The following is a 226,422-nucleotide window of genomic DNA, read 5'->3' on the forward strand; positions in this document are numbered from 1 at the left end:
CACCGAGGCCGCCCCCGGCACCGAGCGGCAGGTCGCCGTCTCCAAGGGGGAGGTCCCGCAGGAGGCCGCCTCGGCCTTCGGCGAGGACGAACCGGCGTCGGAGGAGGTGGTCCGCCGATGACCGCGCAGCTCGCCGCCGGCTCCACCGCCCTCGCCGCTTACTCCACCTCCACCGGGGAGGCCGTCCAGTTCTGGATCCTCGGCACCGTCGCGGTGATCGGCGCCCTGTGCACGGTGTTCATGAAACGGGCCGTGCACAGCGCCCTCTGCCTGGCCGGCACCATGATCGTCCTGGCGGTGTTCTACCTCGCCAACGGCGCCTACTTCCTCGGCGTCGTGCAGATCGTCGTCTACACCGGCGCGATCATGATGCTGTTCCTGTTCGTGGTGATGCTGGTCGGCGTCACCGCGGCGGACTCCCTGCGGGAGACCATCAGGGGGCAGCGCTGGCTGGCCCTGCTGTGCGGGCTCGGCTTCGGCGTCCTGCTGATCGCGGGCATCGGCAACGCCTCCCTCACGGAGTTCAACGGCGTCGGACAGGCCAACGCGGGCGGCAACGTGGAGGGCCTGGCGGCCCTGGTCTTCACCCAGTACGTCTTCGCGTTCGAGATCACCGGCGCCCTGCTCATCACCGCCGCGGTCGGCGCCATGGTGCTCACCCACCGGGAGCGCACCGAGCGGGCCAAGACCCAGCGGGAGCTGGCCGAGGAGCGGATCCGGGAGGGCAAGTACCTCCCGCCGCTGCCCGCGCCCGGGGTGTACGCCCGGCACAACGCCGTGGACATCGCCGGTCTGCTGCCCGACGGCACCCCCTCCGAGCTGACCGTCAGCAGGACGCTGCGCGAGCGGGGCCAGGTCCGGGACGTGTCGGCGGACGCGCTGGGTGACCTGAAGGCCCTGGAGCAGCGGGCCGAGGAGCGCCTTGAGCGCACGAACAGTGGGGAGGCGGCCCAGTGAATCCGGTCAACTACCTCTATCTCGCGGCCCTGCTGTTCACGATCGGCGCCACCGGGGTGCTGATCCGGCGCAACGCCATCGTGGTGTTCATGTGCGTCGAGCTGATGCTCAACGCCTGCAACCTGGCGTTCGTCGCCTTCTCCCGGATGCACGGCAATCTGGACGGCCAGATCACCGCCTTCTTCACGATGGTCGTCGCCGCCGCGGAGGTCGTGGTCGGCCTCGCGATCATCGTGTCCCTGTTCCGTTCCCGCCACTCGGCCTCGGTCGACGACGCCAGCCTGATGAAGCTGTGAGGGGTCGCTGAATCGTGGAGTCTCTCATCGCGCTGCTGGTGGCAGCGCCTCTGCTCGGAGCGGCGGTACTGCTGTGCGGCGGCCGTCGGCTGGACGCCGCGGGACACCGGCTCGGCACGCTGCTGGCCGCCGTGTCCTTCGTGATCGGCGCCGTCCTCTTCACCGACATGCTGGGCAAGGGCGGTGAGGAACGCACCCTGACCCAGCACCTGTTCAGCTGGGTCCCGGTCGAGGGCTTCCAGGCCGACGTCGCCTTCCGGCTCGACCAGCTGTCGATGACGTTCGTGCTGCTGATCACCGGCGTCGGCTCGCTGATCCACCTGTACTCGGTCGCGTACATGGAGCACGACGAGCGCCGCCGCCGCTTCTTCGGCTACCTCAACCTGTTCCTCGCGGCGATGCTGATCCTGGTCCTCGCCGACAACTACCTGCTGCTGTACGTCGGCTGGGAGGGCGTCGGTCTCGCCTCCTACCTGCTGATCGGCTTCTGGCAGCACAAGCCCAGCGCCGCCACGGCCGCGAAGAAGGCCTTCCTGGTCAACCGGGTCGGTGACATGGGCCTGTCCATCGCGATCATGCTGATGTTCCTCTGGTTCGGGACGTTCGCCTTCGGGCCGGTGCTCGGCACGGTGGCGGAACCTGGGCTCGCCGGGGAGGCCGGCGAGGGCAAGCTGACCGCGATCGCGCTGATGCTGCTGCTCGCCGCATGCGGCAAGTCCGCCCAGGTGCCGCTGCAGTCCTGGCTCGGGGACGCGATGGAGGGTCCGACCCCGGTCTCGGCCCTCATCCACGCCGCGACCATGGTGACGGCGGGCGTGTACCTGATCGTCCGTTCGGCCGCGGTCTTCAACGGGGCGCCGGACGCGCAACTGGCCGTCACCGTCGTCGGCGCGGTGACGCTGCTGTTCGGTGCGATCGTCGGTTGCGCCAAGGACGACATCAAGAAGGCGCTGGCCGGGTCGACCATGTCGCAGATCGGCTACATGGTGCTCGCCGCGGGCCTCGGCCCGATCGGCTATGTCTTCGCGATCATGCATCTGGTGACCCACGGCTTCTTCAAGGCGGGTCTCTTCCTCGGCGCCGGTTCGGTCATGCACGGCATGAACGACGAGGTCGACATGCGCCGCTACGGCGGCCTCAGGAAGTACATGCCGGTCACGTTCGTCACCTTCGGCCTCGGCTACCTCGCCATCATCGGCTTCCCGGGCCTGTCCGGCTTCTTCTCCAAGGACAAGATCATCGAGGCGGCGTTCGCCAAGGGCGGCACCGAGGGCTGGATCCTCGGCGCCTGCGCCCTGCTGGGCGCGGCCATCACGGCGTACTACATGACGCGCGTGATGCTGATGACGTTCTTCGGCGAGGAGCGCTGGCGCGAGGCGCCGACGCCGTCCCCGGCCGAGCCGGACGTGGAGCCCGCCGCCGAGACGCGCGGCGAGTACACCCCGCCGCACCCGCACGAGTCGCCGGGCGTCATGACGATTCCGATGATCGTGCTGGCCGTCGGGTCGGTCGCGGGCGGCGCGTTCTTCAGCCTCGGCGACCGGTTCCTGCACTGGCTGGAGCCGATCACCGCGCACCAGCACGGCCACCCGCCGGTCAGCGCCCTGACGGTCACCCTGTCGACGGTCGCCGTGATGGTGATCAGCGTCGCGCTGGCCTGGGCGCAGTACGGGCGCCGTCCGGTCCCGGCCGTCGCCCCGCGCGGATCGCTGCTCACCCGGGCCGCCCGGCGCGACCTGCTCCAGGACGACTTCAACCACGTCGTCCTGGTCCGCGGCGGCGAGCACCTCACGCGCTCCCTGGTCTACGTCGACCACACCCTGGTCGACGGGGTCGTCAACGGCACGGCGGCCTCGGTCGGCGGGCTGTCCGGACGGATGCGCAAGGTGCAGAACGGGTTCGCGCGCTCCTACGCGGTCTCGATGTTCGGCGGTGCGGCGGTCCTCGTCGCCGCGACCCTGCTGATGAGGGCGGTCTGATACCGATGTCCTTTCCCCTGCTGACAGCGACAGCCGTGCTCCCGGCCGTCGGGGCGATCGCGACGGCCGCCGTGCCGGCCGCGCGGCGCACCGCCGCCAAGTGGCTGGCGCTGCTGTTCTCGCTGGCCACGCTCGTCCTCGCGCTCGTCGTCCTGGTCCGCTTCGACCCGGACGGCGACCGCTACCAGCTCACCGAGTCGCACTCCTGGATCGCCGACTTCGGCGTCCGCTACGAACTGGGCGTGGACGGCATCGCGGTGGCGCTGATCGCGCTGACCGCCCTGCTGATCCCGTTCATCGTGCTGGCCGGGTGGCACGACGCGGACCGGATGGAGACCGGCAGCAGCCGGTGGCGGCCGACGCAGGGCTTCTTCGCCCTGGTCCTGGCCGTCGAGGCGATGGTGATCATCTCCTTCGAGGCCACCGACGTCTTCCTCTTCTACGTCTTCTTCGAAGCCATGCTCATCCCGATGTACTTCCTCATCGGCGGCTTCGGCGACCGGGCCCACGGCTCGTACCGATCTGCCGCCACCGCGGCGGAGGACGAGAAGGCGGCGGCGACGCAACGCTCGTACGCGGCGGTGAAGTTCCTCCTCTACAACCTGGCCGGCGGACTGATCATGCTGGCCGCGGTGATCGGGCTGTACGTGGTCACCGGGGACTTCTCGCTCACCGAGATCGCCGAGGCACGGGCCGACGGCTCGCTCACCATGGCGACCAGCACCGAACGCTGGCTGTTCCTCGGTTTCTTCTTCGCCTTCGCGGTGAAGGCGCCGCTGTGGCCGCTGCACACCTGGCTGCCCAACGCCATGCAGGAGTCCACCGCCCCGGTCGCCGTGCTGATCACGGCGGTCGTCGACAAGGTGGGCACCTTCGCGATGCTCCGCTTCTGCCTCCAGCTCTTCCCGGAGGCCAGTAAGTGGGCGACGCCGGTCGTCCTCGTCCTGGCGCTGATCAGCATCCTCTACGGGGCGCTGCTCGCGGTCGGCCAGCGCGACATCAAGCGGCTGGTGGCGTACGCGTCGATCTCGCACTTCGGCTTCATCATCATGGGCATCTTCGCGATGACCAGCCAGGGCCAGTCCGGCGCGACGCTCTACATGGTCAACCACGGCATCTCGACCGCCGCGCTGATGCTGGTGGCCGGCTTCCTGATCTCCCGGCGCGGCTCGCGGCTCATCGCCGACTACGGCGGTGTGCAGAAGGTCGCCCCGGTGCTCGCGGGCACCTTCCTGATCGGCGCTCTGGCCACCCTGTCACTGCCGGGACTGGCGCCCTTCGTGAGCGAGTTCCTGGTCCTGGTCGGGACGTTCACGCGCTATCCGGTGGTCGGCGTCATCGCGACCTTCGGCATCGTGCTCGCCGCGCTCTACACCCTCGTCCTCTACCAGCGGACGATGACCGGCCCGGTGAAACCGGAAGTGGCCGCGATGCCGGACCTGCGGGTGCGTGAACTGGCGGTCGCCGTGCCGCTGGTCGCGCTGCTGATCTTCCTGGGCGTCTACCCCAAGCCCGTCACGGACATCGTCGACCCGGCGGTCAGGCAGACCATGTCCGACGTACAGCAGAAGGACCCCCGGCCCGAGGTGGAGGCGGCCAAGTGAGCGCAACAGCCGTCCACAGCCTGTGGACAACGGCGGCCGATCCGATCTCCCGGATCGACGCGCCGAAAATCGAGTACGGCCAGCTGTCGCCCGTCCTGATCGTCGTCGCGGCGGCGGTCGTCGGAGTCCTCGTCGAGGCGTTCGTACCGCGCAGATCGCGCTACCACGCGCAGATGTTCGTCTCCGCCGTCGCGCTCGTCGCCGCCTTCGCCGCGGTCGTCGCGCTCGCGGCCGGCGGATACGGCACCACCAAGGCGCACATCGCCGCGATGGGCGCCGTCGCCGTCGACGGACCGGCCCTGTTCCTCCAGGGCACGATCCTGCTCGCCGGCCTGGTCGGCCTGTTCACCTTCGCCGAACGGCGGCTCGACCCGGCGGCGCACGGCAACCGGGTGGACTCCTTCGCCGCCCAGGCCGCGTCCGTGCCGGGCAGCGAGAGCGAGCAGAAGGCGGTGAAGGCCGGGTTCACCACCACCGAGGTGTACCCGCTGCTGCTCTTCGCCGTCGCCGGCATGCTGGTCTTCCCGGCCGCCAACGACCTGCTGACCCTGTTCGTCGCCCTGGAGGTCTTCTCCCTCCCGCTCTACCTGATGTGCGCGCTGGCCCGCCGCAAGCGGCTGATGTCGCAGGAAGCGGCGGTCAAGTACTTCCTGCTCGGCGCGTTCGCCTCCGCGTTCACCCTGTTCGGCATCGCCCTGCTCTACGGCTACTCGGGCTCCATGTCGTACGGCACGATCGCGCAGGTCGTCGACGGGTCGGTCACGGAGGTCACCCCGGCGCTCGCCGACACCATGGGCAACGACGCGCTGCTGCTGGTCGGCGCCGCGCTGATCGTCATGGGCCTGCTGTTCAAGGTGGGCGCGGTGCCGTTCCACATGTGGACGCCGGACGTGTACCAGGGCGCGCCGACACCGGTGACCGGCTTCATGGCGGCGGCGACCAAGGTGGCGGCGTTCGGCGCCCTGCTGCGCATCCTCTACGTCGTCCTGCCCGGCCTGCGCTGGGACTGGCGGCCGGTGATGTGGGGCGTGGCGATCGTCACCATGCTGGGCGGCGCGATCGTCGCGATCACCCAGACCGACATCAAGCGGCTGCTGGCGTACTCGTCGATCGCGCACGCCGGGTTCATCCTCGCGGGCGTCATCGCGACCACCCCGGACGGCGTCTCGTCCGTCCTCTTCTACCTGGCGGCCTACTCCTTCGTCACGATCGGCGCGTTCGCGGTGGTGACGCTGGTGCGGGACCCGGGCGGCGAGGCGACGCACCTGTCGCAGTGGGCGGGGCTGGGCCGTCGGTCGCCGCTGGTGGCGGCCGTGTTCGCGGTGTTCCTGCTGGCCTTCGCGGGCATTCCGCTGACCTCCGGTTTCGCCGGGAAGTTCGCCGTGTTCAAGGCGGCGGCGGAGGGCGGCGCGGCCCCGCTGGTCGTGATCGGTGTGATCTCCTCGGCGATCGCGGCGTTCTTCTACATCCGCGTGATCGTGCTGATGTTCTTCAGCGAGCCCCGGCCCGAGGGCCCGACCGTCGCGGTGCCGTCGGCGCTGACGAGGACGGCGATCGGGGTGGGCGTGGCGGTCACGCTGGTGCTGGGCGTGGCGCCGCAGTACTTCCTGGATCTGGCGGGACAGGCGGGGGTGTTCGTGCGCTGACCCGCGCTTGACCGCGGCGACGGCCCGGCGCCCCTCACGGGGGTGCCGGGCCGCTGCCCTACGCGGGGCCGCGGCGCGGTTTGATGCGGGTGAGGTCGAGGTCCAGGGGGAAGGGGGCGGCCGCCTTCATCCGCTCGCGGAAGATGCCCACGCTGGTGTACGCGCCGGTCGTGGGCTCCAGCTCGAAGGCGTGCACGACGGCGAGGCCCTTCTCGTTCTCCACCCGCCAGTAGTGGGGGATGCCGGCGCGGGCGTATTTCAGGGGCTTGGTCTCGCGGTCGCGGGAGACGGACTCGGCGGAGACGACCTCGACGGCCAGCAGCACGGAGTCGGCGGGGCAACGGGTCTGCTCCGGGTCCTCCACCACATCCGCGCTGATCACGATCACGTCCGGTTCGGGCCGGTTCTGCCGGTCGATGTCGATGGTGAACTCGCGGACGACCTCGAATTCCGCCGGGGCGAGTGACTGCAACTGCCAGTTGAAGAAATCGACAGCGCGTGAGTGGAAAAGGGTCTGCGGACTCACGAAGACGAGACTCCCGTCGATCAGTTCCGTATGCGGAGGAAGATCCGGGAGGCGGTCCAGGTCGTCGGCGGTCCAGCCGCCTTCCGGCGGGGTCGGCCAAGTGGGCTTGGACGCCTTCGGTGCGACGCTCATCAGTGCTCCCATGCGACGGAGTCTCGCGGGCGCATTCAGACTATCGGCCGGAAACGGGCAGGTCTCCCGCGAACGTGTGAACGACCTTCGTGTCCTTGACGACGGTGAGGGGCGGTGAGCGGGCGGTGGCGGCCGAGGCCTGTGGATAACTCCGTGGCTGTCGGTGCGGGCCCCTATCGTGGAGGCAGTGGTCGGGGCAGGACAGACGGATCGGACGGACGGGACGGACGGACGGGCCGGACGGACGGGCCGGACGGACGGACGGGCTGGACAGACAGGCTGGATGGACGGGCCGGACGGACGGGCTGGATGGACAGGCCGGACAGACGGGGCAGCACGTACGGGGGCAGGACGATGGGCGGGACGAGCGTGATCGGTGAGATGGCAGGGACCAGGGCCGCGGACGGCGAGATCAGCGAGGCGGTCGCCGCGCTGCGCCGGGTCTTCGGGTACGAGGACTTCCGCGGCGAGCAGGAAGCGGTCATCGAGCACGTGGTCGCGGGCGGTGACGCCGTCGTGCTCATGCCGACCGGCGGCGGCAAGTCGCTGTGCTACCAGATCCCGTCCCTGGTCAGGCCCGGCACCGGCATAGTGATCTCCCCGCTCATCGCGCTGATGCAGGACCAGGTGGACGCGTTGCGGGCGCTCGGCGTGCGCGCCGGGTTCATGAACTCGACGCAGGACTTCGACGAGCGGCGCACGGTGGAGGCCGAGTTCCTCGCCGGCGAGCTGGACCTGCTCTACCTGGCGCCCGAGCGGCTGCGGCTGGAGAGCACCCTCGGCCTGCTCTCCCGGGGCAAGATCGCGGTCTTCGCCATCGACGAGGCGCACTGCGTCGCGCAGTGGGGGCACGACTTCCGGCCGGACTACCTCGCGCTCTCCCTGCTGGGCGAGCGCTGGCCGGACGTCCCCCGCGTCGCGCTCACGGCGACGGCCACCCACGCCACCCACCGCGAGATCACCGAGCGGCTGAACATGCCGGCGGCCCGGCACTTCGTGGCCAGCTTCGACCGGCCCAACATCCAGTACCGGATCGTGCCGAAGACCGACCCCAGGAAGCAGCTTCTGGCCTTCCTGCGCGAGGAGCACCCGGGGGACGCGGGCATCGTCTACTGCCTCTCCCGGAACTCGGTGGAGAAGACGGCCGAGTTCCTCACCCGCAACGGCGTCGAGGCGGTGCCCTACCACGCGGGCCTGGACGCGGGCACCCGCGCGGCGCACCAGTCCCGGTTCCTGCGGGAAGAGGGCCTGGTGGTCGTGGCGACCATCGCCTTCGGCATGGGCATCGACAAGCCGGACGTCCGGTTCGTCGCCCACCTCGACCTGCCGAAGTCGGTCGAGGGCTACTACCAGGAGACGGGCCGGGCCGGGCGGGACGGGCTGCCGTCGACGGCCTGGATGGCCTACGGCCTCAACGACGTCGTGCAGCAGCGCAAGCTGATCCAGTCCGGCGAGGGCGACGAGGCGTTCCGGCGGCGGGCCCAGTCCCACCTGGACGCCATGCTCGCCCTGTGCGAGACGGTCCAGTGCCGGCGCGGCCAGCTCCTCGCCTACTTCGGGCAGGATCCGGAGGCGGCCGGGTGCGGCAACTGCGACACCTGCCTCACCCCGCCGGAGACCTGGGACGGCACGGTCGCGGCACAGCAGGTGCTGTCGACGGTGGTGCGGCTGAAGCGGGAGCGCGGGCAGAAGTTCGGCGCCGGGCAGATCATCGACATCCTGCTGGGCAGGCGCACCGCCAAGGTCATCCAGTTCGACCACGACCAGCTCTCGGTGTTCGGCATCGGGAACGAGCTGAGCGAGGGCGAGTGGCGCGGCGTCGTCCGGCAGCTGCTGGCCCAGGGACTGCTGGCGGTGGAGGGGGAGTACGGCACGCTGGTGCTGACCGACGACAGCGCGGCCGTGCTGCGCCGGGAGCGGGAGGTCCCGCTGCGCAAGGAACCGAAGAAGCCGACGGCGGTGAAGGCGTCCGGCGGGGGACGCGGTGAGCGCAAGCCCAAGACCGCGGCGGCGGAGCTGCCCCAGGCGCTGGTGCCCGCCTTCGAGGCGCTGCGCGCCTGGCGTGCCGAGCGGGCCAGGGAACAGGGCGTCCCGGCGTACGTCATCTTCCACGACGCCACCCTCCGGGAGATCGCCACGGTGTGGCCCACGTCGATCGGGCAGCTCGGCTCCATCAGCGGCGTCGGCGAGAAGAAGCTGACGACGTACGGGGAGGGCGTGCTGGAGGTGCTCGCGGGGCTGGGCGGGCCGGCCGGCGACGCCGAGCCGTCCTCGGCTCCCGTACCCACCGCGGGCCCGTCCGAGGACCCGGCATCGGACATGGGTCCGGACGACTGGCCCGAGCACGAGCCGGAGCCCGACGACTGGACATAGCCGGGTGCGGGCGGCTCAGGCCAGAGCCGTGAGGCCCGGGGCGAAGGTGATCAGCAGGGGGAGGAGGGGCACCAGGGCGGCCGTCGCCGTGGTCATGGCGCGGTGGCGGCGGCCCAGGCGGGGCCGCGGCTCCAGGAGACGGGCGACGCGTTCGCCGAGGAGGCGGTGGCTGGAGGAGCAGGACAGGACGCCCCGGTGCTGGTTCAGCTCGATCAGGGCGAGGGCCGTGGTCAGGTGGCCGCAGCGCCGGGAGGCGGTGTCGTCGGCGGCGAGTTCCACCAGGCGGTGGGTCTGGTCGCAGAAGTGGGCGAAGAGCGGGACACGGGGGAAGCCGGTGGCCAGTGCGGTGGAGAGGTGCAGCAGCCAGTCGTGGCGGGCGCGGGCGTGGCCGCGTTCGTGGGTGAGGACCGCGTCGATCTGGTGGTCGGTGAGACGCTGCAGGGCACCGGTGGTGACGATCAGCTGGGGCGGGCTGCCGGGCATCCACCAGGCGTCCGGGTACTCGTCCTCCAGCACGAGGAGGGGCCCGCGCGCGGTGGGGAGCCCGGCGGGCAGGTCGGGGGCGCGTTCGCGCAGATGCGAGCGGGCCCGGGCGCGGCGCCGTCGCGCCTCGGCCAGCTCCCGGGCGAGCATGGCGGTGGTCCAGGCGGCTCCGCAGGCCAGCAGCACGGTGAGGGCCGCCGTCCAGGGCGGTCCGGCGGAGAGGTCGTACGCCTCGGCCACCGCGGGCGGCGCCGGGGCGAAGAGCTGGGCGCGGACCGTGCCGAAGACGGCGGCGGCACCCAGGGCCAGGGCGGTCAGACAGCTCAGCAGGACCGTGGCGACCAGGCACTGCCAGACCCACAGCGCGACCACCGGGTCCCGTTCCGGCCAGCTGGCCCGGGTCAGCGCGCGGGGCGCCGGCACGGCGGCGGTCAGGGCGACGACGCTCAGCAGAAGCAGGCTGACGGTCATGCCACGGGCTCCGGATCCTGGTCGGAAAGGCGGCTCGGCTCTGGATCGTGCGGGGAGTGCGGACGGCGCGGCGCACCGTCCGCCGACAGTATGACGGGGCGGGGCGGTGCGAGTCAGGTCCGAGGAGCGTCAAGTGGCGGCCGTCTCGTCCGCCCTCCGGAGCGGCGTTCGCCTCGCTCTCCGTGTCGGCGTTCGCCTCGGTGTTCCCTTCGCCGTTCCTGTCGCTGCCGCTGTTCCTGTCCCTGTTCCTGTCGCTGTTCCGTCGTCGTCGTCCCGGCCGTTCCGGTCAGCCCGCGACCACCCGGCCCGTCACCTCGCCCAGCCCGACCCGGGTGCCGTTCGGGCCGGGGGCCCAGGCGGACAGGGTGACCTCGTCGCCGTTCTCCAGGAAGGTCCGCTTGCCGTCCGGGAGTTCCAGAGGGTCGCGGCCGTTCCAGGTCAGCTCCAGCAGGGATCCGCGTTCCCGCTCGGAAGGGCCGCTGACGGTGCCCGAGCCGTACAGGTCGCCGGTGCGCAGCGAGGCGCCGTTGACGGTCAGGTGGGCGAGTTGCTGGGCGGCCGTCCAGTACATGGTGGAGAAGGGCGGCTCGGAGACGACGTGGCCGTTGACGGCGACGGAGATCCGCAGGTCGTAGCCGCTCGGTTCCTCGTCGGTGTCGTCCAGGTACGGCAGCAGCGGGTGGGTCCGCTCCGGCGGGGCGATCCGCGCGTGCTCCAGTGCGTCGAGGGGGGTGATCCACGCCGAGACCGACGTGGCGAAGGACTTGCCGAGGAACGGGCCGAGGGGGACGTACTCCCAGGCCTGGATGTCCCGTGCCGACCAGTCGTTCAGCAGGCACAGTCCGAACACGTGCTCGCGCCAGTCGTGGAGCGGGACCGGTCGGCCGCGCCCGCTCGGCGTCCCGACCACGAAACCGACCTCGGCCTCGATGTCCAGGCGCACGGACGGGCCGAAGACGGGGGCCGGGTCGGTGGGGGACCTGCGCTGACCGGCGGGGCGTACGACGTCCGTGCCCGAGACGACCACCGTGCCGGAGCGGCCGTGGTAGCCGATCGGCAGGTGTTTCCAGTTCGGGGTCAGGGAGTCGGCGGCGTCGGGGCGGAAGATGCGGCCGACGTTCCGGGCGTGGTTCTCGGAGGCGTAGAAGTCGACGTAGTCGGCCACCTCGAAGGGCAGGTGCAGGGTGACCGAGGAGAGGGGGTGGAACAGCGGGGCGAGAGTCTCGCGGTGCGCGGGAACTGTCACCCAGGCGGTCAGCGCGCGCCGTACGCCGGACCAGGTGGTGCGGCCGGCCGCGAGCAGTGGGTTGAGGGTGGGCCGGGCGAGGAGGGAGGCGTACGGCGATCCGAGGGCGCGGGCCGCCGCGCCGGCGTCGAGCACGTGGTCGCCCAGCCGGACGCCCACCGTCCGCTCCTGCCTGCCGGGGGACGAGAACACGCCGTACGGGAGGTTGTGCGGGCCGAAGGGGTCGCCCTCGGGGACGTCGAGGAGGGGCATCTGCGTTGCCTCGCTTTCGTGTTCGACGATGCGTGCCGGGGTGGGCCGGGACCTCCGGTGCCTCCGGTGCCTGCCGGTGCGCGCCGGCGCGTGCCCGGGGGCTTCGGGGCGTGACGGTGCGGGGTGCGCGCCGCCTGACTGGCGTTCCGGGTGGCCGGGCCACACGTTACGGCTGTCGGGGCGTGGCGGGGCAGAGCGCGGCCGACGGCGCGCAAGGCGGGTGTGGTGACAGGTGAGTGACGGGTGGGGTGGTCGGCCGGGGGCGCCCGGGGGTCGGCCGGGGTCCGGGCGCGGTGACCGGTGGGTAGCGCTCCGCTTCCGTTTGTGTGCGGGAGGTTGTCCACAGGCCGATCCGCAATCTTGACGGAGCGGTGCGAACGGGGAGACTCTGGGCGGGTGCCGGAAGGCCTCGGGGAGGGGGCGTTCCGACGGCACATCAGGGGGAGCGGATGGCCATTGGGGAGGCCGGTCCGGGTTCGGTGTCGTCGCATGCCAGGCCGGAAGGGCCGGTGCGGACCATGCGCGACAGACTCGGCCGGGAATGCGTGTACGTACCGTCGTGCCGGCTCGGCCTGTACGCGGCGCTGCGGCACTGGTGCAGGCCGGGTGGCCGGGTGCTGATGTCGCCGGTCAACGACGACGTAATCTTCTTCGTCGTCCTGGCGGCCGGACTGCGTCCGGTGCAGGCGCCGCTGAACCCGTGGGACGCGTCCATCGACCTCGACGCCGTGCCCGAGGAGACGTGGGGCTCCCTGTCCGCCGTGCTGACCACGAACCTGTACGGCAACCCGGACCCGGCCCCCGGGCTGCGGGCGCGGTGCGACGCGTTGGGCATTCCGCTGTTCGAGGACGCGGCGCACGCCATCGGCAGCGAGGTGGCCGGCCGGCCGGTCGGGACCTGGGGCGACGCCTCCGTCTTCAGCCTGTCCAAGCACGTCGGGGCACACGCCGGGGGAATCCTCGCGGTCGCCGATCCGGGCGTGCGGGACGTGCTGGAGGAGGCGTGCGAGGAGCTGCTGGCGCCGCGCCGGGTGACGGCCGAGCTCGCCTACGCGGTACGGCCGTACGCGGAGGCGGCCGTGCGGGGGCTGCGGCTGCGGCGGGCGGCCTGGGCGACGCTGCGGGTACTGGGCATGGCCGAGCGTGAGGAGATCCGGATGCCGCTGCGGCGCGAGGCGCTGGCCCGCGCGGTCGCCGTCGCGCCTGACCTGGACGCGCACGAGACCTGGGTCCGCGTCGACATGCACGACTACCGGCTGAGATCCGGCCGGTTCCGGCTCGCCCGCGTCGGCCGCGGACTCGACCGGCTGGACGACGTGCTCGCCGGCTGCCGTGCGGGGACGGAGCTGCTGCTGTCGACGCGCTGGGCACACGCCGGGCGCAGGGGGACGGGCGGCGCGGTGCAGCCGTTGTTCCGGGTGCCGCTGCTGGTGGCGGACCGGGACGAGGCGGCGGCGGCCCTGGCGCGGCGGGGCATGGTCGTCGGGTACCTCTACGACCCGCCTCTGGACGACTACGCCGGTGCGGAGTTCACCGACCCCTCGCCCGCGCCCGAGGCGGCGCGCTGGTTCGCGCGGCACGCGCTGCCCGTGGATCCGCTGCGCGCGCGGGAGGCCATCGAGGTCCTGGAGGCGTCCGGCGTCCGGCCGGCCGAGCCGCCCGAGGGCCTCGGCAGCCGAGGGCTTCCAGCGGAAGCGCCGGGGCCGTTACCGGAAGCGCCGGGATTTTTACCGGAGGGGCCGGGGCCGTCGGCACAAGGGCCGGGGCCGTTCCGTGGCTGAGGCGCAGGTGCGGGAGACGGCCGAGGCACGGACGGACGGCGGCGACCAGCCGTCCGAGGGGGCGCACGGCTCCGACTCACTGTTCAAGAACGCCTACTTCCTCATGCTCAGCACCGGCGTGTCCGCCGTACTCGGACTGGGGTTCTGGCTGGTGTCCGCCCGGTACTACACCGAGGAGGCCGTCGGCCGGGGCTCCGCCGCGATCGCGGCGATGCGGCTGCTCGCCAGCATCACGGCGACGACGATGATCGGCGCCGTCGTCCGCTTCGTGCCGCGTGCCGGACGGGCGACGGGGGCGCTGGTCCGGCGTACCTACGCGGCCAGTTCGGTGGTCGTCGCGCTGGCGGCCGGCGTCTTCCTGCTCACCCTCGACCGGTGGGGTGACTCGTACGCGCCGCTGGGCACTCCCGTGGCGGGGACGCTGTTCGTCGCCGCGTGTGTGGCCTGGGCGCTGCTCACCCTCCAGGACGGGGTGTTGACCGGACTGCGCAAGGCCGAGTGGGTACCGGTCGGCAACGCGGTGTTCTCGGTCGGGAAGCTGGTCCTGCTCACCGTCTTCGCCTCCGTCCTGCCGGTGCTCGGCATCTTCGTCTCGTGGGCCGTGGCGATCGCCTTCTCCACACTGCCCCTCGGCTGGCTGATCTTCCGGAAGCTGATACCGCGCCAGGCCGCCGCCGACCGTGACCTGGAACCGCCCGCCTACCGTGAGATGGGCCGCTTCCTGGCGGGGGACTCGCTGGGCGCGCTGTTCAGCCTGGCCATGATCAACCTATTGCCGGTGATGGTCGCCGTCCGCTTCACCGCCGCGGAGAACGGCTACTTCTACGTGGCGTACACCGTCGGCGGCACGATGGAGTTCATGGCCATCAACATGGCCTCCTCGCTCACCGCGCACGCCTCGCACGACCCGCGCCGCCTCGCCGACGGCGTCCGCGGGGCGCTGCGCCGCATGACGCTGCTGCTGGTGCCGGTCGTGGTGTTCCTGGTGGCCTTCGCGCCGCAGATCCTCGCCCCGTTCGACGACGACTACGCCGAGCACGGCTCCGCGGTGCTGCGGCTGCTCGCCCTCGGCGCGCTGCCGCGGATCGTGGTGGAGCTGTACATAGGGGTGCTGCGGGTCCAGGGCCGGACCGGCGCGCTCGCCGCCGTCCAGGGTGCCATGTGCGCCCTCGTACTGGGCAGCGCGACCGTGCTGTTCACCCCGGCCGGGATCGCGGGCGCCGGCTGGGCGGTGTTGCTGGGGATGACGCTGGTCGCCGTCGGGTGCGTGCCCGGCCTGCGCGCGGTGCTGCGCGGCGGCGCTGTCCCCGGCCGGGGCCCGGGCGGCGGACCCGGCGACGGGAAGGCGACGGGCGGCGGCCGGAAGCGGACGGCACCCGGCACGCCCCCCTACGGCACGCGCTGGGCCCGGTTGAACGCCACGGCCGGGTACGGCACGAGCTGGGCCCGCAGGGCCGCGTACGCGGCCGATCCGGCCGGCGGGAGGGAGGGGGAGGGGTGGGAGGACACCGTCACCCTCTTCATCGGGCGGCCCGGTTACGAGCGGGAGGCGTTGGAGGCGGACCCGCTCGCCGTGATCGTCCGGCCGCCTTCGGACGGTGCGGGGGGCGGACCGTCCGGAGGTCCGCCCGGCACGGAGGGCACGGAGGGCACGGAGGCCGGGGACGGACCGGACGGCACGGATGGGCCGGACGGGCCGGACGGGATGGATGGGCCGGACGGCACGGACGACGAGGGCATCAGGGCCGAGGACTCCCCGAGGGCCGGGGACTCCCCGGGCTTTTGGGGAACGCAGGGCATCGGGTCCGTGCGGTCCGTAGGGTCCGCCCGGCCCATCGGGTCCGCCTGGCCCATCGGGTCCGCCCGGTCGGTCGGGCCCGCCCGGTCCGTCAGGGAAGAGGCGTGGGAAAGGCGGCTGTGGATCGGCCTGTGGGCGGTGCTCGGCGTCGCCACCGCGGTCTTCTGGACGGCACTGCGCGGACTGCCCTGGCTGGAGGGGCTCTCCCGGACGGCGCTGACCGGCCGTGAGCTGCTGGAGGAGCTGCCCTTGGCCGCGCTCGTCGCGGGCGGGGTGCTGCTGGTCGTGTTCGTGGCCTCCGTGACCCTGAGCGCCCGCCTCGACTGGCGGCTCCCCGGGGCCGCCCTGGGCAGCGCCGTGATCGCCTTGTACGCGGCACCTGTCGCCCTCGGCCGGGAACCTCAGCCGGTGGGCGGGACGTTCTACACGAAGACGGCCGGATTCCTCGCGGACGCGTTGGGGCTCGACGGCCCCGAGCCGCTGCTGCGCTGGGCACCGCCCGTTCTGCAACTGCTGTGCCTCGTGCCGCTGTGGCTGCTGCTCGCGTACGCGGGGGACCGGCTGCCGTGGCCGGGACGCTGGGGGGTTCTGTATCTCGCCGCGGTGGGCGGCTGGGTGTGGCGGCAGGCGCTCGCGCCGGTCGCGCCGCCCCTCACCCTGCTGCTCGCTCTGCTCGTCCTGTTCGTCCCGGTGCTGTCACCACGCCGACCGGCCCCGACGTCCGAGCCCCCGCACCGTTCCAGACCGAACGACAGATCCAGGGACTGATCGAGCACAGAACCGAACCGCCAGGGGGGAACGTCGTGCGTCCGCCAACCACTCCACGGGAGAGATCCGCACCGGAGCCCGTGCCCGCACCGGAGACCCCGGACACGTCGTCTCCGGACAGGCCGTCCCCGGATGGGGCGGACACGTCCGGGACACCGGTGGAGTCGGAGCCGGTGGAGAAGCCGGAGACAGTGACCCCACGGGGAGAGACCGCGGAGGCGGCACCGGACGCACCAACCGGGAGCGCCGAGGCGGTCGTGACGGACGAGGCGGCCGAGAAGCCCGGTGCCGCCCCGGTGGCTGACGTGGCCGAGGAACCGGGCGCCGCGGAAGCCCTCGATGACGCCGACGTTCCCGAGGCGCTCCGAGGGGTCGAAGCGGTCGAGGTGACCGCGACGCCCGCCTCCCAGGAGCCGGCGGACCGCAGCGCTGAAGACATGTCCGCCCGCCCGCCGGGAGACGCGTACACCCGGCCCCAGGGGGCGCGGCGGCAGGCGGGCGCGCGGTTGCGGGGCACCACGCGAACCACGCGCCGCCGCTCCCGCGCCGCCCAGGAGCCACCGGACTCCACCGCCGACCCCGTGACCGATCCATCCGGTCTCTCCGGTCTCTCCGGCCTTTCCGGTCTCTCACCCGCCTGGGGGTCCCGGTACCGCGGTGCCGGGTTCTGGCCGGCCCTGCCCCCGCTGGTGGCGCTCGCCCTGTGGGCGTACGCGATCGGCCACACCGATGTCTCCCACCTCGACGACTTCGGTCTGGTCAGCGCGGTGCACCCGGCCTTCTGGGCGGGCCTCGCCGTGCTCACGGCCGGTTTCTGGTTCACCGTCCGTGACCCGAGGCGCCCGCAGGGCTGGTCGTTCGCGTACGTCGTCGGGCTGCTGCTGATGGAGCGGGCCACTCAAGCCCTGGTCTATCCGACCCCGCTGTACGCCTGGGCGTGGAAGCACGACGCGGTCGTCGACCACCTGCTGACCTCCGGCGGTCTGGGCACCGAGGAGCAACTGGGTGACATGGCCGTCTACGACCAGTGGCCGGGCTTCTTCGCCGCCCAGGCCGCGCTGGTGCGGCTGCTCGGCGTGGACAACACCGCGATGTACATGGCGTGGTGGCCCCTGGTCTCCAGCCTGATGCTGCTGCTCCCGCTGCTGTTGATCTACCGCACCTTCACCACCGACCGACGGCTGATCTGGACCTCGGTCTGGTTCTTCTACGTGGCCAACTGGGTGGGTCAGGACTACTTCTCCCCGCAGTCCGTCGCCTTCGCGCTGCACATGGGAGTGCTGGCCGTCGTCCTGCGCCGGTACGGCGGCCGGCGCGGCGGTCGCGACCGGCAGCGGCCGGTGGTCTGGACGGTGCTGCTGACCGTGCTGGTCACGACGATCGTCGTCTCGCACCAGCTGACGCCCGGCATGCTGGTCGTCTCCCTGCTGGCGCTGTGCCTCGCCCGCCGCTACCGCGACTGGGTGCCGACGGTCACCACCGTCGTCATCTTCCTGGCCTGGTGCCTCACGGCGGCGCTGCCCTTCCTGTCCGCCGCGATGCCGGACATGATCCGCTCGGTGGGCGACGTCGGCGCCAACGTGGAGACCGGGTACGGCGCCACCCCCACCGGCACCGGAGCGATCGCCACTTCCTGGGCCGCCCGTCTGCTGTCGGGCTCGGTCCTGCTGCTCGCGGTGCTCGGCGTGCTGCGCCAGCCGGTGCTGCGGTACCGGGCACTGCCCCTGCTGCTGATCGCCGCGGCCCCGCTGCCCATGTTCGTGGCCAGCAGCTACGGCAGCGAAATGATCTTCCGAGTGCTGATGTTCATGCTGCCCGGCGCGGCCTTCTTCGCCGGGGCCGCGCTGCTGCCCAAGGTGCGCACCCTGGCCGCCGACCTCGCCGCGCGCGAGGCGGCCGGGCGGCCCGCGGTCACCGCCCGGCGCCGGCGGCTGCTGCCCGACCTCAGGTACGGGGCGTGGGTCCCGCTGGTCGCCCTGCTCGCCGGGACGCTCGCCTTCGTGCCGGCCTACTCCGGCAAGGACCGGATCAACTACTTCCCGCCGCAGGAGGTGGCGCTGATACGCAAGCTGTTCGACCAGGCACCTGAAGGGTCGCTCGTGGTCGCCGCCAACCGGAACTACCCGCTCGCCTACGACTCGTACTGGAGCGTCGGCCACTACTGGTTCCTCGACGACGGCCGCAGCCACGTCGACCGGATCCTGCGCGACCCGGCCACCACCCTGGCCCGGGACATGAGCGCCGTAAAACCGCCCGCCCGCGCCTATCTGCTGCTCACCCAGGGGCAGGTGGCCAACTCGGAGATGAACGGCCAGCTCGACGGCGGCCAACTGGACCGCATACGCCGGTCGGTGGCCGCCTCACCGCGATTCCAGCTGGTGGCGGAGAACGGCGCCGGGACGGTCTACGTCCTGGAACCGGACGGGCCGACGGGGGAGTGAGCCGATGACACCGCAGGACCTCGTGATCCGCATGCTGCCCGCGTTCGGGGGCTGGCTGGCCCTGGCCGCGCTCGCGCTGCCCGGCGGTTCACCGCCGCGCGGTGCGGCGGTGGCGCTCTTCCTGGCCTCCGGTCCGGGCGCGGCACTGGTCCGGATCTGCGGCCCCGCGCTGCGGTCCCGCCCCGCAGAGGGCCCCGTCGACCGCCGGACCGACGACTTCGACCACCACTCCGACCTGCTGGAACGGCTGATGCTGGCCGTGCTGCTGAGCTTCTGCGTCGGCATCCTCGTCTCGACGGTGCTGATCGCCACGCACGCCTTCAGCGGGGAGCGTGTCCTGCTGATCCTCACCCTGCTGACCACGCTCGCCGCGTTCTGCCCGCGCCTGCGGGCGTCCCCGGTCACGACCCCGGGGACGCCACCGAGGACACGGAAGGGTTCCGCTCTGTGACCGCGCCCCGCCAGCCCCACCAGTCTCCTGAGTCCGACCAGTCTTCTGAACCCCCCCAGGCTCCCGAGCCCGATCAGTCCCCCCAGACTGATCAGTCCCCGCAGAGCGACCAGTCCTCCCAGACCGACCAGTCCCGCCGATCCCGCCAGCCCCTCGCATCCCACTGGCCCCGTCGGTCCCCCTCACCCCGGCGCCCGAGGCGTCGTCTCCTGCTGACCTCCGTCACCGTCGTGTGCGCGGCCCTGCTGGCGGTTCTCGCCCTGCGTGACGCCGCCGGACCGGACGGCGGCGCCGGGACGAGCCCGCCCGGCCAGGATGGGAGGTGCCGCCCGACCGAACTGCTCGAACCGCCCTGCGGCGCCTGGTTCGGCGCCTTCGTGCCGCACGACAAGTCGGACCTCGCCGAGAAGGTGCGCGCCTACGAGGAGAAGGCCGGCCGCAAGCTCGACATCGTGTACACGTACCACGACATGTCCGCCGTCACGGACACCAGGCTGGAGGGCCAGCTGCTGACCGAGCAGGAGCAGCGCGTCGGCGAGGAGCGGATGCTGCTGCTGTCCTGGGAGAGCAAGTGGTGGGGCGGCACGAAGCGGCAGCAGCCCACGTGGAAGCAGATAGCCGGCGGCGAGCTGGACGACTCCGTCATCGACGTCCAGGCGGCGCGGATCAAGGAGTACGGGGAGCGCACCGGCAAGAAGGTGTTCCTCTCCTTCGACCTGGAGATGGACACCCGCACCCCGGCCAGCGGCAGCCCGGAGGACTACGTCCGTGCCTACCGGCACATCCATGACCGCTTCCGCGACCTCGGCGTGGACAACGTGGTGTGGACGTGGGTAATCACCGGCTACCTGAACCACGCCGGCCTGTTCGAGCGGCTGTACCCGGGCGACGAGTACGTCGACTGGATCGGCTACAACCAGTACAACTACTACCTCTGCCACAAGACGGAGTGGCTGAGCTTCGCCCGGACGCAGAAGGCCACGCACGACTGGATACGGACGCACATCTCCGACGACAAGCCGCTGATGCTGTCGGAGTTCGGCAGCGCGTCCGACCCGGACCGGCCGGACCGGCAGGCCCAGTGGTACACACAGGTGCCCCGGGTCCTCAAGGGCCTGGACGGGGTCAAGGCCGCGCTCCAGTGGAACTACCGGGACCCGGGACCGCACTGCGACCTCTCGGTGGCCGGCGACGCGGCCTGGCGCAGCCTGCGCGAGGCGGTCGCCGACCCGTATCTCAACCAACCGCTCAAGTGACCAGACCCCTGCGGACGTTCACCCCGCGAACCGGGGGCCGCGCAGCAGCGCGCGGCCCCGCCGGTACCACCGCCAGGCGACCGTCCTGGGGCTGTCGCGGTAGGGCGCGACGCGTACGCCCCGCCCGGCCAGCCAGCCCTGGACGTCGGCGACGGTGTGGGTGCGCCGGACGATGAGGCGGGCGATGCGGTAGCGCTCGTCGCGGTCGGAGCTGAGCGCGTGCCGCACCGCCGTCGCCGTCTCGTAGCCGGCGCGGGCCGACAGGGACCGCACCTTGGCGCTGTTGTAGCCGTGCGGATAGGCCAGGTGGCGGACCGGGTGGCCCAGGGCGTCCTCCAGCACGGCCTTGGAGGAGCGGAGCTCGACCGTCAGGGCCCTGGTGGAGAGGGTGTCCAGCTGGGCGTGGGTGACGGTGTGACTGCCGATCTCCATGCCGTGGTCCTCCAGGCCGGCCGCCTGGTCCAGGGTCATCATCGGGGCGGGCGGCAGCAGGCTGCGTCCGCCGGCCGCGATGGCACCGGTGGTGAGGTAGGCGGTGGCGGCCAGGCCACGCCCGGCCAGTGTCTCGGCGGTCGGACCGGGCAGGTCGGCGAAGCCGTCGTCGAAGGTCAGCAGGACCGGGCGGGGCGGCAGCGGGGCCCGTCCGGCGAAGTGGTCGGCGAGCGCGCTGATCGTCAGGGGGGTACGGCCGCTGTCGGCGATCGCGTCCAGGTGGGCGGCGAACTGACGTGGGGTGACCGTGAATTCCGCTATCCAGTCGGGCGGGTCGTCCATGACCGCGTGGTAGAGGAAGACGGGGATGTACCGACGGGGCCCGGTGCCCCCCGCCTTCCCTGCGCCCCCTGCCTGCTCCGGGAAGCCCGCCTGCTCCGCGTCCTCTGCCTGTTCCGTGTCCCCCGCCTGTTCCGTGTCCTCTGCTTTTCCCGAGCCCCCTGTTTCCCCCGCGCCCTCTGCTTTTCCCGAGCCCCCCGTTCCCCCCGTTCCCCCCGTGGCTCCCTCGCGCTCCGCTGTCCCCGTGCCTTCCGTGCCCCCGCCCGTTTCCTCCCCGGTGGTTCTCGCGGGCTCTCCTGTCATGACCAGCGCCTCCCTGTTGTCCTCACGCCCCGGCCACCGCGGCTCGGGGTGACTCCGGTCCGGCCGTGCGCAGAGCGCGCCGGGCCCGCAGATAGCCGAGGGGGCCGTACAGCATGCCCCGGCGCTGGAGGCGCGACAGACGCCGCGGCCAGGGATGGGTACGGGCGTCGTGCCCGCCCGGGACCCGCGCCCCCGCCTCCCCGCCACCGCCCTCCTCGTCCCGTACGGCCGTCAAGGCCCGCGCATGGGCCAGTCCGCCCGGCAGCCGGGCGAGGAAGGCCGGCAGCAGTCCCGGTCGGTTGACGAGGACGGCCGTGAGATACGCGGTCAGCCCGGCCCCGTAGCCGAACGCCTGGGTCTCCAGATCTCGCCAGGTCTCCCGGTGGTGGTGCCAGACCAGGGCCGTCGGGGTGTAGTGCAGCCGGTATCCGTGGGCCAGGACGCGGACGAAGCCGTAGAGGTCGTCGCCGCCCCGGGCGTGGGTGCCCGCGCCGGTGGCCGGGTCGAAGCCGCCGACCTCGCGCAGCACCGAGGTACGGAAGGCCATGCCGGCGCCGGAGCCGAACCGTCCGGCGGTGAACGGGAACAGCGGTTCGTCGGCGGGCGGGTCGGCGGGGTCGTACGTCCGTGGGGTGAAGCCCTTGGCGAAGCCGCCGTGGCTCTCCAGGAGCACCTGGGCGGGGGTGCGCAGCCGCGCGGGCAGGATCAGGCCGGTGGCGCAGCCGAGCCCCGGGTCGGCGGCGAAGGGCGCGGTCAGCTCGGCCAGCCAGCGCGGGTCGGCGACCACGTCGTCATCGGTGAAGGCGGTCACCTCGCCGCGTACGGCGTCGAGCCCACGGTTGTGCGCGGTCGCGAGCCCGGGCACCGGTTCGCGCACGTACCGCACCCGTTCGCCGTACTTGCGCTCCACCAGGTCCCGGGTCTCGTCGGTCACCGGCGCGTTGTCCACGACGACGACCTCGAAGTCCGGGTGGTCCTGGGCGAGCAGCGAGTCGAGGGCGCGGGCCAGCTGACCGGCCCGTTCCCGGGTGGCGACCACGACACTCGCGGACGGCGGCACGGCCCCCGGCCCCACCGCCGGCACAGCTCCCGCCGCCGGTGCAGTCCCCGTCGCCGGTGCAGTTCCCGCCGCCGATACAGCCCCCGTCGCCGATGCAGCCCCCGCCGCCGCTGCCGGGCCCGCCAGGCCGTCCCGGACGAGCCCCGTCAGCACGGACACCGCGTCGGCGCCCTCCGGCACCCGTCCGACCATCGTGCCCACCGGCCGTCCCGCCCGCCGGACCAGGACGAACACCTCGCCCGGGACCACGGGCGGACTGCCCGGCCCCGGTCTGAGCGAGGCCCCCTCCCCGCCGTCCCCGAGTTCCAGCTCGGCCACCTGCACCGGTCCGATGCCCAGGAACTCCCGTATCTCCCGTTCCGTCTCCCGTCGTGCACGCGCTGCCCCGAACATGCGCATCCCCCCTGGATCGTCCGCGATCGACCGTCCTCACGTGCGACGCAGCCGCGCCGCGCCCTTCAGCGTCCGGGCCGCGAGCGAGGCGAGCCGCGGCCGGTCGCGCACGAAGCCGTGCGCCCGGCGCGCGGGCTCACGACCGAGCCAGTACAGAGCGGCGCCCGCCCCCCAGCGCGTCACCGCGCCCTCGTAGAGGGACAGTTCACCCGTCTTCAGCGACTCCTTGTACTCGGCCGCGCCCCGTCCCATGTCCAGCAGGCCGATGCCCTCGGCGGCGGCTGCCTCGGCCATCCGCAGATGCAGTACCAGCCCCGGCGAGTACTTCGCGGCGGCCATGTCGTACGCCGGGAACCAGCAGGCCAGGACGGTCGAGGAGCGCAGCCCGAAGTGGGCGGCGACCGGCCGGCCGCCGGCGTAGAGGACGGAGAGCGTGCCGGTGCACTCCGGGGCGCGGGTGGCGGCGAGCCGGCCGACGAGTCCGGTGATCCACCGCCGCGCGAACCGGTCGCGGCGCCCGGTCCTGCGGTACTGCGCCGACTTCCACGCCATGAGCGCGCGCAGCGCGGCCGGTTCCCGCTCGTCGAACACGAACCGCACGTCCCCGACCTGGCGGCCGAGCCTGCGCTCCTTGGCCAGGGTGGTCTTGAGGAACTTCGGCGACCGGGAGCGCAGCGCGGTCTCGTACGCCTCGTAGCCGTTCGCGACGTCGATGACGTGCGAGGCGTACCGCGCGGCGGCGTACGGCGTGAACAGCCCCTGGCCCGCCTCCAGGTTGTCGAAGGCGAAGCTCGACAGCGCGCAGGCGCGCAGCAGCCGCCGGGTGTCGGGGAGCGGCCCCTGGCGCCATACCGCCCCTTGACAGTCCGACACCCCCAGACCGATGGCGCGTCCCTGCCCCAGCGGTCCGCGCTCGTACGGCAGGAAACCGGCGCTCTCGCCGCCCTCGTACACCACCGCCACCCGCGCCGTCGGGCGGACTTGGCCCACGGCCTGGGTGAACTCCGGTTCCATGAAGGGGTTGCGGGGGGCGTGCGACTTGGCGCGCAGCTCCCGCCAGTGCTCCCGTTCCCCCTCGCCCAGTTCCTCCGGCCTCAGCACACGAATGCGTCCGCTGCTCAACCCGACCCCCCGATCAAGTCCCCCTGGACAGAAGGAAAGTACCCCTGGGGTCCCTCGGAGCGGTAGAGAGCGGAGCATGTTGCTGCCAACCGGTGCACAGCGCTTCAACCGCCTTTAGCCGGTGATGCGTCAGGTTCCGGACATCGGCGTCGAGTGCGCGCGCCCGACGACGGTGAGTCGAGGGCGCGCGGTGTCCGTATTCTCTGATCATGGACCCCACCGCATACGCCCTCGTCGCCACCGATCTGGACGGAACGCTGCTGCGCGGCGACGACACCGTCTCCGAGCGGTCGCTCGCCGCGCTCGCACGGGTGACCGGGGCCGGCGCGCACCACCTGGTGGTGACGGGGCGTCCGGCGCCGAGAGTGCGCGCGCTCCTCGGCGGCCTCGGCTGCGGGGGGCTCGCGGTGTGCGGCCAGGGCGCGCAGGTGTACGACGCCGCCGCGGACCGGCTGCTGTGGTCGGTCACCCTGGACCGGGAGCTGGCCGAGACCGCGCTCGGCAAGATCGAGGCCGAGGTGGGGGAGGTGTACGCCGCCGTCGACCAGGACGGGGTGGAGGGGCTCACGCTGATCGAGCCCGGGTACCTGATGCCGCACCCCACGCTGCCCGCGGTGCGGGTCGGCCGGCGCGACGACCTGTGGGCGGAGCCCATCAGCAAGGTGCTGCTGCGCCACCCCCGCCTGTCCGACGACGAGCTGGCGGCGACGGCCCGCGCGGTGGTCGGGTCGCTGGCGACGGTCACGATGTCGGGGCCGGGGACGGTCGAGCTCCAGCCGTACGGCGTGACCAAGGCGACCGGTCTGGAGCTGGCGGCGGAGCAGCTGGGGCTGAGCCCGCGGCGGACGGTCGCCTTCGGGGACATGCCCAACGACATCCCGATGTTCCGGTGGGCGGCCCACGGCGTCGCCATGGCCGGCGCCCATCCGGAACTGCGGGCGGTGGCCGACGAGATCACCCTGTCGAACGAGGACGACGGCGTGGCCGTCGTCCTCGAACGGCTGTTCAGCTGAGGCGTGTTCCGGGCCCCGGCGGGGCTCAGTAGGCGCTGTAGACGTTGTCCATGGAGCCGTACCGGGCGGCCGCGTAGTTGCAGGCGGCGGTGATGTTGGCGACCGGGTCGTACATGTCCCAGGAGGTGCCTTCGACGTGGTAGGCGTCGAACGTCGGCTTGATCACCTGGAGCAGGCCCTTGGACGGGGTGCCGTTGATGGCGTTGATGTCCCAGTTGTTGATGGCGAACTGGTTGCCGGACGACTCCCGCATGATGTTGCGGTAGATGCCGTCGTACGTGCCCGGGATGCCCTTCTCGGCCATGATGTCGAGCGACTGGCGGATCCAGCCGTCGAGGGTGTTGCTGTAGCCGCTGGCCGCGGTCAGGGCGGCCGTGGTGGTCGCCGTGGCCGAGTCGGCGACGGCGGGGGTGGCGGCCGGGGCGGCGGACGCGCCGGCGGCGCCGGCGATCGGCAGCGCCAGCACGGCGGCGCCGGCACCGGCGAGGGCGAGCTTGCGGACGAGGCGGCTGGCGCCGGCGGCGTGCCGGAGGGCCTTGGCGGGCATGGTGCGTTCCTCTCCATACGCCTGCGAGGTGAGCTGTCGGGTTCGGGCGGGGAGGTGCCCGGCCGTGCCCTGTCGGGCCCGGCTTCACCCCGAGCCGCTCCGGTCCTCCGGTGACGTCGGGTGACGTCCGGTGACCGGCGCGGCGACCTACCTGGGTCCCCCGCTCCTGCCGTGAATGAGTCGGATGGGTGTGCGTCGGGCGGTGGCAGGATTCGGCGTCCGCTCGACAGGCCGGGAACGTATGCGACAGCACATGTCCGGAACAAGTGCGGGAATCACCTGACGTGCATATTGATCTTGTTCTGGGGCATTTGGGGTACTTGATCCTTTGCGGGTGCCAAGGGTCAACTGGCTTGTGGCGCAAAGGGATGCGGGGCGTGCGGGCAGCCGCGCGCGGCCGGGCGGCGGCGTGAGTCAACTCACTGGCGCCGGCAAGTGGGGTAAATCAGGCAATAGCGCCAACTCGGTTTTTATTGACCGAGGGCGGCTGGGGTCGTCGGCGCGAGTGCCCCCGGGCCCGCCCCTGGCCCGCCCGGGGGCGGGGACGGGGGTCCGTGGATCGAATGGGTGACGTTCCCGGGGCGCGCGGTGTCGGGGGGAGTGGTGGGATCTTCGATGGGCTCCCGGCGGACCCTCGACGGGGTCTTGCGGATCGGCGCCGGGGCCCGGCGGGGTCCTCTGGGACCCCGGGGACTGTGACGGGGGCTGGGGCCGGCGGGATGTCGGGGTCTGGTGGGGTGCGGGGCTCCGGGGAGCCTGACGGGGCGCCGCTGGGGCCCGGGGAGCCTTTCGGGCGGCCTCTTGGGATCAGGGGTTCCCAAAGGTCTTCGGGGGCCCTCAAGGAGCTTCGGGGATCCTCAAGGAGCTTCGGGGGTTCCCAAAGGCTCGGTGGGTCCCCGAGGGGTGCGGGCGGAATCGCGGCACCGGCGCGTCCCGAACGCTCCATGAAGTCGATCTATGTCCACTCATATCACCTGATCAAGAACATGCAGTTCATGATCTGATACCGGCCGTCCTGCAACGGTGGGCGCTATCGGTGATCGAAACGTGACCGGATACGCTGACTTGAGTGATGGCAGCGACCTATCGACCAGCCGTGTAGCCGCGAGTAGACACCAGCAGACAGGAGACCCCTCGTGACCGTCGTCGGGCCGTTCGGGCTGAGCGTGCGGGACCAGGCTCTGGAAGCCGATGTCCAGGCCGGAATGGCGGCAGTCGAGGAAGGACTGCTGGAGGCAACCAAGAGCGAGGTGCCCTTCATCACGGAGGCCGCCCAGCATCTGGTGCGGGCGGGCGGCAAGCGGTTCCGGCCGCTGCTGGTGATGCTCGCGGCCCAGTTCGGTGACCCCTACGCCCCCGGGGTGGTGCCCTCGGCCGTGGTCGTGGAGCTGACCCACCTCGCCACGCTGTACCACGACGACGTGATGGACGAGGCCGCGGTACGGCGCGGGGTGCCCAGCGCCAACACCCGCTGGGACAACTCCGTCGCGGTGCTGACCGGCGACTTCCTCTTCGCCCGGGCCTCGCAGATCCTCGCCGACCTCGGTCCGGAGGCGGTCCGGGTACAGGCCCTGGCGTTCGAGCGGCTGGTCACCGGCCAGATCCTGGAGACCGCGGGCCCGCAGGACGGCCGGGACCCGGTCGACCACTACCTGGACGTGCTGGGCGGCAAGACCGGCTCGCTGGTGGCGGTCGCCTGCCGGTTCGGCGCGATGATGTCCGGCGCCGACGAGAGGGCCGTGGACGTCCTCACCCAGTACGGCGAGCGGCTCGGCGTCGCCTTCCAGCTCGCCGACGACGTGCTGGACATCGCCTCCGACTCCACCGAGTCCGGCAAGACGCCCGGCACCGACCTGCGCGAGGGCATCGCCACCCTCCCGGTCCTGAGGCTGCGCGAGCGCGCCGCCCGGCTGGGGCTCGCCGAGGACCTCGCCCTGTGCGAGCTGCTCGCCTCCGACCTGACCGACGACGCCCGGCACGCCGAGGCGCTGCGCCTGCTGCGCGCCCACCCGGCCCTGGAGCAGGCTCGGCGGGACACCGTCCGCCACGCCGAGGAGGCCCGCGCGGCCCTGGCCCCGCTGCGCGCGTGCGAGGCGAAGACCGCGCTGGTGGAGCTGTGCGACGCGGTGGTGCACCGGGCCGGCTGAGCCCCTCCGGACTCCGCTTCCCCTACGGCTGGGGGAGCCCTCCGCGTACGCGTGTCATCCCGCGGCAGTAGGCGGAGTTGAGCCTGCGGTCTGACGCTTCCCGATGGCCGATTTGGTCAGATGGTCATCACGGAAAACAACACATCCTCACCGATTCGGGTGAGAATGGCGGCTCAGGGTGGACTGGTGCGAGGCCGCGGACAGCCGCCGCCTACGACGGAGGTAGGGCACATGACACCGTACGAATCCGGATCCGGATCCGAGACCGAGGAGCGCGGGACGGGACGGCGCAGGGCCACGCGGTACGTCGTCCCGGTCACGGTGGTGGGCGTCGCGGCGGCGACGATCGGGCTGGTCCCCGCGCTCGCCGACTCCGGGGACCCCGACCTTCCCGACATCACGGCGCAGCGACTCCTGGAGAAGGTGGCCGCGTCGGACGCGCAGCGGTTGTCCGGCACGGTGAAGATCAGCACCGACCTCGGCCTGCCGGACCTCGGGGGTCTGGAGAGCGGCCTGCTGAACGGCGCGGGCCCGGCCTCCGGGTCCGCGGACGGCGGTTCTTCCGCCGACCCGGCCACGAAGCTGACCGAGCTGGCCTCCGGCACCCACACCCTGCGCGTCGCGGTGGACGGTCCCGACCGGCAGAAGGTGTCGCTGCTCCAGGACGCGGCCGAGTACAGCCTGATCCACGACGGCGAGGACGTCTGGGGCTACGACAGCAAGTCCGGCGAGGTCTACCACTCCACCGTCACCGGCGACCGGGCCGGGACCGGCCAACGGCGCGAGGAGCTGCCGGCCACCCCCGGCGACATGGCCGCGCAGGTCCTGAAGGCGGTCGACGACACCACCTCCGTGACCGTCGACGGCACCGCGCAGGTGGCCGGCCGGGACGCGTACCGCCTGGTGATCGAGCCGAAGCAGGAGGGTTCCACGGTCGGCTCGATCAGCGTGGCCGTGGACGCAAAGACGGGGGTGCCGCTGAAGTTCACGCTCAGCCCCGCGGGCGGCGGCTCGGCGGTCGTGGACGCCGGCTTCACCAGGGTCAGCTTCGCCGAGCCGGCCGCGTCGACGTTCGACTTCACGCCGCCCGAGGGCGCGAAGGTCACGGAGGGCGACGCGATCGAGGAGGCGCCGGCCTCCGGGTCCGGGTCTGGTTCCGGAGCCGCCGGGTCCGGTTCCGGTTCCGGCAAGGAGTGGAAGTCCGAGGAGGGCCTCGCCGGAGGCCTCGACGGCCTGAAGGTCATCGGCGAGGGCTGGAACGCGATCGCCACCTTCGACACCGGCGCCCGGGGCGGCCTGCCCACCGGTGACGCCGGCGGCGACCTCGGCGGCTTCCTGGACTCGCTCGGCGACCAGGTCAAGGGCGGGTTCGGCTCGGGCACGGTGTTCAGCACCCGTCTGGTCAACGCCCTGATCACCGACGACGGCACGGTCTACGTGGGCGCCGTCACCAAGGACGCGCTGGTCGAGGCGGCCGACGCGGGCCGGTGAGCGCCTGAGGGGGGCCGAGGGGCTTGAGACGCTGAGGGGCCTGTGAGCGTCCTGAGGCGCGGAGGGGCCTGTGAGGGGCCTGAGTGGCTGAGGAGCCGGGGTCCTGAGGAGTGGTGCACAGCCGTGGACGAAGTGAGGGAGCCGATGGACGCCGTCATCGCCACCCGCGGGCTCACCAAGCGCTACCGCGGCGGCCGGCCCGCCGTGGACGGCCTGGACCTGACCGTCCCGACGGGCAGCGTCTTCGGCTTCCTCGGCCCCAACGGCTCCGGCAAGACCACCACCATCCGCATGCTGATGGGCCTGATCGAACCCACCTCGGGCACCGCCCGGGTCCTCGGCCGGCCCATGCCGCGCGCCGCCCGCGCCGTACTGCCCCTGGTCGGTGCCCTCATCGAGGGCCCGGCCCTGTACGGCTTCCTCTCCGGCCGCGACAACCTGCTGCGCTACGACGCCGCCGACCCGGCCGCCGATCCGCGCACCCGGCGCGAGCGGGTGGCGGTGGCGCTGGACCGGGTCGGCCTCACGGCCGCCGCCGGCAAGAAGGCCAAGGCGTACTCGCTGGGCATGAAGCAGCGGCTCGGCATCGCCGCGGCGCTGCTCCAGCCGCGCCGTCTGCTCGTCCTGGACGAGCCCACCAACGGGCTGGACCCGCAGGGCATGCGGGAGATCCGCGTCCTCGTGCGCGAACTGGCCTCGGACGGCACGACCGTCTTCCTCTCCTCCCACCTGCTGGACGAGATCGAACAGGTCTGCACGCACGTCGCCGTGATGAACCGGGGCCGTCTGCTCACCCAGGGGCCGGTCGCCGACCTGGCGGCCGGGGCGCGCGGGCGGCTGGTGGTGACCACGCCGGACGCGGCGGACGCGGCCCGGGTACTGAAGGAACAGGGGGCCGCCGACGTGGTGGTCGCCGAGGACCGGGTGACGGCGGAGCCGCCGGAGCGCGACCTGGCCGAGGTGAACGCCGCGCTGGTGGCTGCCGGGGTCCGGGTGCGCGGCTTCGGACTGGAGCGCGCCTCCCTGGAGGACGCGTTCGTGGCACTGACCGGGGAGGGTTTCGATGTCGCGGGCTGAGACGAGCGCCACACCGGCCGACCCCCCGGCGGACGCACCCGCCGGCTCCCCGGCGGACGCACCCGCCGGCCCCCCGGCGGACGCACCGACGGCCACACCGGCCGGCCCAGCGGCCGTCTCACCGACGGTGCCCTCGCCGCGCGTCCTGTGGAGCCTCGGACTGCTGCGCAGCGAGGTGCTGATCACCTTCCGGCGCTGGCGCACCCTCGCCCTGCTGGCGGTGCTGGCCGCCGTGCCGGTGCTGGTCGGCATCGCCGTGAGGATCGAGACGGGCGACGAGGGCGGCGCGGCCGGCGGCGGGGGCGGCGCGGGGCCGGCGTTCATCTCGCAGGTCACCCACAACGGACTGTTCCTGGTCTTCACCGCGCTCGCCGCCACCCTGCCCTTCTTCCTGCCGATGGCGGTCGGCGTCGTCGCCGGCGACGCGATCGCGGGCGAGGCGAGCGCCGGCACCCTGCGCTACCTGCTGGTCGCCCCGGCCGGCCGCACCCGCCTGCTGCTCACCAAGTACGCGACCGTGCTGGTCTTCTGCCTGGCCGCCACGCTGGTGGTCGCCGTCTCGGCGCTCGCGGTCGGTGCCCTGCTGTTCCCGCTCGGGGACGTGACGACCATCTCCGGAACGCGGATCTCCCTCGCCGAGGGCCTCGGCCGGGCCCTGCTGATCGCCCTGGCCGTCGCCGCCTCGCTGGTCGGCGTGGCCGCGCTCGGCCTGTTCGTCTCGACGCTGACCGGCAGCGGCGTCGCGGCGATGGCGGCGACCGTCGGGCTGCTGATCACCGTTCAGATCCTCGACCAGATCCCGCAGCTGGCCGCCCTCCAGCCGTACTTCTTCTCCCACCACTGGCTGTCCTTCGCCGACCTGCTGCGCGAACCGGTCTACTGGGACGACCTGGTGAAGAACCTCGGCCTCCAGGCGCTGTACGCCGCCGTGTTCGGCTCGGCCGCCTGGGCGCGCTTCACCGCGAAGGACGTCACGGCCTGACGCCGGTGGCCGCAGAGGAGTGACGCGCGGCCACCGCGAGCAGCAGCGCCTCCGCGCCGTGCGGTGCCACCACCTGCAGCCCGGCCGGACAGCCGTCGGTGCCGAAGCCCGCCGGAAGACTGAGCGCCGGATGGCCGCTGAGGTTGAACGCCCAGGTCAGTGCCGTCGAGTAGCGGTCGCCCGGGCCCTCGTGGCCGTGCGGCGCGGTCGGGGCCGTCGGCGTCAGCAGCAGCGGGGCGGTGCGGAAGAGCCGGGCCAGCCGGCGGTCGTTCTCGGCCCGCGTCCGGTGCGCGTCCGCCAGGTCGGCGCCCGGAGTGCGCAGGGCCAGCCAGGCGGGCCCCGGGTCCAGCAGCCGAAGCGGACGCCGGGGCCGTACGAGCCGTACGGCGCCCGCGGCGACCAGGCGGTCCACCGCGGCCCGGGCCAGGGCGACGGGCTCGTCGTCGGGAGCGGCGAACCCCAGGTCGGCGGACCAGACGGCGGGCACGGGCAGCGCGGGAGCCACCGCTTCCGGTTCCGGGGCGTCCGGTTCCCGGGCGTCCGGTTCCGGGGCGTTTGGCGCCATGGCACGCCAGTAGGCCGCCGCGTCCGCCGCCGACCGGGTGAGGACGCCGGGGGCCGTCAGCCGCGTACGGTCCGCGCCGCCGGTCAGCTTCAGGCCCAGTACGCCGCACCACGCGGCGGGGATGCGGACCGACCCGGCCCCGTCGCCACCGGTCGCCAGCGGCACCAGCCCGGTCGCCACGGCCGCCGCCGCCCCGGCCGAGGAGCCGCCCGGCGTACGGTCGGCCCGCCACGGGTTGACGGTACGCCGGCCATGGGCCCCGACCCCCCAGGTCTGCCAGCCGGTGCCGGGGCCCGGCACCGACGTCGCGCCCACGGCGACACATCCCGCGGCGAGCAGCGGTCCCGCCGTACGCAGCCCGCGCCGGCCCTTCACGGCGATCGGCACGCCCGCCAGCGGCAGCCGCGCGCCCGCCGCGGTCCGCGCGTCCACCTCGGCGGCCCGCCGCAGCGCGGCCTCCTCCCAGACCTCCAGGAACGCGCCGAGCGAGCCGTCGGCGTCCGCGATCCGGCCGAGCGCCTGAGCCACGGCGTCCACGGCCCGCAGCCGTCCCGACCGGACCGCCCCGGCGATCTCCCCGGCGTCCGGCCCGGCGCGGCCCGCCCGGGGGTGGCGTACCGGCCGGTCGCCCGCCGTCCGTTCCCCGCCGGCCGGTACGGGCGGACGACGGTCCGGCCCTGGACGGCCGGGAACGGACGACGGGCCGGCGGCCGTCAGTGTTCCGCCCCGGTCAGCCGGGCCAGCGCCTCGGTGCCGCGTGGCGGGGAGCCGCCGAGGTCGCCCAGCCGCCAGGCGGGGACCCAGGGGACGCGGTGGACGTCGACGGCGGCTTCGAGCGGTCTCACCCGCTGGACGAGGGGGCGGGGCAGCCGTCCCGGCGCGTCCGCCACCAGGACGACGGCGGCGAGGCCGAGCCCCGGCGGCGCCTCCCCGCGGCGGAACGCGTCCAGCGCGCGGACGGCGGACGCCAGTCCCGCCGCGTGGGTCCGGGCGACCAGCAGCACGGACGGCGGATCGGCGGGACCGGGCCAGTTCCGGCCGCAGGCGTGGCCGCCGTAGACCTGGGCGAGGGTGGTGACGCCGGCGCCGCCGTGGGCGCCGACCCAGGAGTGGTGCCGTAAGGTGCGGGCCGTCGTGGTGGACGACGGCACCGGTCCCGGCGCGGGCACCGGCCCGCGGATCCAGATCTCCGGTCCTTGCCGCATGCTGGTGCGCATGCCCGTGCTCCTCCCTCGTCACGCCCCGCCCCGCGGCCCGGAGCGCCCCGCCGGTCCGGCCGCCACCTCCTGGAACGAGCCTGTGACAGCGTGGTGACGTGAGGACCGCGAGCGAGCGGAGAAACTCAACAGTAGGTATTCGAACGGCTCCGGACGGCACGGGGAGGGAAACCACCGGCACGGCCGCACACGGAACCCGTCCATGAGTGAGGGGACGATGGCACGACTCAGCCGCGACAAGAAGCGGGACCACCAGCGCGTCGGGCACCCGGCGGCCTCGGCGGCTCCGACGGTCCCGGCGGCCCCGGCGGCTCCGACGACCCCCGCGGTCCCCACGACCCCGGCGGCCCCCGCGGCGCCGATCGACGTGCGGGTGCCGGGCGCCGGGGCCGGGACGGTCGGCGGTGTTCGCGTCGCCGAGGTCCCGGGCGAGGAGTTCCAGCAGACCGTGCTCAACCGGCTCCAGGGCCTCGCGCGCGCCGCGGGCCGGCCGGTCCTCGCCACGGTCCACGACGAGCGCATCGGCTACGTCGTCCCGCTGCGCGTCGATCCGGACGGCTCCAGCCACCTCATGGGCGAGCCCGCCCGCACCGACCCGCCGTCGGACGCCGGCCGCCCCGCGCGCGAACGGCCCGCCCACCCGGCCGGGCCCCCGGCGCCGGGCCCGGCGGATGGCCCCTCCCCGGCGTTCCGGCCGCGGACGCCGCCGCAGGCCGGGCCGGCCCAGGGGGCCGCCGCGGCCCCGGGGACCGTCGCGCCGCCGACCGGGGAGTTCGGCCCGCCCCCGCGGATGGACGGACCGGCGGCGCCGGAGGAGGCATCGGGGACCCGCGCGACGCCCGCGCCCCTCCCCGTGACGGCGACGCCCCCCGCGCCCCCGGACCCCGGCCTCCCCCTCGGGCGCGGCGCCGGCCTGGTCACCGAGGCCGACCTGGCCGCCGGCACCCAGCCGGCCCCCGCCCGCGGCTTCGACGCCGTCGCCGAGGCCGTGCTCGGGGACGGACCGATCACCGCGCCCGGCGACAGCACCGCCCCCGCCGTGCTCGCGGAGCCCACGGCCCGCGTCAACGAGGCCGTCCGGGAGGGACGGACGCGGGAGGCGGCGCACCTGGCCGAGCAGGCCGTGACGGAGGCGACCGGCACGCTGGGCGCCGACCACCCCGAGGTCCTCCGGCTGCGCGAACTGGCCGCCTACATCGCCTACCTGTCCGGCGACCCGGTCCGCGCCCTGCGCACGGCGCTGGACGTGGCCCGGGCCCACCACCGCGCGGGCGACGCGGAGACCGCCTACGGCACCGTGCGCAGCGCGGCCACCGCCTGGCGTGCCGTCCGCGACCCCGCGCTCGGGCTGGAGCTGGGGCACGAGCTGATCGGCCTGTGGACCGCGCTCGCCGTCGAGGAGGGCCCGGCCGCCGACGACATAGAGGAACTGGAGTCCGCCCGGGCCCGCATGGGCCGCCTCACCGAACGCGCCCGGACCCTGGCCGGGTAGGCCCCGCCGGGCACGGCGGCCAGGCCGGCCGGCCCGGCGGGCGGTCACTCGTCCGGGTCATGTGTCGGGTCATGCACGGGCCGCGCACGGGCCATGTATGAGCCGCGCACGGGCCGCGCACGGGCCATGTATGAGCCGCGCACGGGCCGCGCACGGGCCATGTATGAGCCGCGCACGGGCCGCGCACGGGCCATGTACGAGTCGCGCACGGGCCACGCAGGAGTCATGCGCGGGTCATACGGTCTGGCGGCGGGCGTCCTGCGCGGGCGTCCGGGACGCCCCCGCCCGCGTCGCCCCGGCCGCCACCGCCCCGGCCCCGGCCCTCAGCGTGCGGGCGTTGCGGCGCGCGGTGCGCAGCGCGTTCCAGGTGAGCAGCACGAGCGCCACCCACACCAGGCCGAAGCCGGCCCAGCGCTCGGGCGGCATCTCCTCGTGGAAGTAGAGGATGCCGAGCAGGAACTGGAAGACCGGCGCCAGGTACTGGAGCAGGCCCAGCGTGGACAGCGGGACGCGGATCGCGGCGGCGCCGAAGCAGACCAGCGGCAGCGCGGTGACCAGGCCGGTCGCGGCGAGCAGCGCGGCGTGCCCGGCGCCCTCGGTGGCGAAGGTGGAGTCCCCGCGCGCGCTCAGCCACACCAGGTAGCCCAGCGCGGGCAGGAACTGGATCGCCGTCTCGGCGGCCAGCGACTCGACACCGCCGAGATTGACCTTCTTCTTCACCAGACCGTACGTGGCGAAGGAGAAGGCGAGGCACAGGGAGATCCACGGCGGTCGGCCGTAGCCGACGGTGAGGACGACGACGGCCGCGAGGCCGGTGGCGACGGCCGCCCACTGCACGGGCCGCAGCCGCTCCTTGAGCAGCAGCACGCCGATGGCGATGGTGACCAGCGGGTTGATGAAGTAGCCGAGGGACGCCTCGACGACATGACCGCTGTTGACGGCCCAGATGTAGACGCCCCAGTTGACGGTGATGACCGCGGCGGCGACGGTGACCAGACCGAGCTTGCGCGGCTGGCGCAGCAGTTCGCCCGCCCAGGCCCAACGCCGCACGAAGAGCAGCGCGACGGCGACGAAGAGGAGGGACCAGACCATGCGGTGGGCGAGGATCTCCCCGGCCCCGGCGGGCTTGAGCAGCGGCCAGAAGAGGGGGACCAGGCCCCACATCCCGTAGGCCGCGAAGCCGTTCACCAGGCCTATCCGTTGCTCGCCCTTCGACGTCCCGGTCATGGGCACCTCCCTCTCGCGCGCTGGCCGCCTGCACGACGGTAGCGCCGCACACCGCCGCCTGTCATGCCCGTATCGGCATACGGTCATGACAGGCGGCGGTGTGCCGGGGACCGGTCACTTGCGCAGCGCGGCCTCGATCGCCTCGGTGATCGGGGTGGTCGGGCGGCCGATGAGCCGGGAGAGGTCGCCGGTGGTGACGACCAGTTCGCCCTTCTCGGTGGAGGCCTCCACGCCGCCCAGCACCTCGGCCACCGGCTCGGGCAGGCCGGCGGCGACGAGGGCGCGGACGTACTCCTCGACGGACACGGCGCGGTAGGCGATCTCGCGGCCCGCGCGCCGGCTCACCTCGGCCGCGTACTCGGCGAAGCTCCACGCCTCGTCGCCGCCCAGCTCGTACCGCTTGTTCTCGTGTCCCGCACCGGTCAGTACGGCGACGGCGGCGGCCGCGTAGTCGGCGCGCGAGGCGGAGGAGATACGGCCCTCGCGGGCGGCCTGGACGACGGCGCCGCGCTCCAGGACCTGGGCGAGGTTCTCCGTGTGGTTCTCGTGGTACCAGCCGTTGCCCAGGATCACCCACGGCAGGCCGGAGGCGAGCAGGATCTCCTCGGTGGCGCGGTGGTCGTCGGCGAGGGCGGCGCTCAGACCGCTGGGGGCGCTGGTGTACGCCAGCAGCGCCACACCGGCCGCGGCGGCGGCGTCGATGACCGTCCTGTGCTGGGCGGGGCGGTCCTTGGTGACCTCGTTGCCGGAGATCAGCAGCACCTTGTCGCCCGCCGAGAAGAGGCCGTCGAAGGTCTCGGGCGCGTTGTAGTCGGCCACGGCGATCCGTACCCCGCGCTGTGCGAAGTCGGCGACCCGCTCCTTGGCGCGCGCGACGGCGGTGACCTGCTCGGCCGGAACCTTCTCCAGCAACTGCTCCACCACGTGGCGGCCCAGGCGTCCGCCGGCTCCGGTGACGACGATGCTCATGATCTGTGTGCCCTTCGTGCGGTGACGTCGTGTTCCGCACTCACCTTAGGATGGGCGCTAACTCTTAGAAAGTACCCACTTTCGAGTAAGGTATGGTCATGAAGGTAAGTGTCAGCCGTGAGGAGCTGTGTCCGTACCGGCTCGTCCTGGAGCACGTCACCAGCCGCTGGGGCGTCCTGGTCCTGATCGAGCTGCTCGACCGCCCGCACCGCTTCGGTGAGCTGCGCCGGGCGGTCTCCCGGCAGGGCCGGACGGTCAGCGAGAAGATGCTGACCCAGACGCTCCAGGTCCTGGAGCGCGACGGCCTGGTCCACCGGGACGCGCAGCCGGTGATCCCGCCGCGGGTGGACTACTCCCTGACGGACCTCGGCCGGGAGGCGGCCGAACAGGTGCGGGGGCTGGCCCGGTGGTCGAAGGACCGGATGGACGAGGTGACGCGGGCCCGCCGGGCATACGACGAGGCGAAGGGCTGACCGCGGCTCTCGGGCGTGGGGGCGGGTGGGAGGCCGGCCGCGGTTTCCGGGCGTAGGGGCGGGCGGGGGCCGGCCGCGGCTCTCGGGTGTGGGGCCGGCGTCGCCTCCGGTGCCCGGCGACGACGAGCAGGCCCGGGGCCGTCGCCGCCCCGGGCCTCCGGCGGAGCCGTGCGCGCGGGCTCAGCCCACGACGGTCCAGGTGTCGCCGCCGGCCAGCAGCGCGGCGAGGTCGCCCTTGCCCGCCGACTCGACGGCGCGGTCGAGCTGGTCGGCCATCTGGGTGTCGTAGACGGGCCGTTCGACGGCGCGCAGGACACCGATGGGCGTGTGGTGCAGGGTGCCGGGATCGGCGAGCCTGCTCAGCGCGAACGCGGTCGTCGGGGAGGCGGCACGGGCGTCGTGGACCAGTACGTCCGCCTCGTTCTCCGGCGTGACCGCCACGACCTCCAGGTCACCGGTGGCCGGGTCGCGCACGACTCCCTTGCGGCCGTCGGCCCCGAACCGGATCGGCTGCCCGTGCTCGAGCCGGATCACCGTGTCCTCGGCCTGCCGCCGGTCCTTGAGGACCTCGAACGCGCCGTCGTTGAAGATGTTGCAGTTCTGGTAGATCTCGATCAGCGCCGTGCCCGGGTGGGCGGCGGCCTGGCGCAGCACCTCGGTGAGGTGCCCCCGGTCGGAGTCGACGGTCCGCGCCACGAAGGACGCCTCCGCGCCGAGCGCGAGGGAGACCGGGTTGAAGGGCGCGTCCAGGGAACCCATCGGCGTCGACTTGGTGATCTTGCCGACTTCGGAGGTCGGTGAGTACTGGCCCTTGGTCAGGCCGTAGATCCGGTTGTTGAACAGCAGGATCTTGAGGTTGACGTTGCGCCGCAGGGCGTGGATCAGGTGGTTGCCGCCGATGGACAGCGCGTCGCCGTCACCGGTGACGACCCACACCGACAGGTCGCGCCGGCTGGTCGCCAGACCCGTGGCGATGGCCGGGGCGCGGCCGTGGATGGAGTGCATCCCGTAGGTGTTCATGTAGTACGGGAAACGGGAGGAGCAGCCGATGCCGGAGACGAAGACGATGTTCTCCCGCGCCAGCCCCAGCCCGGGCATGAAGCCCTGGACGGCGGCGAGGATGGCGTAGTCACCGCAGCCGGGGCACCAGCGCACCTCCTGGTCGGACTTGAAGTCCTTCATGGACTGCTTGCCCCCGGCCTTGGGCACCAGGCGCAGTGCCTCAGTCATCGATGGCCTCCTTCAGCGCGGCGGCGAGCTGCTCCGCCTTGAACGGCATGCCGTTGACCTGGTTGTAGGAGTGGGCGTCGACCAGGTACTTCGCCCGGACGAGCGTGGCGAGCTGGCCGAGGTTCATCTCGGGGATCACCACCTTGTCGTACGCCTTGAGGACCGTGCCGAGATTGGCCGGGAACGGGTTGAGGTGGCGCAGATGGGCCTGGGCGATCCGGCCGCCCTCCTTGCGGATGCGGCGCACGGCCGCGGTGATCGGCCCGTAGGTCGAACCCCAGCCCAGCACCAGGACCCCGGCCCCGCCCGGGTCGTCCACCCCGATGTCGGGGACGTCGACGCCGTCGACCTTGGCCTGCCGGGTGCGGACCATGAGGTCGTGGTTGGCCGGGTCGTAGGAGATGTTCCCCGTGCCGTCCTGCTTCTCGATGCCGCCGATGCGGTGCTCCAGGCCGGGCGTGCCGGGGATCGCCCAGGGGCGGGCGAGGGTGTGCGGGTCGCGCTTGTACGGCCAGAAGACCTCGGTGCCGTCGTCCAGGGTGTGGTTGGGACCCCGCGCGAACCGCACGCGCAGGTCCGGCAGCTCCTCCGGCTCCGGGACGCGCCACGGCTCGCTGCCGTTGGCCAGATAGCCGTCGGAGAGCAGGAAGACCGGGGTCCGGTACGTCAGCGCGATCCGGGCCGCCTCCAGCGCGGCGTCGAAGCAGTCGGCCGGGGTGCGCGGGGCCACCACCGGCACCGGCGCCTCGCCGTTGCGCCCGAACATCGCCTGGAGCAGGTCGGCCTGCTCGGTCTTGGTCGGCAGACCCGTGGACGGGCCGCCGCGCTGGATGTCGATGACCAGCAGCGGCAGTTCCAGGGAGACCGCGAGCCCGATCGTCTCGCTCTTGAGCGCCACCCCCGGCCCGGAGGTGGTGGTCACCGCGAGCGAGCCGCCGAAGGCCGCCCCCAGCGCCGCGCCGATCCCGGCGATCTCGTCCTCCGCCTGGAAGGTGCGCACGCCGAAGTTCTTGTGCTTGCTGAGTTCGTGCAGGATGTCCGAGGCCGGGGTGATCGGGTACGAACCCAGGAACAGCGGCAGGTCCGCCTGCCGGGAGGCGGCGATCAGGCCGTAGGACAGGGCCAGGTTGCCGGAGATGTTGCGGTACACGCCGGGCGGGAACGCCGTCGCCGCCGGCGCCACCTCGTAGGAGACCGCGAAGTCCTCGGTCGTCTCCCCGAAGTTCCAGCCCGCCCGGTACGCCGCGATGTTGGCCGCCGCGATGTCCGGCTTCTTCGCGAACTTGGCGCGCAGGAACTTCTCCGTGCCCTCGGTGGGCCGGTGGTACATCCAGCTCAGCAGGCCCAGCGCGAACATGTTCTTGCTGCGCTCGGCCTCCTTGCGGGTGAGGGAGAACTCCTTCAGCGCCTCCACGGTCAGCGTGGTCAGCGGCACCGGGTGGAGGCTGAAACCGTCCAGGGACCCGTCGTCGAGCGGGGAGGTGTCGTACCCCACCTTCTGCATCGCCCGCTTGGTGAACTCGTCCGTGTTGACGATGATCTCCGCGCCGCGCGGCATGTCCCCGATGTTCGCCTTCAGCGCCGCCGGATTCATCGCGACCAGCACGTTCGGGGCGTCACCCGGGGTGAGGATGTCGTGGTCGGCGAAATGCAACTGGAAAGAGGAGACGCCCGGCAGGGTACCTGCGGGCGCCCGGATCTCGGCCGGGAAGTTCGGCAGCGTAGAAAGATCATTTCCGAAGGACGCGGTCTCCGAGGTGAAACGGTCCCCGGTGAGCTGCATACCGTCACCCGAATCGCCCGCGAACCTGATGATCACCCGGTCCAGCCGGCGGACGTCCTTGCTCCCCGCCGGTTTGCGCTGCTCTCCTACGACCGTTCCGTCGGCCTGCTCCGCTGGGCTGCTGACCTGGCTGGTCACTGAACTGGACCTCCCTCGAGGCGGCTGTCCGGGGAGTGGCCCCATGCCGACCATCCCAGGATCAACCCTACGACCGCCGAGGTCGCCCATCGGGGGACATTCGCATGACGGACACGACTTCGAGACAGCCCGCCGCCCCGCTTTCCCAAGGGCCGCTCGCCTCCCGGCGCGGGAAAAGACGCGTCTGTTCGTCGTCCGGCTCATCGTCCGTTCGGATGAACAGATCGTCTGGCGGCGATATCGGAGGGACGGAGGCCGAAAAGCCGATCATGAACCGGGGGAAAGAATCAGGAGTTGAGATAAGTGAGCACCGCGAGCACACGGCGGTGGTCGCCGTCGCTCGGGGACAGCCCGAGTTTCAGGAAGATGTTGCTGACGTGCTTCTCGACCGCTCCGTCGCTCACCACCAGCTGCCTGGCGATCGCCGAGTTCGTCCGGCCCTCGGCCATCAGCCCCAGCACCTCCCGCTCACGCGGGGTGAGCCCGGCGAGCACGTCCTGCCTGCGGCTGCGCCCGAGCAGCTGCGCGACCACTTCGGGATCGAGGGCGGTGCCGCCCCGGGCGACCCGCACCACCGCGTCCACGAACTCCCGCACCTCGGCCACCCGGTCCTTGAGCAGATAGCCGACCCCGCGGCTGGACCCGGCGAGCAGCTCCGTGGCGTAGCGCTCCTCCACGTACTGCGACAGCACGAGCACCCCGATCCCCGGGTGCGCCTTGCGCAACCGCACCGCCGCCCGCACGCCCTCGTCGGTGTGCGTGGGCGGCATCCGCACGTCCGCCACGACGACGTCCGGCAGCTCCCCCTGGCCGTCCAGCTCGGTGACGGTCTTGAGCAGGGCCTCACCGTCACCGACCCCGGCCACCACCTCGTGCCCCCGGTCGGTCAGCAGCCGGGTCAGGCCCTCCCTGAGCAGCACTGAATCCTCGGCGATGACCACCCGCACCCTGTTCTCCACGACTCTCGGCCCCCCACAGCCCCGCACCGGCCCTGCCCGCTCCCCTGGAACGGGTCCAGCATCCCAGCATCGGGCTCCGTATGTGTCCGGGCAACGGTAACGAGACGGCCGCCTTCCGCGCCGGCCGGACCGTGGCTGGGGGTGTGGCTTGCGCGGGGTGGCCGGGGTGGCCGGGGTGGCCGGGGTGGTCGGGGTGGTCGGGGTGTTTGGGGGGCTGGGGTGGCTGGGGCATTTGGGAGACCTGGGGCACGGGAGTGGTTGGTGTGCGGGGCGGGGTGGGGGTGGGCGGGTCGGTCCCATGGGGCTCATGGGGTCATGGAGCTCATGGAGCTCATGGGATCTATAGGGCCATGGGACTCATGAGGTTCATGGGATCCGTGAGGTCCAGAGGGTCCAGGGGACAGGCGTGCGGGACACGTGGGGCAGGTGCGCGGGGCGCGTGAGGCTCAGGCCGGCCGGTCCGCGCGCCACGGCAGTTCCGCCGTGATCCGGGTGGGCCCGCCGGCCGGCGAGTCCACCACCAGGATTCCGTCCACCGCGTCGAGCCGCTCCGCCAGTCCCGCGAGCCCGGAACCGGCCGACGCGTCGGCTCCGCCCACCCCGTCGTCCACGACCTGGAGCATCAGCCGGTTCTCCACCCGCCACACCTCCACGGCCGCGTACGTGGCCCGCGCGTGCTTGCTGATGTTCTGCAGCAGCTCCGAGACGGTGAAGTAGGCGATGCCCTCGATGGCCGCCGCCGGCCGCTCCGTCAGGTCGACCGTCACCCGCACCGGCACGGTGCAGCGGGAGGCGACCGAGGACAGGGCCGCGTCCAGGCCGCGGTCGGTCAGGACGGCGGGGTGGATGCCGCGGGCCAGGTCCCGCAGCTCCCGCAAGGCCAGCTTCACCTCGCCGTGCGCCTCGTCGACCATCGCCGCGACGTGCTCGTCGGCCTGGCCCTCCAGCAGCTTCTCCTTGGCCAGGCCCAGGTCCATGGCCAGGTTGACCAGGCGGGCCTGGGCGCCGTCGTGCAGGTCGCGCTCGATGCGCCGCAGGTCGGCGGCGGCCGTGTCGACCACCACGCCCCGGTCCGACTCCAGCTCCACCACCCGCGTCGCCAGCCGCGACGGACCGAGCAGCCCGTACACCATCACCCGGTCCACCAGCGTCAGGGCCCGCACGATCCACGGCGCGGCCAGCGTGAACAGCAGGCCCACCAGTGCCGTCACGGCGATCTCGAAGGGGTTGTCCAGATAGACGCGGTGGGTCTCGTCGCCGTACAGCTGCAACCCGCCCTGGCCGGCGTACATCGGGAAGACCCAGAACCACAGCGGGTACGTCAGCAGCGTCCAGCCATAGGTCCAGACGGTGACCGCGATGCCGAACGAGAGGACCGCCCACGGCAGGTGCAGCAGCGCGTACAGCAGCGCCCGCCAGGAGGTGCCGCTCTTGAGGACGGCCCCTACCCAGGCGAGGACGCCCTGCTTCCGCATCCGCAGCGGTTCGGGGTCGGCCACCTCCAGCCCCAGCAGCCCACGCGCCCGTGTCCGCTCCATCGCGCCGAACCCGCGGCATCCGGCGAGCGCCGCCGCCAGTACCGGTACGCCGAGGAAGGTCACCAGCAGCCCGGCCCCCAGGGAGACCATCGTGACGGCGAAGGTGAAGAGGACGATGCTGATCGGCAGGCTCAGCAGCACATAGCCGAACTCGCGCCAGCCGCGTGCCTCGAACGGCGCCCGCAGACCGGCCGGCAGCCGGTGCCGCCGCTCACCGCTGCTCCCGCGGACTCCGGGGCCACTGCCCGGCCCGTACCCCTGTCCGTACTCCATGGCCATCGGTGCCGTCCTTCTGCTCGTCCCTGCGGCTGCGCGTGTTCCGCGGGGCCTGTGTCCTGCGGGTCCTGTGTCCTGCGGCTGTGCCGTGTCCTGCCGGTCCGCGTTCGTGTCCTACGGCTGCGTCCGCGTCCTACGGCTGTGCCTGTGCCCTACGGCTGTGCCTGTGCCCTACGGCTGTGCCTGCGTCCTACGGCTGCGTCCGCGTCCTGCGGCTGTGCCGTCGTACCTCCACCCTCCTCGGTCACGGGGCCGCGGGACATGGAGCCCGTCGGTCTCTTGGACCGGGGGTTTTCCCCACCTCGGGGCACCGGGACGCACCGGGACGCACCGGGAGACCCGGGTGTCACGGCAGGGCCCGGCCCGGGGCGTGCGACGGTTCGGGCCCGCTGTCCCGCGGCGGGTACGTCCGGGTGTCCGCGCGGTCGCGCCAGGGCAGCTCGGCGGTGACGGCCGTCGGGCCGCCCTCCGGGGAGTCGACGACGAACAGGCCGTCGACGGCACCCAGCCGGTCCGCGAGCCCCTTCATCCCCGTACCGCCGCCCAGGCGGGCGCCCCCGCGGCCGTCGTCCCGCACCTGTATGAGCAGCCGGGTGTCCGTGCGCCAGACCTCCACCGCGGCCGAACGCGCCCCGCTGTGCTTGCTGACGTTCTGCAGCAGCTCCGAGACGGTGAAGTAGGCGATGCCCTCGATGGCCGCCGCCGGCCGCTCCGTCAGGTCGACCGTCACCCGCACCGGCACGGTGCAGCGGGAGGCGACCGAGGACAGGGCCGCGTCCAGGCCGCGGTCGGTCAGGACGGCGGGGTGGATGCCGCGGGCCAGGTCCCGCAGCTCCCGCAAGGCCAGCTTCACCTCGCCGTGCGCCTCGTCGACCATCGCCGCGACGTGCTCGTCGGCCTGGCCCTCCAGCAGCTTCTCCTTGGCCAGGCCCAGCCCCATGGCCAGGTTGACCAGGCGGGCCTGGGCGCCGTCGTGCAGGTCGCGCTCGATGCGCCGCAGGTCGGCGGCGGCCGTGTCGACCACCACGCCCCGGTCCGACTCCAGCTCGGCGATCCGCCGTTCCAGCTCGTCGGAGGGGGAGAGCAGCGCGCGCACCATCGCCCGGTCGGCGTTGCCCAGCCCCCGGGCGATGAAGGGCAGCACCGGCCACAGCACGAACAACGAGGTCAGCGTGGTGACGAAGGTGAGGATGCCCCAGGGCAGCCGTATGAACCCGTACAGGGCCGTGCGCCAGCCCACCGGGTCCTTCAGCGCCGACCACAGGCGCGGGAAGACCCCGCCCCCGCCGCGCGACGGCAGGCGGCTCGGCTCGTCCACCCGCATCCCGAGCAGCGCCCGGCAGCGGGCCCGCTCCAGCCTGCCCAGCAGACGCGCGCCCGTCAGCCCGGCCGCCAGCAGCGGGAGCCCGATCACCGTGACCGTCAGCCCGAAGCCCAGCGGCAGGACCGTCACGACGTAGACGAACCCGAGCAGCGACACCGGGAGGTTCGCCAGCAGGTGGGCGATCTCCTTCCAGGTGTGCCGGTCGTAGGCGAAACGGGCCGGCGTCGGGCGGCCGTCGGGCGGCGTCGGCGAAAGACTCTCGGTCATACGGATCAGCGTGCCGCGCGCCGGGGCCCGGCGCCATGAGGCGGACCGCCCGGAACCACTGAGGAAAACCCCACCCCGCTTACGCTTCCTTTAGGAGGCCCTAGACTCGCAGGGGTCCCAGTAGTGGACAGGGACGGACAGGGCAGGACAGGGAGCGAGGGACGGACGTGCCGGAACCGACCGTCGGCGGTACGACCGCGGCCGACGCGACCGCCGTCGTGGCGGCGGACTACTTCCAGTCGTACTCGGCCGTCGGACTGCTCGCCGTCGTCGGCGTGCTCTTCGTGGCCGTGGCGTTCGGCGCCGGCCGCCTGCTGCGCCCGGTGGTCCCCACCCCCGAGAAGCTCCTGACCTACGAATGCGGGGTCGACCCCGTCGGCGAGGGCTGGGCCCACACCCAGGTCCGCTACTACGTCTACGCGTTCCTGTACGTGATCTTCGCGGTCGACTCGATCTTCCTCTTCCCCTGGGCGACCGTCTTCGCCGCACCCGGTTACGGCGCGACGACGCTCGTGGAGATGTTCATCTTCCTCGGCTTCCTCGCCGTGGGCCTGCTGTACGCATACAAGAAGGGCGTCCTGGCATGGACGTGACGCCGTCCGAACCCGTGCGCGATCCCGTGCCGCTGCCGGAACCGAAGAGGCTGGGCGCCCTCTCGCGCCTCGCCCCCGAGCCGATGAAAGTGGTCCTCAACTGGGGCCGCCGGTACTCCCTCTGGGTCTTCAACTTCGGGCTCGCCTGCTGCGCGATCGAGTTCATCGCCGCGTCGATGGCCCGCCACGACTTCATCCGCCTCGGCGTCATCCCGTTCGCGCCGGGACCGCGCCAGGCCGACCTGATGGTGGTCTCCGGCACGGTCACCGACAAGATGGCCCCGGCGGTCAAGCGGCTGTACGAGCAGATGCCGGAGCCGAAGTACGTCATCTCCTTCGGCGCGTGCAGCAACTGCGGCGGCCCGTACTGGGACTCGTACTCCGTGACGAAGGGCGTCGACCAGATCATCCCGGTCGACGTCTACGTCCCCGGCTGCCCGCCGCGCCCCGAGGCGCTGCTCCAGGGGATCCTCAAGCTCCAGGAGAAGATCGCGCGGGAGTCGCTGGGGGAGCGGTACGGCACCTCGCGGCGGCCGTCGGCGGACGCGTTGCGGAGCGACCTGGTGAGGCCGCCCGCCGCGCCTGCCCCGGGCGGTCCGGCAGCGGTGCCGGCGCCGGAGCCGGAGGAGGACCGATGAGCACGGTCGGCTGGCTGCCCGCCGACGCCGGGGAACTCTTCGGCCCGCGGGCCACGGCCGAGGAGTCGTACGAGGTCCTGACGGTGGACGTCCCCCCGGCGGACTGGATCCCCGCCCTGGAGACCGCACGCGACCGGCTGGGCTGCACGTACTTCGACTGGCTGAGCGCGGTCGACGAACCAGGCACGGGCTTCCGCGTCGCGGCGCACGTGGCCGCGCTGGCGCCGGTACGGCGCCTGCTGCTGCGGACGACGGTTGCGCACGAGTCCCCGGTACTGCCCACCGCGGTGGGCGTGTACGCGGGAGCGGCCTGGCACGAGCGCGAGACCCACGAGATGTTCGGCGTCGTCTTCGACGGTCACCCCGGACTGGACCACCTGCTCCTGCCGGAGAACTTCGAGGGCAACCCCCTGCGCAAGGACTTCGTCCTCGCCGCCCGGGTCGCCAAGGCGTGGCCGGGCGCGAAGGAGCCGGGGGAGTCCTCGGCGGGCGGCGGCCATGCCGGGCCCCGGCGCCGGCAGATGCTTCCGCCGGGCGTCCCCGACCCGAACGAGTGGGGCCCCCTCAAGGGCCGGCTCCCCGCCGCCCCGGCCCGCCCGGCCCGTGGCGCCGGCCGCGGGCCGGGCGGCGCCGACGCCCGCCCGGCTCGCGCCACGGGCGACCGTCCCGTCCGCCGGACGCGTTCGGTGGCGGAGGGGTCGGCGAGCCAGACGGCGGACTCCTCCGGGCGGGCGGACTCCTCCGGGCGGGCGGACTCCTCCGGGCAGACGGTGGACTCCTCCCGGCAGGCGGACTCCCCCCGACAGGCGGGGGACTCCCCCCGACAGGCGGAGGGCGCCGCCCGGCAGGCGGCACCGGCCGCCGGGACTTCGCCGGCGCCCCGGCGTGCACGTTCGGCCGCGGAAGGCTCCGTCAGTCAAGCGGCTCCGTCCGCCGAGACGCCGACGGCGCCGTCGGCACCGGTTGCCAGGCGGTCCCGCAGTGTCAGTGAGGGTTCGGCCTCGCAGCGGCCGGCCACCGGCGGTACCGCGGCCCCCCGACGGGCGCGGAGCGCGGCGGGGGGCTCCGCCAGTCAGCGGGCGGCCGCGGGTGACGGTGCGCCCGACGGGCCCCGGACCGCTCCCGTCGCGCCGCGAAGCGCGGACGCCCCGTGGCACCACGCCCGCCCGGCCTTCGACGAGCCCGCGGCCGAACGCGGCGAGGACGCCGCAGCCACCACTCCCGCGGACACCCCGGGGAAGCCCGGCACTGCGGAGGATCCCTCCGCCCCCGGCACCCCGGGGAAGCCCGGCACTGCGGAGGATCCCTCCGCCCCCGGCGCCCCGGGGAAGCCCGGCACTGCGGAGGATCCCTCCGCCCCCGGCATCCCGGGGAAGCCCGAAACCCTCGGCACCCCCGAAGCCCCCGAAACATCCGAAGCCCCCGAAACCCCCGAAGACCCGCCAGGAGGCCGGCAGTGAACGACGCGCTCGACGTCATCCTGCGCCTCCTGATCGTCTTCGTCGTCTTCCTCGCGTTCCCCCTGATCGTCGGCCAGACCGAGCACAAGGTGATGGCCCACATGCAGGGCCGCCTCGGTCCGATGTACGCCGGCGGCTTCCACGGCTGGGCCCAGCTCGTCGCGGACGGCGTGAAGTTCGCGCAGAAGGAGGACGTGGTCCCCGCGGGTGCGGACCGCCGTATCTTCCAGCTGGCGCCCGCCGTCGCCCTCCTCCCCTACCTCCTCGTCCTCCTGGCCATCCCCGTCGGCCCCGGCGAGGGCGCGGTCGGCCAGGTCGTCGACGCCGGTGTCTTCTTCGTCCTCGCCGTGATGGGCGTCGGCGTCCTCGGCTCGCTCATGGCCGGCTGGGCCTCCGCCAACAAGTTCTCCCTCCTCGGCGGTCTGCGCACCGCCGCCCAGCTCCTCGCCTACGAGCTCCCCATGCTGCTCGCCGCCGCCTCGGTCGCGATGGCGGCCGGCACGGTCTCGCTCCCCGGCGTCCTGGACGCCTTCGAGTGGTGGTGGCTGCCCTGGCAGATCGTCGGCGCGGTCGTCTTCTTCACCGCCGGCCTCGCCGAACTCCAGCGTCCGCCCTTCGACATGCCCGTCGCCGACTCCGAGATCATCTTCGGCGCGTACACCGAGTACACGGGCCTGCGCTTCGCGCTCTTCCTCCTCGCCGAGTACGCCGGGATCGTCGTCCTGTGCGGCCTGACCACCGTCCTCTTCCTGGGGGGCTGGCACGGTCCCTGGGGCGCCGACGGCCTCGGCTGGGTGTGGACCTTGCTGAAGACCGCCGTCCTCGCCTTCGTCGTGATCTGGCTCCGCGTGACGTACCCCCGTCTGCGCGAGGACCAGCTCCAGAAGCTCTCCTGGACCCTCCTCGTCCCGCTCGCCCTCGCCCAGATCGCCCTCACCGGCATCGTCAAGGTGGTGATCCAGTAACCATGGCCCCCATTCCAGGAAGCGGCCTGGCCAAGGGCCTGGCCGTCACCCTGCGCACGATGACGAAGAAGACCGTCACCGAGCGGTACCCGGACGTCCAGCCCGACCTGCCGCCCCGCAGCCGCGGAGTCATCGGCCTGTTCGAGGAGAACTGCACGGTCTGCATGCTCTGCGCCCGTGAGTGCCCGGACTGGTGCATCTACATCGACTCCCACAAGGAGACGGTCCCCGCCGCGTCCCCCGGTGGCCGGGAACGCAGCCGCAACGTCCTGGACCGCTTCGCCATCGACTTCTCCCTGTGCATGTACTGCGGTATCTGCATCGAGGTCTGTCCGTTCGACGCCCTGTTCTGGTCACCCGAGTTCGAGTACGCCGAGACCGACATCCGCGACCTCACCCACGAACGCGACAAGCTCCGCGAGTGGATGTGGACCGTCCCGGCTCCGCCCGCCCTCGATTCCGGCGCGGAGGAACCGAAGGAACTCGCCGCCGCCCGCAAGACCGCCGAGAAGCTGGCGGCGGTCCGGGCCGAACCACGGCAGACCGCACCGGGGGAGGGCGACGCGTGAGCCTCGCGGCCGAAGCCCCCGGCTTCCTCTCCCCGACCGGCGTCGAGATCGCCTTCCTGCTCGTCGGACTGGTCACCTTCGGCGCCGCGCTCGTCACCGTGACCACCCGGCAGCTCGTCCACGCCGCCCTGTGGCTGGTGGTGGCCCTCGGCGGTCTCGCCGTCGAGTACCTCCTGCTCACCGCCGAGTTCATCGCCTGGGTGCAGGTCCTCATCTACGTCGGCTCCGTCGTCGTCCTCCTCCTGTTCGGCCTGATGCTCACCAGGGCCCCCATCGGCCGCTCCCCGGACGCCGACTCCGGCAACCGCTGGGCCGCCCTGGCCGTGGCCGGCGCCGCCGCGGCGGCCCTCGTCTGGGTGGTCGCCGACGCGTTCCGCACCACCTGGATCGACCTCGACGGCCCGGCGGCCGGTTCCACCGCCGTCACCGGGGCGAGCCTCTTCCAGCACTGGGTCCTCCCCTTCGAGGCCCTCTCCGTCCTCCTCCTCGCCGCCCTCGTCGGCGCGATCGTCCTGTCCCGCAGGGCCAGGACCGACCACGACACCGGCACGCCCCACGAGAGCAGGGCGCGCACGCCTCACGGCGATAGGGCCGGCACGCGCGACAAGGCGGGCACGCCCCACGGGGACAAGGCGGGCACGCCCCACGGGAACAGGGCGCGCACGCCCCACAGGGACAGGGCCGACACGCCCGACAGGGACAAGGCCGGCACGCCCCACGGCGACCAGGGAGGGGCCCGCTGATGCACCTCGCCTACCCCGCCGTCCTCTCCGCCCTCCTCTTCTGCACGGGCCTCTACGGCGTCCTCGCCCGCCGCAACGCGATCCTCGTCCTGATGTCGGTCGAGCTGATGCTCAACGCGGTCAACCTCAACCTGGTCGCCTTCGACGTCTGGCTCAGCGAAGCCGCCGAGGAGACCCTGCACTCCGGGCAGGCCCTGACCCTGTTCACCATCGCCATCGCCGCCGCCGAGATCGGCATCGGCCTGGCGATCGTCCTCGCCGTCCACCGCGACCGCGGCACCTCGGACATCGACAAGCTCCGCGACACCGCCGAGGGCCCCGGCCCGGACACCCCTGACCCGAACGACCCGGACCCGGACCCGGACGACTCCGACCCCGACAACCCGGACGCCCCCGCGGCCGGGGCGGCCGCCGAGAAGGCTGAGGCCAGCGCGTGACCACGACCACCCTCGCCGTCCTCGTCCCCCTCCTTCCCTTCCTCGGCGCCCTCGCCGGACTGCTGCTGGGCCGCACCGCACCCGCCTTCGCCCGCCCGCTCGCCGTCCTGCCGACGCTCGCCGCGTTTGTCCTCGCCGTGCTCGTCGCCGCGCGCCAGGGCGGCGGCCGGGCGGTCGACGCCGCCACCGAGCTGACCCCCACCGGCTCGGTCCCCGTCGAACTGGCCCTGCACATCGACGGCTTCGCCGCCCTCGTCGCCGTCCTGGTCGGCCTGGTCGCCACCTGTGTGCAGCTCTACTCGACGGGCTACCTGCGCGACGACCCGCGCTACCCCTCCTACGCCGCGCTCGTCTCCCTCTTCACCTCCGCCATGCTCCTCGTCGTCTACTCCGGCGACCTGATGGTGCTGCTGGTCGGCTGGGAGATCATGGGCATCTGCTCCTACTTCCTGGTCGGTCACTACTGGGAGACCCCACAGGCGCGCGCCGCCTCCCTCAAGGCGTTCCTGGTGACCAAGCTCGGTGACGTCCCCTTCCTGATCGGCCTGTTCGCGCTCGCCGGCGACGCCGGTTCCTTCCGGATCACCAAGATCCTCGGCGCGGTCGCGAGCGACGGCGGACTCGACCACCTGACCGTGACCGCCCTGCTGCTCCTGGCCGGCGTGGCGGGCAAGTCGGCGCAGTTCCCGCTGCACACCTGGCTCCCCGACGCGATGGCGGGCCCCACGCCCGTCTCCGCGCTGATCCACGCGGCGACGATGGTCGCCGCCGGTGTCTACTTCACCGCCCGTCTCCTTCCGGTCTTCGAGGCCTCCCGGGCCGCCATGGTCGTCCTGGCCGTCATGGCCGCGGTCACGATGACCGGCTCGGCACTCGCCGCGCTCGCCCAGGACGACATCAAACGCGTCCTCGCCTACTCGACGATCGGCCAGCTCGGCTACCTGACCGGCGCCCTCGCCGTCGCCGACCGCGGTGCCGCCGTCTTCCACCTCCTGTCCCACGGCGCCTTCAAGGCGCTGCTGTTCCTCGCGGCCGGCGTGCTCATCCACGCGGCCGGCACCAACTCGCTCGCCGCCATGTCCCGCATGCGGGGCCTGCGCGACCGTGTCCCCGACGCCTACTGGACGATGGCCGTGGCGCTGCTCGCGCTCGCCGCGATCCCTCCCTTCAGCGGCTTCTTCTCCAAGGAGTCCGTCCTGGGAGCCGCCGAGCACGTCGTCGGCGGCCACACCGAGCACGCACCGGCCGCCGCCGGCTGGGCCGTGCTCGTCGCCGGTCTGCTCACGGCCCTGATCACCGCCGCGTACGCGACGCGCCTGTGGCTGCTGGCCTTCCGCGGCCACGGCACCGAAGCCCCCGACCACGGCAGGCAGCCGCTCGCCATGAACGCCGTGCTGTGGGTGCTGGCGATCCCGTCGCTCGCCTTCGGCGGACTCGCCTTCCGCGTGCTCCCCGGCTGGTTCGACGGCCGTGACCTCACCCCCACCCTCACCACCTCCGTGCTCGGCACGGGTGTGGCCCTGGTCGGCGGCATCGTCACCTACGGAGCCTGGCGGCACACCACCGCGCTCGCCGCCCGCGTCCCCCTGGGCGCGGTCGCCGCCCACCCGCAGGGCGACGCCGGTGCCGTGGAGGCCGAGGCCGTCGCCGGCCACGAGCCCGCCTACGGCAGCGTGGCCCACGCGCCGGACCCCGCCGACCCCGGCCGGCTCCTCCTCGGTCCGCTGCACCGGCACGCGGCCGTCGGCTTCCACCTGGACGCCGTGTACACCGCGCTCCTCGTCCGCCCGGTGCGGGCCGGAGCGAGCCTCGTGCGGTTCCTGGACCGGGAGGTCGTCGAGACCTACGTACGCGGGGCGGGCGCCCTGCCCCGCTGGCTCGGGGCCGCCGTACGCCGTGCCCAGACCGGCAATGTGCAGACCTATGTGAGCGCGCTGCTCGCCGGCACCGTCGTCCTCGCGGTCGCCGCCGTCCTCGTCGCCACGGGAGCGTGAGCAGGCGTGATCGATATCAACGAGTCCGTGATGCAGTTCCTTCTGGCATTGATCGTCGTCGGTCCGCTTCTCGGGGCGGCCGCCGCCCTGCTGCCCGCGCCGCCCGGACTGAAGGGGAAGTCACCCGAGCAGGCCGTGCTGCGGCACGGCGTCACCGTGACCGGCGCCGTCCTCATCGCCGCGATCGTCCTCGCGCTCGGCTTCGACCACGACCAGCCGTCGAAGATGCAGGCCACGACCGACATCAGCTGGATCCCCGCACTCGACGTGCGCATCCACCTCGGCATCGACGGCATCTCCCTCCCCCTCCTGGTCCTGACCGCGCTGCTGACCTTCCTCTGCGCGCTCCACTCCTACTTCAAGACGCCTTCCGGGCCCACCCCGAAGGCGTTCGTCGCGCTGCTGCTCGTCCTGGAGTCCGGCACGCTCGCCAGCTTCGCCGTCCTCGACCTGCTGCTGTTCTTCCTCGCCTTCGAGACGGTCCTCGTCCCGATGTATTTCCTCATCGCCCGCTGGGGCGGCGAGGGCCGGACCGGGGCCGCCTGGAAGTTCATCCTGTACACGCTCCTCGGCTCCGTGGTCATGCTGCTCGGCCTGCTCCTGACCGGAATCACGGCGGGCACGTTCGACATGATGGCACTGGCCACTGACAACGGCCGGTCGCTGACCACATCCGTGCAGGTCATCGCCGTACTGGCGATCGGGATCGGGCTCGCGGTCAAGACCCCGATGTGGCCGCTGCACAGCTGGCTGCCCGACGCCCACACCGCCGCGCCGACCGTCGGCTCGGTCCTGCTGGCCGGTGTCCTGCTGAAGATGGGTACGTACGGGTTCGTCCGCATCGTCCTCCCGATCGCCCCGGACGGCTTCCGCGTCTTCGCGCCCTGTCTCGCCGCCTTCGCCGTCGTCGGCATCGTCTACGGCTCCCTGGCCTGCCTGGCCCTCGCCCGGCGCGGCGCCAAGGGCGACCTGAAGCGGCTCATCGCCTACTCCTCCGTCGGCCACATGGGCTTCGTCCTGCTCGGCATCGCCACCATGACCCCGACCGGCGTCAACGGCGCCCTGTTCGCCAACATCGCCCACGGCCTCATCACCGGCCTGCTCTTCTTCCTGGTCGGCGCCCTGAAGGACCGCACGGGCTCCACCGACCTCGACACCCTCGCGGCCGAGACCGGCGCCGCGCTCTACGGCAGGGCACCCCGCCTCGGCGGGCTGCTCGCCTTCGCCGCCGCCGCCTCCCTCGGCCTGCCGGGGCTGGCCGGGTTCTGGGGTGAGATGCTCGCCCTGTTCGGGGCCTTCGACCCGGCGAGCGGGCTCAGCCGCCCCGCCTTCCTCACCTTCATGTCCGTCGCCGCGTCCGGCACGCTGCTGACCGCCGCGTACCTGCTGATCGTGGTCCGCCGCGTCTGCATGGGCGCCACCGCGCCGGACACGCCCGCGCTCCCCGACGTACACCGCTACGAGTTCGCGGCCTGGACCCCGCTCGTCGCCCTCACCGTCGTCGCCGGACTCTGGCCGAAGGCCCTCCTCGGCCTGACCGACCCGGCCGTGCAGCAGCTCCTCGCAGGAGGCCCCCGATGAGCGCCCTGGCCCAGCCCGCCACGCACCACCTGGCCCAGAACCTCGTCCAGTCCGTCGACTGGCTCGCCGTCGCGCCGCCCACCGCCGCGGCGGTGACCGGACTCGCCGTCCTGGTCGCCGACCTCTTCGTCCCCGGGCGGCGCAAAACCCTGCTCGGCTGGGCGTCCGTCGCCGGTCTCGCCGCCTCGCTGCTCCTGCTGCTGCCCCTGCTGGACGGCGACCGCGCCACCTTCTGCCTGACCGGCGCCACGCGCGCGTGCAGCTACGTCGCCGACCCGTTCACCCTCGTCGTCCAGCTCCTGGTGCTCGGCGGCGCCCTGGTGGCCGCCCTGCTGTCGGTCACCGCCCTGAGGGACGCCGACCGGGGCCTGCCCGAGGGCGAGTACTGGTTCCTGCTGCTGTCCTCCGCGGCCGGCGCCGCGCTGCTGCCCGCCTCCCGCGACCTGGCGACCCTCGTCGTCGCCCTGGAGGTCGCCTCCCTGCCCGCCTTCGCCCTGGTGGGCCTGCTCCACGGCGACCGGCGCTCCTCCGAGGCCGCCCTGAAGTTCTTCCTCTCCTCGGTCACCGCGACCGCCGTCAGCCTCCTGGGCGTCAGTTTCCTCTACGCCGCCACCGGCACCCTCCACCTCACCGAGATCGCCGGCCGCGTCCAGGACGTCGACGGGCGGCTCACCACCCTCGCCCACACCGGCGTCGTCCTCACCCTCGTCGGCTTCGCCTTCAAGACGGCCGCCGTGCCCTTCCACTTCTGGGTGCCCGACACCTACGTCGGCGCGCCCCTGCCGATCGCCGCCTACCTGTCCGTCGTCGGCAAGGCGGTCGGCTTCTCCGGCCTCGTCCTGGTCACCGTCGTCGCCCTCCCGTCGTACGCCGACGTCTGGGGCCCGGCGCTGGCCGCGCTCGCCGCCCCCACCATGACCGTCGGCAACGCCGGCGCCCTGCGGCAGAGCGGCACGCGCGCGTACAGCGCGGTACGCCTGCTCGCCTGGTCGTCCGTGGGCCAGGCCGGCTACCTCCTGGTGCCGATCGCCGCCGCCGCGTACTCCGACGATCCGGAGCGGTCGATCGGCTCCACCCTCGCCTACGCCCTCATGTACGGCGCCGTGAACCTGGGCGTCTTCACGGTCGCCGCCCTGGTCGGCCGCGGGGCGCCGCGCAACCGCCTGACCGACTACCGCGGCCTGTACGCCTCCAACCCCCTCACCGCCCTCCTCCTGGCCTTCTTCCTGCTCTGCCTCGCCGGGCTGCCGCCGGGCGTCATCGGCCTGTTCGCCAAGGTCACCGTCTTCTCCGCGGCCGTCGACGCCGGCCTCGGCTGGCTCGCCGTGATCATGGCCGTGAACGTCGTCATCGCGCTGTACTACTACCTCCGGTGGACGGCCCTGCTGTTCCGCGCCCCGGCGGGCGGGCCCCGCGGGCACCTCTTGCCGGCCCCGCTCACCGCCGCGCTCGCGGTGACCGCGGTCCTGGCCGTCGCCCTCTCCGGCGCCCCCCAGCTGGTCCTCCGCTTCGCCGGCACCGGGCTCTTCTGAGCCTCGCGCCCGCCCCGTACGCCGTGCCCGCCTCCGCGCGCGCCGGGGAACTGGCGGCCGTCGCCTCGCGTTGACCAGTACGGGAGGGTCCGCCGGACGTGTCACCGCACACCGGTGGCATCGACGGACCGGGAAGCGACACAGCGAGCGAGACCAGCAAGCAAAGGGTTCGGACAGAGGGTTCCCCTGCTGCACCATTTGGAGGGCGTACCGTGCACCGCCGGCACAACGGGCTCAGGACCGCAGTACTCCTCGGGGGACTGACCGCGCTCATCGTCGTCATCGGCAGCTTCTTCGGCCGGGCCGGGCTCGTCGTCGCCGTCCTGGTAGCCCTGGGCACCAACGCGTACGCGTACTGGAACAGCGACAAGCTGGCTCTACGCGCGATGCGCGCCCGCCCGGTCAGCGAGTTCGAGGCCCCCGGGCTGTACCGCATGGTCCGTGAGCTCTCCACCCAGGCCCGCCAGCCCATGCCCCGCCTGTACATCTCCCCGACGGAAGCCCCCAACGCCTTCGCGACCGGCCGCAACCCGCGCAACGCCGCGGTCTGCTGCACCGACGGCATCCTGCGCATGCTCGACGAGCGGGAGCTGCGCGGGGTCATCGGCCACGAGCTGAGCCACGTCCACAACCGGGACATCCTCATCTCCTCGGTCGCCGGCGCCCTCGCCTCGGTGATCGTGTTCCTGGTCAACTTCGCCTGGCTGATCCCCATCGGCCGTTCCGACGACGACGACGGCCCCGGCCTGTTCGGCATGCTCCTGATCATGCTGCTCGGCCCGCTGGCCGCCGGTCTGATCCAGCTGGCCGTCAGCCGGTCCCGCGAGTACGAGGCCGACGCCTTCGGCTCCCGGCTCACCGGCGACCCGCTCGCCCTCGCCAGTGCCCTGCGCAAGCTCGACGCGGGCACCAAGCGGCTTCCGCTCCCCGCGGAGCCCCGTATCGAGACGGCCAGCCACATGATGATCGCCAACCCCTTCCGCCCGGGGCAGGGCCTCTCGAAGATGTTCTCCACCCACCCGCCCATGGCGGAACGCATCGCCCGACTCGAGAAGATGGCAGGTGGCAGGCAGTGAAGACCGTCCTCAACCTCATATGGCTCGTCCTGAGCGGCTTCTGGCTGTTCCTCGGCTACCTGCTCGCGGGCGTGCTGCTCTGCGTCACGGTCATCGGCATACCGTTCGGGATCGCGGCGTTCCGCATCGGGATCTACGCGCTGTGGCCCTTCGGGTACACGGCGGTCGAGCGCCGGGACGCGGGCGCGGCCTCCTGCCTCGGCAACGTGCTCTGGCTGCTCCTCGCGGGCTGGTGGCTGGCGCTCGGTCACGTCGTCACCGGCGTCGTGCTGTGCGTGACGGTCATCGGCATCCCGCTCGGCGTGGCCAACTTCAAGCTGATCCCGGTCTCCCTGCTCCCGCTGGGCCGCGACATCGTCCGGACCGACCAGCCGTTCACGGCCCGCTGATCACGCCGACGCCGCGCCACCCCTTCGGTGCGGCCTTCGCACCCGCGAAGCCGCGCACGCCCCGGGCCGTGTTCCGCCGGCCCCCGCAACCACCACCATGACCGTTGCGTCCTCAAGCCACGGGAGAGCGCGAACGGACAAGAGCGGAAACGGCCGTACCGCCGCGCACCGCACGGCAGAGGCAATGCTGATCACAGTGCGCTCGTAGCGGGGGCACAGCGAGAGAGGGCAGGTTCAGGGCATGACCGTCATCAGTTGGATCATCCTGGGACTGCTGGCCGGAGCCATCGCCAAGGTCCTGTTGCCGGGCCGGGACCCCGGCGGCCTCATCGGCACGACCCTCATCGGCATCGCCGGCGCCTTCGTCGGCGGCTGGATATCGGCCCGCTGGCTGGACCACCCGGTCACGAAGGACTTCTACGACGGGGCCACCTGGGCGGCGGCGATCGGCGGATCGTTCGTCCTCCTGGTCGCCTACCGCATCCTGTTCGGCAACTCCCGCGACTGAGACGCCCGGCGCGGCCGGGGCCCCGGCCGCTCCTCACCCGTGCGGAAGCGGGCGGAACCGGCTACTCGTACCGTGGGCCGGCCGTACCGGGCGCGGCCACGAGAACCCGGCAGAAAAAAACCGACCGACGATGTCGAGAACGCGTGACCGGCTCCGTCCCCGTATCGAACGCGGCCACAAGGAGCCGCGTCGGCACCGAGGAGAGGCACGATGGCCAAGTACCTGCTGCTGAAGCACTACCGCGGAGCCCCGGCGGCGGTGAACGACGTCCCCATGGACCAGTGGACGCCGGAGGAGATCGCGGCGCACATGCGCTACATGCAGGACTTCGCGGACCGGCTGGAGAGGACCGGTGAGTTCGTCGACGGGCAGGCGCTCGCCCCCGAGGGGACGTGGGTGCGCTACGACGGTGAGGGGCGCCCGCCGGTCACCGACGGCCCGTTCGCCGAGACCAAGGACCTCGTCGCCGGCTGGATGGTGATCGACGTCGACAGCCACGAGCGCGCCGTCGAGCTGGCCGGGGAGCTGTCGGCCGCCCCCGGCGCGGGCGGCAAGCCGATCCACGAGTGGCTGGAACTGCGCCCGTTCCTGACCGCGCCGCCCACCATCACGGAGTGACCGTACCGATGGACGAGGCCCTGCTCCGGCGCCTCACGCCGGACGTCCTCGCCGTCCTCGTCCGCCGCGGAGCCGACTTCGCGGCGGCCGAGGACGCCGTACAGGACGCGCTCGTCGAAGCGGTCCGCGGCTGGCCGGACGGCCCTCCCCGGGACCCCAAGGGCTGGCTGGTCACCGTGGCCTGGCGCAAGTTCCTCGACCGGACCCGCTCGGACACCGCCCGGCGCCGGCGCGAGGACGCCGCCCGGCAGGAACCGGCGCCCGGGCCCGCGCCCGCGGTGGACGACACGCTCCAGCTCTACTTCCTGTGCGCCCATCCCTCGCTGACCCCGTCGTCCGCGACCGCGCTCACCCTGCGCGCCGTCGGTGGCCTCACCACCCGCCAGATCGCCCGGGCCTACCTGGTGCCCGAGGCGACCATGGCGCAGCGCATCAGCCGGGCCAAGCGCACCGTGGCCGGCGTCCGGTTCGACCGGCCCGGCGACGTCGCCACCGTCCTGCGCGTCCTCTACCTGGTCTTCAACGAGGGCTACTCCGGTGACGTCGACCTCGCCGCCGAAGCCATCCGGCTCACCCGGCAGCTCGCCGCCCGCATCGACCACCCCGAAGTGTCCGGGCTGCTCGCCCTCATGCTGCTCCACCACGCCCGGCACGCCACCCGGACCACGTCCGACGGCGGCCTGGTACCGCTCGCCGAGCAGGACCGCGGCCGGTGGGACACCGCGTCGATCGCCGAGGGCATCGGCATCCTCCAGGCGGCCCTCGTCCGCGACCGGCTCGGCGAGTTCCAGGCCCAGGCCGCCATCGCGGCCCTCCACGCCGACGCGCCCACCGCCGAGGAAACCGACTGGACGCAGATCGTCGAGTGGTACGACGAGCTCACGCGCCTGACCGACAGCCCCGTCGTCCGGCTCAACCGCGCGGTCGCCGTCGGCGAGGCCGACGGAGCACGCGCCGGTCTGGCCGCACTCGCCGAGCTGGATCCCGCACTGCCCCGCCACACCGCGGCGGCGGCCTACCTCCACGAACGCGGCGGTGAGCCGACGACGGCGGCCCGGCTGTACGCCGAGGCGGCCCGCAAGGCGTCCAACCTCGCCGAACGCGACCACCTGACCCGCCAGGCCGCCCGGCTCAACACCCACCGGGGCCGCTGACAGCCCACCCTCGCGGCCTCCCGCACCGGCACGCGGCACGCCCGGACGAGCGGTGCCGGCGCACCGGCCCCGCGCGGCCCGCCGGCCCCCTCGCCCGGCCGTCCGGCAGCCCGGCCGTCTCCGCGCGGGCCGGGCCGCTTTCCCAGCGGTGGTCCGGCGGACTAGCGGTAGTTCACGAACTGCAGCGCGAAGTCGAAGTCCTTGCCCTTCAGCAGCGCGATCACGGCCTGCAGATCGTCGCGGCTCTTGGAGGAGACCCGCAGCTCGTCACCCTGCACCTGGGCCTTCACGCCCTTCGGCCCCTCGTCACGGATGATCTTCGCCACCTTCTTCGCGTTGTCCTGGGAGATGCCCTCCTCGATCGACGCGAAGATCTTGTACTCCTTGCCGGAGAGCTGCGGCTCCCCGGCGTCCAGGGCCTTCAGCGAGATGCCGCGCTTGATCAGCTTGGACTGGAAGACGTCGAGGATGGCCTTGACCCGTTCCTCGGAGTTCGCCTCCATGAGGATCTTCTCGCCGGACCACGAGATCGAGGCGCCCACGTTCTTGAAGTCGTAGCGCTGCGAGATCTCCTTGGCGGCCTGGTTGAGGGCGTTGTCGACCTCCTGCCGCTCGACCTTCGAGACGATGTCGAAACTGGAGTCGGCCATGTCCTGTGGCTCCTTGCGTCCGGTTGCGTGTCGGCCAAGCCTAGCCACCCGCCCCGCCCCGGGCGCAGATCAATCGGGTGGCGAAGCACCCCGTGGCATCGGGTATTGTTTACGTCGTTGCCACGGAGCACCGCCGAAAAGCGGTTCGAAGGGCAGCGAACCCCGGCGGTGTGCCCGAGCGGCCAAAGGGAGCAGACTGTAAATCTGCCGGCTCAGCCTTCCCAGGTTCGAATCCTGGCGCCGCCACACTGGGGAAGACCCCCTCCACCTGCAAAAACGCGGTGTGGAGGGGGTCTTTGTCATAGGGCTGCGGCACACTGGCCCCATGTCGTCCCGTCGCCGCCTGTGCCCCGAGTGCCGTCGTGAGATCGCCGTCGTCGCCGGCCGGTACGCGCGGCACGATCCGCCCGGCGCGCGGGAGAGCGGAGAGCTGACGTCCTGCCCCGGTTCCCGCCGGCACGCGCAGATCGGCGCCGTACAGCCCTCGCTGGACGGGTACGCCGTGCCCGACTTCCCCGGGCAGCTGCCCCTCTTCTGAGCGGCCGCCCGGGACGGGGCCGGGCGCTCAGTTGCCGGCCACCGACTTCACCGCCACCGACACCGGCGTCGAACCGCTGACCAGTTCGAGCGTCAGGCCGGCTGTCGCCGGGGTGTCCACCAGTTCGGCCAGCACCGAGGCGACGTCGTCGCGCGGGACCGGGCCGCGGCCGGTACGCGCCTCCAGCCGGACCAGGCCGGTACCGGCGTCGTCCGTGAGGGCGCCCGGGCGCAGGATCGTCCAGTCCAGCCCGGCCAGCGACCGCACGTACGCGTCGGCCTCGCCCTTGGCGCGCAGATAGACGTCGAAGACGTCGTCGCCCTGGTGTCCGGGGTCGGCGGCCATGGACGACACGACCACGAACCGCCGCACCCCCGCCCGGACCGCGGCGTCCGCGAACAGCACCGCCGCGGCCTTGTCCACCGTCTCCTTGCGGGACGCCCCGCTGCCCGGGCCGGCGCCCGCCGCGAAGACCGCCGCGTCCGCGCCCCGCAGCCGCTCGGCGACCTCGTCCACGGAGGCCGACTCCAGGTCCAGGACGACCGGTTCGGCACCGGCCGCACGCAGATCGTCGGCCTGCTCGGCCTTGCGGATGATGCCCGCCACCTCGTCCCCGCGCGCGGCGAGCAACCGCTCCAGCCGCAACGCGATCTGACCATGACCACCAGCGATGACAATGCGCATGTCTTTGACCGTACGCCTCGCCGTCCGTCTGCGCCGCACGGCTCCCCGGCCGCCCCCGGCCGCCGCCCCGACGGGGCGCGCGGCACCACCCGCCCGCGTCCGCCTCGGTCAGGGCCCCGCCCGCCCCTGCCCCCGCCCCGACGGGGTCAGGGTGCCTGCCCCTGCCCCTGCCGGGGCAGCCCCGGCTCCGCCGCCGCCCCGGAGCCGCCGTACTCCCGTACCGCGCTGGTACGCGCCACCACACGCCCCCCGTGCACCACGATCCGGCTGTACGCCAACGAGAGCGCCCCCGCGAGCCGGTCCCCGCGCACGGCGAGGAGCTCGGCCGGGAAGCCCGCCTCCACCCGCACCTCGGGCAGGCCCAGCGCCGCCCGCGCCGACCCGCTCACCGCCTCGTACGCCTCCTCGGGGCGCAGCCCGTGCCGGGAGGCCAGCAGGTACGCCGCCTCCAACGGGTCCCCGCGCCCGACCGGGTTGGCCGCGTCGCGCAGTGCGCCGCTGCCGGCCGCCACCCGCACGCCGGCCCGCCGCAGCAGCCGTACCGGAGCCGCCGCGCGGCATCCGGCGTCGCCGCAGCCGCCCTGCGGCAGGCACACCACCGTCACCCCGGCCGCCGCCAGTCGGTCCGCCGTCCGGTGGGCGACCTCGGCCGGCAGTCCGTCAAGACCGCCGCAGGGTCCCAGGGTCACGCCCGGCCGCAGTCCGCCCGCCATCGCCGCCAGCCGGGCCAGCCGGGCCGGGTCGGCGGCGTCCGTGTGCAGGTCGACGGGGCGGCCGTGCTCGGCGGCGACGTCCAGGACCGCCTCCACGTACCCCGTCGGATCGGGGTCCAGGTCCGGGCAGCCGCCCACCACCCCCGCGCCCATCGTCAGCGCGTCGCGCAGCATCGCCAGCCCGTCGGCCCCGGCCGCCCCGGTCAGCACCCCCGGCATCGCCACCGTCGTCAGCTCCACCAGGCCGCGCAGCGCCCGCCGGGCCCGCAGTACGGCGGTCAGGGCGCCGAGCCCCGGAACGCCGCCCACGCGCACGTGCGCCCGCGACGACGTGGCGCCGTGCCCCAGTTGCAGCAGCGCCGCCTGGGTGGCCCGGCGCTGGACGTCCCGCGGCTCGTGGGAGACCGGGCCGCCGGGGTCGGCTGTCAGGGCGGTGTCGGCGTGCGCGTGGGGCTCGGCGGGGGCGGGCAGGAGCAGGTAGCCGGTGAGGTCCACGCGGGCGCCGGGCGGGCGGGGCGGCGACAGGCTGCCCGCCGTGCCGACGGCCTCGATGCGGCCGCCGCGCAGCCGTACGTCCACGGTCCGGCCGTCGGTGAGCCGGGCGCCCGACAGCAGCAGCGCGCCGTGGTCGGCCGCGCCCGGCCGGGAGGAGGGGCGGGAGGGCCGCCGCGGCTGGCTGTCGGGCATCGCGCTCCTCTGGGCTCGGGACTGCGCAGTGGGGGACGCGTGATCACGCAGAGTGAGTCGAGCCTAGGACGGCGACCGCCGCGCGCCGCGGAGGGGCGCAATAGTCGTACCGATGCGGTCCGCCTCCGGGGACGTCTCCCGCACCTGTCCGGAGGGGCGGGAGACGGGTCGGGGCAGGAGCCGCGAAACGGATTTGGGCGAACGGCTGCCGACCGTGTAATGTCTTCATCGCTCGCCCCAATAGCTCAGTCGGCAGAGCGTCTCCATGGTAAGGAGAAGGTCAACGGTTCGATTCCGTTTTGGGGCTCTGGTGTGAGAGGTTCCCGTCGCGAGGCGGGGCCCGATCGCATCGCAGCGGTGTAGCTCAGTCGGTAGAGCAAGCGGCTCATAATCGCTGTGTCACCGGTTCAAGTCCGGTCACCGCTACTCTAAGTAGCCGATTGCGGGGTCGGTCCTTCGATCGGCTACTCTTCTATGCGTTAGTCCAGTCCCATCCGTTCGTCAAGGAGCACTCACGTGGCTGCCACCGACGTCCGCCCGAAGATCACGCTGGCCTGCGTGGAGTGCAAGGAGCGGAACTACATCACCAAGAAGAACCGGCGTAACAACCCGGACCGACTGGAGATGAAGAAGCACTGCCCGCGTTGCAACGCGCACACCGCGCACCGCGAAACGCGATAATTTCAGGCTCGTACGCGAGGCCGTCCCCGAGGTCCGGGGACGGCCTCGCGTCGTTCGGGTCCAGGTGGCGGACGCCACAGCGGCAACCGCAGAGAGCAGCAGGAGGTACCGAGCCCATGGCGCTCGACCAGTCCTTCGTGGGGCGGACCTATCCGCCCACCGCGCCCTACGAGGTGGGCCGGGAGAAGATCCGTGAGTTCGCGGAGGCGGTGGGGGACCCGAACCCGGCGTACACCGACCCCGAGGCCGCCAAGGCGCTCGGCCACCCCGATGTGATCGCGCCGCCGACCTTCGTGTTCTCCCTCACCTTCCGGGCCGCCGGACAGGTCGTCCAGGACCCGCGGCTCGGGCTCGACTACAGCCGGGTGGTGCACGGCGACCAGAAGTTCGTCTACGTCCGTCCGGTGCGGGCCGGTGACCGGCTCACCGTCACCTCGACCATCGAGTCGGTCAAGTCCATGGCGGGCAACGACATCCTGGACATCCGCGGCGAGGTCCACGACGAGGCCGGCGAGCACGTCGTGACCGCCTGGACCAAGCTGGTCGCCCGCGCGGCCGAGGAGGCGTGAGCAACCGATGACGGCGAAGATCGCGTACGACGACGTCGAGGTCGGCACCGAGCTGCCGGCGCAGTCCTTCCCCGTGACCCGCGACACCCTGGTCCGGTACGCGGGCGCGTCCGGGGACTTCAACCCGATCCACTGGAACGAGCGGTTCGCCAAGGAGGTCGGCCTGCCCGACGTCATCGCGCACGGCATGTTCACCATGGCCGAGGCGATCCGGGTGGTCACCGACTGGACCGGCGACCCGGGCGCGGTCGTCGAGTACGGCGTCCGCTTCACCAGGCCGGTCGTCGTGCCCGACGACGGCCGGGGCGCCACGGTCGAGGTCAGCGCCAAGGTCGCCGCCAAGCTCGACGACCACACCGTCCGCGTGGACCTCACGGCGACCAGCGCCGGCCAGAAGGTGCTGGGGATGTCCCGGGCCGTCGTGCGGCTGGGCTGAGCGGACGGGCGTCCGTATGCCTTGTCTGAGTTAGTGATTGAGTACTAACCTGGCTTCATGGTCAGGATGAGTGCGGAGGAGCGGCGCGAGAGCATCGTCCGCGCGGCGATGTCCGAGTTCGCCCGCGGCGGCTACCACGGCACGTCGACCGAGGCGATCGCCAAGCGGGTCGGTGTCTCGCAGCCGTACCTCTTCCGGCTCTTCCCCGGCAAGCAGGCGATCTTCCTCGCCGCCGCCGAGCGGTGCATCGAGGAGACCCTGCGGACCTTCGAGGGGGCGGCCGAGGGGCTGTCGGGCGAGGAGGCCCTGCGGGCCATGGGGCACGCCTACTCCGAGGTCATCATGGAGCGTCCCGAGCGGCTGATGATGCAGATGCAGATGTACCTCACCGTGGGCGCCGCCGAGGAGGCGGGCGACGTCGCGTTCGGCGAGGTCGTGCGGGCCGGCTGGATGCGGCTGTGGGACACGGTCCACGCGCTGATCGGCGGCGACGTCGCCGAGACGGGCGAGTTCATGGCGAAGGGGATGCTCATCAACTCCCTGGTGGCCATGGGATTCCCGCCCGGGCACCGGGTCTGGGAGGGTGTGTACGGGGCGAGCGGTGCCGAGGGGCGGGGAAGGCCGTGAGCGCGGGGAAGGGGGTCGCGCTCTTTCTTTTGGCCAAAAAAGTTAGTCATCAATAACTAACCAAGATTCAGTGGCAACCTCTGGGGGAGTCATGTCACAGCGGACCTCACGCCGCGGGGGAGCGGCCTGGGCGCTCGTCATCACCAGCGCGGCCGGATTCATGGCCGCCCTGGACAACCTCGTCGTCACCACCGCCCTGCCCGCCATCCGGGAGGACCTCGGCGGAGCGCTCCACGACCTCGAATGGACGGTGAGCGCCTACACGCTCACCTTCGCCTGCCTGCTGATGACCGGCGCGGCCCTCGGTGACCGCTTCGGCCGCCGCAGGCTCTTCCTCGTCGGCACGGCCGTCTTCACCACGGCCTCCGCCGGCGCCGCCCTGGCGCCCGGCATCGGCGGCCTCATCGCGGCCCGCGCGGTCCAGGGCGTCGGTGCGGCGATCATGATGCCGCTGACGCTCACCCTGCTGACGGCCGCCGTACCCGCCGCCAGGCGCGGCATGGCGTACGGCGTCTGGGGCGCCGTCAACGGGCTCGCGGTGGCCTCCGGGCCGCTGGTCGGCGGCGCCCTGACCGAGCACATCTCCTGGCAGTGGATCTTCTGGCTGAACGTGCCCCTGGGCCTCGCCCTGCTGCCTCTTGCCCGCCTGCGGCTCGCCGAGTCCCACGGCACCGGCGCCCGGCTCGACGTACCCGGCACCCTGCTCGCGAGCGGCGGTCTGTTCGGGATCGTCCACGGCCTGGTCCGCGGGCCCGTCGACGGCTGGACCGACACCGTGGTCCTCCTGTCCCTGTTCGCCGGGGCCGCGCTGCTCACCGGCTTCGTCCGGCACGGCGTCCGGGCCGAGGACCCGGTGCTGCCGATGCGGCTGTTCCGCTCCCGGGCCTTCGCGGGGATCAACGCGGCGAGCCTGCTGATGTTCCTCGGCGTGTTCGGCTCGGTCTTCCTGCTCAGCCAGTACCTCCAGGGCGTCCTCGGCTACTCGCCCACCGAGGCGGGGCTGCGCATGCTGCCCTGGACCGGCATGCCGATGCTCGTCGCGCCCGTCGCCGGCCTCCTGGCCGACCGCCTCGGCGGCCGGCCGGTCGTCGCCGCGGGCCTCTTCCTCCAGGCCGCGGGACTCGGCCATCTGGCCCTCGTGATCACCACGGACGCCTCCTACGCCGTCCAGTTGCCCGGCCTGGTCCTCAGCGGCATCGGCATGGCCCTGTTCTTCGCCCCCGCCTCGCACCTGGTGATGTCCAGCGTCCGCAGCCACGAACAGGGCGTCGCCTCCGGCGCGAACAACGCCCTGCGCGAGGTGGGCGGGGCGCTCGGCGTCGCGGTGATGGGCTCGGTCTTCTCCGCCCAGGGCGGCTACGAGACCGCGCCGGCCTTCGTCGACGGCCTGCGGCCCGCGCTCGTCACCGCGACCGCGGTGGTCGCGGTCGCCGGAGCGGCGGCGCTGCTGATCCCGGCACGCCACCGGTCCGGCCCGGCCGCCGCGGCCGACGGCGGGGTCGACGACGGGGCCGACGGCAGGACCGGGGCGGTGCCCGCACCGGCCGCCGAAGCCGCCTCCCACTGACACCCGGACCGCAGCGACGAAAGGAGCCCGTCATGCCCACCCTTCCCTGGATCACGCCGAACCCCCCGCCGCACGCCACCGCCGACGTCCACGTCTTCGCCTCCCGCTTCGAGACCCGCACCCTGGGAGGAGCGCTCCGCTTCCTCCTGCGGACCCCCGGAGTGTGGCGGCAGGTGAGCCGGGCGCCCGGCGCGTACGGCGCCACCCTGAGGGCCCGGCCCCTGCGGCGGACCTTCTGGACCCTGTCCGCCTGGGAGTCGCCCCGGGCCCTCGAGGCGTTCGCCCGCTCGGGCGCCCACGGACCGGCGGCCGGCGGCCTGACCGCGCAGATGAGGGACGCGAAGTTCGTCGCCTGGACGACGAGCGCCGACAGCCTCCCGGTGGACTGGGACGAGGCGCTCCGGCGCCTTGGACGAACCCACGCGCGCGTGCGGCGCGGAACGGGCGTGAACGGCCCCCACGCGCGCGTGCGGGCGCGGAGGTGAGCGTCGTACGGCGACGCGCGTGTGCGGGCGCGTAGGTGACCCAGACCGTGTACCGGCCAGAGGTGAGGGCCTTCACGCGCGCGTGCGGCGCGGAACGGGCGTGAACAGCTTCCACGCGCGCGTGCGGGCGCGGAACGGCCGGCCCGTTCCGCGCCCGCCGCGCTGTCGGCGCCGTCTCGTAGTCTTGGGCGCGTGCAGGAACTCCACGACGCCCCCCTCGCCCCGCTGACCACCTTCCGGCTGGGCGGTCCCGCGACCCGGCTGGTCACCGCCACGACCGACGCCGAGGTGATCGCCGCCGTCCGCGAGGCCGACGACACCGGCACGCCCCTGCTGGTGATCGGCGGCGGCTCCAACCTGGTCATCGGCGACAAGGGCTTCGACGGCACCGCCCTCGCCGTCGCCACCAAGGGCTTCGCCCTCGACGGCACCCGGCTGGAGCTGGCCGCCGGCGAGGTCTGGACCGACGCCGTTACCCGTACGGTCGAGGCGGGACTCGCGGGCGTCGAATGCCTGGCGGGCATCCCCGGCTCGGCCGGCGCGACCCCCATCCAGAACGTGGGGGCGTACGGCCAGGAGGTCGCCTCGACCATCACCGAGGTCGTCGCCTACGACCGCGCCTCCCGCGAGACGGTCACCCTGACCGCCGATCAGTGCGCGTTCTCCTACCGCCACAGCCGCTTCAAGGCCGAACCCGACCGGTACGTCGTCCTGCGCGTCCGCTTCGCCCTGGAGGACGCCGGCGGGCTCTCCGGGCCGGTCAAGTACGCCGAGACCGCCCGCGCCCTCGGCGTCGAGCCCGGTGACCGCGTCCCCCTGGAGGCCGCCCGCGAGACCGTGCTGAAGCTGCGCGCGGGCAAGGGCATGGTCCTCGACCCCGAGGACCACGACACCTGGTCGGCCGGGTCGTTCTTCACCAATCCGATCCTCACCGACGAGGAGTACGCCGCCTTCCACGCGCGCGTGCGGGCACGGCTCGGCGACGGCGTGCAGCCGCCCGCCTATCCGGCGGGGGAGGGCCGCACCAAGACCTCCGCCGCCTGGCTGATCGACAAGGCGGGCTTCCCCAAGGGCTACGGCACCGGACCCGCCCGGATCTCCACCAAGCACACCCTCGCCCTCACCAACCGGGGCACCGCCACCACCGAGGACCTGCTCGCCCTGGCCCGCGAGGTCGTCGCCGGCGTCCGCGACGCCTTCGGGGTGACCCTGGTCAACGAGCCGGTGACCGTCGGCGTCAGCCTCTGACCCGTACCGGACCGGTCTCAGTAGGCGACCCCGACCGCCCGCCGTACCGTCGCCGGGTCCGCGACGGACGCCAGCATCGCGTGGGCCACGTCCGCGCGGGCCAGGGAGCGGCCCCTGGCCGGGGTGCCGCCGACGACCCTGCGGTACCGGCCGGTGCCCGGCTTGTCCAGGAGCCGCGGCGGGCGTACGACCGTCCAGTCGGCGGCACTGGCGGCCAGATCCGACTCCATCCGGCGCAGGTCGCCGTAGACGTCCCCAGGACCTTCCAGAGCAGGGCGCGCAGCGCGCGGTCCACGAGGCCGTCGCCGTCCGCCGCCGGGCCGACCGGCGAGGCGCTCACCACCACCAGGCGCCGTACCTCCTCCGCGGCCATGGCCGCCGGCACCGTACGGGTCAGCCGGCTCGTGACGCCGGCCTCCTTCCGGGTGCGGGCGCCGAGTCCGGAGAGCACCGCGTCCCGTCCGGCGACCGCGGGCCGCGGCCGCCCGGCGTCGGACGGATCCGCCCGGCACGCCTCCGGCCGCTCACCGGCCACCGGCGGCCGGAGCGGGTCCCGTACCGCCGCCGTGACCCGGTGCCCGGCGCCTGCCGGACGACCTCCCGGCCCGCACCGCCGGTGGCCTTGACGGCGGTCAGCCGCGTGTCCCGCCTCCGCCGCCCGGCACCCGGCTGCCGTCCGTCAGTCCCCGCCGGGAGGCGCCGCCCCGATCCAGGCGTCCACGCCCGACAGCAGCTTCGTCTTCACGTCCTCGGGGGCGGCCGAGCCGCGCACCGACTGCCGGGCCAGCTCGGCCAGTTCGGCGTCGGTGAAGCCGTGGTGGCGGCGCGCGATCTCGTACTGCGCGGCCAGCCGGGAGCCGAACAGCAGCGGGTCGTCCGCGCCCAGCGCCAGCGGCACCCCCGCGTCGAACAGCGTGCGCAGCGGGACGTCCTGCGGTTTCTCGTAGACGCCCAGGGCCACGTTGGACGCCGGGCAGACCTCGCAGGTGATCTGCCGGTCGGCCAGCCGCTTCAGCAGCCGGGGGTCCTCCGCGGCCCGGACGCCGTGCCCGATCCGGTCGGCCGCCAGGTCGTCCAGGCAGTCCCGCACCGAGGCCGGGCCGGTCAGCTCGCCGCCGTGCGGCGCGGAGAGCAGCCCGCCGTCCCGGGCGATGGCGAAGGCCCGGTCGAAGTCGCGGGCCATGCCGCGCCGCTCGTCGTTGGAGAGCCCGAAGCCGACCACGCCCCGGTCGGCGTAGCGCACGGCGAGGCGGGCCAGCGTACGGGCGTCCAGGGGGTGCTTCATGCGGTTGGCTGCCACCAGCACCCGCATCCCGAGCCCGGTCTCCCGCACGGTGGTGTCCACCGCGTCCAGGATGATCTCCAGCGCCGGGATCAGCCCGCCCAGGCGCGGCGCGTACGAGGTCGGGTCGACCTGGATCTCCAGCCAGCCCGAGCCGTCCTTGAGGTCCTCCTCGGCGGCCTCCCGCACCAGCCGCTGGATGTCCTCGGGCTCTCTGAGGCACGAGCGGGCCGCGTCGTAGAGCCGCTGGAAGCGGAACCAGCCGCGTTCGTCCGTCGCCCGCAGCCTCGGCGAGTGGCCGCCGGACAGCGCGTCGGTCAGGGCGTCGGGCAGCCGGACACCGTGCTTGTCGGCGAGTTCCAGCAGGGTGGCGGGCCGCATCGAACCGGTGAAGTGCAGGTGCAGATGGGCCTTCGGCAGCTCAGAGACATCACGTACGCGCTCCATCCGAGGATCTTGCCGTACGACGTGCGGGTCCCGGTAGCCGGTTGCCCGGACGTGGTCTTGCTCGCACAAAGGAACGGGGACCACCCGGAACGTTCCCAGGTGGTCCCCGACACGACAGCAGGCGTCAGTCCCTGGCCTCCGCCAGCAGCTTCTGGACGCGGCTGACGCCCTCGACGAGGTCCTCGTCGCCGAGCGCGTAGGACAGCCGCAGGTAGCCGGGGGTGCCGAAGGCCTCGCCGGGGACGACCGCGACCTCGGCCTCCTCCAGGATGAGCGCGGCCAGCTCGACCGTGTCCTTCGGGCGGCGGCCGCGGATCTCCTTGCCGATCAGCGCCTTGACCGACGGGTAGGCGTAGAACGCGCCCTCGGGCTCGGGGCAGAGCACACCGTCGATCTCGTTGAGCATCCGCACGATGGTGCGGCGGCGCCGGTCGAACGCCTCGCGCATCGTGGCGACGGCGTCCAGGCTGCCGGAGACGGCGGCCAGGGCGGCGGCCTGGGAGACGTTGGCGACGTTGGAGGTGGCGTGCGACTGGAGGTTGGCGGCGGCCTTCACCACGTCCTTGGGGCCGATGACCCAGCCGACCCGCCAGCCGGTCATCGCGTACGTCTTGGCGACACCGTTGACCACGATGCACTTGTCGCGCAGCTCGGGGACGACCGCCGGAAGGGAGACGGCCGTGGCGCCGCCGTAGACCAGGTGCTCGTAGATCTCGTCGGTCAGCACCCACAGGCCGTGCTCGACGGCCCAGCGGCCGATGGCCTCGGTCTCGGACTCGGAGTAGACCGCGCCGGTCGGGTTCGACGGCGAGACGAAGAGGACGACCTTGGTCTTCTCCGTGCGGGCCGCCTCCAGCTGCTCGACGCTGACCCGGTAGCCGGTCGTCTCGTCCGCGACGACCTCGACCGGGACACCGCCGGCCAGCCGGATCGACTCCGGGTACGTCGTCCAGTACGGCGCGGGGACGATGACCTCGTCGCCCGGGTCGAGGACGGCGGCGAACGCCTCGTAGATGGCCTGCTTGCCGCCGTTGGTGACGAGGATCTGGGAGGCGTCGACCTCGTAGCCGGAGTCGCGCAGCGTCTTGGCGGCGATCGCGGCCTTCAGCTCGGGCAGGCCGCCGGCCGGGGTGTAGCGGTGGTACTTGGGGTTCTTGCAGGCCTCGACCGCCGCCTCGACGATGTAGTCGGGCGTCGGGAAGTCCGGCTCACCGGCGCCGAAGCCGATCACCGGCCGCCCGGCGGCCTTGAGGGCCTTCGCCTTGGCGTCGACGGCGAGGGTGGCGGACTCGGAGATCGCGCCGACTCGGGCGGAGACCCGGCGCTCGGTGGGAGGGGTTGCAGCGCTCATGCACCCCATCGTTCCAGACCGGAAACCTGCCCGGCACACGGGTTTCACGGACTGAACAAGTCCGGACACAGCTGTGAACAACAGTCCGGAACCACTCTCCGGCCAGGGCGATCTTCGGTCATCCGGGGCGCGTCCGGTCCCTTACCGGTGCTTTCTGTTCGACGCCCGGCGCCGAACCACGTACACTCACACCTCGTCGGCCTCCAGCAGCCCGCGCTCACCCGGTGCCCACCAGGCATCCGAGTGGATGCGGTACGTTGGGGGACACGCAAAGGGTCGTAGCTCAATTGGTAGAGCACTGGTCTCCAAAACCAGCGGTTGGGGGTTCAAGTCCCTCCGGCCCTGCTACACACACCTTCGCCAGGATGTGTGCGCATGTACGTACAGCAATGCACCGCCGTGCGGCTCAGACCGGGCGCGGCACGGCCACGACCCGGAATCAGGTGAGGACGAGTGACGGACGCCGTGGGCTCCATCGACATGCCTGATGCCCAGGACGAGGCGCCGGACTCCAAGAAGAAGCAGCGCAAGGGCGGCAAGCGTGCCAAGAAAGGCCCCCTGAAGCGTCTCGCGCTCTTCTACCGCCAGATCATCGCGGAACTCCGCAAGGTGGTCTGGCCGAGCCGCAATCAGCTGACGACGTACACCACTGTGGTGATCATCTTCGTCGTCATCATGATCGGCCTGGTCACCGTGATTGACTATGGGCTCAGCCACGCCGCCAAGTACGTCTTCGGCTGACCCGCGAGCGAAGAGCGCCGAGGTACCCGGCGCTCCTTTCGCGTGTTCCACCCCTATGTATCCAGGAAGAAGCAGCCACCGTGTCTGACCCGAACGTGAACGACGCCCTCGAGCCGGTCGAGTCCGTCGAGGACGAGCTCGACGCCGTCGAGGGCGCGGACAACGAGGACACCGCGGCCTCCCCGGAGGCCCAGGCTGCCGACGCCGCCGCGGACGAGACCGCCGACGAGGTCGAGGCCCCCGAGTCCGACGAGGACGGGACCGCCGACGAGGTCGAGGCCGCCGAGTCCGACGAGGACGCCGCCGACGAGGCGGAGGCCGAGGCCGAGCCGGACATCGACCCGGTCGAGAAGCTCCGCCAGGAACTGCGCGTCCTGCCCGGCGAGTGGTACGTCATCCACACCTACGCCGGCTACGAGAACCGCGTGAAGACCAACCTGGAGCAGCGCGCCGTCTCGCTCAACGTCGAGGACTACATCTTCCAGGCCGAGGTGCCGCAGGAAGAGGTCGTCCAGATCAAGAACGGCGACCGCAAGACGATCCGCCAGAACAAGCTGCCCGGTTACGTCCTGGTCCGCATGGACCTGACCAACGAGTCCTGGGGTGTCGTCCGCAACACCCCCGGCGTCACCGGCTTCGTCGGCAACGCCTACGACCCGTACCCGCTGACCCTGGACGAGATCGTCAAGATGCTCGCCCCGGAGGCCGAGGAGAAGGCCGCCCGCGAGGCCGCCGAGGCCGAGGGCAAGCCGGCCCCGCAGCGCAAGGTCGAGGTCCAGGTGCTGGACTTCGAGGTCGGCGACTCGGTCACCGTCACCGACGGCCCGTTCGCCACGCTGCAGGCCACGATCAACGAGATCAACGCCGACTCGAAGAAGGTCAAGGGCCTCGTCGAGATCTTCGGCCGCGAGACGCCGGTCGAGCTCTCCTTCGACCAGATCCAGAAGAACTGACCTTCTGGCTCACACACGTCCGAGCAGGTCAGACGGTCGCTCCGGCGAGCGTCTGACCTGCTCGGTTTTCAGCCGCACAGCTATACCCGCTATCGTTGTGCGGTATGCCTGCGTCCGAGTTGTCGCCCGGACGCGGGCAGGACCCGAACCGAAAGGACCCGGAGAGCCATGCCTCCCAAGAAGAAGAAGGTCACGGGGCTCATCAAGCTCCAGATCCAGGCCGGCGCCGCGAACCCGGCCCCGCCGGTCGGCCCCGCGCTGGGTCAGCACGGCGTGAACATCATGGAGTTCTGCAAGGCCTACAACGCCGCGACCGAGTCGCAGCGCGGCTGGGTCATCCCGGTGGAGATCACGGTCTACGAGGACCGCTCCTTCACCTTCATCACCAAGACCCCGCCGGCCGCGAAGATGATCCTCAAGGCCGCGGGTGTGGAGAAGGGCTCCGGCGAGCCGCACAAGACCAAGGTCGCGAAGATCACGCGTGACCAGGTCCGTGAGATCGCCACCACCAAGATGCCCGACCTCAACGCCAACGACCTGGACGCCGCCGAGAAGATCATCGCCGGCACCGCCCGTTCCATGGGCGTCACGGTCGAGGGCTGACCTCCACCCCCGTAAGCCGGCCGCGCGGCGACAGCCGCGAGGCCAGGACAGCGTGGTAGGGCCTGCTCGGCCCGGACCACAACTCCTCTCAAGCCACAGGAGCAGTAGTGAGCAAGCGCAGCAAGTCTCTCCGCGCTGCGGACGCCAAGATCGACCGGGAGAAGCTGTACGCCCCGCTCGAGGCCGTCCGTCTCGCCAAGGAGACCTCCACGACCAAGTTCGACGGCACCGTCGAGGTCGCCTTCCGCCTGGGTGTCGACCCGCGCAAGGCCGACCAGATGGTCCGTGGCACCGTGAACCTCCCGCACGGCACCGGCAAGACCGCCCGGGTCCTGGTCTTCGCGACCGGTGACCGTGCCGAGGCCGCGCGTGCCGCGGGCGCCGACATCGTCGGCGCCGACGAACTGATCGACGAGGTGTCGAAGGGCCGTCTGGACTTCGACGCCGTCGTCGCCACCCCGGACCTCATGGGCAAGGTCGGCCGCCTCGGCCGCGTCCTCGGCCCGCGCGGTCTGATGCCGAACCCGAAGACGGGCACCGTGACCCCGGACGTGGCCAAGGCCGTGACCGAGATCAAGGGCGGCAAGATCGAGTTCCGTGTCGACAAGCACGCGAACCTGCACTTCATCATCGGCAAGACGTCGTTCGACGACACCAAGCTGGTGGAGAACTACGGCGCGGCCCTGGAGGAGATCCTCCGTCTGAAGCCGTCCGCCGCCAAGGGCCGCTACATCAAGAAGGCCGCCATCAGCACCACGATGGGCCCCGGCATCCCGGTCGACTCCAACCGCACCCGCAACCTCCTCGTCGAGGAGGACCCGGCCGCGGTCTGAGCCGACGGCTCGCCCCACCGGTTCACGGGCCCGCACCCCTGTCAGGGGTGCGGGCCCGTCCCCGTTTCCGGACCGGCTGGACAGCCCGGCAGGGCGTCAGCCAGTGCCCGGGCCACGACCACCGGAAGCCGGTGTCAGCATCAATGTCAGTGCTCTGCGTCAGCTTTCTGATACGGACGGGTGGGGCGACGGCTGGGGGCGGGTGACGGCGGTGGCGGGGACGGACGCGCGGTGGCCGGCGGGGCGGACCGTGCTCACGGTGGCCGCGGTGATCGCGGTGCTGGTGGCGGGCGTGACCGCCTGCGGCCCGCCGGCCGACGGCGGCCGGCCGGCCGCCTCCGTGCCGGCCGCCGTGACCGCCGGGCTGCGCGCGGCCGAGCGGGCCACGGCGGCGGCCCGCTCGGCCCGGGTGGGGTCCACGACGCGGATCGGCTCCGCGGTCTCCCTGACGGCGGACGGCGTCCTCGGCTGGACCGAGGGGGTCACCGGCACCCTGACCCTCACCTGCACCGGCGGCGCACTGGCCGACAGCATGCGGCAGCTGGGCGGCGCCTCGATGGAGGCCCGCTATCTGCCCGACGCGTACTACGCGCGCATGGGCGACGCCTTCGCCGCGCGGACGGGCGGCCGGCACTGGGTGAGGTACGCCTACGACGACCTGGACGACCTGGCGGGCGGCTCCGGAGCGGAGCTGGGGGACCCGGATACGGGCCGCGACCCCCGACCGCTCCCTGGAGCTGCTGCTGGCCTCGCAGGACGTGCGGGAGGTCGGCGCGGAGCGGGTGCGCGGCCGGCTCACCACGCACTACGCGGGCACGGTCCGCGACACGGACGCCGGTGTCACCGGCCAGACCGTCGAGGTCTGGATCGACGACCGGGACCTGCTGGTCAAGAAGGTGGAGAGGGCGACCACGGCGGACGGCGAGCTGACGCAGACGGCCCACTACCGCGACTACGGCGTACGGGTCCGCGCCGAGAGACCCCCGGCGGACGACACCCGGGAGGTGGCGGAGCTGCTGGGCGGGGCGGTCCCGGAGGGGGAGGCGGAGCGTCCGCTGGGATAAGCTCACAGGGTTTTCAAACGATCAACAAAATCTTCCTAGTGTCTCACGGGGGAATCGATGGAGCTCGGTATACGCAAGCGGAGCGGGGCCACCCTCGCCGGGGTCGCGGCGCTGGTGCTGGCCGGCGGTGCCGTCGGCTGCGGCGCGGAGAAGGACGGGGCCGCGGCGCGCACGGTCCACCAGGTGATCACGGCGGCGTACGAGAAGACCGCCGAGGCCAAGTCCGCCCAGGTCGAGTGGACCATGTCGATGCCGGCCTCGATGGGCGGCGGCGGCGACATGACCATGAGCGGCGTGATGGGCTGGGACCCGACCGTCATGGACCTGACGATGAAGGGGTCCGCGTTCGCGGCCGCCGGGGCGGACGCCCCCGAGCAGATGCGCATGATCTGGCAGGACAACGTCATGTACATGGACATGGGGGCCGAGGCCGCCAAGGACATGGACGGCAAGCGCTGGATGAAGTTCGACCTGGCCGCCGCGGCGGAGCTGACCGGGGACGAGGCGCTGACCGAGGAGATGACGTCCGGCCTGGAGAACCTGGACCAGAACCCGGCCGAGCAGCTCGCCCTGCTGCTGGAGTCGCCCAACCTCAAGCACGTCGGCACCGAGAAGGTCGCCGGAGCCGAGGCCGACCACTACAAGGGCACGCTCACCGTCAAGGAGATGATGGCGAGCAACAAGAGCCTGGACGTGCTGGAGACCGCGGAGCGCAAGCAGCTCCTGGAGAACATCGAGAAGGCCGGCATCGAGGGGTACGACACCGAGGTGTGGGTCAACGAGGACGACCTGCCGGTCCGTATGGACGTGACCATGAAGTCCGCCCAGGGCGACGTGGACATGAGCATGAAGTTCTCGGACTACGGGGCCAAGGCCCAGGTCGAGGTGCCGCCGGCCAGTGAGACCGCCGACCTGTTCGAGATGTTCAAGGAGCTGGGCGAGTCCCTGGGGTCGCTGGAGGGGCTGGACGACGCGACGGCCGACGCCGCCGGCTCCACCGAGGACCTCGACGAGGAGCTGGCCGACCTCGAGAAGGAGCTGGCCGAGCTGGAGGATCTGACCTCCTCCGGCGCCTGAGCCGCTCCCGCCCCGGTCGCGACGACGGCCACCGACCGGATTTGCCTGCCGGCGATCCGGTCGCGTACTCTCCTCGAGAAGCCAAAGACCGCTGGTCGTTGCCGCACGTTCGCAAGAAGGTGCGGTGGCCGAAGGATCCGCTGAACAGCGGACGACCCGCGCAGGTGTCAGTGGAGAAGCTCCCGACGGAATCCGTACCGTGCGCGTGCGGAGGAAAAATCGGTCGAGCTACGCCCCGTGCGCCTGCGCCGGGGCGTTTCGTTTTCCCCAGTCCTCCTTCGGGTCCGCGCGGTCCGAATCACCCGGAAGGAGGCCGAGGCTCTATGGCGAGGCCCGACAAGGCTGCCGCGGTTGCCGAGCTGACGGACCAGTTCCGCAACTCGAACGCCGCCGTGCTGACCGAGTACCGCGGTCTCACCGTGGCGCAGCTCAAGACGCTGCGCCGGTCGCTCGGTGAGAACGCCCAGTACGCCGTGGTGAAGAACACGCTGACCAAGATTGCGGCCAACGAGGCCGGGATCACGACGCTGGACGACTACTTCAGTGGTCCGACGGCTGTCGCCTTCATCACCGGTGACCCGGTGGAGTCGGCGAAGGGTCTGCGCGACTTCGCCAAGGACAACCCGAATCTCGTCATCAAGGGCGGTGTCCTTGACGGCAAGGCGCTGTCCGCCGACGAGATCAAGAAGCTTGCGGACCTCGAGTCCCGCGAGGTTCTGCTCTCCAAGCTGGCCGGTGCCTTCAAGGCGAAGCAGTCCCAGGCTGCCTCCGTCTTCCAGGCGCTGCCCTCGAAGCTCGTCCGCACCGTGGACGCGCTCCGTGCCAAGCAGGACGAGCAGGGCGGTGCCGAGTAATTCGGCTCGCTTTCTGACCCGCGCCGCCTGAGCGGCAACGGTCGCAGCGGGCCCGACGTCTACGCAGTAATGCCGTAAGGCACACGCCCGCGTCACCCAGTACATCCGGCACCCCCTGCCGAATAGTGGAAGGACCGCCATCATGGCGAAGCTCAGCCAGGAAGACCTGCTCGCGCAGTTCGAGGAGATGACCCTCATCGAGCTCTCCGAGTTCGTGAAGGCCTTCGAGGAGAAGTTCGACGTCACCGCCGCCGCTGCCGCGCCGGTCGTCGTCGCCGGTGGTGCCGCTGGTGGCGCCGCCGCCCCCGCCGAGGAGGAGAAGGACGAGTTCGACGTCATCCTCACCGGTGCCGGCGACAAGAAGATCCAGGTCATCAAGGTCGTGCGCGAGCTGACCTCCCTCGGCCTGAAGGAGGCCAAGGACCTGGTGGACGGCGCCCCGAAGCCCGTCCTGGAGAAGGTCGCCAAGGAGGCCGCGGAGAAGGCCGCCGAGTCCCTCAAGGGCGCCGGCGCTTCCGTCGAGGTCAAGTAAGACCTCCGCGACCGCGTCGGCGGCCCGTAGCGCGGTAAACATTCCGCCAGGGCTGTAACGCGTACGCACCGAGGAGCGATCATCCATCCGGGTGGTCGCTCCTCGTCGTTCCCGGACCCTCGCCGTGGTCGCCTTGCGACGGTGTGTGTGCGAGGTATGGTGATCTTCGTTGTGTCTTCGAGCGCCCCGGTTCGGGCAAGGGGGGCCTTGACGAACCGCACGCAGCGCGCAATTCTCAGGACGCGTCGTCACAAACGATCCGGGTTCCGAGGCATGGATCGACGAGGCGCAGGGAAGTATCACCGTGCGTTGAGGGCAGGCTTGCCGCAGGCGTTGAAATGAGGGTAGTGAGGCGCTCCGTAGAGCGGGACTGGACATCAGTGTGCCAAGTGGCTACACTGTCCCTTTGCGCTGCCTGTTAGCTGCTCCCTGCCCGTCACCAGGGGCTGCCCTCGCTAGAGCACGGAAACCGGACCACTCCTGACCTGGCCGAACAGTCAGAACGGGAATCCTGTCCCCGTGTGCCGTGAGGGACCGGTACGCGCGTAGTGAGTCCGAGCCCTCGGAAGGACCCCCTCTTGGCCGCCTCGCGCAATGCCTCGACCGCGAATACGAACAACGCTGCCAGCACCGCCCCGCTGCGCATCTCCTTTGCAAAGATCAAGGAGCCCCTCGAGGTTCCGAACCTTCTCGCGCTGCAAACCGAGAGCTTCGACTGGCTGCTCGGCAACGACGCGTGGAAGGCTCGCGTCGAGGAGGCTCTCGAGTCGGGTCACGACGTCCCCACCAAGTCCGGCCTGGAGGAGATCTTCGAGGAGATCTCCCCGATCGAGGACTTCTCCGGGTCGATGTCGCTGACCTTCCGCGACCACCGCTTCGAGCCGCCGAAGAACTCCATCGACGAGTGCAAGGAGCGCGACTTCACGTACGCCGCCCCGCTCTTCGTCACCGCCGAGTTCACCAACAACGAGACCGGCGAGATCAAGTCCCAGACCGTCTTCATGGGCGACTTCCCGCTCATGACGAACAAGGGCACCTTCGTCATCAACGGCACCGAGCGTGTCGTGGTGTCGCAGCTCGTCCGGTCCCCGGGCGTCTACTTCGACTCCTCCATCGACAAGACGTCCGACAAGGACATCTTCTCCGCCAAGATCATCCCGTCCCGGGGTGCCTGGCTGGAGATGGAGATCGACAAGCGCGACATGGTCGGTGTGCGCATCGACCGCAAGCGCAAGCAGTCCGTGACCGTCCTCCTCAAGGCGCTCGGCTGGACCACCGAGCAGATCCTGGAGGAGTTCGGCGAGTACGAGTCCATGCGCGCCACCCTGGAGAAGGACCACACCCAGGGCCAGGACGACGCGCTGCTCGACATCTACCGCAAGCTGCGTCCGGGCGAGCCCCCGACCCGCGAGGCCGCGCAGACGCTGCTGGAGAACCTGTACTTCAACCCGAAGCGCTACGACCTCGCCAAGGTCGGCCGCTACAAGGTCAACAAGAAGCTCGGCGCGGACGCCCCGCTCGACGCGGGCATCCTGACCGTCGAGGACGTCATCGCGACGATCAAGTACCTGGTCAAGCTGCACGCCGGCGAGACCGAGACGGTCGGTGACAACGGCCAGCCGGTCGTCGTCGAGACCGACGACATCGACCACTTCGGCAACCGCCGTCTGCGCAGCGTCGGCGAGCTGATCCAGAACCAGGTCCGTACGGGTCTGGCCCGTATGGAGCGCGTCGTCCGCGAGCGGATGACCACGCAGGACGTCGAGGCGATCACGCCGCAGACCCTGATCAACATCCGGCCGGTCGTCGCCTCCATCAAGGAGTTCTTCGGCACCAGCCAGCTGTCGCAGTTCATGGACCAGAACAACCCGCTGTCGGGGCTCACCCACAAGCGCCGCCTGTCGGCGCTCGGCCCGGGTGGTCTCTCCCGTGAGCGGGCCGGCTTCGAGGTCCGCGACGTGCACCCCTCGCACTACGGCCGCATGTGCCCGATCGAGACGCCCGAAGGCCCGAACATCGGTCTGATCGGCTCGCTCGCCTCCTACGGCCGGGTCAACGCGTTCGGTTTCGTCGAGACCCCGTACCGCAAGGTCGTCGACGGCCAGGTCACCGACGAGGTCGACTACCTGACCGCCGACGAGGAGGACCGCTTCGTCATCGCGCAGGCCAACGCCACGCTCACCGACGACATGCGGTTCGCCGAGGCCCGCGTGCTGGTCCGCCGCCGCGGCGGCGAGGTCGACTACGTCACCGGCGAGGACGTCGACTACATGGACGTCTCGCCGCGCCAGATGGTGTCGGTCGCGACCGCCATGATCCCGTTCCTGGAGCACGACGACGCCAACCGCGCCCTCATGGGCGCGAACATGATGCGCCAGGCCGTGCCGCTCATCAAGAGCGAGTCGCCGCTGGTCGGCACCGGCATGGAGTACCGCTCCGCGGTCGACGCCGGTGACGTGGTCAAGGCCGAGAAGCCGGGTGTGGTCCAGGAGGTCTCCGCCGACTACATCACCACCGCCAACGACGACGGCACGTACATCACATACCGGCTGGCCAAGTTCGCCCGCTCCAACCAGGGCACCTCGGTCAACCAGAAGGTCATCGTCAACGAGGGCGACCGGATCATCACCGGCCAGGTCCTGGCCGACGGTCCGGCCACCGAGAACGGCGAGATGGCGCTCGGCAAGAACCTGCTGGTCGCGTTCATGCCGTGGGAGGGTCACAACTACGAGGACGCGATCATCCTGTCGCAGCGCCTCGTGCAGGACGACGTCCTCTCCTCGATCCACATCGAGGAGCACGAGGTCGACGCCCGTGACACCAAGCTCGGCCCCGAGGAGATCACCCGGGACATCCCGAACGTCTCCGAGGAGGTCCTCGCCGACCTCGACGAGCGCGGCATCATCCGCATCGGCGCCGAGGTCATCGCCGGCGACATCCTGGTCGGCAAGGTCACGCCCAAGGGCGAGACCGAGCTGACCCCGGAGGAGCGCCTGCTGCGCGCGATCTTCGGTGAGAAGGCCCGTGAGGTCCGTGACACCTCGCTGAAGGTGCCGCACGGCGAGACCGGCAAGGTCATCGGCGTCCGCGTCTTCGACCGCGAGGAGGGCGACGAGCTTCCCCCCGGTGTCAACCAGCTGGTGCGCGTCTACGTCGCGCAGAAGCGCAAGATCACCGACGGTGACAAGCTCGCCGGCCGCCACGGCAACAAGGGCGTCATCTCCAAGATCAACCCGATCGAGGACATGCCGTTCCTGGAGGACGGCACGCCCGTCGACATCATCCTCAACCCGCTGGGCGTCCCGTCCCGGATGAACCCGGGACAGGTCCTGGAGATCCACCTCGGCTGGCTCGCCAGCCGCGGCTGGGACGTCTCCGGCCTCGCGGAGGAGTGGGCCCAGCGGCTCCAGGCGATCGGCGCCGACAAGGTCGAGCCCGGCACCAACGTCGCGACCCCGGTCTTCGACGGCGCGCGCGAGGACGAGCTGGCGGGTCTGCTCCAGCACACCATCCCCAACCGCGACGGCGAGCGCATGGTGCTCCCGTCCGGCAAGGCGCGGCTGTTCGACGGCCGCAGCGGTGAGCCGTTCCCGGACCCGATCTCGGTCGGCTACATGTACATCCTCAAGCTGCACCACCTGGTCGACGACAAGCTGCACGCCCGCTCGACCGGCCCGTACAGCATGATCACCCAGCAGCCGCTGGGTGGTAAGGCCCAGTTCGGTGGCCAGCGCTTCGGTGAGATGGAGGTGTGGGCGCTGGAGGCGTACGGCGCCGCTTACGCCCTCCAGGAGCTGCTGACCATCAAGTCCGACGACGTCACCGGCCGCGTGAAGGTCTACGAGGCCATCGTCAAGGGCGAGAACATCCCTGAGCCCGGCATCCCCGAGTCCTTCAAGGTGCTCATCAAGGAGATGCAGTCCCTGTGCCTCAACGTGGAGGTGCTGTCCTCGGACGGCATGTCCATCGAGATGCGCGACACCGACGAGGACGTCTTCCGCGCTGCGGAGGAGCTTGGCATCGACCTGTCCCGGCGGGAGCCGAGCAGCGTCGAAGAGGTCTGACGGGAGTTCCGGCCGGGCTCGACTGAGCCCGGCCGGCCCCAGGACCCCCGTATCAGACCCCATGACTTACAACCCTGAGAGGGATTGACGCATAGTGCTCGACGTCAACTTCTTCGACGAGCTCCGGATCGGTCTGGCCACCGCTGACGACATCCGTCAGTGGAGCCACGGCGAGGTCAAGAAGCCCGAGACCATCAACTACCGCACCCTCAAGCCGGAAAAGGACGGGCTCTTCTGCGAGAAGATCTTCGGTCCGACCCGGGACTGGGAGTGCTACTGCGGCAAGTACAAGCGCGTCCGCTTCAAGGGCATCATCTGCGAGCGCTGTGGCGTCGAGGTCACGCGCGCCAAGGTGCGCCGTGAGCGGATGGGCCACATCGAGCTGGCCGCTCCCGTCACCCACATCTGGTACTTCAAGGGCGTTCCGTCGCGGCTGGGCTACCTGCTCGACCTCGCCCCGAAGGACCTGGAGAAGGTCATCTACTTCGCCGCGTACATGATCACGTACGTGGACGAGGAGCGCCGTACGCGCGACCTGCCGTCGCTGGAGGCGCACGTCTCCGTCGAGCGCCAGCAGATCGAACAGCGCCGCGACGCCGACCTGGAGGCCCGCGCCAAGAAGCTCGAGACGGACCTCGCCGAGCTGGAGGCCGAGGGCGCCAAGGCCGACGTGCGCCGCAAGGTGCGCGAGGGCGCCGAGCGTGAGATGAAGCAGCTGCGCGACCGCGCGCAGCGCGAGATCGACCGCCTCGACGAGGTGTGGAACCGGTTCAAGAACCTCAAGGTCCAGGACCTGGAGGGCGACGAGCTGCTCTACCGCGAGCTGCGCGACCGCTTCGGCACCTACTTCGACGGCTCGATGGGCGCCGCCGCGCTGCAGAAGCGCCTGGAGTCCTTCGACCTCGAGGAGGAGGCCGAGAAGCTCCGCGAGATCATCCGTACCGGCAAGGGCCAGAAGAAGACCCGCGCGCTCAAGCGCCTCAAGGTCGTCTCCGCGTTCCTGCAGACCAGCAACAGCCCCAAGGGCATGGTGCTGGACTGCGTGCCGGTCATCCCGCCGGACCTGCGTCCGATGGTGCAGCTGGACGGTGGCCGCTTCGCGACCTCCGACCTGAACGACCTGTACCGCCGTGTCATCAACCGCAACAACCGCCTGAAGCGGCTTCTCGACCTCGGCGCGCCCGAGATCATCGTGAACAACGAGAAGCGCATGCTCCAGGAGGCCGTGGACGCGCTCTTCGACAACGGCCGTCGTGGCCGGCCGGTGACGGGCCCGGGCAACCGCCCGCTGAAGTCGCTGTCCGACATGCTCAAGGGCAAGCAGGGCCGCTTCCGTCAGAACCTGCTCGGCAAGCGCGTGGACTACTCCGCGCGTTCCGTGATCGTCGTCGGTCCGCAGCTGAAGCTGCACCAGTGCGGTCTGCCGAAGGCGATGGCGCTGGAGCTGTTCAAGCCGTTCGTGATGAAGCGGCTCGTGGACCTCAACCACGCGCAGAACATCAAGAGCGCCAAGCGGATGGTCGAGCGTGGCCGGACCGTGGTGTACGACGTCCTCGAAGAGGTCATCGCCGAGCACCCGGTGCTGCTGAACCGCGCGCCCACCCTGCACCGCCTCGGCATCCAGGCCTTCGAGCCGCAGCTGGTCGAGGGCAAGGCCATCCAGATCCACCCGCTCGTGTGCACCGCGTTCAACGCGGACTTCGACGGTGACCAGATGGCCGTCCACCTGCCGCTCTCCGCGGAGGCGCAGGCCGAGGCCCGCATCCTGATGCTGTCCTCGAACAACATCCTCAAGCCCGCCGACGGCCGTCCGGTGACGATGCCGACCCAGGACATGGTCCTCGGTCTGTTCTTCCTCACCACCGACGGCGAGGGCCGCGACCTCAAGGGCGAGGGCCGCGCGTTCGGCTCGGCGGCCGAGGCGATCATGGCCTTCGACGCGGGCGAGCTGTCGCTCCAGTCGAAGATCGACATCCGCTTCCCGGTGGGCACCATCCCGCCGCGCGGCTGGACCCCGCCGGCCCGTGAGGAGGGCGAGCCCGAGTGGCAGCAGGGTGACACCTTCACGCTGCGCACCACGCTGGGCCGCGCGCTCTTCAACGAGCTGCTGCCCGAGGACTACCCGTTCGTCGACTACGAGGTCGGCAAGAAGCAGCTCTCCGAGATCGTCAACGACCTCGCCGAGCGCTACCCGAAGGTCATCGTGGCGGCGACGCTCGACAACCTGAAGGCGGCCGGCTTCTTCTGGGCGACCCGTTCCGGTGTCACCGTGGCCATCTCCGACGTCGTCGTCCCCGAGGCGAAGAAGGAGATCGTCAAGGGCTACGAGGCGCAGGACGAGAAGGTCCAGAAGCAGTACGAGCGCGGTCTGATCACCAAGGACGAGCGCACGCAGGAGCTCATCGCGATCTGGACCAAGGCGACCAACGAGGTCGCCGAGGCGATGAACGACAACTTCCCGAAGACCAACCCGATCTTCATGATGGTGAACTCGGGCGCACGAGGCAACATGATGCAGATGCGTCAGATCGCCGGTATGCGTGGTCTGGTGTCGAACGCGAAGAACGAGACGATCCCGCGTCCGATCAAGGCGTCGTTCCGTGAGGGCCTGTCCGTGCTGGAGTACTTCATCTCCACGCACGGTGCCCGTAAGGGTCTGGCGGACACCGCCCTGCGTACCGCCGACTCGGGTTACCTCACCCGTCGTCTGGTCGACGTCTCCCAGGACGTCATCATCCGCGAGGAGGACTGCGGCACCGACCGCGGCCTGCGCCTGAAGATCGCCGACCGGCAGGACGGCGTGCTGCTCAAGGCGGAGGACGTCGAGACGTCCGTGTACGCGCGCTGCCTCGCCGAGGACATCGTGGTCGACGGCAAGGTGCTGGCCCCGGCCGGCACCGACCTCGGCGACGTGCTCATCGACGAGCTGGTCAAGCACGGCGTCGAGGAGGTCAAGACCCGCTCGGTCCTGACCTGCGAGTCCGCCGTCGGCACCTGCGCGATGTGCTACGGCCGCTCGCTGGCCACCGGCAAGCTGGTCGACATCGGTGAGGCGGTCGGCATCATCGCCGCCCAGTCCATCGGTGAGCCCGGCACCCAGCTGACGATGCGTACCTTCCACACCGGTGGTGTGGCCGGTGACGACATCACCCAGGGTCTGCCGCGTGTCGTCGAGCTCTTCGAGGCCCGTACCCCGAAGGGTGTCGCCCCGATCTCCGAGGCCTCCGGCCGGGTGCGGATCGAGGAGACCGAGAAGACCAAGAAGATCGTCGTCACCCCGGACGACGGCAGCGACGAGACGGCGTACCCGATCTCGAAGCGCGCCCGTCTGCTGGTGAGCGAGGGCGAACACGTCGAGGTGGGCCAGAAGCTCACCGTGGGTGCCACCAACCCGCACGACGTGCTGCGCATCCTCGGTCAGCGGGCCGTCCAGGTCCACCTGGTCGGCGAGGTGCAGAAGGTCTACAACTCGCAGGGTGTGTCGATCCACGACAAGCACATCGAGATCATCATCCGGCAGATGCTGCGCCGCGTGACGATCATCGAGTCCGGCGACGCGGAGCTGCTGCCCGGCGAGCTGGTCGAGCGGTCGAAGTTCGAGACCGAGAACCGGCGGGTCGTGCAGGAGGGCGGTCACCCGGCCTCGGGTCGTCCGCAGCTGATGGGTATCACCAAGGCCTCGCTGGCGACGGAGTCCTGGCTGTCGGCCGCCTCCTTCCAGGAGACGACCCGAGTGCTGACGGACGCGGCGATCAACGCCAAGTCCGACTCGCTCATCGGTCTCAAGGAGAACGTCATCATCGGTAAGCTCATCCCGGCCGGTACGGGTCTGTCCCGCTACCGCAACATCCGGGTGGAGCCGACCGAGGAGGCCAAGGCCGCGATGTACTCGGCCGTCGGCTACGACGACATCGACTACTCGCCCTTCGGGACGGGGTCGGGTCAGGCCGTGCCGCTGGAGGACTACGACTACGGGCCGTACAACCAGTAGCCGTACCCGTCGAAGGGCGGTCACCCCGGTGGGTGGCCGCCCTTCGGCGTTCCGCCGTCAGCGGGCGGTCAGCTCCAGGCGGCGACGACCGCCGTCGCCGGGGCGGCCAGGGCGGCCAGGACGCCGATGCCGGTGCTCCAGGGGCCGGTGGGAGCGTTCCAGGGCGTCCAGCCGTTGTTCGTGGCCGGCGAGCTGCTTGCCGGTCTGGTCGCTGCGCTGGACCAGCAGGGCCAGGGAGCCGTCGACCCGGGCGAAGCCCGCCTTCCCGTGGGCTCCGTGGAGCCCCATGGAGCCCCGTGGAGCCTCATGGAGTCGGCCACCGCTGTCGGGTGGGACGGCAGGGGGCGGTGGGGACGCCCGACGTCCGCCTCTCCGGCTTTTCGGCCGCCTTCACGGTTTCTCGTCCGCTTATCCAGCTTTTCGCCCGCCGCCCGGTTTTTTCCGCCCAACCCGGACGTACCGCTCCCCTGTGGCCTCCCGGCAGCGCATCATGGAGTGACTCCGTGCTCCGGGAGGTGCTCCGTGTCGCAGCCGCCGTCGCCGTACTCGTCCTGGCAGCCGAAGCCGCAGCCGCAGCCGATGCAGCCGCAAGTGCCGCCGCAGCCGTGGCTCGGTCAGGCCCAGCCCGCCATGCTCGCCTCCCACGCCGAGCGCGAGCGCGCCGTGGACGTGCTCAGGGCCGGGTACGGGGAGGGCAGGCTGGAGCACGCCGAGTTCGAGAAGCGGGTCGCGCGGGCCTACGAGGCGCGGACCGTCGGGGAGCTGGCGCTGCTCGTCGCCGATCTGCCGCAGGGGCCCGCTCCGGTCGGCCGGGCCGTGGTGCCGGCGGCCTTCCTGCCGCCCCCGCCGGCCACCAACGGCAAGGCGGTCGGAGCCCTGGTCTGCGGGGTGCTCACGTTCGCGACGGGCGGGCTCACCGGCGTCCCCGCGGTGATCCTGGGGCACACCGCCCGAGGGGAGATGCGGCGCACCGGGGAGCGCGGCGAGGGGCTCGCCATGACCGGGCTGGTGCTGGGCTGGCTGTCGGTCGCCGGGTGGGCGTTCTTCGTCACGCTCCTCATCGCGGCGGGACTGGCCTCCTCCGGCTGAACGGGTTCCAGGAGGGCCGCGGAGGCCGCCTTCGGTGCGGGGTCTTGACAGGTACCGCATGGCGATGCAGGCGTGCTTCCATTTGTTTTGACCACAGCGAATGCGGTAGGTACGCTCAGACCTTGTGCCTGGGGTGTGCCCTGGCTCCTGTGCGTGCCTGTGAACCGTACGGGGGTCCGCGAGCGGCCACCGTAATCTGTGCTCTTTTCGCCTCGCGGCGGGAGTCCGCCGGATTCGACACACCCGACCGCGTGGGTCGGTGACGTTCCAGGTTAGCTGTACCCATCGGCACAAGAGACCGGAGAAGTAGTGCCTACGATCCAGCAGCTGGTCCGAAAGGGCCGGCAGGACAAGGTCGAGAAGAACAAGACGCCCGCACTCGAGGGTTCCCCTCAGCGTCGCGGCGTCTGCACGCGTGTGTTCACGACCACCCCGAAGAAGCCGAACTCGGCCCTGCGTAAGGTCGCGCGTGTGCGTCTGACCAGCGGGATCGAGGTCACCGCTTACATTCCGGGTGAGGGGCACAACCTGCAGGAGCACTCCATCGTGCTCGTGCGCGGCGGCCGTGTGAAGGACCTGCCGGGTGTTCGCTACAAGATCATCCGCGGCTCCCTCGACACCCAGGGTGTCAAGAACCGCAAGCAGGCCCGCAGCCGCTACGGCGCCAAGAAGGAGAAGTAAGAATGCCTCGTAAGGGCCCCGCCCCGAAGCGTCCGGTCATCATCGACCCGGTCTACGGCTCTCCTCTGGTGACCTCCCTGATCAACAAGGTGCTGCTCAACGGCAAGCGCTCCACCGCCGAGCGCATCGTCTACGGCGCCATGGAGGGTCTGCGTGAGAAGACGGGCAACGACCCGATCATCACGCTGAAGCGCGCGCTGGAGAACATCAAGCCGACCCTCGAGGTCAAGTCCCGCCGTGTCGGTGGCGCCACGTACCAGGTGCCGATCGAGGTCAAGCCCGGTCGCGCCAACACGCTCGCGCTGCGCTGGCTGGTCGGTTACTCCCGCGCCCGTCGCGAGAAGACCATGACCGAGCGTCTGCTCAACGAGCTCCTCGACGCTTCGAACGGCCTCGGTGCGGCCGTCAAGAAGCGCGAGGACACGCACAAGATGGCCGAGTCCAACAAGGCCTTCGCGCACTACCGCTGGTAGTCGCTACCCACATCGAGACCGAGAGAAGACTGAAGCCTTATGGCTACCACTTCACTTGACCTGGCCAAGGTCCGCAACATCGGGATCATGGCCCACATCGACGCGGGCAAGACGACCACCACCGAGCGGATCCTGTTCTACACCGGTGTGTCGTACAAGATCGGTGAGGTCCACGACGGCGCCGCCACGATGGACTGGATGGAGCAGGAGCAGGAGCGTGGCATCACGATCACCTCTGCTGCCACCACCTGTCACTGGTCGATGAACGACGTCGACCACACCATCAACATCATCGACACCCCGGGCCACGTCGACTTCACCGTCGAGGTGGAGCGTTCGCTGCGCGTGCTCGACGGTGCCGTGACGGTGTTCGACGGCGTCGCCGGTGTCGAGCCCCAGTCCGAGACGGTGTGGCGTCAGGCGGACCGCTACGGCGTGCCGCGCATCTGCTTCGTCAACAAGCTCGACCGGACCGGTGCGGAGTTCCACCGCTGCGTCGACATGATCAGCGACCGCCTGGGCGCGCAGCCGCTCGTCATGCAGCTGCCGATCGGTGCCGAGGCCGACTTCAAGGGCGTCGTCGACCTCGTGACGATGAAGGCCTTCGTCTGGTCCGCCGAGGCGACCAAGGGTGAGATGTACGACATTGTCGACATCCCCGACACCCACACCGAGGCCGCCGAGGAGTACCGCGGCAAGCTGCTGGAAGCCGTCGCCGAGAACGACGAAGAGCTGATGGAGCTGTACCTGGAGGGCACCGAGCCCACCGTGGACCAGCTCTACGCGGCGATCCGCCGTATCACCATCGCGTCCGGCAAGGGTGAGGGCACCACCGTCACCCCCGTGTTCTGCGGCACCGCGTTCAAGAACAAGGGCGTCCAGCCCCTGCTCGACGCGGTCGTGCGCTACCTGCCCTCTCCCCTGGACGTCGAGGCCATCGAAGGCCAGGACGTCAAGGACCCGGAGAAGGTCATCGCGCGCAAGCCGTCCGACGACGAGCCGCTCGCGGCGCTGGCGTTCAAGATCATGAGCGACCCGCACCTCGGCAAGCTCACCTTCGTCCGCGTGTACTCCGGCCGCCTGGAGTCCGGCACCGCCGTGCTGAACTCCGTCAAGGGCCGCAAGGAGCGCATCGGCAAGATCTACCGCATGCACGCCAACAAGCGTGAGGAGATCGAGTCGGTGGGCGCCGGCGACATCGTCGCGGTCATGGGTCTGAAGCAGACCACGACCGGTGAGACGCTGTCCGACGAGAAGAACCCGGTGATCCTGGAGTCCATGGACTTCCCGGCGCCGGTCATCGAGGTCGCGATCGAGCCCAAGTCCAAGGGCGACCAGGAGAAGCTGGGTGTCGCCATCCAGCGGCTCGCGGAGGAGGACCCCTCCTTCCAGGTGCACACCAACGAGGAGACCGGCCAGACCGTCATCGGCGGTATGGGCGAGCTTCACCTCGAGGTGCTGGTCGACCGGATGAAGCGCGAGTTCAAGGTCGAGGCCAACGTCGGCAAGCCGCAGGTCGCGTACCGTGAGACGATCCGCAAGGCCGTCGAGAAGGTCGAGTTCACCCACAAGAAGCAGACGGGTGGTACCGGCCAGTTCGCTCGCGTCATCATCGCGATCGAGCCGATCGAGGGCGGCGACGCCTCCTACGAGTTCGTCAACAAGGTCACCGGTGGCCGTGTGCCGAAGGAGTACATCCCTTCGGTGGACGCCGGTGCGCAGGAGGCCATGCAGTTCGGCATCCTCGCCGGTTACGAGATGACCGGTGTCCGCGTGACGCTGCTCGACGGTGCCTACCACGAGGTCGACTCCTCCGAGCTGGCGTTCAAGATCGCCGGTTCGCAGGCCTTCAAGGAGGCCGCGCGCAAGGCCAGCCCCGTGCTGCTCGAGCCGATGATGGCCGTCGAGGTCACCACGCCCGAGGACTACATGGGCGACGTCATCGGTGACATCAACTCCCGCCGTGGCCAGATCCAGGCCATGGAGGAGCGGGCCGGTGCCCGCGTCGTCAAGGGTCTCGTGCCCCTGTCGGAGATGTTCGGCTACGTCGGCGACCTCCGCAGCAAGACGTCGGGTCGCGCAAGCTACTCGATGCAGTTCGACTCCTACGCCGAGGTTCCGCGGAACGTCGCCGAGGAGATCATCGCGAAGGCCAAGGGCGAGTAACGAGGCTCCGTTTAACGGACCACGTTCCCACGCCTTAGGCTTGACTCCGGAGCCTGCATCAGGGCATTCCGCCGCGAACCGGCTGTCCGCCGGGCAGCCGGCGGGATGCCCCCCGGGCCCGGGCTATCCAGCAAAGATCACCTGGCGCCGATGAAGCAAGGCGTTCAGAACCACTCCACAGGAGGACCCCAGTGGCGAAGGCGAAGTTCGAGCGGACTAAGCCGCACGTCAACATCGGCACCATCGGTCACATCGACCACGGTAAGACGACCCTCACGGCCGCCATTACCAAGGTGCTGCACGACGCGTACCCGGACCTGAACGAGGCCTCGGCCTTCGACCAGATCGACAAGGCTCCTGAGGAGCGCCAGCGCGGTATCACCATCTCCATCGCGCACGTCGAGTACCAGACCGAGACGCGTCACTACGCCCACGTCGACTGCCCCGGTCACGCGGACTACATCAAGAACATGATCACGGGTGCGGCGCAGATGGACGGCGCCATCCTCGTGGTCGCCGCCACCGACGGCCCGATGCCGCAGACCAAGGAGCACGTGCTCCTGGCCCGCCAGGTCGGCGTTCCGTACATCGTCGTCGCCCTGAACAAGGCCGACATGGTGGACGACGAGGAGATCCTGGAGCTCGTCGAGCTCGAGGTCCGTGAGCTCCTCTCCGAGTACGAGTTCCCGGGCGACGACCTGCCGGTCGTCAAGGTCTCCGCCCTGAAGGCCCTCGAGGGCGACAAGGAGTGGGGCCAGTCCGTCCTCGACCTGATGAAGGCCGTGGACGAGTCCATCCCGGAGCCCGAGCGCGACGTCGACAAGCCGTTCCTGATGCCGATCGAGGACGTCTTCACCATCACCGGTCGCGGTACGGTCGTCACCGGCCGCATCGAGCGTGGTGTCCTCAAGGTCAACGAGACCGTCGACATCATCGGCATCAAGCCGGAGAAGACCACCACCACGGTCACCGGCATCGAGATGTTCCGCAAGCTGCTCGACGAGGGCCAGGCCGGTGAGAACGTCGGTCTGCTGCTCCGCGGCATCAAGCGCGAGGACGTCGAGCGCGGCCAGGTCATCATCAAGCCGGGCTCGGTCACCCCGCACACCGAGTTCGAGGCGCAGGCCTACATCCTGTCCAAGGACGAGGGTGGCCGCCACACGCCGTTCTTCAACAACTACCGTCCGCAGTTCTACTTCCGTACGACGGACGTGACCGGCGTCGTGACCCTCCCCGAGGGCACCGAGATGGTCATGCCGGGTGACAACACCGAGATGAAGGTGGAGCTCATCCAGCCCGTCGCCATGGAAGAGGGCCTGAAGTTCGCCATCCGCGAGGGTGGCCGGACCGTGGGCGCCGGCCAGGTCACCAAGATCAACAAGTGACCTGACCTGGGCTTCCAGCCTTGAAGGGGCCCGTACGACTTCGGTCGTGCGGGCCCCTTCGCCGTGTTCCGGGTGTCATGTTCCGCGCCTAGTGTTCCGCGCGCCGTGTCCGGGCCGCGTCAGAAACTGCGGGTGATCAGCCAGGCGGCGATGCCGAGGACCGTCAGGTACCCGCCGATGGAGACGACCCGGCCGAGCCCCCTGGGGCCGGCGTCCTCGATCAGCGAACCGGCGATCCCGACCAGCGGCGCACCGAAAACGATTAAAAGCAGGCCGATCACGTAGTCCATGGTCCCCACCCCTCGTGTGCCGCTCGCGTGACGCAGCGATTCGATCACACGTTCATCAAAGATGCGGGCGATGTCGGTGCGGAGAGGCAGACTGATCCCCCACCCGTCCCGCCTGTCGTCTGTGAGTGAGCCGTGGGTACCCCGTCCGGTGACGAACCGTCCCTGTCCGACGCCGAGTTGGAGGCGTTCCTGAAGGAAGCCGCCGAGGGCTCCGCGGGCGGGGGCGCACCGCCGCCCAAGGAGCCCTCGGCGCGGGCGCGGATGGTGGCGCGGCGGCTGCGCGAGGAGGACGAGGCCGCCCGGCGGCGGAACAAGGGCCGGCCGGCCGGCCCGCCCGGGTGGCGCACCGGCCCCGCGTGGGACGGGCTGGACGGCCGCCGTACGCGCCGGCGCCGCGTCCTGGCCGTAGCCGGCGTGGTGCTGGCCGCCGCCGTCGCCGTGGTGGCCGTACGGCCCTCGCTGCTGCTGGACCGCTTCGGTGAGCCGGGGTCGACGGGGACGGAGTCCGCAAAGCCGGGGCTGCCCACCCGCGCCGAGCCGTTCCGCGGGTCGCCCGCGCTGAGCTGGGCCGACGGCGCGGAGGGGATCGAGCTGCCGAAGGCGGAGGCGGTCGGCGGCATGAGCGAGGCGGACGTGGCGTCCGCGCTGCGGCTGACCAAGGAACTGCTGGTCGCGGCCAACCTCGACCCGGAGGTGCTCGGCGGTGGGCGCCCGGAGAAGGCGATAGGTCTGCTCGACCCGCACAGCCCTGGCCTGATGGACCGGGTGGAGCGGTCGCTGAGCGATCCGAGTCAGGAGGACGACCCGCTGATGCTCTTCACCCGCTTCGACCCGGACGAGGCGCGGGTCCTCGGTGACGTGGTCAAGGTCCGCGGGGAGATGACGTTCGCCGCCGGGGACCCGGGCTCGGTCGAGGTGCACGCCGACTACACCTTCGTCTACGCCGTCGAGCGCGCCGGGGGCGGTGACGCCGGTGACGCCGTCGACCGTACGATCGTCCGCCGGGACGTGACGATGATGCTGGCCGACCCGGAGCGGTGGGAGGCCACCGAGGGGCGGCTGCTGCCGAAGTCGTACTACGCCGACTTCGGCAACACCGCGTGCGAGGTCCACGACGGGTACCTCCACCCGTCCTTCTCCGGCGCGTCCGCGACGGGGTCGCCGGCGACGGGGCCCGAGATCGATCCGTACGACCGGAGCGAGCCGTTGACGGGGGAGCGGGACAGGACCTGCGGGAAGGTGACGAGGACCTGAGGGGCCGGACTCGTGTCGTGTGCGGGGCCTCCCACGCTGGGCGGGCTTCCCGGAGTCGTCAGTCGATGACCTCGTCGAGGGAGGCCGCGGTCACGGCTCGCAGGAGCCAGGTGTGCAGCAGCTCGGGATCACCGCAGTGGGTGATGCGCTCGCGTGCCTCCGGCGGGACGTCGATGCCGCGCTTGGCGAGGACGTCGAGGACGTCCCTGACCGCCTGTCGCGTCTCACCTTCGGCGCGGCCTTCGGCGCGGCCTTCGGCGCGGCCTTCGGCGCGGCCTTCGGTGCGCGCTTTCTCGGTCGCCTTCTGGAAGAAGTCCGACTGGTAGAAATCAAGGTCCACGACCACCAGTTTGCTCCAGATCTCTGCGGCGGGCAGCTTGCCCAGTCCTCGGAAGATGAGTTCGACGAAGGGGATGCCGACGGTTTCGGGTTCGTCCTTGAGCGCCATCGACATCGCTTTCAGTATGCCCTCGATGTCCGAGCTCGTGCCGTGGACGATCGCGGCCAGCGCGGCCAGGGCGAGGTCTTCACGGACCTGGTCCGGGTCGGTGATCACCGGCATGTTGTGGGGTCCGGCGACGATGGGCCGGACGGTCAGCGAGGGCCACGAGCAGAACCCGATGGGTTCGGGTCGGGCCGCCCACTCGGCCGTCGCGCGGTCCTGGCAGACCACGAGCAGGAGGGGCGGCAGACGGTACTTGCTGCGCAGGTAGGCGAGGTAGTAACCCCAGCTGGCCGATTTCTCCGGGTCCTTCTTCCGCTGTGCCTCGATGGCGAGCAGGAAGGGTCCGTCGTGCCGGGTCTCGATGCGGAGCAGAGTATCGATACGGCGTTCGATGGGTTCTGTCTCCGTCACGTCGTTGGGCAGCACGCTGACCGAGACCGGTGGTGGCAGGGGGACGCCGAGGGCTTGGGAGACGCGGGAGAAGAGTGTCGGGTGGTCCTGGAAGATGCGGTGCATCGTCTCGTGGGACGAGCTGACCATGGAGTTCCTTGCGGGGTTACGGGTGGGTGGGTGTGCGGCAGTCGCGGCAGCGGGTGCGGTTTGGTTCCGTCGGGCGGAAGCCGCGGTCGCAGCCGTCGCAGTTGCGCATGCGGAGCGGTGGGGGGCGGGGTTTCCGCCGGGAGGGGGCGGAACGGGGGTGCGGGTGGGAGTCGGTCCGTGAGGCGGTGGGCCAGGAGGGCGGCCGGGCGGCGGAGGTCTTCCGGGGGGAGGTCCGTGGTCAGGGCGTGGCGTACGGCGGTGGGGGAGACGTCCCGTTCCAGCCAGGCGGCGACGCCCGGGGCGAGGTGGTCGGTGTCCGACTCGGACAGCAGCAGACGGCGGTCGTGGCGGCGGAGGCCGGCGAGGATGTCGACGGCCTGCTGGAGGAGGGCGGGGGCGGGGTACGACGGCGTCGGTACGGCGGGCAGGGCGCGTTTCCTGGTCGGGGCCGTCAGCTCCCGATGGCGTGGCCTCGCCTGCTCTGGGGCAGGGGAGCGCTTCGGCTGGTTGCAGGAGATCGTGCGGGTGATGATCCGGCCGTCGGGGCCTCGGGTGCGTTCGCGGCGGAGGTAGCCGTGGGTCTCCAGTTCGCGCATGGCGGCGGCGATGCGGGTGGTGCCTTCGCGGAGGCGGCGGGCGACGGACTTGATGTCGGCGGGGGTGCCGGCCGGCAGCGACTGGAGGTGGACGGCGACGCCGATGGCCAGGCCGGACAGCTCCGCGTGCTGGGCGAGGTGGTTGCCGATCACCGTGAAGCGGGTGGTGTGGCGGGTTTTCTCGTGCAGTACGCCGGAGCGGGGAGGGCTGGGCGCGATAGGGTTTTGGGTATCCATCGGGAAGGTCTCTTCTTCCTGGGTGGTCAGGCCCTCGCGGTGGGATGCCAGTCCCGGCGGGGGCCGATTCGTTTGCGTTGCGGCTGAGCGTAGGGCAGTTGGGGGAGCCGAAAGCCAGCCCGGCCGGTGATGTTCACCCGGGCGAGTGAGCCGCCGCCGTGGGTGGAAAGGCGGGGCTTGGCGGGGTTCTTTCTCTCCACGGTTCTTTGGGGAAGGCGCCCGAAGCACCGGAGTACGGGAAACCGGGTTCCGGTGGCGGGAACGCGATAACGCTCGGATCCGCTATGCCCCGGCGGTCGGCCAACGCCTCGACCGGTAGCGTCTGCCGACTTGGCGTCAGGTGTTGTGTGCCGAGTCTGGGAAGTCATCCACCGCGCGTGTCCGTGACCTCGACGCGCAGGGCACCGCCGATGAGGCATGCGTCAATCGGAAGCCATGGCGCGGGACCCCTGGGTACGGGTGCTGCTCGACCCGGAGCATGTGGACCGTGCGACCCATGCTTGGCGCGACGGTATGGCGGTCGTGGTGGAGAGCGACCTGGAGCCGCGCGGGAACGGACTGCGGATGCGGACGGTGACCGCGTTCGCGGTACGGCAGGGGTGACGGGTGCGTGCGGTCAGCCGATGTCGGACGCGGGGAAGATGCCCTCACCACCGAACTCGAAGGGCTCACTCAACAACACGCCCTTGTAGACGTCCCCGGGGGAGAAGTCCCGGAAGTTGCGGGTCAGGAACACCTCGGTCCCGGCGAAGCAGGCGCATGCCAGGTGAACCGCGTCGGCACCCTTGATCTTCGGGCGGTCGGCGGTGATGTCGTTGGCGAGCAGACCGACCCTCCGGGTCACCTCGACCAGGGTGATGTATGGCTCCTGGAGCAACGTCCGGATGCGTAGCCGGTGCTCGCTCGCGCTGGTGCCCCGGGCTTCGGCCAGGGTGAGCGTGGAGGTGAAGAGCCGGACGTGTCCGCCGCGCCCCGCCCGCAGCATGCTTTCCGCCTCTCGGGCGCAGTGGGTTCCCTGCGCCCAGTCGACGAAGCAGTTGGCGTCCAGGTACACCGACTCGGGACGGTCAGTTGTCCCCACGAAGGGCCTCCACATACTCCACAGCGTCCTGACCGCCGGTCATGTCGGGCCAGAACCCTCCCCGCAGCTCGTCGTCGGACAGCTGGGGCTGCGTCGGCAGGAGTTCGATGTCCCGTGCGCGCATCCAGACGCTCTGCCCCTGCGCGTTCTCGGTGATCTCACCGGTGATCTCCACACGGTCGCGCCGCCAGGCTCGACGTAGTTCGGGATCGAGGTCGTCACCGAAGTACACCGGGATCACCTCGCCTCCGACCTCGGTACGCAGCAAGGCCCGGGGCCGAAGTTGTCGGCCGTCTTCCTGCAGCCCGCTCAGACGCCCCCTGCGGGAGCCGAACGTGCGATGACGCGCCTTCGTGGCCGAGTCCAGATGCAGTGCGGTCCGCTGGGTGATCTCCGCGGTACGCAGGGGCTCCCCGTCCCCCCGGACCTCCAGCACCATGCCGACGTCGGGCGACGCTCCGAGAGACCGGGCGATCCGGCGCCCGAGGTGCGCGGCCCGCAGTGTCCAGCCGGTGGGGATGCGGGCGGTGGACTCCGCCTCGTGCAGCCCGCCCACCGCGCTGCGGGCCACTCGCTCGACCACCTCGTAAGTCGAGTGTTCGGCGATCCGCAGTGGTTCCAGGACACAGGCGACGCTTCCGAGACGCAGTTCGTTGAACGTCCAGCGCGTGCCGCTCCGGCCTGGTCGGGCTGTCTCGGTGGCCTCCAGCTCACGTAGAAGGGTCAGCATGGTGGTCAGGGCCTGGAGCGAATCCTGCGCGTCCATGCCGGCGTGCGGGCCGAGCAGTTTCAAAGCGAGCTCGATCCTCATACTGTCCCTCCCTCCGGAGTCACGGTTTCCGGCGTCACAGTATGCGAAGCCCGCCACCATGCTGGGGGCATTCCCGGTAGTTGTCACCCTCAGAGGAGCGTCTATCGGCTCAAACGCGTACTGCTTCCATGGCCTCGTCGAGGACCGCGCTCAGCTCGCGGAGCGCCTCCTTGGCGACGGTCGCGTCCTCGTGCTCCAGGTTGCTGGTAGCACGGCTGCGGCGGACGGCGAGGTCGGGACGACGGGCGATTTCAATGTCCCGGGCCCAGGACAGGACCCAGCTCCGCACCGGGCTGAGGGACTGCCACTCCACGACCTTGGCGAACGCCTCGTCCTTCGTGCGCTGCATTTCCGACAGCCGGCCGGGGGCCACGACGGCGAGGGCCGCGCGCAGGGCGTCAGGGGTCTGCTCAGGGCGGGGAACCAGCTCGTGTCCGTGGTCGGCCCGCATGCTCATCGCGTCCTCCCGGGAGCGCGGGTCATGACGGACGGCAGTCGCGGCAGCGGGTGCGGTTTGGTTCCGTCGGGCGGAAGCCGCGGTCGCAGCCGTCGCAGTTGCGCATGCGGAGCGGTGGGGGGCGGGGTTTCCGCCGGGAGGGGGCGGAACGGGGGTGCGGGTGGGAGTCGGTCCGTGAGGCGGTGGGCCAGGAGGGCGGCCGGGCGGCGGAGGTCTTCCGGGGGGAGGTCCGTGGTCAGGGCGTGGTGTACGGCGGTGGGGGAGACGTCCCGTTCCAGCCAGGCGGCGACGCCGATGGCCAGGCCGGAGAGTTCGCTGTGCTGGGCGAGGTGGTTGCCGATCACCGTGAAGCGGGTGGTGTGGCGGACGTTGTCGTGGATCACCCCGGACGGGGGGTGGCCGTCGGCAACATCGGACGGGGCGCAGGGGGGCGCGCTAAGGTTCTGGGTATCCATCGGGAAGGTCTCTTCTTCCTGGGTGGTCAGGCCCTCGCGGTGGGATGGCAGTCCCGGCGGGGGCCGATTCGTTTGCGTTGCGGCTGAGCGTAGGGCAGTTGGGGGAGTCGAAAGCCAGCCCGGCCGGTGATGTTCACCCGGGCGAGTGAGTCGCCGCCGTGGGTGGAAAGGCGGGACTTGGTGGGGTTCTTTACCCTCAGATTTCCTTGGAGTAGGGGCCCGGAGCACCGGAGCGCGGGAAACCGGGTTCCGGTGAACCGACGTTCAGTTCCGCCCACACCGTCTTGCGTGGGAAGCGGCCCTCCGCTACGCCCCAGCGGTCGGCCAACGCCTCCACCAAGAGCAGGCCACGGCCGTTTTCGGCGTCGTCGTCGGGTGCCTGAAGGGCGGGCAGCCGCTCGCTTCGGGTGTCGGTGACCTCGATGCGGAGGGTGCCGCCGACGACGCGGAGGGCGAGGTGGAAGTCCCGGCCCGGGACGCGGCCGTGGGTGGCGGCGTTGGCGGACAGCTCGGCCACGAGGTGACGGGCCGGGTCCAGGGGCAGGCCCCAGGAACGGAGTTGCTCGGTGGCGAGCAGACGGGCGAGACGGGCGCCGCGTGGCGTGGAGGAGAGCAGTACGCGGAAGTTGCGGGTGGGGGTCGTGAGTTCGGGGGTTTTCTGGTTCACGTCACTCAGCGTGGCGTCCCCTGCTTACCGTGGGCAGTGACTCAGCGGTTATGTGTCGTGACTGTCCGGCGTTTGTCCTGGGTGTCCGGGACTGTCAGGGCCGGGCGGGCGGGTAGGGCGCTGGGCGACGCTGCGGTACGGGCACGACGGGAGGGCGCGGAATGGCGGTCGAGGCGGAGACGGGCCGGCTCAAGGACGAGGGGGACGAGCCGGGCTGGGAGGTCGATCCGGACGACGAGTGGGGAGTCGCGGTCATCGCGACGGTGGGGCGGCAACTGAAGCTGCGGCGCGAGGCGGCGGGGATGCGGGCCGCGGAGTTCGGGGCGGCGATCGGGTACGGGGAGGACCTCGTCTACAAGGTCGAGGGCGGGAAGCGGATTCCGAAGAAGACGTACCTGGACCGGTCGGACGCGGTGCTGGATGCGGGTGGGCTCATCTCGGCTACCTGGGAGGACGTGAAGAGGGTCCGGTATCCGAAGAAGGTCCGGGAGATGGGGAAGGCGGAGGGGAAGGCGGTCGAGATCGGGCTGTACGAGTGCAACATCATTCCGGGGTTGTTGCAGACGCCGGAGCATGCCAGGACCCTGATCGAGGCCGCGCAGCCGCCGTACTCGCCGGATGACGTGGAACGGATGGTGGCCGCGCGCTTGGCGCGCCAGGAAGTCTTCGACCGAGACCCGGCTCCTTCGATGCACTTCGTGCAGGAGGAGGCGCCGCTGCGTCGGCAGATCGGGGGCACAATGGCGTGGCGTCGGCAACTCGAACGCCTGCTGGAGGCAGGGCGGTTGAACAACGTCACGCTTCAGGTCATGCCGACGAACTCCGATGCCCATCCTGGTCTGGACGGCAGGATCGAGTTGCTGAAGTTCCCGGACGGGACGGCAGTGGGGCGGTCCGACGGCCTCTTCAACGGGCGGCCCGTTTCGGACCCGAAGCATCTCCGCATCCTGGAGCTGCAGTATGGAACCATCCGGGCGCAGGCTCTCTCACCGCGGGAGTCGCTGGCCTTCATCAAGGACCTGCTAGGAGACACATGATGCGCAACGAATCCGCCGGGGACGCCTCCGAGCTGGCATGGTTCAAGAGCAGTTACAGCGGCGGCACGAATGGCGAGTCCTGTGTCGAGATCGCGATAGCTCCCGACACCGTTCACGTCCGTGACTCGAAGAGCAGTGAAGGGCCGCGTCTCGCGCTCACGTCGGGCGTGTGGGCGGACTTCCTGACCTACGTCCGTTAGCGCGGCAGCACCCAACCCGGCGTCCACACCCCCTCCGCCTCGCCGCCGGTCGCGAGGTGCCCCCGCAGCACCCCCAGCCCCGGGTGGGCATTGTCCCGGTGCCACAGCAGTGAGTGCGGATACACGGGCGTCGGGTCGGTCACCGGGACGAGGCGCAAGTCGTGGGACGTCGGCCAGATCAGGCGGGTGCGGGCGCCCATGAACGTGGCCAGGGACGGGGTGTCGGCGATGGTGTCGAGCAGTGCGTCGCTGCCGAAGTTGGGGCCGGTCGCCTCGATGGTCAGGCCGAACTCGGCGACCAGGTCGGCGTAGTACGCCGCCCACTCCGTGCCCGGGACGACGCCCGGCATCCAGATCCGGTGGCCGGCGAGGTCGGCGAGGCGCACCGAGCGGGCGTCGGCCAGGGCGTGGCCGGGGCCGGTGAGGAGGTGGAGCGGCTCGTCGAGCACCCGGGCGTACGCGATGTCGTCGGGCAACGGCCGCCCCGGCGCCGCCACCGCGCGGAACGTCGCGTCGAGCGCGCCGGAGCGGATCGCGCCGACGGCCGTGTCGATGCCGAAGACCGTCAGCACGTCCAGGTCGATCTCGGGGTGCGCCTCGTGGAAGCCGCGCATCAGGCGGGACTGCGCGCTGCGTGAGGCGAGGACGTCGACGCGCAGCGGGCGGCGGCCGGCGCGGACGGACGCCTCCGCGCGCTCGGCCACGCGCAGCAGCTCGCGGGCGTGGGGGAGGAAGGCCCGTCCGTCGATGGTCAGGTCGGCGCCGCGCGGCGTGCGGGTGAACAACCGGACGTCGAGGCTCCGCTCCAGCGCGGCGACGCGTTTGGAGACCGCCTGCTGGGTGAGGCCCAGCTCGGCGGCGGCCTCCTGGAACTGTCCCGCGTCGGCGACGGCGACGAAGGTCCGGACGGTGGCGAGGTCCATGCCGGACACCATAGGGCTACAACGGGGAGTTGTGGACCAGGGGCGCTCTGGTTGTTTGATACTGCCGCCTCCCGCTCGTTCTGATGTCCGCATGACATGGCTCTGGGCGGCGTACGGCACCAGTGCGCTCGGGACGTGGCTCGCCTTCGGGGCCTTTCCGCTGATCGCCGTGCGGGTGCTGCACGCCGGACCGGCCGAGGTCGCCGCGCTCTCCGCCGTGGGAACCGCCGTCGGCGCCGTCGTGGCGGTGCCGCTCGGGCCGTGGGTGGAGTTCCGGCGCAAGCGGCCGGTGCTGATCGGGACGGATGTGGCGCGGGGCGCGGCGCTGCTCACCGTGCCCGTCGCGTACGGGCTCGGCGCGCTGACCCTCGTACAACTGCTGGTGGTGTCCGTCGTCGTCGCGGCGGCCGACATTGGGTTCCGGGCCGCCTCCGGGGCGTATCTGAAGGCGGTGCTGGACGGGGAGGAGCTGCTCGTCGCCCACGCGCGGCTGGAGGCCGTGTCCTGGTCGGCCACGATCGTCGGGCCACCGCTGGGGGGCGCGGTGACCGGGGTGCTCGGGCCGGTGGCGACCGTGGTGGCCGACGCGGTCAGCTATCTGCTGTCGGCGCTCGGCATCCGGGCGATGGGCGGGGGCAGGGGCGGGGGTCGGCGGGAGGCCGTGCCCGAGCGGCGGGAGGCGGGCGCCCGGACACGGGCCGGGGAGCTGTTCGACGGGTGGCGGTTCATCGTCGCGGACGCGGCGCTGCGGGCGCTGTTCCTCAACACCGCGCTGTTCAACGGGCTGGTGATGGCCACCGCGCCGCTGTTGGCCGTGCTGATGCTCGGGCCGCTCGGGTTCGCGCCGTGGGAGTACGGGCTCGCCTTCGCCGCGCCCTCGGTCGGCGGGCTGCTCGGGGCGCGGCTCGCCCGGCCGCTCGCCCGGCGGTTCGGGCCGTACCGGGTGCTGGTGGGGGCGGGGGCGCTGCGCGCGGCCTGGCCGGTCGGGCTGGCCTTCGTCGGGCCGGGGGCGGGCGGGCTGCTGGTGGTGGTCGGCGTCGAGTTCGGGCTGATCCTGTGCTGCGGGGTCTTCAACCCCGTCCACGCCACCTACCGCCTCCGGCGGACCCCGGCCGACCGGGTCACCCGCACGCTGACCGCCTGGACGGTCACGACCAGGGGCTCGACCGCGCTGCTCACGGCCCTGTGGGGCGTACTGGGCGACCTGCTCGGGCCGCGTACGGCCGTCGGTCTGGCCGGTGTACTCCTGCTGGCGACCCCGCTGCTGCTGCCCCGCCGTCCGGTGCCGGACGGCGGGGGCGGGGGCGGGGACGGCCGTGAGGTCAGTGCCAGTCGACGGTGACCTCGCGGGTCTCCAGCTCGGCCAGGACGGGGTCGGGCTTGTCCGACAGCGCCTGTACGCGCATCTGGCGCGACCTCTTGACGCGGCGCAACGACTCCACGTCGAGCAGGGGACCGGTGTCCGTGAGGAGGGGCAGATCGATGAAGTCGACTTCGGCGAGGGCGGGCAGCGCGGCCAGGGCGCTGATGTCCGTCAGCTTCTCCATGGTCCCCAGCTCCAGCTTCCGCAGCGAGGTGAGAGGGGTCAGCGGGGACAGGTCCGGCCACGGCAGATGGGACAGGGAGAGCTCGGTGAGGGAGCCGGCTTCGGGCAGCTCCGTCAGGGCCTCGGTCCGCCCGATCTCCAGTTTCCGCAGGCCGGGGCAGTTCTCCAGGCCGCGCAGGGCGGGCAGGTTCGGGGCGCCCAGCAGTCTCAGCTCGGTGAGCGGGGTGCCGGACAGCCCGCTGACGTCGGTGAGTGACCGGCAGCCCGTCAGGTCGACCCGGGTGACCGGGGCGCCGGCCAGCGCGTCCAGGTCCGTGAGCGCCGGGCAGCCCGAGACGCGTACGCGAGTGAGCGAGGGCAGCCGGTCCAGGCGCCCGAGGCCGGTGAGGGAGGGGACGCCGGACAGGTCCAGTTCGCGCAGGGCCGGCAGACCGTCGAAATCGGCCAGGGTGCGCAGCCCGTGGGCCTGGTCGACGGAGCACCGGGTCAGCTCGGGGTGGACGCCGAGGCCGGACATGTCGGTCAGCCCGTGGCAGGTGCCGAGGCTGAGCGTCCGCAGGCCGGTGAGCGCGGCGAACGGGGAGAGGTCGCGCAGCGCACCGGTTCCGGTCAGGTGGAGGCGGCGCAGGCCGGGGAGGAGGGCGAGGCCGGAGAAGTCCTCCAGCGCGGGGCAGTCGAGGAGGACGAGCCGTTCCAGGGAGGGCAGCGGGCCGACGCCCGCGACGGAGACGAGTCCCTCGCCCCCCTCGACGCGCAGGTCCGTCAGGCCGGTCAGCGCGGCGACGCCGGTCAGGTCGCGCAGGGCCGGGCAGCCCTTGACCCTGAGCGTCGTCAGCCGGGGGTGGTGGCCGAGCCCGCGGAAGCTCTGGAAGCGGGGGCAGTCCTCGACGACCAGCTCGGACAGGTCCGGGGCCGCGGCGATGCCGGTCAGGTCGCGCAGGCGCTTGCAGCTCGCCAGGTCGAGGGCGGTGAGGCTGGGGACGCCGGTCAGGCCGGTCAGGTCGCGGACGCCGGTCCAGCCCAGGTCGAGGCGGGTGAGCCGGGTCAGTCCGGACAGCTCGGCGGGGGTCTTGAAGGACCGGCAGCCGCGCAGGTTCAGCCGCTCCAGCAGCGGGAAGGCCGCGCCGAAACCGGCGACCGACGTCACCCGCGTCATGCTCAGGTCCAGGTCGCGCAGGCGGCCGAGGGGCAGCAGGGGCGCCGTGTCGGCGACGGCGCGGCAGCGGTGCAGGTCGAGCCGGGTCAGCTCGGTGAGGGCGCTCAGCGGGGTAAGGTCCTCGACCTTGGCACAGCCGCGCAGGTCGAGGCCGGTCAGGCCGGTGAGGGCGGCGAGCGGGGAGATGTCCTCGACCCCGGAGCAGCCGTACAGCCCCAGGGAGGTCAGGCCGGTGAGCGCGCCGATCTCCGTGAGGTCGGTGACGTCCTTGCTGCTCTCCAGCTCCAGCTCGCGCAGCATGGTCAGGTGGCGCAGCCCGGTCAGCGTGACCATGCGGGTCAGCCGCAGCGCGGTACGGCCCTCCCGGCGGAACGCCGGTGCCAGCACGGCGGCGGCGAAGCCGTCCTCGTCGGCGGCGGACCCCCACCACAGCTGCAGCAGCGAGTCCGAGGACAGCTCGGCGACCGGCGCGAAGCGCGCGGCCAGCTCCAGCGCCGCCCCGTCGTCGGAGATCCGCGTCAACTCCCGTAAGGCGGAGCGGGCCTGGGCGCGGGTGGCCGTCTCCAACCGCCCGCTCCAGTACGCGAGTCGGGAACCGGTGGCATCACGGGGACCGTCGTTCGAAGGCATGCGCGAACCCTAGGCGGCAGGTGTGACACGGCGCACCGGGAACGGCCGGAGCGGCTCCCAGGCGGACGGCCGCTCCGGCTCCCAGGCGGACGGCGGGAGCGGCTCCCAGGCGAAAGGCCGGAGCGGCCCCCCAGGTGAACTCCCCGCCAACTCCGTGCGTTGGCTTGGCGACAGCTGTTCCAAACCCCTACCGCCCGCTGTGAACATTGTTCTTCTCTGGAACGATGAGACATCCGTTGCCCCCGCTCACCGTGACCGTCCCCGCCCAGCGCTCCCCGGCACGCCACGGGACGCGCGAGGCGGGCGGGACGCGCGGGGCGGGCACGCCAGGGGGACGGGGCGCGGGGCGCCGGCTGTACGTGATCGACGGCATCCGGCTCGTCGCCGCCCTGATGGTGGCCCTGCACCACTTCGCCGGCACCGAGCGGACCGACCGGCCGGGCAACGTCATCTGGGGCCGGCCCGTCGGCGACATCATGCCCACCGTGCATCACGTCGCCGCCTACGGCTGGATCGGCGTCGAGATCTTCTTCGTGATCAGCGGTTTCGTGATCTGCATGTCGAGCTGGGGGCGCACGCCCCGCCAGTTCTTCGTCTCCCGGGTGATCCGGCTCTACCCGGCGTACTGGTTCGCGGTGCTGTTCACCACGGCCGTCCTGGTCGCCTTACCGGGCGTGTGGGAGCGCCTCGAGCCGCGCGAGATCCTGCTCAACCTCACCATGCTCCAGTCCGGCTCGGCCGTGCCCAACGTCGACGGCGTCTACTGGACGCTCTGGTCCGAGCTGCGCTTCTACCTGCTGTTCCTGATCGTCGTCGCCATGGGGCTGACGTACCGCAGGGTCGTCGCCTTCTGCTGCGTGTGGGGCGCCGTGGCGATGCTGGCGCCGGTCTCCGACCTGCCGCTGCTGGAGCTGGCCGCCAACCCGGACGGCGCCTGGTTCTTCATCGCCGGACTCGCCCTGTACCTGATGCACCGCTTCGGGCCCGACCTGCTGCTGTGGGGCATCCTCGGCCTGGCCTGGCTGATGGGCCAGCTGGAGCTGGGCAAACGCATCGACGAGATCGAGCACGTCTCCGGCTGGCGCGGCGCGTTCCTGATCTACACCGTCTTCCTGCTGCTCATGGCCGCCATCGCCCTCGGCCACACCGACCGCGTCCAGTGGAAGTGGCTGGTGACGGCGGGTGCGATGACGTATCCGCTGTACCTGACGCACTACGCGGCGGGGACGGCGCTGATCAGCCGGCTGCGGGATACGACGGACCCCCGGCTGCTGGTGGTGGCGCTGATCGCCGGGTTCTGCGTACTGGGCTACCTGGTCCACCTGCTGGTGGAGCGCCCGGTGGCCCGCGCGCTCAAGAAGGGACTGGACCGGTCCTTCACCCGGATGTGGGCGGCCGACGCCCGCCGGGGCTGAGCCGCCGCGGGCGGGCGCCGGCCGGGGCTCAGCCGATGGTCCACTTCTGGTTGGCGGTGCCGCCGCAGGTCCAGATCTGCAGGCGGGTGCCGTCGGCCGAGGAGTTGTCCTTGGCGTCCAGGCACTTGTCGGCGCCGGTGTTGGTCAGGTCCTTGGCCGCGGTGTACGTCCACTGCTGGGCCTTGGTGCCGTTGCAGGTCCACAGCTGCACCACCGCGCCGTCCGCGGTCGAACCGCCGCTCACGTCGAGGCACTTGCCCAACGCCCGGACCGTGCCGTCGCCGGGCAGCGTCCACTGCTGCGCGGCGACGCCGTTGCAGTCGTGGAGCTGGACGGGCGTGCCGTCGGCGCTGGACGCCCCGGCCACGTCGACGCACATGCCGCCGATGCCCCTGATCGCCCCGCCGGTGGCGCCGGAGCCGGAGGCGGAGACCCGGACGTAGTCGACCGTCATCGTCTGCGGGAAGGCGGTGGCGGAGTCGGGGCTGCCGGGCCAGTCGCCGCCGACCGCGAAGTTGAGGATCAGGAAGAACGGGTGGTCGAAGACCCACTTGTTGCCGTTCACCCCGGAGGGCGTCAGCGTCTTGTACGTCTGCCCGTCCACCGACCAGGTGATCGCCTCGGGGCTCCAGTCGACCGCGAAGGTGTGGAAGCCGTCGGCGAACGCCTTGCCGTCGGGCAGCGTGTACGCCGCGCCGATGCCGCCGCTGCCGGAGTAGCCGGGGCCGTGCACGGTGCCGTGGACCGTGCCGGGCTCGTAGCCGACGTTCTCCATGATGTCGATCTCGCCGCTGTTCGGCCAGCCGGCGCTGCCCAGGTCGTCGCCGAGCATCCAGAACGCGGGCCACACGCCCTGGCCGCGCGGCACCTTGACGCGGGCCTCGAAGCGGCCGTACTCCTGCGTGAAGGTCTTGGCGGTGTTCAGCCGGGCCGAGGTGTACTGGCAGGTGCCGTACCAGCACCGGAGGCCGGTGTCGGTGTTCTTGCGGGCCGTGATGACCAGGTTGCCGCCGCCGTCGAGGGCCGCGTTGGACGTGCTGTCCGTGTAGTACTGCAGTTCGTTGTTGCCGTTGCCCGTGCCGCCGGTCTCCAGCGTCCACTTGCCGGGGTCCGGGCGGCTGCCGGCGGCGCCGTCGAACTCGTCGGACCAGGTGACCGCGGCCTGGGCCGCGTCGGCCCGGTCCGCGCCGGGCCCCGACGTGGTCAGGAGCAGGGCGGCGGCGAGCGCGCCGGTCACCAGCAGGACCAGTCCGCCCAGGGACCAGCCGCGGGCGCGATGAGCAGCCATGGTGAGCACACCTCGTTCTGTGGGGGAGAGCGATGCCGTGCCGGGAGACTAGGGGGAACGACCTGGCTTTACCCGAGGTAACAAGGCTGGGCCCGGAGCGCTTAAGCGGGCTTTAGGGAACGGTTAAGGCGCGCGCCGGCGGCGGGTCGGGACGGCCGGTGGTTTGAGCTGGGTCACGTACGGGGTACTGTCGTCGGCTCGATTGGCGTCCTCGGCGCCCCGTATGGCAGACTAGCGGGGTTGCTCGGTCGAGTGCCGATGCTGCGCGCCTCCCGCCGGGAGGACCGGAAGCGAGTCCCACAGTACTCGTCGCCCCACGCATTACATCGAGAGGTGTAGAGGCGGACGTACGGGAATCTTCCGGGAAGCGTATGCGGGGTTCCGGCCAGGTGCCCGGTGGGTTTTCACCCCCGGTCCGCGGTTCCGGAAGGGCCCGCACTCCCCATCGCAGGGATGTTCGAGGTAGGGCATCTGTGTCAGCGAGAGTGCGACACGCCCGACCGCGTGGGTCGGAGGAGTGCCGGATGCCAGAGCGTGAAGAGAGACAGGACTACGGAGTAGCCATGGCGGGACAGAAGATCCGCATCCGGCTCAAGGCCTACGACCACGAGGTCATCGACTCTTCGGCGAAGAAGATCGTCGAGACGGTGACTCGCACTGGTGCGTCGGTCGCGGGCCCGGTGCCGCTGCCCACTGAGAAGAACGTGTACTGCGTCATCAAGTCGCCGCACAAGTACAAGGACTCGCGCGAGCACTTCGAGATGCGCACGCACAAGCGCCTGATCGACATCCTCGACCCGACCCCCAAGACCGTTGACTCTCTGATGCGACTCGACCTCCCGGCCGGTGTCGACATCGAGATCAAGCTCTGAGGCCGGTGATCTGAAGATGACCAAGCAGATCAAGGGCATCCTGGGCGAGAAGCTCGGCATGACGCAGGTGTGGGACGAGAACAACCGTGTTGTTCCGGTCACCGTCGTCAAGGCCGGCCCCAACGTCGTCACCCAGGTCCGCACGAACGACACCGACGGCTACGAGTCGGTCCAGATCGCCTTCGGCGAGATCGACCCGCGCAAGGTGAACAAGCCCCTCAAGGGCCACTTCGCCAAGGCCGACGTCACGCCCCGCCGCCACCTCGTCGAGATCCGCACGGCCGACGCCTCCGAGTACACGCTCGGCCAGGAAGTCACCGCCGAGGTCTTCGAGGCCGGTGTCAAGGTCGACGTGACCGGCAAGAGCAAGGGCAAGGGCTTCGCCGGTGTCATGAAGCGTCACAACTTCAAGGGCCTCGGCGCCGGTCACGGCACCCAGCGCAAGCACCGCTCGCCCGGCTCCATCGGTGGCTGCGCCACCCCGGGCCGCGTGTTCAAGGGCCTCCGTATGGCGGGTCGCATGGGCAACGAGCGGGTCACCACCCAGAACCTGACCGTCCACGCCGTTGACGCGGAGAAGGGTCTGCTGCTCATCAAGGGCGCGGTTCCCGGTCCGAACGGCGGCCTCGTCCTGGTCCGCACCGCGGCCAAGGGGGCCTGAGGTAACCGATGAGCACTGTTGACATCCTTTCGCCGGCGGGCGACAAGGCCGGTACCGTCGAGCTCCCCGCGGAGATCTTCGACGTCGAGAAGGTCAGCGTTCCGCTGATCCACCAGGTCGTCGTCGCGCAGCTGGCCGCCGCCCGCCAGGGCACCCACAAGACCAAGACGCGTGGCGAGGTCCGCGGCGGCGGCAAGAAGCCGTACCGCCAGAAGGGCACCGGCCGAGCCCGTCAGGGTTCGACCCGCGCGCCGCAGTTCGCCGGTGGTGGCGTCGTGCACGGTCCCGTGCCGCGCGACTACTCGCAGCGCACCCCGAAGAAGATGAAGGCTGCCGCCCTGCGCCACGCCCTCACCGACCGGGCGCGTCACAACCGCATCCACGTCGTCTCCGGCGTGGTCGAGGGCGAGATCTCCACCAAGGCCGCCAAGACGCTGTTCGGCAAGATCAGCGAGCGCAAGAACCTGCTGCTCGTCGCCGAGCGCTCGGACGAGGCCGCGTGGCTCTCCGCCCGCAACCTGCCCCAGATCCACATCCTGGAGCCGGGCCAGCTGAACACGTACGACGTTCTCGTCTCGGACGACGTGGTCTTCACCCAGGCCGCGTTCGAGTCCTTCGTGTCCGGCCCGAAGGCCAATGACACCGAAGGGAGTGACGCCTGATGGCTACGCGTCACCCGAGCATCGCCTCGAAGGCGGCCAAGGCCGCCAAGGCCGCGCGCGTCGCCAAGGCGCGTCGCCACGAGGCCGAGGGCAAGAACACCGTCGTCACCCCGGCGAGCAAGGCGTTCACGGACCCCCGTGACGTCCTGCTGAAGCCGGTCGTGTCGGAGAAGAGCTACGCGCTGCTCGACGAGGGCAAGTACACCTTCATCGTCGCGCCGGGCGCCAACAAGACCCAGATCAAGCAGGCCGTGCAGGCGGTCTTCTCGGTCAAGGTCACCGGGGTCAACACGATCAACCGCCAGGGCAAGCGCAAGCGCACCCGCACCGGTTTCGGCCAGCGCGCCGCGACCAAGCGCGCCATCGTGACCCTCGCCGAGGGCGACCGTATCGACATCTTCGGCGGTCCGACCTCCTAACAGGGGGTCCGGATCGTCCGATATCGGACGAGGACTGAGAAATGGGAATCCGCAAGTACAAGCCGACGACTCCTGGCCGTCGTGGCGCCAGCGTCGCCGACTTCGTCGAGGTCACGCGGTCCACGCCGGAGAAGTCGCTGGTTCGCCCGCTGCACAGCAAGGGCGGCCGTAACAACGCCGGTCGTGTGACCGTTCGCCACCAGGGTGGCGGACACAAGCGCGCCTACCGCGTGATCGACTTCCGTCGGCACGACAAGGACGGCGTGCCGGCGAAGGTCGCGCACATCGAGTACGACCCCAACCGCACCGCGCGCATCGCGCTGCTGCACTACGCCGACGGCGAGAAGCGCTACATCCTCGCCCCGCGCAACCTGCAGCAGGGCGACACCGTGGAGAACGGCCCCGGGGCCGACATCAAGCCGGGCAACAACCTGGCCCTGCGCAACATCCCGGTCGGTACCACGATCCACGCGATCGAGCTCCGCCCCGGCGGCGGCGCGAAGTTCGCCCGCTCCGCCGGCGCCTCCGTGCAGCTGCTCGCCAAGGAGGGCGCCTACGCCCACCTGCGCATGCCGTCCGGTGAGATCCGCCTGGTCGACGTCCGCTGCCGCGCCACCGTCGGCGAGGTCGGCAACGCCGAGCAGTCGAACATCAACTGGGGCAAGGCCGGCCGCAAGCGGTGGCTGGGCGTCCGCCCGACCGTCCGCGGTGTGGTCATGAACCCGGTGGACCACCCGCACGGTGGTGGTGAGGGCCGGACCTCCGGTGGCCGCCACCCCGTGTCCCCGTGGGGCAAGAAGGAAGGCCGTACTCGTTCGCCCAAGAAGGCGTCGAACAAGTACATCGTCCGCCGCCGCAAGACGAACAAGAAGCGCTAAGGACGGGTTGAGATGCCGCGTAGCTTGAAGAAGGGGCCCTTCGTCGACGACCACCTCATCAAGAAGGTGGACGCCCAGAACGAAGCCGGCACCAAGAACGTCATCAAGACCTGGTCCCGTCGCTCGATGATCGTCCCCAGCATGCTGGGCCACACGATCGCGGTGCACAACGGCAAGACCCACATCCCGGTGTTCGTCACCGAGTCGATGGTCGGCCACAAGCTCGGCGAGTTCTCGCCGACGCGCACCTTCCGGGGTCACGTCAAGGACGACCGGAAGTCGAAGCGCCGCTAAAGCGGGGTGGATTCGACTCATGACTAACACCGAAGGGACAACCATGGAAGCCAGGGCCCAGGCGCGGTACATCCGCGTCACGCCCATGAAGGCCCGCCGCGTGGTGGACCTCATCCGTGGCATGGACGCCACGGAGGCCCAGGCGGTCCTGCGTTTCGCCCCGCAGGCCGCGAGCGTGCCGGTCGGCAAGGTGCTGGACAGCGCCATCGCCAACGCCGCGCACAACTACGACCACACCGACGCCGACAGCCTCTACATCTCCGAGGCGTACGTCGACGAGGGCCCGACCCTGAAGCGGTTCCGGCCGCGCGCCCAGGGCCGCGCCTACCGGATCCGCAAGCGGACCAGCCACATCACCGTGGTCGTCAGCAGCAAGGAAGGAACCCGGTAATGGGCCAGAAGGTAAACCCGCACGGGTTCCGGCTCGGTGTCACGACCGACTTCAAGTCGCGTTGGTACGCCGACAAGCTGTACAAGGACTACGTCAAGGAAGACGTCGCCATCCGTCGGATGATGACGTCCGGCATGGAGCGCGCCGGCATCTCCAAGGTGGAGATCGAGCGCACCCGTGACCGCGTCCGCGTGGACATCCACACCGCGCGTCCCGGCATCGTCATCGGCCGCCGCGGCGCCGAGGCCGACCGCATCCGCGGTGACCTGGAGAAGCTGACCGGCAAGCAGGTCCAGCTGAACATCCTCGAGGTCAAGAACCCGGAGACGGACGCTCAGCTGGTGGCCCAGGCCGTCGCCGAGCAGCTCTCCTCCCGCGTCTCCTTCCGCCGCGCCATGCGCAAGAGCATGCAGTCGGCGATGAAGGCGGGCGCCAAGGGCATCAAGATCCAGTGCGGTGGCCGCCTCGGCGGCGCCGAGATGTCCCGCTCGGAGTTCTACCGCGAGGGCCGCGTGCCCCTGCACACGCTCCGCGCGAACGTGGACTACGGCTTCTTCGAGGCCAAGACGACCTTCGGCCGCATCGGCGTGAAGGTCTGGATCTACAAGGGCGACGTCAAGAACATCGCCGAGGTCCGCGCCGAGAACGCCGCTGCCCGCGCCGGCAACCGCCCGGCCCGTGGTGGCAACGACCGCCCGGCCCGTGGTGGCCGCGGTGGCGAGCGTGGCGGTCGCGGTCGCAAGCCGCAGCAGCAGTCGGCCCCGGCCGCCGAAGCCCCCAAGGCTGACGCGCCCGCCGCTGCCGCTCCGGCTGAGAGCACCGGAACGGAGGCCTGACCAGTCATGCTGATCCCCCGTAGGGTCAAGCACCGCAAGCAGCACCACCCCAAGCGCAGTGGTATGGCGAAGGGTGGCACGCAGGTTGCGTTCGGCGAGTACGGCATCCAGGCGCTGACCCCGGCGTACGTGACGAACCGCCAGATCGAGGCCGCCCGTATCGCCATGACCCGCCACATCAAGCGTGGCGGCAAGGTCTGGATCAACATCTACCCGGACCGCCCCCTCACCAAGAAGCCCGCCGAGACCCGCATGGGTTCCGGTAAGGGTTCTCCGGAGTGGTGGATCGCCAACGTCAAGCCCGGACGCGTCATGTTCGAGCTGTCGTACCCCAACGAGAAGATCGCGCGCGAGGCCCTGACCCGTGCGGCTCACAAGCTGCCGATGAAGTGCAAGATCGTCAAGCGCGAGGCAGGTGAAGCGTGATGTCGGCCGGTACCAAGGCGTCCGAGCTGCGCGAGCTGGGCAACGAGGAGCTGCTCAACAAGCTCCGCGAGGCCAAGGAAGAGCTGTTCAACCTCCGCTTCCAGGCGGCGACGGGTCAGCTCGAGAACCACGGCCGGCTCAAGGCCGTCCGTAAGGACATCGCGCGGATCTACACCCTGATGCGTGAGCGCGAGCTGGGCATCGAGACGGTGGAGAGCGCCTGATGAGCGAGAGCAACGTGACTGAGAACAACACCGAGGCGCGCGGCTTCCGTAAGACCCGTGAGGGCTACGTCGTCAGCGACAAGATGGACAAGACCGTCGTCGTCGCCGTCGAGGACCGCGTCAAGCACGCGCTGTACGGCAAGGTCATCCGCCGTACCAACAAGCTCAAGGCGCACGACGAGCAGAACGCCGCGGGTGTCGGCGACCGCGTCCTCCTCATGGAGACCCGGCCGCTGTCCGCCACGAAGCGCTGGCGCGTCGTCGAGATCCTCGAGAAGGCCAAGTAGGTAATTCCCGCAAGGGAATTCCAAACAGTACGTTCCTGCGGGGCATCCCTCGCAGGACAGTTCCGCCAGGCTCCGGGGGACCGCTCGCATGAGCGGCCCCCGGGGAACCGGCAGACATTCAGGAGATAGACGTGATCCAGCAGGAGTCGCGACTGCGTGTCGCCGACAACACGGGTGCGAAGGAAATCCTCACCATCCGTGTGCTCGGTGGCTCCGGTCGCCGCTACGCGGGTATCGGTGACGTCATCGTCGCCACCGTCAAGGACGCGATCCCCGGTGGCAACGTGAAGAAGGGTGACGTCGTCAAGGCGGTCATCGTTCGCACCGTCAAGGAGCGCCGCCGTCCGGACGGCTCGTACATCCGCTTCGACGAGAACGCCGCCGTCATTCTGAAGAACGACGGCGACCCTCGCGGCACCCGTATCTTCGGCCCCGTCGGCCGTGAGCTGCGCGAGAAGAAGTTCATGAAGATCATCTCCCTCGCGCCGGAGGTGCTGTGAGCATGAAGATCAAGAAGGGCGACCTGGTCCAGGTCATCACCGGTAAGGACAAGGGCAAGCAGGGCAAGGTCATCGCGGCCTTCCCCCGCGAGGACCGCGTCCTGGTCGAGGGTGTCAACCGGGTCAAGAAGCACACCAAGGCCGGGCCGACCGCTCGCGGTTCGCAGGCCGGCGGCATCGTCACCACCGAGGCGCCGATCCACGTCTCCAACGTCCAGCTGGTCGTGGAGAAGGACGGCAAGAAGGTCGTGACCCGCGTCGGTTACCGCTTCGACGACGAAGGCAACAAGATCCGCGTTGCCAAGCGGACGGGTGAGGACATCTGATGGCTACCACCACCACTCCGCGTCTGAAGACGAAGTACCGCGAGGAGATCGCGGGCAAGCTGCGTGACGAGTTCAAGTACGAGAACGTCATGCAGATCCCCGGCCTCGTCAAGATCGTGGTCAACATGGGTGTGGGCGACGCCGCCCGCGACTCGAAGCTCATGGACGGTGCCGTCCGTGACCTGACCACCATCACCGGTCAGAAGCCGGCCATCACCAAGGCCCGCAAGTCCATCGCGCAGTTCAAGCTGCGCGAGGGTCAGCCGATCGGTGCCCACGTCACGCTCCGTGGCGACCGCATGTGGGAGTTCCTGGACCGCACCCTGTCGCTGGCGCTCCCGCGCATCCGCGACTTCCGCGGCCTGTCCCCCAAGCAGTTCGACGGCCGTGGCAACTACACCTTCGGTCTCACGGAGCAGGTCATGTTCCACGAGATCGACCAGGACAAGATCGACCGCGTCCGGGGTATGGACATCACCGTGGTCACCACGGCGACCAACGACGCTGAGGGCCGCGCGCTCCTTCGTCACCTCGGCTTCCCCTTCAAGGAGGCGTGAGCGAGATGGCGAAGAAGGCTCTGATTGCCAAGGCTGCTCGCAAGCCCAAGTTCGGTGTGCGTGGCTACACCCGCTGCCAGCGCTGCGGCCGCCCGCACTCCGTGTACCGCAAGTTCGGCCTGTGCCGCGTCTGCCTTCGTGAGATGGCTCACCGTGGCGAGCTGCCGGGCGTGACCAAGAGCTCCTGGTAGTCCCCCTTCTAGGGACTTTCCAGGGCTCTCGGTAAGCAACTGGGTCGGCAGGGGCCCACCCTCGCATGCCTTAGGCTTGTGGGGTTGGGCGCCTGTCGTGCCCATACGACTTACTACGCCGTAGGTCCACCGCGCCGCACCCGTCCCGTCTCGGATCGGGGAGAGGGATGGCGCACCAGGAAACCCCGGCGAGAGAGGCCGAAGGCCAATTCATGACCATGACTGATCCGATCGCAGACATGCTTACGCGTCTGCGGAACGCGAACTCGGCGTACCACGACTCCGTGACGATGCCGGCGTCCAAGATCAAGTCTCACATCGCGGAGATCCTCCAGCAGGAGGGCTTCATCACGGGCTGGAAGGTCGAGGACGCCGAGGTCGGCAAGAACCTCGTCCTGGAGCTGAAGTTCGGCCCCAACCGTGAGCGCTCCATCGCGGGCATCAAGCGGATCTCCAAGCCCGGTCTCCGGGTGTACGCGAAGTCCACCAACCTGCCGAAGGTGCTCGGCGGCCTGGGCGTGGCGATCATCTCCACGTCGCACGGGCTCCTCACCGACAAGCAGGCCGGCAAGAAGGGCGTGGGTGGGGAAGTCCTCGCCTACGTCTGGTAGCGGAAGGGAACGGAGGAAACAGCTATGTCGCGCATCGGCAAGCTCCCCATCGCGGTTCCCGCCGGCGTGGACGTCACCATCGACGGCCAGACGGTCTCGGTCAAGGGCCCCAAGGGCACGCTGACCCACACCGTCGTGGCGCCGATCGAGATCGCCAAGGGCGAGGACGGCGTGCTCAACGTCACCCGCCCCAACGACGAGCGTCAGAACAAGGCCCTGCACGGCCTGTCCCGCACGCTGGTGGCGAACATGATCACCGGCGTGACCCAGGGTTACGTGAAGAAGCTCGAGATCAGCGGTGTCGGTTACCGCGTTGTCGCCAAGGGTTCGAACCTGGAGTTCTCCCTCGGTTACAGCCACCCGATCCTGGTCGAGGCCCCCGAGGGCATCACCTTCAAGGTCGAGGCTCCCACCCGTTTCTCGGTCGAGGGCATCGACAAGCAGAAGGTCGGCGAGGTCGCGGCCAACATCCGCAAGCTGCGCAAGCCCGACCCGTACAAGGCCAAGGGCGTCAAGTACGAGGGCGAAGTCATCCGCCGCAAGGTCGGAAAGGCGGGTAAGTAAGCCATGGCATACGGGCAGAAGATCCTCAAGGGCGACGCCTACAAGCGCGCCGCGATCAAGCGCCGTCACATCCGCATCCGCAAGCGCGTCGCGGGTACGGCGGAGCGTCCCCGTCTGGTCGTGACCCGCTCCAACCGCCACATCGTGGCGCAGGTCATCGACGACCTGAAGGGCCACACCGTGGCGTCGGCGTCCACCCTGGACACCTCGATCCGCGGTGGCGAGGGCGACAAGTCCGCGCAGGCCAAGCAGGTCGGTGCCCTGGTCGCCGAGCGCGCCAGGGCCGCCGGTGTCGAGGCCGTGGTGTTCGACCGCGGTGGTAACCAGTACGCCGGGCGCATCGCCGCCCTGGCGGACGCCGCCCGCGAGGCCGGGCTCAAGTTCTGAGCCGCTTGTAGCTAGCGGAAAGAGAGAGGTAATCCAATGGCTGGACCCCAGCGCCGCGGAAGCGGTGCCGGTGGCGGCGAGCGGCGGGACCGGAAGGGCCGTGACGGCGGCGCTGCTGCCGCCGAGAAGACCGCATACGTTGAGCGCGTCGTCGCGATCAACCGTGTCGCCAAGGTTGTGAAGGGTGGTCGTCGCTTCAGCTTCACCGCGCTGGTCGTGGTGGGCGACGGTGACGGCACCGTGGGTGTCGGTTACGGCAAGGCCAAGGAGGTGCCGGCCGCCATCGCCAAGGGTGTCGAGGAGGCCAAGAAGCACTTCTTCAAGGTCCCCCGTATCCAGGGCACCATCCCGCACCCGATCCAGGGTGAGAAGGCCGCCGGCGTCGTGCTGCTCAAGCCCGCGTCGCCCGGTACCGGTGTTATCGCCGGTGGTCCGGTGCGCGCCGTGCTCGAGTGCGCCGGTATCCACGACATCCTGTCGAAGTCGCTCGGCTCCGACAACGCGATCAACATCGTGCACGCGACCGTGGCGGCCCTCAAGGGCCTGCAGCGTCCGGAGGAGGTCGCGGCCCGCCGCGGTCTGCCGCTCGAGGACGTCGCCCCCGCGGCTCTGCTGCGTGCGCGTGCCGGGGCGGGTGCGTGATCATGGCGCAGCTCAAGATTACGCAGGTCAAGTCCTACATCGGCAGCAAGCAGAACCACCGTGACACCCTGCGTTCCCTTGGTCTCAAGGGCATCAACACGCAGGTCGTCAAGGAGGATCGTCCCGAGTTCCGCGGCATGGTGCACACCGTCCGCCACCTCGTGACGGTCGAGGAGGTCGACTGATCATGGCGGAGCAGAACCCGCTCAAGATCCACAACCTCCGTCCCGCCCCGGGCGCCAAGACCGCCAAGACCCGTGTCGGTCGTGGTGAGGCGTCGAAGGGTAAGACGGCCGGTCGTGGTACCAAGGGTACGAAGGCCCGCTACCAGGTTCCGGAGAGCTTCGAGGGTGGCCAGATGCCCCTCCACATGCGTCTCCCGAAGCTGAAGGGCTTCAAGAACCCGTTCAAGACCGAGTACCAGGTCGTGAACCTCGACAAGCTGGCCAAGCTCTACCCGCAGGGTGGCGAGGTCACGGTCGAGGACCTGGTGGCCAAGGGCGCCGTTCGCAAGAACAGCCTGGTCAAGGTCCTCGGCGAGGGCGAGATCTCCGTGGCGGTCGAGGTGAAGGTCGACAAGGCCTCCGCCTCCGCCAAGGAGAAGATCGCCGCCGCCGGCGGCAGCGTCACCGAGCTCGTCTGAACATCACAGGCGTCTCGATGACTTGAGCGATCCCGACCGGGGATACCCCACAAATGGGGTATCCCCGGTCGGTCGTTCCAAGGGCAGTGGTCTCGCCGGTAAGGTGACCGGAACTGCCCACTTTCACGGGTGTCACACATGGGGCACCCTGAGCGGCAGTTGACCGTTACTCATTAAGTCGTCAGTCGAACCTCAAGACCGTCACCCTTGACGCGCCAGCGCGGGGGTCGCAGGAGGCACCGTGCTCACCGCGTTCGCCCGGGCGTTCAAGACGCCCGACCTGCGCAAGAAGCTCCTCTTCACGCTCGGGATCATCATCGTGTACCGCGTGGGCACGAACATCCCGATCCCGGGCGTCGACTACAAGAGCGTTCAAGAGTGTGTGGACCAGGCGTCCGGCAACCAGGGCCTGTTCGGTCTGGTCAACATGTTCAGCGGCGGCGCCCTGCTGCAGATCACGGTCTTCGCGCTCGGCATCATGCCGTACATCACGGCCAGCATCATTCTGCAGCTGCTGACCGTCGTCATCCCGCGCCTGGAAGCCCTGAAGAAGGAGGGCCAGGCCGGCACGGCGAAGATCACGCAGTACACCCGCTACCTGACCATCGCGCTCGCCATCCTCCAGGGCACCGGCCTGGTGGCCACCGCGCGCAGCGGTGCCCTGTTCTCGGGCTGCACCGTCGCCAGCCAGATCGTCCCCGACCAGGCGATCTTCACCACCATCGTCATGGTGATCTGCATGACCGCCGGCACCGCCTGCGTCATGTGGCTCGGTGAGCTGATCACCGACCGCGGCATCGGCAACGGCATGTCGATCCTCATGTTCATCTCGATCGCCGCGACCTTCCCGTCCGCCCTGTGGGCCATCAAGACGCAGGGCTCGCTGGCCGACGGCTGGATCGAGTTCGGCACGGTCATCGCGGTCGGCCTGGTCATGGTCGGCCTGGTGGTCTTCGTCGAGCAGGCGCAGCGCCGCATCCCCGTGCAGTACGCCAAGCGGATGATCGGCCGCCGCTCCTACGGCGGTACGTCCACGTACATCCCGCTCAAGGTGAACCAGGCGGGCGTGATCCCCGTCATCTTCGCGTCGTCGCTGCTGTACATCCCGGCTCTGATCGCCCAGTTCTCCAGCGGCACCTCCGGCTGGAAGACCTGGATCGAGGCCAACCTCGTCAAGGGCGACCATCCCATCTACATCACCCTTTACTTCTTGCTCATTGTTTTCTTCGCGTTCTTCTACGTGGCGATCTCCTTCAACCCCGAGGAAGTCGCGGACAACATGAAGAAGTATGGTGGCTTCATCCCGGGCATCCGGGCTGGCCGACCGACCGCTGAGTATCTGAGCTACGTACTCAACCGGATCACCTGGCCGGGTTCGCTGTATCTGGGTCTTATCGCTCTCGTGCCGACGATGGCGTTGGTTGGTTTCGGGGCAAACCAGAACTTCCCGTTCGGTGGTACCAGCATCCTGATCATCGTGGGTGTGGGACTGGAGACGGTGAAGCAGATCGAGAGCCAGCTCCAGCAGCGCAATTACGAAGGGTTCCTCCGCTGATGCGAATCGTCCTCGTCGGGCCGCCGGGCGCCGGTAAGGGAACGCAGGCCACCCGCCTTGCCGAGACGCTGCACATCCCGCACATCTCCACGGGCGACCTGTTCCGCGCCAACATCAGCCGGCAGACGGAGCTGGGCAAGCTCGCGAAGTCCTACATGGACGCGGGGAACCTCGTCCCCGACGAGGTCACCATCGCCATGGCGAAGGACCGGATGGAGCAGCCCGACGCCGAGGGCGGTTTCCTGCTGGACGGCTTCCCGCGCAACGTCTCCCAGGCCCAGGCGCTGGACGAGCTGCTCGAGACCGAGGACATGGGGCTCGACGCGGTGCTGGACCTGGAGGCGCCGGAGGAGGAGGTCGTCAAGCGGATCGCCGGGCGCAGGGTCTGCCGCACCGACTCGTCGCACGTCTTCCACGTCACGTACAAGCGGCCGGCCGAGGAGGGCGTCTGCGACGTCTGCGGCGGGGAGCTGTACCAGCGGGACGACGACTCCGAGGGGACCGTGCGCAAGCGGCTGGAGGTCTACCACACGCAGACCGAGCCGATCATCGACTACTACAAGTCGCAGGGGCTGGTCGTGACCATCTCCGCGATGGGGGCGGTCGACGAGGTCACGGAGCGGGCGCTGGAGGCGCTCAAGCGCGAGCAGTAGGTTCCGCGTCGCTTCTCGGCCGCGGTCCGCCTCCGGCGGGCCGCGGCCGTCGTGTGCGCGGGGGCCGTCCGCGCGGACGGCGCGTGCGGCGCGCCGCCGTAAGGTTGAGGTGCCCGTACTTCCCTGGTCCAGAAAGGCCGCAGGTTCCCATGGTGCAGATCAAGAGTCCCGAGCAGATCGCCAAAATGCGTGAGGCGGGGCTGGTCGTCGCCGCCATCCACGCGGCCACGCGGGAGGCCGCCGTGCCCGGCGCCACCACCAAGGACCTGGACCAGGTCGCCCGCAAGGTGCTCGCCGAGCACAACGCCAAGCCGAACTTCCTCGGGTACGGCGGCTTCCCCGCGACGATCTGCACCTCCGCCAACGAGGTCGTCGTCCACGGCATCCCCTCCGACGAGGTCGTGCTCAAGGACGGGGACATCATCTCCATCGACTGCGGCGCGATCGTCGACGGCTGGCACGGTGACGCCGCCTACACCGCCTTCGTGGGCTCCGGCCACGCGCCGGAGCTGGTCGAGCTCTCCCGGGTGACCGAGGAGTCGATGTGGGCCGGGATCGCCGCCATGAAGCAGGGGAACCGGCTGGTCGACATCTCCCGGGCGGTCGAGACGTACATCCGCCGGCAGCCCAGGCCGGGCGGCGGCCGGTACGGGATCATCGAGGACTACGGCGGCCACGGCATCGGCACCGAGATGCACATGGACCCGCACCTGCTGAACTACGTCGACCGGCGCCGGGGCAAGGGGCCGAAGCTGGTCCCGGGCATCTGCCTGGCCATCGAGCCGATGGTGTCGCTCGGCACGCCGAGGACGCGAGTGCTGGAGGACGAGTGGACCGTGGTCACCACGGACGGCACCTGGTCCTCGCACTGGGAGCACTCCGTCGCCCTGACCGAGCAGGGCCCCCTGGTGCTGACCGCCCCCGACGGCGGCAGGGCCAAGCTGGCGGAGCTGGGGATCACGGCCGCGCCCGACCCGCTCGCATAGTGATCTCCCGGGTGGGGCAGACTTCCTCGTTTCGCCTTTCCGGGGGTGCTGACGTAGACTGACTCGTCGGCTCTGGTGTACCCGCATGTCCGCATGCGTCTCCACCGGAGTCGATCAAGGTAGTCGATTCGAAGGGCGAAGCGTGGCCAAGAAGCAGGGTGCCATCGAGATCGAGGGCACTGTCGTCGAGTCTCTGCCGAACGCCATGTTCAAGGTTGAGCTCCAGAACGGCCACCAGGTCCTGGCACACATCAGCGGCAAGATGCGCATGCACTACATCCGCATCCTCCCTGACGACCGGGTCGTGGTGGAGCTGTCTCCGTACGACCTGACGCGTGGCCGGATCGTCTACCGGTACAAGTAGATCTTGCCCACGTCCCGCGTGCTGTCCGCGCGGGTCCGCCGGCAACTGACCCGGAGAACCTCACACCCATGAAGGTCAAGCCGAGCGTCAAGAAGATCTGCGACAAGTGCAGGGTGATCCGCCGTCACGGTCGGGTCATGGTCATCTGCGACAACCCGCGCCACAAGCAGCGCCAGGGCTGACGCAGTACCCTCCCTCCGCGATTCGCAGTACTTCGCGCGACGCGAGCTGAATATGTTCATACGCAGGACCCGGGCGCAGCCGTGCCCGACACCCCCGGTTCGGAGGCCGGGGACCTTGTCCGTACCTGGTACGGCGGGCGGGGAGCCGGTTCTGTGGAAGACCTCCGAAGATCACCAGGAGCCATTGAATGGCACGCGTTTCCGGTGTTGACATCCCGCGCGAAAAGCGCGTGGAGATCGCCCTCACCTACGTGTTCGGCATCGGCCGGACCCTCTCGCAGCAGACGCTGGCCGCCACCGGTGTGGACCCGAACACCCGTGTTCGCGACCTCTCCGAGGAGCAGCTCGTCGCGATCCGCGAGTACGTCGACAACAACATCAAGACCGAGGGTGACCTCCGTCGCGAGATCCAGGCCGACATCCGCCGCAAGGTCGAGATCGGCACCTACCAGGGTCTGCGTCACCGCCGTGGTCTGCCGGTGCGCGGTCAGCGCACCAGCACGAACGCTCGTACCCGCAAGGGCCCGCGTCGCGCCATCGCCGGCAAGAAGAAGCCGGGCAAGAAGTAGTCCTCAGCGGACGACGCTTCACCAGCGGTCTTCGCTGTAGGACCGACCACCTCCCCGTAGGAGTTATAGATGCCCCCCAAGGGACGTCAGGGCGCTGCCAAGAAGGTGCGCCGCAAGGAAAAGAAGAACGTCGCTCACGGCCACGCGCACATCAAGAGCACGTTCAACAACACGATCGTGTCCATCACGGACCCGACCGGCAACGTGATCTCCTGGGCCTCCGCCGGCCACGTCGGCTTCAAGGGCTCCCGGAAGTCCACGCCGTTCGCCGCGCAGATGGCCGCCGAGTCGGCCGCCCGTCGCGCGCAGGAGCACGGCATGCGCAAGGTCGACGTGTTCGTGAAGGGCCCGGGTTCGGGTCGTGAGACCGCGATCCGTTCGCTCCAGGCGACCGGTCTCGAGGTCGGCTCCATCCAGGACGTCACGCCCACCCCGCACAACGGCTGCCGTCCGCCGAAGCGCCGTCGCGTCTGACGCGCGGCTGAGGGCGGGCGGGCATCCGGCTGGGGGTGTGGGGGTTATCCCCCACATGTCGCAGTACGGCTGCCGTCCGCCGAAGCGCCGTCGCGTCTGACGCGCGGCTGAGGGCGGGCGGGCATCCGGCTGGGGGTGTGGGGGTTGTCCCCCACATGTCGCAGTACGGCTGCCGTCCGCCGAAGCGCCGTCGACTCTGACGTCCGCTTCTCGGCTCGCGGTTCCGGGCGGTACGGCTCCTTTCGGCCGTGCCGCCCGTACCCTTGCAGTACATGGTCGGGCGTCAAATAGCGGGCGCCCCTGACTGAAGGAACACACATGCTGATCGCTCAGCGTCCCTCGTTGACCGAAGAGGTCGTCGACGAGTTCCGCTCCCGGTTCGTGATCGAGCCGCTGGAGCCGGGCTTCGGCTACACCCTCGGCAACTCCCTGCGCCGTACGCTCCTCTCCTCGATCCCGGGTGCGGCGGTCACGTCGATCCGCATCGACGGCGTCCTGCACGAGTTCACCACCGTGCCGGGCGTCAAGGAGGACGTCACCGACCTGATCCTCAACATCAAGCAGCTGGTCGTGAGCAGTGAGCACGACGAGCCGGTCGTGATGTACCTGCGCAAGCAGGGCCCGGGTCTGGTCACCGCCGCCGACATCGCGCCGCCGGCCGGTGTCGAGGTGCACAACCCCGACCTCGTCCTCGCCACGCTCAACGGCAAGGGCAAGCTGGAGATGGAGCTGACGGTCGAGCGCGGCCGCGGTTACGTCTCCGCCGTGCAGAACAAGCAGGTCGGCCAGGAGATCGGCCGTATCCCGGTCGACTCGATCTACTCGCCGGTCCTCAAGGTCACGTACAAGGTCGAGGCCACGCGTGTCGAGCAGCGCACCGACTTCGACAAGCTGATCGTCGACGTCGAGACCAAGCAGGCGATGCGTCCGCGTGACGCCATGGCCTCCGCGGGCAAGACCCTGGTCGAGCTGTTCGGTCTCGCCCGCGAGCTGAACATCGACGCCGAGGGCATCGACATGGGTCCGTCCCCGACGGACGCCGCGCTCGCCGCCGACCTGGCGCTGCCGATCGAGGAGCTGGAGCTCACCGTCCGGTCGTACAACTGCCTCAAGCGCGAGGGCATCCACTCCGTGGGCGAGCTGGTCGCGCGGTCCGAGGCGGACCTGCTCGACATCCGCAACTTCGGTGCGAAGTCCATCGACGAGGTCAAGGCCAAGCTCGCGGGCATGGGCCTGGCGCTGAAGGACTCGCCCCCCGGGTTCGACCCGACCGCCGCCGCCGACGCCTTCGGCGCGGACGACGACGCGGACGCCGGGTTCGTGGAGACCGAGCAGTACTGAGTCCCGCGCCGGTCCGCCGTGGCCGGCCGCGTGCTCGCCCGCGTCCCTTGGGGGCGCGGACCCTCCGGGGCGCCCGAAAGGCGCCCCGGATCTCCGACGGGCGACCGCCTGCTCGGATACTGACCCCGGTACCTGATACGGCCGGGGCAGACACCTAGGAGAGACATCATGCCGAAGCCCACCAAGGGTGCCCGTCTGGGCGGCAGTGCCGCGCACGAGAAGCTGCTGCTCGCGAACCTCGCGAAGTCGCTCTTCGAGCACGGCAGGATCACCACCACCGAGGCGAAGGCCCGCAAGCTGCGGCCGTACGCCGAGCGTCTGGTCACCAAGGCGAAGAAGGGCGACCTCCACAACCGCCGTCAGGTGCTCCAGGTGATCACGGACAAGAGCATCGTCCACACGCTCTTCACCGAGATCGGCCCGCGCTACGAGAACCGGCCGGGTGGCTACACACGCATCACCAAGATCGGCAACCGTCGTGGTGACAACGCGCCCATGGCCGTCATCGAGCTGGTCGAGGCGCTGACGGTCGCGCAGCAGGCGACCGGTGAGGCCGAGGCGGCGACGAAGCGTGCCGCCAAGGACGCCGAGGCCACCGAGGCGACCGAGGCTCCCGCCGAGGCCACCGAGGCTCCCGCCGAGGAGTCGAAGGACGCGTAGGCGTCTGCGGGGTTCCGCGCGGTCGGCGGCTGCGGGTTCGTCGTGGCTGGTCGCGCGGTTCCCCACGCCCCCTGAGGGGCGCTGTTGCGGGTCCGTTCCCTTCAAGGGGCGGGCCCGCTTCTGTGTTGTTGAGAGGAACTGGGTGTGAGTGACGAAGTAGCTCCTGGGTGCGTGCGTGTCCGTCTTGATCTCTCCTACGACGGCACGGGTTTCTCCGGCTGGGCCAAGCAGGCCGGGGGGCGGCGGACCGTGCAGGGGGAGATCGAGGACGCGCTGCGGACGGTCACGCGGTCGGGGGAGCGGACGTACGAGCTGACCGTGGCCGGGCGGACGGACGCGGGGGTGCACGCGCGGGGGCAGGTGGCGCACGTCGACCTGCCGGCGAAGGTGTGGGAGGAGCACCGGGAGAAGCTGCTCAAGCGGCTGGCCGGGCGGTTGCCGAAGGACGTGCGGGTGTGGTCGGTGGAGGAGGCGCCGGCGGGGTTCGACGCGCGGTTCTCCGCGGTGTGGCGGCGGTACGCGTACCGCGTCACCGACCACCCCGGCGGCGTCGATCCGCTGCTGCGGGGGCACGTGCTGTGGCACGACTGGCCGCTGGACGTCGACGCCATGAACGAGGCGGCGCGGGCGCTGCTGGGGGAGCACGACTTCGCCGCGTACTGCAAGCGGCGGGAGGGGGCCACCACCATCCGCACGCTCCAGGAGCTGAGCCTGGTGCGGGGGGCGGACGGGGTCGTCACCGCGACGGTGCGGGCCGACGCCTTCTGCCACAACATGGTGCGGTCGCTGATCGGGGCGCTGCTGTTCGTCGGTGACGGGCACCGGGGGCCGGAGTGGCCGGGGAAGGTGCTGGCGGCCGGGGTGCGGGACTCGGCGGTGCACGTGGTGCGGCCGCACGGGCTGACGCTGGAGGAGGTCGGCTACCCGGCCGACGAGCTGCTGGCGGCGCGGAGCCTGGAGGCCCGGAACAAGCGCTCGCTGCCCGGCCTGTCGGGATGCGCCGCCTGCTAGTTCCACAGGAGCCTCGCGTCCGTGTCGCCCTCGGGGGCTTTCCGGACGTGGGGGCTCTCGTCGTCTCCCGCGGTCCCGCCGCCTCCCGTGCGCCCTCGCGGTGCCCGTGCGTGGGTGTGGAGCGGCCGGGCGGGGGCGGCGGGCCGGCCGGGCTCGGGGGCTCCGGGCGGGTTCGGTGGGCCCTGCGCGGACCGGGGGCGCCGTGTCGCGCGCCAGGGCGGCGGACGGCGCTACGACCGCGTCCGGGGCAGCGGTGGGCGACGGGGACTCATCCGTTCGCCGCCGCCGAGGCCTGTGCCTGCCCGCGCCGGTGGATCTGGCGGTAGGTGAACGTGCCCAGGTCGTCGCCGGTGCGGAAGACCGCCGTGTCCTGCTCCGTGACGTCCTCGCCGCCGGTGAAGCCGGCGACGGTGAAGTAGAGGTAGCGGCCGTAGGAGTTGGTCGTGTTCCGGCAGACGGGACCGTCGCAGAAGGAGGCGACGCCGCCGCCGGACAGCGGCTCGACGATGCTCCTGGTGTCGGTCTGCGACTTGGCCCGGGTGGCCTTCGCGGCGGTGTCGAAGACGGCGACGCCGACCGTGACCGCGATGTCGTCCTTGGTGTAGGTGACGCGCATCAGCCGGGTGCAGTCGTTGGCCTCCAGCACCTGCGGCAGGGTCTGCTGGGCGGCCGAGGAGCAGGTGGTGGTGTCGGCCGTCGGGCCCTTCTTGTAGACCGTCTCGCCCATGGTCAGCTGGGTGCCGGGGAAGAGCGTCTCCGGGCTGAGCGCGGCCGTGTCCTTCTTGGCGCTGGAGATGAAGTCCTGCGGGTCCAGCGGGGGCGGCGCGCTGGTCGGGGCGAACGACGGCGCCGAGTCCGTCGCGCTCGGTATCCCGGCCGTCGACGGCAGCCGGGACGACGGCGAGTCCGACGCCTGGCCCGAGCCGTCCGCCGAGACCACGGCCACGGCGACGGCGGTCGCCACCGCCACGGTGGCCAGCGCCCCGCCGCCTATGAACAGCAGCCGGCGGCGCTTGGCGCGCGCCTCGGACGCCTCGGCCAGCGCGGCCCAGTCCGGGGTGTCACCACCCCCGCTGTTCCACGCCTGTTGCCGCTGCTGGGACTGCGGTGTCCAGGGATCCCACTGGGAGTCAGGTCCCCCCTGCCCAAAACTCATGGGGCGCATCTTAGACGGGACAGATGGCGTGCTGGTCCGTGTCCACGGGGAGGGGAGCGCCTAGCGTTCCGGTCATGCGGACGGGCAAAGACGACATCTCGGGGTGGTTGGGGCGTCCCGCGGGGCGGGCGGCGTGGGCGGTGCTCGTGGCGGTGCTGGGCGCGCTGGTGGCGCGGACCGCGCGGGTGACCTCGGACGGAGGGATGGACAACGCCATCGTGGTGCGGGCCGCCCGGACCTGGCTGGCCGGCGGCGACCCCTATGACGATCCCCACTTCCTCTATTTCCCGAGCGCGGTGCTGGCCGCCGTACCGCAGGCCCTGCTGCCGCCGGCGGCGCTGCGGTGCGCGGCGCCGCTCGTGGCCGCCGGGCTGCTGGCGCTGGGCTGGGGCTGCGCGCTGCGGCTGCACGGGACGGCGCCGGGCAGCCGGCTCGCCGTGCTGGGGCTGACCGGGCTCGCGGCGGGGTTCGCGCCGTTCGCGCACCTGGTGCGGCTGGGCAACTGGACGGTCACGGCGGCCCTCGCGCTGCCGCTGTGCCTGCTCCTGGCGCACCGGGGGCGGTGGACCGCGGCGGGCGCGGTGCTCGGCGCCGCCGTCGCGCTGAAGCCGCTGCTCGTCCCGGCCGCGCTGCTCTTCGTGCTGGCCGGCAGGTGGCGGGCGCTGGCGGTGGCGGCCCTGGTGCCGGCCCTCGGCTCCGGGGCGGCGGCGCTGCTGCTGCCCGACCCGGCCGGCTTCCTCACCCGCACCCTGCCCTTCCTGCTGCGCGGCGACGACGGCTTCGTCCGGCTCTACGAGGCGTCCCCGGCGGCCGTGCTGCCCCGGCTGGGCGTGCCCGTGCCGCTCGCCCAGGGCCTGGCCGTCCTGGCGGCGGGCGCCGGGGTGCTGTGCGCCCGCCGGCGCTGGCGCCGGGCCGACCCCGGCCCGCTGCGCTACGCCGAGACCGCGGCCGGCCTGATGCTCTCGGCGTTCCTGGTCTCCCGTCCCTCCTACGACCACTATCTGCTGGTCGTCGTGCCACTGCTGCTCGCCGGGCTGCCGTACGGCGGCTCGGTCGCCCGGCGCCCCGGCTTCTGGGTCGCCCTGGTCCCGCAACTGCCCGGGGTGACCTGGCCCTGGCTGGAGACGGGGCGGCGACGGGCCTTCAGGGACGCGTTCACGCTGGGCGCGCTGGCGGTGGCGGTGGCCGCGCACGCATGGCGGCGCCCCCGGGAGCGGGGGGTCCGGGACGGGCGGACGGCCCGGTCGCTCCCGGCGGCGCGTACGCTGGAGGTGGACGGCGGTTCCCGGTGACCCCTCGTTTTGACCCTTCTGGGGGCACACCGGTATCCTGCATGTTCGTTGTGTATTGGCTTGCTCATTCTCACGGGACGGGCCCTTACACCGGTCCACCGGGCCGATGACCAGCGACCCACGTACGCGGTATGCGTCGCCGCAGTGCGGTCCAGGCTGTCGTGATCGTTTCGGTGACCTGTTCAGGACCATTCACTCGAAGCGAAGGCTACGAACCGTGCGTACGTACAGCCCCAAGCCCGGCGATGTGACGCGCCAGTGGCACGTCATCGACGCTCAGGACGTCGTCCTGGGCCGTCTGGCCTCCACCGCGGCCTCCATCCTGCGTGGCAAGCACAAGGCGATCTACGCGCCCCACGTCGACACCGGTGACTTCGTCATCATCATCAACGCCGACAAGGTGCACCTCTCCGGCAACAAGCGGACCCAGAAGATGGCCTACCGCCACTCCGGGTACCCGGGCGGTCTGCGCTCCGTCCGCTACGACGAGCTGCTGGACAAGAACCCCGAGAAGGCCATCGAGAAGGCCGTCAAGGGCATGCTCCCCAAGAACACGCTGGGCCGTCAGATGCTCTCGAAGCTGAAGGTCTACAAGGGTGACCAGCACCCGCACGGCGCGCAGCAGCCGCAGCCGTTCGAGATCACCCAGGTCGCGCAGTAAGTCCGGCCACCCCCAAGACTGAACAGAATCTTCTGAGGAGAATCGTGGCCGAGACCACTGCCGAGCAGCCGCTCGAAGAGCTTGACATCGACAGCTACACCACCGAGTCGGAGGTGCCCGTCGAGGGCGAGTACACCTCCGAGTCGCTGGCCTCCCGCTTCGGCGAGCCCCAGCCGGCCGCCGGCCTGGGCCGCCGCAAGAACGCCATCGCCCGCGTCCGGATCGTCCCGGGCAGCGGCAAGTGGAAGATCAACGGCCGCACCCTTGAGGACTACTTCCCCAACAAGGTGCACCAGCAGGAGGTCAACGAGCCCTTCAAGGTGCTGGAGCTCGACGACCGCTACGACGTGATCGCCCGCATCTCCGGCGGCGGCGTCTCCGGCCAGGCCGGTGCCCTCCGCCTCGGTGTCGCGCGTGCCCTGAACGAGGCCGACGTCGACAACAACCGCGGTCCGCTGAAGAAGGCCGGCTTCCTGCGCCGCGACGACCGCGCGGTCGAGCGGAAGAAGGCCGGTCTGAAGAAGGCCCGCAAGGCTCCGCAGTACAGCAAGCGCTAAACCCCACGCGCCTGCGCGTACTCCGAACGCCCCGGCGGCACGCCACTTGTGCCTCCGGGGCGTTCGTTTATCCACAGCCAGAGGCGTATAACGGCACAAGACGCTCAAAGGCTTATGTGATCGGATGTCGGTTCGGATGTCGGTGCGGTGTGCATCTGACGATTCCTCAGGAGGACAAGTGGGACGACTCTTCGGCACGGACGGCGTGCGCGGTGTCGCCAACGCGGATCTGACGGCCGAGATGGCGCTCGGCCTCTCCGTCGCCGCGGCGCACGTACTGGCCGAGGCGGGCACGTTCGAGGGGCACCGGCCGACCGCCGTGGTCGGACGCGATCCGCGGGCCTCCGGCGAGTTCCTGGAGGCCGCCGTCGTCGCGGGCCTGGCCAGCGCCGGCGTCGACGTGCTGCGGGTCGGGGTGCTGCCGACGCCCGCGGTCGCCCACCTCACCGGCGCGCTCGGCGCCGACCTGGGGGTGATGCTCTCCGCGAGCCACAACGCCATGCCCGACAACGGGATCAAGTTCTTCGCCCGCGGCGGCCACAAACTCGCCGACGAGCTGGAGGACCGCATCGAGTCCGTCTACGCCGAGCACCGCACCGGAGCGCCCTGGGACCGGCCGACCGGGGCCGGCGTCGGCCGGGTGCGGGAGTACAAGGAGGGGCTCGACCAGTACGTCGCCCACCTCGTCGGCGTGCTGCCGAACCGGCTGGACGGGCTGAAGATCGTCCTGGACGAGGCGCACGGCGCGGCCTGGCGGGTCTCGCCGGAGGCGTTCGCGCGGGCCGGCGCCGAGATCGTCACCATCGGTGCCGAACCGGACGGCCTCAACATCAACGACGGCTGCGGCTCCACCCACCTGGACCTGCTGAAGACGGCCGTCGTGGAGCACGGCGCCGACCTCGGCATCGCGCACGACGGGGACGCCGACCGCTGCCTGGCCGTGGACCACACCGGCGAGGAGGTGGACGGCGACCAGATCCTCGCCGTCCTGGCGCTGGCGATGCGGGAGCGGTCCGCGCTGCGCTCGGACACCGTGGTCGCCACGGTCATGTCCAACCTCGGCTTCAGGCTGGCCATGGAGCGCGAGGGCATCCGGTTCGCGCAGACGGCGGTCGGCGACCGGTACGTGCTGGAGGAGATGAAGCGGCACGGGTACGCCCTCGGCGGCGAGCAGTCCGGGCACGTGATCGTGCTGGACCACGCCACCACCGGCGACGGCACCCTGACCGGGCTGCTGCTGGCGGCGCGGGTCGCGCAGTCCGGACGTACGCTGCGGGAGCTGGCCTCCGTCATGGAGCGGCTGCCGCAGGTGCTGATCAACGTGCCGGACGTGGACAAGTCCCGGGTGACGACGTCGGCGGAGCTGGCCACGGCGGTGGCCGAGGCGGAGCGCGAGCTGGGTTCCACCGGACGGGTGCTGCTGCGCCCCTCGGGGACGGAGCCGCTGGTGCGGGTCATGGTCGAGGCGGCCGACATCGAGCAGGCCCGCGCGGTGGCGGGACGACTGGCCGATTCGGTGAAGTCGGCGCTGGGGTAGGCAGGTCCACGGAAGGGGTTCCGCGCTCCGGCCCGGGGCGGCGGACCCGCGTGGACGAGGCCGCGACCGGCATGAGGGGGATGTGTGGACGAGGGACGTGAGGTCGGCCCGGAGAGCCTGCTGGAGGTCGCCCAGGACGAGGAGCGGGCCCGCAGTCTGTACCGCACCCTGCGGGACCTGCGCAGCAGCCCCGACCCCAGGCTGCGGGAAATGGCCGCCGGAGTGCTGCGCGGTGACCTCACCGCGCGCGAGGCGTTCACCGACCCGGAGTACACCGCCGCCCTGTTCTCCGGGGCCGCCGAGGTGCGCCGGGCCGGGGAGCGGCGGTCCGCCGCCGAGGCGCGGGAGGCCGGCGAGCGCTTCGACGGCTGGCAGCGGGAACGGCGTGCCGACGACGCGGGCACCGCGCAGGACCCGCCCCCACAGGGCGCGCGGACCCACCCGCTTCCCGGGCGGCAGGACGGACCCCGGCGTGATCCCCGCCCCGGTGGTCCGGGCGGGCTCCGGCCGACCGGACCACCGCGCCACCGCTGATCCGGGCCCGGCGCGCGGGAGCGGCCGGGGCCGGTCCCGCCGGTGAGACCCGGGTTCCGCCCTCCTCGTGGGGCTTTTCCCCCCGTAGTACTGTTCCACCGTCACCAGCGGATTGAGGTGCTCTTGCCAAGCTGGAGGGGGAACGGGGATGGGCGTCGTGCTGCCCGACGAGGCGGCCTGGGTGCTGGACCTCATCGGCGTCGAGTGGCCCAACGTCGACGAGGACGACTACCGCGACATGGCCGACGGCCTGCGCGCCTTCGCCGCCCGGACGCGGGACGGCAAGGACGCGACGGCACGTGTGGTGCAGGAGTTCCTCGAAGGCAATGAGGGCTTGGCGACCGCCGCCTTCCAGGCGCACTGGGGCAAGGTCAGCGACATCCATCTGGAACGCCTCGCCGAGGCGGCCGACCTCGGCGCCATGGCGCTGGACGGCGCGGCCGTCGCGGTGGCGGGCGCCAAGGTGGCGGCCATCGTCCAGTTGGGCATCCTCGCGGCGGAGATCATCGCCGCCCAGGCCGCGGCGCCGTTCACGCTCGGGCTCTCCGAGCTCGGCGCGCTGGGCGCCACCCAGGCCACGCGCGTCGTCGTCCGGCGGCTGCTGAAGGAGGCGGAACAGCTCCTGCTGGAGGAGCTGATGGCGGTCGCCACCGGCCCCGTCTTCGCCGCGCTCGGGAACATGGCGGCCGACCTCGTCGTCCAGGTCGGTGCCAACGCCGTCGGCCTCCAGGACGGTTACAGCCCGGGCAAGACGCTGCGCGCGGGCGGCGAGGGCCTCTCCGAGGGCCTGGACACCGCTACCGGAACTCTGACCGGGCGGGGAGGCGGCGCGTGAGCGACACCGTACGCAGTGACAAGGACCTGCACGACCGGCTGGCCGACCGGATCACCTCCCAGGCCGACGAGCAGGAGTCCGGGGCCCGCCCCCAGCTGCGCCGCAGCCGCGCCGGGCTGGACCGGACGCGGGGCCGGGGAGCCATGGCCGCGGCCGTCGAGACCGGCGCGGAGAAGATCCTCCGGGCCATCGAGGAGGCCGAGGACCAGCTCCACAGGCACCTGCACGACGTGTCCAAGGGCGTGCGGGCCATGGGGGACAACCACGCGCGCAACGACAAGAACATCGAGACGATGCTGAACAACATCGTCAACCGCTCCCGTGCGCAGGACGCGGTCCGCGACGGCGGCGGGATCGGCAAGGACCGGCCGGACCCGACGAAGGACCCGCACACCATCACGCTGGAGTGGAAGCCCGGGATGCCCAAAGCGGCCTTCGAGCGCAAGGCGAGGGCCCTGCAGCGGCTCGGTGAAGAGGGCAATCTCTTCAAGTTCAAGGGCAAGACCGAGGACTTCCGTGACAAGGAGATCACCAAGCAGTACAAGGGCGCGTTGGAAGCGCTGATCCGCAGGAACCACAAGGACGACCCCGCATTCGCCGATGAGGCCGCGGCGGCGGCCCGTGCCATGCAGCCCGACCACGTCAACGAGCTGCAGACCGGTGGTCCGGACGCGTGGCGTAACCTGCGGATGCTCGACCGGATGACGAACTTCGACATCGGTACGCAGCAGATACGCCCGCAGATCAAGGATCTCCCGGACGGCAATCCGATCCATATCGACATCAAGTGGTGGCCAGATGACTAGTGCGAGCCATGCCTCCCCCCGCCTGATCACGACAGTGGACGCCCTGCGGCTGGCGTTGGCGGAGAGCCCGGACGTGCTCTCCTTCACGCTCGGCGGGACGGTCGGCGAGGAGGCGGCGGACGCCGCGCTGGCCGACGGGGTGCCGGAAGAGTTCCTGGACTTCTGCCGGGTGCTGGACGGTGCGAGCTGCAACCCCTCCCTGCAGCTCTTCGGTCTGCGGGAGGCTGAGGAGCACCAGTTCTACTGCGGACCGGTGGCCGGCTCCCCGCTGCCGCTCTCCCCCGAGAAGCTGTTCTGCGTGGGGATGATCGACGAGGCGCCCGTGTTCCTCGACCGCGCGGGCGGCGGAGTCCTCGGTGTCCCTGAGGCGGGCGCCGACTGGGTCGACGCGGAGCGGTTCGAGCGGCTCGCGCCAGGGTTGGAGGCGTTCTTCCTGGAGCGGCTGGCCCAGGCGGACGAGTATGTGCGGCTCGCGTCGATCGACGACACGTTGCTGGAGTACGACGACTGGCTGAAGCTGCTGCGGCGGGCCGGGCTCGCCGATTGAGCGCACGACGAAGGGAAGGGGAGGACGCATGGCCACCCACGAGGAGATGACGGAGCTGTTCGGCGCGGACCGGGTGGTCACGCTGGACCGTGCCGTCGCCGACGAGCGCAAGCTGTCCGAGGCCGACGCCGAGGTGCTCTGCGAGGTCGGGGTGCCCGTCTTCGTCGACGTGCTGTTCACCCTGGACACCGCCGGCGAGGGGCCCGACCCCTTCACCGTGGTGCCGGTCGCCGCGGGGGGTGAGGAGACCCGCATCCTCGTGCTGGGCGGGCCGACCGACGATCCCGCGCTGCGGTACTGCCTCGACATGGAGCGCGGCTATGTGATCCTCATGGCCTTCGGCGAGGAGCCGCAGGCCGAGATCGCCAACCGCACCCTCGCCGACTTCGTGGAGTTCCTGTACCGCTTCGCGCTGCGCGCCAAGCACCTGGAGCACGCCGCCCCGCAGGACCGCGGCCCGTACACGGACAAGCTGGTGGAGTACCTCCGGGCCCGTGACCGGTACGCGTTCGCGCAGCCGGACAGCTGGTGGTCGATGGTCTTCGAGCAGGCCGGCTGAGACGGGCGGCGCGGGTCAGGGACGCTGTCCGGACCGGCGCTTCATCGTGGCCCACAGGGTCTTCTGCAGGAGCAGGGTCAGGGTGCCGGCGACGATGATGCCCACCAGGTTCAGCAGGAGCTGTTCCGTGGAGCGCCAGCCCTGGACGGCGTCGCCGTAGATCAGGGCCACGGCGGCGTTCGCGGCGGCCGGGACCGTGGTGACCGAGATGGCGACACCGACCAGGGCGCCCGACTTGGCGGAGGTCAGGGAGAGCATGCCGGCGGCCCCGGCCAGCACCGCCACCACGAACGAGAACCAGTCGGGGGCGTAGACGAAGCCGGTGTTGGGCCGGTCGCCCTCCAGCTTCGCCTCGGTGAACAGGCCGACAAAGTCCATGAACAGGCTGAAGGCCGCCGTCACCGCCATGGCGACCGCGAAGCCCGCCAGCAGGGCGACGGCCGAGCGCAGCGCCAGGCGCGGGGCGCGCTGGACGGCGGCGGTGCAGATGCCGGCCAGCGGGCCGAACTCCGGGCCGACCGCCATCGCGCCGACGATGAGGATGGCGTTGTCCAGCACCACACCGCAGGCCGCGATCATCGTGGCGAGCGTGATGAAGGCGACGTAGGTGACCGAGAGGGTCGACTCCTCATGGGTCGCCTCCTGGAGCTGCTCCCACAGCACCGCGTCCGCCGCCTCGCCCGGCGCCTCCTGCTCGGCCCGGTCGGCGTACTCGGACAGCGACAGGTCGATGTCCTCGGCGGTGATGGCGCCGTGCTGTTGCAGGCCCAGTCCGCGCAGCTCGTTGATGAGGTCGTCGCCCGCCTCCCGCGCCACGTCGCACATCACCACGTCCCCGGCGGGGGAGCGGGCGGCTCCGGGGAGGACGACCAGGTGGGCGGTGCCGACGGTGGTGTCGAGGAGACGGACCACCTCGTCGGTCCGCTCGGACGGGGTGATCAGACGCAGATGCAGCATGGCGCCTATTGAACCGTCATGCGGGCCGGCGGGAGGTCACAGTTTGCGCAGGTGCAGGCGCTGCACCTTGTGGTCCGGGCCCTTGCGCAGGATCAGGGTGGCGCGGCCCCGGGTGGGGGCCACGTTCTCGATCAGGTTGGGCTTGTTGATGGTGCGCCAGGTGGCGCGGGCGTAGTCGAGGGCCTCCTCCTCCGAGACCTGGGTGTACTTGCGGAAGTAGGAGGAGGGGTTCTGGAAGGCGGTCGCGCGCAGCTTCTTGAAGCGGTCGAGGTACCAGCTCTCGATGTCCTCGGGGCGGGCGTCGACGTACACGCTGAAGTCGAAGTAGTCGGCGAGGCCGACCCGGGTGCGGCCGTCCTTGCCGGGCAGGGCGGGCTGGAGGACGTTGAGGCCCTCGACGATGAGGATGTCCGGGCGGCGGACGGTCAGCTTCTCGCCGGGGACGATGTCGTAGATCAGGTGGGAGTAGACGGGCGCGGTCACCTCCGCCTTGCCGGCCTTGACGTCGGCGACGAAGCGGGTCAGCGCGCGGCGGTCGTAGGACTCGGGGAAACCCTTCCGCGCCATCAGGCCGCGCGCCTCCAGCTCCCGGGTCGGCAGCAGGAAGCCGTCGGTGGTGACCAGCTCCACGCGCGGGTGCTCGGGCCAGCGGGAGAGCAGCGCCTGCAGGAGGCGGGCGACGGTGGACTTGCCGACCGCGACCGAGCCGGCCACGCCTATGACGAAGGGGGTGCCGGACTGGGAGCCCTGTTCGCCGAGGAAGGTGTTGAGCGCGCCGCGCAGGCCGTCGGTGGCGCCGACGTAGAGGTTGAGCAGCCGGGAGAGCGGGAGGTAGATGTCCCGCACCTCGTCGAGGTCGATGACGTCACCGAGGCCGCGCAGCTTCTCCACCTCCTCGGCGGTGAGCGGCAGCGGCGTCTTCTCGCGCAGCGCGCTCCACTCGGCGCGGGTGAGGTCGACGTAGGGAGTCGCCTCCGGCCTGGGCCGGTGGGCGCTCCGGGGCATCGAGGGAGCCGGTGAGATCACAGTCCATTGTCAACGGATTCCGGACGGGGCGCAGGGTGGGGTCGGTCACGTCACCCGGCCGGAGCCCGTGCGGGCCGACGCGGGCCCGGCAGCCGTGGGAATTTCCGATATCGGGCACGATCCGGCAGGTTCGTGCTCTGATCTGACCGTAGGCTGCCGATCATGTGCGGAATCGTGGGATATGTGGGAACGCAGTCGGCTCTCGACGTGGTGATGGCCGGGCTGAAGCGACTGGAGTACCGGGGATACGACTCGGCGGGTGTCGCCGTGCTCGCGGACGGCGGCCTCGCCACCGCCAAGCGGGCCGGCAAGCTCGTCAACCTGGAGAAGGAGCTGGCCGAGCACCCGCTGCCGGCCGGGACCACCGGCATCGGCCACACCCGGTGGGCCACGCACGGCGGCCCCACCGACGCCAACGCCCATCCGCACCTGGACGACGCGGGCCGGGTCGCGGTCGTGCACAACGGCATCATCGAGAACTTCGCCGCGCTGCGCGCCGAGCTGACCGAGCGCGGTCACGGCCTCGCCTCCGAGACGGACACCGAGGTCGTCGCCCACCTGCTCGCCGAGGAGTACTCGGCCTGCGCCGACCTGGCGGAGGCGATGCGGCTGGTGTGCCGGCGCCTCGAGGGCGCGTTCACGCTGGTCGCGACGCACGCGGACGAGCCGGACGTGGTGGTCGGCGCCCGCCGCAACTCGCCGCTGGTGGTCGGGGTCGGCGAGGGCGAGTCCTTCCTCGCCTCCGACGTGGCGGCGTTCATCGCGCACACCCGCCAGGCCCTCGAACTCGGCCAGGACCAGGTGGTCGAGGTGCGCCGGGACGGCGTCACGGTGACCGGTTTCGACGGCTCCCCGGCCGACGTCCGCGCCTACCACGTCGACTGGGACGCCTCCGCCGCCGAGAAGGACGGCCACGCCTCCTTCATGCTCAAGGAGATCGCCGAACAGCCGAAGGCGGTCGCCGACACGCTGCTGGGCCGCATCGACGCGGCGGGCTTCCTGACCCTGGACGAGGTGCGGATCCCGGCGGGGGAGCTGCGCGAGACGGACAAGGTGGTCATCGTCGCGTGCGGTACGGCCTTCCACGCCGGGCTGATCGCCAAGTACGCCATCGAGCACTGGACCCGCATCCCCTGCGAGGTGGAACTGGCCAGCGAGTTCCGCTACCGCGACCCCATCCTCGACTCCCGGTCGCTGGTCATCGCCATCTCCCAGTCCGGGGAGACCATGGACACGCTGATGGCGCTGCGGCACGCCCGCGAACAGGGCTCCAAGGTGCTGGCCATCTGCAACACCAACGGCTCGACCATCCCCCGCGAGTCCGACGCCGTGCTCTACACGCACGCCGGCCCGGAGGTCGCCGTCGCCTCGACCAAGGCGTTCCTGACCCAGCTGGTCGCCTGCTACCTGGTCGCGCTGTACCTCGGACAGGTGCGCGGCACCAAGTGGGGGGACGAGGTCCGGGCGGTGATCCGGGACCTGGCCGGCATCGGGGAGGCGGTCGGCCGGGTGCTGGGGACCATGGAGCCGGTACGGGAGCTGGCGCGCACGCTCGCCGGGAAGGACACGGTGCTGTTCCTGGGGCGGCACGTGGGCTACCCGGTCGCGCTGGAGGGCGCGCTCAAGCTGAAGGAACTGGCCTACATGCACGCCGAGGGCTTCGCGGCGGGCGAGCTGAAGCACGGGCCGATCGCGCTGATCGAGGAGGACGTCCCGGTCGTCGTGGTCGTCCCCTCACCGCGCGGGCGCTCGGTGCTGCACGACAAGATCGTCTCCAACATCCAGGAGATCCGCGCCCGGGGCGCCCGCACCATCGTCGTCGCCGAGGAGGGCGACGACGCGGTGACGCCGTACGCCGACCACCTGATCCGGGTGCCGGTCACGCCGACGCTGCTGCAGCCGCTGGTGGCCACGGTGCCGTTGCAGGTCTTCGCCTGCGAACTGGCGACGGCCCGGGGCAACGAGGTGGATCAGCCCCGGAACCTGGCGAAGTCGGTGACGGTGGAGTGAGGGGGCTTCAGGGCGTTGACGAAGGCGGTGAAGGAGGCGGCCGGGAAGGTGAGGGTGGCGTACGCCCGGTTCTTTGAGTCGCGGATGGCGATGTGGGTGGGGGAGGGGGCTATCTCCACGCAGGAGCTGCCGTCACCGGCACTGGAGTAAGAGGACTTGCGCCAGTTGTCGAGGGCGATCACGAGGTGCTCACACTTCCTTGGCCAGGCGGTGGATGAAGTCACGCGAGCGCGTGGAGTCCAGCGACGCGGCTTTCAGTCTACGGAGGAGTGTTCGAATGACGCTCAGCTGAGCCTCGGAATCGATGAGGGTCGCGGTGTGAGGCGCATCGCCGACGGCTGTGTCCAGGCGGGGCACGGCACCACCCGCCAGCATCACGGGCGTCCAGGACCCGCCGAAGCCCTCCAGATCGAAGGGGATGACCCGCACGGTGATGTTCTCGGCCTCGGAGCGTTCAAGAAGGTCGTCGAGCTGGGCTCGCAGCGTGGCACGGTCGCCGACGCGGATGCGGAGAGCCGCTTCGTGGATGATCGCTTCGTACGGTGCGGGTCCGTCGCCGTCGAAGATCACCTTGCGCTGCATCCTGTGTCGGACGCGTAGCTCCAGCTCGTCGCTGGGGAGTTCCGGAATGTTGTCGCTGTAGATGGCGCGGGCGTAGTTCTCCGTCTGGAGAGGGCCGGGGATGTAAAGGAACTGGACGTCTCGCAGGAACGTGGCGTGGTGTTCCAGCTCCGCGAGGTCGAGGAACGGTGTGGGGAGCAGCCCGCGGTACTCCTCCCACCACCCGCGCGTTCGATCGGTCGCCATGACGACCAAGGCGTCGATGAGCGCTTGATCTGTGCAGGAATAGTGGTCGGCGAGGCGGCGCAGGCGCTTTTCGCTGACTCCGGCCAGGCCCATCTCGATCTGGCTGATCTGTGCCGAACTCACCCCCAGTAGTGCTGCTGCTTGACGGGTGGCGAGCCCCGCGGCATCGCGGAGTCTGCGCAGTTCGACTGCCAGACGCATTTGACGTGCTGTTGGTTCGCGCCGCAACGCCATGGTCGCTCCTTTCAACGCGCCGGTGGGCGCGACTCGTTCGGAGTCAGATTACGCGAGTGGCTTGCGATACTTAATCGGTTAGACCTAGCTTCGGTGACGCGCCGCACACGCTGCGGAAACGCCGGGGCACCGGAAGCGCACCGCTCCGCCCTGCCGTGGCGGGGGCGGCGATGACACCGGTCGCCGCGTACAGCCATCCCTCACCGAACTGGAGCTGCCGCATGCCCGAGAACGGCCCGTGGGAGTACTCCCTCCACATCCCGAACGACGTCCGTGCCGTCACCGTCTGCCGCCGCACCCTCCGTCTGATCCTCACGATGCACGGGCTGATCGGCCTGGTCGATCCGGCGGAGCTGCTGGCCACGGAGTTGGTGTCCAACGCCGTACGGCACACCGAGGGGCCGGCCGCCCTGCGGGTGCGCTGGTCGGGGAACGGCGTTCTGCGCATCGGCGCGTGGGACGCGGACTCGTCGCCGCCGGAGCTGCCGTCGTCCTTTGATCCGGGCCTGGAAGCCGAGGTGGGCCGGGGCCTGGACCTGGTGCGGGCCTGCGCCGACGCCTGGGGCTGGCAGGCGCTGGCCCGGGAGGGCGGTCGCGGCAAGGTCGTGTGGTGTGAGCTGAGTGGCGTGAACGTTTTTCCGACGCTCGAAAGGGTGAACGTGCGCCAACGGGCTGGCAATTCGGCCCATCTCCCGGAATAGGTTGCGCATATGGTCACATCAACCCACGAGACCTCGCACCGGATCTTTCAGGACCATCCGGAGGTTCTCGCGCCGATCTTCGAGGCACTGGGCATGCCGCCGCCCGTCAAGGCGGACATCGAACTCGTGACGCCCGACGCCACGGAGTTGAAGCCGTTGGAGCGCCGTGTGGACACGGTGCTGAAGGTCGAACCGTCGGAGGGGGACGCCTTCCTCCTCGCCGTCGAGGCCCAGACTCGCAGAGCGCCGGACAAAGGCGTCAACTGGTCCTACTACGTCGCTTACCTGCGTGCGAAGTTCGGCCTGCCGGTACTGCTCGTCGCGGTCTGCCGCGACCGGTCCACGGCGACCTGGGCGGCCGGGCCCTTCGAATGCCGGGTCGGACCATGGACGTCACAGGTCACGCACCCCTTCGTGCTCGGTCCGGACAGTGTGCCGGAGATCACCGACGAGGCGGAGGTGGCACGGCAGCCGGCACTGGCGACGTTCTCCGCCATCGTGCACAGCGAGAGCCAGGGCATCGACGCCATACTGGCCCTGCTGGCCCGCGGAATGCGGTCGTTCGACAAACCCACCGCCAAGTACTGGGCGGAACTGCTGGAAGTGGGCCTGGAGAACACTCCGGCCCGAGAGACGTGGAGGGAGCTGGAGAAGATGGTCATTTCTTACTTCCCGGGCAGGGGGACGGTCTTCGAGGAGGCCTACTACGACGGCGAGGCCAAAGGCATGGAGAAAGGCAAGGCGGCGGGCAAGGCGGCGGGCAAGGCGGAAGGCGTTCTGCGCGTGCTGGAAGTCCGTGGCCTCGCCGTCTCCGACGACGTGCGTGCCCGCGTCACCGGCTGTGCGGACCTCGCCCGCCTCGACGACTGGCTCGCCCGCGCCGTGACGGCCGAGCGGGCGGAGGACCTCTTCGCCGGCGAGGAGGGCCAGGGCGCCCCGTAGGGTGCCCGCATGAGCATCATCGGGGTCGGGATCGACGTGGCGGAGATCGAGCGGTTCGCCGCGTCGCTGGAGCGTACGCCCGCGTTGGCCGGGCGGCTCTTCCTGGAGAGCGAGCTGCTGCTGCCGGGCGGTGCGCGGCGCGGGGTCGCCTCGCTGGCCGCCCGGTTCGCGGCGAAGGAGGCACTGGCCAAGGCGTTGGGGGCGCCGGCCGGGCTGCTCTGGACCGACGCCGAGGTCTACGTCGAGGACAGCGGGCGGCCCCGGCTGCGGGTGACCGGGACGGTGGCGGCGCGCGCCGCCGAGCTGGGTGTGACCTCATGGCACGTGTCACTGAGCCATGACGCCGGGGTGGCGTCGGCCGTGGTGATCGCGGAAGGGTGATCACGGAGGGGGGACCCGGGGGCGGTCCTGTCCGGGCGGGCCCTGACGCGCGTGCGCTCGCCCCGGCACGGACCGGCGCGGTGGCCGGCCGGCCCGCCGTCCGTGATTTCCCTCTCGTTGTTCTCCCGGTTTTCCGGAAGAGGGGGAGGGTGTCTTAGGATCAGCCACCTTTCTTTTCCTCGCGTCCGGTGACGGAGAAACAATCGGTGTCCGATGTCAGGTGATTTTCGGCGCAAAGCACACAAGGCGGCGGGGCGGGCGGACGGCGACGCGCACCGCGTCCCTGTGGCCGCGCTCCGGGCGCCGGACGCCCACCTCCCCGTGGACGGCCGCCGGGCGGCGTCCGACCCGCGGACGGTGACCGAAGTACAGCGCCTGGCGGGCAACCGCGCCACCGCGCGGGCCGTAAGGCCGAGGGTGGACCAGCACAACGTGCTGGACGTCGCCGCGGCCGGCGTGTACGACCGCGACACCGGGAGCGTCACACCCCGCAGGCGCGGTGCGGCGCTGCGGAACATCGTGTGGGCGGAGCACTGGGCGCCCATTTCGGAGGTGTGCCGGAAGAACAAGTACACCATCGCCGTCCGGGAGACCGGCGAGCATTCCATCCGGCGTATCGCGGAAGGCGCCAAAGCCAAACCGCATGACATTCTGGAGAAATCCATCAAGCCGTCCTCCGTCCGCCGGGCCTACGGCACGGGGCACGGGAAGGGCGACCCGGCGGCCGTGCTGCGCTGGCTGAGCGCCCACGACCTGGACGGTTTCGTCGGCCACTGGAGCGAGCGGGGCCTGATCGGCGTGCGGATCGACCACCCGCCGCAGTCGGTCCTCGACGCCGGGATCGTGCGGACCGGTGCCAGGGGCGAGCAGTACGTGCCGATCGACATGAAGGCGCCCGGCGGCGGCCGGGAACTGACCCGGCTGAAGGCCGACCCGAAGTGGAAGCAGTACCTCTACACCGGGGACTACGACCTGCACGAGGCGTACGCCGCGACCGGCGGCACGAACGGCGGCCAGATCGCCGAGGCCACCCCCGAGAAGGCCAGGCTGCTCAGCCGTCTCAACGGCGGCATCGCGGGCGGCAGCCGGGAACAGGTGGTGCGCGGCGGCACGGCGGTCGTGGACCGGCGCGGGCTGCACATGGCGAGCGGCTCCGACTACGCCATGTTCCAGCACGGCGACCAGGCCACCTACCGGATGAACCAGTACCTGGAGGCGCAGGCGCAGGCGCTGGAGCAACCGGTCGGCCGGCAGGCGGCGCAACTGGTGCGGGCGGTCGCCACCGAGACCGACGAGCCGCTGGCGTGGTGCCGCATGGGGCAGTGGTACGTGACCATGAACCGCGAGGAGCACGCCGCGGTACGCGCCCGCTGGAATCTGGCCGCGCCCCACACCTGGGGTGCCGCGGAGGAGGAGCGCACCGCCCGCGGCGGTTACCGCACGGCCCGCTACACGGACTGACCGTCCCGGGCCGTCCGCCGCCGTCGCGTCCGCGCGTTTCCCCTTCGCCGCGCGCGGCACACTCGGACCCATGCGGACTGCGTACAGCGTGGAGACGGTCAGGACGGCGGAGCGGGCGGCGATGGCGCGGCTGCCCGAGGGGGCCTTGATGCGACGCGCGGCGGCCGGGCTCGCCGCCGCCTGCGCCGAACTGCTCGGCCGGGAGCCGGGCCGGGTGTACGGCAGCCGGGTGGTGCTGCTCGTCGGCAGCGGCGACAACGGCGGCGACGCCCTGTACGCCGGGGCGCGGCTGGCCCGGCGGGGCGCGGGCGTGACCGCCGTACTGCTGGCGCCCGGACGGGCGCACGCCGGGGGGCTCGCGGCGCTGCGCCGGGCGGGCGGCGGCACGGCGGGCGCGGGCCGAGGGGTGGAGCTGATCGAGCGGGCCGACCTGGTCGTCGACGGCATCGTCGGGATCGGGGGCAAGGGCGGCCTGCGGCCGGAGGCGGTGCCGCTCGCCGAGGCGGCGCGGCGGGCGCGGGCCGCCGTGGTCGCCGTGGACCTGCCCAGCGGGGTGGACGCGGACACCGGGCAGGTGCGGGGCGCGGCGGTGCGGGCCGACCTGACCGTGACCTTCGGGACGCACAAGCCGGGGCTGCTGATCGACCCGGCGCGGGAGTACGCCGGGTCGGTGCGGCTCGTCGACATCGGACTGGAGCCGGCCGGGACGCCGGTGCTGGAGGCGCTGCGGCACGCGGACGTGGCGCGGCTGCTGCCGGTGCCGGGGGCCGAGAGCGACAAGTACCGGCGCGGGGTCGTGGGCATCGCCGCCGGGTCGGCCCGGTACCCGGGCGCGGCCGTGCTCGCCGTGTCCGGCGCGCTGCGGGGCGGGGCGGGCGCGGTGCGGTACGTCGGTCCGGCCGGGGACGCGGTGATCGCCCGGTTCCCCGAGACGCTCGTGTCCGACCAGGGGCCGGGGCGGGCGGGGCGGGTGCAGGCGTGGGTGGCCGGGCCGGGGGCCGGGGACGACGCCGGGACCGTGGCGGAGGTGGTGGCGGCGGAGGTGCCGGTGCTGATCGACGCGGACGGGCTGCGGCTGGCGGACGCCGGGGCGGTACGGGCGCGCACGGCGCCGACGCTGCTGACGCCGCACGCCGGGGAGGCGGCGGCGCTGCTGGGGGTGGGCCGGGAGGAGGTCGAGGCGGCGCGGCTGGAAGCGGTGCGGGAGCTGGCGGGGCGGTACGGGGCGACGGTGCTGCTGAAGGGGTCGACGACCTTGGTCGCGGGGGCGGGGGAGGGGCCCGTGCGGGTCAACGGGACGGGGACGCCCTGGCTGGCCACGGCCGGGAGCGGGGACGTGCTGTCCGGGCTGGCGGGGTCGCTGCTGGCGGCGGGGCTGTCGGCGGTGGACGCGGGGAGCGCGGGCGCGTATCTGCACGGGCTGGCGGGGAGGCTCGCGGCGCGGGAGGCGCCGGTGGGGGCGCATGACGTGGCGTCGGCGATCCCCCGGGCCTGGCGGGACGTGCGGGATGCGCGGGATGTGCGGGACATGTGGGATGTGTGGGATGTGTGGGATGTGTGGGATGTGTGAGGCGCATGGAATGTGCGGGATGCATGGGACATGCAGGATGTGCGGGATGTACGGGGGTGACGTGCGGGTCGGTCACGGGGGGAGTGGCGTGGTGCGCGGTGGCGCGGTGCGCGGTGGCGAGGTGCGCGGTCACGGGGTGGCGGTGGCGGGAGGCGAGGTGCGCGGTGCGCGGTGGCGGGGCGCACCCCCGCCGGAGACATCCCCGGCCTCCCCGTCCGGCCCCTCTGAGACACTGGCCCCACGATGACTGAGACAACCGCCCGCCGGGGCGCCGCCCTGCGGGCCCGGGCCGAGATCGATCTGGACGCGCTGCGGGGCAACGTGCGCACCCTGCGCGGGCTGCTCGCGCCGGGTGCGGAGCTGATGGCCGTGGTGAAGGCCGACGCCTACGGCCACGGCGCGGTCCCGTGCGCCCGCGCCGCGGTCGAGGCCGGCGCCACCTGGCTCGGCACCGCCACCCCGCAGGAGGCCCTCGCGCTGCGCGCCGACGCCGGGCTGCCGGACGACCTGCGGATCATGTGCTGGCTCTGGACGCCCGGAGGGCCCTGGCAGGAGGCGGTCGAGGCCGGTCTCGACGTCTCCGTCAGCGGCATGTGGGCCCTGGAGGAAGTCACGGAGGCCGCCCGTCGCGCCGGGCGCCCGGCGCGGGTGCAGCTCAAGGCCGACACCGGGCTCGGCCGCAACGGCTGCCGGCCCGGCCCGGACTGGCACGAGCTGGTCGGCGCCGCCCTGCGCGCCGAGGACGAGGGGCTGCTGCGCGTCACCGGGCTCTGGTCCCACTTCGCCCGCGCCGACGAGCCGGGGCATCCCTCCATCGCCGCCCAGCTCACCGTCTTCCGGGAGATGACGGCGTACGCCGAGCAGCGGGGCGCGCGCCCCGAGGTGCGGCACATCGCCAACTCCCCGGCCACCCTCACCCTCCCCGAGGCCCACTTCGACCTCGTCCGCACCGGCATCGCGCTCTACGGCCTGTCGCCCAGCCCCGAGCTGGGCACCCCCGCCGACCACGGACTGCGCCCGGTGATGACGCTGTCCGCCTCCCTGGCCCTGGTCAAGGACGTCCCCGGCGGCCACGGCGTCAGCTACGGGCACCACTACACCACCGCCGGCGAGACCACCCTCGGCCTCGTCCCCCTCGGCTACGCGGACGGCGTCCCGCGGCACGCCTCCGGCACCGGACCGGTCCTGGTCGACGGCAAGTGGCGTACGGTGGCGGGCCGGATCGCGATGGACCAGTTCGTGGTCGACCTCGGCGGCGACCGGCCGCCGGCCGGCGCCGAGGCGGTGCTGTTCGGGCCCGGCGACCGGGGCGAGCCCACCGCCGAGGACTGGGCGCAGGCCGCGGGCACCATCGGGTACGAGATCGTCACGCGCGTCGGAGCCCGGGTGCCGCGCGTCCATGTGCACGGGTGACCCGGTGGTGAAGGGGAGCGGTTCGTGAGCGAGAGCAGCGGGGAGGCCGTCGCCGCGGCGGCCGTCGCCTCCGCCGCGGAGGCCGCCGCCGAGGTCGCCGCCGAGGTCGCCGAAGCCGCCGCCGAGGTCGCCGCCGGCGGCTGGCGCCGGGCGACCGGCATAGCGGGCGTCGCGATAGGCGTGGTCGCCGCGGGCGCGGCGGCCGGCGTCGCGATAGAGCGGCTCACCGTCGGCCGCGGCATGCGCCGGCGTGCCCGTCTCGCCCTGGACGCGACGGGCCCGTACGGCTCGCTGCGCGGCATACCCGGCCGGGCGTACGCCGACGACGGCACCGAGCTGTACTACGAGATCGACGACGTCGAGCCGGAGGAGGGGACCGCGCCGCGCCGCCGCCGGCTCTTCGGCCGCAAGGCCCCCGCCCCGGTGACCGTCGTCTTCTGCCACGGCTACTGCCTCAGCCAGGACTCCTGGCACTTCCAGCGCGCCGCCCTGCGGGGCGTCGTCCGGTCCGTCTACTGGGACCAGCGCAGCCACGGCCGGTCCGGGCGGGGCGTGTCCCAGGTCCGGGACGGCGAGCCGGTCACCATCGAGGAGCTGGGCCGCGACCTGAAGGCGGTCATCGACGCCACGGTCCCCGAGGGGCCGGTCGTGCTGGTCGGGCACTCGATGGGCGGGATGACCGTGATGGCCCTGGCCGACGAGTTCCCCGAGCTGATCCGCGAGCGCGTCGTCGGCGTCGCGCTGGTCGGCACGTCGTCGGGGCGGCTCGGCGAGGTCAACTTCGGACTCCCCGTGGCCGGGGTGAACGCCGTGCGGCGGATACTGCCGGGCGTGCTGAAGGCGCTGGGTCAGCGGGCCGAACTGGTGGAGCGGGGGCGCCGGGCGACCGCGGACCTGTTCGCCGGGATCATCAAGCGGTACTCGTTCGCGGCCCGGGACGTCGACCCGGCCGTCGCCCGGTTCGCCGAGCGCATGATCGAGTCCACGCCGATCGACGTCGTCGCCGAGTACTACCCGGCCTTCGACGGCCACGACAAGACGGCGGCCCTCGTCCGCTTCCGGGACATACCCGTGCTGGTGCTGGCCGGGGTGCGGGACCTGGTGACCCCCAGCGAGCACAGCGAGGCGATCGCCGGCGAACTGCCCGACGCGGAACTGGTCCTGGTCCCGGACGCCGGGCACCTGGTCATGCTGGAGCACCCGGAGCAGGTCACCGACCGCCTCGCCGACCTGCTCGTCCGCGTCGGCGCCGTACCCTCAGGAGCTACCGTGGACGGCTATGGAAGCACCAGCAGCCCCGCAGGGCCCGGACCCGGCTGAGCCGGCCTCCGGCACCTCCGCCGCCCCCGGCACCTCCGACTCCCCCGCAGGCCCCGGCGCCCCCGCAGGCCCCGGCGCCCCCGCCGCCCCCGCCGTGGAGATCACCGTCACCTCCCCCGAGCAGATGCGCGAGCTGGGCCGCCGCCTGGCCAAGCTGCTGCGCCCCGGCGACCTGGTGATGCTCAGCGGCGAGCTGGGCGCCGGCAAGACGACGCTGACCCGGGGGCTCGGCGAGGGCCTCGGCGTACGCGGCGCCGTCACCTCCCCGACCTTCGTGATCGCCCGCGTCCACCCCTCCCTCGGCGACGGCCCGCCGCTGGTCCACGTCGACGCCTACCGGCTGTCCGGCGGCCTCGACGAGATGGAGGACCTCGACCTGGACGTCTCGCTGCCGGACTCCGTGATCGTCGTGGAGTGGGGCGAGGGCAAGGTCGAGGAGCTGACCGACGACCGGCTCCGGCTCGTCATCCACCGCGCGGTCGGCGACACCACCGACGAGGTCCGGCACGTCACGCTGACCGGGATCGGTACGCGCTGGACGACGGCCGACCTGTCCGTGCTCACCGCCTGAGCCGGGACCCCGCCGGCCGACCGTTCCGACAACATGTCGGCAACATGTTGCGCTCCGCGTCCCGCCCGTGGTCACATGGTATCCAGCACGTGGTTAGGCATGCCTAACCACGTCCGCCCCCGAGCTCCAGGAGGCGACCATGTCGGCTTCACAGACCCAGGGCAGGCCGCTGCCGTCCGCGGACGCCGCCGTGCCCATGCGCGACCTGCTGGCGGCCTGCGCCGCGGCGAGGGCGCTCTCCACGCCGCCGAGCGCGCCCGAGCCCGAGCCCCGGCGCTCCACGCCGCAGCGGCGCGAGGCCGCCTGACGCGAGGGGCCCGGCCGGACCGGCCGGACCGGCCTCAGCGGACGACCACGACCTTCCGTCCGATCGTCGCGAAGTCCCACATCGCCTCGCCGTCCGCGCGCGTCTGCCGGATGCCGCCCGTCCGCACGCCCGGCGCGGCCTGCTCCGTCGAGCCGTCCACCGCCGCGCTGAACCCGATGACCACCCCGTCGACGCTGGTGAAGCGCACGACGTGCTCGACCGGGATGCCGTCGGAGCCGGTGACCCGGTTGGAGCGGGAGGTGACCGCGTAGGTGCCCGGCGCCGGGTCCACCGTGCTGGGCGCGACCCGGAAGGTGCGCTGGACCCGGTCGTCCGCGCCGACCAGCCAGACCCGGTCCTCGTCCACCGAGTACACCACCCGTTCACCCGTTCCGGACCCCGTGGGCAGGGCCCCGGGGTGCCGCTGGTGACGGGGCGCCTCCGAGGCGCCGGAGCCGCCGGGCGCACCGGAGCCGCCGGGCGCACCGGGGGCGCCCGGCGACGGGGAGGCGCTCGCGCGCGCCCCGCCCGGTTCGGCCGGGGCGGTCACCGACGCCTGGTGGGCGAGGACGCCGATCGCGGCCAGGGCCGCCGCGGTGAGCCCGGTGACCATCGCGGAGCTGCTGCTTGGCACTGGCGACCACCTCGGCGTCGTGCGGGGACGCGGCGTGCGCCGTCCCGCGCCACGCCGTCACAGATTGCGTAGGCGACGGTAGCAGTCGGTGACCTGTCGGCCGGCCCGGCCGACACGGCCGTCCGGGCCGCCGTAGGCTGTCCGTGTGCTCTTGCTCGCTCTGGATACCGCCACCCCCGCCGTCACCGTCGCGCTGCACGACGGCACGGACGTCATCGCCTCCGCCGGCCAGGTGGACGCGCGCCGCCACGGTGAGCTGCTGCTGCCCGCCGTCGACCGGATGCTCGCCGACACCGGGCTGCGGCTCGACGCGGTCACCGGTGTCGTCGTCGGCACCGGCCCCGGGCCGTACACGGGGCTGCGCGTCGGCCTGATGACCGCCGACACCTTCGGGCTCGCGCTCGGCGTGCCCGTGCACGGGGTGTGCACGCTGGACGGCCTCGCCCGCGCCGCCGACCTGGAGGGCCCCTTCGTGGTGGCGACCGACGCCCGCCGCAAGGAGGTCTACTGGGCCCGCTACGCCGACTCCCGCACCCGGCTCACCGACCCGGCCGTCGACCGCCCCGCCGACATCGCGGACGAGGTCGCGGGCCTCCCGGCGGTCGGCGCGGGCGCGCTGCTGTACCCGGACACCTTCCCCCAGGCCCACGAGCCCGAGCACGTCTCCGCCGCCGCGCTCGCCCGCCTGGCCGCCGAGCGGCTCGCGGCCGGCGAGGAACTGCCCCCGCCCCGGCCGCTCTACCTGCGCCGCCCCGACGCCCAGGTCCCCAAGAACTACAAGGTGGTCACCCCCAAGTGACCGCCTCAGTGACTCCGACGGCCGTGCTGCGCGAGATGCGCTGGTGGGACATCGACCCGGTGCTGCTCCTGGAACGGGAGCTGTTCCCGGAGGACGCCTGGTCCCGGGGCATGTTCTGGTCCGAGCTGGCGCACGCCCGGGGCCCGGGGGCCAGCCGCCGCTACCTGGTCGCCGAGGAGCCCGACGGCCGGATCGTCGGGTACGCGGGGCTGGTCGCCTCCTCCGGCGACCAGGCCGACGTGCAGACCATCGCCGTCGCCCGCGACCAGTGGGGCACCGGCCTCGGCTCCCGGCTGCTGACCGAACTGCTCCGCGCGGCCACCGCCTTCGAGTGCGCCGAGGTGATGCTGGAGTGCCGCGTCGACAACATCCGCGCGCAGAGGCTCTACGAGCGCTTCGGCTTCGCCCCCGTCGGCGTCCGGCGCGGCTACTACCAGCCGGGCAACGTGGACGCCCTGGTGATGCGCCTCACCGATCCGTCGAGCTCCGTACCCGATCCCGTACAAGGAACCGAGACCCATGGCTGACGAACCCCTGGTACTGGGGATCGAGACCTCCTGCGACGAGACCGGCGTCGGTGTCGTGCGCGGCACCACCCTGCTGGCCGACGCCGTCGCCTCCAGCGTCGACGAGCACGCCCGCTTCGGCGGGGTCGTCCCGGAGGTCGCGAGCCGCGCCCACCTGGAGGCGATGGTCCCCACCATCCGGCGCGCGCTGAAGGACGCCGGGGTGAGCGCCCGCGACCTCGACGGCATCGCCGTCACCGCCGGTCCCGGCCTGGCCGGCGCCCTGCTGGTCGGCGTCTCGGCGGCGAAGGCGTACGCCTACGCGCTGGGCAAGCCGCTCTACGGCGTCAACCACCTCGCCTCGCACATCTGCGTCGACCAGCTCGAACACGGCCCGCTGCCCGAGCCGACGATGGCCCTGCTGGTCTCCGGCGGCCACTCCTCGCTGCTGCTCTCCTCCGACATCACCTCCGACGTGCGGCCGATGGGCGCGACCATCGACGACGCGGCCGGCGAGGCGTTCGACAAGATCGCCCGCGTGCTGGACCTCGGCTTCCCCGGCGGACCGGTCATCGACCGCTACGCCCGCGAGGGCGACCCGGCCGCGATCGCCTTCCCGCGCGGTCTGACCGGGCCGCGCGACCCGGCGTACGACTTCTCCTTCTCCGGGCTGAAGACGGCCGTGGCCCGCTGGATCGAGGCGAAGCGGGCGGCCGGGGAGGAGGTGCCGGTGCGCGACGTGGCGGCCTCCTTCCAGGAGGCGGTCGTCGACGTGCTGACCCGCAAGGCGGTGCGGGCCTGCAAGGACGAGGGCGTCGACCACCTGATGATCGGCGGCGGCGTCGCCGCCAACTCCCGGCTGCGGGCGCTGGCCCGGGAGCGCTGCGAGGCGGCCGGCATCCGGCTGCGGGTGCCCCGGCCCAAGCTGTGCACGGACAACGGGGCGATGGTGGCCGCGCTCGGCGCCGAGATGGTCGCCCGGAACCGGGCCGCCTCCGACTGGGACCTGTCGGCCGACTCCTCCCTGCCGGTCACCGACCCGCACGTGCCGGGGAACGGCCACGGCCACGATCACATGCACGAGACCGGCCGGGAGAACCTGTACTCATGACCGTCGCCGTGATGTGGGAGGCGCGGGCCGTCCCCGGCCGGGGCGAGGAGCTGCTCGCCTGGGCCCGCGCCCAGGAGCTGCCCGCCGCCCCGCTGCGCCGCGAGACGTTCCGCGCCCCGCAGGACCGCGTCCTGGTGATCACCTGGTGGGACGCGGAGTACGGCGCCGACCTGCCCGAACTCCCGGACCCGGCCGGGGACCTGGTCACCCGGGCGGTGCACCGCTGGCGGTTCGAGTCGGTGGCCGCGGACTGACCCCCCGGCCCCTGAGCGGCCCTCAGGACACCTCCGTCCCGCAGCACAGCCGCCGGTCGTGGCCCACCTCCCGTACGGGTCCCGTGAGGACGAGCCGGGCGGTGTGCCGCACGTCCGCGCTGGACGCTCCCAGGCGCAGGTCCAGCGCGCCCGGTTCCACCACCCTCCGTCCACAACGGTCGGTGAAGGAGGAGAGGTCCGCGTGGAACCGGAACGTCACCCGCCGGGCCTCGCCCGGGGCCAGCTCCAGGCGCCGGTAGCCGATCAGGCGGACGTCGGGGCGGGTCACCCGGGCCACCGGGTCGTGCAGGTAGAGCTGCGCCACCTCGGCGCCCGCCCGGTCGCCGGTGTTGCGGACGGTCACGGACACGTCGTACGAGCCGTCCGTGCCGATCGCGGCGGGCGGGCCGGTGAGCTGCTCCCAGGTGGGGTCCCCCCACGCGAACGTCGTGTACGAACGGCCGTGCCCGAAGGGGTACAGCGGCGTCGGGTCCAGGCTGCTGACCTCGCCGGCCAGGCCCAGCGGGGGCTGGAGGTAGGTCCACGGCTGGCCGCCGGGCAGCCGCGGCACGCTCACCGGCAGGCGGCCCGACGGGTTGACGCGCCCGGACAGCACGCCCGCCACCGCCGCTCCGCCCTCCTCCCCGGGGAAGAACGCCTGGACCACCGCGCCCAGCCGGCCGTGCCAGCGGCCCAGCGCGTACGGCCGCCCGGTGAGCAGCACGAGGACCACCGGGACGCCCGTCGCCACCAGCGCGTCGAGCAGCGCGCCCTGCACGCCGGGCAGCCGCAGGTCGCTCGCGTCGCAGCCCTCGCCCGAGGTGCCCCGGCCGAACAGGCCCGCCCGGTCGCCCAGTACGGCCACGCACACGTCGGCCTCGGCGGCCCGCGCCACCGCCTCCGCGATGCCGCCGGTCTCCTCCCCGGCGGTGTCGCAGCCCTCGGCGAAGGTCACCTTGGCGTCGGGGAGTTCGGACCGCAGGGACTCCAGGAGGGTCGGGACGCCGATCCCGGCCGGGGTGCCGGGGTGGCCGGGCAGGACGTGGGACGGGAAGGAGTAGCAGCCGAGCATCGCCAGCGCGTCGGCGGCCCGGGGACCGACCACCGCGATCCGGGCGCCGGGGGCCAGCGGCAGCAGGCCGCCGGGGTTGTCCAGCAGGACGACCGACTCCTCGGCCAGGCGGCGGGCGAGGGCCCGGTTGGCGGGGGAGTCCAGGTCGACGGGGCCGTCGCCGGCGGGCGGTCCGGGCGTCCAGTCCGCGTCCAGCAGGCCCAGTTCGCACTTCTGGAGCAGGACCCGCCGCGCCGACCGCTCGATCAGCGCCTCGGGGACCTCGCCCGCCCGGACCGCGTCGAGCAGCGGGGCGCCGTAGCACCTGACCGTCGGCAGTTCCACGTCGACGCCGGCCGCGAGGGCGAGGTGCGCCGCCTCGGCGGGGGTTCCGGCGACGCGGTGCAGGGACTGGAGGAAGCCGACGCCGAAGTAGTCGGCGACCACCGTGCCGGTGAAGCCCCACTCCTCGCGCAGCAGGCCGGTCAGCAGCGCCGGGTCGGCCGCGGCGGGCACCCCGTCGGTCTCGGTGTACGCCGCCATCACCGACCGGGCGCCGCCCTCGCGCAGGGCCAGTTCGAACGGGGGCAGGGTGACGTCCGCCAGCTCCCGCGCCCCGGCCCGCACCGGCGCGAGGTTGCGCGCCCCCGCCGACGCGGCGTACCCGGCGAAGTGCTTGAGGGTGGCGACGATCCCGGCCGACTCCAGCCCCCGCACGTAGGCGGCGCCGACCGTGCCGACCAGGTAGGGGTCCTCGCCGATGGTCTCCTCCACCCGGCCCCAGCGCGGATCGCGCACGACGTCCAGGACCGGCGCGAGGCCCTGGTGGACGCCGACCGAGCGCAGGTCGCGGCCGATGCGCCGGGCCATCTCCTCGACGAGGTCCGGGTCGAAGGACGCGCCCCAGGCCAGCGGCACCGGGTAGGCGGTGGCCCGCCAGGCGGTGAAGCCGGCCAGGCACTCCTCGTGGGCCAGCGCCGGGATGCCGAAGCGGCCGGCCGCCATGATGCTCCGCTGGGCGCTCGCCAGTGACCGGGCACCGACGGCCGGATCGACGGGGGCGGTGCCGAAGGGACGGGTGAGCTGTCCCAGCCCCCGGGTGATCAGCTCGTCCCAGTCGTGCTCCCCGGCCATCTCGCGCTGGAGCGGGGCGACGCCCGCGCCGTCCGCGGCGGCGCCCACCCAGACGCCGTAGAGCTGGGCGGCCTTCTCCTCCAGGGTCATCCGGGCCAGCAGGTCGTCGACACGGGCGGCGGCGGGCAGCGCGGGATCACGCCAGGGCGCGGTGGTCATGGAACTCCTGTCCCGGGAACTCCGAGGCTCTCACGCTCGATGGACCGAACGGGTTCGAATGTTTCGTTGTAGAAAGCGAATGTTCCGGGAACCTATGGTCCCGCACGCTCTTCGTCAAGAGGGCCCGCAGGGATACGATCGCCGCCATGACATCCCCGCAGCCCGCCGAAACCCGGACGCGAGGGCGGTCCCCGCAGACCGCGACCCTCGCCGAGATCGCCCGCGAGGCCGGTGTGTCGGCGCCGACTGTTTCGAAGGTCCTCAACGGCCGTGCCGACGTCGCCCCGGCCACCCGCGCCCGGGTGGAGGACCTGCTGCGCGCCCACGGCTACCGGCGCCGCCGCGCCGAGGCCACCCGCTCGCCCCTGATCGACCTGGTCTTCCACGAGCTGGAGAGCGCCTGGGCGATGGAGGTCATCCGGGGCGTGGAGAACGTCGCCCGCGACACCGGCCTGAGTGTCGTGCTCTCGGAGAGCGCGGGCCGGCTCACCCCGGGCCGCACCTGGGCCGACCAGGTCGCCGCCCGCCGCCCGCACGGCGTCGTCCTCGTCCTGTCCGGCCTGGACGAGTCCCAGCGGGCGCTGCTGACCAGCCGTTCCATCCCGTTCGTGGTGATGGACCCGGCCGGCGACCCGGGCGCCGACGTGCCCTCCATCGGCGCCACCAACTGGCAGGGCGGACTGGCCGCCACCCGGCACCTGGCCGAGCTGGGCCACACCCGCATCGGCGCGATCAGCGGCCCCGTCCGGATGATGTGCAGCCGCGCCCGGATCGACGGCTACCGGGCCGCGCTGGACACCGCCGGGCTGCCCGCCGACCCCGCGCTGATCCGCACCGGCGACTTCCACCACGAGAGCGGCTACCGCCAGGGCCTGGAACTGCTGCGCCGCCCCGACCGGCCCACCGCCGTCTTCGCCGGCAACGACCTGCAGGCGCTCGGCCTGTACGAGGCCGCCCGCGAACTGGGCCTGCGCGTGCCGGAGGACCTCAGCGTGGTCGGCTTCGACGACCTGCCGGTGGCCCGCTGGGTGGGGCCGCCGCTGACGACGGTGCGGCAGCCCCTGACGGAGATGGCCGAGGCCGCGGTCCGGCTGGTCCTCGACCTCGGCCGCGAGGGCGGCGCCGGGGCGGCGACCCGGGTGGAGCTGGCCACCAGCCTGGTGGTGCGCAGCAGTACGGCGCCGCCGCCGTCGGCGTGATCCGGCCGCGGCGCCGTCGTGGTGCCGCCGGGGGCGTGGTCCGGTGGTGCCGCTGCGGTGCCGCCGCGGTGTCGCCGTCGGCGTGACCCGGCGCCGTGCTCGATACCGTCCTCGACGCCGGTCGGCCACGGCCCCGAAACTTTCGACGTCCCCGGAAGTCTGAGAATTCCCGCAGAAACGGCCTCCGCCTGTCGCCGCCCGCAACAATTCGGACGTACGTTCATCCCCGGCGGGCCCCCGGTGACGACACCGCGGGGCGTGGGCAGGGCGACAGAGCCGACAGGGGCGGGCACATGGGCGGGCGGACAAGAGGGCTGAAGGCCGCCGGTCTCGCTCTGGCGGGCGTCCTGCTGCTGGGCGCCGGGGCGGCCGGCTGGGTCTACCGGCACCTCGACGCCAACATCACCGGCGTCGACATCGACAGCGCGCTCGGCGACGACCGCCCCGCCCGCGCCACCGCGGAGCCGTCCGCGTCGGCGTCCGCGCGGGCCACCGGGCCCCTCAACATCCTGGTCCTCGGCTCGGACTCGCGCAGCGGCGAGGAGAACGAGGAGCTCGGCGGCGGCGACAGCGAGGGCGCCCGCTCCGACACGGCGATGGTCGTCCACCTCGACGCCGGACGGACCGGCGCCACCGTGGTCAGCATCCCGCGCGACACCCTCGTCACCCGCCCCTCCTGCCCGCTGGCGGACGGCACCTCGACGCCGGAGGCGTACCAGGTCATGTTCAACACCGCCTACGCGGTGGGCGGTCCGGTGTGCGCGGTCAAGACGGCCGAGACGCTCACCGGCGTCCGCATGGACCACTACATCGAGATCGACTTCTCCGGTTTCGCCAAGCTGGTGGACGCCCTCGGCGGGGTGACCGTCACCACCGACCAGGACATAGACGACGAGAAGAGCCACCTGACCCTGGAGGCGGGCACCCACCACCTCGACGGCACCCAGGCGCTGGGCCTGGCCCGCACCCGGTACGGCACCTCCGGCGGCAGCGACCTCGACCGCATCGAACTCCAGCAGAAACTGGTCAAGGCGCTGCTGAAGCAGATCTCCGACACCGACCTGCTCACCGACCCCGCCCGGCTCTACGACGTGGCCGACGCCGTCACCGGCAGCCTCACCACCGACACCGGCCTGGACTCCCTGGGCGAGCTGACGGAGCTGGGCGGCAGTCTCGGCGGCCTCGCGGAGGACCAGGTGGAGACGGTGACCATGCCGGTGGTGCGGGCCCCGTCCGACGCCAACCGGGTGGTCGCCGACGAGCCGGACGCGAGCGCGCTGTGGGAGTCGCTGCGCTGATCCTCGTGAAAAACCTCCACGACCGTGTCGATCCGGCCGCCCCCCGATCGACGCACGGGTGAGAGGCCGGGACGGAACCGGCCGCCGACCCCGAGGAGTCACCATGCCCCGCTTCCTGTCGCTGATCCGCATAGACGAGGTCAACGCCCCCGCCGACGGCCCCAGCCCCGAACTGATGGAACGCATGGGGAAGCTGATGGAGGAGATGACGAAGGCCGGCGTCCGCCTCGACGACGGCGGCCTCGCCCCCACCGCCCAGGGAGCCCGTGTCCACTACACGGGCGGACAGCTCTCCGTCACCGACGGCCCGTTCACCGAGACCAAGGAGGTCATCGGCGGGTACGCGATGCTCCAGGCCAAGGACCAGGCCGAGGCGGTCGAGTGGGTCAAGCGCTTCCTGAAGACCCACGAGGAGTACTGGACGATCACCTGCGAGGTGCGGGAGATCCTCGGGGGCTGACACGGCTGACGCGGCTGACGCGGCTGACACGGCTGACGGGCCCGCGGTCGGCCCGGTGTGCCCCCTCGGTGTCGCGTGGGCCGGCGGTCGGCCCGGTGCGTCCACGGCGTCGCGTGGGCCGGCGGTTGGTCCGGGGCGGTCCACGGTGTTGCATGGGGGCTGTGGAACCACAGCCCACCGCCACCGGGGACGCCCGGACCGCCCAGGCCGCCCAGGCCGCCCTGGCCGCCCTGGAGACCGTCTTCCGCCTGGAGTCCCCGCGGGTCGTCGCCGGCGTCGCCCGCGTCGTCCGCGACCTCGGCATCGCCGAGGAACTCACCCAGGACGCCCTGGTCGCCGCCCTGGAGCAGTGGCCCCGGGACGGCGTCCCCGACAACCCGGGCGCCTGGCTCATGGCCACCGCCCGCCGTCGCGCCGTCGACCTGGTACGCCGCCGGGAGAACTACGCCCGCAAGCTCGCCGAGATCGGCCGGACCCTCGACGACACGGCCCCGCCCGAGGAACCCGCCGACCCGGACGACATCGACGACGACCTGCTCCGCCTGGTCTTCACCACCTGCCACCCGGTGCTCTCCGCCGAGGCCCGCACCGCCCTCACCCTGCGTCTGCTCGGCGGCCTCACCACCGCCGAGATCGCCCGCGCGTTCCTGGTCCCCGAGCCGACGGTGGCCCAGCGCGTCGTCCGCGCCAAGCGCACCCTGGCCACCCGGAACGTCGCCTTCGAGGTGCCGTACGGCCCCGACCGCGAGGCCCGCCTCGGCTCCGTCCTCGACGTCATCTACCTGATCTTCAACGAGGGGTACGCCGCCACCGCGGGCGACGACTGGCTCCGCCCCGCCCTCTGCGAGGACGCCCTGCGCCTCGCCCGCGTGCTCTGCGCCCGGATGCCGAAGGAACCGGAGGTGCACGGCCTCACCGCCCTGCTGGAGTTCCAGTCCTCCCGCGCCGCCGCCCGCACCGGCCCCGACGGCGCCCCGGTCCTCCTCAAGGACCAGAACCGCGGCCGCTGGAACCGCCTGCTCATCACCCGCGGCCTCACCGCCCTCGCCCGGGCCGGCGCCGCCGCCCCGGGTCCGTACGTCCTCCAGGCCGCGATCGCCGCCTGCCACGCCCAGGCGTACACGTACGAGGAGACCGACTGGCCCCGCATCGCCGCCCTCTACGCCCTGCTCGCCGCCCGCGCTCCGTCCCCGGTCGTGGAGCTGAACCGCGCGGTCGCCGTCTCGATGGCCGAGGGCCCGGCCCCCGCCCTGGAGATCGTCGACGCCCTCGCCGCCGAACCGGCCCTGCGCGCCTACCACCTGCTCCCCAGCGTCCGCGGCGACCTCCTCCACCGCCTGGGCCGTACGGCGGAGGCCCGCGCCGAGTTCGCACGGGCGGCCTCCCTGGCCGGCAACGCCCGGGAGCGCGAGCTGCTCAGCCGGCGGGCACGGGAGTGCCGCCGCGCCACAGCAGTTCGTGATACCGGGCGGCCCGCTCGCGGGTCACGGACTGAGCCATGAGGCGCCGGATCGCGTCGTTGACGTCGTCGAGGGCAGGGCAGCCGCACGGCCCGGCGGCCGGGACGAGAAGGGCATACCGCAACGCTGGGGCGTGCCTCCGACAGCCGCAGCGGACCGGGACCCATGACAGAGGCCGGACCAGGCAGTCGTAGAGCGGGGCGTCTTCCCATGGGTGCGATGTCCCGACGCGGACCCAGCCCCATGCGCGGTAGGCCGAGCGTGCGGCTTCGGCTTCGGCTTCGGATGGGACAGATCGCCTTCACACAATGACCCTGGTTCAGGAGACGCGGGCCGTACCGCAAAAGGCACGGAGTGCGTCCGGGTACAGCGCTACGGTGGCAGCTCGGGCATGGGGTCACTCCGCTGGTCTGCTGAGCGTGTTGGTCGTATGCGGACATGGCGACAGTGAAGTCGTCCGGCTGGCAGCGCCGCCGCGCTACGTGGTGTCGGGCAGGAAAGAAGCACGGTCGGTTATGGGCAGGCTGGGGCACACAGCGAGAACGGTTGGTGGGGGACGAATGAGAGTTTGCTTTCTGATCGACGAAGATTGGAGCTCACCGAAGGCCGGGACCCGGGGATGGCTCACCATGAGGGAATCTCTGGTGCGAGCGTTCATGGAATCCGTTCCACGGCATAGGCGTCATGCCCGCTTTTCTACGGGTACTCTCCCACTGTGGCAGCTTGCTCAAGAAATGGGCAGCGCCGAATCCGCCGCAAACGGCGTTCTCGGCGAGCACTGGGCAGTCTGGAGCACCTTCCTTGGGCCGGACCTTGCTAAGCACATCGCGTCATGTGATGTCGCGGGCATGGTCGTGGAATCCCTGACTCCGTCGGACGCTCGTGCTATGCATATCCGGCTAAAAAGCGTCGAATGGTATCTGGGGGCGGTGCAAGTGCGTCCGGAGATTCCGGAGCACTGGGCAGTGTTTCTGAAGAGCATCCCGAGCCGGTTCCGGATCTTCGAAGACTCCCTCTATTTGTTTCATAGAGGGTATGAGTTGGAAGTCGAGGATACTCGAGATCACGCGGAATTCCGGGAGTGGGAAGCTTCCGCCTTGTTCTCCTCCGTTCATTGGGAGGACTCCGGAGCGCGGGAGACCATCTTTGACCCGTATGACAACATGCAGCACTTTCGCAGGCTCGGCGAGGCGGACGAACTGCTCCATGGGCAGTTCTCATCCGCACTGGGTGAAACCCTGATGCGCTGCTCAGACCTGGACCCGAATCTCACTCAACGGTTGCATGCGGCTATCAAGGCGTTCGAGGGGCATGAGACGGCCGAAGAGTTGGCGCATGTGTCGGTGTCCTGTCGGCGATTTACGGAAAAGCTTGCAGACTGCCTTTACCCTCCGCGTGAAGAAAAGGTCGGTGGGCGAAAGGTCGGCCAGGCTGAGTATCGGAACCGTCTGTGGGCATACGTCGCGGAAAATGTCACCTCTGACACCACGCGTGAACTGCTCATCGCGAACGTCGAGGACTTGGGCAAGCGGATCGACAAGCTGGACGGGCTGAGTAATAAGGGCCTGCACTCCGACGTTTCATCCGCAGATGTGAACCGACTGTTGCTTTCGCTCCTCGTCGTGGCACATGACTTGATCTCGCTTCGACCGCCCGGCGGTGCGTTCTCGTACAAGCCGTACGAGACCACGATTCGTGCCTTCATGGAGGAGGTGCTGCACCAAGAAGAGCATCCGTCGCAGGGTAGCGAGGAATAGAACTGTCTAACTGGCTGCGTGCTTGACCCTGCCATGAGTGGCGTCCTCGAAGCCTGCGATGAATTCTCGATGCCTGTCCTCGATCCCCTTCGCGCTCTCCCACTCGGAGGGGGCGAGGCCTTCGGGCTCCTCCAAGGGAAGTTGGTCGAGGGAAATGAGGGCCTTCACCTGGCAGACGGAGGTGGTTTCTTCTACCAAATTTTCGATGTCTTCCTCTTCGGCTACGCCCTGAAGAACGGGCAGCCTGTACGTGGCGAAGCTGTATCCCTCGGCGTAGGGATACACGGTAACGATGGCCGCGCGCTCCCACATCGACGCAGTAGCGGGCTCGCCGTCAAGAGCATCACTGCAACCCTGTTCGTACGTATCGAGAGCGCGGCCCGGGTCTTTTCCGATCTTTTTCCTTGAGGGCGTTGTACGCCTCGGTCTCTTCGCTCGTGATCGGGACGCTCCCTGGGCTACTTGGGCTGGCATTCCAGGCCAGCGCCCTTTCTGCGTCCACGCGCTACTCGCCCCGTTGAGCCCTCGCCGCGAGAGCGGGGATTGCCTCGATCTTCTCCGCCGTGAGGTCGTTCCAGACGAGCCCGCGAGGCCGGCGCCGGTTGGGGCACTCGATCACCTCGTCCGGCGTCACGATGAGGTCCACGCTGAAGTCGTGCTCGGTCTCGGGGATTTCCTTGTCGATGACCTGAAGGGGGTGGACGGGCGCGACGATGACCGTCTCGTCCGTCACGAGGCGCGCCTCGATGAGGAGCGCCACCTCCAGGTCGGAGTATCCGGCCCCCTTGCCGATGCGCGCGCCGGAACGATTGACGGCCACGCTGCCGCAGATCACGACGTCGACGGGCCGCATGTCCTCGACCCCCACGCGGCGGGCGACCAGCGCAGCCCCCTTCTTCTCTGCCGCCTGTTCAGCCGATACCTCCAGCGTCTCCGGGTCGAGCAGGAAGAACGGCTGGAGGCTCGCCATCCTTGGAACGGCCATATAGAGGAGCTTGCCGTCCTTGAGCGCGCGCGTGCGGACCGGCAACTGTGCCCAGTCGGGGTTTGCCTTGACCGTCCGGGCCTGCTTCCACACATCCAGCTCAGCCAGGCGCTCGGCCGTCGCCTCCCCGCCGTGGAAGCCGGGGATCTTGCCGTACGAGCCCTCGGGCACCGCACCTTCATGCTCGAGCAGGCGCCACACCTGGTCGCGGACGGCTTCCTTGGCCTGGTCGATGTTGCTCACGTGCCCCTACCGGTCCCGTCAGATCGCTGCCATGAGAGCCAGGAGGCGGTCATTGATGTCCTGCACCCACGGTTCGTGCCGCCACTCCCGAAGCTCTCGGCCAGCGGCGAATGCCAGGTTAAGACCGCCGCCCTCGTGTCAGCTCAACCGTGTCGATCGTCTGGTGCAGCGAGACAGCTGCTTCGTCGAGCTTGTGCTGACGGATCAGCGAGAGCGTGAGGTTACCGAGTGCGATTGCTTGGCTCTTCTGCTTCGCCCCCAGCCCTCCGGCTGTCGTGCGCAGCACCGGCTCGGCCCGCGCCGGCAGTCCGAGAAACAGGTAGCACGAACCAGCAAGCCGGTTGAACTCGTTGATCGTGTAGTACTCCGCGGCGACGTCGGCCCCGTCGACCCGGTCGAACTGTGCCTCGGCCTGCTTCAGTGCTTCCTCGCATGCCTTGAGCTCCCCGGACATGGCATGTCCCTCGGCGACGTGCAGCAGGGCGAGGCCCGTGAGCGACGGACTGGTGTTTTCGGCGACTTCGGCCGCTGCTGCGGCGAACGCCACCCCCTCTATTGGGTCCTTCCCGCCGTAGAGGGCGACGTAGCTCTTGCGCAGCGTCGCGTACGCCTCGGCGCGGACGTCACGGACCTGGCGGGCGGCATGAACGGCTTCGTCGAGATATCTGACCGGTGCCACGTGGTCGCGCCGCTGGCTCACGTCCCACGTGAGTTGTCCCAGGAACGTGGCCGACTCGGCTTCGACCTGCAAGAGCGCCCGGCGGACTCGCGGTTTGGCAGCGTTCTCCCGAAGGAACTTCACTTGGCCGTGTACCTGGCCGGCGGGGCCGAGAAGGGCCGTCGACGGCACCTTGTCGTAGCGCTCGTCGAGCTGGCAGACGCGTTCGTGCAGGTACGCCACGGCCACCAGATCGGCCGACGAGGGATGTTCCAGCATGTAGTTCATACGCTCGCTCGACGCGGACTGTGTGATTGTCACGTCATCGAGCAGAGACTGCAGTTCGTCAGCTGATACCTCGAGCACGGCTGCGAGCTTCGGCCGTACCCAGGGCTGAGGTTCCGTTTCGGCCCGCTCCCAGCGCACGACCGTCGATCGTTCAACGCCGAGGTGTTCGGCGAGCTTTTCTTGGCTGAGTCCCGCTGCTTTGCGACGCTTGGCAAAGCGAACGCGTTTTGCCGCCATCGCTCTTCCCTTCCGGATTCGGGGGGCCTCGCCACCATAGCCAGGCCACGGCCGTTTACGCAGGTCGACGGCGGTCCTGCCACATTCTTGCCTCTTTCCTGCCCCACTCATGCTCTGGGTTTTGGCAGACCAAGGGACTTTTCTGGCTACTACGCCGATCCCCCGGTGGCCGGGGCCTACGGGCCGCCCAGCCGGAACCGGCTTCCCCAGGAGCCCAGGAGGAGTCCCATGCGCCCCGCGATTTACGGGTACATGCGCCTCGTCAGCAGCGACGAGACCGATGACGAGACCGAGTGCGTCAAGCGCGAGTTGGTCGAGTACGCCGCACTCGAAGGCTTTGCGCTCGACCGGGTTTTCACCGAATGCATCCGGCGGTCCGAGCCGGTGTTCCACGTCATGCTCGAGGCGTTGAAGCGCCACGAGGTCAAGGACATCCTCGTGCCCTCGCTCTGGCACTTCGCGCGGCTGCCCGGCCTCCAGAACGCGATGCGTCAACACATCGAGCAGGAGACCGGCGCCCGCGTCTGGGTTGTGCAGGGACGGCGGCCATGAACAACGTACGCCCCGTGGCCTACGCCTACCTGTACGTGGCCCCCGACGCCGATGACGACACCTCTTGGAGGCTTGAAGCCGAACTCAGGCGCTACGCCGACGACCAGGGCTTCGACCTCGCCGGTCTTTTTTACGAGGACATCACCGGCTGCTTCGCCTCCTGGGAGGCGCTGAGGCAGGAGCTCCGTCAGGTGAACGCCCACCACGTCATCGTGCCGTCCTTCTCCCACTTGACGCGGCACGAACTGCTTCTTGAGCACCTTCTGGACCGTTTGGAGCGGGGAGGGAGAGCCGAAGTCCACGAGCTGCGTCCTCGGAAGTGATCGGAACCCGCACATCAGCAACCCAGGGTCACTGCGCGCGTCGTGCGGCAGGGCCCGCTGTGACCCAGTACCGCGCGCAGGTCATCACCGCCATGATGACGGGCGCCTCGCTCTTGAGCGTCCTCGTCGTCGCAGTGACCCGCTGACCCCTCGCTCCGGCCGGTCGCCTGACCGGAGGAACGGGCCCTGGACGTATCGCGCGGTGCGCCCGGGGTCCACCCTGTTCGCCGTCCCGGCCGTGCTGCTCAACCCAGTACGCCGGGGTTATCCAAACCTCTTCCAGGGAGGCGTTCGTGACCGTCAATGTCGATGCTGTCTCAACTCGCCCGGACCTCGCCCCGCCGGATCTGGCCGAGGTCTTCGGCCACGCCTGCGCTCAAGTCCACCGCACTGCCGCGGACATATGGCCCGGTGAAGCCGTGACTTTGGAACGTCATATCCCGAGCACCACCGGATACGTGCACCAGACCCGCGTCGGGGACCGGACCCTGTACGCGAAGACCTCGATCCTGGGCGTCTCTCTTGTCTCCCTGCTCCGGGGTGCCTGTGGCCCATGGCCCGCTGTCCGCCGGGCTCAGCGGGCGTACGCCATGCAGCTTGACGGACTGATGACGCGCGAGGCCGCGCAACTCCAGGTCCTCGCCGAGATGGACCGGCCCCAGGTGTGCACCGTCGCCGGAGTGAGGGAGGGCGTCATCTTCACCGAGCCGGTCACCGGTCCGTCCCTGGGGGAGGTGCTGCTCACGCGGCCGGCCGACACCTGCGCTCTGCTCGTCCGCACCTTCGACGAGCTGCGCCCGCTGCACCGGCCGGGCGCCGCCCACCGCCTCGCCCTTGGTGGCGCGATCGGCGAGCGCAGCATCGCGGGGACCTTCCTGCGGAAGTTCAACGGCCTGTCCGGCGAGACCTACCTCGACAGGCTCGGAGCGGAGCGGTGCGAGCCGGGGGCGCGGGCCGAGGTCATCGAGCTCGCGCGACGCAGTGTCGTGCGGTTGCGGAAGCTGCGGGTGGCGCTGCCTGGCTCGGTAGGGACGTCCCTGGCCTACGGGGATCTGAAACCCGAGCACGTGCTCTTCACGCATGGGCCCGACGAGCGGCCGGTGCTGCTCGACCCTGGCATGTTCCGTGCGAGCCCGATGGTCGACATCGCGAAGATGATCAGCCGAACCGTTCTCCTGCTCGCCGCCCGACGACCTGACCTCGAGACGGCGCGTCAGGTCGTCGAGGGCATCGGGGCCTTCACCGAGCAGCAGGCCGGTCGGCAGGCCGGCCGGGAGCGCAGCGCCTGGGAACGCGGCCTGCTGACGCTCTGGATGATGGACACGGTCAACATCCTCGCGACCTACCTGTCCGCGCCGGCGGTCCTGCCGTTGCCCGGCGTCGCCTTGGCCCTCGTCGACCGCGCCGTCCCGGTGTGTCGGCTCGTCGACGAGGTGAGTGCCGACCTCGCCGAACGGCCGGCCGGGCGGGGTCCTTGGGAGCGTGCTCTTGTTCGTGCGTGGGCGGTCGCCTCATGACGTCCGTGCCGATGGCCGTCGGCCTCGTTGGCAGCGGTGCTGTCGGGCAGGCCGTCGGCGGAGCGCTCGTGACCGCCGGCGTAGGAGGTCGGCTGCTCGTCGCCTCGCGTACCGACGAGCAGTCGGGCGCCCTGGCCGACGATCTCGCCGATATGCAGACCGCGGTCGGCTCGCCCGTACGTCCGATCGCCGCGGCGACCGGCGACCTGAGGGACTGCGAGGCCGTCGTCATCGCCGTGCGAGCGAGCTTCGTCAACACCCGAGGCACCGACGTTCGCATGGGCGGGGCGCGGGCGAACGCGCAACTGATCGGCACGCTCGCCTGCGAGCTGCACGGGTACACCGGCACGGTGCTGATGGTGACCAACCCGGTCGACCTGATGGCCCGCCGCTTCGCAGAGGTTTCCGACTGCCGACGGGTTTTCGGCATCGGCTCGGGCCTGGACACCGCCCGGTACCGGCTCACCCTGGCCCGGCTGCTCGGCGTCCCCGTCGCCGAGGTGAAGGGGCATGTGATCGGCGAGCATGGCGAGGCGGCCGTGGTGTGCGCCTCGTCGACCACCGTCAACGACGAGCCCGTCCCGGTCCCCCGTCGGGCGATCCGGGCGATCAGGGACGAGCTCACCCAGCGGCCCGGCCGGATCAACGCCGGCATCGGCCGCACCCGCTCCGGACCGGCCGGGGCCGTCGTCACCGCCCTCCGCCTCGCCCTCGCTGTCGAGGACGGGGTGACCGAGCTGTCGACCGGGTACGGGGACGACTTCCTCGGAATCCCGTTGCGGTTCACCCGGGGCGAACCCGTACCGTCCATGCCTCCGCTCGACCCGGTCGAGGCCGGCGAGCTGGAGGCCGCCCGCGGCAAACTCCGCGCTGCCTACCAGATGGTGAGCGGCATCCCGCCGCAACCGCTTCCGTCGGAGAGGAATCCGTCGTGACCACTCACGCTGTACGCCTTGAGGCCGCCGGCGCGGCCGTGACCGTCGTGTCCGCCGAGCGCGCCGTCACCGACTGGACGGCCCGCTACTTCGGGCAGTGGTGGAAGGCCTCGGAGGTAGCCCCGGAAAGCGTTTGTACGGGCCCCGTCGTCGTTGCCCAGGTGAGCCCCGGCGCGTACGCCGACGCCGCCCTGGAGGTCACGCAGAGGCCCCACACGAGCGCCGTCCACGCGAAGGCGCGGCTCCTCCTCGCCCGCGACGAGGCCGCCGGCGTGATCCGCGGCGTCTCACCGGAGGAGGCGCTGGCCTACCGGTCCGAGCCCGCGGTCGGGCGCCTGACGGTCATCGGCTGCGCCACCGAGCCGGTCGCGACGGCGACCGCCCGCCTGGCCCGTGAGGTGATGCGGGGGACGCTGCTGAGAGCGGGCTGGTCGGTGCTGCACGCGTCGGCCGTCGTCCACGAAGGGCGGGTCATCCTCACTTTCGGTCAGAAGGGCGCCGGCAAGACGACGACAGCGCTCGTGCTCGCCGCTCGGCGGGGGCTCGCGCTGCTGGCCAATGACCGGGTCTTCGTCCGCCGGAACCGCAGGGGCGGCGTCGACGTCCTGCCCTGGCCGTCGGCCGCCGCGCTCGGCCTGGGTCTGCTCGACGGCCTCGGCTGGTTCGAGGTGGTGCAGGAGCGGCTGGAAAGCGGGGAGGCGCTGCACCCGACGCAGGACGGCCGTGTCACCGAAGCGCTGCGCGCCGGCCGCCGCGAGCCGTTGTGGGAGGGCGGGAAGGAGTTGAAAGCACAGGTCTTCCCCGATCAGTTCCCGAGCTGGTTCGGCGTGCCGCTCGCCACGGGCGGGGTCGCCGGCGCCCTGGTGTTCCCGAGGACCGAGCAGGGGGCCGTCCCGGCCGCCGAGGACGGCGACGGGCGCGGGCTGACCGACAGCGACTTCATGTCGGGCAGGACCGAGGACCGGTACCCCGACGTCTTCGAGCTCGCCCGGGTCGACGGAGGTGGCGCGGCCGACGCCCGGCACGAGGTGCTTCACCTCCTGGCGGAGCTCCCTCACCACGCGGTCGTCCTCGGTCACGATGTCGAAGGGAACGCCGACGTCCTGGCGAAGGTGACTGGCTGCGCCTGACACGCGGCGAGGTGTACGGCGAGGTGCGCGCCGCGCCTTCTTGCTGCCCCGGCCGTGTTCTCGCGGACGGGGCAGCCTTGCTCGCAGTCCCCCGGGTCAGGCATTGAAGTGCTGCTGGAGTACTGGTGGACGCGGGAGTGCCGTCAGCGGACCGGATGCCCGAGCAGCATCGTCGGCGCCCCAGCCACCCGGGTCAGGAACACGGTCGCCGCGTGCGGCCCCTGGGGCTTGACCTTGCGGCGCAGCTCCTCCGGTTCGACGGCCGAGCCGCGCTTCTTCACGGTCAGCGTGCCGACGCCCCGCTCCCGCAGCAGCGCCTTCAGCTTCTTGACGTTGAAGGGCATCAGGTCGGTGATCTCGTACGCCGTGGCGTACGGCGTCGGCCGCAGCGCGTCCGCCGTGACGTACGCGATCGTCGCGTCGAGCAGCCCGCCGCCGACCTGGTCGGCCACCTCGGCGACCAGGTGGGCGCGGATGACGGCGCCGTCCGGCTCGTAGAGGTACCGGCCGGGGGTGCGGACGTCCGGGTCGGGCAGCCGGCGGGAGAGCAGGGTGCGCGGGCCCGGCAGCAGCGTCGCCCGCACCGCGCCCGGCTCGGTGCCGAACCACAGCACCGCCTCCTTGACGTCCCCGCCGTCGGAGATCCACTCGGCCTCGGCACCCTCGGGCACCGCCTCGTGCGGGATGCCGGGCGCGACCTTCAGCGCGGCGGCCCGGGACGCCGTACGGGCCGCCCGCACGGCCCACGACAGGGGCGGCGAGTAGGCCTCGGGGTCGAAGATCCGGCCCCGGCCGCCCCGTCTGGCGGGGTCGACGAAGACCGCGTCGTACCCGCCGGTCTCCACCTCCGCGACATCCCCCTCCCGCACCTCGACCAGCCCGTCGAGCCCCAGCGCCTCGGCGTTGGCGCGGGCGGCGGCGGCCGTCGCCGGGTCCCGGTCCACCGCCAGCACCCTGATCCCGGCCCGGGCCAGCGCGATCGCGTCCCCGCCGATCCCGCAGCACAGGTCGGCGACGGAGGTCACGCCCAGCTCGGTGAAGCGCCGGGCGCGGTACGCGGCGACACTCGCCCGCGTCGACTGCTCGACCCCGTTGGGCGTGAAGAACATCCGCCCGGCGTCCTCGGCCCCGAACTTCGCCACCGCCCGCTGCCGCAGCCGGGCCTGGCCCAGGGCCGCCGAGACGAGGTCGGCCGGGTGGGTACGGCGCAGCCGGGTGGCGACGGCCAGCTCCTCGGCGGGATCGGTGTCGCGCACCTGGTCGAGCAGGTCGCGGCCGGCGGGGGCGAGGAGGGCGAGGAGGGCGTCGAGGTCGTTCACCGGGCCATTGTGGGCCAGGCGGTGGACCGTTCGTCCCCGGTCGCGTGTCGGGCGGGTTCCCGGTCCGGTGGCTGCGAGGATCCGGCATCATGCGAGTAGTAGGACAAAATGACAAAAACTGGGTACGTCGCAGGGGGAGGGCGCGCGTCCGCGGCGGTCTCGCCGTGCTCGCCGTCGCCACTCTCGTCCCGGGCTGTGCGCTGGGCTCCTCCGGGGCGCGGCCCGCCGCCGGCCAGCCCCTCCAGGCGCCCCCGGCCCGCGCGCTGGACGCCTACGCGGGCAAGCTGCGCGCCGCGCACGCCGTGGCGAAGCGCTGGGGTCTGAAGCGGGCTCCGCTGCCCGCGCCCCCGCCCCCGGCCGAGAAGCCCAGGATCCCCACCCGCGACGGCTTCGAGGTCGACGACCACGCCGAACGCGGCCTCCCGCCGGTCTTCACCACGGTCCCGACCAAGAAGAAGATCGTCTTCCTCACCATCGACGACGGCGGCGAGAAGGACCGCCGCTTCCTGGAGATGATGAGCGACCTGAAGGTCCCGTACACCGCCTTCCTCAGCGACTACCTGGTGAAGGACGACTACGCCTACTTCAAGAGGATGCAGGCGCGCGGCGTCACCCTCAACAACCACACCCTCACCCACCCCTACCTGCCCGGCCTCTCCTACGCCGAGCAGGAGCGCGAGATCTGCGGCATGCAGGAGGTGATCCGCGAGCGGTACGGCAAGCGCCCCGCCGTCTTCCGCCCGCCCTTCGGCAACTACAACCAGGACACCCTGGTCGCCGCCAAGAGCTGCGGCATCACCCACGTCCCGCTGTGGAACGAGGAGGTCTTCGCCGGCCACTGGGACTACCGGGAGTGGGACCGCGAGATCCACCCCGGCGACATCGTCCTCACCCACTTCCGCGGCACCAAGGACTGGGACGGCACCATGCCCGACATGGTCCGCCGCTTCCTGGACAAGATCACCGCCGAGGGGTACGCGGTGGCCCGCCTGGAGGACTACCTGTGAGGCGGCACCGGGCCGGGGCGGCCGGCGCCGCCCTGGCCGCCGCCCTGCTCACCGCCTGCGCCGCGGCCGGCGCCCCCGCGCCGGGCCCCGGGACGGGCGGGGGCCCGGCCAGCGGCCTGCCGCCCGTCGTCGACCACGTCCCCACCCGCGACCGCGTCGTCTTCCTCACCTACGACGACGGAGCCGAACGCGACCCGGACTTCCCCGGCCTGGTCCGCGACCGGCGGCTGCCGGTCACCCTGTTCCTCACCGACCAGGTCGCCGGACCGGCGTACGGCCGCTTCGCGCGGCTGCGCGCGGTCGGCGCGAGCCTGCAGAACCACACCCTCGACCACCCCGCCCTGCGCGGCCTGCCCTACGCCGGCCAGCGCGCCGAGATCTGCGGCCAGCAGCGCAAGCTGAAGTCCCGCTTCGGCGTCCGCCCCCGGCTCCTCCGCCCGCCCTACGGCCGCTACGACACGGCGACCCTGCGGGCCGCCGCCGACTGCGGCGTCACGGCGGTCGTCCTGTGGCGGGCCGCCCCGGACGCGACCGGCGCCCTGGCCTTCACCCGCGGCGAGCCCCGCCTGCGCCCCGGCGACATCATCGCCGTCGACCCGGACCGGCCGAAGGGGGCGTCCCTGACGGCGCGCACGGAGAGGGTGCTGCGGGAGATCGAGGCGAGGGGGCTGGAGGTCGGGCGCCTCGAGGACCACCTGTAGGCCGTTCCCGGCCCGCCCGGCGTCCGGCGTTCGGCGTCCGGCGTTCGGCGTTCGGCGGCGGGCCGGACGGGCCGGAGACGGGGCCCGGGGCGGCGGTCCCGGCGACGCGCGCCCCGGCTGCCGGGGACCGCGGAAACCGGCGTCCACGAGCGAAATCCCGCCGACGCGCCGCGGGCATTGGCACTCCGCTTGACCGAGTGCTAACCGCGGTCATAGTCTCAGGTCTGGCACTCCCCCCAGGAGAGTGCCAACAACGCGACGGGCAGGTCCGGCACCCGCGACGACGGATCGACCTGGTCGCCACCTCAGACAGTTAACCCCGTGAGATCTCCGAAGGGGGAGGTCGGATCGTGACGACCGCCAGCTCCAAGGTTGCCATCAAGCCGCTCGAGGACCGCATCGTGGTCCAGCCGCTCGACGCCGAGCAGACCACGGCCTCGGGCCTGGTCATTCCGGACACCGCCAAGGAGAAGCCCCAGGAGGGCGTCGTCCTGGCCGTGGGCCCGGGCCGCTTCGAGGAAGGCAACCGTCTTCCGCTCGACGTCTCCGTCGGCGACGTCGTGCTCTACAGCAAGTACGGCGGCACCGAGGTGAAGTACAACGGCGAGGAGTACCTCGTCCTCTCGGCCCGCGACGTCCTCGCGATCGTCGAGAAGTAGTTCACCCGAAGCACCTCGCTTCACCCGAGGCACTCTGCTTAATCCGAGGCACCTTGCTTCACCCGAGGCATCCCGCTTCACCCGAGGCACCTTGCTTCACCCGAGGCATCCCGCTTCACCCGAGGCACCTTGCTTCACCCGAGGCACCTTGCTTCACCCGAGGCATCCCGCTTCGCAAGCACATTGCTTTTCAGCTGCGCCCCTGGCCCCCGCCACCACCAAGAAGCCGGGCGCCCGGGGCGCAGCGTCGTTAACCCACATTCCGGAAGAGGGCTCACGCTCCCATGGCGAAGATCCTGAAGTTCGACGAGGACGCCCGTCGCGCCCTCGAGCGCGGCGTCAACAAGCTTGCCGACACGGTGAAGGTGACGATCGGCCCCAAGGGCCGCAACGTCGTCATCGACAAGAAGTTCGGTGCCCCCACCATCACCAACGACGGTGTCACGATCGCCCGCGAGGTCGAGATCGAGGACCCGTACGAGAACCTGGGTGCCCAGCTGGTGAAGGAGGTGGCGACCAAGACCAACGACATCGCGGGTGACGGCACCACCACCGCCACGGTCCTGGCCCAGGCGCTGGTCCGCGAGGGCCTGAAGAACGTCGCCGCCGGCGCCTCCCCGGCGCTGCTGAAGAAGGGCATCGACGCGGCCGTCAAGGCGGTCTCCGACGACCTCCTCGCCACCGCCCGCCCGATCGACGAGAAGTCCGACATCGCCGCGGTCGCCGCGCTGTCCGCCCAGGACCAGCAGGTCGGCGAGCTGATCGCCGAGGCGATGGACAAGGTCGGCAAGGACGGTGTCATCACCGTCGAGGAGTCCAACACCTTCGGCCTCGAGCTGGACTTCACCGAGGGCATGGCCTTCGACAAGGGCTACCTGTCGCCGTACTTCGTGACGGACCAGGAGCGCATGGAGGCCGTCCTGGAGGACGCCTACATCCTGATCCACCAGGGCAAGATCTCCTCCATCCAGGACCTGCTGCCGCTGCTGGAGAAGGTCATCCAGGCCAACTCCTCCAAGCCGCTGCTGATCATCGCCGAGGACGTCGAGGGCGAGGCCCTCTCCACCCTGGTCGTCAACAAGATCCGCGGCACCTTCAACGCGGTGGCCGTCAAGGCCCCCGGCTTCGGTGACCGCCGCAAGGCGATGCTGCAGGACATGGCGGTCCTCACCGGCGCCACGGTCATCTCCGAGGAGGTCGGCCTCAAGCTCGACCAGGTCGGCCTGGACGTGCTCGGCACCGCCCGCCGCATCACCGTCACCAAGGACGACACCACCATCGTCGACGGTGCCGGCGACAAGGCCGACGTCGAGGGCCGCGTCAACCAGATCAAGGCCGAGATCGAGGCCACGGACTCCGACTGGGACCGCGAGAAGCTCCAGGAGCGCCTCGCCAAGCTGGCCGGCGGCGTGTGCGTGATCAAGGTCGGCGCCGCCACCGAGGTGGAGCTGAAGGAGCGCAAGCACCGTCTGGAGGACGCCATCTCCGCGACCCGCGCCGCGGTCGAGGAGGGCATCGTCTCCGGTGGCGGCTCCGCCCTGGTCCACGCGTCCAAGGTCCTGGAGGGCAACCTCGACAAGACCGGCGACGAGGCCACCGGTGTCTCCGTGGTCGCCCGCGCCGTCGTCGAGCCGCTGCGCTGGATCGCGGAGAACGCCGGCCTGGAGGGCTACGTCATCGTCTCCAAGGTCAAGGAGCTGGAGAAGGGCAGCGGTTACAACGCCGCCTCCGGCGAGTACGGCGACCTGGTCAAGGCCGGCGTCATCGACCCGGTGAAGGTCACCCGCTCCGCCCTGGAGAACGCCGCCTCCATCGCCTCCCTCCTGCTGACGACCGAGACCCTGGTCGTCGAGAAGAAGGAAGAGGAGGAGCCGGCCGCCGCTGGTCACAGCCACGGCCACGCCCACTGAGGCAGCGCGAGCCTTTCCGGTGCCCGGTACCCCTCGTGGGGTGCCGGGCACCGGCGTCTCCGGGACCCGAGTATCGGCATCGATGTCAGCGCCCTGCGGCACGATGTGCGGCAGGGGAGACGATCGGGGAAGGGGCGGGCGATGCGCACACCTGTCACGGGCGAGGCGTGGGTCTCGTACGGCCAGATCTACGTGGAGAGCGACCCGGACTGCTCGATACCGGACCTGCGGCCCTCGGCCCCCTGGTGCCGCTGCCGTGCGGGCCCTGGTCCGCCGCCGGGGGTCAGAGGTAGTTGTCGATGACCGGGTAGACGATCGCCATCAGGATCCCGAGGACGAGTACCGGAATCGCCAGCACTTTCGCCGTCGAGGACAGCGACTTCACCGCGTTCGTGGCCGCTCTCGAGTAGTGGCGCGCGTGGGCGCCCAGGTCGTGGCGGGCGAAGGCGCGGAGCACCAGCGCGATCACGGCCGTGATCAGGGAGACGGTGAGGGAGGTGCCCACACCGTGGCCGCCGAGACGGTCGCCGATGTCGACGATGTGCGGTTGCTGTTCCTCCGCGGCCTTCATGGCGCCCGCCGCGGCCAGGAGGACGTACACGGTGGAGACGACGGCCAGGACCATCCCGCCCGCCGCCGTCACGACGGCGCGCACCGACTTGCCGGGGGGCCGGGAGGGCCGGGAGGGCTGTGGGGTCTTCCTGTGCTCCGGGGCGGTCGGGGGCTCTTCGTCGGGCTCCGCGGCAGCCGGGGGCTCTGTGACGCGCTGGTACTCCGGCGCCGGCGGTCCCGAAACCCTGCGGGTCTCCCGGGTGAGCGGGTCCGGCTGGTCCTCCGGAGGCGGCGGGTGGACGACCACCGTCTCGTTCGGCCGTTCCTCCGGCTTCCCGGACACGGGTGGGGGCGCGGTTGCCGCCTCGGGTTCGACGGTGACCTCCACGTGGACCACCGACTCGTCGGCCACGCCCTTCAGTTCGACGTTCCCGGTCAGGTGCCCTGGGGTGTCGGTCTCCACACCGACGTTGAAACCGTTCGGCAGCGGCTCGACGCGCAGCCATCGCTGCGTGGACTGGGCCACGCAGTGGCGGGCGAGAGGCGGGCCGCCCAGCATGACGGACTTCTCCGCGGACATCGCTCCCTGGCAGACCCTGCCGAAGTCGAGGAACGCGGGCGACGGTTTCAGACGGATCGCCTGCAGGGCGCTGTGGGCCTGGTCGGCGATGTGGCTCAGGTCGTTGCGCGCGATCTCCTCCAGGGCCTGGCGGGCCCCCTCGGCCACGGGGAGGTCGTCGTCATGGAGCCGGCGGTTCAGCTCCGTGACGGCGCCCAGCCGGGTCACGACGTTGTCGCTCCTGATGGCGCCCTGCAGGAAGGGCGGGGAGGGAACCGCGGCGATCTTGATGCGGCCGCGTCGGCTGTGCGCCAGCCACGGATCGCCCTGCATCTCCACCGTGCGCTTCGGCGTCTGGTTGGGGTTCTCGTCCTGCACCCGTTCGTAGATGTAGTCGTACAGTTCGTTCAGGCGGATCTCGCCGTCCTCGTCCCGGTCGGCCTCGCCGGTCCTCAGCCCCTCGACCACCGCGTGGGTGAAGACCGACGGACGCTGAGGGGCCTTCTCGGCGAGATCGGGGCCTTCGAAGGCGTACTCCATGGAGTCGGCCGCCGTGATGACGGCCCAGCCGCGGCCGCCGGGCGCCTTGTCGGTGTGGAAGGACTCGAGGACGTTCACGTCCCCCGCGGCGCGTACGGAGGCTCCGCGGGAGAAGGCACCGCCATAGCAGCAGTCGAGCAGCAGGACGGTCCGGCCGGCCCTGGTACGGGACATGCAGGTGCGGACGAACTGGGACGGGATCGCTGTGGCGTCCAGCATCCGCATCTCGGAGTCCCTGGCGGCGAAGTACAGCTCGCCGGACTCGCTCTTGAGCCCGTGGCACGAGAAATGCAGCACCAGGGTGTCTTCCCGGCGGCGGTCGCTGAAGAAGTGCTGGATGCGCCGGCGCATCACGTCGGCCGGCGCGTTGCGCACGACCTCGACGTCGAAGTCGCCGATCTGCGGGTCCTCCAGGACCCCGGCGAGAGCTTCGGCGTCCTGGGCGGGCGCCCTGAGTTTCCTGAGCCCTTGGTCGTCGTAGTGGTCGTTGGCGATGATCAGGGCGTGCCGGGACTCCTTCGTCTTCGAGCTCATGCCTGGGCTCCCGCGGCCGAATGCCGCTCCACGAATACGCGGAACGCGTCCGTCACCTGCTCGTCGGTCGCCTTGGACACCTCGATCGCGTCACCGTCGATCTCCAGGCGCAACGACGGGTTGGAGTCGTGGGAGCGGCCGAGCCACGATCGCATCACCGTCACCACCTGGCTCAGAGCGGTCGCGGAGCCGCCCAGTGCCACCAGGAGTTCCCCGATCTCGGTGATGCCGACGGCCCGCGCTCCCGGGGGGATGTCCCTGGCCGGGACGGCGGTGACGTCGTCGACGTCGAGCTGCAGCAGTTCTTCGCGCAGATAGCCGGTCTGTCTCGCGACGTCCTCGGCCTCGGCGTCCTCTTCGATCAGTGAGACGCGCAGGTTCCTTTCCACCGGACAGGCCTCCCTCCTCGTGTTCCCACGGAGGCGCGGAGTCGGACGGGGAGTGGCTCCACGTCGTCCATCTCATTCTCCGTCGTTCGCCATAAGGCCGCAAACATCCCGGTGGATCGCCGGACATGTATTCGTGGAATTCTCGACCTTCGCGATTTTCGGCGCGTGGAAGTTGAATTTCGTACGGAAACGTGGCCGTTCCAGTCACCAAAGCCGGGCTCGGCGTCATCCATCAGGGGCGGCTGCTGCGGGCAATCGGCGGAAAAGCCGTCCGCCGCGCTGTGGCCGTCGCCAGAGGAGTCGATTCTCAGACCTGAACCGCTCCGCTCCGTGAAAGGAAGGTCATGACTGAGACTGCCGACAGCCCACCCGCGTTCCTCCAGGAGACCGCGGACCCCGTCCGCGCCCACCTGGCCGCGTCGACGTTGAGCGCCTTCCTGCGGACGGCGGGCACGCTGACGCTGGAGGAGCGTCGTCTCATCATCGACCTCTCCGGCCCGGCGGGCCCGCCGGGGCGGGCGCGGGGGTGAACTCCTCGAAGCACCGGCCGTTCCCGGTCCACCGCCGTGGAAGAGGTCATCTCGCCGGGAGTCTCCTGTGGCTCATGAACACGAACCCGGCGCCGAGGCCGAAGGCGGCCCGGAGAACGGCCAGTCCCTCCCCGACGCCGCGGACTCTCCCGTCCACGCCACCGCCGAGGAGTCCGATGCCCCGCCCTGGCCGCAGGACGGGGCGGAAGGGCAGGTCGTTCGGACCCTCGTGGTGCGGATGGGCCGTTGTTTCCGCACCTCGGGTGCCACCGGCACGCCAGGGGAAGAGGCGTTCGTGAAGGCGGTGGCCGATGCCTGCGTCGGGGAACTCGAGAGGCCCGGCCCGCCGGGCCGGGAGTATGGGCGCCTGCGGGTCATCAAGGCCGACGAGCCCTTGGAGCAGTACACCGGCGACGCGTTCGTCGCCTTCCACTGCGACGGGTCGACCCGTCCGGACGCACGGGGGGCGAGCGTCGGCTACCGCGACGCCGCGGGCCAGTCCCTCGCGCAGGCATGGAAACGCGCCTACGACAGGCACGGCTGGTCGGGCGGGTTCCGGAAGGACAATTGCGGCGAGAACCTGAAAAATTATTACGGCACCCGAAAAGCTGTCGAAGCCGGCAACCCGCGAGCCTTCGTCGCCGAGTGCGGGTTCCTCACCAACAGGGGCGACAAGGCCCTGCTGACCGGCCGGGGCGGTGTGGGCCGCATGGTGTGCGCGCTGTTCGAGGCGCTCGGCATCTGAGCTCCGGCGAGATTTCGGCGGGATCCCGGCATGCCTCGGCAGGAATCCGGGTGACGCGGCCCGCCGCGGACCGCCGCTGTTTTCGGGCGCACGTCGAGGCATGTGGACCGTCCTTGCCGCGTTATAGTGGAAATGTGATGTGAGTCACAGGCTCTGCGGGTGTGTGGCAGGGGTCCCGCCCGGCACCGGCCGGACGACTCGACGCGGAGTCGAGCATCCGTCTCTGAGCGTTCTCCGCTCACCGGTGAAAGCCGTTCGCTCCAGCCCCGCCGCCCTGTCCCGCCGTCCGGTGAGGGGCTCGGTGTCCTCTGCGCCCGTCGCCGCCCGGCAGGCCGCCGAGCCATCGAGACGTGCCGGCCCGACGGGCTTCCCGAGCCTCATGGGCGAGTCGCGACGGCAGCCGCGTCCCCGCACGGGCGTCGAGTGGTCGCACGGCCGGCGGATATCCGGGGAGGAATCCGTCAATGGTTGGGGAATCACGCGGTGTCACCTTCTCGGGCTCCGTGAAGGCGTCCGCCTGTGCCGACTGTCCGCCGCGTCTCGGTGTTCCTCCGGACGGGGGCGCCGTCGCGGACGGCCCGACAGTCGAGAGAAGTCCTTGTCGTGTTCGAATTTACCGAGAACGTCCATCGCGAGAACGACGGCACGGTGCGGCACCTCGAGCATTTCCAGCAGCCCTTCGTGGCGGTTTCGCCGGACAGGGCTCAGGAAAGCGCCGAGGAGAGCTCCGGAATCCGCCGGGTGCCCGCCGCGACGCCCCAGGAACTCGCCGAGGAATATCTGCGCGAGGTCGCGCCTGCCTACGGGATCCAGGAGTCGATGCTGCCGGGGCCCGCCGGCCGGGACGCCGCCGGCGCCGAGAGCTCCGCCGGTCCTCTCGGGGGCGGTGTCCTGGAGCTGGCCGAGGAGAAGGAGGTCATGGGAACGACGCTGGTCTCCTACCAGCAGAAGTACGACGGCCTGCCCGTGTGGGAGGCGGGAGTCAGCGTCACGGTCCAGCCGGAGCCGATGCGGATCACGGCGTCGCAGAGCTCCGTGCGGACGGACGTCTCCCTCCCGGAGGGGCCGGAGGGAGCCGGACCCTACGGTCCCGGCGAGATCACGCCGGAGGCGCTCAAGCCCCTGCTGGGAGTACGGCCGAGTGAGCCCCTCACGCTCAACGGCACTCCTCACGAACTGATCTACGAGTACGACCCCGACCGCAGATTCGACCCGGAGACACGCCACGCACCGGCCGGGAAACTCGAGGAGGCGCCGCCCACGCTTCCGCTTCCTCCCGTACCCGACACTCTCGCCGGGCAGCGGTTCCAGCGGGTGACCGAGGTGCTCTTCACCCTGCCCGTGCCGGGCCACGATTCGCTCAACTGGCGTGCGTTCGTCGAGTCCACCACCGGAACGGTCGTCCGTCTGAGGGCTCTGACCGCCTGCGCCACCGGTCTGGTGTTCCAGGAGGACCCCCTGACCGCGGGAGCCGCGTCCGCGTCACCGACCGGGCCCGCGGCCGCCCTCAATCCGTTCCGGTCCGAGGTGGTCCTGGAGGGCCTCGAGGAAAGCGACCCGCAGCCTCTGCGCGGCACGTTCGTCGAGCTTCTCGACAGCGCCCCTCCCTTCGTGGACCCACCCGAATCCCCCAGCCCGCCGGGCGACTTCTCCTTCGACGCGCTGGCGAGGGGGTTCGCCGCGGTGAACGCCTACCACCACTGCGACTGGCTCTTCCGCAATATGCAGGAAATGGGGTTCGACCTCACGACGTTCTTCGACGGCACCGATTTCCCGGTGCCGGTGGACGCCTGTGGTTTCCACGACGACGTCAACGCCCGGGCTCCGGGCAATGTGACCGGCACTGGTTCCGGCGGCTTCGAGTTCGGGCTGGCCGGAACGCCGTTCCCGGCGGTGAGCATCGCGGCGGACCTTCGCGTCGTCCTGCACGAGTTCGGCCACACGATCCTCTGGGACAGCGTGCACAGCCCGAACTTCGGGTTCGCGCACAGCGCCGGCGACAGCCTCGCGGCCGTGCACATGGACCCCGAATCAGCCCTCAGGACCCACCCGGAGCGACGGTTCCAGACCTTCCCCTGGGTCCTCCCCGACCGCAACCACGGCCGCTCGGTGGCCCAGGGCTGGGCATGGGGAGGCCGCAAGGACGTCGGGAGCTACTCCAGCGAGCAGATCCTCTCGACGACGCACTTCCGTCTGTACCGCTCGCTCGGCGGCGACTCCGAGGACGTGGCCCGGCGCAAACTCGCGGCCCGCCAGACGATGTTCCTGATCTTCAAGGCGATCGGATCACTGGCGAGCGGCCCGGTCACTCCGACGCCGAACCCGAAGATCTTCGCCACCGCTCTGATGAACGCCGACATCGGCACCAGCGACTTCGAGGGCTACCGGGGCGGGACGTACCACAAGGTGATCCGGTGGAGCTTCGAGAAGCAGGGTCTCTACCAGCCCCCCGGGGCCCCCACTCCGGTGACCTCACCCGGAGCGCCGCCGGACGTCGACGTCTACATCGACGACGGGCGCGACGGCGAGTACGGGTTCCAGCCGGTCCACTGGGAGTGCACCGACATCTGGAACCGGCTGGCGCCGAGTGAGGGAGGCGGCGACGGCGTCCATCAGACACCGGTGACGGGCCAGGTGAACCACGCCTATGTCCGCGTCGGCAACAGGGGCAGGAAGCCGGCCCGCAACGTGGTGGTGCGCGGCTATTCCGCCGCCCCCGGGGCCGGACTGTCCTGGCCGGACGGCTGGAAGCCGATGGACACGCCGCGGCTCGAGGCGCCCGGTGAGATCCCGCCGGACGGCAGCGTGATCGTCGGCCCCTTCAGTTGGCGGCCGCGAACGCCCGGACACGAGTGCATGCTCATGGAGGTCAGCGCCGACGGGGACCTGAGCAACGTGGATCCCGGTACCTTCTACCCCTGCGCCCTCGGGCCCACGGCGGAGTGGCGCCTCGTGCCCTTCGACAACAACATCGCGCAGCGCAACGTCGCACCGGTGCCCGGAGGCGGCGGTCCTCACGGGCTGCTTTCGGCTTTCGCGGACCGTCGTCTCATGGTGCGCAACCCGTTCGGGGAGACCGCCGGGATCACCATCGCCCCGCAGCTTCCGGGGTTCCTCTCCGACCGCGGCTGGGAGATGGGCGTCCGGCGCAGGGACTCCGGCATCGACGTCGTGCTGGAACCCGGTGAGGAGATCGACGTCGCCCTGCACATGCGGCCCGGACGGGACTTCACCCGCGAGGAGGTCCTGAACGCTGACGGCCCACCGTCGATCCGCGTTCTCGCCTCGGCCGGCGGAATCGTCTTCGGCGGGATGACCTACCGGCTCGATCCCGACATGACCCAGGCTCCGGACGAGACGGCAGGAGGTGACACCGCACGTTAGGAGATCCCGCGCGAACACCCTGACCGGTTGCCCGGAACACTCTGCCGGGAGGAAGAAATGGCTGACATAGGTTACACGGAACGACTCGAAGTAGTCCGTGCGATAGAGGAATTCGAGGCGCAGAAGACCATCCAGACCGAGGTGACCACCGAAGGGAGCGTCGGTGCGCAGCCCGCGTCCTCCGAACTCCTCCCGAGGCTGGAAGCCGCACTCCAGAACGGGGAAGCCCCCTACCTGGGCAAGGCAGCGGACACCTCGGGTCCGGAGGAGGCGGAGGAGCTTCTCTGGTCGCAGATCGGGCCGCTGGACACGGGCCCGGTGGGCTTCCGGAGCGGAGTCGCCGTCGGCGGCTGGTCGAACCTCACCCTGCACCGGAACGGCGCCTACAACTTCAGCGGGCACTTCCACGTGTCCGGCGCCATCAGCTACAACATCTCCTTCGTCTGGGCCATCCGCGACAGATCCCCCAACCCCACCATCTATGTCTTCGCCCATAACGGACGACTGCACGGAACCTTCGAGCCGGGGTCCAGGGACAGCGACTGGAACAAGCACGAGGTGAACCAGGCGCTGGCGGCGGGCTGGCCCGTCCTGGAGCGGACCGGCTACAACTGGCGGTGGACGGCGAGGGTCAACGCGGACTTCACGCCATGGCTCGACGCCATCATCAAGGCGGTGGCAGCGGGACAGGCCATCGCGAAGGTCGTCACCATCTTCGCCTAGCCGCGCCCGGCCCGGCTCCGGGCCGGCCGCGCCGACGTCGCTCGTGCGCGTCGGGCAGGACGGAGAACCGGCACCGCACGGGGGACACCGTAAGGGGGAGGAAACCTGCGTTTCGGAGGCGTTTCCCATGTCCGTCCTCTTCTTCGACATCGGGGCCACCCTGGCGGATGCCCGCGTGGAGCCCGACGGCTCGCTGACGTTCAGGCCCCGGCCCCGGGTGCTCGCCGTCCTCGACGCCTTCCGTGACGTGCCCAAGGGCATCGTCTCCAACCCGGGGACCGCCGAGGGCGCGGCCCAGCGGGCGGCGACAGCCCTCGAACAGGCGTTCCCTGGCCGCTTCACGGACGCGGGTCTCGTCCACTGGGGAGCGAAGGACAGCCGCGGGCTCTTCGACCTGGCGGTCGCGAGCGCCGAAGCACCGGCCGGCGACTGCGTCTTCGTGGGCGAGGACGCCCGGGAGAGAGCGTTCGCGCGCGAGGCGGGAATGCGTACGGCTCCCCATCCCGTGTTCACCCTCGCCGGTGTGGAGAACCGCCCCGTGTTCTTCGCACGGGTCGGAGTGCCGGACGCCCGGAGCCTGCCACGGCTGGCCGCGGCGGCGGAGACGACCGAGGTCGTTCCCCTGCACGTGGCCTCCGAGCGGCTCGTGCTCGTCATGGCGAGCGCACTCGGCGCCGAGGCGCTCGAACGCGCCGGGTTCACGGTCGACCCGCGTGAACCGGTGGAGGACAGGACGGCCTTCCTGCTCCACGACAACCGTCCGGTCGCGAAGGCCGAGGCGCTCGTGGACTCCGCGGGCGCCACGCGGCTGGCGGGTACGGAGGAGCGGCGCGCCACGGCCCTGCACGGCTTCGTCACCGCGGCCCTGGCCGCGAGAGGCGCCCCGCGGCCCGCCACGCTCGGGCCCGCACCGGGCGGCGTCTATCTGGCCGTGCCCGTCGGCGCGCCGGTGGAGGACGTCCACCTGCCGGGCGCCAAGCCAGGGCACACCGAACGCCTGCTGCCGGACCCGGCACTCCTGTCCCGGCCGGGCGAGGCCCAGGCCGGCCTGCTCGCCGGCGCCCCGGCCCAGGGGCCGTACCTGGAGTCCGGCAGCGGCCTTCCGTCCCCCGGGACGGTCGCCGCGGTGCGGGCGACGGTGACCCCCGAGACCCTGCGGGGCCACGTGGCGCGCATCTCCGGCGTGGAGCCCCTGGTCGAGGGCCGGCCGCAGACGGTCCGCAGCAGGGACGCGGAGGCCGAGGACAATCCGAGGGTCGTCGAGGTCCTGGCCGACCGGTTCCGGGAACTGGGGCTGGAGGTGCGCCTGCACCCGTTTCGGTGGTGGGGACGGCAGTTGTTCAACGTGGAGGCCGAACACCGGATCGCCGGGGCGGACTCCACCGTTCTCGTCTCGGCCCACCTGGATTCGACGGCGTCCAGCGGTGACTTCGTGGACCCGGACGGTGAGCCCCGCCCCTACGATCCGGCGGTGGATCCCGCGCCGGGAGCCGACGACGACGGGAGCGGGACGGCGGCGGTCCTGGCCGCGGCCGAATGCCTGGCCTCCCTGCTCGCGGACGGCGGACAGCCGTCCCGCAACGTGCGCTTCGTGCTCTTCAACGCCGAGGAGAAGGGCCTGGTCGGCAGCAAGTTCTACGCACGGGCCGCCGCCGCGGCGGGCGACCGCATCGCCGGAGTCTTCCAGATGGACATGATCGCGGGACGGCAGCCGGGCAGCACGCCCAAGATCGAGATCCACGCGGGATCCGCCGTGCCGGGACCGGTCGTGGAGGCCTCCGACGCGCTCGGCCACCTCATCGCGCCCACCGTCCCCCTCTTCGATCCCGCGGTGACCGTCCAGCACCTCACGGGGCGCGACGACCCGGCCGTGGAACGCAGCGACCACGCGAGCTTCCACGAGCGGGGATGGGCGGCCGTCGCCGTCTCCGAGGACCTCTTCTCCACCTCCGACGGCGCTCCCGGGACCGGCACCCGCCAGTACCACACGCCGGCGGACACGCTCCTCGACCAGGACCACGACACCGGTTTCGCTGTCACGACCGCCGGTTCGGTCGTCGCGACGGCCCTGACGTTCGCCGGGCTGTAGACACCGGCGGAACACGGTTCGCCGACGGGCGCGGACAAGAGCCCGGACCCCGGCCTCGGGAGAAGCCGGTGGAGACCCGGCGGCCGGCGGCGGACCGTCAGAGGACCTTGTAGGTCAGCTCGTACAGGGACAGGGACAACGCGCCGATCGCCTGGGTCCGTTCTCCGAGGCCCAGTTCGGAGGGAACGATCGTCGCTCCGCCGATGAAGCGGCTCTGGCCGGTCGCCTCGTTCACCTCGTGCAGGACGACGTCGATCGGCGCCTGGCCGACGAACGGCAGGAACCGCTCGTCGAACTCGAACACGTCCCCCTTTCGCATGCGCAGCTGCTCGAAGACGCTTCCGTCACCTCTGCTGACACGGATCTCGTCCGCGCCGTCGGGGTCCTGGATTCTCTTGGCCTCAAGAGACAAGAGTTTGGCGAAAGCCGCTTCTGCCATGTCGTTCCTCCGTGTTCGGTGTCACACAGCGTGTTTCCCAGTCTTGGCAGGCGTGTCCGGGCAGCGCATGCCGTCAGGCGCCCCGCTGCCCGGGGACGGCCGGTCCACCGGGCGGGGTCGGCCGACGTGCTCTCGGGTTCACCGGTTCGGCGGTTGCCTGGTCGGCGTAGTGAGCCTCTGCCGTACTCGATCCCCAGGGCCGGACACGGAGCGGGTACGGCCTCGCCGGCCGGACGAACCCGCGGCTCAGGCGGACCCGCCGCCAGGACACCCGGCTGTTTCCCCTGCCGGTACCCGAACGGATCCCACCGCGTGCCGATGTGACCTTCGGGGACGAAACTCGCCCCGAGGGGGCTCGAGCCAATCACCCTGTGCTCCGGAGGTGAGCATCATGCTTCGCGTCACCGTCCAGATCTTCTCCGGCCGGCCCAACCCCACCTGGGTCATCGCCGACGAGGACGCCGGCCGTGCCCTGCTGGAGAACCTCGCCCACGAGGCCTTCGACGCCGTCGGGCTGTCCGGCAACGGGTACGACGGTCTGGGCTACCAGGAGGTGACCGTCACGTCGGCCGCCGACGACGACACCTCCTGGCCCGAGCGGCTGCCGCGAACGTTCTCGCTGGGCACCCTCGCCGCGGCGGACCCGGCGAGCTCCGCGGAGCTGGCCCGCCGGCTCGTCGCCGAAATGCCCCGGGCGGGCGATGTCACCCTGCCCGAACACGACCTGACGCCGGTCGACTCGCGGACCCGGGACTTCGTCCTGGAGCAGCTCGACAGTTTCTTCGAGAACCCGCCCGGCCGAAACCGCCCGGTGGAGGCTCCCCCGCGACCTCCGGAACGGTCCACCGTCGAGGAGGAGGGAGAGGAGGCCGCGAGAACCTGCCAGTACGAGGTGAGTCAGTTCAACCCGGATTTCTGGAACCGGCCGGAGGTGAGGCCCTACAACAACTGCTACAACTACGCCCGCAACCTGCGCACCGACACCTTCGCCCAGCCCGGCCGCGCGCACGGAGCCCAGACGGGCACCATGGCCTGCCCCGACGTCACCCAGGCGGCGCTCGCCGACGGGCTGGTGCGCCGGTATGACTGTCTCCCGGACCCGGAGCGCCCGCGCCGGCTCATGGCACTGGTCGTCTGGCCCGGCCGGGACTATCACTGGTACCGGAAACTGAAGGGTGGTTTCTGGGGACACAAGCCCGGATCCACCGCGGCCCGCAACTACGACGACCGGGGCGCGCTGATCACCGATCCCGAGACCTGCGCCCGCGGTGGTTACACGGACTTCTGCGGCTACTTCTACGCGGGCAAGTCCGTGGTCATCCGATGAGTTCTCCAGCCACCGCGTCGTCCGCGGTCACCGGAAGCCCATGATCGTCGAACTGGACGTGTACAGCGGCCGGCCCAACCCGCGCTGGCAACTGGGGGAGGAGGCGGGGACGGCGTTCCGCAGGGCGGTGGCCGGTCTCGCCCCGGTGGCCGCGCCTCCTGCCGCACCCGAGGGCCTGGGCTATCGCGGCTTCGCCGTCTTCGACGGAGACCGGGACTACCGGATCTTCGGGGGCCTGGTCGTCACCGGGGACGGCGTTCTCTCCGACCCCGGGAGAGTACTGGAGCGCCTGCTGCTGGCCGGGCTCCCCGAGGAACACGAGGCACTGCGGCCGGTGGTCGTTCAGGCGATCACGGACGACTGAGCCTCGCCGGCGGACCGTTGCGCGGGAACGGGGCCGGGGCGTGGTCCGGGTCAGGCCCATACCTGCGAGAAGTCGATCTCCGGGGCCCACTCCGGGTGGTCTATGAACGGGTTGCGGTTGCCCTGTATGTCGGCGACGGCCGCGTTGCGGTGCAGTTCGTACTCGGTGACCGGCTCCCTCTGGTGCCAGTCCAGCAGAACCGGCAGCCGGTCGGGAGTGAACTCGCCGGGGTCGCCGACGACCTTCGGGTAGCGCAGCAGGAAGTACAGGGTCGCCCTGGCGACGGCGCCCCGGTGGTGTTCCGGCTCGAAGCCGTTGCCCTCCCGCATCCCACAGGCCTCCCGGTGGGTCTCCTCGAAGTCCGGGAAGTCCATGTACGGGACGCTGCCGCGGAAGCTGTTGCAGTCGGGCTCGCAGGCGAAGAGATGGTGCAGGTCGCCGCGCATCGGCTCGCGCTTGGCGTACCAGGACCGTGGCACGACGTGCTCGCAGTTGAACGGCAGCGACGCCTCCAGCGCGTCCAGTTCCGCGGCCAGCTCGGCCGGGCCCGCGGAGCTCTCGCGCAGCAGGAACTCCTGGAGTCCGCGCAGCCGTGCCGTCTCGGCGGCGATGTCGGCGCGGATGAACTCCTCCGGGCCGAACGTCCTGCCCGAGTACACGCCGCGCAGCTGCCGGTCCGGGTGCAGGTCGACCCACGGGTAGACCAGCCGCGACGGATTGTAGGACGGGCGTCGTTCGTGGGTCTTCTCCAGCAGTTCGGTGAGCGCCTTCCGCAGTTCGCCGCCGCCCGCCGCGGGGTCGATGTCCGCGTAGTAGGCGTCCCGCGCGGCGGCGTCGGCGCGTTCGTCGTAGTAGACGAGCTCCTCGCCCAGCCTGAGGTTCAGCAGAGCGGCGTTCAGGTCCCGCTGCGCGGCGGCGCCCACGGCGGAGACCGCGTCCGGCGGTCCCGAGGGGGCGCCGGCGCCCATGCCCGGGACACGGAGCAGCTCGTCCCGCAGGCGGGCGGCCGTGCCGATGAGGGTGAGCCGGCTCAGCGCCTCCAGCACGCGGCTGATCCGTACGCCCTCGTTGGCCTTCCACGCCAGCCGGTGCTCGCCCATCGCCGGCTGCCAGAGCGAGCCGTCGACGGCCAGGAGGCGGCCGTGGCTGTCGGTCTTCGGCACGCCCGAGTGGTGCAGTGCGACGACCTCCCACTGGTCGTTGAAGACCGGGGAGCCCGAGGAGCCCGGAGCGGTGTCGGTGACGTAATGGACGAACCGGTCCAGGATGTCGACGATCTGGTTCTCCCGCAGCGCGAGCTGCTTCGGTTCGCCGTTGGGGTGCTGGATGATGTTGACGAATTCCCCCAGGACGACCTTTCCCTCCGTCGTGTCCAGCGGCAGCCAGTGGAAATCAGCGAGCTGCTCGTTCGCCTGATTCCGTTCGGCCACGGCGACGACGCTGAAATCGAGGGCCCGGTCGGTCGCGAAGAATTTCTGCGGCTCGAGAGGGAAGACCACGGGCTTCAGCGGACGTCCGTCGAGACCCGCCTGGAAGTTGAACTCGACCACCGCGCGCGAGGCCTCGTCCGCACTGCGCAGGACATGGTTGTTCGTCATCAGCAGTGACGGCGACACCATGAAGCCGGTGCCGTGAGACATACCGCCGGGGACCCTGAGCGTGATCCGCCCGACAGACCTGGAGGCCAGGTGCCCGTCCTCCAGGAAGGCCACGCCCGTGAGGTTGTTGCGCCCCATCAGCCGCTCCAGGCCGAGCACATCGGCGCCGAAGGCGTCCGGCCGCAACGGCAGCGTGCTGCCCGTCGTCGCCCGCGGCACCGTCTCCATCCGCTCGACCGACCTGGCCAGCGACCAGTCGGCGTTCAGCCGCGCCAGCCGCTTGGCGACCCGCTCGGGGTCGTCCGCGTACAGAACCCCCCGGCGGTCGATCGTCCGGCAGGTCTCCTCCCGCTTCGCCGTCCGCTCCTCGAACCGCCTCGCCGCCCCCTCCAGCTGTGCGAGATAGTCCGCCTCCACGCGAGTCGTATGTTCTACGGTGGTCATGACCGAATTCCTCCGCCTTGCCTCTTCTTTCCATTGTGCGCGCCGATCGCGGTGAAATCCTCCCGGCTCTTTGATTGCGGTTCAAATGTTGCTCCTTCAATCAGGGAAAGGGTTGGATGCCTTTCATGGATTTGCCGGGGGAGCGGCCAGGGGTGGTGCGGCTCCGGCACGGGGGCGCACCATGAAAGGTGAGCGGGCGTGCGACGCGGCCGGCCTCGGCGTCGGCCGGCCGTCTGCTCGTCGGCGTGGGCACGGGCCGTGAGCCCGTGCCTCCCGGGAACGGGCCCCGCCGGTACACTCCGCGTGCCAGGCGTCCCCTCCCCGACGGACGACGGCCCGCCTCGTAGCGGCGCACCCCGTTCCTCGAGGAACGGGACGGTGAGGGCCATGGGACTCACGGACAGATCACGCGGCGAGCGGGTACGTCAGGCGGCCGCGGCGGCCGCCCGCTACGGCGAGAGCGGCGAGGAACGGCGGGAGGCCGAACGACGGCAGGACGCCGGGATCGGTTTCCCCGACTCGCCGGAGGCTCTGGCGACGCGCACGGCCCGCCTGCTGGAGCGGCAGGCGGTGCCGGCCGCGATGATGGTGGAGGCGGTCCGGTCCGAACCGTTGGCCGCCCCCGACGCCTTCGAGCGGATCCTCGGGGTGTCCAAGGAGCTCCAGGCCTGGAGCTTCCTGCCGCGCGGCGCCCGGGCCGCCCGCACCGTCGCCCGGATCTCGACCAGGGAGAACGGCCGCGAACTGCCGGCCGGCACCGGATTCCTGGTGTCACCCCGCCTGCTGATGACCAACCATCACGTGCTGCCCGACACCGGCGCGGCCCGTGGCTGTTTCGCGGAGTTCGACGCCCAGGTCACCGTCGACAACACCCCGCAGGCACCGGTCCGGCTGGAGTTCGACCCGGACGCCTTCTTCGTCGCCGACAAACGCCTCGACTACGCCCTGGTGGCGGTCTCCCCCGGCCCGGACGGGAAGCCGCCCGGCGAGACGTTCGGCTGGAACCGGCTCAGCGCCCAGCTGGGCAAGCTGGTGATCGGCGAGGCGGTCAACGTCATCGGCCACCCGATGGGGCGGCTGAAGGAGATCGCGGTACGCGACAACGCCCTGCAGGTGCGCCTGGACGACTTCATCCACTACCGCACCGACACGGAGCCCGGGAACTCGGGCTCTCCCGTCTTCAACGACCAGTGGGAGGTGGTCGCCCTCCACCACAGCGGCGTGCCCCGGACCGATGACCAGGGCCGTCTCCTGCGCCGCGACGGCCGGGTCTGGGAGCCCGGGGACGGCGAGGACGCGTTGGACTGGGTGTCCAACGAGGGCGTGCGCATCAGCGTGATCCTCACGCACCTCGCGTCCCTGCCGCTCACCCCCGCGCAGCGGGAACCGCTGGCCGGCATGGGGCCGGAGACGGGCCTCGCGGGCGTCCAGGCCGCCGGCGCGACGGTGGACGCCCTCGCCGGACCGGTTCCCGCCACCGCAGTGGTCACCGGCGTCCCGTCCGCCGGCGACAGCGGTCCGGCCGAGGCCCTCACCGGGAGGGCCTCCACGGAGGCCGTTGTGAAGGGCTCCCGCGGCGTGCGCGCGCGAGGCGGCGCGTTCGGCGGCGGGCGGCACCTCGTCTTCCTGCACGGCCGCGCCCAGCAGGGCAAGGACCCCGAGGCGCTGCGCCGGGAATGGACCGCTGGTCTCAACATGGGCCTGGTCCGGGCGGGGCTGCCGACGGTGGCCCCGGCGGACGTCTGCTTCCCGTTCTACGGCGACCGGCTGGCGCACGCCCTGGACACGCGTGAGTCCGTCTCCCCCGCCGCCGGGACGTCGGCGGCCCCCCTCCCCAGCTCCCCGGGGGCCCGTGCGGTGTACGAGGAGATCCTCGGCGAGGCCGCCGCCCGGTGGTACGCGCCGCCCGGCGCCCAGGAGGGGGTGGAGACCGCCGAGGGAGTGGGGCTGGACCCGCTGGTCGCCGCCGTGTGGCGGCGCCTGGGCTGGCTGGCCGCCCGCAGCGACATCGACACATGGACCATCTCCCGGATCTTCCGGGACGTCGCCGCCTACCTCGACGACCGGGACATCCGCGAGGAGGTCCTGAGCTGCGTCCTGGAAACCGTGCCGCGGGAAGGGGAGTGGGTGTTCGTCACGCACAGCCTGGGCACGGTCGTGGGCATGGATCTGCTCACCCGGCCGCAGGCCGGTGTGCGGACCGTCCACCTGACGACGGTGGGCAGTCCGCTCGGCATGGACAGCGTGCGGCGGAGGCTGCTGTCCGACGGGCCGCGCCGACCCGGCCAGGTCGCGGACTGGCTCAACGCCTGGTGCCCGACCGACCCGGTCGCCATCGGCTGCCCCCTCGGCGACGACTGGCCGGACGGTCCGGCGGACCTCGCCGTCGTCAACGCCCGCGACCGGGCGCACGACATCGTCGAATACCTCGCGCACGCCGAGGTGGCCCGCTCGATCGGTGACCGCCTCACCGTGTGAGAAGGCACGAGAGGAGAAACCGCCCGCCCGGCCGACGCGGGTACCGAGGCCGGGGCACCACCGTGCCCGTGCCCGTGCCCGTGCCCGTGCCCGTGCCCGTGCCCGTGCCGGGCGCCGTTACCCGAACGGCTCGCCCTTACTCGCAGCCGTACCGGTCTCTTGCTTGAGTCTCCTTGGAACCAACAGTTCCGCTCTGCCGCGCGCCTCGCGCCGGCACCGGGAGTGTGCGCCGCCCCACTACGGCACAGACGCGTTCCGCGTCCCCGGAGAGGAGCCGAACCAACTCCGGAGGACGCCCATGCGCGACGACGCGCCGAACCGTTCCGAAACCGCCCAGCACCTGTGGCCGAACCACGCCGACGCCGTTCCCCGCGGCGTCCCCGTCGCCACGGTGATCCTCGCCGAGCCGACGCCGCCGGCAGAGCCGAACGCGCTCGGCAGGCCGCAGTCGCCCGACTTCTCCCCGCCGCCCGGAGTCCCCGGGACGCCGCCGGCGTCGCCGCTCCCTCTGCGGCGGTGCGACGTGGACCTCCGGGACGGCTGCTACGAAGTGACGATCCGTCCTCACCGCCCCACCCTTCAGGCCACCGTCGGCACCCTGCGGGTCGACCGGGCGGCGCCGGACTCGGGACCCGACGGATTGATCGTCAGCGGCGACCTCTACCGGCGGCCGCTCGCGCTGCCCCCGATCCCCGACGGCGCCGGAAGCTCCCGCCCGTCCGACGGGGACGCCCAGGGCGGCGCGTCCGTGGCCGCCACCGCCAGCAGGACCGACCGGCCCTTCCCGTTGATCTTCCCGCGCATTCCGGTCTTTCCCCGCGACGAGTACCGCTCCTACCTCAAGGGCACCCGCCTGACGATTCCCACACTGGTGCCCAGGGGCGCCCCCTGCCAGGTCATCCTCGACGTCGCGGAGTTCGACTACACGCGTCCGCCGGCCGGCTCCTTCCAGGGCTCGTTCCCCGACGCGCCCAGCCGTTCCCTCCGGTTCGAGCTCACCCAGGTGCCCACCACGCCCTCGCCGTTCCCCTTCCTTCGCGGACCGCGGTTCGAGGGACGTGTGCTGGAGGGCGGCGTGGAACGCGGATCGGTGACGCTGAAGTGGGTCTCCGGCTTTCTGCGCCGGGCAGTACTGGAGATCGACACGCTGCTGGGGGCCGTTCCGCCCCAGCCCGTCCCCAACGCCGCCGGAACCGGGCACGAGTTCTTCGACACCCTCTACGCCACGGCCGGCTGGCAGCTGGCCATCGACCACGTCCAGGCCCAGACCGACATCCCGGTACCGTCCGGCGTCGACCCCGATGCCTGTTGGTCCCCGGCCGACCTGCATGCCCTCATGGCCTCCGTCCGAAGAACGGACACCGACCTCGACACCGAGTGGCGCACCCACCTCGTCGTCGTACCGGCGACCATGGGCTGCTCCCGCGGAGTGATGTACGACCAGATCGCGGTACCCCGCGAAGGGTCCGCCAGCTTCAGCAACGACGGCTACCCCCGCACCAACTCCGTCCACTTCGGCACCGCGGAGAACCGCAGACAACGTGAGGTTCCCCGTGCCTACCTCCGGTCGGCCGCCCATGAGGTGACCCACGCCTTCAACCAGATCCACCAGGAGAGCGAGACCGCGGCCGACAACTCGATCATGACCACCACGCCGAGCGTGGCCGACGTCCTGGCGGGCCCCACCACCGGCGCCCCGGGCGTCTTCCCCGACCAGATCAACCTCGGTTTCAACCCGACCGTGCGCAATCACCTGGCGCACATGCCCGATCCGGTGGTGCGCCCCGGCGGCTGGCCCTTCGCCTCGTGGTTCCCCGCGGGAGCGCCGCAGGCCGCCGACCGCAACCTGTTCCGGGGCGACGAACTGAGCCTGGAAGTGCGCGCGGAGACCGGGCGTGCCCCCCTGGGCGCGCCGGTGGCCGTCTCCTGGAGACTGACCAACACCTCCGGCGCCGAACTGCTGGTCCCCGACGACGTCCGCCTGGAGGCGCTCTTCGCCACCATGTCGTGCCGCGACGAGAGCGGCGAGGAGAAGCCGGTACGGCCGTTCGTCATCGCCTGTGACGCCGCCAAGCTCGCCCCGCTGGCGCCCGGAGGGTTCCTGGAGGCCGAGTACCGGGTCTTCTGGAGCTCGGCGGGCTTCCCGCTCGAGAGGCCCGGCCGTCACACCGTCACCGTGACCGTCGGCTGGTCCGCGCAGGGCGTGCCGGTCGGCGCGACCGGGAGCTGCGAAATCTGGGTGGACGCTCCCGTCTCCGAGGAGGAGAACCGAGACGCCGACCTGGTCATGCACCCGGAGGTCGGCAAGTGGGTCGTTCTCGGCGGCGGCGCCTCCCACCTGGAGGAGGCCGTCACCCGGCTGCGCACCCTGGACGAGGGCTCGGTCGGCGCCGACGAGTCGACCGCCGGCCGGCGGTCGCGGGTGGCCGAGGCCTTCAGCCGGCTCGAGCTGGTTCCGCGCCGGGAGAACTGAGACGACGAAATCCTGAGAGGGCAGGTGTTCTAGGCCTGCGCGGGAGGAGAACCGCCGAGACGCGGGGCGTGATTCTCCGAGGACAGGACCAAAGTCCCGGTGCGCCCCTCCGACAACCGGTCCTTCGGCGGCGGAACCACCCGCGGCCCCTGGCGCGCGACGCACCGCCGGCCTGTGCCCGTCACACCGCCACCGGCAACTCCCCGCCCAGCCACGCCGTCATCGTCCGCACATACGTCGCCGTCAGATGGTCGTCGTTGCGGTACACGACCACGCTGCCGATGACCGCCGGGCACTCCCCGTCCCGGCAGAGCATCGGCGTCGCGTCGATGATCGACGCCCCGTCGACCTCGTCCGTCGCCACCTCGCCGACCTGTTCGAAGCCGAGCGCGTCGCCCTTCGCGGTGGCGCAGTCCGCGAGGGAGTCCAGCGCGCCCGAGACGCAGGACGGCACGTCCCGCGCGGGGTGCGGGTTGTCGGCGAAGGTCAGCACCTTCGCGCCGGTCCCGGTCAGCCGCCGCAGCGTCTTCGCGTAACCCTCCTCGGTGAGTTCGGCGCTCGCGGTCTCGCCGAGCCGCTCGCCGTCGCCCGCCACCGGCGTGGTCGCCCGCGCCCCGGTCACCACCAGGGCCGGCCGCTCGTCCTCGATGTGCTGGAGCGCCGCCTTTCACCAGGTGTCGCACTCGGTGTACGCCCGCCTCAGCCGGGTCGCCCACATCGTCACCTCGGCCGGTGAGCAGGCCGACTCGGTCAGCACCTCGAGGCGCCAGCCCCGCCGCTCGGCGATGGTCTTCAGCGCGGGCGTCCACTGCACGGCGTGCGAGTCGCCGAACAGCACCACGGTGGTGCCGGAGGAGGTGTCGCCGTAGACGCAGCCGCCGGCCAGGGAGGTGTCCAACTGGTCCACCAGGCAGTCGTCGTGCGCGGCGTCCACGTCGTCCTCGGCCGTCTCCGGCAACGGCCGCAGCGCGTCGGCGGTGCGCTGGAGGTCCGTGCCGCCCGCCGTCAGCACCGCCGCGCCGGGCGCGTCCGCCGCCTCGGCGAGCCGGGTGCCGGGCACCGCCGTCCAGGACACCGCCCCGCACAGCACCGCCCCCGCCGTGCAGGCCGTGCCGAGCACCAGGCCGGAACGGCGCGGCCGTACGGACCGCTCGGGGGCGTGCCGGAAGCGGTTCTCCACGTACCGGTGGGTCAGCGCGGCCGGTATCCAGGAGAGGGTGACCGCGAGCAGCGCCACCGACAGGGGCGGCTCGCCCAGCCACACCGCGGCGAAGGCGAGGAACGGCCAGTGCCACAGGTACCAGGAGTACGAGATCCGCCCGACGCGGCGGACGGGGGCGAGGGAGAGGAGGCGGCCCGCCGGGGTGCCCACGGCCACCGCACCGGCCGCGGCGCCGCCGCCCCGCGCGCACCGGGCGGCCTCACCTCCGCCGCCCCGCCGCTCCCGCTTCCCCTCATGATCCGGCCGTCGTACATCCCCCTTCGCCATCACCCGCGGCTGTGCGTCACGCACACCCGCGGGCGCGGCTCACTGCGGCCCGTACTTGCGCGTCCGCGCGCTGACCGCCCCCAGCACCCCCCGCGGCACCAGCTTCGCCGCGCCCATCAGGGCCTTGTAGCGGGGGTCGGGGATCGACAGGGTCTTGCCCCGGGCCAGGTCGACGAGGGCCGCCGCGACCACCTTGTCGGCGTCCAGCCACATCCAGTTCGGGATGCTGTCCGTGCCCATCCCGGCCCGCTCGTGGAACTCCGTGCGCACGAAGCCGGGGGCCAGCGCCATCAGCCGTACGCCGCTGCCGGCCAGGTCCTTCGCCGCGCCCTGCGTGAACTGCACGACCCACGCCTTGGAGGCGCCGTACGTGCCGCGCGGGACGAAGGCCGCGACCGAGGCCACGTTGACCACGCCGCCGCGGCCCCGCGCGCGCATCGCCGTCGCCGCCGCCGACGTCAGCCGCAGCACCGCCTCGCAGTGCACCTTGAGCATCCGCAGCTCGTCGGCCATGGAGACGTCGAGATAGCGGCCCCTGTTGCCGAAGCCGGCGTTGTTGACCAGCAGGTCGACCGGGTTCTTGCGGTCGCCCAGCCGGGCGGCCACCGCCTCGATGCCCGGGTCCTCGGCGAGGTCGGCGGTCAGGACCTCGGCCTCGATACCGTGCCGGTCGTGCAGTTCGGTCGCCTGCTCGCGCAGCCGCCGGGTGTCGCGGGCGACCAGCACCAGGTCGTGCCCGTCGGCCGCCAGCCGCCGCGCGAACGCGGCGCCGATGCCTGACGTCGATCCCGTAATCAATGCCGTTGTCATGGCGTAAGGCTAGTGACCCGGACCGCCGGCGTCCGGTTCGCTCACCGAGCCTTCGTCCGGTGAAGCGCCGGTGAAGGCCAGTACTCCCCGGGAAGCGGCGGCCGTCCGGGTCCCCTCCGCGTACGCCCGTGCCTTCGCCAGCGCCACCGGATGCAGCGCCTCACCCGCCGCCAGCAGGCGCGGCAGCAGCTCCCGCTCGGTCGTCACCGCGCGGAACTGCAGCGCCACCGTCACCTCGTGACCGGGCCGGCGCACCACCTCGACCGGGTCGCCCGCCCGCACCTCGCCGGGCTCGATCACCCGCAGGTACGCCCCGGGCGCGCCCTTGCGCGTGAACCGCCGCACCCACTGCCTCTCACCCAGATGGCCCTGGAAGGTGCGGCAGGGGACGCGCCCGCTGGTGACCTCCAGGACCAGGTCGGCGCCGATCCGCCAGCGCTCGCCGATCAGCGCCCCGGAGACGTCCAGGCCCACGGTGGTGAGGTTCTCGCCGAACACGCCGGAGCGCAGCGGGCGCCCCAGTTCGCGCTCCCAGTCGTCGAGGTCCTCGCGGGCCACCGCGTACACCGCCTGGTCGTCGCCGCCGTGGTGGCGGGTGTCGCACACCGCGTCGCCGACGACACCGCCGGCCCCGTCCGGCCCCGGCGCCGCGATCCGCACCGGCCCGTCGGCGGGCCGCTTGTCGATCCCGGTCACGCCTCGGGGGTGATCGGTGTACGGCACGGTCTCGGGGCGGCCCAGATTCACGGAGAGAAGCTTCATGTCCGGCACGGTAGAAGAGCCCCGGCCAAAGCGTCGAAGCGTTTTCCGCCCGCGGGCCAAAGCATCGCTTATCCGCGGCCGTCCCCGTCGCTTATCCTCGGTCGCGTGATCGAGGCTCGTCATCTCCGTGTGCTGCGCGCCGTGGCCGCCACCGGCTCGTTCTCGGCGGCGGGGCGCGCGCTGGGCTGCACCCAGCCCGCGGTCAGCCAGCAGATGAAGGCCCTGGAGGCGTCCGTCGGCACGCCCCTGCTGGTCCGCGGCCAGCGCGACATGCGGCTGACCCAGGCCGGCGAGGCGCTGGTCCGGCACGCCGCGGGCATCCTCGCCGGGCTCACCGCCGCCGAGGAGGAGGTCGCCGCCATCGCCGGGCTGCGCGCCGGACGGGTCCGCCTGGTCTCCTTCCCCAGCGGCAGCTCCACCCTCGTCCCCACCGCGCTCGCCGCCCTGCGCGCCGCCCACCCCGGCACCCGGGTCTCCCTGGAGGAGGCCGAACCCCCGGCCTCGGTCGAACTGCTGCGCGAGGGTGACTGCGACGTGGCGCTCACTTTCCGTTACGAGGGAGCGGCGGGCGGCGCCGGTGAGTGGGACGACCTCGTCGTACGGCCGCTGCTGACGGACCGGCTGGTGGCCCTCGTGCCCGACCGGCACGCCCTGGCGCACGCCGGGTCCGTCGCCATCGGGGAACTGGCCGACGAGCCGTGGATCGCGGGCTGCCCGCGCTGTCGCGGCCAGCTGGTCGAGGTGTGCGAGGCGGCCGGTTTCTCCCCCCGGATCGACTTCGCCACCGACGACTACCCGGCGGTCGTCGGCCTGGTCGGCGCCGGTCTCGGCGTCGCCGTCCTCCCGCAGCTCGCGGTCGAGTCGGTGAGGCCGCGCGGTGCCCGCACGGTGCGGCTGGAGCCGGTGGTGCGGCGCGAGATCGTCGCCCTCACGCTGCCCGACCTGGCGCAGGTGCCGGCCGTGGCGGCGACCCTGGACGAACTGGCGCGAGCCGCGGGGCACTGATCCGCGCGCGTGCCGCGCGCGGCATTTGAAGAAACGTTCCTTCAGCTGTTCGGGGCGGCGTCCGTACTGCCGGCCGCCGCCGGCACCAGACGGTTGCGCGCCCGTCCCATCAGCTCCTCGCGCTCGTCCTCGGTCAGTCCGCCCCACACGCCGTAGGGCTCCCGTACCGCCAGCGCGTGCGCGGCGCACTCGGCGCGGACCGGGCACCGCATGCAGACCTCCTTGGCCGAGTTCTCACGAGCGCTCCGGGCCGCTCCGCGCTCCCCCTCGGGGTGGAAGAAGAGCGAGCTGTCCACCCCGCGGCAGGCGGCCAGCAGCTGCCAGTCCCACAGATCCGCGTTAGGTCCGGGAAGGCGGGAGAAATCTGCCATGGCGTGACCCCTTGTAACCGATATGGGTGGATGTCGTATCCACGACCGTACGACTACGGTCTAAGGAGATGAAAATATGACTCATTGCGAATCTAGTGCTAGACACCTCCCAAGGGGAAGAAAAGCGTCTAAATGGGGCACGAGTTGTGAGGAAAGGCCGAGGGCTCCCGCGCGTGACCGCGTCGTGTTCGCCCCCTCACGTAGAGTGCCGAAAACGACACACAGCCCCGTAACTCTTTCGAGTGACCGTCGTTGAGAGGGCGGAGGCGGTCGCAGGAACAAGCGCTCGGGCGGGCGCCCGGGACGGTGACCGCACAGGTGACGATTTCGTACCAGCCTGGAGGCTCAAGGTGACGCGCATCAGCTGCGGAGGACGGCCATGACATCCGTCCTCGTCTGCGACGACTCCCCGCTTGCCCGAGAGGCGCTCCGCCGCGCGGTCGCGACCGTGCCCGGCGTCGAGCGCGTGACGACGGCGGCCAACGGCGAGGAAGTCCTCCGCCGCTGGGGCGCCGACCGCTCGGACCTGATCCTGATGGACGTGCGCATGCCCGGCCTGGGCGGCGTCGAGACGGTCCGGCGGCTGCTGTCCGCCGACCCCGGCGCGCGCATCATCATGCTCACGGTCGCCGAGGACCTGGACGGCGTGGCCCTAGCGGTCGCCGCCGGCGCCCGTGGCTACCTGCACAAGGACGCCTCGCGCGCCGAACTGCGGGCCACGGTCACCCAGGCGCTCGCCGACCCGACCTGGCGGCTGGCCCCGCGACGGCTGCGCTCGGCCGAGATGGGCGCCGCGCCCACCCTCACCGCGCGCGAGATCCAGGTCCTGGAGGGAATGAGCCACGGCCGCTCCAACGCGGAGATCGGCCGGGAGCTGTTCCTCTCCGAGGACACCGTCAAGACGCACGCCCGGCGGCTCTTCAAGAAGCTCGGCGCCTCGGACCGGGCGCACGCGGTGGCGCTCGGTTTCCGGTGGGGCCTGGTCCGTTAGGCGACGCCCGTGAGGCGCGGACCCACGGGGCCCGACGGAGGAGCGACGCGCCTCGACCAGGGCGCGACGCACCTCGACGAGGATGCGGCAGACCTCGACGAGGATGTGACGTACCTCGACAAGGATTCGACGCACCGCGACGAGGGTGCGGCAGACCTCGACGCGGGTGCGGCAGACCCCGCCCACCACCAGGTGGGCGGGGGTGACGAACGGAGCCGCCGGGTGCCCGCTGCCCGTTTCGGCGCCGATGCCGCATCCTTGAGGTGTGGAGTTCCTCGGGGACGAGTCGGTCGAGCGGCAGGGGAGGGCGCAGGGGATGAGTTCCGGCGCACCCGCTCATAACGCTTCGGTGCACAACAACGGACGCGATGCCGCGCCCGCGTCGGCCGCAAGGCACCATGGACCGATGCGTGACGACGAGACGGCCCCTGGGCAAGGGGGAACAGTCGGTGCGCTCGTCCACCGCGCCGTAGACGGAGACGAGCAGGCCACGCACGACCTGCTCGCCCATGTCCACCCCCTCGCGCTGCGCTACTGCCGCACCCGGCTGTCCCGGCTGCCCGGCGACGCGCGTCACTTCGTCGAGGACCTGGCCCAGGAGGTCTGCGTGGCGGTGCTCCTCGCCCTGCCCCGCTACAAGGACACCGGACGCCCGTTCGAGGCGTTCGTCTTCGCCATCGCCGCCCACAAGGTCGCCGACCTGCAGCGGGCCGCGATGCGCCACCCCGGATCGACCGCCGTCCCCTCCGACGAGATGCCCGAGCGGCCCGACGACTCCCTCGGCCCCGAGGAGCGCGCCCTGCTCAGCAGCGACGCCGAGTGGGCCAAGAAACTGCTGGCCAACCTCCCCGACAACCAGCGGGAGCTGCTCCTGCTGCGCATCGCGGTGGGGCTCACGGCGGAGGAGACCGGCCAGATGTTGGGAATGTCACCCGGCGCGGTCCGCGTGGCGCAGCACCGCGCGCTGAGCCGGCTGCGAGCGCTGGCGGAGCAGTAGCCGCCGTTCCCGCCGGGGCGCCGCCGCGTCGGGAGCGGCGGCGCCCCGGCGGGAACGGTGGCCGTCCGTCGAACGGGCGGCCCGCCACTTTCGTACGAACATACGACGGCGGCGGATGTCCATGATCGTGGAATGAGCCACCTCCACTTCCCGTTAGCATGGACATCCGCACCGATCAAGGCCATTTGGGGAAGGTGTCATGACTGCGAACGTCGACGGAGTGCCCGGTAAATTCGCGACACTCGGGCTGACCTACGACGACGTGCTGCTGCTGCCGGGCGCCTCCGAAGTGCTCCCGAACGCGGTCGACACCTCGTCCCGCGTCTCCCGCAACGTGCGGGTCAACATCCCGCTGCTGTCCGCGGCGATGGACAAGGTGACCGAGTCCCGGATGGCGATCTCCATGGCCCGGCAGGGCGGTGTCGGCGTCCTGCACCGGAACCTGTCCATCGAGGACCAGGCCAACCAGGTCGACCTGGTCAAGCGCTCCGAGTCGGGCATGGTGGCCAACCCCATCACCATCCACCCGGACGCCACCCTCGGCGAGGCCGACGCCCTGTGCGCCAAGTTCCGCATCAGCGGCGTGCCGGTCACCGACGGCGCCGGCAAGCTGCTGGGCATCGTCACCAACCGCGACATGGCCTTCGAGACCGACCGCTCCCGGCGGGTGCGCGAGGTCATGACGCCGATGCCGCTGGTCACCGGCCAGGTCGGCATCTCCGGTGTGGACGCCATGGAGCTGCTGCGCCGCCACAAGATCGAGAAGCTGCCGCTGGTCGACGGCGACGGCGTCCTCAAGGGCCTGATCACGGTCAAGGACTTCGTGAAGGCCGAGCAGTACCCGCACGCCGCGAAGGACGCGGAGGGCCGCCTGATCGTCGGCGCCGCCGTGGGCGCCAGCCCCGAGGCGCTCGACCGCGCCCAGGCCCTCGCCGAGGCCGGGGTGGACTTCCTGGTCGTCGACACCTCGCACGGCCACAACAGCAACGCCCTCAGCTGGATGGCGAAGATCAAGTCGAGTGTCGGCATCGACGTCATCGGCGGCAACGTCGCCACCCGCGACGGCGCCCAGGCGCTCATCGACGCCGGTGTCGACGGCATCAAGGTGGGCGTCGGACCCGGCTCCATCTGCACCACCCGGGTGGTCGCCGGCATCGGTGTCCCGCAGGTCACGGCGATCTACGAGGCGTCCCTCGCCGCCCGGCCCGCCGGGGTGCCGCTGATCGGCGACGGCGGACTGCAGTACTCCGGCGACATCGGCAAGGCGCTGGCCGCCGGCGCCGACACCGTGATGCTGGGCAGCCTGCTCGCGGGCTGCGAGGAGTCGCCGGGCGAGCTGCAGTTCATCAACGGCAAGCAGTTCAAGTCGTACCGCGGCATGGGCTCGCTGGGCGCCATGCAGTCCCGGGGCCAGGGCAGGTCGTACTCCAAGGACCGCTACTTCCAGGCCGAGGTGGCGTCCGACGACAAGCTCGTGCCCGAGGGCATCGAGGGCCAGGTGCCCTACCGCGGCCCCCTGGCCAACGTGCTGCACCAGCTCGTCGGCGGCCTGCGCCAGACCATGGGCTACGTGGGCGCGGCCACCATCGAGGAGATGGAGTCCAAGGGCCGCTTCGTGCGGATCACCTCCGCGGGCCTGAAGGAGAGCCACCCGCACGACATCCAGATGACGGTCGAGGCGCCGAACTACAGCCGTAAGTGAGCGGAGCGCTTCCCGAGGGCGGCCCCGGAGCACCGGGGCCGCCCTCGTCCGTGTCCGTCGGGGATACTGGAGGACGCTGCAACGCATGAGGGAAAGGCCACACACGTGACTGAGATCGAGATCGGGCGCGGCAAGCGCGGCCGCCGGGCGTACGCCTTCGACGACATCGCCGTCGTCCCCAGCCGCCGTACGCGAGACCCGAAGGAGGTCTCGATCGCCTGGCAGATCGACGCCTACCGCTTCGAGCTGCCCTTCCTGGCCGCCCCCATGGACTCGGTCGTCTCCCCGGCCACCGCCATCCGCATCGGCGAGCTGGGCGGCCTCGGCGTACTCAACCTGGAAGGGCTCTGGACGCGCTACGAGGACCCGCAGCCGCTCCTCGACGAGATCACCGGCCTCGACGCGCAGACCGCGACCCGCCGCCTCCAGGAGATCTACGCCGCCCCGATCCGCGAGGAGCTGATCGGGCAGCGCATCAAGGAGGTGCGCGACGCCGGCGTCGTCACCGCCGCCGCGCTCTCCCCGCAGCGCACCGCCCAGTTCTCCAAGGCCGTGGTCGACGCGGGCGTGGACATCTTCGTCATCCGCGGTACGACCGTCTCCGCGGAGCACGTCTCCAGCGCCGCCGAGCCGCTGAACCTGAAGCAGTTCATCTACGAACTGGACGTCCCGGTGATCGTCGGCGGCTGCGCCACCTACACCGCCGCCCTGCACCTGATGCGCACCGGCGCGGCGGGTGTCCTCGTCGGCTTCGGCGGCGGCGCCGCGCACACCACGCGCAACGTGCTGGGCATCCAGGTCCCGATGGCGACCGCGGTCGCCGACGTGGCGGCGGCCCGCCGGGACTACATGGACGAGTCCGGCGGCCGGTACGTGCACGTCATCGCGGACGGCGGGGTCGGCTGGTCCGGCGACCTGCCCAAGGCGATCGCCTGCGGCGCCGACTCGGTGATGATGGGCTCGCCGCTGGCCCGCGCGACGGACGCGCCGGGCAGGGGCCACCACTGGGGCATGGAGGCCGTCAACGAGGAGCTGCCGCGCGGCAAGAAGGTCCACCTCGGCACGGTCGGCACCCTGGAGGAGGTCCTCACCGGGCCGTCCCACCACCCCGACGGCTCGATGAACCTGTTCGGCGCCCTGCGCCGCGCCATGGCCACCACCGGCTACAGCGAGCTGAAGGAGTTCCAGCGGGTCGAGGTCACGGTGGCGGACTCGCAGCACCGGCGGTAGTCACACCGGCGGTAGTCACGACGGACGGTCGTCGCTGGAGGCCGGTCGCCCTTGCGGGGGCGACCGGCCTCTTGCGCGTGTCCGGGCGTCCGGGCGGTCCGGCGTGGGGGCGCGCAGGGTGATCGGGGGGCGCATGGTCGCCTTCGGCCCGAATGCGCCGGAACGCGCCCTGGAGCGCCGGTAACGTCCGTGTCCGGCGCCCCGGTTCTCTGGGACGCCCCCTTCCAAGGAAACGCGTTCCGGGCCCCGTCCCCTCGGGGCCCGGCCCCAATTCCAGACGCGCCGCCCACCGGGCTGACGGCGGCATCGTGGAAGGGGGCGTGCCCATGGGACGTCACCGCAAGCCCACCCGCTGGGACCGGATCCGTCTTCGGACGGTTCAGTGCCGGAGGAGGTGGATCTTGCGGATTTTCGGATGGCGAGCGGCCACCCCCAGGAGAACTAGGGGTGGACACTCCGTGATCCATCTTGGAGCCTGCCGCACTAGCCCTGCGGTGGGCTCCACCTCTTCGCGGTGCCGGAGGAGGTGGATCTTGCGGATTTTCGGATGGCGAGCGGCCACCCCCAAGAGACCTAGGGGTGGACACTCCGTGATCCATCTGGGGTCCGCCGCAGTACCGGCTGCGGTGGGCCCGCCTCTACGTTACCCACCCAGTCCCCCGCCCACCACACCCCTCGTGGCGGGGACGGCATCCGCGCGCCCCTCTCACAACCGGTGCGCCGCCCCGGTGGGCGTCGCCCCCCGCGTGTCCAGCAGCAGCTGGGCCTTGACCGACAGGCCCTGGAGGTCGTACGTGCGGTGCTGCTGGAGGAGGATCGTCAGGTCGGCGTCGGCGGCGGCCTCGTAGAGGGAGTCGGCGCGGGGGATGGGGCGGTCCAGGACCGTCCAGGACGGGATGTGCGGGTCGTGGTAGCTGACCGCGGCGCCCATCGAGAGCAGGCGGGTCGCGACCTCCTGTGCCGGGGTGCCCTGCTGGTCGGCGAGGTCGGCCTTGTACGTGACGCCGAGGAGGAGCACGCGGGCGCCGCGCGCGGACTTGCCGTGCTCGTTGAGGAGGGCGGCGGCGCGCTGGACGACGTAGCGGGGCATCTGGCTGTTGACCTGCTGGGCGAGTTCGACCATGCGCAGGCCGCGGGGGGCGTGGCCGGTCAGGTCCTGGGCGACGGAGTGGCCGCCGACGCCGGGGCCGGGGCGGAAGGTCTGGAAGCCGAAGGGCTTGGTCTCGGCGCAGCGGATGACGTCCCAGAGGTCGACGCCGAGGTCGTGGCAGAGCACGGACATCTCGTTGACGAGGGCGATGTTCACGTGGCGGAAGTTGGTCTCCAGGAGCTGGACCGTCTCCGCCTCGCGGGGGCCACGCGCGCGTACCACCTTGTCGGTGAGGCGGCCGTAGAAGGTGGCGGCCGACTCGGTGCAGGCGGGGGTGAGGCCGCCGATGACCTTGGGGGTGTTCGCGGGGGTGAAGTCGCGGTTGCCGGGGTCGACGCGGCTGGGGGAGTAGGCGAGGTGGAAGTCGCGGCCGGCGCGCAGGCCGGAGCCGTTTTCGAGGAGGGGGCGGAGGAAACCCTCCGTCGTCCCGGGGTGGACGGGTGACTCCAGGATCACCGTGGTGTGCGGGCGCAAATGTGCCGCCAGGGTGCGTGCGGCGGCCTCGACCTGGCCGAGGTCAGGGCCGCCGCCCTCGCTCGGCGGGGTCGGGGCGCAGATGACCGCGGTGCGGACCCGGCCCAGTTCGGCCGGCCCGGCGGCCGTCCGGAAGCCGCCCGCGAGCATCCGGCGCAGTTCGGCGGGGGTCAGGGAGCCGGCCTCGGGCCCGGTCCGGTAGCCGAGGGTGGGGATGCCGGCGGCGATGGCGGCCTGGGCCAGGGGCAGGCCGTAGGGGCCGAGTCCGATGACGGCGAGATCTGCGGGCATGGCGTGGGCCGTCCTTCCCAATATCCGGAGCGGGACAGGTGCGCAAGCCCTGTGGACAGAACGGGCGAGCACAACGTCAGACTAGGAGTAAATATGACCGATTTGTGGGATTGGTCGGCCGAGTTTCGGTGAATGTTGGGGGTTCTGTTCACCCGGGGCGTCTCCCGGGGTTGTCCACAGCTCCTGGGCGCGTGGTGGCTGAAGTCGGGCAACCCGGTCAGAATCTGAGCATGGGGGGTACTGGGAACCACCGGCCTTCGCCTGCCTGACGGGTGCGGCCGACGCGACCGGTCGACGGATGAGCGGGATGAGCGGGAGGCAGCGGTGAGGACAGCGACACTGGGCCCGGCGCAGCGAGCCGAGTCGCTCGCGGCCATGGCCGAGCGGGAACTGGACGTGCTGGTCGTCGGCGGCGGCGTGGTCGGCGCGGGCACCGCCCTGGACGCCGTGACCCGCGGTCTGTCCACCGGGCTGGTCGAGGCGCGGGACTGGGCGTCGGGCACCTCCAGCAGATCGAGCAAGCTGATCCACGGCGGCCTGCGCTACCTGGAGATGCTGGACTTCGCGCTCGTACGGGAGGCGCTGAAGGAGCGCGGCCTGCTGCTGGAGCGGCTCGCCCCGCACCTGGTGAAGCCGGTGCCGTTCCTGTACCCGTTGCGGCACACGGGCTGGGAGCGGCTGTACGCCGGTTCGGGCGTCGCGCTCTACGACGCGATGTCGATGGCCCGCGGGCACGGCCGGGGCCTGCCGCTCCACCGCCACCTCACGCGCCGTCACGCCCTGCGCGTGGCACCGGCGTTGAAGAAGGACGCGCTGGTCGGCGCGCTCCAGTACTACGACGCCCAGATGGACGACGCCCGCTTCGTGATCACCCTCGTCCGTACGGCGGCGGCGTACGGCGCCCCGGTCGCCAACCGCGCGCGGGTGACCGGTTTCCTGCGCGAGGGCGAACGGGTCGTGGGCGCCCGGGTGCGGGACGTCGAGGGCGGTGGCGAGTACGAGATCCGCGCCAAGCAGGTCGTGAACGCCACGGGCGTGTGGACCGACGACACCCAGTCGCTGGTGGGGGAGCGCGGGCAGTTCCACGTCCGGGCCTCCAAGGGCATCCACCTCGTCGTCCCCAAGGACCGCATCCACTCCTCGACCGGACTGATCCTGCGCACCGAGAAGTCCGTACTGTTCGTCATACCCTGGGGCCGGCACTGGATCATCGGCACCACCGACACCGACTGGGACCTGGACAAGGCCCACCCGGCCGCCTCCAGCGCGGACATCGACTATCTCCTTGACCATGTGAACTCGGTCCTCGCCGTGCCTCTGACCAGGGACGACGTCCAGGGCGTGTACGCGGGGCTGCGCCCGCTGCTGGCCGGCGAGTCGGACGCCACCAGCAAGCTGTCGCGCGAGCACACCGTCGCCCACCCGGCGCCGGGGCTGGTCGTCATAGCGGGCGGCAAGTACACGACGTACCGGGTGATGGCCAAGGACGCGGTGGACGAGGCCGTGCACGGACTCGACACGCGCGTCGCCGACTGCGTCACCGAGGACGTGCCGCTACTGGGCGCCGAGGGCTTCCCGGCGCTGTGGAACGCGCGGGCCCGGATCGCCGCCCGCACCGGCCTGCACGTCGTGCGCGTGGAGCACCTGCTGAATCGGTACGGCACCCAGGCCGAGGAACTGCTGGAGCTGATCGCGGCCGACCCCTCGCTCGGCGATCCCCTCCGGGCCGCCGACGACTATCTGCGGGCCGAGGTCGTCTACGCGGCCTCGCACGAGGGGGCACGGCACCTGGACGACGTGCTGACCCGGCGCACCCGCATCTCCATCGAGACCTTCGACCGGGGCACCCGCAGCGCCCGCGAGGCCGCGGAGCTGATGGCGCCGGTGCTGGGCTGGGACCCGGACCGGATCGAACGCGAGGTCCAGCACTACGAGAAGCGGGTGGAGGCCGAGCGGGAGTCCCAGCGCCAGCCCGACGACCTCACGGCGGACGCGGCGCGGCTGGGGGCGCCGGACATCGTGCCGCTGTGACGGCGGGGGCCCGGACCCGGTCCCGCTGTGACTGTGGGGGTCCCGGGCCTGGTCCCGCTGTGACTGTGGGGGTCCCGGGCCTGGTCCCGCTGTGACTGTGGGGGTCCCGGGTCTGGTCCCGGCGGACGCGTTCACTCGAACGAGTGTCCAGGGCCGGGATATCCGGACGGATCCCGGGCGTTCTACCGGGTGCGAGGGCGGAACTCGGCGGCGGAAGCGCGGCCGTACGGCTCGCGCGGTGAAGTGCCGGGCCCGGGGAGAGTGCTTCCCCGTACCTGTCCGACGAGCGGCAGGCGCCGCTCGTCGGACAGGTGCGGCGCGGCCCCGTGCGACCAGGGGAGAGGGAGGCGGTACCGGCCGGGACGGCGAGTGACGGCGAGCCGGACGGGAGCAGGGGAGGACGGAGACAGGGGAGGAGGATCAGAACCGCGGACAGGGCCAGGAGCGTCCGAAGCGGTGGCATCCGGTTCCGCCTTCGGCACGCCCATGATCCAGGCCGGGGGGGACGGCCGGTTCACCGGACCGTCCGGGACATGGGACCGTGGGGCGCGGCCAGGGGCACCCTGGGCGTCGAGCACTTGTCGGGTGAGGGACAATGAAGGCTCTGTCAGGGCGGGTTGCATGAGGGGACGCATGTCGGAGGCGGAGCGGGCGGGGACATCCCGTCAGGACAAGAGCGCACGTCTCCTCGCCGGGCGGTACCGGCTGGGAGACGTGCTCGGCCGCGGCGGCATGGGGACGGTGTGGCGGGCCCAGGACGAGACCCTGGGACGCACGGTCGCCGTCAAGGAGCTGCGGTTCCCGACCAACATCGACGAGGAGGAGAAGCGGCGCCTGATCACGCGCACGCTGCGCGAGGCCAAGGCGATCGCGCGGATCCGCAACAACAGCGCCGTGACGGTCTTCGACGTGGTCGACGAGGACGACCGGCCGTGGATCGTGATGGAACTCGTCGAGGGCAAGTCGCTCGCCGAGGTCATCCGGGAGGACGGCCTGCTGGAACCCAAGCGCGCGGCCGAGGTGGGACTGGCGGTGCTGGACGTGCTGCGGTCCGCGCACCGCGAGGGCATCCTGCACCGCGACGTGAAGCCGTCGAACGTGCTGATCGCCGAGGACGGCCGGGTCGTGCTCACCGACTTCGGCATCGCCCAGGTCGAGGGCGACCCGTCCATCACCTCCACCGGCATGCTCGTCGGAGCGCCCTCCTACATCTCCCCGGAGCGGGCCCGCGGGCACAAGCCGGGACCCGCGGCCGACCTGTGGTCGCTGGGCGGACTGCTGTACGCGGCCGTCGAGGGCACGCCGCCGTACGACAAGGGCTCGGCCATCGCGACGCTCACCGCGGTGATGACCGAGTCGCTGGAGGAGCCGAAGAACGCCGGTCCGCTGCGGGACGTCATCTACGGACTGCTCACCAAGGACCCCGCCCAGCGGCTCGACGACGCGGGCGCCCGCGCGCTGCTCAACAAGGTGATCCACGCGCCCGCGAGCACGCCGGCCGAGCCGGTGGACGCGACCAAGGTCGTGCCGTTGCCCCCCCAGCCGGACGAGCGTTCCGGGAGCAGGCGGGGTGAGGAGGCAGGGGAGCGGCTGAAGGGGGCGCTGCGCTCCGTGCGCAAGGCCGCGGTCTCGGCCGGGGCGGTCGGGACGGCGGCCGGGACCCGCGCCAAGTCCCGCGGCGGTACGGCCACCACCGGGTCCGCCACCACGGGACTCGGGTCCGGTCCCGGCGCCACGGGAGCCGGCGCCGGGTCCGCCGAGGGCACACCGGCCGCGGCCGGCGCGGCGCGCGGGACCGGTGCCACGCCGGCCGCGGGGAGCGGGAGCGCGGCGGCGGGCGGACGCGGTTCGGGCTGGCCCGTGATGACACCCCCGGACCTGCCGTCCCGGCCCGTGCCGAAGGCGTCCCTCACCGACGTGGTGCCCAGGCGCACCCTGGTGATCATCGCGGTGGTCGTCGTGCTCGCCGTGATCGGCACCGTGCTGGCCCTCACGCTGGGCGACGACGGCGAGCAGAGCGCCGGGGACGGTGCCGCGAGCACGGTCACGGCCACCGCGAGCGGCGGGACCGGGCAGGACGACGGCACGGCGGGCGCGGGGGCGTCGGCGCCCACACCGGACGGCTCGACGGGTACGGGAGCCAGCGCGTCCGACGGCGCGGGCACGGGCGGTTCCGCCGGGACCGAAGAGGACGGGAACGAGGACTCGACGGGTTCGGAGGACTCCGGCAGCGGGGCCGCCACCACGCACCAGGGCGACCAGGGGTACGAGATAGGACTGCCCGTGGGCTGGAAGTACCAGACCACGGGCTCCGCGGGAGACCGGTTCACCGGCCCGGACGGGCAGAAGCTGCTCGTCGCCTGGACATCCACGCCGAAGGACGACCCGGTGGCGGACTGGAAGAACCAGGAGCAGTACATGACGCGCTCCCAGTACAAGAGGATCCGCATAGAGGAGGTGGACTACCGGGGGTGGAACACGGCCGACTGGGAGTTCACCTATGCGGACGGCGGCACCAAGTACCGCACGATCGACCGGGGATTCGTCGTCGACGCCGACCAGGGGTACGCCCTCATGTACACCGCCAAAGCCGCCGACTGGGGCACTGACCAGCGCCAGGACACCTGGCAGACCCTCACGAAGAGCTTCGAGCCGAAGCCCTGAGACCTCCCTGCGCCCGGCGTGCGCGGGTTTGGTGATGCCGAGATCTGGTGACACCTCTTTGCGGGTTGCCTCCGGCACGTATCGTGAGTGCTTGCGGACCGTACGCAGTAGGAACGGCCCGTGGGGCGAACGGAATTGACCGACCAGGGTGCCGGGGGAGGCAACGTGGACGACTACGCGGGACGGGTCCTCGCCGACCGCTATCGGCTGCCGCTGCCGCCCTCCGACGAGTACGAACTCACCGAGACCCGCGCCTTCGACACCTACAGCGGGCAGGAAGTGCTGGTCAGGCAGGTTCCGTTGCCCGAGGTCGTCGAGGCGGAGGTGCTCGACGCGGAGGGACTGCCGGACGGGTTCACGGCGCGTGACGGTGCCCAGCGCCGGCCGGTGCAGCGTCCGCCGGCCGCGCGTTCCAGCACGCGGCGCCCGGCCGACCCCGTGGTGCGGCGGGCCGTGGAGGCGGCCCAGGCCGCGGCCGGCATTCCCGACCACCCCCGTCTCGACCAGGTCTTCGACGTGTTCGCCGAGGGCGGTTCGCTGTGGGTCGTCAGCGAGTTGGTGCCCGCCCGGCCGCTGGCGGCGCTGCTCGCCGAGCAGCCGCTGACGCCGTACCGGGCGGCCGAGATCGCCTCCGACGTCCTGATGGCCCTGCGGGTGCTGCACGCCCACGGCTGGGTGCACCGGAACATCACCGCCCGCACGGTGCTGGTCTGCGACGACGGCCGTGTGATGCTGACCGGCCTCGCGGTCGGGGCGGCGGAGGAGGCGTTGTGCGGGTATGACCCTGTGCCGGGGGGCGACGAGGAGGAGAGCGGGGGGGACGGTCAGCATGGCCTTCAGGGCCCCGACGGCCCTCACGGTTCCCATGGCGCCCAGGGCTCCCATGGCGCCCACGGTGGAGGTCTCCACGGCGTCCATGGGCATGGGGATCCCGCTGGGCGCGGTGGCCCCGTCGGTCCTGGTGGCTCCAGCGGTGCCGGTGGTTTCAGTGGTCCCAGTGGTTCCGGCGGTCAAGGCCGTCCCGTGGACGCCGGAGCCCCCCGGCTGGACCCCGAAGCCGCTCGGCGGGCCGCCATTCAGGCGCGGGTGACCGAGGTACTGCCGGGGCAGGGGGCCGGGGCGGCCCATGGACGGGGGGACGCGGCCGGGGCCCGTTCGCTCGGGGACAACAGCGAGGACGTCCGGGCCGCGCGGGCCGGGGCGATCGCCGCCTACCGGGCGGGAGCGCGGGCCGCCGCCCGTGTCCAGGAGGCGGAGAACGGCCGGGCGGCCCTGCCCGCCGCCCGTCCCGCCAACGGCAACGGCAGCGGCAGCGGCACGGAACGGTCGCCGTACGGCCCGGGCGGGACCCCGCCGGGGCAGATCCCCGATCCCTACGGCGTGCGCACCACCTCCTGGCACGGTGCCGCGCCCCGGACCGCCGGTGATGCCCGGCCGTCGTCCGGTCAGGCCGCGCTGCCCGCCGCACGCGCCGTACCCCAGCCGCCCGTGACACCCGCCTCGTCCGCCGGGCCCGCCTCGCCCTCCGGACCCGCCACACCCTCCGGACCCGCCACACCCTCCGCACCCGCCACACCCTCCGGGCCCGCCGCACCCGGGGCGCCCGCCGCGCAGCCGGGCAGCCGTTGGGACGACCTGCTCGCCAAGACGCCCCCGCGCCGGGGGCCGGCCACCGCGCTCGCCGCCGAGCGGGCCCGGCAGGCCAGGATGGCGGTGGTCGGCCCGGTGACCGAGCGCTGGGCGCCGGAGCAGGCCGGCCCGGTGCACGAGAACTGGCAGCTCGCGCCGCCCATCGGCCCCGCCACCGACCTGTGGGCGCTCGGCGCCCTGCTCTTCCGGGCCGTCCAGGGACACGCGCCGTACCCGGAGGAGTCCACGGCCGAGCTGGTGCAGATGGTGTGCGCGGAGCCGCCGGCGTACGCAGAGGAGTGCGGGCCGCTCAGGCCGGTCGTGGAGTCGCTGCTGCGCCAGGACCCCACCGAGCGGCTGGACTTCGAGGAACTGCGCGGATGGCTGCGTTCCCTCGTGCGTTCGGCGCCCGAGGCGGACGCCGGGCTGAACGTCGTCCCGGCCCCGCCCGTCGACGCGAGCCGGCTGCCGATCGTCCGCCGCCGGGGCGAGCTGGTGCGCAGGCGGCGCGCCGGGCTGCCCACCCACCACGGACGCCACAAGCGGGCCAAGCGGGAGGCGGGTTCACCGCGTCGGCTCGGTCGTACGCTGCTCCTGCTGATACTGCTCGGCATGGCCGCGCTGATCGCGTACGCCATGCTGTTCATGCCGAAGGACGAGGGGACCGGCGCCGTCGGCGCACCGGACCGCACGGGGGCCACCGGGTCGGCCGGCGCCGGCGCCGGCGACGAGTCGCGGCCCGAAGGCGAGACGCCGAAGGAGTCGGGCGGACCGGACGGAGCGGAGGAGTCGAAGGGCGGGGCGGATCCGTCCCGTTCCGCGGGCTCCACCGAGCCGCAGACCGCCGAGCCCGAGGTGGCCGACGGTTTCACCCTGCGCAAGGACCCGGAGGGCTTCCGCGTCGCCGTCGCCGAGGGCTGGGACCGCACGGCGGTCAACGGACGCGGCCAGGTCGTCTACGAGAAGGGCGACTTCGAGCTGATCGTCGTACCCGGCCGCGACGGCAGTGACGACTTCGGCGGCGACCCGATGACGTACCAGCGGGACCGGGAGCCCGAGTTGCAGCCCTACCGCGACTCCAGCTGGGCCACCTCCTCCGGGCTGAAGTCCATAGAGGTGGGCGGGAGGTCCATGGCCGAGGGGCAGTTCACCTGGACCGGCGACGACGGGGGCGAGCTGTACGTACGCAACCTCGCGATCCTGATCGACGGGCACTACCACGTGGTGCAGGTGCGCGGACCGGAGGCGGAGCGCGACGAGGTGACCCGGCTGTTCGAGCAGGCGTCGGCGACGTACCAGTACACCGGCTGACCCCGTCCGGCGTACGGGCACCCGCGGTCGCCCGGCATCCGGCTCGAACCGGCGCGGGCGCAACGCGACTTGACTGCCTCCGGTTGCCCGGCGGAGCGGAAAGCGACAACCGTCACAGAGCGGCCTCCGGGGCACCCCACCGGTTCCCTGGACGGGGGCCGGTCCCTACGCTGGCCCTGTCAAGAGCATTGCGGGGCAACGTGAATCAGATGCAGGGCCAGCTCCTCGCGGGCCGTTACCGGCTCGGCGACGCCATCGGCAGCGGTGGCATGGGCCGGGTGTGGCGTGCCCACGACGAGGTGCTGCGCCGAGCCGTCGCCATCAAGGAACTGACCGCCGCGCTCTACGTCTCCGAGAGCGACCGGGCCGTACTGCTGGCCCGCACCCGGGGCGAGGCGCGCGCGGCCGCGCGGATCAACCACCCGGCCGTCGTCACCGTGCACGACGTACTCGAACACGACGGCCGGCCGTGGATCGTGATGGAACTCGTCGAGGGCCGTTCGCTGGCCGACGCGGTCAAGGACGAGGGGCGCGTCGAGCCGCGCGAGGCGGCCCGGATCGGCTTGTGGGTGCTGCGCGCCCTGCGCGCCGCCCATGCCGCCGGTGTGCTGCACCGCGACGTGAAACCGGGCAACGTGCTGCTCGGCGCGGACGGGCGCGTGCTCCTCACCGACTTCGGCATCGCCCAGATAGAGGGCGACTCCACCATCACGCGCACGGGGGAGGTGGTCGGTTCGGTCGACTACCTGGCGCCCGAACGCGTCCGCGGCCACGACCCCGGCCCCTCTTCCGACCTGTGGGCGCTGGGCGCGACGCTCTACACGGCCGTGGAGGGCAGGTCGCCGTTCCGCCGCACCTCGCCGCTGACCACCATGCAGGCGGTCGTCGAGGAGGAGGCCGAACCGCCGCGGTACGCCGGTCCGCTGGAGCCCGTCGTCAGCGCCCTGCTGCGCAAGGACCCGGCCACCCGCCCCTCACCGGAGGAAGCCGAGCAGATGCTCGCCGAGGCGGCGGAGGGCCGCCGGCCGGACGCGGCGCAGGCGTACGTGCCGACCGGGCCGGTGCGGTACGGGACGACGGAGACGCGGCCCGTCCCCGGCGCCACCGCCGCCGCCGCGAACGCCGCCGTCACCGCCGCCGCGACCGCGCAGACGGCCGCCACCGTCACCGCCGCCGCGCAGACGGCCGCCACCGTGCTTTCTCCGCCGGGCACCGCGGCACCGTCCCCCGTGCGGCCGAAGCGCGGGCACCGGCTGCGCACGGTCGCTGCCGTCGTCGCCCTCGCGGCGCTCGTCGGCGGGGGCGTCGCGGTCACGCTGCACCGGACGGGCACGGACGACTCCGGGAGTTCCGCGTCCGCGTCACCGACTCCGAGCGCCGGTGCCGGTGCCGACGCCGGTGCGAGCGCCGGCGCCACGCCGGGCGGCGAGGGTGCTCAGGGGGCGGTGCCCGCGGGCTGGGAGCGGCGCGAGGACCCGGTGGGCTTCAGCGTCTTCCTGCCCAAGGGCTGGGAGCGGTCCGTCTCCATCGACCAGGACGGCCTCCGGCAGGTCGACTACTCGCCCGACGAGGGCAAGCACCTCGTGCGGATCGCCGTCGACACCGCGCCGGACTTCAGCACCTCGTTCGATCACCTGAGCTACCTGGACGAGCAGCTCGCCACGCGGTTGCGGGACTACGAGCAGGTGGTCCTCAAGGAGGAGCTCTTCCGCGACCTGCCGGGCGTCCGGTGGGAGTACACGTGGAACGCGCTGGCCAAGGACGCGCCGCACTACTTCGCGGGGCCCTACCGTGCCATCGACGTCGGGTACATGAAGAGCGACGGCACCGAGTACGCCCTCTACGCGTCCGCGCCGGCCGACGACTGGGCCACCACCAGCGAGCAGTTCGGCGTGATGCTGCGGAGCTTCCAGGAGGGCTGATCCCTTCGCGCCGGCCCCTTGTGCGCCGGAGGGGGACGCGCGACCGGAGAAGCCGGTGGGGATTGCCGGTGCGAACGGACGGGTAATCGTCCGACCGGTGGCCGGGTGGCGACACACTTGGCCGGTCACCGCCCCGGAAGGGGCCCGCCCGGGGCGGCATGATGAGACGCATGGGGAGCCAGGGAAGTCATGGGCGCAACTTCCATCTCGTAGCGAACCGGTACCGCCTGGAGGCGCGACTGGGGCGCGGCGGCATGGGCGTGGTGTGGCGGGCGACCGACGAGCTGCTCGGCCGGCAGGTCGCCGTCAAGGAACTCCCCTTCGACGAGACGCTCTCCGCCGCCGAGGCCCGGCTGTGGCGAGAGCGCACCTTGCGCGAGGCCCGCGCGGTCGCGCGGCTGAGCCACCCGCACATCATCGTCGTCCACGACGTCGTGGAGGACGACGAGCACACGTACATCGTCATGGAACTGCTCGACGGAGGCTCGCTCGCCGACCGCGTCGCCCGGTACGGCCCGGTCGGCCCCGCCGAGGCGGCCCGGATCGGGATCGCCCTGCTCGGCGCCCTGCGCACCGCGCACGCGGCCGGGGTCCTGCACCGCGACGTGAAGCCGTCCAACGTCCTGGTCGCCGAGGACGGCCGGGTCGTGCTCACCGACTTCGGCGTCGCCCAGGTCCCGGGCACGACCACCCTCACCGAGTCCGGCTCCTTCGTCGGCTCCCCCGAGTACACCGCTCCCGAGCGGATGTCCGGGGCCGGGACCGGGCCGGAGTCCGACCTGTGGTCGCTGGGCGCCCTGCTGTGCACCGTCCTCAGCGGTGAGTCCCCGTTCCGCCGGGACTCGCTGGGCGGCATCCTGCACGCCGTGGTCTCCGCGGAGTTCCAGCCGCCCCCGCAGGCCGGCCCGCTCCTCCCCGTCATCAGCGGTCTGCTCGAACGCGACCCCCGGCGGCGGCTGGGCGCGGCGGAGGCGGAGCTGATGCTGCACGCCTACCTGGCCACGGGCCGCAGCCCCGTACCGCCCGGAACCGGCCGACCGCGTTTCCGGCGGAGCGTGCTCACGGCGGCGCTGCTGGCCGTCGCGACGGCGGGCGCGGGCATCTCCGCGGTGGTCCTGCTGATCGACGACGCCGGCGTCGAGGACGGGAACGGCGGCACGGCACCGACGTTCCCGACCGCGCACACGGCCCCGACCGGCCCTCGTCCGCCCTCCCCGATGCCCACGGCCACGGTCACCGTGACCCGCACACCCCCGTCCCCCGTGCCACCCCCGTCCCCCATGCCACCCGCGTCTCCCGTGCCACCCGCGCCCCAGGCGCCTCCCGCGTCCCCGGCACCCCCCGTGTCCACGCCCGCTTCCGCGTCCACGCCCGCTCCCACGCCCGCTCCCACGGCCACGTCCCCGTTCACGGGCACGCCCCCGCCTCCACCGGTCCCCTCCTGAGAAAGACGTCGGCACCGCCGGACAACGCCCTGATCAGGCATTCGTTGCCACCGATCACTGGCGCCGTGTGCGCGGTCGGTGAATCTGTATTACCGACGGGTACACAAGGGTCCCGGCGCGGCATACCCTGCCGCTCATGACGGATGCGCAGGCCCTGGACAGCACCGAGGAGACCGGCACGGACCGGAGCGGCCCGGCACCGGCCGGCACCAACCCCCTCGCCCCCGCACCGGAGGGCGCCCGCACCGCGGCCGACGTGGTCACCCCCGAGCTGCTCGCCCGGCTCACCAAGGGCGTGACCGGCTCCGGACGGACGGTGAACCACACCCCGTTCACCGGCGAGAAGCTGGCCGACCTGCCGGAGTCCACGCCCGCGGACGTGGCGCGGGCCTACGACCGCGCCCGTACCGCCCAGCCCGTCTGGGCACGGACCCCGGTCCGGGAACGCGCCGCCGTCCTGCTGCGCTTCCACGACCTGCTACTGGAGCGGCAGGCCGAGGTCCTCGACCTGATCCAGCTGGAGACCGGCAAGGCCCGCCTGCACGCCCACGAGGAGGTCCAGGCCGTCGCCGTCGCCGCCCGCCACTACGGCCGCCGCGCCGCCGCCTACCTCAGGCCGAGGCGGCACACCGGCGCCGTACCGGTCCTGACGCAGGTCACCGAGGTGCGTCACCCGCGCGGAGTGGTCGGCCAGATCGTGCCCTGGAACTACCCCCTGGAACTCTCCGTGGGCGACGCGCTGCCCGCCCTGGTCGCGGGCAACGCGGTGGTGATGAAGCCCGACACGGAGTCCTGCCTGACCGCGCTGTGGGCCCGTGACCTGCTGATCGAGGCCGGGCTGCCCGCCGACGTCCTCCAGGCCGTCATCGGGCTCGGACCCGTGGTCGGCCCCGAGGTCGTCAAGCACGGCGACTACGTCTCCTTCACCGGCTCCACCCGTACCGGCCGCGAGGTCGCCCAGGTCGCCGCCGACCGCCTGGTCGGCGTCTCGCTCGAACTCGGCGGCAAGAACGCCATGCTGGTGCTGGAGGACGCCGACGTCGAGAAGGCCGCGGCCGGCGCGGTCCGCGCCTGCTTCTCCTCCGCGGGCCAGCTCTGCGTCTCCATCGAGCGGCTGTACGTCCACGAGTCGGTCGCCGACGCCTTCGTGGAGCGCTTCGCCGCCCGCACCCGGGCGATGCGGCTGGGCAACGCGCTCGCGTACGGCGCCGACATGGGGTCGCTGGTCAGCGGGGAGCAACTGGAGACCGTACAACGGCATGTGGCGGACGCCGTCGAACGCGGCGCGAAGGTCGTCGCCGGCGGGGTCGCCCGCCCGGACATCGGCCCGTACTTCTACGAGCCGACCATCCTCGAAGGCGTCACGGCCGCCATGACGGTGTGCGCCGAGGAGACCTTCGGACCGGTCGTCTCCGTCCACCGCTTCCACACCGAGGAAGAGGCCGTCGAGCACGCCAACGCGACACCGTACGGCCTGAACTCCTCGGTCTGGACCAGGAACACCCGGCGCGGCCACCGGGTCGCCGCCCGCCTGCGCACCGGCACCGTCAACATCAACGAGGGCTACGCCTCCGCCTACGGCAGCGTCCAGGCGCCGATGGGCGGCATGAAGGCCTCCGGCCTCGACCGCCGGCACGGCTCCGAGGGCATCCTCAAGTACACCGAGTCCCAGACCGTCGCCCACCAGCGCCTGCTTCCGCTGGCCCCCTCGCTCGGCATGGACGACGAGGGACACGCCCGCTTCATGACCCGCGGCCTGCGGCTGATGAAGGCGTTCCGGCTCCGGTGACCGCCCCACACACCCCCCACGGAACTCGACGAGGAGAAGACCGTGCCCCAGGACACTCATGACGGCGACCACGCCTACGACTACGACGTCATCGTCGTGGGCTCCGGCTTCGGCGGCTCGGTGAGCGCCCTGCGCCTCACCGAGAAGGGGTACAAGGTGGGCGTCCTGGAAGCCGGCCGCCGCTTCACCCGCGCGTCGCTGCCCAAGAACTCCTGGGACCTGAAGAACTACCTCTGGGCCCCCCGGCTCGGCATGTTCGGCCTCCAGCGCATCCACCTCCTCGGGAATGTCATGGTCCTGGCAGGAGCTGGTGTCGGCGGCGGCTCCCTCAACTACGCCAACACCCTCTACGTCCCGCCCGCGCCCTTCTTCGAGGACCCCCAGTGGCGCGACATCACCGACTGGAAGGACGAACTGGCGCCCTACTACGACCAGGCCCGCCGCATGCTCGGCGTCCGGCTCAACCCGACGACGACCCCCTCCGACGTCCACCTGAAGGCCGCCGCCGAACGGATGGGCTGCGGCGACACCTTCCACCTGGCCCCGGTCGGCGTCTTCTTCGGCGACGGCGAGGACGCCGACGGATCGGTGCGGGCCAGGCCGAGGGAGCGGGTCGCGGACCCCTACTTCGGGGGCGCGGGCCCGGACCGGCACGCCTGCGCCGAGTGCGGCGAGTGCATGACCGGCTGCCGGCACGGCGCGAAGAACACCCTCAACGAGAACTACCTGTACCTCGCCGAGAAGGCGGGCGCGGTCGTGCACCCGATGACGACGGTCGTCTCCGTCACGGACGACTCCCGGGGCGGCTACGCGGTGGCCACCCTCCCCACCGACCGCCGGAGCCGGAGGAAGGGCGGGGCCCGCACCCTCACCGCCCGCCGGGTGGTCCTCGCGGCCGGCACGTACGGCACGCAGACCCTGCTGCACCGGATGAAGGCCGGCGGGCAGCTCCCGTACATATCCGACCGGCTCGGGGCGCTGACCCGCACCAACTCCGAGGCCCTGGTCGGCGCCCAGACCGACGACCGGCGCTACCGCAGGGCCACCGGCGAGGCGCGGGCCGACTTCACCCGCGGCGTCGCCATCACGTCCTCGATCCACCCCGACGCCCACACCCACATCGAACCGGTCCGTTACGGCAAGGGCTCCAACGCGATGGGCAGCCTCTCGATCATCCAGGTCCCCTACGCCGGCCGGACCGCCTCCGGGACCACCCGCGTCCTGGGCTTCCTGGCCAACGCGGCCCGGCACCCGCTGATGGTCCTCCGCTCCCTCTCCAACCGCCGCTGGTCGGAGCGGACCATCATCGGCCTGGTGATGCAGTCGCTGGACAACTCCCTGACGACGTACCTGAAGCCGGCGGGCGTCGGCAAGGGCCTGCTCACCGCCCGCCAGGGCCACGGCTCACCCAACCCCAAGCAGATCGAGGCGGCCACCCGGAGCGCCTCCGCGCTCGCCGCCGAGATCAACGGCTTCGCCGGTTCCAACGTCGGCGAGCTGATGGGCACCCCGCTCACCGCCCACTTCCTCGGTGGCTGCCCGATCGGCGCCTCCCGCGAGACCGGCGTCATCGACCCGTACCACCGGCTGTACGGCCACCCCGGCATCTCCGTCGTCGACGGCGCCGCGGTCTCGGCCAACCTGGGCGTCAACCCGTCCCTGACCATCACGGCCCAGGCCGAACGGGCCATGTCCTACTGGCCGAACAAGGGCGAGCCCGACCCGCGCCCGGCGCAGGGCACGGCGTACGCGCGGCTGGCCGCCGTCGAGCCCAGGTCCCCGGTGGTCCCGGCGGACGCGTTCGGCGCGCTGCGGCTGCCGTTCCTGGGCATGCCGACGGTGCCGCCGAGGCAGTAGCACCGAAGGCCGTCCGGGGGACACGGGGCCGTTGCGGGAGCACGGGGGGCGTCCGGGGAGCACGAGGTCGTCCTGGGAAGACGGGGACCGTCCCGAAACCCGAGGGCTGCCCCGGGAACAGATGAACACCTCGGGAGCAGAGGGCCGTCCCGGGAACAGAGGAGAAGGACCCGCACCCCCCTCCGAGTGCGGGTCCTTCCCTGGTCCGCGCCGGGCCTGCGCAAAGGCCCGCCGGTACTACGGGCCGGGCTACGCCTCGGCGCCGGCCTTGCGCCGCCGTACCGCGAACACCGCGCCGGCGCCGGCGACGACGGCGAAGCCGCCGGCCAGGCCGACCATCGGCAGCGCGGAACTCGAACCGGTCTCGGCCAGGCTGCCGGTGACCTTCGGCGTGTCGGCCGAGGGCTTCTCGCTGGTCACGGGCACCTTGCCGCCTGTCTGCGGCTTGGTGCCGGAGGTGTCCGTGCCGGCGGCGACGATCTGGAACTTGTAGGCGACCTCGATGTCACCGAAGCACAGGTCCTCGTCGGCGTAGAGGGTCGAGCCGATCGTGAAGGCGGCTCCGGCCGGCGCACCGGCGGCGACGTTGAGGCGCAGCGGAACCTCGGCCTCGTAGCCGGGCTCGAGTTCCTCGGTCAGGCCGGCGTAGCCGATGGCGTAGCCGTACTCGTCGAGGTCGTACCAGGTCTTGACCTCGGGGTCGTACGCCTGGAGGCGGACGGTCCGGCTGGTGAACAGATCGCCGCCGCTCTTGTCCGCGGCGGCGCTGACCAGGTAGGCGAGGCCGATGATGGTGGTGTCGGACGTGTTCTTCACGGTCAGCGAGAACGTGTGCCAGCCGCTGCCCGCCGCGATCTTGCCCGGCAGGCCGGTGATGTCCGAGTCGACCACGTCGGCCACGCACTCGCTCGGCTCGGGGTCCGGCGCCTGCGGCTGCTCGGGCTTCGAGGCGCTCGGCGACGGGCTGCTGGAGCCGGTGGGCGAGGCGCTCGCCGAGGGTGACTGGCCGGCGCCCTCCGTCGGGGCGGCGCTCGTGGAGGAGGTCTCCTCGGGCGCGCTCTCCGGCGCGGAGGTGGACGGTGCCGGCGGCGTGCTCTCGGCGGCCGGCACGCTCGCGGAGGCGCTCGGTGAGGCGGACGACGTTTCTCCGGTGGCGTACGCGGCCGGAGCGGCGAGCAGCGCCACGGGGGCTATCACCGCCGTCGCGGCCGCTGCTGCCATGGCGCGGCGAAGCTTCATGAACACCTCGGGAAGTCGGGCGTACCGCTGGGACGCGGCACGGATGTCGAAGGAAGCCTCCGCGGTGGGGCGCGGCCGGGGCTCTCGGGTCAGCAGGTTGGATCGGTGAGACCGGCGAATGGTTGTCCGCGTTTTCATGGAATTCTCATGTGGCCTGGGTCACTACCGTCCGGCACGGAGCGCTCACCGTCGGCTGTCGCTGTCGCTGTCGCTGTCGCTGTCGCTGTCGCTGTCGCTGTCGCTGTCGCTGTCGCTGTCGCTGTCGCTGTCGCTGTCGCTGTCGCTGCCGCTTCTGCTGCCGCTGTCGACGGGCCGGGCGGCATGGTGAAGGGCCCCGCGGCCGATGACCGGGGGCCCTTCACCGACCGGTACCGGCGTCAGGGCGGCACCGGTGCCCGTGGAACGGCGCCGGGGGGTCGCGCCGCTGGTCATGGACGACCCGGCGCTTCGGCGCGGGAGTGTCGGACCACGTAAGCCACGTAAGGGGAGAACTCGGGCTGTGAACGCATCGTGCTGGACGGGGAGCGGGCTCCGCAACCGTTTGACGCGGACTTGAACATTCCTGGACATGTACCGTCGGTCGGCCCCGGGCGTCCCCGGAGCCGACCGTTCTCTTGGGTGACCGGGCTGCTGTCCCCTGCCGTCCGGTCACTTCCTGAAGCGAGGTCCCACGACGTACGGCACGATCCGTACGTCTCATCGCTCCAGCGAGCCACGCGTGGTTCTTTCGGGCCCGCCCCTGGCTGGCACGGACACCGGGACCAACGAAGCGACGCGGCCACCGGTCACGCGCCGTACGGGTGAGAACGGCCCGAACTCGGATGCGACCGGATCGGACGGCTGGATCGGACGGTCGGCTCAGGCGGTCGGCCCAGACCGCCGGCTCAGACCGCCGGCTCAGGCGGCCGGCTCGGACGCGGCCGGCTCAGACGCGGCCCCGGCACAGTTCGAGGAGGGTCATGGCGAGGGCGGTGCCCGGCTTGCCCAGGGCCTCGCGGTAGTGGGAGAGGACGTCCATCTCGCGGGAGAGGTTCACGCGCCGGCCGCCGGAGGCGATCCGGGCGTTCTGGATGACGGCCGAGACGGCCATGCGTTCCTGGATCAGGCCGATGATCCGGTCGTCGAGCGCGTCGATGCGCTCCCGGGCGCCGGTGATCACGCCGGCTGCTTCAGGGGTGTGGGCGCCGGTGGCGGTCACACCGGTGGTGGCGGCGGTGGCAGCGGTGACGGTGGCAGTGGTGGTGGCGGTGGTCATGGGGCTCCTCGTCGGAGGGGCGCCCCGGAACGGCAGGACCGGGAGAAACGCCAGGCGCCCCGGACCTTGTCGGCCCGGGGCGCCTGGGAAGTCGCTTGTCAGTTGCTCAAGCAGCACGACCATGGCAGCCGGTGGGCCGGGTGCCATAGGTGAACAGGAAAGCCTGCTGTGGAGTGAGCATGGGCCCAGTATGCCGGGGGGACGCACGGTGGCCAAGCCCTTCCGCATGGTGAGACCCGCCACGGCGTCCGCGGCCGGGACGGGCCACGTGCCCGCCTCGGTAGAATCGAAGTCACAAGACCCCCGCCCGACCGCCGGAAGGCACCTCGTGTCATCAGCGACTCCCGCTGCCAACGCCGCCCCCGACACCGTTCTGGTCGTCGACTTCGGCGCGCAGTACGCCCAGCTCATCGCCCGCCGAGTCCGCGAGGCCCGGGTCTACAGCGAGATCGTGCCGAGCACCATGCCGGTCCAGGACATGCTCGCCAAGAACCCGGCGGCCATCATCCTCTCCGGCGGCCCCTCCTCCGTGTACGAGGAGGGTGCCCCCCGCCTCGACCGCGAGATCTTCGAGGCCGGCGTCCCCGTCTTCGGCATGTGCTACGGCTTCCAGCTGATGGCGCAGTCCCTCGGCGGCACGGTCGACAACAGCGGTGCCCGCGAGTACGGCCGTACCGACCTCGCCGTCTCCCGGCCGTCCTCCACCCTCTTCGAGGGCACCCCGGCCGAGCAGGCGGTCTGGATGTCGCACGGCGACGCCTGCTCCGCCGCCCCCGAGGGCTTCACCGTCACCGCCTCCACGGACGTCGTCCCGGTCGCCGCCTTCGAGAACGACGAGAAGAAGCTCTACGGCGTCCAGTACCACCCCGAGGTGATGCACTCCACGCACGGACAGCAGGTGCTGGAGCACTTCCTCTACCGGGGCGCGGGCCTGGCCCCCGACTGGACCACCGGCAACGTGATCGAGGAGCAGGTCGCCGCGATCCGTGAGCAGGTCGGCGACAAGCGCGCCATCTGCGGGCTGTCCGGAGGCGTGGACTCCGCGGTCGCCGCCGCCCTGGTCCAGAAGGCCATCGGCGCCCAGCTGACCTGCGTCTACGTCGACCACGGCCTGATGCGCAAGGGCGAGACCGAGCAGGTCGAGAAGGACTTCGTCGCCGCGACCGGCGTGCAGCTGAAGGTGGTGGACGCCGAGGAGCGGTTCCTGACCGCGCTGAAGGGCGTCTCCGACCCGGAGGAGAAGCGGAAGATCATCGGCCGGGAGTTCATCCGGGTCTTCGAGCAGGCCCAGGCCGAGATCATCGCCGACGAGGGCCCCGCCGTGGAGTTCCTCGTCCAGGGCACCCTCTACCCGGACGTGGTCGAGTCCGGCGGCGGCACCGGCACCGCCAACATCAAGTCGCACCACAACGTCGGCGGGCTCCCGGAGGACCTGGAGTTCAAGCTGATCGAGCCGCTGCGCAAGCTGTTCAAGGACGAGGTCCGGATGGTCGGCCAGGAGCTGGGCCTGCCGGAGGAGATCGTCCAGCGCCAGCCCTTCCCGGGGCCCGGCCTCGGCATCCGGATCGTCGGCGAGGTCACCAAGGAGCGGCTCGACCTGCTCCGTGAGGCCGACGCCATCGCCCGCGAGGAACTGACGGCGGCCGGCCTGGACCGCGACATCTGGCAGTGCCCCGTGGTCCTGCTCGCCGACGTCCGCTCGGTCGGCGTCCAGGGCGACGGCCGCACCTACGGCCACCCGATCGTGCTGCGGCCCGTCTCCTCCGAGGACGCGATGACGGCCGACTGGTCCCGGCTGCCGTACGACGTGCTCTCCAAGATCTCGACCCGCATCACCAACGAGGTCAAGGACGTCAACCGGGTCGTCCTCGACGTCACGTCGAAGCCGCCGGGCACCATCGAGTGGGAGTGACCCCTGTGTGGCCCTAAGCGCGCTTGACGGTGCGCAGGGGCTTTCCGGGCTGCCAGACCTGGACGACGAGATACGCGTCGTCCTCCACGGAGGTCCGCACGACCTCCGTCAGCTCGGTACGGAAGAGGTGGAACGGCTCCGGCGGTTCCACCTCTTCGACGTATCCGGCCTTCGTCTCCGCGTCCTCGACCTCGAACGCCCGGCCGCCGATCCGCACATCACCGCCGCCCATGCCGGTGCCCTTCCCGGGATTGGCCTGGAGCGCGAAGCGCGGATCGCGGCGCAGGTCCAGGGCCTTGAGCGAGCCCGGCATCATACCGAGCCACAGCTCACCGGCGAGGAAACGCACCTCCAGACCGCTGGTCCGGGGCGAGCCGTCCTTGCGCAGGGTCGCGAGGACGTGGTGGGTGAAGGCGCCGAAACGCCGCTCCACGGTCGCGGCGAGAGCGGGTTCGGCGGCGGCGAAGAAGGCCCAGTTCGCTGTCATGCGCCGAGTCTCCCGCCCAAACCAGACATCCGCTGTCGGGTATCGGTCGGACGGCACCACCAGTCCCGCACATTTACGGAACAGAACTGTCTTCCCCGGCTGACCGACGGTAACTTCACGCCCCGTGAACCAACCCAGTGCCGGAGGACACATGCACGGGACGTCCGGGGCCGCTCCGCCCCCGCCACGGCCACTCGACACGCTCCAGTTCGCGATGCCGCCGATGCACGAGTCGGTCGCCGACGAACGCCGGCACCGCAAGGAGCGGCTGGCGGGCGCGCTGCGGCTTTTTGGGCGGTACGGGCTGGAGGACGGCGTCTCCGGGCACATCACCGCCCGCGACCCCGAGTTCACCGACTGCTTCTGGGTCAACCCCTTCGGTCTGCCGTTCCGGCACGTCACGGTGAGCGACCTGGTCCTGGCCAACGCCGACGGCCAGGTCATCGAGGGCCGCTACCACGTCAACCAGGCCGCCTTCACCGTGCACTCCCGGGTGCACGCCGCCCGCCCCGACGTCGTCGCCGTGGCCCACTGCCACTCGGTGCACGGCCGCGCGCTCGCCGCCCTCGGCGACCTGCTCGACCCCATCACCCAGGAGAGCTGCGCCTTCTACGAGGACCACGCCCTCTACGACTCCTACAGCGGCGTCTCGGTCGACGCCGAGGAGGGGCGGCGCATCGCCGCGGCGCTCGGCTCCCGCAAGGCGCTGGTGTTGCGCAACCACGGGCTGCTGACGGTCGGCGACTCGGTGGACGCGGCGGCGTGGTGGTTCCTGTCGATGGAACGGTGCTGCCAGGTGCAGCTGACGGCCAAGGCGGCGGGCCGTCCCGTACTGATCGAACACCGGCGGGCGACGGCGACCTGGGAGCAGCTCGGCGGGGACCTGGTGGCGTGGATCAACTACCAGCCCCTGTGGCGCGAGATCAGCCGCGACGAACCCGACCTGCTGGACTGACGGGGGTGACCGGTCTGACCGGTCTGACTGGTCTGACGAGGGTGACTGGTCTGACGGGGCCGGCCGGTCTGGCTGGTTCGGCCGGTCTGGCGGGGCCGGCCGGTCTGGCGGGGCCGACCGGTCCGGCTGGTCCGGTGGGTTCGGCGGGCCGTGGAACAGCGGCGCCGAGCGGTGCGGACCCGGGGTGATCCTGACCGTACCGCCGCTGAGGGCCCAGGCTCCGCCGCACTGGGTGATCTCGGCGTGAGGGAGTCCCCGTAGCCGGGTCAACATCGCGGGCCTCGCGTCACTCTTGCTGAGCAGGGGAGGCCGGGGGCGCCCGGCGCGAGCGGGGCGGTGTAGGGCACAATTCGCTGTCGTCCCGGGGGAGTTGCGGGTCCGGTCGCAAGGGTGCGGAAGGTGGATGTCGGGCGTGGCGGTGCAGGAGGCGAGACACGGTGGGGCGGGCGTGCACGGCGGCGGGTGCACGTGCGGGGACTGCCCGCACGGCGCACGTGAGGGCCATCGGCGGGCGGTCGCCGATTTCGCCCTGCGCAGGGACGCGTTCGCGGCCGGGCAGGGGCTGCCGGCCGCGGTGGCCCACTCGGCGTCGGCCTCCCGGCAGTGGGTCTCCGAGGAACTGACCCAGTCCGCCGGACTCGTCGCCGAACGCGGCCGGGCCGAGGGCGGCGCCTGGCTGGCCGGCCTGTGGCGCCGCACGGCCGGCGCGGCGCTGGCTGCCGTGGTGATCCTGCTGCTGGTGCAGGCGCTCACCGCGGTGGGCGCCGGCTGGACGCCCGCCCGGACCGCCGGTCTGGTGGCGGCGCTGGTCGTGGCCGGGGCGCTGACGGCGGCGTCCTGGTTCCACCGGGCCCGGGGCGGTGCGCTGGCCCCGGTCATCGGCGAGGACAACCGGCTCTCCACGTCCCGCGCCGTGGCGGTGGCCTGGGTGCTGTTCGTCGCCTACGCGGTACTGGTACTGGTGGGGCAACTGGCGCTGGCCTCCGCACACGGCGACCGGGACGCGCTCATCTCCGGCCTCGAACTGCGCCGGGGCGCCGGTGTGGTGACCGTACTCGCGGTGGTCTGCGGGATCGCGGTCCTGGTACGGCGGGTGGTCGGGCTGCGGGTGCTGGGACAGCGGCTCCAGAAGGTACGGGCGGACCGGCCGCGCGCGGCCGATCTGCTGACGGACGACGCCGGACGCGGCACCTTCGCCGACATCCAGTACGTCGTGATGAACGGGATCGCCCTGGTGTTCGGGGCGGTACGGCTGGCCCGCCGGCCGGAGCAGTTGCCGGACCTGCCGTGGGGGCTGGCGGTCGTGGTGCTGGTGTCGGCGGCGACCTACCTGGCGGGCAAGTACGCCGAGGGCGGCCGTCCGGTGGTGCTCTCGGTGGTGCGGGCCCGGGAGGCCGGTGCTCTGGACGGGCCCATCCGCACGGGCGACGACATCGAGATCCGGGGCGCCGGATTCGTACCGCCGGGGGCGCAGAGCGCGGACCGGCTGTCCCGGATGGTGGTGCGGATCGGCGCGGTCAATGTGCACGTGCCGCTGGTCCCGGTCGCCGGGGGCTTCAGCAACCCCACCGACACGTTGCTGACCGTGCCCGTACCGGCGGACGTGGAGCCGGGGCGGGTCGAGGTGCAGGTGGTCACGGCGGCGGGAGTGGAAACCAACCGGTGCGTGGTCGATGTGACGGAGTGAGGGCGGACCGGCCTCCAAACGGAGCGGTCCGCAAACAGGCGGGTTTCCGAGCGGACGGGTTTCCGAGCGGAGCGGTTTCCGAGCAGAGCAGTATCCAATCGGTCGGAGGGCGATCCGGTCGGGAAAAATCTTGGCCGGTGGGGATTGAGCGTGCCCTCCACGTCGTACGTATGGACATCGAAGGGGGTCTTGGCACGCGGCGGGCGAGAGGCGGCTGGCAGCGATGGCTCATGGCATGCGGACGGACACGTCCCCCGGCGGCAGCACCCTGGACTGGCGCGAGCGGGCCACCCGGTACGCACTCCTTCCCCTGCGGGTCTTCCTCGGCATCACCTTCGTCTACGCCGGCATCGACAAGCTGACCGACAGCGCCTTCATGAAGGACTCGGGCGCTGGTTCCGTCGGCGACATGATGCGGACCGTCCGTGACTCCTCGGCCATCCCCGCCCTCGTCGACCTCTCGTTGCGGAGCCCGTCCGGTTTCGGCTACGCCATCGCCTTCGGGGAACTGGCTGTCGGCATCGGCACGCTGATCGGCCTCCTCACCCGCCTCGCCGCGCTGGGAGGCGCCCTGATCTCGCTCAGCCTGTGGCTGACGGTGAGCTGGGCCTCCGACCCGTACTACTACGGCAACGATCTGGCCTACCTCATGGCATGGATTCCTCTCGTACTGGCGGGGGCGCCGGTGCTGTCGGTGGACGCGGGGTTGCGCGCGCGCCGACGGCGACGAGGTGCTTATCGGTGATTCGGTGATTCGGTGATTCGGTGATTCGGTGGCCCGGTGGCCCGGTGGCCCGGGAAACGGAGGAGTGGGAACGAGGGAACGGGCTGGCGGGTCTGTTGTGCGGTCCTCCGCCCGGTCTCAACCTCGGGTGTCCGCGTGGGGCCCCGCGGGGTCGGCCGGGCCGCGGTCAGGCGTCCGCCGGCGACGCCGTACACCGTGGGCCAGCGTTCCCACCGCACCCGCGAGACAGAGACCGCCGACGACGACGGGTATCACCACGAACCACGGCGTCTGCCACGCACCGCCCGCGTCGCCGGCGTAGACGACGCCCGCCGCAGCCAGGAAGGCCCCGGCCACCAGCCGTCCCGGCTGGAACTCATGACGCAGCACGACTCACCTCCACCTGGCCGAGGCCGACCTCCACGTCGAGGCCGATCGTCCCGGCGCCCGCACCGCCCCCGGTCGGAGCCAGAGTCACCCGCTGGCGCTTGTCCGGTGCCACGTCCACGTCCTTCTGATCGTCGCCCGGCAGTTGGATGTCACCCAGTCCGACCTCGATGTCCAGCCGCACCGTCACGTCCGGCGGCACGATGACCCGTATTCGGCCCAGGCCCGCCTCGGCCCGGGTGGTGACCGTCCGGTCCGTGTCCAGGTCCAGCCGGGACAGGTCCAGGGTGCCGACGCCGGTGCCGATCTCGTACTGCTGCTTCACCTCCGCCGCCGAGGCGGGTGTCCAGTCGGTGCGTACCCACTCGGTGCCGATGTCCTTGGGCAGGGCGGCCGACGCGGCGAGCAGCGCCGCCGTGACGATCGCCAGGAAGACCGAACCGGCTCCCGTGCGCCCGAGGAAGGCGCTGACCGCGATGCCCAGACCGAAGGCGGTCAGCGCGCAGGCCAGGCCGGCCTGCAGACTGGTGCCCAGCGTCTGCTCGCCCCAGGCCGCCCGGGTACCGAGGGCGCCGGCGACGAGCGCGAGCAGGAAGACCCAGCCGCCGATCCTGCGAGGACCGCGCGGCCTGGGTGGCCCGGGACACGGGACACCCGGACATACACGGTCATGGTCGTGGTCTCCCAGGCTGATGTTGACGGCCGCCGCTATGTCCCGGTCGCGGGCGTCGCTCGGCCCCCACAGATAACCCGTGCCACTGACCTGGGAGCCGTCCTTGACGATGGGGTCACGCCACCAGGACGGCCAAGTGATGACGACCGGCGGCGCCTTCGCCTCGGGCGGGGCGTCGGCGACGGCCTGCGCGGCGAGCGGGTCGGGCCCGGGGGCGCCGCGCTGTTGCGACCAGTACCCCGCGCCCGCGAGAAGAAGGGAGAGGACCACGGCGAAGGTGAGCACCACGCCGTTGTTCAGCATGGTCAGGAAGACCCCGCAGCCGACCAGGGCGAAGAGCACGGCTGCCAGCGCCTGGCCGTCGACGCGCCCGGTCAGCAGCTTGCGCACCTCGTTCTCGTCCTCGTCGTGGGCCGGGACGAACAGCCACGCGAAGCCGTAGAAGAGCAGGCCGAGGCCGCCGGTCGCGGAGAGCACCGCCAACGTGATCCGGAAGATCACCGGGTCCATGTCGCACTGCCGGCCGAGCCCCGCGCACACCCCGGCGACCACCTTGTGCCGCCGGTCGCGGCGGAACCGGTGCGGGGGCCCGGGTTCGCCCGTCCCGTCCCCGGCAACGGTGCCGGCGCCGGGCGTGGCCTCCGCACCGGGTGCGGTGTGCCGCGGCCGGGCGCCCCGTGGCGGGCGCGGGCCGGTACCGGGTCCCGTACCCGCCGCGGCGCGCTCGTTTTCTGTCATGCGTCCATGGTGGCGGGCGCGGCGCCGCGGCGGCAGCCGGTACGACCCTGGTCGGACCCTG

Annotated in this window: 208 protein-coding genes, 4 tRNA genes, 8 pseudogenes and 1 riboswitch (1 of these 221 running past the window's edge); of the genes and pseudogenes, 161 read left to right on the forward strand and 59 right to left on the reverse strand. The window is 71.7% G+C overall.

Going from position 1 to position 226,422, the window contains the following annotated elements; translation table 11 throughout:
- The 6 genes in view from nuoI to nuoN are tightly spaced (at most 14 nt apart) and all read left to right on the forward strand, a layout consistent with a single transcriptional unit that may run on beyond the window.
- On the forward strand, positions 1-121 hold the 3' end of the coding sequence (gene nuoI / locus ACY1JF_RS00555; RefSeq protein WP_462702953.1) for an NADH-quinone oxidoreductase subunit NuoI. The gene continues 527 nt to the left of window position 1, outside the view; 121 of the gene's 648 nt are visible here — the last part of the coding sequence; its start codon lies beyond the left edge, outside the window; it ends in the stop codon at positions 119-121.
- Positions 118-957 (forward strand): NADH-quinone oxidoreductase subunit J, encoded by an 840-nt coding sequence (locus tag ACY1JF_RS00560; RefSeq protein WP_462702954.1) that lies wholly within the window; start codon positions 118-120, stop codon positions 955-957. The genes nuoI and ACY1JF_RS00560 overlap by 4 nt, the downstream gene beginning before the upstream one ends.
- Positions 954-1,253: an NADH-quinone oxidoreductase subunit NuoK gene (nuoK, locus tag ACY1JF_RS00565; RefSeq protein WP_462702955.1), complete on the forward strand. Its 300-nt coding sequence runs from the start codon at positions 954-956 to the stop codon at positions 1,251-1,253. The genes ACY1JF_RS00560 and nuoK (ACY1JF_RS00565) overlap by 4 nt, the downstream gene beginning before the upstream one ends.
- A 14-nt stretch (positions 1,254-1,267) precedes the next feature.
- The gene (gene nuoL, locus ACY1JF_RS00570) at positions 1,268-3,232 is read left to right on the forward strand and encodes an NADH-quinone oxidoreductase subunit L (RefSeq protein ID WP_462702956.1); all 1,965 of its coding nucleotides are present in this window, start codon (positions 1,268-1,270) and stop codon (positions 3,230-3,232) included.
- Between the two features lie 5 nt (positions 3,233-3,237).
- Positions 3,238-4,836, forward strand: coding sequence for an NADH-quinone oxidoreductase subunit M (locus ACY1JF_RS00575; RefSeq protein ID WP_462702957.1), 1,599 nt, complete (start codon positions 3,238-3,240; stop codon positions 4,834-4,836).
- Complete coding sequence (nuoN, locus tag ACY1JF_RS00580) at positions 4,833-6,482, forward strand: NADH-quinone oxidoreductase subunit NuoN (RefSeq protein ID WP_462702958.1); 1,650 nt, start codon at positions 4,833-4,835, stop codon at positions 6,480-6,482. The genes ACY1JF_RS00575 and nuoN overlap by 4 nt, the downstream gene beginning before the upstream one ends.
- A 58-nt stretch (positions 6,483-6,540) precedes the next feature.
- On the opposite strand, the gene ACY1JF_RS00585 is transcribed toward nuoN, so the two are convergent.
- Positions 6,541-7,140, reverse strand: coding sequence for a Uma2 family endonuclease (locus tag ACY1JF_RS00585; RefSeq protein ID WP_462702959.1), 600 nt, complete (start codon positions 7,138-7,140; stop codon positions 6,541-6,543).
- Between the two features lie 354 nt (positions 7,141-7,494).
- Between ACY1JF_RS00585 and recQ the strand changes: the two genes are divergently transcribed.
- Complete coding sequence (gene recQ / locus ACY1JF_RS00590; RefSeq protein ID WP_462703177.1) at positions 7,495-9,513, forward strand: DNA helicase RecQ; 2,019 nt, start codon at positions 7,495-7,497, stop codon at positions 9,511-9,513.
- 15 nt (positions 9,514-9,528) lie between these two features.
- Here the strand turns inward: recQ and ACY1JF_RS00595 are convergent, their stop codons facing one another.
- Positions 9,529-10,467: a M56 family metallopeptidase gene (locus ACY1JF_RS00595; RefSeq protein WP_462702960.1), complete on the reverse strand. Its 939-nt coding sequence runs from the start codon at positions 10,465-10,467 to the stop codon at positions 9,529-9,531.
- A gap of 286 nt (positions 10,468-10,753) precedes the next feature.
- Positions 10,754-11,965, reverse strand: a complete 1,212-nt coding sequence (fahA, locus tag ACY1JF_RS00600; RefSeq protein ID WP_462702961.1) for a fumarylacetoacetase — start codon at positions 11,963-11,965, stop codon at positions 10,754-10,756.
- Between the two features lie 518 nt (positions 11,966-12,483).
- Between fahA and ACY1JF_RS00605 the strand changes: the two genes are divergently transcribed.
- The 5 genes from ACY1JF_RS00605 to ACY1JF_RS00625 all read left to right on the forward strand — a co-directional run bounded on the left by ACY1JF_RS00605 (position 12,484) and on the right by ACY1JF_RS00625 (position 20,460).
- Positions 12,484-13,746 carry a DegT/DnrJ/EryC1/StrS family aminotransferase gene (locus ACY1JF_RS00605; protein WP_462702962.1) on the forward strand — a complete coding sequence of 421 codons (1,263 nt, stop codon included), beginning with the start codon at positions 12,484-12,486 and terminating at the stop codon, positions 13,744-13,746.
- Entirely contained in the window at positions 13,739-16,312 is a 2,574-nt protein-coding gene (locus tag ACY1JF_RS00610) for a lipopolysaccharide biosynthesis protein (RefSeq protein ID WP_462702963.1), read from the forward strand. Before ACY1JF_RS00605 ends, ACY1JF_RS00610 begins: the two co-directional genes overlap by 8 nt.
- A 191-nt stretch (positions 16,313-16,503) precedes the next feature.
- A complete protein-coding gene (locus tag ACY1JF_RS00615; protein WP_462702964.1) occupies positions 16,504-18,753 on the forward strand; it encodes an immunoglobulin domain-containing family protein in 2,250 nt (749 codons plus the stop codon).
- Positions 18,754-18,757: 4 nt separating this feature from the next.
- Positions 18,758-19,204 carry a hypothetical protein gene (locus tag ACY1JF_RS00620; protein WP_462702965.1) on the forward strand — a complete coding sequence of 149 codons (447 nt, stop codon included), beginning with the start codon at positions 18,758-18,760 and terminating at the stop codon, positions 19,202-19,204.
- A gap of 230 nt (positions 19,205-19,434) precedes the next feature.
- The gene (locus ACY1JF_RS00625; RefSeq protein ID WP_462702966.1) at positions 19,435-20,460 is read left to right on the forward strand and encodes a glycoside hydrolase family 26 protein; all 1,026 of its coding nucleotides are present in this window, start codon (positions 19,435-19,437) and stop codon (positions 20,458-20,460) included.
- An 18-nt stretch (positions 20,461-20,478) separates the two neighbouring features.
- Here the strand turns inward: ACY1JF_RS00625 and ACY1JF_RS00630 are convergent, their stop codons facing one another.
- The 3 genes from ACY1JF_RS00630 to ACY1JF_RS00640 all read right to left on the reverse strand — a co-directional run bounded on the left by ACY1JF_RS00630 (position 20,479) and on the right by ACY1JF_RS00640 (position 24,088).
- Positions 20,479-21,234: a polysaccharide deacetylase family protein gene (locus tag ACY1JF_RS00630; RefSeq protein ID WP_462702967.1), complete on the reverse strand. Its 756-nt coding sequence runs from the start codon at positions 21,232-21,234 to the stop codon at positions 20,479-20,481.
- A gap of 322 nt (positions 21,235-21,556) precedes the next feature.
- Positions 21,557-22,987: a glycosyltransferase family 2 protein gene (locus ACY1JF_RS00635; RefSeq protein ID WP_462702968.1), complete on the reverse strand. Its 1,431-nt coding sequence runs from the start codon at positions 22,985-22,987 to the stop codon at positions 21,557-21,559.
- Between the two features lie 36 nt (positions 22,988-23,023).
- Entirely contained in the window at positions 23,024-24,088 is a 1,065-nt protein-coding gene (locus ACY1JF_RS00640; RefSeq protein ID WP_462702969.1) for a GNAT family N-acetyltransferase, read from the reverse strand.
- A 230-nt stretch (positions 24,089-24,318) separates the two neighbouring features.
- On the opposite strand from ACY1JF_RS00640, the gene ACY1JF_RS00645 reads away from it, so the two are divergent.
- Positions 24,319-25,122: an HAD family hydrolase gene (locus tag ACY1JF_RS00645; protein WP_462702970.1), complete on the forward strand. Its 804-nt coding sequence runs from the start codon at positions 24,319-24,321 to the stop codon at positions 25,120-25,122.
- Between the two features lie 25 nt (positions 25,123-25,147).
- On the opposite strand, the gene ACY1JF_RS00650 is transcribed toward ACY1JF_RS00645, so the two are convergent.
- A complete protein-coding gene (locus ACY1JF_RS00650; RefSeq protein WP_462702971.1) occupies positions 25,148-25,669 on the reverse strand; it encodes a transglycosylase SLT domain-containing protein in 522 nt (173 codons plus the stop codon).
- A 4-nt stretch (positions 25,670-25,673) separates the two neighbouring features.
- A riboswitch (cyclic di-AMP (ydaO/yuaA leader) is annotated at positions 25,674-25,862 on the reverse strand.
- A 943-nt stretch (positions 25,863-26,805) separates the two neighbouring features.
- Here ACY1JF_RS00650 and ACY1JF_RS00655 point away from each other — a divergent pair.
- From ACY1JF_RS00655 to ACY1JF_RS00670, 4 genes are all read left to right on the forward strand, one after another.
- Positions 26,806-27,816 (forward strand): polyprenyl synthetase family protein, encoded by a 1,011-nt coding sequence (locus tag ACY1JF_RS00655; protein ID WP_462702972.1) that lies wholly within the window; start codon positions 26,806-26,808, stop codon positions 27,814-27,816.
- Positions 27,817-28,047: 231 nt separating this feature from the next.
- Positions 28,048-29,307: a LolA family protein gene (locus ACY1JF_RS00660; protein WP_462702973.1), complete on the forward strand. Its 1,260-nt coding sequence runs from the start codon at positions 28,048-28,050 to the stop codon at positions 29,305-29,307.
- Between the two features lie 144 nt (positions 29,308-29,451).
- Positions 29,452-30,384: an ABC transporter ATP-binding protein gene (locus ACY1JF_RS00665; protein WP_462703178.1), complete on the forward strand. Its 933-nt coding sequence runs from the start codon at positions 29,452-29,454 to the stop codon at positions 30,382-30,384.
- Positions 30,371-31,366 carry an ABC transporter permease gene (locus ACY1JF_RS00670; protein WP_462702974.1) on the forward strand — a complete coding sequence of 332 codons (996 nt, stop codon included), beginning with the start codon at positions 30,371-30,373 and terminating at the stop codon, positions 31,364-31,366. Before ACY1JF_RS00665 ends, ACY1JF_RS00670 begins: the two co-directional genes overlap by 14 nt.
- On the opposite strand, the gene ACY1JF_RS00675 is transcribed toward ACY1JF_RS00670, so the two are convergent.
- Positions 31,356-32,468, reverse strand: coding sequence for an amidase family protein (locus tag ACY1JF_RS00675; protein ID WP_462702975.1), 1,113 nt, complete (start codon positions 32,466-32,468; stop codon positions 31,356-31,358). The two genes, ACY1JF_RS00670 and ACY1JF_RS00675, sit on opposite strands and share 11 nt — an antisense overlap.
- A gap of 176 nt (positions 32,469-32,644) precedes the next feature.
- On the reverse strand, positions 32,645-33,148 hold the full coding sequence (locus ACY1JF_RS00680; protein ID WP_462702976.1) for a DUF6668 family protein: 504 nt from the start codon (positions 33,146-33,148) through the stop codon (positions 32,645-32,647).
- Between the two features lie 217 nt (positions 33,149-33,365).
- Here ACY1JF_RS00680 and ACY1JF_RS00685 point away from each other — a divergent pair, with 217 nt between their 5' ends.
- Positions 33,366-34,640, forward strand: coding sequence for a tetratricopeptide repeat protein (locus ACY1JF_RS00685; RefSeq protein WP_462702977.1), 1,275 nt, complete (start codon positions 33,366-33,368; stop codon positions 34,638-34,640).
- Positions 34,641-34,874: 234 nt separating this feature from the next.
- Here the strand turns inward: ACY1JF_RS00685 and rarD are convergent, their stop codons facing one another.
- On the reverse strand, positions 34,875-35,867 hold the full coding sequence (gene rarD, locus ACY1JF_RS00690; RefSeq protein WP_462702978.1) for an EamA family transporter RarD: 993 nt from the start codon (positions 35,865-35,867) through the stop codon (positions 34,875-34,877).
- Positions 35,868-35,981: 114 nt separating this feature from the next.
- Positions 35,982-36,836, reverse strand: coding sequence for an NAD(P)H-binding protein (locus tag ACY1JF_RS00695; protein ID WP_462702979.1), 855 nt, complete (start codon positions 36,834-36,836; stop codon positions 35,982-35,984).
- 92 nt (positions 36,837-36,928) lie between these two features.
- Here ACY1JF_RS00695 and ACY1JF_RS00700 point away from each other — a divergent pair, with 92 nt between their 5' ends.
- Positions 36,929-37,309, forward strand: coding sequence for a winged helix-turn-helix transcriptional regulator (locus tag ACY1JF_RS00700; protein WP_462702980.1), 381 nt, complete (start codon positions 36,929-36,931; stop codon positions 37,307-37,309).
- Positions 37,310-37,489: 180 nt separating this feature from the next.
- On the opposite strand, the gene ACY1JF_RS00705 is transcribed toward ACY1JF_RS00700, so the two are convergent.
- The 5 genes from ACY1JF_RS00705 to ACY1JF_RS00725 form a co-directional block, all read right to left on the reverse strand.
- Positions 37,490-38,539 (reverse strand): 2-oxoacid:ferredoxin oxidoreductase subunit beta, encoded by a 1,050-nt coding sequence (locus ACY1JF_RS00705; protein ID WP_462702981.1) that lies wholly within the window; start codon positions 38,537-38,539, stop codon positions 37,490-37,492.
- A complete protein-coding gene (locus ACY1JF_RS00710) occupies positions 38,532-40,460 on the reverse strand; it encodes a 2-oxoacid:acceptor oxidoreductase subunit alpha (protein ID WP_462702982.1) in 1,929 nt (642 codons plus the stop codon). The genes ACY1JF_RS00705 and ACY1JF_RS00710 overlap by 8 nt, the downstream gene beginning before the upstream one ends.
- A gap of 287 nt (positions 40,461-40,747) precedes the next feature.
- Positions 40,748-41,407 carry a LuxR C-terminal-related transcriptional regulator gene (locus tag ACY1JF_RS00715; RefSeq protein WP_462703179.1) on the reverse strand — a complete coding sequence of 220 codons (660 nt, stop codon included), beginning with the start codon at positions 41,405-41,407 and terminating at the stop codon, positions 40,748-40,750.
- A 458-nt stretch (positions 41,408-41,865) separates the two neighbouring features.
- Positions 41,866-43,236 carry a sensor histidine kinase gene (locus ACY1JF_RS00720; RefSeq protein WP_462702983.1) on the reverse strand — a complete coding sequence of 457 codons (1,371 nt, stop codon included), beginning with the start codon at positions 43,234-43,236 and terminating at the stop codon, positions 41,866-41,868.
- Positions 43,237-43,579: 343 nt separating this feature from the next.
- A complete protein-coding gene (locus ACY1JF_RS00725; RefSeq protein WP_462702984.1) occupies positions 43,580-44,824 on the reverse strand; it encodes a sensor histidine kinase in 1,245 nt (414 codons plus the stop codon).
- 167 nt (positions 44,825-44,991) lie between these two features.
- Between ACY1JF_RS00725 and ACY1JF_RS00730 the strand changes: the two genes are divergently transcribed.
- From ACY1JF_RS00730 to ACY1JF_RS00800, 15 genes are all read left to right on the forward strand, one after another.
- Positions 44,992-45,417 carry an NADH-quinone oxidoreductase subunit A gene (locus ACY1JF_RS00730; RefSeq protein ID WP_462702985.1) on the forward strand — a complete coding sequence of 142 codons (426 nt, stop codon included), beginning with the start codon at positions 44,992-44,994 and terminating at the stop codon, positions 45,415-45,417.
- On the forward strand, positions 45,408-46,055 hold the full coding sequence (locus ACY1JF_RS00735) for an NADH-quinone oxidoreductase subunit B (RefSeq protein WP_462702986.1): 648 nt from the start codon (positions 45,408-45,410) through the stop codon (positions 46,053-46,055). The genes ACY1JF_RS00730 and ACY1JF_RS00735 overlap by 10 nt, the downstream gene beginning before the upstream one ends.
- Positions 46,052-47,515 (forward strand): NADH-quinone oxidoreductase subunit C, encoded by a 1,464-nt coding sequence (locus ACY1JF_RS00740; RefSeq protein ID WP_462702987.1) that lies wholly within the window; start codon positions 46,052-46,054, stop codon positions 47,513-47,515. Before ACY1JF_RS00735 ends, ACY1JF_RS00740 begins: the two co-directional genes overlap by 4 nt.
- Entirely contained in the window at positions 47,512-48,480 is a 969-nt protein-coding gene (locus ACY1JF_RS00745) for a complex I subunit 1/NuoH family protein (protein WP_462702988.1), read from the forward strand. The genes ACY1JF_RS00740 and ACY1JF_RS00745 overlap by 4 nt, the downstream gene beginning before the upstream one ends.
- Before the next feature lie 2 nt (positions 48,481-48,482).
- Positions 48,483-49,049, forward strand: coding sequence for a NuoI/complex I 23 kDa subunit family protein (locus tag ACY1JF_RS00750; protein ID WP_462702989.1), 567 nt, complete (start codon positions 48,483-48,485; stop codon positions 49,047-49,049).
- Positions 49,046-49,792: an NADH-quinone oxidoreductase subunit J family protein gene (locus ACY1JF_RS00755; protein ID WP_462702990.1), complete on the forward strand. Its 747-nt coding sequence runs from the start codon at positions 49,046-49,048 to the stop codon at positions 49,790-49,792. Before ACY1JF_RS00750 ends, ACY1JF_RS00755 begins: the two co-directional genes overlap by 4 nt.
- The gene (gene nuoK / locus ACY1JF_RS00760; protein ID WP_462702991.1) at positions 49,792-50,229 is read left to right on the forward strand and encodes an NADH-quinone oxidoreductase subunit NuoK; all 438 of its coding nucleotides are present in this window, start codon (positions 49,792-49,794) and stop codon (positions 50,227-50,229) included. The genes ACY1JF_RS00755 and nuoK (ACY1JF_RS00760) overlap by 1 nt, the downstream gene beginning before the upstream one ends.
- A complete protein-coding gene (locus ACY1JF_RS00765) occupies positions 50,226-52,223 on the forward strand; it encodes an NADH-quinone oxidoreductase subunit 5 family protein (protein WP_462702992.1) in 1,998 nt (665 codons plus the stop codon). The genes nuoK (ACY1JF_RS00760) and ACY1JF_RS00765 overlap by 4 nt, the downstream gene beginning before the upstream one ends.
- 6 nt (positions 52,224-52,229) lie before the next feature.
- Positions 52,230-53,804 (forward strand): NADH-quinone oxidoreductase subunit M, encoded by a 1,575-nt coding sequence (locus ACY1JF_RS00770; RefSeq protein WP_462702993.1) that lies wholly within the window; start codon positions 52,230-52,232, stop codon positions 53,802-53,804.
- Positions 53,801-55,336: an NADH-quinone oxidoreductase subunit N gene (locus ACY1JF_RS00775; protein WP_462702994.1), complete on the forward strand. Its 1,536-nt coding sequence runs from the start codon at positions 53,801-53,803 to the stop codon at positions 55,334-55,336. The genes ACY1JF_RS00770 and ACY1JF_RS00775 overlap by 4 nt, the downstream gene beginning before the upstream one ends.
- Before the next feature lie 212 nt (positions 55,337-55,548).
- Positions 55,549-56,412, forward strand: a complete 864-nt coding sequence (gene htpX, locus ACY1JF_RS00780; protein ID WP_462702995.1) for a zinc metalloprotease HtpX — start codon at positions 55,549-55,551, stop codon at positions 56,410-56,412.
- On the forward strand, positions 56,409-56,801 hold the full coding sequence (locus ACY1JF_RS00785; RefSeq protein ID WP_462702996.1) for a YccF domain-containing protein: 393 nt from the start codon (positions 56,409-56,411) through the stop codon (positions 56,799-56,801). Before htpX ends, ACY1JF_RS00785 begins: the two co-directional genes overlap by 4 nt.
- A 241-nt stretch (positions 56,802-57,042) precedes the next feature.
- The gene (locus ACY1JF_RS00790) at positions 57,043-57,309 is read left to right on the forward strand and encodes a GlsB/YeaQ/YmgE family stress response membrane protein (protein ID WP_462702997.1); all 267 of its coding nucleotides are present in this window, start codon (positions 57,043-57,045) and stop codon (positions 57,307-57,309) included.
- A gap of 210 nt (positions 57,310-57,519) precedes the next feature.
- Positions 57,520-57,927: a YciI family protein gene (locus ACY1JF_RS00795; protein ID WP_462702998.1), complete on the forward strand. Its 408-nt coding sequence runs from the start codon at positions 57,520-57,522 to the stop codon at positions 57,925-57,927.
- A gap of 8 nt (positions 57,928-57,935) precedes the next feature.
- A complete protein-coding gene (locus tag ACY1JF_RS00800; RefSeq protein WP_462703180.1) occupies positions 57,936-59,081 on the forward strand; it encodes an RNA polymerase sigma factor in 1,146 nt (381 codons plus the stop codon).
- 161 nt (positions 59,082-59,242) lie between these two features.
- On the opposite strand, the gene ACY1JF_RS00805 is transcribed toward ACY1JF_RS00800, so the two are convergent.
- Positions 59,243-59,731: a YajQ family cyclic di-GMP-binding protein gene (locus ACY1JF_RS00805; protein ID WP_462702999.1), complete on the reverse strand. Its 489-nt coding sequence runs from the start codon at positions 59,729-59,731 to the stop codon at positions 59,243-59,245.
- A gap of 164 nt (positions 59,732-59,895) precedes the next feature.
- On the opposite strand from ACY1JF_RS00805, the gene ACY1JF_RS00810 reads away from it, so the two are divergent.
- Positions 59,896-59,977, forward strand: a tRNA-Tyr gene (locus ACY1JF_RS00810).
- A 79-nt stretch (positions 59,978-60,056) separates the two neighbouring features.
- Positions 60,057-60,269 carry a hypothetical protein gene (locus ACY1JF_RS00815; protein WP_215164940.1) on the forward strand — a complete coding sequence of 71 codons (213 nt, stop codon included), beginning with the start codon at positions 60,057-60,059 and terminating at the stop codon, positions 60,267-60,269.
- Positions 60,270-60,296: 27 nt separating this feature from the next.
- On the opposite strand, the gene ACY1JF_RS00820 is transcribed toward ACY1JF_RS00815, so the two are convergent.
- Complete coding sequence (locus ACY1JF_RS00820) at positions 60,297-60,953, reverse strand: NAD(P)H-binding protein (protein WP_462703000.1); 657 nt, start codon at positions 60,951-60,953, stop codon at positions 60,297-60,299.
- 146 nt (positions 60,954-61,099) lie between these two features.
- The gene (locus ACY1JF_RS00825) at positions 61,100-62,353 is read right to left on the reverse strand and encodes an amidohydrolase family protein (RefSeq protein WP_462703001.1); all 1,254 of its coding nucleotides are present in this window, start codon (positions 62,351-62,353) and stop codon (positions 61,100-61,102) included.
- A gap of 234 nt (positions 62,354-62,587) precedes the next feature.
- Here ACY1JF_RS00825 and ACY1JF_RS00830 point away from each other — a divergent pair.
- The 9 genes and pseudogenes from ACY1JF_RS00830 to ACY1JF_RS00870 all read left to right on the forward strand — a co-directional run bounded on the left by ACY1JF_RS00830 (position 62,588) and on the right by ACY1JF_RS00870 (position 67,966).
- A tRNA-Thr gene (locus ACY1JF_RS00830) sits at positions 62,588-62,660 on the forward strand.
- Between the two features lie 46 nt (positions 62,661-62,706).
- Positions 62,707-62,779: transfer RNA gene (locus tag ACY1JF_RS00835), tRNA-Met, on the forward strand.
- Positions 62,780-62,869: 90 nt separating this feature from the next.
- A complete protein-coding gene (rpmG, locus tag ACY1JF_RS00840; protein ID WP_003948671.1) occupies positions 62,870-63,034 on the forward strand; it encodes a 50S ribosomal protein L33 in 165 nt (54 codons plus the stop codon).
- A 116-nt stretch (positions 63,035-63,150) separates the two neighbouring features.
- A complete protein-coding gene (locus ACY1JF_RS00845; RefSeq protein WP_462703002.1) occupies positions 63,151-63,603 on the forward strand; it encodes an FAS1-like dehydratase domain-containing protein in 453 nt (150 codons plus the stop codon).
- 7 nt (positions 63,604-63,610) lie between these two features.
- Positions 63,611-64,039: a MaoC family dehydratase gene (locus ACY1JF_RS00850; RefSeq protein WP_462703003.1), complete on the forward strand. Its 429-nt coding sequence runs from the start codon at positions 63,611-63,613 to the stop codon at positions 64,037-64,039.
- Positions 64,040-64,096: 57 nt separating this feature from the next.
- Complete coding sequence (locus ACY1JF_RS00855; protein ID WP_462703004.1) at positions 64,097-64,666, forward strand: TetR/AcrR family transcriptional regulator; 570 nt, start codon at positions 64,097-64,099, stop codon at positions 64,664-64,666.
- A gap of 91 nt (positions 64,667-64,757) precedes the next feature.
- Positions 64,758-66,233, forward strand: coding sequence for an MFS transporter (locus ACY1JF_RS00860; protein WP_462703005.1), 1,476 nt, complete (start codon positions 64,758-64,760; stop codon positions 66,231-66,233).
- A gap of 32 nt (positions 66,234-66,265) precedes the next feature.
- Positions 66,266-66,643 (forward strand): annotated as a pseudogene (locus tag ACY1JF_RS00865) (hypothetical protein); the annotation flags it as partial.
- 267 nt (positions 66,644-66,910) lie between these two features.
- Positions 66,911-67,966 carry a UDP-N-acetylmuramate dehydrogenase gene (locus ACY1JF_RS00870; RefSeq protein WP_462703006.1) on the forward strand — a complete coding sequence of 352 codons (1,056 nt, stop codon included), beginning with the start codon at positions 66,911-66,913 and terminating at the stop codon, positions 67,964-67,966.
- Between the two features lie 17 nt (positions 67,967-67,983).
- On the opposite strand, the pseudogene ACY1JF_RS00875 reads toward ACY1JF_RS00870, so the two are convergent.
- From ACY1JF_RS00875 to ACY1JF_RS00885, 3 genes and pseudogenes are all read right to left on the reverse strand, one after another.
- Positions 67,984-68,602: pseudogene (locus ACY1JF_RS00875) on the reverse strand (NAD(P)-dependent oxidoreductase).
- A gap of 43 nt (positions 68,603-68,645) precedes the next feature.
- On the reverse strand, positions 68,646-69,695 hold the full coding sequence (locus tag ACY1JF_RS00880) for an adenosine deaminase (protein ID WP_462703007.1): 1,050 nt from the start codon (positions 69,693-69,695) through the stop codon (positions 68,646-68,648).
- Positions 69,696-69,819: 124 nt separating this feature from the next.
- Entirely contained in the window at positions 69,820-71,046 is a 1,227-nt protein-coding gene (locus ACY1JF_RS00885) for a pyridoxal phosphate-dependent aminotransferase (protein WP_462703008.1), read from the reverse strand.
- Between the two features lie 272 nt (positions 71,047-71,318).
- On the opposite strand from ACY1JF_RS00885, the gene ACY1JF_RS00890 reads away from it, so the two are divergent.
- The 11 genes and pseudogenes from ACY1JF_RS00890 (at position 71,319) to ACY1JF_RS00940 (ending at position 85,758) form a co-directional block, all read left to right on the forward strand.
- Positions 71,319-71,391, forward strand: a tRNA-Trp gene (locus ACY1JF_RS00890).
- Positions 71,392-71,499: 108 nt separating this feature from the next.
- Positions 71,500-71,787, forward strand: a complete 288-nt coding sequence (secE, locus tag ACY1JF_RS00895) for a preprotein translocase subunit SecE (RefSeq protein ID WP_190206132.1) — start codon at positions 71,500-71,502, stop codon at positions 71,785-71,787.
- Between the two features lie 80 nt (positions 71,788-71,867).
- On the forward strand, positions 71,868-72,740 hold the full coding sequence (gene nusG / locus ACY1JF_RS00900) for a transcription termination/antitermination protein NusG (protein WP_462703009.1): 873 nt from the start codon (positions 71,868-71,870) through the stop codon (positions 72,738-72,740).
- Between the two features lie 168 nt (positions 72,741-72,908).
- Complete coding sequence (gene rplK / locus ACY1JF_RS00905) at positions 72,909-73,343, forward strand: 50S ribosomal protein L11 (RefSeq protein WP_006130605.1); 435 nt, start codon at positions 72,909-72,911, stop codon at positions 73,341-73,343.
- A gap of 107 nt (positions 73,344-73,450) precedes the next feature.
- Entirely contained in the window at positions 73,451-74,176 is a 726-nt protein-coding gene (gene rplA, locus ACY1JF_RS00910) for a 50S ribosomal protein L1 (RefSeq protein WP_189417949.1), read from the forward strand.
- A 211-nt stretch (positions 74,177-74,387) separates the two neighbouring features.
- Positions 74,388-75,240 (forward strand): annotated as a pseudogene (locus ACY1JF_RS00915) (SCO4651 family lipoprotein).
- A 57-nt stretch (positions 75,241-75,297) separates the two neighbouring features.
- Positions 75,298-76,317, forward strand: a complete 1,020-nt coding sequence (locus ACY1JF_RS00920; RefSeq protein WP_462703011.1) for an SCO4651 family lipoprotein — start codon at positions 75,298-75,300, stop codon at positions 76,315-76,317.
- A 323-nt stretch (positions 76,318-76,640) separates the two neighbouring features.
- A complete protein-coding gene (gene rplJ / locus ACY1JF_RS00925) occupies positions 76,641-77,171 on the forward strand; it encodes a 50S ribosomal protein L10 (RefSeq protein WP_215164921.1) in 531 nt (176 codons plus the stop codon).
- A 142-nt stretch (positions 77,172-77,313) separates the two neighbouring features.
- Positions 77,314-77,703: a 50S ribosomal protein L7/L12 gene (gene rplL, locus ACY1JF_RS00930; RefSeq protein ID WP_462703012.1), complete on the forward strand. Its 390-nt coding sequence runs from the start codon at positions 77,314-77,316 to the stop codon at positions 77,701-77,703.
- Between the two features lie 578 nt (positions 77,704-78,281).
- Positions 78,282-81,767 carry a DNA-directed RNA polymerase subunit beta gene (gene rpoB, locus ACY1JF_RS00935; protein WP_462703013.1) on the forward strand — a complete coding sequence of 1,162 codons (3,486 nt, stop codon included), beginning with the start codon at positions 78,282-78,284 and terminating at the stop codon, positions 81,765-81,767.
- 94 nt (positions 81,768-81,861) lie between these two features.
- A complete protein-coding gene (locus ACY1JF_RS00940) occupies positions 81,862-85,758 on the forward strand; it encodes a DNA-directed RNA polymerase subunit beta' (protein WP_462703014.1) in 3,897 nt (1,298 codons plus the stop codon).
- A 68-nt stretch (positions 85,759-85,826) separates the two neighbouring features.
- Here ACY1JF_RS00940 and ACY1JF_RS00945 read toward each other — a convergent pair.
- Positions 85,827-86,046 (reverse strand): annotated as a pseudogene (locus tag ACY1JF_RS00945) (hypothetical protein).
- A gap of 291 nt (positions 86,047-86,337) precedes the next feature.
- Between ACY1JF_RS00945 and ACY1JF_RS00950 the strand changes: the two are divergent.
- The 5 genes from ACY1JF_RS00950 (at position 86,338) to tuf (ending at position 91,552) form a co-directional block, all read left to right on the forward strand.
- Positions 86,338-86,847, forward strand: a complete 510-nt coding sequence (locus tag ACY1JF_RS00950) for a DUF1707 and DUF4190 domain-containing protein (protein WP_462703181.1) — start codon at positions 86,338-86,340, stop codon at positions 86,845-86,847.
- A 309-nt stretch (positions 86,848-87,156) separates the two neighbouring features.
- The gene (gene rpsL / locus ACY1JF_RS00955) at positions 87,157-87,528 is read left to right on the forward strand and encodes a 30S ribosomal protein S12 (RefSeq protein WP_003948652.1); all 372 of its coding nucleotides are present in this window, start codon (positions 87,157-87,159) and stop codon (positions 87,526-87,528) included.
- A 2-nt stretch (positions 87,529-87,530) separates the two neighbouring features.
- Positions 87,531-88,001, forward strand: coding sequence for a 30S ribosomal protein S7 (rpsG, locus tag ACY1JF_RS00960; RefSeq protein ID WP_003992340.1), 471 nt, complete (start codon positions 87,531-87,533; stop codon positions 87,999-88,001).
- Positions 88,002-88,040: 39 nt separating this feature from the next.
- A complete protein-coding gene (gene fusA, locus ACY1JF_RS00965) occupies positions 88,041-90,167 on the forward strand; it encodes an elongation factor G (protein WP_462703015.1) in 2,127 nt (708 codons plus the stop codon).
- Between the two features lie 191 nt (positions 90,168-90,358).
- On the forward strand, positions 90,359-91,552 hold the full coding sequence (gene tuf, locus ACY1JF_RS00970) for an elongation factor Tu (protein WP_462703016.1): 1,194 nt from the start codon (positions 90,359-90,361) through the stop codon (positions 91,550-91,552).
- Positions 91,553-91,671: 119 nt separating this feature from the next.
- Here the strand turns inward: tuf and ACY1JF_RS00975 are convergent, their stop codons facing one another.
- On the reverse strand, positions 91,672-91,842 hold the full coding sequence (locus tag ACY1JF_RS00975; protein ID WP_462703017.1) for a hypothetical protein: 171 nt from the start codon (positions 91,840-91,842) through the stop codon (positions 91,672-91,674).
- Positions 91,843-91,974: 132 nt separating this feature from the next.
- Here ACY1JF_RS00975 and ACY1JF_RS00980 point away from each other — a divergent pair, with 132 nt between their 5' ends.
- The gene (locus tag ACY1JF_RS00980) at positions 91,975-93,096 is read left to right on the forward strand and encodes a hypothetical protein (RefSeq protein WP_462703018.1); all 1,122 of its coding nucleotides are present in this window, start codon (positions 91,975-91,977) and stop codon (positions 93,094-93,096) included.
- Between the two features lie 58 nt (positions 93,097-93,154).
- Here the strand turns inward: ACY1JF_RS00980 and ACY1JF_RS00985 are convergent, their stop codons facing one another.
- Entirely contained in the window at positions 93,155-94,081 is a 927-nt protein-coding gene (locus ACY1JF_RS00985) for a hypothetical protein (protein ID WP_462703019.1), read from the reverse strand.
- Positions 94,082-94,097: 16 nt separating this feature from the next.
- A pseudogene (locus tag ACY1JF_RS00990) lies at positions 94,098-94,914 on the reverse strand (helix-turn-helix domain-containing protein).
- Positions 94,915-95,331: 417 nt separating this feature from the next.
- Here ACY1JF_RS00990 and ACY1JF_RS00995 point away from each other — a divergent pair.
- Positions 95,332-95,517, forward strand: coding sequence for a hypothetical protein (locus ACY1JF_RS00995; protein ID WP_462703020.1), 186 nt, complete (start codon positions 95,332-95,334; stop codon positions 95,515-95,517).
- A gap of 13 nt (positions 95,518-95,530) precedes the next feature.
- On the opposite strand, the gene ACY1JF_RS01000 is transcribed toward ACY1JF_RS00995, so the two are convergent.
- From ACY1JF_RS01000 to ACY1JF_RS01020, 5 genes and pseudogenes are all read right to left on the reverse strand, one after another.
- Positions 95,531-95,995, reverse strand: a complete 465-nt coding sequence (locus ACY1JF_RS01000) for a type II toxin-antitoxin system VapC family toxin (RefSeq protein ID WP_462703021.1) — start codon at positions 95,993-95,995, stop codon at positions 95,531-95,533.
- On the reverse strand, positions 95,982-96,806 hold the full coding sequence (locus tag ACY1JF_RS01005; protein ID WP_462703022.1) for a hypothetical protein: 825 nt from the start codon (positions 96,804-96,806) through the stop codon (positions 95,982-95,984). The genes ACY1JF_RS01000 and ACY1JF_RS01005 overlap by 14 nt, the downstream gene beginning before the upstream one ends.
- A gap of 109 nt (positions 96,807-96,915) precedes the next feature.
- Positions 96,916-97,263, reverse strand: a complete 348-nt coding sequence (locus ACY1JF_RS01010; RefSeq protein ID WP_462703023.1) for a hypothetical protein — start codon at positions 97,261-97,263, stop codon at positions 96,916-96,918.
- Between the two features lie 22 nt (positions 97,264-97,285).
- Positions 97,286-97,565: pseudogene (locus tag ACY1JF_RS01015) on the reverse strand (helix-turn-helix domain-containing protein); the annotation flags it as partial.
- 349 nt (positions 97,566-97,914) lie between these two features.
- A complete protein-coding gene (locus tag ACY1JF_RS01020; protein WP_462703024.1) occupies positions 97,915-98,385 on the reverse strand; it encodes an ATP-binding protein in 471 nt (156 codons plus the stop codon).
- Positions 98,386-98,546: 161 nt separating this feature from the next.
- Between ACY1JF_RS01020 and ACY1JF_RS01025 the strand changes: the two genes are divergently transcribed.
- Complete coding sequence (locus ACY1JF_RS01025; RefSeq protein ID WP_462703025.1) at positions 98,547-99,422, forward strand: helix-turn-helix domain-containing protein; 876 nt, start codon at positions 98,547-98,549, stop codon at positions 99,420-99,422.
- Positions 99,419-99,622, forward strand: a complete 204-nt coding sequence (locus ACY1JF_RS01030) for a DUF397 domain-containing protein (protein ID WP_462703026.1) — start codon at positions 99,419-99,421, stop codon at positions 99,620-99,622. The genes ACY1JF_RS01025 and ACY1JF_RS01030 overlap by 4 nt, the downstream gene beginning before the upstream one ends.
- Here the strand turns inward: ACY1JF_RS01030 and ACY1JF_RS01035 are convergent.
- A complete protein-coding gene (locus ACY1JF_RS01035) occupies positions 99,619-100,545 on the reverse strand; it encodes a LysR family transcriptional regulator (protein WP_462703027.1) in 927 nt (308 codons plus the stop codon). The two genes, ACY1JF_RS01030 and ACY1JF_RS01035, sit on opposite strands and share 4 nt — an antisense overlap.
- Before the next feature lie 91 nt (positions 100,546-100,636).
- Here ACY1JF_RS01035 and ACY1JF_RS01040 point away from each other — a divergent pair, with 91 nt between their 5' ends.
- On the forward strand, positions 100,637-101,887 hold the full coding sequence (locus tag ACY1JF_RS01040; protein WP_462703028.1) for an MFS transporter: 1,251 nt from the start codon (positions 100,637-100,639) through the stop codon (positions 101,885-101,887).
- Here the strand turns inward: ACY1JF_RS01040 and ACY1JF_RS01045 are convergent.
- Positions 101,868-103,877 carry a leucine-rich repeat domain-containing protein gene (locus ACY1JF_RS01045; RefSeq protein ID WP_462703029.1) on the reverse strand — a complete coding sequence of 670 codons (2,010 nt, stop codon included), beginning with the start codon at positions 103,875-103,877 and terminating at the stop codon, positions 101,868-101,870. The genes ACY1JF_RS01040 and ACY1JF_RS01045 overlap by 20 nt on opposite strands.
- Before the next feature lie 224 nt (positions 103,878-104,101).
- Here ACY1JF_RS01045 and ACY1JF_RS01050 point away from each other — a divergent pair, with 224 nt between their 5' ends.
- Positions 104,102-105,292, forward strand: coding sequence for an acyltransferase family protein (locus ACY1JF_RS01050; RefSeq protein ID WP_462703030.1), 1,191 nt, complete (start codon positions 104,102-104,104; stop codon positions 105,290-105,292).
- Between the two features lie 28 nt (positions 105,293-105,320).
- On the opposite strand, the gene ACY1JF_RS01055 is transcribed toward ACY1JF_RS01050, so the two are convergent.
- On the reverse strand, positions 105,321-106,580 hold the full coding sequence (locus ACY1JF_RS01055) for a family 16 glycosylhydrolase (protein ID WP_462703031.1): 1,260 nt from the start codon (positions 106,578-106,580) through the stop codon (positions 105,321-105,323).
- Between the two features lie 563 nt (positions 106,581-107,143).
- Here ACY1JF_RS01055 and rpsJ point away from each other — a divergent pair.
- The 31 genes from rpsJ to truA all read left to right on the forward strand — a co-directional run bounded on the left by rpsJ (position 107,144) and on the right by truA (position 124,746).
- Positions 107,144-107,452, forward strand: coding sequence for a 30S ribosomal protein S10 (gene rpsJ / locus ACY1JF_RS01060; protein WP_003948644.1), 309 nt, complete (start codon positions 107,144-107,146; stop codon positions 107,450-107,452).
- 16 nt (positions 107,453-107,468) lie between these two features.
- Positions 107,469-108,113, forward strand: coding sequence for a 50S ribosomal protein L3 (gene rplC, locus ACY1JF_RS01065; protein ID WP_462703032.1), 645 nt, complete (start codon positions 107,469-107,471; stop codon positions 108,111-108,113).
- An 8-nt stretch (positions 108,114-108,121) separates the two neighbouring features.
- On the forward strand, positions 108,122-108,775 hold the full coding sequence (gene rplD, locus ACY1JF_RS01070) for a 50S ribosomal protein L4 (protein ID WP_462703033.1): 654 nt from the start codon (positions 108,122-108,124) through the stop codon (positions 108,773-108,775).
- The gene (gene rplW, locus ACY1JF_RS01075) at positions 108,775-109,194 is read left to right on the forward strand and encodes a 50S ribosomal protein L23 (protein ID WP_215167408.1); all 420 of its coding nucleotides are present in this window, start codon (positions 108,775-108,777) and stop codon (positions 109,192-109,194) included. The genes rplD and rplW overlap by 1 nt, the downstream gene beginning before the upstream one ends.
- Before the next feature lie 41 nt (positions 109,195-109,235).
- Complete coding sequence (gene rplB / locus ACY1JF_RS01080; protein WP_030601203.1) at positions 109,236-110,072, forward strand: 50S ribosomal protein L2; 837 nt, start codon at positions 109,236-109,238, stop codon at positions 110,070-110,072.
- Positions 110,073-110,084: 12 nt separating this feature from the next.
- Positions 110,085-110,366 (forward strand): 30S ribosomal protein S19, encoded by a 282-nt coding sequence (gene rpsS / locus ACY1JF_RS01085; protein WP_403533367.1) that lies wholly within the window; start codon positions 110,085-110,087, stop codon positions 110,364-110,366.
- A gap of 43 nt (positions 110,367-110,409) precedes the next feature.
- On the forward strand, positions 110,410-110,757 hold the full coding sequence (gene rplV, locus ACY1JF_RS01090) for a 50S ribosomal protein L22 (RefSeq protein WP_019329637.1): 348 nt from the start codon (positions 110,410-110,412) through the stop codon (positions 110,755-110,757).
- Positions 110,757-111,593: a 30S ribosomal protein S3 gene (gene rpsC, locus ACY1JF_RS01095; RefSeq protein WP_215167409.1), complete on the forward strand. Its 837-nt coding sequence runs from the start codon at positions 110,757-110,759 to the stop codon at positions 111,591-111,593. Before rplV ends, rpsC begins: the two co-directional genes overlap by 1 nt.
- Positions 111,594-111,599: 6 nt before the next feature.
- Positions 111,600-112,019, forward strand: coding sequence for a 50S ribosomal protein L16 (gene rplP, locus ACY1JF_RS01100; protein ID WP_255954215.1), 420 nt, complete (start codon positions 111,600-111,602; stop codon positions 112,017-112,019).
- Positions 112,019-112,243, forward strand: coding sequence for a 50S ribosomal protein L29 (gene rpmC, locus ACY1JF_RS01105; RefSeq protein ID WP_010036720.1), 225 nt, complete (start codon positions 112,019-112,021; stop codon positions 112,241-112,243). Before rplP ends, rpmC begins: the two co-directional genes overlap by 1 nt.
- Positions 112,243-112,530 carry a 30S ribosomal protein S17 gene (rpsQ, locus tag ACY1JF_RS01110; RefSeq protein ID WP_189417909.1) on the forward strand — a complete coding sequence of 96 codons (288 nt, stop codon included), beginning with the start codon at positions 112,243-112,245 and terminating at the stop codon, positions 112,528-112,530. The genes rpmC and rpsQ overlap by 1 nt, the downstream gene beginning before the upstream one ends.
- A gap of 131 nt (positions 112,531-112,661) precedes the next feature.
- Positions 112,662-113,030, forward strand: a complete 369-nt coding sequence (gene rplN / locus ACY1JF_RS01115) for a 50S ribosomal protein L14 (RefSeq protein ID WP_003974257.1) — start codon at positions 112,662-112,664, stop codon at positions 113,028-113,030.
- A gap of 2 nt (positions 113,031-113,032) precedes the next feature.
- Entirely contained in the window at positions 113,033-113,356 is a 324-nt protein-coding gene (rplX, locus tag ACY1JF_RS01120; RefSeq protein ID WP_010036713.1) for a 50S ribosomal protein L24, read from the forward strand.
- Positions 113,356-113,913, forward strand: a complete 558-nt coding sequence (rplE, locus tag ACY1JF_RS01125) for a 50S ribosomal protein L5 (protein WP_053753925.1) — start codon at positions 113,356-113,358, stop codon at positions 113,911-113,913. Before rplX ends, rplE begins: the two co-directional genes overlap by 1 nt.
- Positions 113,914-113,918: 5 nt before the next feature.
- Positions 113,919-114,104, forward strand: a complete 186-nt coding sequence (locus ACY1JF_RS01130) for a type Z 30S ribosomal protein S14 (RefSeq protein WP_003948630.1) — start codon at positions 113,919-113,921, stop codon at positions 114,102-114,104.
- A gap of 212 nt (positions 114,105-114,316) precedes the next feature.
- Positions 114,317-114,715: a 30S ribosomal protein S8 gene (gene rpsH, locus ACY1JF_RS01135; protein WP_007384075.1), complete on the forward strand. Its 399-nt coding sequence runs from the start codon at positions 114,317-114,319 to the stop codon at positions 114,713-114,715.
- A gap of 24 nt (positions 114,716-114,739) precedes the next feature.
- Positions 114,740-115,279 carry a 50S ribosomal protein L6 gene (gene rplF / locus ACY1JF_RS01140; RefSeq protein ID WP_094054454.1) on the forward strand — a complete coding sequence of 180 codons (540 nt, stop codon included), beginning with the start codon at positions 114,740-114,742 and terminating at the stop codon, positions 115,277-115,279.
- 3 nt (positions 115,280-115,282) lie between these two features.
- Complete coding sequence (rplR, locus tag ACY1JF_RS01145; protein ID WP_462703034.1) at positions 115,283-115,666, forward strand: 50S ribosomal protein L18; 384 nt, start codon at positions 115,283-115,285, stop codon at positions 115,664-115,666.
- 36 nt (positions 115,667-115,702) lie between these two features.
- A complete protein-coding gene (rpsE, locus tag ACY1JF_RS01150) occupies positions 115,703-116,308 on the forward strand; it encodes a 30S ribosomal protein S5 (RefSeq protein ID WP_108014598.1) in 606 nt (201 codons plus the stop codon).
- Between the two features lie 2 nt (positions 116,309-116,310).
- Complete coding sequence (gene rpmD / locus ACY1JF_RS01155) at positions 116,311-116,493, forward strand: 50S ribosomal protein L30 (RefSeq protein WP_003974250.1); 183 nt, start codon at positions 116,311-116,313, stop codon at positions 116,491-116,493.
- Positions 116,494-116,495: 2 nt separating this feature from the next.
- A complete protein-coding gene (gene rplO, locus ACY1JF_RS01160; RefSeq protein WP_462703035.1) occupies positions 116,496-116,951 on the forward strand; it encodes a 50S ribosomal protein L15 in 456 nt (151 codons plus the stop codon).
- 241 nt (positions 116,952-117,192) lie between these two features.
- On the forward strand, positions 117,193-118,506 hold the full coding sequence (gene secY / locus ACY1JF_RS01165) for a preprotein translocase subunit SecY (RefSeq protein WP_462703036.1): 1,314 nt from the start codon (positions 117,193-117,195) through the stop codon (positions 118,504-118,506).
- Positions 118,506-119,159, forward strand: a complete 654-nt coding sequence (locus tag ACY1JF_RS01170; RefSeq protein WP_462703037.1) for an adenylate kinase — start codon at positions 118,506-118,508, stop codon at positions 119,157-119,159. Before secY ends, ACY1JF_RS01170 begins: the two co-directional genes overlap by 1 nt.
- Positions 119,160-119,308: 149 nt before the next feature.
- Positions 119,309-120,145 carry a type I methionyl aminopeptidase gene (gene map, locus ACY1JF_RS01175; protein WP_462703038.1) on the forward strand — a complete coding sequence of 279 codons (837 nt, stop codon included), beginning with the start codon at positions 119,309-119,311 and terminating at the stop codon, positions 120,143-120,145.
- A gap of 142 nt (positions 120,146-120,287) precedes the next feature.
- Positions 120,288-120,509: a translation initiation factor IF-1 gene (gene infA, locus ACY1JF_RS01180; protein ID WP_003948620.1), complete on the forward strand. Its 222-nt coding sequence runs from the start codon at positions 120,288-120,290 to the stop codon at positions 120,507-120,509.
- A gap of 68 nt (positions 120,510-120,577) precedes the next feature.
- Positions 120,578-120,691 (forward strand): 50S ribosomal protein L36, encoded by a 114-nt coding sequence (gene rpmJ / locus ACY1JF_RS01185; RefSeq protein ID WP_003974245.1) that lies wholly within the window; start codon positions 120,578-120,580, stop codon positions 120,689-120,691.
- Positions 120,692-120,879: 188 nt separating this feature from the next.
- Positions 120,880-121,260 (forward strand): 30S ribosomal protein S13, encoded by a 381-nt coding sequence (gene rpsM / locus ACY1JF_RS01190; RefSeq protein WP_004984507.1) that lies wholly within the window; start codon positions 120,880-120,882, stop codon positions 121,258-121,260.
- Positions 121,261-121,329: 69 nt separating this feature from the next.
- A complete protein-coding gene (gene rpsK, locus ACY1JF_RS01195; RefSeq protein ID WP_003948617.1) occupies positions 121,330-121,734 on the forward strand; it encodes a 30S ribosomal protein S11 in 405 nt (134 codons plus the stop codon).
- Positions 121,735-122,052: 318 nt separating this feature from the next.
- Complete coding sequence (locus tag ACY1JF_RS01200) at positions 122,053-123,075, forward strand: DNA-directed RNA polymerase subunit alpha (protein ID WP_003966937.1); 1,023 nt, start codon at positions 122,053-122,055, stop codon at positions 123,073-123,075.
- Positions 123,076-123,243: 168 nt separating this feature from the next.
- Positions 123,244-123,735, forward strand: coding sequence for a 50S ribosomal protein L17 (gene rplQ / locus ACY1JF_RS01205; RefSeq protein ID WP_462703039.1), 492 nt, complete (start codon positions 123,244-123,246; stop codon positions 123,733-123,735).
- A 144-nt stretch (positions 123,736-123,879) separates the two neighbouring features.
- On the forward strand, positions 123,880-124,746 hold the full coding sequence (truA, locus tag ACY1JF_RS01210) for a tRNA pseudouridine(38-40) synthase TruA (protein ID WP_462703040.1): 867 nt from the start codon (positions 123,880-123,882) through the stop codon (positions 124,744-124,746).
- A 268-nt stretch (positions 124,747-125,014) separates the two neighbouring features.
- Here the strand turns inward: truA and ACY1JF_RS01215 are convergent, their stop codons facing one another.
- The gene (locus tag ACY1JF_RS01215; RefSeq protein WP_462703041.1) at positions 125,015-125,902 is read right to left on the reverse strand and encodes a hypothetical protein; all 888 of its coding nucleotides are present in this window, start codon (positions 125,900-125,902) and stop codon (positions 125,015-125,017) included.
- 74 nt (positions 125,903-125,976) lie between these two features.
- Between ACY1JF_RS01215 and ACY1JF_RS01220 the strand changes: the two genes are divergently transcribed.
- From ACY1JF_RS01220 to ACY1JF_RS01260, 9 genes are all read left to right on the forward strand, one after another.
- A complete protein-coding gene (locus ACY1JF_RS01220) occupies positions 125,977-127,194 on the forward strand; it encodes a glycosyltransferase 87 family protein (RefSeq protein WP_462703042.1) in 1,218 nt (405 codons plus the stop codon).
- 217 nt (positions 127,195-127,411) lie between these two features.
- Positions 127,412-127,855 (forward strand): 50S ribosomal protein L13, encoded by a 444-nt coding sequence (rplM, locus tag ACY1JF_RS01225; RefSeq protein ID WP_055718822.1) that lies wholly within the window; start codon positions 127,412-127,414, stop codon positions 127,853-127,855.
- 44 nt (positions 127,856-127,899) lie between these two features.
- The gene (gene rpsI / locus ACY1JF_RS01230; RefSeq protein WP_462703043.1) at positions 127,900-128,412 is read left to right on the forward strand and encodes a 30S ribosomal protein S9; all 513 of its coding nucleotides are present in this window, start codon (positions 127,900-127,902) and stop codon (positions 128,410-128,412) included.
- A gap of 178 nt (positions 128,413-128,590) precedes the next feature.
- Positions 128,591-129,949, forward strand: a complete 1,359-nt coding sequence (glmM, locus tag ACY1JF_RS01235) for a phosphoglucosamine mutase (protein WP_462703044.1) — start codon at positions 128,591-128,593, stop codon at positions 129,947-129,949.
- 84 nt (positions 129,950-130,033) lie between these two features.
- Positions 130,034-130,483: a hypothetical protein gene (locus ACY1JF_RS01240; RefSeq protein WP_462703045.1), complete on the forward strand. Its 450-nt coding sequence runs from the start codon at positions 130,034-130,036 to the stop codon at positions 130,481-130,483.
- 148 nt (positions 130,484-130,631) lie between these two features.
- Positions 130,632-131,318 carry a WXG100-like domain-containing protein gene (locus ACY1JF_RS01245; RefSeq protein ID WP_462703046.1) on the forward strand — a complete coding sequence of 229 codons (687 nt, stop codon included), beginning with the start codon at positions 130,632-130,634 and terminating at the stop codon, positions 131,316-131,318.
- Positions 131,315-132,124 carry a hypothetical protein gene (locus ACY1JF_RS01250; protein ID WP_462703047.1) on the forward strand — a complete coding sequence of 270 codons (810 nt, stop codon included), beginning with the start codon at positions 131,315-131,317 and terminating at the stop codon, positions 132,122-132,124. The genes ACY1JF_RS01245 and ACY1JF_RS01250 overlap by 4 nt, the downstream gene beginning before the upstream one ends.
- A complete protein-coding gene (locus ACY1JF_RS01255; protein WP_462703048.1) occupies positions 132,117-132,671 on the forward strand; it encodes a hypothetical protein in 555 nt (184 codons plus the stop codon). Before ACY1JF_RS01250 ends, ACY1JF_RS01255 begins: the two co-directional genes overlap by 8 nt.
- A 28-nt stretch (positions 132,672-132,699) precedes the next feature.
- Positions 132,700-133,230 carry an SUKH-4 family immunity protein gene (locus ACY1JF_RS01260; RefSeq protein ID WP_462703049.1) on the forward strand — a complete coding sequence of 177 codons (531 nt, stop codon included), beginning with the start codon at positions 132,700-132,702 and terminating at the stop codon, positions 133,228-133,230.
- A 15-nt stretch (positions 133,231-133,245) separates the two neighbouring features.
- Here ACY1JF_RS01260 and ACY1JF_RS01265 read toward each other — a convergent pair whose 3' ends face one another.
- Both ACY1JF_RS01265 and coaA read right to left on the reverse strand, forming a co-directional pair.
- Positions 133,246-134,187 carry a DUF389 domain-containing protein gene (locus tag ACY1JF_RS01265; RefSeq protein ID WP_462703050.1) on the reverse strand — a complete coding sequence of 314 codons (942 nt, stop codon included), beginning with the start codon at positions 134,185-134,187 and terminating at the stop codon, positions 133,246-133,248.
- A 36-nt stretch (positions 134,188-134,223) separates the two neighbouring features.
- Positions 134,224-135,192 (reverse strand): type I pantothenate kinase, encoded by a 969-nt coding sequence (coaA, locus tag ACY1JF_RS01270; protein WP_462703051.1) that lies wholly within the window; start codon positions 135,190-135,192, stop codon positions 134,224-134,226.
- A 183-nt stretch (positions 135,193-135,375) separates the two neighbouring features.
- Between coaA and glmS the strand changes: the two genes are divergently transcribed.
- Positions 135,376-137,223, forward strand: coding sequence for a glutamine--fructose-6-phosphate transaminase (isomerizing) (gene glmS, locus ACY1JF_RS01275; protein WP_462703052.1), 1,848 nt, complete (start codon positions 135,376-135,378; stop codon positions 137,221-137,223).
- Here the strand turns inward: glmS and ACY1JF_RS01280 are convergent.
- Positions 137,184-137,405 carry a DUF397 domain-containing protein gene (locus ACY1JF_RS01280; protein ID WP_462703053.1) on the reverse strand — a complete coding sequence of 74 codons (222 nt, stop codon included), beginning with the start codon at positions 137,403-137,405 and terminating at the stop codon, positions 137,184-137,186. The genes glmS and ACY1JF_RS01280 overlap by 40 nt on opposite strands.
- Before the next feature lie 7 nt (positions 137,406-137,412).
- Complete coding sequence (locus tag ACY1JF_RS01285) at positions 137,413-138,264, reverse strand: helix-turn-helix domain-containing protein (protein ID WP_462703054.1); 852 nt, start codon at positions 138,262-138,264, stop codon at positions 137,413-137,415.
- A 221-nt stretch (positions 138,265-138,485) separates the two neighbouring features.
- Between ACY1JF_RS01285 and ACY1JF_RS01290 the strand changes: the two are divergent.
- The 9 genes and pseudogenes from ACY1JF_RS01290 to ACY1JF_RS01330 form a co-directional block, all read left to right on the forward strand.
- Positions 138,486-138,884: pseudogene (locus ACY1JF_RS01290) on the forward strand (ATP-binding protein); the annotation flags it as partial.
- 90 nt (positions 138,885-138,974) lie between these two features.
- Complete coding sequence (locus ACY1JF_RS01295) at positions 138,975-139,907, forward strand: RpnC/YadD family protein (protein WP_462703055.1); 933 nt, start codon at positions 138,975-138,977, stop codon at positions 139,905-139,907.
- Positions 139,908-139,916: 9 nt separating this feature from the next.
- Positions 139,917-140,288 (forward strand): holo-ACP synthase, encoded by a 372-nt coding sequence (locus tag ACY1JF_RS01300; RefSeq protein ID WP_403533320.1) that lies wholly within the window; start codon positions 139,917-139,919, stop codon positions 140,286-140,288.
- A gap of 213 nt (positions 140,289-140,501) precedes the next feature.
- A complete protein-coding gene (locus ACY1JF_RS01305) occupies positions 140,502-141,749 on the forward strand; it encodes a hypothetical protein (RefSeq protein WP_462703056.1) in 1,248 nt (415 codons plus the stop codon).
- A gap of 70 nt (positions 141,750-141,819) precedes the next feature.
- Positions 141,820-143,319 (forward strand): NAD(P)H-hydrate dehydratase, encoded by a 1,500-nt coding sequence (locus ACY1JF_RS01310; RefSeq protein WP_462703057.1) that lies wholly within the window; start codon positions 141,820-141,822, stop codon positions 143,317-143,319.
- 243 nt (positions 143,320-143,562) lie between these two features.
- Positions 143,563-144,732 carry an alanine racemase gene (gene alr, locus ACY1JF_RS01315; RefSeq protein WP_462703058.1) on the forward strand — a complete coding sequence of 390 codons (1,170 nt, stop codon included), beginning with the start codon at positions 143,563-143,565 and terminating at the stop codon, positions 144,730-144,732.
- 24 nt (positions 144,733-144,756) lie between these two features.
- Positions 144,757-146,052: an alpha/beta fold hydrolase gene (locus tag ACY1JF_RS01320; protein WP_462703059.1), complete on the forward strand. Its 1,296-nt coding sequence runs from the start codon at positions 144,757-144,759 to the stop codon at positions 146,050-146,052.
- The gene (gene tsaE, locus ACY1JF_RS01325; protein WP_462703060.1) at positions 146,012-146,623 is read left to right on the forward strand and encodes a tRNA (adenosine(37)-N6)-threonylcarbamoyltransferase complex ATPase subunit type 1 TsaE; all 612 of its coding nucleotides are present in this window, start codon (positions 146,012-146,014) and stop codon (positions 146,621-146,623) included. The genes ACY1JF_RS01320 and tsaE overlap by 41 nt, the downstream gene beginning before the upstream one ends.
- 139 nt (positions 146,624-146,762) lie before the next feature.
- On the forward strand, positions 146,763-146,930 hold the full coding sequence (locus tag ACY1JF_RS01330; protein WP_462703061.1) for a hypothetical protein: 168 nt from the start codon (positions 146,763-146,765) through the stop codon (positions 146,928-146,930).
- A gap of 34 nt (positions 146,931-146,964) precedes the next feature.
- On the opposite strand, the gene ACY1JF_RS01335 is transcribed toward ACY1JF_RS01330, so the two are convergent.
- Complete coding sequence (locus ACY1JF_RS01335; protein ID WP_462703062.1) at positions 146,965-147,564, reverse strand: hypothetical protein; 600 nt, start codon at positions 147,562-147,564, stop codon at positions 146,965-146,967.
- A gap of 145 nt (positions 147,565-147,709) precedes the next feature.
- Here ACY1JF_RS01335 and tsaB point away from each other — a divergent pair, with 145 nt between their 5' ends.
- From tsaB to ACY1JF_RS01355, 4 genes are read left to right on the forward strand one after another with little or no spacing between them, the layout of a single operon-like run.
- The gene (gene tsaB, locus ACY1JF_RS01340) at positions 147,710-148,363 is read left to right on the forward strand and encodes a tRNA (adenosine(37)-N6)-threonylcarbamoyltransferase complex dimerization subunit type 1 TsaB (protein WP_462703063.1); all 654 of its coding nucleotides are present in this window, start codon (positions 147,710-147,712) and stop codon (positions 148,361-148,363) included.
- A 35-nt stretch (positions 148,364-148,398) separates the two neighbouring features.
- Complete coding sequence (rimI, locus tag ACY1JF_RS01345) at positions 148,399-148,890, forward strand: ribosomal protein S18-alanine N-acetyltransferase (RefSeq protein WP_462703182.1); 492 nt, start codon at positions 148,399-148,401, stop codon at positions 148,888-148,890.
- Positions 148,883-149,980, forward strand: coding sequence for a tRNA (adenosine(37)-N6)-threonylcarbamoyltransferase complex transferase subunit TsaD (tsaD, locus tag ACY1JF_RS01350; protein WP_462703064.1), 1,098 nt, complete (start codon positions 148,883-148,885; stop codon positions 149,978-149,980). Before rimI ends, tsaD begins: the two co-directional genes overlap by 8 nt.
- Positions 149,977-150,234 carry a hypothetical protein gene (locus ACY1JF_RS01355; RefSeq protein WP_462703065.1) on the forward strand — a complete coding sequence of 86 codons (258 nt, stop codon included), beginning with the start codon at positions 149,977-149,979 and terminating at the stop codon, positions 150,232-150,234. The genes tsaD and ACY1JF_RS01355 overlap by 4 nt, the downstream gene beginning before the upstream one ends.
- 22 nt (positions 150,235-150,256) lie before the next feature.
- On the opposite strand, the gene ACY1JF_RS01360 is transcribed toward ACY1JF_RS01355, so the two are convergent.
- On the reverse strand, positions 150,257-152,578 hold the full coding sequence (locus tag ACY1JF_RS01360; protein ID WP_462703066.1) for a beta-xylosidase/alpha-l-arabinosidase: 2,322 nt from the start codon (positions 152,576-152,578) through the stop codon (positions 150,257-150,259).
- A gap of 146 nt (positions 152,579-152,724) precedes the next feature.
- Here ACY1JF_RS01360 and ACY1JF_RS01365 point away from each other — a divergent pair, with 146 nt between their 5' ends.
- The 5 genes from ACY1JF_RS01365 to ACY1JF_RS01385 all read left to right on the forward strand — a co-directional run bounded on the left by ACY1JF_RS01365 (position 152,725) and on the right by ACY1JF_RS01385 (position 158,752).
- Positions 152,725-153,777: a LacI family DNA-binding transcriptional regulator gene (locus ACY1JF_RS01365; protein WP_462703067.1), complete on the forward strand. Its 1,053-nt coding sequence runs from the start codon at positions 152,725-152,727 to the stop codon at positions 153,775-153,777.
- A gap of 293 nt (positions 153,778-154,070) precedes the next feature.
- The gene (locus tag ACY1JF_RS01370) at positions 154,071-155,075 is read left to right on the forward strand and encodes an LCP family protein (protein ID WP_462703068.1); all 1,005 of its coding nucleotides are present in this window, start codon (positions 154,071-154,073) and stop codon (positions 155,073-155,075) included.
- 103 nt (positions 155,076-155,178) lie between these two features.
- A complete protein-coding gene (locus ACY1JF_RS01375; RefSeq protein WP_462703069.1) occupies positions 155,179-155,535 on the forward strand; it encodes a YciI family protein in 357 nt (118 codons plus the stop codon).
- 152 nt (positions 155,536-155,687) lie between these two features.
- Positions 155,688-157,037, forward strand: a complete 1,350-nt coding sequence (locus tag ACY1JF_RS01380) for an RNA polymerase sigma factor (RefSeq protein ID WP_462703070.1) — start codon at positions 155,688-155,690, stop codon at positions 157,035-157,037.
- 692 nt (positions 157,038-157,729) lie between these two features.
- Complete coding sequence (locus ACY1JF_RS01385; protein WP_215167445.1) at positions 157,730-158,752, forward strand: LSm family protein; 1,023 nt, start codon at positions 157,730-157,732, stop codon at positions 158,750-158,752.
- Between the two features lie 6 nt (positions 158,753-158,758).
- Here ACY1JF_RS01385 and ACY1JF_RS01390 read toward each other — a convergent pair whose 3' ends face one another.
- The 3 genes from ACY1JF_RS01390 to ACY1JF_RS01400 all read right to left on the reverse strand — a co-directional run bounded on the left by ACY1JF_RS01390 (position 158,759) and on the right by ACY1JF_RS01400 (position 161,163).
- Positions 158,759-159,037, reverse strand: a complete 279-nt coding sequence (locus ACY1JF_RS01390) for a hypothetical protein (protein WP_462703071.1) — start codon at positions 159,035-159,037, stop codon at positions 158,759-158,761.
- A gap of 220 nt (positions 159,038-159,257) precedes the next feature.
- Complete coding sequence (locus tag ACY1JF_RS01395) at positions 159,258-159,980, reverse strand: 5-formyltetrahydrofolate cyclo-ligase (protein ID WP_215167447.1); 723 nt, start codon at positions 159,978-159,980, stop codon at positions 159,258-159,260.
- A gap of 118 nt (positions 159,981-160,098) precedes the next feature.
- Positions 160,099-161,163 carry a helix-turn-helix domain-containing protein gene (locus tag ACY1JF_RS01400; protein WP_462703072.1) on the reverse strand — a complete coding sequence of 355 codons (1,065 nt, stop codon included), beginning with the start codon at positions 161,161-161,163 and terminating at the stop codon, positions 160,099-160,101.
- 228 nt (positions 161,164-161,391) lie between these two features.
- Here ACY1JF_RS01400 and ACY1JF_RS01405 point away from each other — a divergent pair, with 228 nt between their 5' ends.
- From ACY1JF_RS01405 to ACY1JF_RS01425, 5 genes are all read left to right on the forward strand, one after another.
- The gene (locus tag ACY1JF_RS01405; RefSeq protein ID WP_462703073.1) at positions 161,392-161,715 is read left to right on the forward strand and encodes a recombinase family protein; all 324 of its coding nucleotides are present in this window, start codon (positions 161,392-161,394) and stop codon (positions 161,713-161,715) included.
- Entirely contained in the window at positions 161,712-162,038 is a 327-nt protein-coding gene (locus ACY1JF_RS01410; RefSeq protein ID WP_462703074.1) for a recombinase family protein, read from the forward strand. The genes ACY1JF_RS01405 and ACY1JF_RS01410 overlap by 4 nt, the downstream gene beginning before the upstream one ends.
- A 293-nt stretch (positions 162,039-162,331) precedes the next feature.
- Complete coding sequence (locus ACY1JF_RS01415) at positions 162,332-163,555, forward strand: phosphotransferase (RefSeq protein ID WP_462703075.1); 1,224 nt, start codon at positions 162,332-162,334, stop codon at positions 163,553-163,555.
- Positions 163,552-164,490, forward strand: coding sequence for a lactate/malate family dehydrogenase (locus ACY1JF_RS01420; protein ID WP_215167452.1), 939 nt, complete (start codon positions 163,552-163,554; stop codon positions 164,488-164,490). The genes ACY1JF_RS01415 and ACY1JF_RS01420 overlap by 4 nt, the downstream gene beginning before the upstream one ends.
- On the forward strand, positions 164,487-165,620 hold the full coding sequence (locus ACY1JF_RS01425; RefSeq protein ID WP_308114568.1) for a hypothetical protein: 1,134 nt from the start codon (positions 164,487-164,489) through the stop codon (positions 165,618-165,620). Before ACY1JF_RS01420 ends, ACY1JF_RS01425 begins: the two co-directional genes overlap by 4 nt.
- A gap of 143 nt (positions 165,621-165,763) precedes the next feature.
- Here ACY1JF_RS01425 and ACY1JF_RS01430 read toward each other — a convergent pair whose 3' ends face one another.
- Positions 165,764-166,939 carry a THUMP-like domain-containing protein gene (locus ACY1JF_RS01430; RefSeq protein ID WP_462703076.1) on the reverse strand — a complete coding sequence of 392 codons (1,176 nt, stop codon included), beginning with the start codon at positions 166,937-166,939 and terminating at the stop codon, positions 165,764-165,766.
- A gap of 89 nt (positions 166,940-167,028) precedes the next feature.
- Here ACY1JF_RS01430 and ACY1JF_RS01435 point away from each other — a divergent pair, with 89 nt between their 5' ends.
- The 4 genes from ACY1JF_RS01435 (at position 167,029) to groL (ending at position 171,216) form a co-directional block, all read left to right on the forward strand.
- Positions 167,029-167,946 carry a polysaccharide deacetylase family protein gene (locus tag ACY1JF_RS01435; protein ID WP_462703077.1) on the forward strand — a complete coding sequence of 306 codons (918 nt, stop codon included), beginning with the start codon at positions 167,029-167,031 and terminating at the stop codon, positions 167,944-167,946.
- Entirely contained in the window at positions 167,943-168,647 is a 705-nt protein-coding gene (locus ACY1JF_RS01440) for a polysaccharide deacetylase family protein (RefSeq protein WP_462703078.1), read from the forward strand. The genes ACY1JF_RS01435 and ACY1JF_RS01440 overlap by 4 nt, the downstream gene beginning before the upstream one ends.
- Before the next feature lie 350 nt (positions 168,648-168,997).
- Positions 168,998-169,306 carry a co-chaperone GroES gene (gene groES, locus ACY1JF_RS01445; protein WP_462703079.1) on the forward strand — a complete coding sequence of 103 codons (309 nt, stop codon included), beginning with the start codon at positions 168,998-169,000 and terminating at the stop codon, positions 169,304-169,306.
- 284 nt (positions 169,307-169,590) lie between these two features.
- Positions 169,591-171,216 carry a chaperonin GroEL gene (groL, locus tag ACY1JF_RS01450; protein ID WP_462703080.1) on the forward strand — a complete coding sequence of 542 codons (1,626 nt, stop codon included), beginning with the start codon at positions 169,591-169,593 and terminating at the stop codon, positions 171,214-171,216.
- A 283-nt stretch (positions 171,217-171,499) separates the two neighbouring features.
- Here groL and ACY1JF_RS01455 read toward each other — a convergent pair whose 3' ends face one another.
- Together ACY1JF_RS01455 and ACY1JF_RS01460 are read right to left on the reverse strand one after the other, a co-directional pair.
- A complete protein-coding gene (locus tag ACY1JF_RS01455; protein WP_462703081.1) occupies positions 171,500-173,401 on the reverse strand; it encodes a caspase family protein in 1,902 nt (633 codons plus the stop codon).
- Positions 173,398-173,790, reverse strand: a complete 393-nt coding sequence (locus ACY1JF_RS01460) for a hypothetical protein (RefSeq protein WP_462703082.1) — start codon at positions 173,788-173,790, stop codon at positions 173,398-173,400. The genes ACY1JF_RS01455 and ACY1JF_RS01460 overlap by 4 nt, the downstream gene beginning before the upstream one ends.
- A gap of 344 nt (positions 173,791-174,134) precedes the next feature.
- Here ACY1JF_RS01460 and ACY1JF_RS01465 point away from each other — a divergent pair, with 344 nt between their 5' ends.
- The 5 genes from ACY1JF_RS01465 to ACY1JF_RS01485 all read left to right on the forward strand — a co-directional run bounded on the left by ACY1JF_RS01465 (position 174,135) and on the right by ACY1JF_RS01485 (position 181,261).
- Complete coding sequence (locus ACY1JF_RS01465; protein WP_462703083.1) at positions 174,135-174,320, forward strand: hypothetical protein; 186 nt, start codon at positions 174,135-174,137, stop codon at positions 174,318-174,320.
- Positions 174,321-174,387: 67 nt separating this feature from the next.
- A complete protein-coding gene (locus ACY1JF_RS01470) occupies positions 174,388-175,065 on the forward strand; it encodes an N-acetylmuramoyl-L-alanine amidase (protein WP_462703084.1) in 678 nt (225 codons plus the stop codon).
- A 519-nt stretch (positions 175,066-175,584) separates the two neighbouring features.
- Entirely contained in the window at positions 175,585-178,449 is a 2,865-nt protein-coding gene (locus tag ACY1JF_RS01475) for a hypothetical protein (protein WP_462703085.1), read from the forward strand.
- Positions 178,450-178,506: 57 nt separating this feature from the next.
- Entirely contained in the window at positions 178,507-179,172 is a 666-nt protein-coding gene (locus ACY1JF_RS01480) for a hypothetical protein (protein ID WP_462703086.1), read from the forward strand.
- A gap of 127 nt (positions 179,173-179,299) precedes the next feature.
- The gene (locus ACY1JF_RS01485) at positions 179,300-181,261 is read left to right on the forward strand and encodes a M20/M25/M40 family metallo-hydrolase (protein WP_462703087.1); all 1,962 of its coding nucleotides are present in this window, start codon (positions 179,300-179,302) and stop codon (positions 181,259-181,261) included.
- A gap of 97 nt (positions 181,262-181,358) precedes the next feature.
- On the opposite strand, the gene ACY1JF_RS01490 is transcribed toward ACY1JF_RS01485, so the two are convergent.
- Positions 181,359-181,700 carry a hypothetical protein gene (locus ACY1JF_RS01490; protein WP_462703088.1) on the reverse strand — a complete coding sequence of 114 codons (342 nt, stop codon included), beginning with the start codon at positions 181,698-181,700 and terminating at the stop codon, positions 181,359-181,361.
- A gap of 391 nt (positions 181,701-182,091) precedes the next feature.
- Here ACY1JF_RS01490 and ACY1JF_RS01495 point away from each other — a divergent pair, with 391 nt between their 5' ends.
- Complete coding sequence (locus tag ACY1JF_RS01495; protein ID WP_462703089.1) at positions 182,092-183,027, forward strand: hypothetical protein; 936 nt, start codon at positions 182,092-182,094, stop codon at positions 183,025-183,027.
- Between the two features lie 40 nt (positions 183,028-183,067).
- A complete protein-coding gene (locus ACY1JF_RS01500) occupies positions 183,068-183,391 on the forward strand; it encodes a hypothetical protein (protein ID WP_462703090.1) in 324 nt (107 codons plus the stop codon).
- Between the two features lie 50 nt (positions 183,392-183,441).
- On the opposite strand, the gene ACY1JF_RS01505 is transcribed toward ACY1JF_RS01500, so the two are convergent.
- Positions 183,442-185,433, reverse strand: a complete 1,992-nt coding sequence (locus ACY1JF_RS01505; RefSeq protein ID WP_462703091.1) for an endonuclease — start codon at positions 185,431-185,433, stop codon at positions 183,442-183,444.
- A 387-nt stretch (positions 185,434-185,820) separates the two neighbouring features.
- On the opposite strand from ACY1JF_RS01505, the gene ACY1JF_RS01510 reads away from it, so the two are divergent.
- Both ACY1JF_RS01510 and ACY1JF_RS01515 read left to right on the forward strand, forming a co-directional pair.
- Positions 185,821-187,911, forward strand: a complete 2,091-nt coding sequence (locus ACY1JF_RS01510; RefSeq protein ID WP_462703092.1) for a trypsin-like serine peptidase — start codon at positions 185,821-185,823, stop codon at positions 187,909-187,911.
- A gap of 298 nt (positions 187,912-188,209) precedes the next feature.
- Positions 188,210-190,384, forward strand: coding sequence for a hypothetical protein (locus tag ACY1JF_RS01515; protein WP_462703093.1), 2,175 nt, complete (start codon positions 188,210-188,212; stop codon positions 190,382-190,384).
- A 181-nt stretch (positions 190,385-190,565) separates the two neighbouring features.
- On the opposite strand, the pseudogene ACY1JF_RS01520 reads toward ACY1JF_RS01515, so the two are convergent.
- The 3 genes and pseudogenes from ACY1JF_RS01520 to ACY1JF_RS01530 all read right to left on the reverse strand — a co-directional run bounded on the left by ACY1JF_RS01520 (position 190,566) and on the right by ACY1JF_RS01530 (position 193,445).
- Positions 190,566-191,873 (reverse strand): annotated as a pseudogene (locus ACY1JF_RS01520) (acyltransferase family protein).
- A 39-nt stretch (positions 191,874-191,912) separates the two neighbouring features.
- A complete protein-coding gene (locus ACY1JF_RS01525; protein ID WP_462703094.1) occupies positions 191,913-192,683 on the reverse strand; it encodes an SDR family NAD(P)-dependent oxidoreductase in 771 nt (256 codons plus the stop codon).
- Positions 192,684-192,692: 9 nt separating this feature from the next.
- Entirely contained in the window at positions 192,693-193,445 is a 753-nt protein-coding gene (locus ACY1JF_RS01530; protein WP_462703095.1) for an MOSC domain-containing protein, read from the reverse strand.
- A gap of 105 nt (positions 193,446-193,550) precedes the next feature.
- Here ACY1JF_RS01530 and ACY1JF_RS01535 point away from each other — a divergent pair, with 105 nt between their 5' ends.
- Positions 193,551-194,450 carry a LysR family transcriptional regulator gene (locus ACY1JF_RS01535; RefSeq protein ID WP_462703096.1) on the forward strand — a complete coding sequence of 300 codons (900 nt, stop codon included), beginning with the start codon at positions 193,551-193,553 and terminating at the stop codon, positions 194,448-194,450.
- Positions 194,451-194,491: 41 nt separating this feature from the next.
- Here ACY1JF_RS01535 and ACY1JF_RS01540 read toward each other — a convergent pair whose 3' ends face one another.
- Positions 194,492-194,821, reverse strand: a complete 330-nt coding sequence (locus ACY1JF_RS01540; RefSeq protein ID WP_462703097.1) for a WhiB family transcriptional regulator — start codon at positions 194,819-194,821, stop codon at positions 194,492-194,494.
- A gap of 379 nt (positions 194,822-195,200) precedes the next feature.
- Here ACY1JF_RS01540 and ACY1JF_RS01545 point away from each other — a divergent pair, with 379 nt between their 5' ends.
- The 4 genes from ACY1JF_RS01545 to ACY1JF_RS01560 all read left to right on the forward strand — a co-directional run bounded on the left by ACY1JF_RS01545 (position 195,201) and on the right by ACY1JF_RS01560 (position 199,741).
- On the forward strand, positions 195,201-195,812 hold the full coding sequence (locus ACY1JF_RS01545; protein WP_003948568.1) for a response regulator transcription factor: 612 nt from the start codon (positions 195,201-195,203) through the stop codon (positions 195,810-195,812).
- Positions 195,813-196,218: 406 nt separating this feature from the next.
- Complete coding sequence (locus ACY1JF_RS01550; protein ID WP_215167476.1) at positions 196,219-196,809, forward strand: sigma-70 family RNA polymerase sigma factor; 591 nt, start codon at positions 196,219-196,221, stop codon at positions 196,807-196,809.
- Between the two features lie 199 nt (positions 196,810-197,008).
- The gene (gene guaB / locus ACY1JF_RS01555) at positions 197,009-198,511 is read left to right on the forward strand and encodes an IMP dehydrogenase (protein WP_462703098.1); all 1,503 of its coding nucleotides are present in this window, start codon (positions 197,009-197,011) and stop codon (positions 198,509-198,511) included.
- A 105-nt stretch (positions 198,512-198,616) separates the two neighbouring features.
- The gene (locus ACY1JF_RS01560; protein ID WP_462703099.1) at positions 198,617-199,741 is read left to right on the forward strand and encodes a GuaB3 family IMP dehydrogenase-related protein; all 1,125 of its coding nucleotides are present in this window, start codon (positions 198,617-198,619) and stop codon (positions 199,739-199,741) included.
- 706 nt (positions 199,742-200,447) lie between these two features.
- Here the strand turns inward: ACY1JF_RS01560 and ACY1JF_RS01565 are convergent.
- Complete coding sequence (locus ACY1JF_RS01565) at positions 200,448-201,656, reverse strand: nucleotide sugar dehydrogenase (RefSeq protein WP_462703100.1); 1,209 nt, start codon at positions 201,654-201,656, stop codon at positions 200,448-200,450.
- A gap of 324 nt (positions 201,657-201,980) precedes the next feature.
- Between ACY1JF_RS01565 and ACY1JF_RS01570 the strand changes: the two genes are divergently transcribed.
- The 7 genes from ACY1JF_RS01570 to ACY1JF_RS01600 all read left to right on the forward strand — a co-directional run bounded on the left by ACY1JF_RS01570 (position 201,981) and on the right by ACY1JF_RS01600 (position 216,304).
- Positions 201,981-203,687, forward strand: coding sequence for a glycerol-3-phosphate dehydrogenase/oxidase (locus tag ACY1JF_RS01570; RefSeq protein WP_462703101.1), 1,707 nt, complete (start codon positions 201,981-201,983; stop codon positions 203,685-203,687).
- Positions 203,688-204,320: 633 nt separating this feature from the next.
- The gene (locus tag ACY1JF_RS01575; protein WP_462703102.1) at positions 204,321-206,351 is read left to right on the forward strand and encodes a serine/threonine-protein kinase; all 2,031 of its coding nucleotides are present in this window, start codon (positions 204,321-204,323) and stop codon (positions 206,349-206,351) included.
- 165 nt (positions 206,352-206,516) lie between these two features.
- Positions 206,517-209,291: a protein kinase gene (locus ACY1JF_RS01580; RefSeq protein ID WP_462703183.1), complete on the forward strand. Its 2,775-nt coding sequence runs from the start codon at positions 206,517-206,519 to the stop codon at positions 209,289-209,291.
- Positions 209,292-209,500: 209 nt separating this feature from the next.
- On the forward strand, positions 209,501-211,213 hold the full coding sequence (locus tag ACY1JF_RS01585) for a serine/threonine-protein kinase (protein ID WP_462703103.1): 1,713 nt from the start codon (positions 209,501-209,503) through the stop codon (positions 211,211-211,213).
- 170 nt (positions 211,214-211,383) lie between these two features.
- Entirely contained in the window at positions 211,384-212,658 is a 1,275-nt protein-coding gene (locus tag ACY1JF_RS01590; RefSeq protein WP_462703104.1) for a serine/threonine-protein kinase, read from the forward strand.
- A gap of 136 nt (positions 212,659-212,794) precedes the next feature.
- Complete coding sequence (locus tag ACY1JF_RS01595) at positions 212,795-214,447, forward strand: succinic semialdehyde dehydrogenase (protein ID WP_462703105.1); 1,653 nt, start codon at positions 212,795-212,797, stop codon at positions 214,445-214,447.
- Positions 214,448-214,489: 42 nt separating this feature from the next.
- Entirely contained in the window at positions 214,490-216,304 is a 1,815-nt protein-coding gene (locus ACY1JF_RS01600) for a GMC oxidoreductase (RefSeq protein WP_462703106.1), read from the forward strand.
- A 249-nt stretch (positions 216,305-216,553) separates the two neighbouring features.
- Here the strand turns inward: ACY1JF_RS01600 and ACY1JF_RS01605 are convergent, their stop codons facing one another.
- On the reverse strand, positions 216,554-217,525 hold the full coding sequence (locus tag ACY1JF_RS01605; protein ID WP_462703107.1) for an LPXTG cell wall anchor domain-containing protein: 972 nt from the start codon (positions 217,523-217,525) through the stop codon (positions 216,554-216,556).
- A 136-nt stretch (positions 217,526-217,661) separates the two neighbouring features.
- Here ACY1JF_RS01605 and ACY1JF_RS01610 point away from each other — a divergent pair, with 136 nt between their 5' ends.
- A complete protein-coding gene (locus ACY1JF_RS01610) occupies positions 217,662-217,871 on the forward strand; it encodes a hypothetical protein (protein ID WP_462703108.1) in 210 nt (69 codons plus the stop codon).
- A gap of 597 nt (positions 217,872-218,468) precedes the next feature.
- Here ACY1JF_RS01610 and ACY1JF_RS01615 read toward each other — a convergent pair.
- Complete coding sequence (locus tag ACY1JF_RS01615) at positions 218,469-218,798, reverse strand: chorismate mutase (RefSeq protein ID WP_462703109.1); 330 nt, start codon at positions 218,796-218,798, stop codon at positions 218,469-218,471.
- A 328-nt stretch (positions 218,799-219,126) separates the two neighbouring features.
- Here ACY1JF_RS01615 and guaA point away from each other — a divergent pair, with 328 nt between their 5' ends.
- Entirely contained in the window at positions 219,127-220,710 is a 1,584-nt protein-coding gene (guaA, locus tag ACY1JF_RS01620) for a glutamine-hydrolyzing GMP synthase (protein WP_462703110.1), read from the forward strand.
- Between the two features lie 13 nt (positions 220,711-220,723).
- Here guaA and ACY1JF_RS01625 read toward each other — a convergent pair whose 3' ends face one another.
- A complete protein-coding gene (locus ACY1JF_RS01625) occupies positions 220,724-221,197 on the reverse strand; it encodes a pyridoxamine 5'-phosphate oxidase family protein (protein ID WP_462703111.1) in 474 nt (157 codons plus the stop codon).
- Positions 221,198-221,348: 151 nt separating this feature from the next.
- On the opposite strand from ACY1JF_RS01625, the gene ACY1JF_RS01630 reads away from it, so the two are divergent.
- From ACY1JF_RS01630 to ACY1JF_RS01640, 3 genes are all read left to right on the forward strand, one after another.
- The gene (locus ACY1JF_RS01630) at positions 221,349-222,152 is read left to right on the forward strand and encodes a class II aldolase/adducin family protein (RefSeq protein WP_462703184.1); all 804 of its coding nucleotides are present in this window, start codon (positions 221,349-221,351) and stop codon (positions 222,150-222,152) included.
- A 412-nt stretch (positions 222,153-222,564) separates the two neighbouring features.
- Positions 222,565-223,839, forward strand: coding sequence for a hypothetical protein (locus ACY1JF_RS01635; RefSeq protein WP_462703112.1), 1,275 nt, complete (start codon positions 222,565-222,567; stop codon positions 223,837-223,839).
- Positions 223,840-224,074: 235 nt separating this feature from the next.
- Positions 224,075-224,584, forward strand: a complete 510-nt coding sequence (locus ACY1JF_RS01640; RefSeq protein WP_462703113.1) for a DoxX family protein — start codon at positions 224,075-224,077, stop codon at positions 224,582-224,584.
- 117 nt (positions 224,585-224,701) lie between these two features.
- Here ACY1JF_RS01640 and ACY1JF_RS01645 read toward each other — a convergent pair whose 3' ends face one another.
- Complete coding sequence (locus tag ACY1JF_RS01645) at positions 224,702-224,953, reverse strand: hypothetical protein (protein ID WP_462703114.1); 252 nt, start codon at positions 224,951-224,953, stop codon at positions 224,702-224,704.
- Positions 224,940-226,361, reverse strand: coding sequence for a PspC domain-containing protein (locus tag ACY1JF_RS01650; RefSeq protein ID WP_462703115.1), 1,422 nt, complete (start codon positions 226,359-226,361; stop codon positions 224,940-224,942). The genes ACY1JF_RS01645 and ACY1JF_RS01650 overlap by 14 nt, the downstream gene beginning before the upstream one ends.
- Between the last annotated feature and the right edge of the window lie 61 nt (positions 226,362-226,422).

The sequence above is a fragment of the Streptomyces sp. SYSU D01066-1 genome, assembly GCF_054956795.1.

Coding starts and splice junctions, on each gene's coding strand:
- ACY1JF_RS00560 (WP_462702954.1), top strand. CDS start 118: ATGACCGCGCAGCTCGCCGCCGGCTCCACCGCCCTCGCCGCTTACTCC.
- ACY1JF_RS00575 (WP_462702957.1), top strand. CDS start 3,238: ATGTCCTTTCCCCTGCTGACAGCGACAGCCGTGCTCCCGGCCGTCGGG.
- ACY1JF_RS00585 (WP_462702959.1), bottom strand. CDS start 7,140: ATGAGCGTCGCACCGAAGGCGTCCAAGCCCACTTGGCCGACCCCGCCG.
- recQ (WP_462703177.1), top strand. CDS start 7,495: ATGGGCGGGACGAGCGTGATCGGTGAGATGGCAGGGACCAGGGCCGCG.
- ACY1JF_RS00595 (WP_462702960.1), bottom strand. CDS start 10,467: ATGACCGTCAGCCTGCTTCTGCTGAGCGTCGTCGCCCTGACCGCCGCC.
- fahA (WP_462702961.1), bottom strand. CDS start 11,965: ATGCCCCTCCTCGACGTCCCCGAGGGCGACCCCTTCGGCCCGCACAAC.
- ACY1JF_RS00605 (WP_462702962.1), top strand. CDS start 12,484: ATGCGCGACAGACTCGGCCGGGAATGCGTGTACGTACCGTCGTGCCGG.
- ACY1JF_RS00620 (WP_462702965.1), top strand. CDS start 18,758: ATGACACCGCAGGACCTCGTGATCCGCATGCTGCCCGCGTTCGGGGGC.
- ACY1JF_RS00630 (WP_462702967.1), bottom strand. CDS start 21,234: ATGGACGACCCGCCCGACTGGATAGCGGAATTCACGGTCACCCCACGT.
- ACY1JF_RS00635 (WP_462702968.1), bottom strand. CDS start 22,987: ATGTTCGGGGCAGCGCGTGCACGACGGGAGACGGAACGGGAGATACGG.
- ACY1JF_RS00645 (WP_462702970.1), top strand. CDS start 24,319: ATGGACCCCACCGCATACGCCCTCGTCGCCACCGATCTGGACGGAACG.
- ACY1JF_RS00650 (WP_462702971.1), bottom strand. CDS start 25,669: ATGCCCGCCAAGGCCCTCCGGCACGCCGCCGGCGCCAGCCGCCTCGTC.
- ACY1JF_RS00660 (WP_462702973.1), top strand. CDS start 28,048: ATGACACCGTACGAATCCGGATCCGGATCCGAGACCGAGGAGCGCGGG.
- ACY1JF_RS00665 (WP_462703178.1), top strand. CDS start 29,452: ATGGACGCCGTCATCGCCACCCGCGGGCTCACCAAGCGCTACCGCGGC.
- ACY1JF_RS00670 (WP_462702974.1), top strand. CDS start 30,371: ATGTCGCGGGCTGAGACGAGCGCCACACCGGCCGACCCCCCGGCGGAC.
- ACY1JF_RS00680 (WP_462702976.1), bottom strand. CDS start 33,148: ATGCGCACCAGCATGCGGCAAGGACCGGAGATCTGGATCCGCGGGCCG.
- ACY1JF_RS00685 (WP_462702977.1), top strand. CDS start 33,366: ATGGCACGACTCAGCCGCGACAAGAAGCGGGACCACCAGCGCGTCGGG.
- rarD (WP_462702978.1), bottom strand. CDS start 35,867: ATGACCGGGACGTCGAAGGGCGAGCAACGGATAGGCCTGGTGAACGGC.
- ACY1JF_RS00695 (WP_462702979.1), bottom strand. CDS start 36,836: ATGAGCATCGTCGTCACCGGAGCCGGCGGACGCCTGGGCCGCCACGTG.
- ACY1JF_RS00700 (WP_462702980.1), top strand. CDS start 36,929: ATGGTCATGAAGGTAAGTGTCAGCCGTGAGGAGCTGTGTCCGTACCGG.
- ACY1JF_RS00705 (WP_462702981.1), bottom strand. CDS start 38,539: ATGACTGAGGCACTGCGCCTGGTGCCCAAGGCCGGGGGCAAGCAGTCC.
- ACY1JF_RS00720 (WP_462702983.1), bottom strand. CDS start 43,236: ATGGCCATGGAGTACGGACAGGGGTACGGGCCGGGCAGTGGCCCCGGA.
- ACY1JF_RS00725 (WP_462702984.1), bottom strand. CDS start 44,824: ATGACCGAGAGTCTTTCGCCGACGCCGCCCGACGGCCGCCCGACGCCG.
- ACY1JF_RS00735 (WP_462702986.1), top strand. CDS start 45,408: ATGGACGTGACGCCGTCCGAACCCGTGCGCGATCCCGTGCCGCTGCCG.
- ACY1JF_RS00740 (WP_462702987.1), top strand. CDS start 46,052: ATGAGCACGGTCGGCTGGCTGCCCGCCGACGCCGGGGAACTCTTCGGC.
- ACY1JF_RS00750 (WP_462702989.1), top strand. CDS start 48,483: ATGGCCCCCATTCCAGGAAGCGGCCTGGCCAAGGGCCTGGCCGTCACC.
- nuoK (WP_462702991.1), top strand. CDS start 49,792: ATGCACCTCGCCTACCCCGCCGTCCTCTCCGCCCTCCTCTTCTGCACG.
- ACY1JF_RS00775 (WP_462702994.1), top strand. CDS start 53,801: ATGAGCGCCCTGGCCCAGCCCGCCACGCACCACCTGGCCCAGAACCTC.
- ACY1JF_RS00790 (WP_462702997.1), top strand. CDS start 57,043: ATGACCGTCATCAGTTGGATCATCCTGGGACTGCTGGCCGGAGCCATC.
- ACY1JF_RS00795 (WP_462702998.1), top strand. CDS start 57,520: ATGGCCAAGTACCTGCTGCTGAAGCACTACCGCGGAGCCCCGGCGGCG.
- ACY1JF_RS00800 (WP_462703180.1), top strand. CDS start 57,936: ATGGACGAGGCCCTGCTCCGGCGCCTCACGCCGGACGTCCTCGCCGTC.
- ACY1JF_RS00805 (WP_462702999.1), bottom strand. CDS start 59,731: ATGGCCGACTCCAGTTTCGACATCGTCTCGAAGGTCGAGCGGCAGGAG.
- ACY1JF_RS00815 (WP_215164940.1), top strand. CDS start 60,057: ATGTCGTCCCGTCGCCGCCTGTGCCCCGAGTGCCGTCGTGAGATCGCC.
- ACY1JF_RS00820 (WP_462703000.1), bottom strand. CDS start 60,953: ATGCGCATTGTCATCGCTGGTGGTCATGGTCAGATCGCGTTGCGGCTG.
- ACY1JF_RS00825 (WP_462703001.1), bottom strand. CDS start 62,353: ATGCCCGACAGCCAGCCGCGGCGGCCCTCCCGCCCCTCCTCCCGGCCG.
- ACY1JF_RS00845 (WP_462703002.1), top strand. CDS start 63,151: ATGGCGCTCGACCAGTCCTTCGTGGGGCGGACCTATCCGCCCACCGCG.
- ACY1JF_RS00850 (WP_462703003.1), top strand. CDS start 63,611: ATGACGGCGAAGATCGCGTACGACGACGTCGAGGTCGGCACCGAGCTG.
- ACY1JF_RS00855 (WP_462703004.1), top strand. CDS start 64,097: ATGGTCAGGATGAGTGCGGAGGAGCGGCGCGAGAGCATCGTCCGCGCG.
- ACY1JF_RS00860 (WP_462703005.1), top strand. CDS start 64,758: ATGTCACAGCGGACCTCACGCCGCGGGGGAGCGGCCTGGGCGCTCGTC.
- ACY1JF_RS00880 (WP_462703007.1), bottom strand. CDS start 69,695: ATGGAGCGCGTACGTGATGTCTCTGAGCTGCCGAAGGCCCATCTGCAC.
- ACY1JF_RS00885 (WP_462703008.1), bottom strand. CDS start 71,046: ATGAGCGCTGCAACCCCTCCCACCGAGCGCCGGGTCTCCGCCCGAGTC.
- rplK (WP_006130605.1), top strand. CDS start 72,909: ATGCCTCCCAAGAAGAAGAAGGTCACGGGGCTCATCAAGCTCCAGATC.
- ACY1JF_RS00920 (WP_462703011.1), top strand. CDS start 75,298: ATGGAGCTCGGTATACGCAAGCGGAGCGGGGCCACCCTCGCCGGGGTC.
- rplJ (WP_215164921.1), top strand. CDS start 76,641: ATGGCGAGGCCCGACAAGGCTGCCGCGGTTGCCGAGCTGACGGACCAG.
- rplL (WP_462703012.1), top strand. CDS start 77,314: ATGGCGAAGCTCAGCCAGGAAGACCTGCTCGCGCAGTTCGAGGAGATG.
- ACY1JF_RS00950 (WP_462703181.1), top strand. CDS start 86,338: ATGCAGCCGCAAGTGCCGCCGCAGCCGTGGCTCGGTCAGGCCCAGCCC.
- rpsG (WP_003992340.1), top strand. CDS start 87,531: ATGCCTCGTAAGGGCCCCGCCCCGAAGCGTCCGGTCATCATCGACCCG.
- fusA (WP_462703015.1), top strand. CDS start 88,041: ATGGCTACCACTTCACTTGACCTGGCCAAGGTCCGCAACATCGGGATC.
- ACY1JF_RS00975 (WP_462703017.1), bottom strand. CDS start 91,842: ATGGACTACGTGATCGGCCTGCTTTTAATCGTTTTCGGTGCGCCGCTG.
- ACY1JF_RS00985 (WP_462703019.1), bottom strand. CDS start 94,081: ATGGTCAGCTCGTCCCACGAGACGATGCACCGCATCTTCCAGGACCAC.
- ACY1JF_RS00995 (WP_462703020.1), top strand. CDS start 95,332: ATGCGTCAATCGGAAGCCATGGCGCGGGACCCCTGGGTACGGGTGCTG.
- ACY1JF_RS01005 (WP_462703022.1), bottom strand. CDS start 96,806: ATGAGGATCGAGCTCGCTTTGAAACTGCTCGGCCCGCACGCCGGCATG.
- ACY1JF_RS01010 (WP_462703023.1), bottom strand. CDS start 97,263: ATGAGCATGCGGGCCGACCACGGACACGAGCTGGTTCCCCGCCCTGAG.
- ACY1JF_RS01025 (WP_462703025.1), top strand. CDS start 98,547: ATGGCGGTCGAGGCGGAGACGGGCCGGCTCAAGGACGAGGGGGACGAG.
- ACY1JF_RS01030 (WP_462703026.1), top strand. CDS start 99,419: ATGATGCGCAACGAATCCGCCGGGGACGCCTCCGAGCTGGCATGGTTC.
- ACY1JF_RS01035 (WP_462703027.1), bottom strand. CDS start 100,545: ATGGACCTCGCCACCGTCCGGACCTTCGTCGCCGTCGCCGACGCGGGA.
- ACY1JF_RS01040 (WP_462703028.1), top strand. CDS start 100,637: ATGACATGGCTCTGGGCGGCGTACGGCACCAGTGCGCTCGGGACGTGG.
- ACY1JF_RS01045 (WP_462703029.1), bottom strand. CDS start 103,877: ATGCCTTCGAACGACGGTCCCCGTGATGCCACCGGTTCCCGACTCGCG.
- ACY1JF_RS01050 (WP_462703030.1), top strand. CDS start 104,102: ATGAGACATCCGTTGCCCCCGCTCACCGTGACCGTCCCCGCCCAGCGC.
- ACY1JF_RS01055 (WP_462703031.1), bottom strand. CDS start 106,580: ATGGCTGCTCATCGCGCCCGCGGCTGGTCCCTGGGCGGACTGGTCCTG.
- rpsJ (WP_003948644.1), top strand. CDS start 107,144: ATGGCGGGACAGAAGATCCGCATCCGGCTCAAGGCCTACGACCACGAG.
- rplC (WP_462703032.1), top strand. CDS start 107,469: ATGACCAAGCAGATCAAGGGCATCCTGGGCGAGAAGCTCGGCATGACG.
- rplD (WP_462703033.1), top strand. CDS start 108,122: ATGAGCACTGTTGACATCCTTTCGCCGGCGGGCGACAAGGCCGGTACC.
- rplW (WP_215167408.1), top strand. CDS start 108,775: ATGGCTACGCGTCACCCGAGCATCGCCTCGAAGGCGGCCAAGGCCGCC.
- rplB (WP_030601203.1), top strand. CDS start 109,236: ATGGGAATCCGCAAGTACAAGCCGACGACTCCTGGCCGTCGTGGCGCC.
- rpsS (WP_403533367.1), top strand. CDS start 110,085: ATGCCGCGTAGCTTGAAGAAGGGGCCCTTCGTCGACGACCACCTCATC.
- rplV (WP_019329637.1), top strand. CDS start 110,410: ATGGAAGCCAGGGCCCAGGCGCGGTACATCCGCGTCACGCCCATGAAG.
- rpsC (WP_215167409.1), top strand. CDS start 110,757: ATGGGCCAGAAGGTAAACCCGCACGGGTTCCGGCTCGGTGTCACGACC.
- rplP (WP_255954215.1), top strand. CDS start 111,600: ATGCTGATCCCCCGTAGGGTCAAGCACCGCAAGCAGCACCACCCCAAG.
- rpmC (WP_010036720.1), top strand. CDS start 112,019: ATGTCGGCCGGTACCAAGGCGTCCGAGCTGCGCGAGCTGGGCAACGAG.
- rpsQ (WP_189417909.1), top strand. CDS start 112,243: ATGAGCGAGAGCAACGTGACTGAGAACAACACCGAGGCGCGCGGCTTC.
- rplX (WP_010036713.1), top strand. CDS start 113,033: ATGAAGATCAAGAAGGGCGACCTGGTCCAGGTCATCACCGGTAAGGAC.
- rplE (WP_053753925.1), top strand. CDS start 113,356: ATGGCTACCACCACCACTCCGCGTCTGAAGACGAAGTACCGCGAGGAG.
- ACY1JF_RS01130 (WP_003948630.1), top strand. CDS start 113,919: ATGGCGAAGAAGGCTCTGATTGCCAAGGCTGCTCGCAAGCCCAAGTTC.
- rpsH (WP_007384075.1), top strand. CDS start 114,317: ATGACCATGACTGATCCGATCGCAGACATGCTTACGCGTCTGCGGAAC.
- rplF (WP_094054454.1), top strand. CDS start 114,740: ATGTCGCGCATCGGCAAGCTCCCCATCGCGGTTCCCGCCGGCGTGGAC.
- rplR (WP_462703034.1), top strand. CDS start 115,283: ATGGCATACGGGCAGAAGATCCTCAAGGGCGACGCCTACAAGCGCGCC.
- rpsE (WP_108014598.1), top strand. CDS start 115,703: ATGGCTGGACCCCAGCGCCGCGGAAGCGGTGCCGGTGGCGGCGAGCGG.
- rpmD (WP_003974250.1), top strand. CDS start 116,311: ATGGCGCAGCTCAAGATTACGCAGGTCAAGTCCTACATCGGCAGCAAG.
- rplO (WP_462703035.1), top strand. CDS start 116,496: ATGGCGGAGCAGAACCCGCTCAAGATCCACAACCTCCGTCCCGCCCCG.
- ACY1JF_RS01170 (WP_462703037.1), top strand. CDS start 118,506: ATGCGAATCGTCCTCGTCGGGCCGCCGGGCGCCGGTAAGGGAACGCAG.
- map (WP_462703038.1), top strand. CDS start 119,309: ATGGTGCAGATCAAGAGTCCCGAGCAGATCGCCAAAATGCGTGAGGCG.
- rpmJ (WP_003974245.1), top strand. CDS start 120,578: ATGAAGGTCAAGCCGAGCGTCAAGAAGATCTGCGACAAGTGCAGGGTG.
- rpsM (WP_004984507.1), top strand. CDS start 120,880: ATGGCACGCGTTTCCGGTGTTGACATCCCGCGCGAAAAGCGCGTGGAG.
- rpsK (WP_003948617.1), top strand. CDS start 121,330: ATGCCCCCCAAGGGACGTCAGGGCGCTGCCAAGAAGGTGCGCCGCAAG.
- ACY1JF_RS01200 (WP_003966937.1), top strand. CDS start 122,053: ATGCTGATCGCTCAGCGTCCCTCGTTGACCGAAGAGGTCGTCGACGAG.
- rplQ (WP_462703039.1), top strand. CDS start 123,244: ATGCCGAAGCCCACCAAGGGTGCCCGTCTGGGCGGCAGTGCCGCGCAC.
- ACY1JF_RS01215 (WP_462703041.1), bottom strand. CDS start 125,902: ATGAGTTTTGGGCAGGGGGGACCTGACTCCCAGTGGGATCCCTGGACA.
- ACY1JF_RS01220 (WP_462703042.1), top strand. CDS start 125,977: ATGCGGACGGGCAAAGACGACATCTCGGGGTGGTTGGGGCGTCCCGCG.
- ACY1JF_RS01245 (WP_462703046.1), top strand. CDS start 130,632: ATGGGCGTCGTGCTGCCCGACGAGGCGGCCTGGGTGCTGGACCTCATC.
- ACY1JF_RS01255 (WP_462703048.1), top strand. CDS start 132,117: ATGACTAGTGCGAGCCATGCCTCCCCCCGCCTGATCACGACAGTGGAC.
- ACY1JF_RS01260 (WP_462703049.1), top strand. CDS start 132,700: ATGGCCACCCACGAGGAGATGACGGAGCTGTTCGGCGCGGACCGGGTG.
- ACY1JF_RS01265 (WP_462703050.1), bottom strand. CDS start 134,187: ATGCTGCATCTGCGTCTGATCACCCCGTCCGAGCGGACCGACGAGGTG.
- coaA (WP_462703051.1), bottom strand. CDS start 135,192: ATGCCCCGGAGCGCCCACCGGCCCAGGCCGGAGGCGACTCCCTACGTC.
- glmS (WP_462703052.1), top strand. CDS start 135,376: ATGTGCGGAATCGTGGGATATGTGGGAACGCAGTCGGCTCTCGACGTG.
- ACY1JF_RS01285 (WP_462703054.1), bottom strand. CDS start 138,264: ATGGCGTTGCGGCGCGAACCAACAGCACGTCAAATGCGTCTGGCAGTC.
- ACY1JF_RS01295 (WP_462703055.1), top strand. CDS start 138,975: ATGGTCACATCAACCCACGAGACCTCGCACCGGATCTTTCAGGACCAT.
- ACY1JF_RS01300 (WP_403533320.1), top strand. CDS start 139,917: ATGAGCATCATCGGGGTCGGGATCGACGTGGCGGAGATCGAGCGGTTC.
- ACY1JF_RS01305 (WP_462703056.1), top strand. CDS start 140,502: ATGTCAGGTGATTTTCGGCGCAAAGCACACAAGGCGGCGGGGCGGGCG.
- ACY1JF_RS01310 (WP_462703057.1), top strand. CDS start 141,820: ATGCGGACTGCGTACAGCGTGGAGACGGTCAGGACGGCGGAGCGGGCG.
- alr (WP_462703058.1), top strand. CDS start 143,563: ATGACTGAGACAACCGCCCGCCGGGGCGCCGCCCTGCGGGCCCGGGCC.
- tsaE (WP_462703060.1), top strand. CDS start 146,012: ATGGAAGCACCAGCAGCCCCGCAGGGCCCGGACCCGGCTGAGCCGGCC.
- ACY1JF_RS01330 (WP_462703061.1), top strand. CDS start 146,763: ATGTCGGCTTCACAGACCCAGGGCAGGCCGCTGCCGTCCGCGGACGCC.
- rimI (WP_462703182.1), top strand. CDS start 148,399: ATGCGCTGGTGGGACATCGACCCGGTGCTGCTCCTGGAACGGGAGCTG.
- tsaD (WP_462703064.1), top strand. CDS start 148,883: ATGGCTGACGAACCCCTGGTACTGGGGATCGAGACCTCCTGCGACGAG.
- ACY1JF_RS01355 (WP_462703065.1), top strand. CDS start 149,977: ATGACCGTCGCCGTGATGTGGGAGGCGCGGGCCGTCCCCGGCCGGGGC.
- ACY1JF_RS01360 (WP_462703066.1), bottom strand. CDS start 152,578: ATGACCACCGCGCCCTGGCGTGATCCCGCGCTGCCCGCCGCCGCCCGT.
- ACY1JF_RS01365 (WP_462703067.1), top strand. CDS start 152,725: ATGACATCCCCGCAGCCCGCCGAAACCCGGACGCGAGGGCGGTCCCCG.
- ACY1JF_RS01370 (WP_462703068.1), top strand. CDS start 154,071: ATGGGCGGGCGGACAAGAGGGCTGAAGGCCGCCGGTCTCGCTCTGGCG.
- ACY1JF_RS01375 (WP_462703069.1), top strand. CDS start 155,179: ATGCCCCGCTTCCTGTCGCTGATCCGCATAGACGAGGTCAACGCCCCC.
- ACY1JF_RS01380 (WP_462703070.1), top strand. CDS start 155,688: ATGGGGGCTGTGGAACCACAGCCCACCGCCACCGGGGACGCCCGGACC.
- ACY1JF_RS01385 (WP_215167445.1), top strand. CDS start 157,730: ATGGGCAGCGCCGAATCCGCCGCAAACGGCGTTCTCGGCGAGCACTGG.
- ACY1JF_RS01400 (WP_462703072.1), bottom strand. CDS start 161,163: ATGGCGGCAAAACGCGTTCGCTTTGCCAAGCGTCGCAAAGCAGCGGGA.
- ACY1JF_RS01405 (WP_462703073.1), top strand. CDS start 161,392: ATGCGCCCCGCGATTTACGGGTACATGCGCCTCGTCAGCAGCGACGAG.
- ACY1JF_RS01410 (WP_462703074.1), top strand. CDS start 161,712: ATGAACAACGTACGCCCCGTGGCCTACGCCTACCTGTACGTGGCCCCC.
- ACY1JF_RS01420 (WP_215167452.1), top strand. CDS start 163,552: ATGACGTCCGTGCCGATGGCCGTCGGCCTCGTTGGCAGCGGTGCTGTC.
- ACY1JF_RS01435 (WP_462703077.1), top strand. CDS start 167,029: ATGCGAGTAGTAGGACAAAATGACAAAAACTGGGTACGTCGCAGGGGG.
- groL (WP_462703080.1), top strand. CDS start 169,591: ATGGCGAAGATCCTGAAGTTCGACGAGGACGCCCGTCGCGCCCTCGAG.
- ACY1JF_RS01455 (WP_462703081.1), bottom strand. CDS start 173,401: ATGAGCTCGAAGACGAAGGAGTCCCGGCACGCCCTGATCATCGCCAAC.
- ACY1JF_RS01465 (WP_462703083.1), top strand. CDS start 174,135: ATGACTGAGACTGCCGACAGCCCACCCGCGTTCCTCCAGGAGACCGCG.
- ACY1JF_RS01480 (WP_462703086.1), top strand. CDS start 178,507: ATGGCTGACATAGGTTACACGGAACGACTCGAAGTAGTCCGTGCGATA.
- ACY1JF_RS01485 (WP_462703087.1), top strand. CDS start 179,300: ATGTCCGTCCTCTTCTTCGACATCGGGGCCACCCTGGCGGATGCCCGC.
- ACY1JF_RS01490 (WP_462703088.1), bottom strand. CDS start 181,700: ATGGCAGAAGCGGCTTTCGCCAAACTCTTGTCTCTTGAGGCCAAGAGA.
- ACY1JF_RS01495 (WP_462703089.1), top strand. CDS start 182,092: ATGCTTCGCGTCACCGTCCAGATCTTCTCCGGCCGGCCCAACCCCACC.
- ACY1JF_RS01500 (WP_462703090.1), top strand. CDS start 183,068: ATGATCGTCGAACTGGACGTGTACAGCGGCCGGCCCAACCCGCGCTGG.
- ACY1JF_RS01505 (WP_462703091.1), bottom strand. CDS start 185,433: ATGACCACCGTAGAACATACGACTCGCGTGGAGGCGGACTATCTCGCA.
- ACY1JF_RS01510 (WP_462703092.1), top strand. CDS start 185,821: ATGGGACTCACGGACAGATCACGCGGCGAGCGGGTACGTCAGGCGGCC.
- ACY1JF_RS01515 (WP_462703093.1), top strand. CDS start 188,210: ATGCGCGACGACGCGCCGAACCGTTCCGAAACCGCCCAGCACCTGTGG.
- ACY1JF_RS01525 (WP_462703094.1), bottom strand. CDS start 192,683: ATGACAACGGCATTGATTACGGGATCGACGTCAGGCATCGGCGCCGCG.
- ACY1JF_RS01530 (WP_462703095.1), bottom strand. CDS start 193,445: ATGAAGCTTCTCTCCGTGAATCTGGGCCGCCCCGAGACCGTGCCGTAC.
- ACY1JF_RS01540 (WP_462703097.1), bottom strand. CDS start 194,821: ATGGCAGATTTCTCCCGCCTTCCCGGACCTAACGCGGATCTGTGGGAC.
- ACY1JF_RS01545 (WP_003948568.1), top strand. CDS start 195,201: ATGACATCCGTCCTCGTCTGCGACGACTCCCCGCTTGCCCGAGAGGCG.
- ACY1JF_RS01550 (WP_215167476.1), top strand. CDS start 196,219: ATGCGTGACGACGAGACGGCCCCTGGGCAAGGGGGAACAGTCGGTGCG.
- guaB (WP_462703098.1), top strand. CDS start 197,009: ATGACTGCGAACGTCGACGGAGTGCCCGGTAAATTCGCGACACTCGGG.
- ACY1JF_RS01565 (WP_462703100.1), bottom strand. CDS start 201,656: ATGCCCGCAGATCTCGCCGTCATCGGACTCGGCCCCTACGGCCTGCCC.
- ACY1JF_RS01575 (WP_462703102.1), top strand. CDS start 204,321: ATGTCGGAGGCGGAGCGGGCGGGGACATCCCGTCAGGACAAGAGCGCA.
- ACY1JF_RS01585 (WP_462703103.1), top strand. CDS start 209,501: ATGCAGGGCCAGCTCCTCGCGGGCCGTTACCGGCTCGGCGACGCCATC.
- ACY1JF_RS01590 (WP_462703104.1), top strand. CDS start 211,384: ATGGGGAGCCAGGGAAGTCATGGGCGCAACTTCCATCTCGTAGCGAAC.
- ACY1JF_RS01595 (WP_462703105.1), top strand. CDS start 212,795: ATGACGGATGCGCAGGCCCTGGACAGCACCGAGGAGACCGGCACGGAC.
- ACY1JF_RS01605 (WP_462703107.1), bottom strand. CDS start 217,525: ATGGCAGCAGCGGCCGCGACGGCGGTGATAGCCCCCGTGGCGCTGCTC.
- ACY1JF_RS01610 (WP_462703108.1), top strand. CDS start 217,662: ATGGTTGTCCGCGTTTTCATGGAATTCTCATGTGGCCTGGGTCACTAC.
- ACY1JF_RS01615 (WP_462703109.1), bottom strand. CDS start 218,798: ATGACCACCGCCACCACCACTGCCACCGTCACCGCTGCCACCGCCGCC.
- ACY1JF_RS01625 (WP_462703111.1), bottom strand. CDS start 221,197: ATGACAGCGAACTGGGCCTTCTTCGCCGCCGCCGAACCCGCTCTCGCC.
- ACY1JF_RS01630 (WP_462703184.1), top strand. CDS start 221,349: ATGCACGGGACGTCCGGGGCCGCTCCGCCCCCGCCACGGCCACTCGAC.
- ACY1JF_RS01640 (WP_462703113.1), top strand. CDS start 224,075: ATGCGGACGGACACGTCCCCCGGCGGCAGCACCCTGGACTGGCGCGAG.
- ACY1JF_RS01650 (WP_462703115.1), bottom strand. CDS start 226,361: ATGACAGAAAACGAGCGCGCCGCGGCGGGTACGGGACCCGGTACCGGC.